At 54.5% G+C, this 226,801-nt stretch carries 227 protein-coding genes and 2 tRNA genes (1 of these 229 only partly in view); 86 read left to right on the plus strand and 143 right to left on the minus strand.

Going from position 1 to position 226,801, the window contains the following annotated elements; translation table 11 throughout:
- Together rihB and AC07WB_RS11265 are read left to right on the plus strand one after the other, a co-directional pair.
- Nucleotides 1-871 carry the 3' portion of a ribosylpyrimidine nucleosidase gene (rihB, locus tag AC07WB_RS11260; RefSeq protein ID WP_494940514.1) on the plus strand. The gene continues 68 nt to the left of window position 1, outside the view, so 871 of the gene's 939 nt are visible here — the last part of the coding sequence; the start codon falls outside the window, past its left edge; its stop codon occupies nt 869-871.
- 134 nt (nt 872-1,005) lie between these two features.
- The gene (locus tag AC07WB_RS11265) at nt 1,006-2,256 is read left to right on the plus strand and encodes a NupC/NupG family nucleoside CNT transporter (protein WP_494941067.1); all 1,251 of its coding nucleotides are present in this window, start codon (nt 1,006-1,008) and stop codon (nt 2,254-2,256) included.
- 99 nt (nt 2,257-2,355) lie between these two features.
- Here AC07WB_RS11265 and AC07WB_RS11270 read toward each other — a convergent pair whose 3' ends face one another.
- From AC07WB_RS11270 to putP, 10 genes are all read right to left on the minus strand, one after another.
- The gene (locus AC07WB_RS11270; protein ID WP_345829333.1) at nt 2,356-2,583 is read right to left on the minus strand and encodes a hypothetical protein; all 228 of its coding nucleotides are present in this window, start codon (nt 2,581-2,583) and stop codon (nt 2,356-2,358) included.
- 36 nt (nt 2,584-2,619) lie between these two features.
- Nucleotides 2,620-3,159 carry a cytochrome b gene (locus AC07WB_RS11275; RefSeq protein WP_400456153.1) on the minus strand — a complete coding sequence of 180 codons (540 nt, stop codon included), beginning with the start codon at nt 3,157-3,159 and terminating at the stop codon, nt 2,620-2,622.
- Nucleotides 3,159-4,211, minus strand: a complete 1,053-nt coding sequence (locus tag AC07WB_RS11280; RefSeq protein WP_400456155.1) for a catalase family peroxidase — start codon at nt 4,209-4,211, stop codon at nt 3,159-3,161. Before AC07WB_RS11280 ends, AC07WB_RS11275 begins: the two co-directional genes overlap by 1 nt.
- Before the next feature lie 38 nt (nt 4,212-4,249).
- Nucleotides 4,250-4,825: a DUF308 domain-containing protein gene (locus tag AC07WB_RS11285; protein WP_494940515.1), complete on the minus strand. Its 576-nt coding sequence runs from the start codon at nt 4,823-4,825 to the stop codon at nt 4,250-4,252.
- Nucleotides 4,826-5,007: 182 nt separating this feature from the next.
- A complete protein-coding gene (gene phoH / locus AC07WB_RS11290) occupies nt 5,008-5,796 on the minus strand; it encodes a phosphate starvation-inducible protein PhoH (protein ID WP_008105319.1) in 789 nt (262 codons plus the stop codon).
- 72 nt (nt 5,797-5,868) lie between these two features.
- Entirely contained in the window at nt 5,869-6,072 is a 204-nt protein-coding gene (locus AC07WB_RS11295; RefSeq protein ID WP_097096970.1) for a hypothetical protein, read from the minus strand.
- A gap of 296 nt (nt 6,073-6,368) precedes the next feature.
- Entirely contained in the window at nt 6,369-7,646 is a 1,278-nt protein-coding gene (gene efeB, locus AC07WB_RS11300; protein ID WP_494940516.1) for an iron uptake transporter deferrochelatase/peroxidase subunit, read from the minus strand.
- A 2-nt stretch (nt 7,647-7,648) separates the two neighbouring features.
- Nucleotides 7,649-8,767, minus strand: a complete 1,119-nt coding sequence (efeO, locus tag AC07WB_RS11305; protein ID WP_097096968.1) for an iron uptake system protein EfeO — start codon at nt 8,765-8,767, stop codon at nt 7,649-7,651.
- Between the two features lie 55 nt (nt 8,768-8,822).
- The gene (gene efeU, locus AC07WB_RS11310) at nt 8,823-9,656 is read right to left on the minus strand and encodes an iron uptake transporter permease EfeU (protein WP_494941068.1); all 834 of its coding nucleotides are present in this window, start codon (nt 9,654-9,656) and stop codon (nt 8,823-8,825) included.
- A gap of 317 nt (nt 9,657-9,973) precedes the next feature.
- On the minus strand, nt 9,974-11,458 hold the full coding sequence (gene putP / locus AC07WB_RS11315; protein WP_494940517.1) for a sodium/proline symporter PutP: 1,485 nt from the start codon (nt 11,456-11,458) through the stop codon (nt 9,974-9,976).
- Between the two features lie 390 nt (nt 11,459-11,848).
- Here putP and putA point away from each other — a divergent pair, with 390 nt between their 5' ends.
- Nucleotides 11,849-15,793, plus strand: a complete 3,945-nt coding sequence (gene putA / locus AC07WB_RS11320) for a trifunctional transcriptional regulator/proline dehydrogenase/L-glutamate gamma-semialdehyde dehydrogenase (protein ID WP_494940518.1) — start codon at nt 11,849-11,851, stop codon at nt 15,791-15,793.
- Nucleotides 15,794-15,860: 67 nt separating this feature from the next.
- Here putA and AC07WB_RS11325 read toward each other — a convergent pair whose 3' ends face one another.
- The 15 genes from AC07WB_RS11325 to AC07WB_RS11395 form a co-directional block, all read right to left on the minus strand.
- Nucleotides 15,861-16,943, minus strand: a complete 1,083-nt coding sequence (locus AC07WB_RS11325) for an acyltransferase family protein (protein WP_097096964.1) — start codon at nt 16,941-16,943, stop codon at nt 15,861-15,863.
- Between the two features lie 450 nt (nt 16,944-17,393).
- Nucleotides 17,394-18,479 (minus strand): acyltransferase family protein, encoded by a 1,086-nt coding sequence (locus AC07WB_RS11330; protein ID WP_400456168.1) that lies wholly within the window; start codon nt 18,477-18,479, stop codon nt 17,394-17,396.
- A 236-nt stretch (nt 18,480-18,715) separates the two neighbouring features.
- On the minus strand, nt 18,716-19,468 hold the full coding sequence (tcyN, locus tag AC07WB_RS11335; protein ID WP_345829325.1) for an L-cystine ABC transporter ATP-binding protein TcyN: 753 nt from the start codon (nt 19,466-19,468) through the stop codon (nt 18,716-18,718).
- Nucleotides 19,465-20,133, minus strand: a complete 669-nt coding sequence (gene tcyL / locus AC07WB_RS11340) for a cystine ABC transporter permease (RefSeq protein ID WP_064739084.1) — start codon at nt 20,131-20,133, stop codon at nt 19,465-19,467. The genes tcyN and tcyL overlap by 4 nt, the downstream gene beginning before the upstream one ends.
- Nucleotides 20,133-20,933 (minus strand): cystine ABC transporter substrate-binding protein, encoded by an 801-nt coding sequence (gene tcyJ, locus AC07WB_RS11345; protein ID WP_494940519.1) that lies wholly within the window; start codon nt 20,931-20,933, stop codon nt 20,133-20,135. The genes tcyL and tcyJ overlap by 1 nt, the downstream gene beginning before the upstream one ends.
- 162 nt (nt 20,934-21,095) lie before the next feature.
- Nucleotides 21,096-22,082 carry a D-cysteine desulfhydrase gene (locus tag AC07WB_RS11350; RefSeq protein ID WP_494940520.1) on the minus strand — a complete coding sequence of 329 codons (987 nt, stop codon included), beginning with the start codon at nt 22,080-22,082 and terminating at the stop codon, nt 21,096-21,098.
- Nucleotides 22,083-22,208: 126 nt separating this feature from the next.
- Nucleotides 22,209-22,712, minus strand: a complete 504-nt coding sequence (gene fliZ / locus AC07WB_RS11355; protein ID WP_007891377.1) for a flagella biosynthesis regulatory protein FliZ — start codon at nt 22,710-22,712, stop codon at nt 22,209-22,211.
- A 51-nt stretch (nt 22,713-22,763) separates the two neighbouring features.
- Entirely contained in the window at nt 22,764-23,486 is a 723-nt protein-coding gene (locus AC07WB_RS11360) for an RNA polymerase sigma factor FliA (protein ID WP_097096959.1), read from the minus strand.
- A 143-nt stretch (nt 23,487-23,629) separates the two neighbouring features.
- The gene (locus tag AC07WB_RS11365) at nt 23,630-24,598 is read right to left on the minus strand and encodes an HNH endonuclease signature motif containing protein (protein ID WP_097096958.1); all 969 of its coding nucleotides are present in this window, start codon (nt 24,596-24,598) and stop codon (nt 23,630-23,632) included.
- A gap of 294 nt (nt 24,599-24,892) precedes the next feature.
- On the minus strand, nt 24,893-26,095 hold the full coding sequence (fliB, locus tag AC07WB_RS11370) for a flagellin lysine-N-methylase (RefSeq protein ID WP_097096957.1): 1,203 nt from the start codon (nt 26,093-26,095) through the stop codon (nt 24,893-24,895).
- A 181-nt stretch (nt 26,096-26,276) separates the two neighbouring features.
- Nucleotides 26,277-27,668 (minus strand): hexose-6-phosphate:phosphate antiporter UhpT, encoded by a 1,392-nt coding sequence (gene uhpT, locus AC07WB_RS11375; RefSeq protein ID WP_097096956.1) that lies wholly within the window; start codon nt 27,666-27,668, stop codon nt 26,277-26,279.
- Between the two features lie 137 nt (nt 27,669-27,805).
- Nucleotides 27,806-29,134 (minus strand): MFS transporter family glucose-6-phosphate receptor UhpC, encoded by a 1,329-nt coding sequence (locus AC07WB_RS11380; protein ID WP_141400272.1) that lies wholly within the window; start codon nt 29,132-29,134, stop codon nt 27,806-27,808.
- 12 nt (nt 29,135-29,146) lie between these two features.
- Nucleotides 29,147-30,643: a signal transduction histidine-protein kinase/phosphatase UhpB gene (uhpB, locus tag AC07WB_RS11385; protein WP_494940521.1), complete on the minus strand. Its 1,497-nt coding sequence runs from the start codon at nt 30,641-30,643 to the stop codon at nt 29,147-29,149.
- On the minus strand, nt 30,643-31,233 hold the full coding sequence (gene uhpA / locus AC07WB_RS11390) for a response regulator transcription factor UhpA (protein ID WP_097096953.1): 591 nt from the start codon (nt 31,231-31,233) through the stop codon (nt 30,643-30,645). Before uhpA ends, uhpB begins: the two co-directional genes overlap by 1 nt.
- Before the next feature lie 276 nt (nt 31,234-31,509).
- Entirely contained in the window at nt 31,510-32,793 is a 1,284-nt protein-coding gene (locus tag AC07WB_RS11395; RefSeq protein ID WP_494940522.1) for a FliC/FljB family flagellin, read from the minus strand.
- A 336-nt stretch (nt 32,794-33,129) separates the two neighbouring features.
- On the opposite strand from AC07WB_RS11395, the gene fliD (AC07WB_RS11400) reads away from it, so the two are divergent.
- From fliD (AC07WB_RS11400) to fliT, 3 genes are read left to right on the plus strand one after another with little or no spacing between them, the layout of a single operon-like run.
- Nucleotides 33,130-34,557, plus strand: coding sequence for a flagellar filament capping protein FliD (fliD, locus tag AC07WB_RS11400; RefSeq protein WP_494940523.1), 1,428 nt, complete (start codon nt 33,130-33,132; stop codon nt 34,555-34,557).
- 12 nt (nt 34,558-34,569) lie between these two features.
- Nucleotides 34,570-34,977 carry a flagellar export chaperone FliS gene (fliS, locus tag AC07WB_RS11405; RefSeq protein WP_097096950.1) on the plus strand — a complete coding sequence of 136 codons (408 nt, stop codon included), beginning with the start codon at nt 34,570-34,572 and terminating at the stop codon, nt 34,975-34,977.
- Complete coding sequence (gene fliT, locus AC07WB_RS11410; protein WP_097096949.1) at nt 34,977-35,330, plus strand: flagella biosynthesis regulatory protein FliT; 354 nt, start codon at nt 34,977-34,979, stop codon at nt 35,328-35,330. The genes fliS (AC07WB_RS11405) and fliT overlap by 1 nt, the downstream gene beginning before the upstream one ends.
- A 96-nt stretch (nt 35,331-35,426) precedes the next feature.
- Here the strand turns inward: fliT and yedD are convergent, their stop codons facing one another.
- Nucleotides 35,427-35,900, minus strand: coding sequence for a lipoprotein YedD (yedD, locus tag AC07WB_RS11415; RefSeq protein WP_097096948.1), 474 nt, complete (start codon nt 35,898-35,900; stop codon nt 35,427-35,429).
- A 219-nt stretch (nt 35,901-36,119) separates the two neighbouring features.
- Here yedD and AC07WB_RS11420 point away from each other — a divergent pair, with 219 nt between their 5' ends.
- The 3 genes from AC07WB_RS11420 (at nt 36,120) to AC07WB_RS11430 (ending at nt 39,481) form a co-directional block, all read left to right on the plus strand.
- Nucleotides 36,120-37,664, plus strand: a complete 1,545-nt coding sequence (locus tag AC07WB_RS11420; protein ID WP_494940524.1) for a methyl-accepting chemotaxis protein — start codon at nt 36,120-36,122, stop codon at nt 37,662-37,664.
- Between the two features lie 11 nt (nt 37,665-37,675).
- Nucleotides 37,676-38,965 carry an ABC transporter substrate-binding protein gene (locus AC07WB_RS11425; RefSeq protein ID WP_494940525.1) on the plus strand — a complete coding sequence of 430 codons (1,290 nt, stop codon included), beginning with the start codon at nt 37,676-37,678 and terminating at the stop codon, nt 38,963-38,965.
- 192 nt (nt 38,966-39,157) lie between these two features.
- On the plus strand, nt 39,158-39,481 hold the full coding sequence (locus AC07WB_RS11430; protein WP_494940526.1) for a DUF6388 family protein: 324 nt from the start codon (nt 39,158-39,160) through the stop codon (nt 39,479-39,481).
- 194 nt (nt 39,482-39,675) lie between these two features.
- Here AC07WB_RS11430 and iraP read toward each other — a convergent pair whose 3' ends face one another.
- Nucleotides 39,676-39,969 (minus strand): anti-adapter protein IraP, encoded by a 294-nt coding sequence (iraP, locus tag AC07WB_RS11435; protein ID WP_097096945.1) that lies wholly within the window; start codon nt 39,967-39,969, stop codon nt 39,676-39,678.
- 168 nt (nt 39,970-40,137) lie between these two features.
- Here iraP and AC07WB_RS11440 point away from each other — a divergent pair, with 168 nt between their 5' ends.
- On the plus strand, nt 40,138-40,377 hold the full coding sequence (locus AC07WB_RS11440; protein WP_007891408.1) for a DinI-like family protein: 240 nt from the start codon (nt 40,138-40,140) through the stop codon (nt 40,375-40,377).
- Between the two features lie 20 nt (nt 40,378-40,397).
- On the opposite strand, the gene AC07WB_RS11445 is transcribed toward AC07WB_RS11440, so the two are convergent.
- The 4 genes from AC07WB_RS11445 to AC07WB_RS11460 form a co-directional block, all read right to left on the minus strand.
- The gene (locus AC07WB_RS11445) at nt 40,398-40,664 is read right to left on the minus strand and encodes a hypothetical protein (RefSeq protein WP_494940527.1); all 267 of its coding nucleotides are present in this window, start codon (nt 40,662-40,664) and stop codon (nt 40,398-40,400) included.
- 155 nt (nt 40,665-40,819) lie between these two features.
- Nucleotides 40,820-41,329, minus strand: a complete 510-nt coding sequence (locus AC07WB_RS11450; protein ID WP_494940528.1) for a hypothetical protein — start codon at nt 41,327-41,329, stop codon at nt 40,820-40,822.
- 10 nt (nt 41,330-41,339) lie between these two features.
- Nucleotides 41,340-41,669, minus strand: coding sequence for a hypothetical protein (locus AC07WB_RS11455; protein WP_494940529.1), 330 nt, complete (start codon nt 41,667-41,669; stop codon nt 41,340-41,342).
- Nucleotides 41,650-42,039 (minus strand): hypothetical protein, encoded by a 390-nt coding sequence (locus tag AC07WB_RS11460; RefSeq protein WP_097096942.1) that lies wholly within the window; start codon nt 42,037-42,039, stop codon nt 41,650-41,652. Before AC07WB_RS11460 ends, AC07WB_RS11455 begins: the two co-directional genes overlap by 20 nt.
- 144 nt (nt 42,040-42,183) lie before the next feature.
- Between AC07WB_RS11460 and AC07WB_RS11465 the strand changes: the two genes are divergently transcribed.
- Nucleotides 42,184-42,831: a S24 family peptidase gene (locus AC07WB_RS11465; protein ID WP_097096941.1), complete on the plus strand. Its 648-nt coding sequence runs from the start codon at nt 42,184-42,186 to the stop codon at nt 42,829-42,831.
- A 120-nt stretch (nt 42,832-42,951) separates the two neighbouring features.
- Nucleotides 42,952-44,163, plus strand: a complete 1,212-nt coding sequence (locus AC07WB_RS11470; protein ID WP_494940530.1) for a diguanylate phosphodiesterase — start codon at nt 42,952-42,954, stop codon at nt 44,161-44,163.
- Nucleotides 44,164-44,249: 86 nt separating this feature from the next.
- On the opposite strand, the gene AC07WB_RS11475 is transcribed toward AC07WB_RS11470, so the two are convergent.
- Both AC07WB_RS11475 and fliE (AC07WB_RS11480) read right to left on the minus strand, forming a co-directional pair.
- Entirely contained in the window at nt 44,250-44,957 is a 708-nt protein-coding gene (locus tag AC07WB_RS11475; protein WP_097096939.1) for a YnfC family lipoprotein, read from the minus strand.
- 120 nt (nt 44,958-45,077) lie between these two features.
- On the minus strand, nt 45,078-45,389 hold the full coding sequence (fliE, locus tag AC07WB_RS11480; protein WP_097096938.1) for a flagellar hook-basal body complex protein FliE: 312 nt from the start codon (nt 45,387-45,389) through the stop codon (nt 45,078-45,080).
- 256 nt (nt 45,390-45,645) lie between these two features.
- Between fliE (AC07WB_RS11480) and fliF (AC07WB_RS11485) the strand changes: the two genes are divergently transcribed.
- From fliF (AC07WB_RS11485) to AC07WB_RS11555, 15 genes are all read left to right on the plus strand, one after another.
- Nucleotides 45,646-47,382 (plus strand): flagellar basal-body MS-ring/collar protein FliF, encoded by a 1,737-nt coding sequence (gene fliF, locus AC07WB_RS11485; protein ID WP_097096937.1) that lies wholly within the window; start codon nt 45,646-45,648, stop codon nt 47,380-47,382.
- Entirely contained in the window at nt 47,379-48,371 is a 993-nt protein-coding gene (fliG, locus tag AC07WB_RS11490) for a flagellar motor switch protein FliG (RefSeq protein WP_494940531.1), read from the plus strand. Before fliF (AC07WB_RS11485) ends, fliG (AC07WB_RS11490) begins: the two co-directional genes overlap by 4 nt.
- Entirely contained in the window at nt 48,364-49,065 is a 702-nt protein-coding gene (gene fliH / locus AC07WB_RS11495) for a flagellar assembly protein FliH (protein ID WP_097096935.1), read from the plus strand. The genes fliG (AC07WB_RS11490) and fliH overlap by 8 nt, the downstream gene beginning before the upstream one ends.
- Nucleotides 49,065-50,426, plus strand: coding sequence for a flagellar protein export ATPase FliI (gene fliI / locus AC07WB_RS11500; RefSeq protein ID WP_097096934.1), 1,362 nt, complete (start codon nt 49,065-49,067; stop codon nt 50,424-50,426). Before fliH ends, fliI (AC07WB_RS11500) begins: the two co-directional genes overlap by 1 nt.
- Nucleotides 50,427-50,448: 22 nt before the next feature.
- Nucleotides 50,449-50,892, plus strand: coding sequence for a flagellar export protein FliJ (gene fliJ, locus AC07WB_RS11505; RefSeq protein WP_097096933.1), 444 nt, complete (start codon nt 50,449-50,451; stop codon nt 50,890-50,892).
- Nucleotides 50,889-52,151, plus strand: a complete 1,263-nt coding sequence (locus AC07WB_RS11510; protein WP_097096932.1) for a flagellar hook-length control protein FliK — start codon at nt 50,889-50,891, stop codon at nt 52,149-52,151. The genes fliJ (AC07WB_RS11505) and AC07WB_RS11510 overlap by 4 nt, the downstream gene beginning before the upstream one ends.
- A 130-nt stretch (nt 52,152-52,281) precedes the next feature.
- The gene (fliL, locus tag AC07WB_RS11515) at nt 52,282-52,767 is read left to right on the plus strand and encodes a flagellar basal body-associated protein FliL (protein ID WP_097096931.1); all 486 of its coding nucleotides are present in this window, start codon (nt 52,282-52,284) and stop codon (nt 52,765-52,767) included.
- A gap of 4 nt (nt 52,768-52,771) precedes the next feature.
- Nucleotides 52,772-53,779 (plus strand): flagellar motor switch protein FliM, encoded by a 1,008-nt coding sequence (gene fliM, locus AC07WB_RS11520; protein WP_097096930.1) that lies wholly within the window; start codon nt 52,772-52,774, stop codon nt 53,777-53,779.
- Nucleotides 53,772-54,182, plus strand: coding sequence for a flagellar motor switch protein FliN (fliN, locus tag AC07WB_RS11525; RefSeq protein ID WP_008105402.1), 411 nt, complete (start codon nt 53,772-53,774; stop codon nt 54,180-54,182). The genes fliM (AC07WB_RS11520) and fliN (AC07WB_RS11525) overlap by 8 nt, the downstream gene beginning before the upstream one ends.
- 2 nt (nt 54,183-54,184) lie before the next feature.
- Nucleotides 54,185-54,577, plus strand: a complete 393-nt coding sequence (fliO, locus tag AC07WB_RS11530; RefSeq protein WP_097096929.1) for a flagellar biosynthetic protein FliO — start codon at nt 54,185-54,187, stop codon at nt 54,575-54,577.
- 2 nt (nt 54,578-54,579) lie between these two features.
- A complete protein-coding gene (gene fliP / locus AC07WB_RS11535; RefSeq protein ID WP_494941069.1) occupies nt 54,580-55,311 on the plus strand; it encodes a flagellar type III secretion system pore protein FliP in 732 nt (243 codons plus the stop codon).
- A gap of 40 nt (nt 55,312-55,351) precedes the next feature.
- On the plus strand, nt 55,352-55,621 hold the full coding sequence (gene fliQ, locus AC07WB_RS11540) for a flagellar biosynthesis protein FliQ (RefSeq protein ID WP_097096928.1): 270 nt from the start codon (nt 55,352-55,354) through the stop codon (nt 55,619-55,621).
- Nucleotides 55,621-56,409 carry a flagellar biosynthetic protein FliR gene (gene fliR / locus AC07WB_RS11545; RefSeq protein WP_097096927.1) on the plus strand — a complete coding sequence of 263 codons (789 nt, stop codon included), beginning with the start codon at nt 55,621-55,623 and terminating at the stop codon, nt 56,407-56,409. Before fliQ (AC07WB_RS11540) ends, fliR (AC07WB_RS11545) begins: the two co-directional genes overlap by 1 nt.
- Before the next feature lie 630 nt (nt 56,410-57,039).
- A complete protein-coding gene (gene rcsA / locus AC07WB_RS11550) occupies nt 57,040-57,675 on the plus strand; it encodes a transcriptional regulator RcsA (RefSeq protein ID WP_097096926.1) in 636 nt (211 codons plus the stop codon).
- Between the two features lie 262 nt (nt 57,676-57,937).
- Nucleotides 57,938-59,641 carry a methyl-accepting chemotaxis protein gene (locus AC07WB_RS11555; protein WP_494940532.1) on the plus strand — a complete coding sequence of 568 codons (1,704 nt, stop codon included), beginning with the start codon at nt 57,938-57,940 and terminating at the stop codon, nt 59,639-59,641.
- 101 nt (nt 59,642-59,742) lie between these two features.
- Here the strand turns inward: AC07WB_RS11555 and dsrB are convergent, their stop codons facing one another.
- Nucleotides 59,743-59,937: a protein DsrB gene (gene dsrB / locus AC07WB_RS11560; RefSeq protein ID WP_097096923.1), complete on the minus strand. Its 195-nt coding sequence runs from the start codon at nt 59,935-59,937 to the stop codon at nt 59,743-59,745.
- Nucleotides 59,938-60,005: 68 nt separating this feature from the next.
- Nucleotides 60,006-60,164: a YqaE/Pmp3 family membrane protein gene (locus AC07WB_RS11565; RefSeq protein ID WP_097096922.1), complete on the minus strand. Its 159-nt coding sequence runs from the start codon at nt 60,162-60,164 to the stop codon at nt 60,006-60,008.
- Nucleotides 60,165-60,475: 311 nt separating this feature from the next.
- Here AC07WB_RS11565 and AC07WB_RS11570 point away from each other — a divergent pair, with 311 nt between their 5' ends.
- The 3 genes from AC07WB_RS11570 to AC07WB_RS11580 all read left to right on the plus strand — a co-directional run bounded on the left by AC07WB_RS11570 (nt 60,476) and on the right by AC07WB_RS11580 (nt 63,110).
- On the plus strand, nt 60,476-60,709 hold the full coding sequence (locus tag AC07WB_RS11570; RefSeq protein ID WP_494940533.1) for a DUF2525 domain-containing protein: 234 nt from the start codon (nt 60,476-60,478) through the stop codon (nt 60,707-60,709).
- 356 nt (nt 60,710-61,065) lie between these two features.
- Nucleotides 61,066-61,863 carry a mannosyl-3-phosphoglycerate phosphatase-related protein gene (locus tag AC07WB_RS11575; protein ID WP_494940534.1) on the plus strand — a complete coding sequence of 266 codons (798 nt, stop codon included), beginning with the start codon at nt 61,066-61,068 and terminating at the stop codon, nt 61,861-61,863.
- 26 nt (nt 61,864-61,889) lie between these two features.
- Nucleotides 61,890-63,110: a glycosyltransferase family protein gene (locus AC07WB_RS11580; RefSeq protein WP_097096919.1), complete on the plus strand. Its 1,221-nt coding sequence runs from the start codon at nt 61,890-61,892 to the stop codon at nt 63,108-63,110.
- A gap of 52 nt (nt 63,111-63,162) precedes the next feature.
- Here AC07WB_RS11580 and AC07WB_RS11585 read toward each other — a convergent pair whose 3' ends face one another.
- The 5 genes from AC07WB_RS11585 to AC07WB_RS11605 all read right to left on the minus strand — a co-directional run bounded on the left by AC07WB_RS11585 (nt 63,163) and on the right by AC07WB_RS11605 (nt 65,442).
- Nucleotides 63,163-63,345 (minus strand): YodC family protein, encoded by a 183-nt coding sequence (locus AC07WB_RS11585; protein WP_097096918.1) that lies wholly within the window; start codon nt 63,343-63,345, stop codon nt 63,163-63,165.
- 180 nt (nt 63,346-63,525) lie between these two features.
- On the minus strand, nt 63,526-63,660 hold the full coding sequence (locus AC07WB_RS11590; protein ID WP_322543821.1) for a hypothetical protein: 135 nt from the start codon (nt 63,658-63,660) through the stop codon (nt 63,526-63,528).
- A gap of 44 nt (nt 63,661-63,704) precedes the next feature.
- The gene (locus AC07WB_RS11595; RefSeq protein ID WP_345829279.1) at nt 63,705-64,607 is read right to left on the minus strand and encodes a DUF808 domain-containing protein; all 903 of its coding nucleotides are present in this window, start codon (nt 64,605-64,607) and stop codon (nt 63,705-63,707) included.
- Between the two features lie 15 nt (nt 64,608-64,622).
- Nucleotides 64,623-64,895 carry a hypothetical protein gene (locus AC07WB_RS11600; protein WP_097096916.1) on the minus strand — a complete coding sequence of 91 codons (273 nt, stop codon included), beginning with the start codon at nt 64,893-64,895 and terminating at the stop codon, nt 64,623-64,625.
- A gap of 70 nt (nt 64,896-64,965) precedes the next feature.
- Complete coding sequence (locus tag AC07WB_RS11605; protein ID WP_097096915.1) at nt 64,966-65,442, minus strand: very short patch repair endonuclease; 477 nt, start codon at nt 65,440-65,442, stop codon at nt 64,966-64,968.
- Between the two features lie 128 nt (nt 65,443-65,570).
- On the opposite strand from AC07WB_RS11605, the gene dcm reads away from it, so the two are divergent.
- Both dcm and AC07WB_RS11615 read left to right on the plus strand, forming a co-directional pair.
- Nucleotides 65,571-66,962 carry a DNA (cytosine-5-)-methyltransferase gene (gene dcm, locus AC07WB_RS11610; protein WP_494940535.1) on the plus strand — a complete coding sequence of 464 codons (1,392 nt, stop codon included), beginning with the start codon at nt 65,571-65,573 and terminating at the stop codon, nt 66,960-66,962.
- Between the two features lie 124 nt (nt 66,963-67,086).
- Nucleotides 67,087-68,688: a methyl-accepting chemotaxis protein gene (locus AC07WB_RS11615; RefSeq protein WP_494940536.1), complete on the plus strand. Its 1,602-nt coding sequence runs from the start codon at nt 67,087-67,089 to the stop codon at nt 68,686-68,688.
- Between the two features lie 41 nt (nt 68,689-68,729).
- Here AC07WB_RS11615 and AC07WB_RS11620 read toward each other — a convergent pair whose 3' ends face one another.
- A complete protein-coding gene (locus tag AC07WB_RS11620; RefSeq protein ID WP_097096912.1) occupies nt 68,730-68,978 on the minus strand; it encodes a hypothetical protein in 249 nt (82 codons plus the stop codon).
- Between the two features lie 76 nt (nt 68,979-69,054).
- On the minus strand, nt 69,055-69,753 hold the full coding sequence (locus AC07WB_RS11625; RefSeq protein WP_494940537.1) for a phosphohydrolase: 699 nt from the start codon (nt 69,751-69,753) through the stop codon (nt 69,055-69,057).
- Nucleotides 69,754-70,342: 589 nt separating this feature from the next.
- On the opposite strand from AC07WB_RS11625, the gene AC07WB_RS11630 reads away from it, so the two are divergent.
- From AC07WB_RS11630 to AC07WB_RS11685, 12 genes are all read left to right on the plus strand, one after another.
- Nucleotides 70,343-71,023 (plus strand): ASCH domain-containing protein, encoded by a 681-nt coding sequence (locus tag AC07WB_RS11630; protein WP_097096910.1) that lies wholly within the window; start codon nt 70,343-70,345, stop codon nt 71,021-71,023.
- A 199-nt stretch (nt 71,024-71,222) separates the two neighbouring features.
- On the plus strand, nt 71,223-71,999 hold the full coding sequence (gene mtfA, locus AC07WB_RS11635; protein WP_097096909.1) for a DgsA anti-repressor MtfA: 777 nt from the start codon (nt 71,223-71,225) through the stop codon (nt 71,997-71,999).
- 103 nt (nt 72,000-72,102) lie between these two features.
- Nucleotides 72,103-72,178 (plus strand) — tRNA-Asn (locus tag AC07WB_RS11640).
- A 529-nt stretch (nt 72,179-72,707) separates the two neighbouring features.
- A complete protein-coding gene (locus AC07WB_RS11645; RefSeq protein ID WP_494940538.1) occupies nt 72,708-73,841 on the plus strand; it encodes an LLM class flavin-dependent oxidoreductase in 1,134 nt (377 codons plus the stop codon).
- A complete protein-coding gene (locus AC07WB_RS11650; RefSeq protein ID WP_494940539.1) occupies nt 73,838-74,692 on the plus strand; it encodes an ABC transporter substrate-binding protein in 855 nt (284 codons plus the stop codon). The genes AC07WB_RS11645 and AC07WB_RS11650 overlap by 4 nt, the downstream gene beginning before the upstream one ends.
- Nucleotides 74,689-75,639 (plus strand): aliphatic sulfonate ABC transporter substrate-binding protein, encoded by a 951-nt coding sequence (locus AC07WB_RS11655; RefSeq protein ID WP_494940540.1) that lies wholly within the window; start codon nt 74,689-74,691, stop codon nt 75,637-75,639. Before AC07WB_RS11650 ends, AC07WB_RS11655 begins: the two co-directional genes overlap by 4 nt.
- 23 nt (nt 75,640-75,662) lie before the next feature.
- Complete coding sequence (locus tag AC07WB_RS11660; protein ID WP_097096905.1) at nt 75,663-76,712, plus strand: LLM class flavin-dependent oxidoreductase; 1,050 nt, start codon at nt 75,663-75,665, stop codon at nt 76,710-76,712.
- Between the two features lie 314 nt (nt 76,713-77,026).
- The gene (locus AC07WB_RS11665; protein ID WP_494940541.1) at nt 77,027-78,688 is read left to right on the plus strand and encodes an ABC transporter substrate-binding protein; all 1,662 of its coding nucleotides are present in this window, start codon (nt 77,027-77,029) and stop codon (nt 78,686-78,688) included.
- Nucleotides 78,689-78,741: 53 nt separating this feature from the next.
- Complete coding sequence (locus tag AC07WB_RS11670; protein ID WP_097096903.1) at nt 78,742-79,701, plus strand: ABC transporter permease; 960 nt, start codon at nt 78,742-78,744, stop codon at nt 79,699-79,701.
- Nucleotides 79,701-80,648, plus strand: a complete 948-nt coding sequence (gene opp4C / locus AC07WB_RS11675; RefSeq protein ID WP_176519219.1) for an oligopeptide ABC transporter permease — start codon at nt 79,701-79,703, stop codon at nt 80,646-80,648. Before AC07WB_RS11670 ends, opp4C begins: the two co-directional genes overlap by 1 nt.
- Nucleotides 80,645-81,625 carry an ABC transporter ATP-binding protein gene (locus tag AC07WB_RS11680; protein WP_097096901.1) on the plus strand — a complete coding sequence of 327 codons (981 nt, stop codon included), beginning with the start codon at nt 80,645-80,647 and terminating at the stop codon, nt 81,623-81,625. Before opp4C ends, AC07WB_RS11680 begins: the two co-directional genes overlap by 4 nt.
- The gene (locus AC07WB_RS11685) at nt 81,622-82,596 is read left to right on the plus strand and encodes an ABC transporter ATP-binding protein (RefSeq protein WP_097096900.1); all 975 of its coding nucleotides are present in this window, start codon (nt 81,622-81,624) and stop codon (nt 82,594-82,596) included. Before AC07WB_RS11680 ends, AC07WB_RS11685 begins: the two co-directional genes overlap by 4 nt.
- 346 nt (nt 82,597-82,942) lie before the next feature.
- Here the strand turns inward: AC07WB_RS11685 and AC07WB_RS11690 are convergent, their stop codons facing one another.
- From AC07WB_RS11690 to AC07WB_RS11705, 4 genes are read right to left on the minus strand one after another with little or no spacing between them, the layout of a single operon-like run.
- A complete protein-coding gene (locus tag AC07WB_RS11690) occupies nt 82,943-83,707 on the minus strand; it encodes an ABC transporter permease (RefSeq protein ID WP_494940542.1) in 765 nt (254 codons plus the stop codon).
- Nucleotides 83,700-84,458, minus strand: a complete 759-nt coding sequence (locus AC07WB_RS11695) for an ABC transporter ATP-binding protein (protein WP_069729721.1) — start codon at nt 84,456-84,458, stop codon at nt 83,700-83,702. The genes AC07WB_RS11690 and AC07WB_RS11695 overlap by 8 nt, the downstream gene beginning before the upstream one ends.
- On the minus strand, nt 84,455-85,753 hold the full coding sequence (locus AC07WB_RS11700; RefSeq protein WP_494940543.1) for an acyl-CoA thioester hydrolase/BAAT C-terminal domain-containing protein: 1,299 nt from the start codon (nt 85,751-85,753) through the stop codon (nt 84,455-84,457). Before AC07WB_RS11700 ends, AC07WB_RS11695 begins: the two co-directional genes overlap by 4 nt.
- Nucleotides 85,750-86,814 carry an ABC transporter substrate-binding protein gene (locus tag AC07WB_RS11705; protein ID WP_097096897.1) on the minus strand — a complete coding sequence of 355 codons (1,065 nt, stop codon included), beginning with the start codon at nt 86,812-86,814 and terminating at the stop codon, nt 85,750-85,752. Before AC07WB_RS11705 ends, AC07WB_RS11700 begins: the two co-directional genes overlap by 4 nt.
- Nucleotides 86,815-87,119: 305 nt before the next feature.
- On the opposite strand from AC07WB_RS11705, the gene AC07WB_RS11710 reads away from it, so the two are divergent.
- Genes AC07WB_RS11710 through ggt form a run of 9 tightly spaced genes read left to right on the plus strand, consistent with a single transcriptional unit; the run spans nt 87,120 to nt 95,665 of the window.
- A complete protein-coding gene (locus tag AC07WB_RS11710; RefSeq protein WP_097096896.1) occupies nt 87,120-87,818 on the plus strand; it encodes a GntR family transcriptional regulator in 699 nt (232 codons plus the stop codon).
- A complete protein-coding gene (locus AC07WB_RS11715; protein ID WP_494940544.1) occupies nt 87,815-88,549 on the plus strand; it encodes an ABC transporter ATP-binding protein in 735 nt (244 codons plus the stop codon). The genes AC07WB_RS11710 and AC07WB_RS11715 overlap by 4 nt, the downstream gene beginning before the upstream one ends.
- A gap of 1 nt (nt 88,550) precedes the next feature.
- Nucleotides 88,551-89,318 carry an ABC transporter permease gene (locus AC07WB_RS11720; RefSeq protein ID WP_400456228.1) on the plus strand — a complete coding sequence of 256 codons (768 nt, stop codon included), beginning with the start codon at nt 88,551-88,553 and terminating at the stop codon, nt 89,316-89,318.
- A 26-nt stretch (nt 89,319-89,344) separates the two neighbouring features.
- Complete coding sequence (locus tag AC07WB_RS11725; protein ID WP_097096893.1) at nt 89,345-90,322, plus strand: ABC transporter substrate-binding protein; 978 nt, start codon at nt 89,345-89,347, stop codon at nt 90,320-90,322.
- A gap of 15 nt (nt 90,323-90,337) precedes the next feature.
- Entirely contained in the window at nt 90,338-91,360 is a 1,023-nt protein-coding gene (locus tag AC07WB_RS11730; RefSeq protein ID WP_097096892.1) for a zinc-binding dehydrogenase, read from the plus strand.
- A complete protein-coding gene (locus tag AC07WB_RS11735) occupies nt 91,357-91,767 on the plus strand; it encodes a PaaI family thioesterase (protein ID WP_097096891.1) in 411 nt (136 codons plus the stop codon). Before AC07WB_RS11730 ends, AC07WB_RS11735 begins: the two co-directional genes overlap by 4 nt.
- A complete protein-coding gene (locus AC07WB_RS11740; protein WP_494940545.1) occupies nt 91,764-92,534 on the plus strand; it encodes a VOC family protein in 771 nt (256 codons plus the stop codon). Before AC07WB_RS11735 ends, AC07WB_RS11740 begins: the two co-directional genes overlap by 4 nt.
- Nucleotides 92,527-94,053 (plus strand): class I adenylate-forming enzyme family protein, encoded by a 1,527-nt coding sequence (locus tag AC07WB_RS11745; protein ID WP_494940546.1) that lies wholly within the window; start codon nt 92,527-92,529, stop codon nt 94,051-94,053. Before AC07WB_RS11740 ends, AC07WB_RS11745 begins: the two co-directional genes overlap by 8 nt.
- Nucleotides 94,043-95,665 (plus strand): gamma-glutamyltransferase, encoded by a 1,623-nt coding sequence (ggt, locus tag AC07WB_RS11750; protein WP_494940547.1) that lies wholly within the window; start codon nt 94,043-94,045, stop codon nt 95,663-95,665. Before AC07WB_RS11745 ends, ggt begins: the two co-directional genes overlap by 11 nt.
- A 50-nt stretch (nt 95,666-95,715) precedes the next feature.
- Here ggt and AC07WB_RS11755 read toward each other — a convergent pair whose 3' ends face one another.
- From AC07WB_RS11755 to AC07WB_RS11805, 11 genes are all read right to left on the minus strand, one after another.
- On the minus strand, nt 95,716-97,014 hold the full coding sequence (locus tag AC07WB_RS11755; protein ID WP_097096887.1) for an NtaA/DmoA family FMN-dependent monooxygenase: 1,299 nt from the start codon (nt 97,012-97,014) through the stop codon (nt 95,716-95,718).
- A gap of 2 nt (nt 97,015-97,016) precedes the next feature.
- The gene (locus AC07WB_RS11760) at nt 97,017-97,808 is read right to left on the minus strand and encodes an amino acid ABC transporter substrate-binding protein (RefSeq protein ID WP_494940548.1); all 792 of its coding nucleotides are present in this window, start codon (nt 97,806-97,808) and stop codon (nt 97,017-97,019) included.
- Nucleotides 97,809-97,821: 13 nt separating this feature from the next.
- A complete protein-coding gene (locus AC07WB_RS11765) occupies nt 97,822-98,490 on the minus strand; it encodes an amino acid ABC transporter permease (RefSeq protein WP_097096885.1) in 669 nt (222 codons plus the stop codon).
- A gap of 16 nt (nt 98,491-98,506) precedes the next feature.
- A complete protein-coding gene (locus AC07WB_RS11770) occupies nt 98,507-99,241 on the minus strand; it encodes an amino acid ABC transporter ATP-binding protein (RefSeq protein ID WP_097097687.1) in 735 nt (244 codons plus the stop codon).
- A gap of 123 nt (nt 99,242-99,364) precedes the next feature.
- Nucleotides 99,365-100,603 carry a Zn-dependent hydrolase gene (locus AC07WB_RS11775; protein WP_097096884.1) on the minus strand — a complete coding sequence of 413 codons (1,239 nt, stop codon included), beginning with the start codon at nt 100,601-100,603 and terminating at the stop codon, nt 99,365-99,367.
- Nucleotides 100,600-101,079 (minus strand): L-2-amino-thiazoline-4-carboxylic acid hydrolase, encoded by a 480-nt coding sequence (locus AC07WB_RS11780; RefSeq protein WP_147198719.1) that lies wholly within the window; start codon nt 101,077-101,079, stop codon nt 100,600-100,602. Before AC07WB_RS11780 ends, AC07WB_RS11775 begins: the two co-directional genes overlap by 4 nt.
- A 12-nt stretch (nt 101,080-101,091) precedes the next feature.
- Nucleotides 101,092-102,243 carry a branched-chain amino acid ABC transporter substrate-binding protein gene (locus AC07WB_RS11785; RefSeq protein ID WP_097096882.1) on the minus strand — a complete coding sequence of 384 codons (1,152 nt, stop codon included), beginning with the start codon at nt 102,241-102,243 and terminating at the stop codon, nt 101,092-101,094.
- A 23-nt stretch (nt 102,244-102,266) separates the two neighbouring features.
- Nucleotides 102,267-102,989: an ABC transporter ATP-binding protein gene (locus AC07WB_RS11790; RefSeq protein WP_097096881.1), complete on the minus strand. Its 723-nt coding sequence runs from the start codon at nt 102,987-102,989 to the stop codon at nt 102,267-102,269.
- Nucleotides 102,955-103,749 (minus strand): ABC transporter ATP-binding protein, encoded by a 795-nt coding sequence (locus AC07WB_RS11795; protein ID WP_494940549.1) that lies wholly within the window; start codon nt 103,747-103,749, stop codon nt 102,955-102,957. The genes AC07WB_RS11790 and AC07WB_RS11795 overlap by 35 nt, the downstream gene beginning before the upstream one ends.
- Nucleotides 103,746-104,777: a branched-chain amino acid ABC transporter permease gene (locus AC07WB_RS11800; protein WP_320204513.1), complete on the minus strand. Its 1,032-nt coding sequence runs from the start codon at nt 104,775-104,777 to the stop codon at nt 103,746-103,748. The genes AC07WB_RS11795 and AC07WB_RS11800 overlap by 4 nt, the downstream gene beginning before the upstream one ends.
- 82 nt (nt 104,778-104,859) lie before the next feature.
- The gene (locus AC07WB_RS11805; protein WP_097096878.1) at nt 104,860-105,810 is read right to left on the minus strand and encodes a branched-chain amino acid ABC transporter permease; all 951 of its coding nucleotides are present in this window, start codon (nt 105,808-105,810) and stop codon (nt 104,860-104,862) included.
- A 169-nt stretch (nt 105,811-105,979) separates the two neighbouring features.
- Here AC07WB_RS11805 and AC07WB_RS11810 point away from each other — a divergent pair, with 169 nt between their 5' ends.
- The 3 genes from AC07WB_RS11810 (at nt 105,980) to AC07WB_RS11820 (ending at nt 109,283) form a co-directional block, all read left to right on the plus strand.
- Complete coding sequence (locus AC07WB_RS11810; protein WP_097096877.1) at nt 105,980-106,939, plus strand: LysR substrate-binding domain-containing protein; 960 nt, start codon at nt 105,980-105,982, stop codon at nt 106,937-106,939.
- Nucleotides 106,940-107,872: 933 nt separating this feature from the next.
- Nucleotides 107,873-108,709, plus strand: a complete 837-nt coding sequence (locus AC07WB_RS11815; protein ID WP_494940550.1) for a macro domain-containing protein — start codon at nt 107,873-107,875, stop codon at nt 108,707-108,709.
- A 61-nt stretch (nt 108,710-108,770) separates the two neighbouring features.
- Nucleotides 108,771-109,283, plus strand: coding sequence for a TIR domain-containing protein (locus tag AC07WB_RS11820; RefSeq protein ID WP_494940551.1), 513 nt, complete (start codon nt 108,771-108,773; stop codon nt 109,281-109,283).
- A gap of 99 nt (nt 109,284-109,382) precedes the next feature.
- On the opposite strand, the gene AC07WB_RS11825 is transcribed toward AC07WB_RS11820, so the two are convergent.
- The 7 genes from AC07WB_RS11825 to AC07WB_RS11855 all read right to left on the minus strand — a co-directional run bounded on the left by AC07WB_RS11825 (nt 109,383) and on the right by AC07WB_RS11855 (nt 116,254).
- Nucleotides 109,383-109,550 carry a hypothetical protein gene (locus tag AC07WB_RS11825; RefSeq protein WP_345829205.1) on the minus strand — a complete coding sequence of 56 codons (168 nt, stop codon included), beginning with the start codon at nt 109,548-109,550 and terminating at the stop codon, nt 109,383-109,385.
- 157 nt (nt 109,551-109,707) lie between these two features.
- Entirely contained in the window at nt 109,708-111,120 is a 1,413-nt protein-coding gene (locus AC07WB_RS11830) for an EmmdR/YeeO family multidrug/toxin efflux MATE transporter (protein WP_494941070.1), read from the minus strand.
- A 120-nt stretch (nt 111,121-111,240) separates the two neighbouring features.
- Nucleotides 111,241-111,990, minus strand: a complete 750-nt coding sequence (locus AC07WB_RS11835) for an ABC transporter ATP-binding protein (protein ID WP_400456248.1) — start codon at nt 111,988-111,990, stop codon at nt 111,241-111,243.
- Nucleotides 111,983-112,858: an ABC transporter ATP-binding protein gene (locus AC07WB_RS11840; protein WP_494940552.1), complete on the minus strand. Its 876-nt coding sequence runs from the start codon at nt 112,856-112,858 to the stop codon at nt 111,983-111,985. The genes AC07WB_RS11835 and AC07WB_RS11840 overlap by 8 nt, the downstream gene beginning before the upstream one ends.
- On the minus strand, nt 112,851-114,131 hold the full coding sequence (gene livM / locus AC07WB_RS11845; protein WP_097096872.1) for a high-affinity branched-chain amino acid ABC transporter permease LivM: 1,281 nt from the start codon (nt 114,129-114,131) through the stop codon (nt 112,851-112,853). Before livM ends, AC07WB_RS11840 begins: the two co-directional genes overlap by 8 nt.
- A 10-nt stretch (nt 114,132-114,141) precedes the next feature.
- Nucleotides 114,142-115,056: an ABC transporter permease subunit gene (locus AC07WB_RS11850; RefSeq protein ID WP_097096871.1), complete on the minus strand. Its 915-nt coding sequence runs from the start codon at nt 115,054-115,056 to the stop codon at nt 114,142-114,144.
- An 82-nt stretch (nt 115,057-115,138) separates the two neighbouring features.
- Nucleotides 115,139-116,254 carry a branched-chain amino acid ABC transporter substrate-binding protein gene (locus AC07WB_RS11855; RefSeq protein WP_345829199.1) on the minus strand — a complete coding sequence of 372 codons (1,116 nt, stop codon included), beginning with the start codon at nt 116,252-116,254 and terminating at the stop codon, nt 115,139-115,141.
- A 429-nt stretch (nt 116,255-116,683) separates the two neighbouring features.
- Between AC07WB_RS11855 and AC07WB_RS11860 the strand changes: the two genes are divergently transcribed.
- Nucleotides 116,684-118,132 carry an AMP nucleosidase gene (locus AC07WB_RS11860; protein WP_494940553.1) on the plus strand — a complete coding sequence of 483 codons (1,449 nt, stop codon included), beginning with the start codon at nt 116,684-116,686 and terminating at the stop codon, nt 118,130-118,132.
- A gap of 50 nt (nt 118,133-118,182) precedes the next feature.
- Here the strand turns inward: AC07WB_RS11860 and AC07WB_RS11865 are convergent, their stop codons facing one another.
- Nucleotides 118,183-118,599, minus strand: coding sequence for a hypothetical protein (locus AC07WB_RS11865; protein ID WP_494940554.1), 417 nt, complete (start codon nt 118,597-118,599; stop codon nt 118,183-118,185).
- Between the two features lie 340 nt (nt 118,600-118,939).
- Nucleotides 118,940-120,238: an NCS2 family permease gene (locus AC07WB_RS11870; protein ID WP_345829194.1), complete on the minus strand. Its 1,299-nt coding sequence runs from the start codon at nt 120,236-120,238 to the stop codon at nt 118,940-118,942.
- A gap of 404 nt (nt 120,239-120,642) precedes the next feature.
- On the opposite strand from AC07WB_RS11870, the gene AC07WB_RS11875 reads away from it, so the two are divergent.
- Nucleotides 120,643-121,389 (plus strand): response regulator, encoded by a 747-nt coding sequence (locus AC07WB_RS11875; protein WP_494940555.1) that lies wholly within the window; start codon nt 120,643-120,645, stop codon nt 121,387-121,389.
- On the opposite strand, the gene AC07WB_RS11880 is transcribed toward AC07WB_RS11875, so the two are convergent.
- The 6 genes from AC07WB_RS11880 to AC07WB_RS11905 form a co-directional block, all read right to left on the minus strand.
- Nucleotides 121,326-122,375 (minus strand): carbohydrate kinase family protein, encoded by a 1,050-nt coding sequence (locus tag AC07WB_RS11880; RefSeq protein WP_494940556.1) that lies wholly within the window; start codon nt 122,373-122,375, stop codon nt 121,326-121,328. The two genes, AC07WB_RS11875 and AC07WB_RS11880, sit on opposite strands and share 64 nt — an antisense overlap.
- A 3-nt stretch (nt 122,376-122,378) precedes the next feature.
- On the minus strand, nt 122,379-123,239 hold the full coding sequence (locus AC07WB_RS11885; protein WP_097096866.1) for a ketose 1,6-bisphosphate aldolase: 861 nt from the start codon (nt 123,237-123,239) through the stop codon (nt 122,379-122,381).
- A gap of 11 nt (nt 123,240-123,250) precedes the next feature.
- Nucleotides 123,251-123,934 (minus strand): D-lyxose/D-mannose isomerase, encoded by a 684-nt coding sequence (locus tag AC07WB_RS11890; protein WP_097096865.1) that lies wholly within the window; start codon nt 123,932-123,934, stop codon nt 123,251-123,253.
- Nucleotides 123,935-123,995: 61 nt separating this feature from the next.
- A complete protein-coding gene (locus tag AC07WB_RS11895) occupies nt 123,996-124,934 on the minus strand; it encodes an ABC transporter substrate-binding protein (protein WP_097096864.1) in 939 nt (312 codons plus the stop codon).
- Nucleotides 124,935-125,102: 168 nt separating this feature from the next.
- Complete coding sequence (locus AC07WB_RS11900) at nt 125,103-126,086, minus strand: ABC transporter permease subunit (protein ID WP_097096863.1); 984 nt, start codon at nt 126,084-126,086, stop codon at nt 125,103-125,105.
- 10 nt (nt 126,087-126,096) lie between these two features.
- Complete coding sequence (locus AC07WB_RS11905) at nt 126,097-127,602, minus strand: sugar ABC transporter ATP-binding protein (protein ID WP_400456266.1); 1,506 nt, start codon at nt 127,600-127,602, stop codon at nt 126,097-126,099.
- 144 nt (nt 127,603-127,746) lie between these two features.
- Between AC07WB_RS11905 and AC07WB_RS11910 the strand changes: the two genes are divergently transcribed.
- On the plus strand, nt 127,747-130,335 hold the full coding sequence (locus AC07WB_RS11910; protein ID WP_494940557.1) for an ATP-binding protein: 2,589 nt from the start codon (nt 127,747-127,749) through the stop codon (nt 130,333-130,335).
- Here the strand turns inward: AC07WB_RS11910 and phnE (AC07WB_RS11915) are convergent.
- The 13 genes from phnE (AC07WB_RS11915) to phnF all read right to left on the minus strand — a co-directional run bounded on the left by phnE (AC07WB_RS11915) (nt 130,289) and on the right by phnF (nt 141,139).
- On the minus strand, nt 130,289-131,173 hold the full coding sequence (phnE, locus tag AC07WB_RS11915) for a phosphonate ABC transporter, permease protein PhnE (RefSeq protein ID WP_494940558.1): 885 nt from the start codon (nt 131,171-131,173) through the stop codon (nt 130,289-130,291). The genes AC07WB_RS11910 and phnE (AC07WB_RS11915) overlap by 47 nt on opposite strands.
- The gene (gene phnE, locus AC07WB_RS11920) at nt 131,170-132,033 is read right to left on the minus strand and encodes a phosphonate ABC transporter, permease protein PhnE (RefSeq protein ID WP_097096859.1); all 864 of its coding nucleotides are present in this window, start codon (nt 132,031-132,033) and stop codon (nt 131,170-131,172) included. The genes phnE (AC07WB_RS11915) and phnE (AC07WB_RS11920) overlap by 4 nt, the downstream gene beginning before the upstream one ends.
- An 82-nt stretch (nt 132,034-132,115) precedes the next feature.
- Nucleotides 132,116-133,042, minus strand: a complete 927-nt coding sequence (gene phnD, locus AC07WB_RS11925; protein ID WP_097096858.1) for a phosphonate ABC transporter substrate-binding protein — start codon at nt 133,040-133,042, stop codon at nt 132,116-132,118.
- Between the two features lie 26 nt (nt 133,043-133,068).
- Nucleotides 133,069-133,899, minus strand: coding sequence for a phosphonate ABC transporter ATP-binding protein (gene phnC / locus AC07WB_RS11930; protein ID WP_345829181.1), 831 nt, complete (start codon nt 133,897-133,899; stop codon nt 133,069-133,071).
- 266 nt (nt 133,900-134,165) lie between these two features.
- Nucleotides 134,166-134,696, minus strand: a complete 531-nt coding sequence (gene phnN, locus AC07WB_RS11935) for a ribose 1,5-bisphosphokinase (protein ID WP_097096856.1) — start codon at nt 134,694-134,696, stop codon at nt 134,166-134,168.
- The gene (phnM, locus tag AC07WB_RS11940; RefSeq protein ID WP_494940559.1) at nt 134,696-135,832 is read right to left on the minus strand and encodes an alpha-D-ribose 1-methylphosphonate 5-triphosphate diphosphatase; all 1,137 of its coding nucleotides are present in this window, start codon (nt 135,830-135,832) and stop codon (nt 134,696-134,698) included. Before phnM ends, phnN begins: the two co-directional genes overlap by 1 nt.
- Entirely contained in the window at nt 135,829-136,533 is a 705-nt protein-coding gene (phnL, locus tag AC07WB_RS11945; protein ID WP_400456275.1) for a phosphonate C-P lyase system protein PhnL, read from the minus strand. The genes phnM and phnL overlap by 4 nt, the downstream gene beginning before the upstream one ends.
- 203 nt (nt 136,534-136,736) lie before the next feature.
- Complete coding sequence (gene phnK / locus AC07WB_RS11950; RefSeq protein ID WP_097096853.1) at nt 136,737-137,498, minus strand: phosphonate C-P lyase system protein PhnK; 762 nt, start codon at nt 137,496-137,498, stop codon at nt 136,737-136,739.
- The gene (locus AC07WB_RS11955; protein WP_097096852.1) at nt 137,488-138,336 is read right to left on the minus strand and encodes an alpha-D-ribose 1-methylphosphonate 5-phosphate C-P-lyase PhnJ; all 849 of its coding nucleotides are present in this window, start codon (nt 138,334-138,336) and stop codon (nt 137,488-137,490) included. The genes phnK and AC07WB_RS11955 overlap by 11 nt, the downstream gene beginning before the upstream one ends.
- Nucleotides 138,329-139,405, minus strand: coding sequence for a carbon-phosphorus lyase complex subunit (locus AC07WB_RS11960; protein WP_400456277.1), 1,077 nt, complete (start codon nt 139,403-139,405; stop codon nt 138,329-138,331). The genes AC07WB_RS11955 and AC07WB_RS11960 overlap by 8 nt, the downstream gene beginning before the upstream one ends.
- Nucleotides 139,405-139,980 (minus strand): phosphonate C-P lyase system protein PhnH, encoded by a 576-nt coding sequence (gene phnH / locus AC07WB_RS11965; protein WP_494940560.1) that lies wholly within the window; start codon nt 139,978-139,980, stop codon nt 139,405-139,407. The genes AC07WB_RS11960 and phnH overlap by 1 nt, the downstream gene beginning before the upstream one ends.
- Complete coding sequence (gene phnG / locus AC07WB_RS11970) at nt 139,980-140,426, minus strand: phosphonate C-P lyase system protein PhnG (protein ID WP_494940561.1); 447 nt, start codon at nt 140,424-140,426, stop codon at nt 139,980-139,982. Before phnG ends, phnH begins: the two co-directional genes overlap by 1 nt.
- Nucleotides 140,423-141,139: a phosphonate metabolism transcriptional regulator PhnF gene (gene phnF, locus AC07WB_RS11975; protein ID WP_345829174.1), complete on the minus strand. Its 717-nt coding sequence runs from the start codon at nt 141,137-141,139 to the stop codon at nt 140,423-140,425. The genes phnG and phnF overlap by 4 nt, the downstream gene beginning before the upstream one ends.
- A 305-nt stretch (nt 141,140-141,444) precedes the next feature.
- Here phnF and AC07WB_RS11980 point away from each other — a divergent pair, with 305 nt between their 5' ends.
- Both AC07WB_RS11980 and AC07WB_RS11985 read left to right on the plus strand, forming a co-directional pair.
- A complete protein-coding gene (locus AC07WB_RS11980; RefSeq protein WP_494940562.1) occupies nt 141,445-143,610 on the plus strand; it encodes a putative bifunctional diguanylate cyclase/phosphodiesterase in 2,166 nt (721 codons plus the stop codon).
- Nucleotides 143,611-143,796: 186 nt separating this feature from the next.
- Nucleotides 143,797-144,249, plus strand: coding sequence for a transposase (locus AC07WB_RS11985; RefSeq protein WP_494940563.1), 453 nt, complete (start codon nt 143,797-143,799; stop codon nt 144,247-144,249).
- 72 nt (nt 144,250-144,321) lie between these two features.
- On the opposite strand, the gene AC07WB_RS11990 is transcribed toward AC07WB_RS11985, so the two are convergent.
- The 21 genes from AC07WB_RS11990 to flgB all read right to left on the minus strand — a co-directional run bounded on the left by AC07WB_RS11990 (nt 144,322) and on the right by flgB (nt 164,581).
- The gene (locus AC07WB_RS11990) at nt 144,322-145,164 is read right to left on the minus strand and encodes an oxidoreductase (protein ID WP_494940564.1); all 843 of its coding nucleotides are present in this window, start codon (nt 145,162-145,164) and stop codon (nt 144,322-144,324) included.
- Nucleotides 145,165-145,329: 165 nt separating this feature from the next.
- On the minus strand, nt 145,330-146,289 hold the full coding sequence (gene cbl / locus AC07WB_RS11995) for an HTH-type transcriptional regulator Cbl (protein ID WP_008109354.1): 960 nt from the start codon (nt 146,287-146,289) through the stop codon (nt 145,330-145,332).
- A 207-nt stretch (nt 146,290-146,496) separates the two neighbouring features.
- Nucleotides 146,497-146,991 carry a chemotaxis protein CheW gene (locus AC07WB_RS12000; RefSeq protein ID WP_097096844.1) on the minus strand — a complete coding sequence of 165 codons (495 nt, stop codon included), beginning with the start codon at nt 146,989-146,991 and terminating at the stop codon, nt 146,497-146,499.
- A 47-nt stretch (nt 146,992-147,038) separates the two neighbouring features.
- On the minus strand, nt 147,039-148,970 hold the full coding sequence (cheA, locus tag AC07WB_RS12005; RefSeq protein WP_400456285.1) for a chemotaxis protein CheA: 1,932 nt from the start codon (nt 148,968-148,970) through the stop codon (nt 147,039-147,041).
- Nucleotides 148,957-149,874 carry a flagellar motor protein MotB gene (gene motB, locus AC07WB_RS12010; protein WP_345829167.1) on the minus strand — a complete coding sequence of 306 codons (918 nt, stop codon included), beginning with the start codon at nt 149,872-149,874 and terminating at the stop codon, nt 148,957-148,959. Before motB ends, cheA begins: the two co-directional genes overlap by 14 nt.
- Nucleotides 149,871-150,770 (minus strand): flagellar motor stator protein MotA, encoded by a 900-nt coding sequence (motA, locus tag AC07WB_RS12015; protein WP_097096841.1) that lies wholly within the window; start codon nt 150,768-150,770, stop codon nt 149,871-149,873. Before motA ends, motB begins: the two co-directional genes overlap by 4 nt.
- An 83-nt stretch (nt 150,771-150,853) precedes the next feature.
- Nucleotides 150,854-151,432 (minus strand): flagellar transcriptional regulator FlhC, encoded by a 579-nt coding sequence (gene flhC, locus AC07WB_RS12020; RefSeq protein ID WP_097096840.1) that lies wholly within the window; start codon nt 151,430-151,432, stop codon nt 150,854-150,856.
- The gene (gene flhD / locus AC07WB_RS12025; RefSeq protein ID WP_494940565.1) at nt 151,425-151,787 is read right to left on the minus strand and encodes a flagellar transcriptional regulator FlhD; all 363 of its coding nucleotides are present in this window, start codon (nt 151,785-151,787) and stop codon (nt 151,425-151,427) included. Before flhD ends, flhC begins: the two co-directional genes overlap by 8 nt.
- 353 nt (nt 151,788-152,140) lie before the next feature.
- Nucleotides 152,141-152,872 carry an RNA polymerase sigma factor FliA gene (locus tag AC07WB_RS12030; RefSeq protein ID WP_097097683.1) on the minus strand — a complete coding sequence of 244 codons (732 nt, stop codon included), beginning with the start codon at nt 152,870-152,872 and terminating at the stop codon, nt 152,141-152,143.
- A 169-nt stretch (nt 152,873-153,041) separates the two neighbouring features.
- Nucleotides 153,042-154,679: a methyl-accepting chemotaxis protein gene (locus tag AC07WB_RS12035; protein ID WP_494940566.1), complete on the minus strand. Its 1,638-nt coding sequence runs from the start codon at nt 154,677-154,679 to the stop codon at nt 153,042-153,044.
- 77 nt (nt 154,680-154,756) lie between these two features.
- A complete protein-coding gene (flgL, locus tag AC07WB_RS12040; protein WP_097096837.1) occupies nt 154,757-155,650 on the minus strand; it encodes a flagellar hook-associated protein FlgL in 894 nt (297 codons plus the stop codon).
- A gap of 10 nt (nt 155,651-155,660) precedes the next feature.
- Complete coding sequence (gene flgK / locus AC07WB_RS12045; RefSeq protein ID WP_494940567.1) at nt 155,661-157,295, minus strand: flagellar hook-associated protein FlgK; 1,635 nt, start codon at nt 157,293-157,295, stop codon at nt 155,661-155,663.
- 105 nt (nt 157,296-157,400) lie between these two features.
- Nucleotides 157,401-158,336 (minus strand): flagellar assembly peptidoglycan hydrolase FlgJ, encoded by a 936-nt coding sequence (gene flgJ, locus AC07WB_RS12050; RefSeq protein ID WP_400456294.1) that lies wholly within the window; start codon nt 158,334-158,336, stop codon nt 157,401-157,403.
- Complete coding sequence (locus tag AC07WB_RS12055) at nt 158,336-159,457, minus strand: flagellar basal body P-ring protein FlgI (RefSeq protein WP_097096834.1); 1,122 nt, start codon at nt 159,455-159,457, stop codon at nt 158,336-158,338. Before AC07WB_RS12055 ends, flgJ begins: the two co-directional genes overlap by 1 nt.
- Before the next feature lie 7 nt (nt 159,458-159,464).
- Nucleotides 159,465-160,166, minus strand: a complete 702-nt coding sequence (flgH, locus tag AC07WB_RS12060) for a flagellar basal body L-ring protein FlgH (RefSeq protein ID WP_097096833.1) — start codon at nt 160,164-160,166, stop codon at nt 159,465-159,467.
- A gap of 59 nt (nt 160,167-160,225) precedes the next feature.
- Nucleotides 160,226-161,008, minus strand: a complete 783-nt coding sequence (flgG, locus tag AC07WB_RS12065; RefSeq protein ID WP_097096832.1) for a flagellar basal-body rod protein FlgG — start codon at nt 161,006-161,008, stop codon at nt 160,226-160,228.
- Between the two features lie 21 nt (nt 161,009-161,029).
- Complete coding sequence (locus AC07WB_RS12070; RefSeq protein ID WP_494940568.1) at nt 161,030-161,767, minus strand: flagellar basal body rod protein FlgF; 738 nt, start codon at nt 161,765-161,767, stop codon at nt 161,030-161,032.
- A gap of 11 nt (nt 161,768-161,778) precedes the next feature.
- Entirely contained in the window at nt 161,779-163,017 is a 1,239-nt protein-coding gene (flgE, locus tag AC07WB_RS12075) for a flagellar hook protein FlgE (RefSeq protein ID WP_494940569.1), read from the minus strand.
- A gap of 29 nt (nt 163,018-163,046) precedes the next feature.
- Nucleotides 163,047-163,745, minus strand: coding sequence for a flagellar hook assembly protein FlgD (locus AC07WB_RS12080; protein WP_097096829.1), 699 nt, complete (start codon nt 163,743-163,745; stop codon nt 163,047-163,049).
- 11 nt (nt 163,746-163,756) lie between these two features.
- Entirely contained in the window at nt 163,757-164,161 is a 405-nt protein-coding gene (gene flgC / locus AC07WB_RS12085; RefSeq protein ID WP_097096828.1) for a flagellar basal body rod protein FlgC, read from the minus strand.
- Nucleotides 164,162-164,167: 6 nt separating this feature from the next.
- Nucleotides 164,168-164,581 carry a flagellar basal body rod protein FlgB gene (gene flgB / locus AC07WB_RS12090; RefSeq protein ID WP_097096827.1) on the minus strand — a complete coding sequence of 138 codons (414 nt, stop codon included), beginning with the start codon at nt 164,579-164,581 and terminating at the stop codon, nt 164,168-164,170.
- A 257-nt stretch (nt 164,582-164,838) separates the two neighbouring features.
- Between flgB and flgA the strand changes: the two genes are divergently transcribed.
- The 3 genes from flgA (at nt 164,839) to AC07WB_RS12105 (ending at nt 166,378) form a co-directional block, all read left to right on the plus strand.
- Nucleotides 164,839-165,543, plus strand: coding sequence for a flagellar basal body P-ring formation chaperone FlgA (gene flgA / locus AC07WB_RS12095; RefSeq protein WP_494940570.1), 705 nt, complete (start codon nt 164,839-164,841; stop codon nt 165,541-165,543).
- 72 nt (nt 165,544-165,615) lie between these two features.
- On the plus strand, nt 165,616-165,909 hold the full coding sequence (gene flgM / locus AC07WB_RS12100) for a flagellar biosynthesis anti-sigma factor FlgM (protein ID WP_097096825.1): 294 nt from the start codon (nt 165,616-165,618) through the stop codon (nt 165,907-165,909).
- A 22-nt stretch (nt 165,910-165,931) separates the two neighbouring features.
- Complete coding sequence (locus AC07WB_RS12105) at nt 165,932-166,378, plus strand: flagella synthesis protein FlgN (protein ID WP_097096824.1); 447 nt, start codon at nt 165,932-165,934, stop codon at nt 166,376-166,378.
- A 316-nt stretch (nt 166,379-166,694) separates the two neighbouring features.
- Here AC07WB_RS12105 and AC07WB_RS12110 read toward each other — a convergent pair whose 3' ends face one another.
- Genes AC07WB_RS12110 through fliD (AC07WB_RS12120) form a run of 3 tightly spaced genes read right to left on the minus strand, consistent with a single transcriptional unit; the run spans nt 166,695 to nt 168,956 of the window.
- A complete protein-coding gene (locus AC07WB_RS12110; RefSeq protein ID WP_494940571.1) occupies nt 166,695-167,006 on the minus strand; it encodes a flagellar protein FliT in 312 nt (103 codons plus the stop codon).
- Entirely contained in the window at nt 166,996-167,406 is a 411-nt protein-coding gene (fliS, locus tag AC07WB_RS12115; RefSeq protein WP_400457109.1) for a flagellar export chaperone FliS, read from the minus strand. The genes AC07WB_RS12110 and fliS (AC07WB_RS12115) overlap by 11 nt, the downstream gene beginning before the upstream one ends.
- Before the next feature lie 44 nt (nt 167,407-167,450).
- Complete coding sequence (fliD, locus tag AC07WB_RS12120; protein WP_494940572.1) at nt 167,451-168,956, minus strand: flagellar filament capping protein FliD; 1,506 nt, start codon at nt 168,954-168,956, stop codon at nt 167,451-167,453.
- A gap of 314 nt (nt 168,957-169,270) precedes the next feature.
- On the opposite strand from fliD (AC07WB_RS12120), the gene AC07WB_RS12125 reads away from it, so the two are divergent.
- The gene (locus AC07WB_RS12125; protein WP_494940573.1) at nt 169,271-170,731 is read left to right on the plus strand and encodes a FliC/FljB family flagellin; all 1,461 of its coding nucleotides are present in this window, start codon (nt 169,271-169,273) and stop codon (nt 170,729-170,731) included.
- 625 nt (nt 170,732-171,356) lie between these two features.
- On the opposite strand, the gene AC07WB_RS12130 is transcribed toward AC07WB_RS12125, so the two are convergent.
- Complete coding sequence (locus tag AC07WB_RS12130; RefSeq protein ID WP_097096819.1) at nt 171,357-172,532, minus strand: chemotaxis protein; 1,176 nt, start codon at nt 172,530-172,532, stop codon at nt 171,357-171,359.
- An 807-nt stretch (nt 172,533-173,339) separates the two neighbouring features.
- Here AC07WB_RS12130 and AC07WB_RS12135 point away from each other — a divergent pair.
- Nucleotides 173,340-174,161, plus strand: a complete 822-nt coding sequence (locus AC07WB_RS12135) for a winged helix-turn-helix domain-containing protein (protein ID WP_494940574.1) — start codon at nt 173,340-173,342, stop codon at nt 174,159-174,161.
- A complete protein-coding gene (locus AC07WB_RS12140) occupies nt 174,127-174,651 on the plus strand; it encodes a hypothetical protein (protein WP_400456313.1) in 525 nt (174 codons plus the stop codon). The genes AC07WB_RS12135 and AC07WB_RS12140 overlap by 35 nt, the downstream gene beginning before the upstream one ends.
- Nucleotides 174,652-174,665: 14 nt before the next feature.
- Here AC07WB_RS12140 and fliR (AC07WB_RS12145) read toward each other — a convergent pair whose 3' ends face one another.
- The 13 genes from fliR (AC07WB_RS12145) to fliF (AC07WB_RS12205) form a co-directional block, all read right to left on the minus strand.
- Nucleotides 174,666-175,445 carry a flagellar biosynthetic protein FliR gene (fliR, locus tag AC07WB_RS12145; RefSeq protein WP_345829151.1) on the minus strand — a complete coding sequence of 260 codons (780 nt, stop codon included), beginning with the start codon at nt 175,443-175,445 and terminating at the stop codon, nt 174,666-174,668.
- On the minus strand, nt 175,445-175,714 hold the full coding sequence (gene fliQ / locus AC07WB_RS12150) for a flagellar biosynthesis protein FliQ (protein WP_097096815.1): 270 nt from the start codon (nt 175,712-175,714) through the stop codon (nt 175,445-175,447). The genes fliR (AC07WB_RS12145) and fliQ (AC07WB_RS12150) overlap by 1 nt, the downstream gene beginning before the upstream one ends.
- Before the next feature lie 10 nt (nt 175,715-175,724).
- The gene (gene fliP, locus AC07WB_RS12155; RefSeq protein ID WP_345829150.1) at nt 175,725-176,471 is read right to left on the minus strand and encodes a flagellar type III secretion system pore protein FliP; all 747 of its coding nucleotides are present in this window, start codon (nt 176,469-176,471) and stop codon (nt 175,725-175,727) included.
- Nucleotides 176,471-176,869 (minus strand): flagellar biosynthetic protein FliO, encoded by a 399-nt coding sequence (gene fliO, locus AC07WB_RS12160; RefSeq protein ID WP_345829149.1) that lies wholly within the window; start codon nt 176,867-176,869, stop codon nt 176,471-176,473. The genes fliP (AC07WB_RS12155) and fliO (AC07WB_RS12160) overlap by 1 nt, the downstream gene beginning before the upstream one ends.
- Nucleotides 176,869-177,249, minus strand: coding sequence for a flagellar motor switch protein FliN (gene fliN / locus AC07WB_RS12165; RefSeq protein ID WP_097096812.1), 381 nt, complete (start codon nt 177,247-177,249; stop codon nt 176,869-176,871). Before fliN (AC07WB_RS12165) ends, fliO (AC07WB_RS12160) begins: the two co-directional genes overlap by 1 nt.
- A 7-nt stretch (nt 177,250-177,256) precedes the next feature.
- The gene (gene fliM, locus AC07WB_RS12170) at nt 177,257-178,249 is read right to left on the minus strand and encodes a flagellar motor switch protein FliM (RefSeq protein ID WP_400456320.1); all 993 of its coding nucleotides are present in this window, start codon (nt 178,247-178,249) and stop codon (nt 177,257-177,259) included.
- A 5-nt stretch (nt 178,250-178,254) separates the two neighbouring features.
- Entirely contained in the window at nt 178,255-178,758 is a 504-nt protein-coding gene (locus AC07WB_RS12175; RefSeq protein WP_400456322.1) for a flagellar basal body-associated FliL family protein, read from the minus strand.
- Between the two features lie 128 nt (nt 178,759-178,886).
- A complete protein-coding gene (locus AC07WB_RS12180; RefSeq protein WP_097096809.1) occupies nt 178,887-179,993 on the minus strand; it encodes a flagellar hook-length control protein FliK in 1,107 nt (368 codons plus the stop codon).
- The gene (gene fliJ, locus AC07WB_RS12185) at nt 179,990-180,439 is read right to left on the minus strand and encodes a flagellar export protein FliJ (protein ID WP_097096808.1); all 450 of its coding nucleotides are present in this window, start codon (nt 180,437-180,439) and stop codon (nt 179,990-179,992) included. The genes AC07WB_RS12180 and fliJ (AC07WB_RS12185) overlap by 4 nt, the downstream gene beginning before the upstream one ends.
- 4 nt (nt 180,440-180,443) lie before the next feature.
- Nucleotides 180,444-181,808, minus strand: coding sequence for a flagellar protein export ATPase FliI (gene fliI, locus AC07WB_RS12190; RefSeq protein WP_494940575.1), 1,365 nt, complete (start codon nt 181,806-181,808; stop codon nt 180,444-180,446).
- A complete protein-coding gene (locus tag AC07WB_RS12195; RefSeq protein ID WP_097096806.1) occupies nt 181,805-182,527 on the minus strand; it encodes a flagellar assembly protein FliH in 723 nt (240 codons plus the stop codon). Before AC07WB_RS12195 ends, fliI (AC07WB_RS12190) begins: the two co-directional genes overlap by 4 nt.
- A complete protein-coding gene (gene fliG / locus AC07WB_RS12200) occupies nt 182,514-183,500 on the minus strand; it encodes a flagellar motor switch protein FliG (RefSeq protein ID WP_097096805.1) in 987 nt (328 codons plus the stop codon). The genes AC07WB_RS12195 and fliG (AC07WB_RS12200) overlap by 14 nt, the downstream gene beginning before the upstream one ends.
- Entirely contained in the window at nt 183,497-185,197 is a 1,701-nt protein-coding gene (gene fliF, locus AC07WB_RS12205; RefSeq protein ID WP_494940576.1) for a flagellar basal-body MS-ring/collar protein FliF, read from the minus strand. The genes fliG (AC07WB_RS12200) and fliF (AC07WB_RS12205) overlap by 4 nt, the downstream gene beginning before the upstream one ends.
- Before the next feature lie 278 nt (nt 185,198-185,475).
- Between fliF (AC07WB_RS12205) and fliE (AC07WB_RS12210) the strand changes: the two genes are divergently transcribed.
- The 8 genes from fliE (AC07WB_RS12210) to AC07WB_RS12245 are packed head-to-tail and all read left to right on the plus strand — an operon-like array spanning nt 185,476 to nt 192,442.
- Entirely contained in the window at nt 185,476-185,799 is a 324-nt protein-coding gene (gene fliE / locus AC07WB_RS12210; protein WP_345829143.1) for a flagellar hook-basal body complex protein FliE, read from the plus strand.
- Between the two features lie 16 nt (nt 185,800-185,815).
- Nucleotides 185,816-186,673, plus strand: coding sequence for a CheR family methyltransferase (locus AC07WB_RS12215; RefSeq protein ID WP_097096802.1), 858 nt, complete (start codon nt 185,816-185,818; stop codon nt 186,671-186,673).
- Nucleotides 186,670-187,758: a protein-glutamate methylesterase/protein-glutamine glutaminase gene (locus AC07WB_RS12220; RefSeq protein WP_097096801.1), complete on the plus strand. Its 1,089-nt coding sequence runs from the start codon at nt 186,670-186,672 to the stop codon at nt 187,756-187,758. Before AC07WB_RS12215 ends, AC07WB_RS12220 begins: the two co-directional genes overlap by 4 nt.
- On the plus strand, nt 187,748-188,134 hold the full coding sequence (gene cheY / locus AC07WB_RS12225) for a chemotaxis response regulator CheY (RefSeq protein WP_400456332.1): 387 nt from the start codon (nt 187,748-187,750) through the stop codon (nt 188,132-188,134). The genes AC07WB_RS12220 and cheY overlap by 11 nt, the downstream gene beginning before the upstream one ends.
- Nucleotides 188,134-188,760: a protein phosphatase CheZ gene (gene cheZ / locus AC07WB_RS12230; protein ID WP_345829140.1), complete on the plus strand. Its 627-nt coding sequence runs from the start codon at nt 188,134-188,136 to the stop codon at nt 188,758-188,760. The genes cheY and cheZ overlap by 1 nt, the downstream gene beginning before the upstream one ends.
- Nucleotides 188,761-188,778: 18 nt before the next feature.
- Nucleotides 188,779-189,924 (plus strand): flagellar biosynthesis protein FlhB, encoded by a 1,146-nt coding sequence (gene flhB / locus AC07WB_RS12235; RefSeq protein WP_345829139.1) that lies wholly within the window; start codon nt 188,779-188,781, stop codon nt 189,922-189,924.
- Nucleotides 189,924-192,026 (plus strand): flagellar biosynthesis protein FlhA, encoded by a 2,103-nt coding sequence (gene flhA / locus AC07WB_RS12240; protein ID WP_097096797.1) that lies wholly within the window; start codon nt 189,924-189,926, stop codon nt 192,024-192,026. The genes flhB and flhA overlap by 1 nt, the downstream gene beginning before the upstream one ends.
- Nucleotides 192,023-192,442, plus strand: a complete 420-nt coding sequence (locus AC07WB_RS12245; protein WP_494940577.1) for a flagellar protein FlhE — start codon at nt 192,023-192,025, stop codon at nt 192,440-192,442. The genes flhA and AC07WB_RS12245 overlap by 4 nt, the downstream gene beginning before the upstream one ends.
- Before the next feature lie 15 nt (nt 192,443-192,457).
- On the opposite strand, the gene nac is transcribed toward AC07WB_RS12245, so the two are convergent.
- The 4 genes from nac to AC07WB_RS12265 all read right to left on the minus strand — a co-directional run bounded on the left by nac (nt 192,458) and on the right by AC07WB_RS12265 (nt 197,453).
- A complete protein-coding gene (gene nac / locus AC07WB_RS12250) occupies nt 192,458-193,375 on the minus strand; it encodes a nitrogen assimilation transcriptional regulator NAC (RefSeq protein WP_097096796.1) in 918 nt (305 codons plus the stop codon).
- A gap of 591 nt (nt 193,376-193,966) precedes the next feature.
- The gene (locus AC07WB_RS12255) at nt 193,967-194,998 is read right to left on the minus strand and encodes an ABC transporter permease (protein ID WP_097096795.1); all 1,032 of its coding nucleotides are present in this window, start codon (nt 194,996-194,998) and stop codon (nt 193,967-193,969) included.
- Between the two features lie 14 nt (nt 194,999-195,012).
- Nucleotides 195,013-196,497 carry a sugar ABC transporter ATP-binding protein gene (locus AC07WB_RS12260; RefSeq protein ID WP_494940578.1) on the minus strand — a complete coding sequence of 495 codons (1,485 nt, stop codon included), beginning with the start codon at nt 196,495-196,497 and terminating at the stop codon, nt 195,013-195,015.
- A 32-nt stretch (nt 196,498-196,529) separates the two neighbouring features.
- Nucleotides 196,530-197,453: a sugar ABC transporter substrate-binding protein gene (locus AC07WB_RS12265; RefSeq protein WP_345829134.1), complete on the minus strand. Its 924-nt coding sequence runs from the start codon at nt 197,451-197,453 to the stop codon at nt 196,530-196,532.
- Between the two features lie 507 nt (nt 197,454-197,960).
- Between AC07WB_RS12265 and AC07WB_RS12270 the strand changes: the two genes are divergently transcribed.
- Nucleotides 197,961-198,036, plus strand: a tRNA-Asn gene (locus AC07WB_RS12270).
- A 141-nt stretch (nt 198,037-198,177) separates the two neighbouring features.
- Here the strand turns inward: AC07WB_RS12270 and proR are convergent.
- Both proR and AC07WB_RS12280 read right to left on the minus strand, forming a co-directional pair.
- Nucleotides 198,178-198,480: a transcriptional regulator ProR gene (proR, locus tag AC07WB_RS12275; protein ID WP_097096792.1), complete on the minus strand. Its 303-nt coding sequence runs from the start codon at nt 198,478-198,480 to the stop codon at nt 198,178-198,180.
- Nucleotides 198,481-198,494: 14 nt separating this feature from the next.
- The gene (locus AC07WB_RS12280; RefSeq protein ID WP_097096791.1) at nt 198,495-198,839 is read right to left on the minus strand and encodes a type II toxin-antitoxin system RelE/ParE family toxin; all 345 of its coding nucleotides are present in this window, start codon (nt 198,837-198,839) and stop codon (nt 198,495-198,497) included.
- Between the two features lie 212 nt (nt 198,840-199,051).
- On the opposite strand from AC07WB_RS12280, the gene AC07WB_RS12285 reads away from it, so the two are divergent.
- Nucleotides 199,052-201,760: an AAA domain-containing protein gene (locus AC07WB_RS12285; RefSeq protein WP_494940579.1), complete on the plus strand. Its 2,709-nt coding sequence runs from the start codon at nt 199,052-199,054 to the stop codon at nt 201,758-201,760.
- On the opposite strand, the gene AC07WB_RS12290 is transcribed toward AC07WB_RS12285, so the two are convergent.
- The 5 genes from AC07WB_RS12290 to AC07WB_RS12310 form a co-directional block, all read right to left on the minus strand.
- Complete coding sequence (locus AC07WB_RS12290) at nt 201,757-203,058, minus strand: NtaA/DmoA family FMN-dependent monooxygenase (RefSeq protein ID WP_494940580.1); 1,302 nt, start codon at nt 203,056-203,058, stop codon at nt 201,757-201,759. The genes AC07WB_RS12285 and AC07WB_RS12290 overlap by 4 nt on opposite strands.
- 11 nt (nt 203,059-203,069) lie before the next feature.
- Complete coding sequence (locus tag AC07WB_RS12295; RefSeq protein WP_494940581.1) at nt 203,070-204,269, minus strand: M20 family metallopeptidase; 1,200 nt, start codon at nt 204,267-204,269, stop codon at nt 203,070-203,072.
- A 95-nt stretch (nt 204,270-204,364) separates the two neighbouring features.
- Nucleotides 204,365-205,024 (minus strand): methionine ABC transporter permease, encoded by a 660-nt coding sequence (locus AC07WB_RS12300; protein ID WP_345829127.1) that lies wholly within the window; start codon nt 205,022-205,024, stop codon nt 204,365-204,367.
- Nucleotides 205,005-206,135, minus strand: coding sequence for a methionine ABC transporter ATP-binding protein (locus AC07WB_RS12305; RefSeq protein ID WP_345829125.1), 1,131 nt, complete (start codon nt 206,133-206,135; stop codon nt 205,005-205,007). Before AC07WB_RS12305 ends, AC07WB_RS12300 begins: the two co-directional genes overlap by 20 nt.
- A 12-nt stretch (nt 206,136-206,147) precedes the next feature.
- A complete protein-coding gene (locus AC07WB_RS12310; RefSeq protein WP_494940582.1) occupies nt 206,148-206,975 on the minus strand; it encodes a MetQ/NlpA family ABC transporter substrate-binding protein in 828 nt (275 codons plus the stop codon).
- 212 nt (nt 206,976-207,187) lie between these two features.
- Between AC07WB_RS12310 and AC07WB_RS12315 the strand changes: the two genes are divergently transcribed.
- The 3 genes from AC07WB_RS12315 (at nt 207,188) to AC07WB_RS12325 (ending at nt 210,132) form a co-directional block, all read left to right on the plus strand.
- Nucleotides 207,188-207,829 carry a TetR/AcrR family transcriptional regulator gene (locus AC07WB_RS12315; RefSeq protein WP_345829123.1) on the plus strand — a complete coding sequence of 214 codons (642 nt, stop codon included), beginning with the start codon at nt 207,188-207,190 and terminating at the stop codon, nt 207,827-207,829.
- A 74-nt stretch (nt 207,830-207,903) separates the two neighbouring features.
- A complete protein-coding gene (locus AC07WB_RS12320) occupies nt 207,904-209,286 on the plus strand; it encodes a D-arabinono-1,4-lactone oxidase (RefSeq protein ID WP_494940583.1) in 1,383 nt (460 codons plus the stop codon).
- Nucleotides 209,287-209,304: 18 nt separating this feature from the next.
- The gene (locus tag AC07WB_RS12325) at nt 209,305-210,132 is read left to right on the plus strand and encodes a glycosyltransferase family 8 protein (protein ID WP_345829119.1); all 828 of its coding nucleotides are present in this window, start codon (nt 209,305-209,307) and stop codon (nt 210,130-210,132) included.
- A gap of 33 nt (nt 210,133-210,165) precedes the next feature.
- On the opposite strand, the gene AC07WB_RS12330 is transcribed toward AC07WB_RS12325, so the two are convergent.
- The 3 genes from AC07WB_RS12330 to AC07WB_RS12340 all read right to left on the minus strand — a co-directional run bounded on the left by AC07WB_RS12330 (nt 210,166) and on the right by AC07WB_RS12340 (nt 212,009).
- Entirely contained in the window at nt 210,166-210,576 is a 411-nt protein-coding gene (locus AC07WB_RS12330; protein ID WP_494940584.1) for a type II toxin-antitoxin system HicB family antitoxin, read from the minus strand.
- A gap of 16 nt (nt 210,577-210,592) precedes the next feature.
- Nucleotides 210,593-210,781, minus strand: coding sequence for a type II toxin-antitoxin system HicA family toxin (locus tag AC07WB_RS12335; RefSeq protein ID WP_097096781.1), 189 nt, complete (start codon nt 210,779-210,781; stop codon nt 210,593-210,595).
- A 205-nt stretch (nt 210,782-210,986) separates the two neighbouring features.
- Complete coding sequence (locus AC07WB_RS12340; RefSeq protein ID WP_097096780.1) at nt 210,987-212,009, minus strand: LLM class flavin-dependent oxidoreductase; 1,023 nt, start codon at nt 212,007-212,009, stop codon at nt 210,987-210,989.
- Between the two features lie 204 nt (nt 212,010-212,213).
- Between AC07WB_RS12340 and AC07WB_RS12345 the strand changes: the two genes are divergently transcribed.
- Together AC07WB_RS12345 and AC07WB_RS12350 are read left to right on the plus strand one after the other, a co-directional pair.
- The gene (locus AC07WB_RS12345; protein WP_097096778.1) at nt 212,214-213,281 is read left to right on the plus strand and encodes a fatty acid desaturase; all 1,068 of its coding nucleotides are present in this window, start codon (nt 212,214-212,216) and stop codon (nt 213,279-213,281) included.
- Nucleotides 213,178-213,963: a phosphate/phosphite/phosphonate ABC transporter substrate-binding protein gene (locus AC07WB_RS12350; RefSeq protein WP_494940585.1), complete on the plus strand. Its 786-nt coding sequence runs from the start codon at nt 213,178-213,180 to the stop codon at nt 213,961-213,963. Before AC07WB_RS12345 ends, AC07WB_RS12350 begins: the two co-directional genes overlap by 104 nt.
- 64 nt (nt 213,964-214,027) lie before the next feature.
- Here the strand turns inward: AC07WB_RS12350 and AC07WB_RS12355 are convergent, their stop codons facing one another.
- The 5 genes from AC07WB_RS12355 to AC07WB_RS12375 all read right to left on the minus strand — a co-directional run bounded on the left by AC07WB_RS12355 (nt 214,028) and on the right by AC07WB_RS12375 (nt 219,452).
- Complete coding sequence (locus AC07WB_RS12355; protein ID WP_494940586.1) at nt 214,028-215,368, minus strand: LLM class flavin-dependent oxidoreductase; 1,341 nt, start codon at nt 215,366-215,368, stop codon at nt 214,028-214,030.
- Nucleotides 215,369-215,378: 10 nt separating this feature from the next.
- On the minus strand, nt 215,379-216,986 hold the full coding sequence (locus AC07WB_RS12360; protein WP_494940587.1) for a dipeptide ABC transporter ATP-binding protein: 1,608 nt from the start codon (nt 216,984-216,986) through the stop codon (nt 215,379-215,381).
- On the minus strand, nt 216,983-217,816 hold the full coding sequence (locus tag AC07WB_RS12365) for an ABC transporter permease (RefSeq protein ID WP_494940588.1): 834 nt from the start codon (nt 217,814-217,816) through the stop codon (nt 216,983-216,985). Before AC07WB_RS12365 ends, AC07WB_RS12360 begins: the two co-directional genes overlap by 4 nt.
- Nucleotides 217,813-218,805, minus strand: coding sequence for an ABC transporter permease (locus AC07WB_RS12370; RefSeq protein WP_400456365.1), 993 nt, complete (start codon nt 218,803-218,805; stop codon nt 217,813-217,815). Before AC07WB_RS12370 ends, AC07WB_RS12365 begins: the two co-directional genes overlap by 4 nt.
- A gap of 122 nt (nt 218,806-218,927) precedes the next feature.
- Nucleotides 218,928-219,452 (minus strand): GNAT family N-acetyltransferase, encoded by a 525-nt coding sequence (locus tag AC07WB_RS12375; RefSeq protein WP_494940589.1) that lies wholly within the window; start codon nt 219,450-219,452, stop codon nt 218,928-218,930.
- A 441-nt stretch (nt 219,453-219,893) separates the two neighbouring features.
- On the opposite strand from AC07WB_RS12375, the gene AC07WB_RS12380 reads away from it, so the two are divergent.
- The 4 genes from AC07WB_RS12380 (at nt 219,894) to AC07WB_RS12395 (ending at nt 224,813) form a co-directional block, all read left to right on the plus strand.
- Entirely contained in the window at nt 219,894-220,409 is a 516-nt protein-coding gene (locus tag AC07WB_RS12380; RefSeq protein WP_176519163.1) for a fimbrial protein, read from the plus strand.
- Between the two features lie 88 nt (nt 220,410-220,497).
- Entirely contained in the window at nt 220,498-221,184 is a 687-nt protein-coding gene (locus tag AC07WB_RS12385; RefSeq protein ID WP_494940590.1) for a fimbrial biogenesis chaperone, read from the plus strand.
- Nucleotides 221,185-221,414: 230 nt separating this feature from the next.
- Nucleotides 221,415-223,856 carry a fimbria/pilus outer membrane usher protein gene (locus AC07WB_RS12390; protein ID WP_494940591.1) on the plus strand — a complete coding sequence of 814 codons (2,442 nt, stop codon included), beginning with the start codon at nt 221,415-221,417 and terminating at the stop codon, nt 223,854-223,856.
- A gap of 9 nt (nt 223,857-223,865) precedes the next feature.
- Nucleotides 223,866-224,813 (plus strand): fimbrial protein, encoded by a 948-nt coding sequence (locus tag AC07WB_RS12395; protein ID WP_494940592.1) that lies wholly within the window; start codon nt 223,866-223,868, stop codon nt 224,811-224,813.
- Nucleotides 224,814-224,890: 77 nt separating this feature from the next.
- On the opposite strand, the gene AC07WB_RS12400 is transcribed toward AC07WB_RS12395, so the two are convergent.
- Nucleotides 224,891-226,504: an ABC transporter substrate-binding protein gene (locus AC07WB_RS12400; RefSeq protein ID WP_494940593.1), complete on the minus strand. Its 1,614-nt coding sequence runs from the start codon at nt 226,502-226,504 to the stop codon at nt 224,891-224,893.
- Nucleotides 226,505-226,801: the final 297 nt, after the last annotated feature.

Below are 226,801 nucleotides of genomic sequence, written 5' to 3' on the forward strand. Positions count from 1 at the left end.
AGCAAAACATCCGGCGATTAATTTACTCGGTATTACTATCGTTGCGGGTAATCAGACCCTCGAGAAAACGCTGATCAATGGATTGAATGTTTGCCAACATTTAAACATTGATGTTCCGGTTTATGCTGGAATGCCGCAGCCGATTATGCGCCAGCAGATCGTGGCAGATAATATTCACGGCGAAACGGGGCTGGATGGTCCGGTGTTTGGCCCCTTAACGCGTCAGGCAGAAAGCAAGCATGCGGTTCAGTATCTGATTGACACGCTGATGGCCAGCGACGGAGATATCACGCTCGTTCCGGTAGCGCCTTTGACCAATATTGCAGTCGCCATGCGCATGCAGCCAGCTATTATTCCAAAAATCAAAGAGATCGTACTAATGGGGGGCGCCTACGGTACGGGAAACTTTACTCCCTCTGCCGAATTCAATATTTACGCCGATCCGGAGGCGGCACGCGTCGTATTCACTTCAGGTGCACCGCTGGTAATGATGGGGCTCGATTTAACCAACCAAACCGTCTGCACAAAAGAGGTCATCGCCCGTATGGAGAAAGTTGGCGGTCCAGCTGGGCAACTGTTCAGTGACATCATGAATTTCACCCTAAAAACGCAGTTTGAGAATTATGGCTTAGCGGGCGGACCGGTTCATGACGCAACCTGTATTGGCTATTTGATTAACCCGGAAGGCTTTAAAACTCAGGACATGTATGTCGAAGTCGATGTGAATAGCGGCCCATGCTATGGCCGTACGGTATGCGATGAGCTGGGTGTAATGGGAATACCCGCCAATGCCAAAGTTGGGATCACTATTGATACCCAATGGTTTTGGGATTTGGTGGAAGAGTGTGTACAGATGTACCCCCGATCGTAACGACCCACTCCATTTGCGTTATGGCATGCAAAAGAGGGGAAATTTATTGCATGCCAATTAATCCCGATGGGCAGTTTGCCGTCGCCCATAGAGATATCAGACATACCGAAATCGACTATGACGAGATAATCATTATGAATATAATGAGAAGTTTTTTGGGTATGGTGGTATTACTGGCCATTGCATACTTGCTGTCAGTAAATAAAAGAAAAATCAGTATAAGAACGGTAGGTGCTGCAATCCTTTTACAAATAGCCATTGGCGGAGCGATTCTTTATTTACCTCCGGGCAAATGGCTGGCTGAGAAAGTCGCCACAGGCGTACATAAAATAATGAATTACAGTGATGCTGGCAGCACATTCATATTTGGGGCATTAGCGGGACCAGATATGGACAGAGTATTTAATGGTGCCGGTTTTGTGTTCGCCTTTCATGTATTACCCGCCATTATCTTTATGACTGCATTAGTGAGCTTGCTGTATTACATAGGCGTGATGAAGTTATCGATCCGGGTACTGGGAGCTATTTTCCAAAAAGCGCTCAATATCAGTAAAATTGAGTCTTTTGTCGCCGTTACCACCATTTTCCTTGGTCAAAATGAGATTCCGGCGATCGTTAAACCCTTCATTAATCGTCTGAACCGCAATGAACTGTTTACCGCTATTTGTAGCGGCATGGCCTCAATTGCAGGATCAACCATGATTGGCTATGCCGGGCTCGGTGTACCAATTGATTATTTACTTGCGGCATCGTTGATGGCCATCCCCGGCGGCATTCTTTTTGCCCGCATTCTGAGTCCAGCAACGGAAGAGACTCAGGTTGTTTTTGATAATCTCTCCTTCAGCGAAACACCGACTAAAAGCGTGATTGAAGCAGCGGCGACCGGGGCAATAACCGGACTAAAGATTGCAGCAGGCGTTGCTACGGTTGTGATGGCTTTTGTTGCGATTATCGCCCTTATCAATGGCATTATTGGTGGCATTGCTGGGCTGTTTGGCCAGGGGCACGCAAGTCTGGAAGGGATATTTGGCTATTTACTGGCCCCGCTTGCCTGGGTTATGGGAGTTGACTGGCATGACGCATCGCTTGCTGGCAGTCTGATTGGCCAAAAGCTTGCGATTAATGAGTTTGTGGCTTATCTCAGCTTTTCGCCCTATCTGCACGCGCCTGGCGCATTAGACAGTAAAACGATTGCAATTGTCTCTTTCGCACTGTGTGGCTTTGCCAACTTTGGTTCTATTGGCGTTGTGGTTGGCGCATTCTCGGCCATCGCGCCACAGCGGACGGCAGAAATTGCTCAGCTTGGCATGCGAGCATTGGCCGCAGCCACACTCTCTAACTTAATGAGCGCCACCATTGCTGGCTTCTTCATTGGTATTGCATAAGTAAAGGAATGCGCCAGGCTGATGTTCAATGAGATCTTATAGAGCAGAACAACGCCTGGCGTTTCTACCGATTTTATAACGAATACACTGCATTACATTTTAAAAGCGGCGGGACTCGTTTATCAGCATCACCACAATTTTATCGATAACAAAGGGAGCAATGGCGTTGAGCTCGTTATCTTCAAGCAGTTTCTTCGAAAATGCCAACGCAAATTCACGTGTTATTCTCATTCTCTCTTCAGGCTGAATTTCAATATTTGGTCGCATTTCACCACTGCAGTCTGAGGGAATAACTTTTCTATCCCTCGCGAATGGATAAATATTCATATAGCCTCCTTATCTCAACTTCATGGGCAAAATGCCTCAACGCTTCCGGCTACCTGTCATGCTGCTGAAGACACCGTCTCGTAATATCAGCGCATGGAATAACGCCGCGGCCAGGTGCAGCATCACGGTAATGAATAAGAGCAAGGCGACGATCGAATGAAGAGGACGCAGCAGCGCATACCCATCATTATTCATCGGCAGGATGGGCGGTAAAACGATTCCAGCACCGAGAGTCACAGGATATCCCGCAGCGGACAACATGGCCCAGCCAATCAGCGGTTGAGCCAGCATCAATACATAGAGCACCCCATGTGAAATATGGGCCATAAGACGCTGCCAGCCTGGCAAGGTATCCGGTAAGTTTGGTTTGGCGGTAGCGTATCGCAACCACAGGCGCACCACGACTAATAACAATATCATCACGCCAAGGGGTTTATGGATTGATACCAGAAAGCCGTGCAGCGAGGAAACGGTGGAGACCATTGCAACACCAATAAAAAGCATGGCAAGAATCGCCGCAGCCATTAACCAGTGCAGCGCACGTAAAGCGGGATGGAAATAATCAACTTGTTTCATCATTGAGCTCCTGCCTGGTGTGACTGTTCACGCGTACGCAAATTATAAGATTTGGCATACGCGGATGAGCGTGCATTCAGTATTGGGTCATCCGATGCGGCTATTCCGTCCGGTAAAATAAGCGGATCATAATTAATATCGTTACAGGGTCCCTGCGCCTGTGGAATGGCTTGCGTCAATATCAGCGTCCCTGCATTAATCACTTTTCGATCGGATGGCCATACTTTACTTGAGTCATTACCCTTATCTTCAGGGTTTGCCAGGGTAATCATTAAATTCCACTTTATCGTGCCTTGTTTCAGTCGCTGAACAATATCGTTTTGCAGAAAATCCTTATCTTTTTTATTCTCATCGCTCATCGGTTGAAAAGCGGTTTCTGGCACCATGCTCCAGCGAACCAGATGCTTATTGCCCGCTTTATCAATCAGGAAGAAGGCATTCAGACTATTAAAACTATCGCTTGCCCAACTGGACGAAGGCACATATTTCTTCAACCAACCGAAAAATGCCGTTATTTCCGGGTGCTTGCCAACGAATGCCTTTAATTTTTCCGGATCGGGTTTACCGGTGGCCGGAACAGGCAGCGTTGCCGTTTGCAATTCATAGAATGCTTCAGTGGTCCCCACCGGAAAGAAAGGCATGGCGTTCATTCCCGTGCGCCACTCCTCGCCATTCTTCTGTCGAAACTGTAAAGCCATACTCCGCACCGGAACAGCATAATCCGGCACAGTAGGAACGCCCCCTGCGATAGCAAATCGCCCGATAACTGGCGTGCTACCAGCGGTAAATACCAGGGCACGCGAAAATGCACTAGCGTTACCATTAGATGTAAATTGACCAATAACACAAATCCCTTTGGCATGATTACGGCGATATCCAGGATGTTCTCCGCCAGATTTCTGTAACACGTCAATAATTTTATCTGCGCTCAGTCGATTGGGTGCCAGCCATCCGCCCGCCCATAAAAATAGCAGTACCAGTACAAGTGGAATAAGACCAACAATAGCCAGACGAAACATTTTCTGGTTAGTAGAAAGTGGAGCTGTTTTCATGTTTTTCTCACGCTGCTCAATAAATAATAAAGTATCGCTTAGACTTTTTTTCGCCGAATATCACTCACCGTTAACCACACTGCAGAAATCAGAAAATAAGCGGCCCCCACTGCGGAATAACCGGCAATATTCACTATCGATGGCGGTACGATCATTTGTGCCTGCACAATAAAAAAACCGCCTGCCAGGGCTGATTGAGCGCCGCTAAGGATCATCGTCCACTGTGCGCCATAATTTTTCCAGCGGCCTACTGCGACACCCAGCTGCAGCAATCCTGACAAAATAGCCCAGATGCCAAATACGCCAATAACCCAGTTCATGCTGTGGGACAACGCAAGGTAAACCGCAATGGTTGTCAGCCCGCTGACAATAATATTTGTCATGTGGATCGGGTTATGACGTATTCCGCCGCTGCGCTGCGCATCAACGACGTTAGCAATGGCGTCCCAAAGGGGATAGATAACCAATAATACTGCCCCCACCTTTGCTGAGTGCTGACCCAGCGAAAATGCAGCCGCAACCCAAATAATTGAAAACAGTGCGCGGATAAAGTAATAGCGTTTTAGCCATTGCTCATTGCCAACAGCGGAATTAACAGCCTGTTCTTTAAGCATTGTGACTCCAGACGATTATGGATTGTTAAAAAAGGAGCGAAAGGCTGCCTTAATGACAATCAACCTACTAGTTGGTAGAATTATTGTCAATGGCTGAAGAAACGGATAAAGCGCAGAAGGTTAAACAAAAAAACCCGGCTTTCGCCGGGTTTTACTTTGCTACTACATTCTCAATCAAACGGTTAACTGTAAGCGTGCAGCGTGCGTTGACACAGCGCTGAACGGACGCAATCCTCTTTGCCGAAACGTACCACGCCAATCATCTCATCCTCTTCGAAGCGCGCTAGCGCATCGGCGAGGCCAGATTTGGCATGGGACGGCAGGTCGCACTGGGTAATATCGCCGTTGACGATAACCGTCACGTTCTCACCTAGGCGCGTCAGGAACATCTTCATCTGTGCGGCGGTGACGTTTTGTGCCTCATCAAGGATCACCACAGCATTTTCAAAGGTACGTCCGCGCATATATGCGAAGGGCGCGATCTCTACCTTGGCGATTTCGGGTCGCAGGCAGTATTGCATAAAGGAAGCGCCGAGACGTTTAACCAGAACGTCATATACCGGTCGGAAATAAGGCGCGAATTTCTCGGAAATATCTCCTGGGAGGAAACCGAGATCTTCATCTGCCTGCAGAACCGGGCGCGTCACAATAATCCTTTCGATATCCTTATTGATCAGGGCCTCAGCCGCTTTGGCTGCGCTAATCCAGGTTTTTCCGCAGCCGGCTTCACCGGTGGCGAAAATAAGCTGTTTCGTTTCTATGGCATGGAGATAGTGTGCCTGAGCTTCATTTCTGGCTTCAATCGGCCCGCGGTCACGTGCATCACGTGCCATGCCAATCGAATCCAACCCACCCATCTGCACCAGCGAAGTGACCGATTCTTCTTCACGCTGACGGTGACTGCGAGAGTCGCTACGAATAACGCGTCTGGCTTCACGACGTGCTTTGATCACTGCTTTCTGTCTTCCCATAGTGGCACCTTACAGTTGGTTTCATTTATCACGGCGGATCACCCGCGGCGATGACTTGAACGCTTTAGAGGTTTATTTGGCTTCCTTGTAAGCCGTTTTGAGCCAGTGAGAATGGTGTGCAACAGCGCCGAAACGCAGGCGCGCACCGGTAAAAAAACTGAGATTGAACGAGAACGAAGTGTTAATTGAAGAGAGGTTGCTTTTGAGGGAAGAAATCCCCCGCAGTGTACTGCGTGTATTGAAACTATTTAACTGTCCCAGAGAGAGACGAATCATGCGCGAACTCCAGTGGCTTAGCCACACAACTGACAACGCTTATGAATAAAGTGCATCATATTTGCGGTAGTTTGCAACAGTAATTTTACTTCCCAGCAAAGAAAAAATGATAAGCGAAGCCTGAGCGCGTTTATCTTAAATTAAATTTCTCAAAATTATCAAAGGGATGGTTAATTGGGGATAAGTCTAACTTTTTAGGAACATTCGGAAGCAGCTACGACCAGAGGAAAGTTTAAGGAATGCGTAACAAAAAGCCTGCAGCGCATTCTGACGTGCAGGCATTGTGCATTTATTAATCAGGCTTGCAGTAAAGATTGTGCCAGATAATGATTTTCATCCGCTACGCCTGGCAGCGCGAAAAAGTAGCCGCCGCCAATTGGGCGAATATATTCTTCCAGCGCTTCGCCATTAAGCCGCTGCTGTACGGTAATGAACCCTTTTGCTAAATCATGCTGATAGCAAACAAACAATAGGCCCATATCCAGCTGACCTGAACCGGTAATGCCGCTGGAATAACTGTAACCGCGCCGCAGCATTAAACTGCTGTCGGTTTGCGGCGTACGCGGATTGGCGAGACGGATATGCGCATCCAGCGCAATCAAATCACCATCGGGATCTTTACTGTAATCCGGTACGTCATGCTCGTTTTTCATGCCGAGCGGCGCGCCGGATAACTTCTCCCGACCAAAAATAGTTTGCTGCTCGCCAAGCGGCGTACGATCCCACATCTCGACGTGGAAACGAATGATGCGCACCGCCTGATAGCTGCCGCCGTGCGTCCATGCCGGTTCCTGCTGCTCGTCAGTCACCCACAACAGCTGATTCATCAACGTCGGATTATGGGTATCGGGATTAGCGGTGCCGTCTTTGAATCCCAACAGGTTGATCGGCGTCTCCTTGCCGTTGCTGCGTGCCGCGTGATCGGCGATGAACCCATCACGCCGCCAGCGCACCGCCAGCAAATCGGGCGTGCGCTTAATGATGTCACGCAGCGCATGGATCACCGTGTCCTGGGTGTTAGCGCAGATTTGCAGCAACAGATCGCCGTGGCACTGCTCTGCATCCAGTGAATCATTAGGGAAGCGCGTCATCGTTTGCAGCTGTGCGGGCTTATGCGCGCTCAAGCCGAAGCGCTCGTCAAACAGCGACGCGCCAACCGACAAGGTCATGGTGAGATTGTCAGGCGCGATATCAGCACCGAGAATTCCTGAATCCATCGGCGGCAGCTGCGGGTTGGTCACCACCGGTGCCGGTCCGCCCTGCGTCAGGAACGCAAAGCGCTCGGTGAGTAAGCGAAACAGCCGCTCAAGATCGGCCTTATCACTGGCCAGCACATCAAACGCCACCAGCATCATTGACGCCTGCTGCGGCGTCACAATTCCCGCCTGATGCGCGCCGTAAAAAGGTTGCGCCTGCTGACGCGCGTTGGGTGCAACCGTGCCGGGAGAAAAGCTGTCGGCGGCTGCCGTATGAAACGGACAGCCGCCGCCGAGGGCGGCCGCGCCGCCCAACATGCCTAATCCCTGCAATAAGCGACGACGCGACGGCTGCGCCGCGTCATTTTTATGCGTCATGATTAGTCGAGACCTAAGGTTCCGCGCAGCAGGGAGAGATCTTCTGCCAGAGTGGTAATCGGGCCTTTCAGCGCATTACGATCGGCGGTGGTCAGTTTCTCGTACGATTCAAAACCGTCTTTACTGCGGTATTTGCTGAGAATGCCGTCCACTTTCTTGAAGTTGGCATCCACTTTTGCCAGCAGCTGCGGGTTGTTTTTCTGCAGCAGCGGACGCAGCAGATCAACAATTTTCTGCGCGCCATCAATGTTGGCCTGGAAGTCAGAGAGATCGGTGCGGCTATAACGGTCTTCTTCGCCTGAGATCTTGCTGGAGGCCACTTCTTCAATCAGGCCTGCCGCCCCGCCCACCACTTTCGCTGGTGGGAACGCCAGTTCGCTGATGCGCGTTTGCAGATCCAGCACGTCCTGGTTCAGCTTGGTGGCAAAGGGTTCAGCCCCTTTGGTGGTGTTATCCGCGAAGAGGATTTTTTCCAGGCGATGGAAGCCGGTGAATTTTGGATCTTCGTTTTTCTTCTCGAAGTCGTCTTCACGTGCATCGATGCTGCTATCTAGGTCGGAGAACAGCTCAGCGATGGGTTCAATACGCTCATAATGCACGCGCGTTGGCGCAAACAGCGCTTTGGCTTTTTCGATATCGCCGGCTTTCACCGCGTCGGTAAACGCTTTGGTGCCCGCCACCAGCTCTTTCACTTCATTCATTACATAAACTTTGTAGTCGGCGATAGGCCCCACCAGCTCCAGTACGTCTGGCTTGCCGGTCGCTGCTTTCTTCGCATCACCGCTGACCACCAGCTTGCCTTTCGGGTTGCTGAGTAGGCCGCAGGTCATATCATATTCGCCCGCTTCCAGATTGGCGGTGAGTTTCTGGCTGAAGCCTGGCGCGATATTTTCACGCTCTTCCACCACCATCACCCCTTTCAGGATCTCCCACTCCAGCGCTTTCTGGCTGTTGTTTTTGATGATGAACTGGGTTTTTCCCGCCTGCACATTGAGCGACATCGGCTCACATTGCTTGTCGGTCACGGTAACCGTGACTTGCGGGACGGCAGCAGCAGAAGCGGCGCCGGAAAGCGCCAGCATAGCAACCAACAGCGCCTTGCGGCGGAAGCGAATCGTCATAGTGATATCCCTGTTACATGGAAGAACAGGCGCGCAATCGCGCCTGATTTTAAATTCAGCGCGTAGTACGAGCCGTGGTGATTGATGGGCGAGCCGGAAAGGCAAACAGCAGCAGCGCCGGAATCAGATAGATAAGCCACACCGCCACTTCGCTGACGCTTGGCGTTTCCTGATAGCCCAAAATACCTTCCAATAACGTGCCGAATACCGAGTGCGTCGAAAGCGTATTGCTCAGATCAAACGCCACATCCTGGAAGTGATTCCATAAACCGGCTTCGTGGAAAGCGCGGATAGCGCCCGCAGCAAGCCCTGCGGCAACAAACAGAATGAACAGGCTGGTCCAGCGGAAAAAGTGCGCCAGATTGAGGCGAATGCCGCCGTAGTAAAGCAGCATGCCCAGCACCACCGCGGTAGCGAGGCCGAGTACCGCGCCAATCGGTGGCGCATAGCCTACGTCCTGCGTGAACGCGGCCAGCAGGAAGAACACGGATTCCAGCCCTTCACGCGCCACCGCCAGAAACACCATCAGCACCAGCGGAAAGCCACTGCCGCCCTGTTTTTGCAGCGCGTTATCAACCGATTTTTCCAGCGTGGCTTTGATATTGCGCGACACTTTGCGCATCCAGAACACCATCGATGTCAGGATCACCACCGCAACCACCGCAACAATGCCTTCGAACAGCTCCTGCTGCTTCTGCGGAAACTCGCCGGTGGTTTCATTGATAAAGATGCCGAGTGCCAGACACAGCGCGGCAGCAATAAATACGCCAGCCCACATCGCCGGGAACCATTGTGTGCGCTGGGTGCGTTTGAGATAGCTGGCAATCAGGCTGACGATGAGCGCTGCTTCCAGACCTTCGCGCAGCATGATGAGAAATGGGACGAACATCATCAACCTCTTGAATGTTAAGGAGGGTAAACCTTAGGTAAAAATACGTAAAGTGCGAACGATATCGATTATCATTATCGAAGGGAAAAATACAAGTCACCGCGTGAAATTAATTTTGCTTTTGCGGTTTGCAGAGGGGGAATATTTGGGCTGGTCGCCATGAATGGCGACCCTACCACGAAACGATGCGGAATTCGTAGGGTGCGCATTGATGCGCACCGGGTCGCCATGAATGGCGACCCTACAACGAAACGATGCGGTGTTCGTAGGGTGCGCATTGATGCGCACCTGGTCGACATCAATGGCGACCTAACAAATCATTTGCTTTGATACTGCGCTTCTGCGGCGGCGAAGCGCTGCTGAGCGGCCTCAGATGGAGCTCGCCCCAGCAGGCTGAACACCACAATCGCAATACTGGCGAAGGCAAAGCCCGGGATGATTTCATACAGCTCGGTGTAGCCATAATCTTTCCATAGCAGCACGGTCAGCGCACCCACCACCATCCCAGCCAGCGCACCGTTGCGCGTCATGCGCTTCCAGCACACGCCAAACAGCACCACTGGCCCAAACGCCGCCCCAAAGCCAGCCCAGGCGTAGCTCACCAGGCCAAGCACGCGGTTTTCTGGATTCGCCGCCAGCGCGATAGCGATCAACGCAATCACCAGCACCATCAAACGCCCTACCCACACCAGCTCTTTCTGGCTGGCATTTTTGCGCAGGAAGCCTTTATACAAATCTTCGGTCAAGGCGCTGGAGCACACCAGCAGCTGGCAGCTCAGCGTGGACATAACGGCTGCCAGAATCGCCGACAGCAGAATGCCCGCGATCCACGGGTTAAACAGAATGCGCGCCAGCTCGATAAATACGCGCTCGCCGTTTTGGCTTACGCCCGCCGCATGCTCGGGATGGTTCTGGAAATAGGCAATGCCGAAGAAGCCAACGGCAACGGCTCCGGCAAGGCACAGAATCATCCAAATCATGCCAATGCGACGTGCCGTCCGAATCGTATGGTGTGAATCCGCCGCCATAAAGCGCGCCAGAATATGCGGCTGGCCAAAGTAGCCGAGGCCCCAACCGAGCAGGGAAATCACCGCCACAACGTTCAGGCCTTTCAGCATATCGAGGTTTTCAAGGCTTTTTGCTCTGATCACCGCCAGCGAATCATCCAGGCCGCCCACCGCCACAATCACAATCACCGGCGTCAAAATCAGGGCGAAAATCATCAGGCTCGCCTGCACGGTATCGGTCCAGCTCACCGCGAGGAAACCGCCCACCAGCGTATACAGAATGGTAGCCGCCGCACCGGCCCACAGCGCGGTTTGGTAATCCATCCCAAAGGTACTTTCGAACAGACGCGCACCGGCCACCACGCCGGAAGCACAATAAATCGTGAAGAAGATCAGAATAACCAGCGCCGAGATAACGCGCAGTAGCTTGCTGTTATCCTCGAAACGGCTGGAGAAGAAATCCGGCAAGGTTAAGGCGTTATCGTGATGCTCGGTCTGCACGCGCAGGCGGCCGGCAACGATGCGCCAGTTCAGCCAGGCGCCAATGATCAAGCCGATGGCGATCCAGCTTTCCGAGATGCCGGAAAGGAAAATGGCGCCAGGCAGCCCCATCAATAACCAGCCGCTCATATCGGAAGCGCCCGCCGAAAGTGCGGTTACCACGCTGCCTAAACTGCGGCCACCGAGAATATAATCATCGAAGCTTTTGGTTGATCGCCAGGCGATGAAACCGATTAACACCATCCCAAGGATATATACTACAAAGGTCACCAACATCGGTGTACTTACACTCATCTGTCTCTCCACTTATTATTTGATCCATCAAGAGAAATCTTGTTAATCAGCGCTGTCGGAACGGGACAGCAGCATGATTTCACCGCATCCAGAGAAAGCGATTCCTCTTAAGGCGCGGTATCCTGCCGCAAAGGGCCAGTAGGCACAATGCATTTAACACAGCCGTCACAATGATGACACTAATGCTGCGTTTTTTCTGACGGGAGGTTGCACCGGATCACACTCTGGTTGCACCCTAGTCGCCATGAATGGCGACCCTACGAAGCCAGACATTGTATGTAGGGTCGTCATTCATGACGACCTGCTAGCAACATAGGTTGCACAAAGTTGCAACATGAGTGATATTGCTGCCACGCAAGCGTTGAATCACTATTCGAGGACGAGGAAAGCATGGCAACCACCACCATGGGCGTGAAGCTGGATGAAGCCACCCGCGACCGCATTAAACTGGCAGCACAGAAGCTTGACCGCACATCACACTGGCTGATCAAGCAGGCGATTTTTAACTATCTGGAGCAGCTGGAAGCTGGTGAATCGGTGCCAGAAATCCCCCAGCTGCTGATCGATGCCGCCGCTGATGAAGGCGTGCCAGAAGAGGCGCTGCAGCCTTTCCTCGATTTCGCTGAACATATTTTACCGCAGTCGGTGAGCCGCTCCGCGATCACCGCCGCATGGCGCCGTCCGGAAACCGATGCGGTGCCGATGCTGTTGGAACAGGCGCGCCTCCCTGCTCCGCTGGCGGAGAAAACGCATCAGCTGGCTTACAGCCTCGCCGACAAGCTGCGCCATCAGAAAGGGGCAACCGGTCGCGCGGGCATGGTACAAAGCCTGCTGCAGGAATTTTCCCTCTCCTCACAGGAAGGCGTGGCGCTGATGTGCCTGGCAGAAGCGCTGTTGCGCATCCCTGACAAGCCGACGCGCGATGCGTTAATCCGCGACAAAATCAGCAACGGAAACTGGCAATCACACCTTGGCCGCAGCCCGTCGATGTTTGTCAACGCGGCAACCTGGGGTCTGCTGTTTACCGGGCGTCTGGTGTCCACCCATAACGAAGCCAACTTGTCGCGCTCACTTAATCGCATCATCGGCAAGAGCGGCGAGCCGCTGATCCGCAAAGGTGTGGATATGGCGATGCGCCTGATGGGCGAGCAGTTTGTGACCGGCGAAACCATCGCTGAAGCGCTGGCCAATGCGCGCAAGCTGGAAGAGAAAGGCTTCCGCTACTCCTACGACATGCTGGGTGAAGCGGCGCTGACTGCCAGCGATGCCAAAGCCTATCTGGTGTCGTACCAGCAGGCGATTCACGCCATCGGCAAAGCCTCCAACGGGCGCGGTATTTATGAGGGCCCGGGCATCTCAATTAAGCTATCGGCACTGCATCCGCGCTACAGCCGCGCACAGTATGAGCGCGTGATGGACGAACTCTATCCGATCCTCAAATCGTTAACCTTGCTGGCGCGCTCCTATGACATCGGTATCAACATCGATGCCGAAGAGGCGGATCGTCTGGAGCTATCGCTCGATCTGCTGGAGAAACTCTGTTTTGAGCCGGAACTGGAAGGCTGGAACGGTATCGGCTTCGTGATTCAGGCGTATCAAAAACGCTGCCCGTTTGTGATTGATGCGCTGATCGACCTGGCACAGCGCAGTCGCCGCCGCTTGATGATCCGCCTGGTGAAGGGCGCGTACTGGGATAGCGAAATTAAACGCGCGCAGGTTGATGGGCTGGAAGGCTATCCGGTCTACACCCGCAAGGTTTACACCGATATTTCCTATCTGGCGTGCGCACGTAAACTGCTGGCGGTGCCAAACCTGATCTATCCGCAGTTTGCTACTCACAACGCGCATACGCTGGCGGCGATTTATCAGCTGGCAGGTAATAACTACTATCCAGGCCAATACGAATTCCAGTGCCTGCACGGCATGGGTGAACCGCTGTATGAGCAGGTGGTGGGGAAAGTGGCGGACGGCAAACTGAATCGTCCGTGCCGCATTTACGCGCCGGTGGGTACGCATGAAACGCTGCTGGCCTATCTGGTGCGTCGTCTGCTGGAAAACGGGGCCAATACCTCATTCGTTAACCGCATCGCCGATAACACCTTGCCGCTGGATGAGCTGGTGGCCGATCCGGTTGCCGCCGTAGAGAAGATGGGCGTTGCCGAAGGCGCGATCGGTCTGCCGCATCCGAAAATTCCGCTGCCGCGCGATCTGTATGGCGCGAAGCGTGTTAACTCAGCGGGTCTCGATCTGGCTAACGAACATCGCCTGGCATCGCTGTCCAGCGCCCTGCTCAACAGCGCCAGCCAGCCGTGGATCGCGCAGCCGCTGCTGGCAGGTGAATTAGGTGCAGGCGTTAGCCGTCCGGTGCTTAATCCTGCCGCACCGGCGGACGTGGTCGGCAGCGTGCGAGAAGCCAGCGAAGCCGAAGTGTCGGATGCGCTGGATGCGGCGGTGAATGCCGGTCCCATCTGGTTCGCCACGCCACCGCAGGAGCGCGCCGCCATTCTCGAGCGTGCCGCCGAAGCGATGGAGGGCCAGATGCAACAGCTGATTGGTTTGCTGGTGCGCGAAGCCGGTAAAACCTACAACAACGCTATCGCCGAAGTGCGTGAAGCGGTCGATTTCCTCTACTACTACGCCGGTATGGTGCGCGATGATTTCGATAATGAAACCCATCGACCGCTCGGACCGGTAGTGTGCATCAGCCCGTGGAACTTCCCGCTGGCCATCTTCACCGGACAAATTGCCGCCGCGCTCGCTGCCGGTAACAGCGTGCTGGCAAAACCGGCCGAACAAACACCGTTGATTGCCGCACAGGCGGTGCAAATCCTGCTGGATGCCGGCGTGCCTGCTGGCGTGCTGCAACTGCTGCCGGGCCAGGGCGAAACCGTTGGCGCGCAACTCACCGGCGACGAGCGCGTGCGCGGCGTGATGTTTACCGGCTCAACCGCCGTCGCCACGCTGCTGCAGCGCAATCTGGCAGGCCGTCTCGATCCGCAAGGCCGTCCAACCCCGCTGATTGCTGAAACCGGCGGCATGAACGCCATGATCGTCGATTCGTCGGCGCTGACCGAACAGGTAGTGGTAGATATCGTTGCCTCGGCATTTGATAGCGCCGGTCAACGTTGCTCGGCGCTGCGCCTGTTGTGCATCCAGGATGATGTGGCCGACCACACGCTGAAAATGCTGCGTGGCGCGATGGCCGAGTGCCGCATGGGTAACCCGGAGCGCTTATCAACCGACATTGGTCCGGTCATTGATGCCGAAGCGAAAGCCAATATCGAACGCCATATTCAGGCGCTGCGCAGTAAAGGCTTCAAGGTTTATCAGGCGGCGCAGGAAAATCCGCAGGACACTAAAGAGTGGAACAGCGGCACCTTTATTAAGCCCACGCTGATTGAGCTGGATCAGGTAGGCGACCTGGATAAAGAAGTGTTTGGTCCTGTGCTGCACGTGGTGCGTTTCACGCGAAACGCCTTGCCGCAGCTGGTCGAACAGATTAACGCCTCGGGTTACGGCCTGACGCTCGGCGTGCACACCCGTATCGATGAAACCATCGCCCAGGTCACGGCCAACGCGAAGGTCGGCAACCTCTACGTGAACCGCAATATGGTGGGCGCGGTCGTGGGCGTGCAGCCGTTCGGCGGCGAAGGATTATCCGGCACCGGTCCGAAAGCTGGCGGCCCGCTCTATCTCTATCGTCTACTGGCCAACCGTCCAGACGGCGCGCTACGCATCACCTTTGATCGTCAGGATGCTGAACGTCCGGTCGACAGTTCGGTGCGCGCGGAACTGATGCGCGCGCATCAGGCGCTGCAACAGTGGGCAAAAGACAAACCTGAACTGCTGGCGCTGTGCCAGCGTTACGACGAACTGGCGCAAGCGGGTACCGTGCGTCTGCTGCCGGGTCCAACCGGTGAACGCAATACCTTCACCCTGCTGCCGCGCGAACATGTGCTGTGCATCGCCGATAACGAGCAAGATGCGCTGACGCAGTTAGCGGCGGTCACCAGCGTTGGCAGTCACGCGCTGTGGCAGGATGATGAACTGCATCGTGCGTGGCGTAAATCATTGCCCGTCGAGGTACAAGCGCACATCAAGCTGGTGAAGGAGGTGCTGGCGGCCGAGTTTGATGCCGTGATTTATCACGGTGATGCCGATCAACTGCGCAGCCTGTGTGAGCAGGTGGCGGCACGCGAGGGCGCGATTGTTTCGGTGCAGGGCTTTGCTCGTGGTGAAACCAATCTGCTGCTGGAGCGTTTGTTGATTGAGCGTTCATTGAGCGTCAATACCGCCGCCGCGGGCGGTAATGCGAGTTTGATGACCATCGGTTGATGATAACAGCCAGGTGCGCATCAATGCGCACCCTACACGTAGGGTCGCCATTCATGGCGACCCATTTTTACGCCGCCGACTTATTCCGCTTCAATCCTATCAGCGTTGGGAATACAAACAGCGACTGCCCCAACCCACGATTGGTGACCTGCCATACCGCGACTGAACACAGCGAACAAATCCCTACGATCGCCAGCGGATAGAAACAGGCCCACAGGATGGAGAACCATGCCTGCTCGAACAGGTGATGACGCTGGGCAAACAGAATCGCTGACATGCCGAAAAACTCAATAAAGATGCGGTGTATTACGTAGATTTGCAGCGTATTGCGCCCAACCCAGTTTAAGTAGCTCATCTTGAAGTGCGCATTCAACCAGCGGCACGCCGCTACGCTACCCAGTACCGCGAGAATACACATGAACAGGCTCTTATCCAGGCCAAAGATCATGTGAATACCGGACAATGCCGCCAGCAGAGCCCACGGCACGATGTTTTCACGACGCCATTCGCTCATACGCAGCATCATTGGACTCCAGAAAGCGCCCAACAGGAAGAACAGGAAGTACTGCGCCACGCTTTGGGGTCCCCAGAAGGGGATAATCTTCTCCACCGCCAGGTAGTTAAGAGCAATCGCCACCACCAGCAGCGCCACTTTCTGCTGCTTAAATATTTTTGCGCACAGAAAATAGAGCGCCAGGCCGTACAGATACCACGAGGTGCTCATCGCCATGAACGTCAGCTTGAGGAACTCCAGCAGCGAACCGGCATACGCCGCGTTAAGGTTCTGCGAAATACGTTGCCCGGTGATTTCCGTCGAAATTCCCACAATCGACCACCACTGAATAAACCCCCATAAAATATAGAGATAAAACAGATTGGTGATGCGGCTGGTAAACACTTGTTTCCACTGCCGATTTAAAATACCGTTGGTTGCCAGTAAGCCTGAGACAAAAAAGAAGGCGGGCATACGCAGCGGCGATAACACCGTATTAAACTGCACCCATATTTCTGCCGGGATCCAGCCGGCCGACAATAATTTAACGGTACCTTCAAAGCCAGGTAATACGGTGTGATACAACACCACCAGCAATATGCATGCTCCTTTAAGCGTATTTATCCATGCAATATCTTCTTTTTGGGTGTTATTCATATCATTGACTCCCGCTGCTGTTGCTGTGTAGGTCTTAAGGGGAAATAGGTTCTAATAAGTGATGAAGCATTTATGATTATTAGATGATTATTCAACAGGCCGAGCGGGCATGATGTAGCGAAAGTCTTAAATATTTTTTTGTGGTCCTGATATAACAATACTTTACAGATCCAGACAAAAATAGAACCCTGAGCACACTAAGGAAATCTGCCTTAATTAGAGTCACTAAAAGAATATTAACCAGAAGATGTATAGAAAATATTATGAGAAGAAATTAAGAACAATCCGCCCTATCGCATACCAAATTATTATCAAATTCCGGAAAAAAGAATATTTAATGTGGCAAATGGATAAGCAGGAATATTAGCAGTGTGCTTGTAGGGTCGCCATTCATGGCGACCTGGGATAAAACATATTGAGGACCAGCGAACTGGCCCGGCAGGATTATTTTTACTGCGGTTCACTTTTCGTTGCTAATACCGGTTTGCGCAGCAGGCGGGGATAAAGGAACAGCATGCGGCCCGGACCACGGTTGAGCAGCGTCCACACCAGCAGCGAAATGCTGGTACAAAGTGCAACGCCGGTAATCGGCATCAGCAGTGCCCAAGCCCAGCTAAAGACGGCATTACCAAACCAGCCGTAATGCAGCGCCAGCGCAATCGCACTCAGCCCTAATAGCTCAATAAAGATGCGATGCAGCACGTAGATTTGCAGCGTGTTGCGGCCAATCCAGTTGAGCCACGCCATATTGAAACGTTCGTTCAGGAAGCGGCACAGCACGATGCCAAACACGATGGTCAGCACGCTGTAGAACGGGTTTTTGTAGATGCCGCCGACATGATGCAGCATGCCAATCAGCGCAATGCCACCCAGCAGCAGCCAGTGCTGGCGCTTCAGTTCGCTTATCTCAATTAATGCCTGGCTAAAGAACACCCCGATCAGGAAATAGAGGTAGTTCTGCGCCACGCTGGCTGGGCCCCAGCCGGGAATCAGGCTGAACTGCGCCGCATAAGTGGCAACCACCCCTAACGCCAGCAGCGCGATCTTCTGCTTGTGGAACAGCTTGGTGAACAGGAAGAAACCGGCCAGCGCGTAGAGATACCACAGGCTGGTCATCGAGGTCATCAGCAGCTTAATGAACTCAAACGGCGTATCGGCGTAGGCGGCGTTTTTGGTGCTGGAAAGCCGCTCCCCCAAATGGGTGGAGATATAATGAATGCTGAGCCACTGAATCACGCCCCACAGCAGATAGAGATAAACGATGTTGCTGAACTTCTTGGTGAAGACCTCTTTCCAGCTTTTTTTAGTAATGGAGCTGGCCGCAAGCAAACCGGAAACGAAGAAGAAAGCGGGCATGCGCAGCGGTGAGAGATAGGTATTGAACGCCACCCACCAATGCGCAGGCAGCAGTCCGGCTGTCAGGTGGTGAAGTGAGGGAGCGAAGGTGGTGATGATGGAGTGATGCAGCACCACCATCAAAATACAGCCTCCTTTCAGCGTGTTGATCCAAAGGACCTCTTTCCTGGCAGTACTCATTAATTTGTCCTAATTGCGCCATGAATTTGTAAAGAATTATTTATAATTACAAAGATGTCTCAATCGGGACTTTCCTAATCAGGAAACAGAGGCACACTTAAAACCCTTAAATAACCATATCGTCATAAAAATCATGACATTATAAAATTAGCATGCAGATATTTTAGGAAAAAACTGAGAGGCATTATGGCGAGCGAATTGCAGATAAGCGCCGCCATTGCTGACGACGCTTAAAATTATTGGTTAAGAAATTTGTCGAGAAATTGCCGGGTACGCGCCTGCTGTGGATTGCTGAACAGCGCTTTAGCTGCGCCCTGCTCTACAATTCGTCCCTGATCCATAAAGATGGCGCGATCCGCCACGTCACGCGCGAAGCTCATCTCATGGGTAACGATCACCATGGTGCGTTTCTCCTGCGCCAGCGCGCGGATGGTGCTGAGCACTTCCCCCACCAGTTCCGGATCAAGCGCCGAAGTAGGTTCATCAAACAGAATCACCTCCGGACGCATCGCCAGCGCGCGGGCAATTGCCACACGCTGCTGCTGTCCGCCGGAAAGACGACGCGGGAAGCTCTGTTCCTTACCGTGCAATCCCACTTTCTCCAGCAAACCACGCGCACGTGCAACGGCTTCGGCTTTCGGCTCACCTTTGACGATCACCGGCCCCTCAATGATGTTCTCCAGCACCGAGCGATGCGGGAACAGATTGAAGTTCTGGAACACAAATCCTACCTGCTGCCGCAACTGGCGCACCAGCTGCTTCTGCTTGTTGAGACCGAGCGCCGCATCAATGGCGATATCACCCACTTTAATATGCCCGCTTTCCGGCACTTCCAGCAGATTGATACAGCGCAGCAGCGTAGTTTTACCCGAACCGCTCGGGCCAATAATCGCCACCACTTCACCAGGTGCCACATCGAGATCGATACCGTGCAGCACCGTCTGGCCGTGAAACTGTTTCACCAGCTGACGAACTTCAATTGCACTCATTTACCCTCCCGATCCTGACGATTCACATGCGCTTCCAGGCGATTTTGCAATGCCGACAGCACGGTTGCCATCACCCAGTAAATCAGCGAGGCCGCCAGATACATGGTGAACACTTCCAGCGTACGAGAGGTGATCAGCTGCGCCTGACGGAACAGCTCCGGCACCTGAATGGTGGCGGCCAGCGAGGTATCTTTCACCAGGCTGATGAAGCTGTTGCCCAGCGGCGGCAGCGCGGTGCGCGCGGCCTGCGGCAGAATCACGCGGCGCAGCGTTTGCCACGGCGTCATACCAATACTGGCGGCGGCTTCCCACTGCCCGCGTTCAATCGCAGCAATTGCGCCACGCAATGATTCAGAAGCATAGGCGGCGGTATTCAGCGACAAACCAATCATCGCCGAGGGGATTGGGTCCAGCTCGATACCAAATTGCGGCAGACCGTAATAGATCATAAACAGCTGGGCGATGAGCGGCGTGCCACGGAATATCGACACGTAAATACGCGCCAGCCAGTTAATCGGCCAGAAGTGCGACAGACGCATCAGCGCCAGCACAAAGCCGAGTATCAGGCCGAAGAACATCCCGCCGATACTCAGCTGCAGCGTAAACAGCGCGCCTTTTAAGAGAAATGGTGCTGAATCCAGCACCAGTTGTAAGCTTTCCTGCATTATTTAGTGACGTCCGCGCCGAACCATTTTTCAGACAGTTTGCTCAGTGAGCCATCTTTCTGCATATCGGCGATGGCCGCGTCGATTGCCTTCAGCAGATCGTCGTTGCCTTTGCGCAGCGCCACGCCGGATTCCAGACGGGAGAAGGCTGGCCCCGCTACCGCCATGGTATCGCCGGTTTTCTTCACCAAATCCAGCGCCGCTAAGCGATCCACCAGAATGGCATCAATACGTTTTGAACGCAGGTCCTGATATTTGGTTGGGTCATCATCATAGGTGCGGATATCCACGCCTTTCACGTTGTCACGCAGCCACTGTTCGTAGTTAGAGCCCAGACCGACACCGACTTTCTTGCCTGACAGATCGTCCGGCTTGGTGATGCCTGCCGCGTATTGCTTCAGCGTCAGCGCCTGCACGCCAGAAATGGTGTACGGCGTAGAGAAGTCATACTTCTTCTTGCGCTCTGGAGAAATGGTTACCTGATTGATCACCACGTCGATGCGCTTAGAGTCCAGCGACGCCAGCATGCCGTCCCATTTGGTCGGACGCAGATCGGCTTTCACGCCGAGGTGCTGTGCCAGCGCCTGCGCGAACTCAACTTCAAAGCCGGTCAGCTGGCCTTTTTCATCTTGGAAGCTGAACGGCGGATAGGTGCCTTCCAGACCGACGCGCAGCTCGCCTTTACTCTTTACTTTTGCCAGCAGATCTTCTGCGGCGAAGGATTTGACGTTAACGCCCGCCACCAGCGCGACCGCCATCATGCCCATCACCATCTGGCGACGAATTGGAGAGAAAGTCATGTTTACCCCATATATTGTGATGTGTTGTTGTGTGTTTTGTTGGTGAATCGGTCGCCATGAATGGCGACCCTACGAAAACCGAGCCAATCCGTTGTAGGGTCGCCATTCATGGCGACCGTTTCTTAATAACCGCCGGATTATAAACCGTTTTTAAAATCTTTCTCAGACCGAAGGGTGATAAGCAAATAACGCTGGCGATCCGCCAGTATGCACAAACAGCAACGGGCCTTCGCGGCGGAAGCGGTTTTGTGCAATGCCATCAATTAATCCTGCCATCGCTTTGCCGGTGTAAACCGGATCGAGCATTATGCCTTCGAGGCGCGCCAGCAGCTTAACCGCCGCCATACCCTCTTCGTTCGGCTCGCCGTAACGCGGCGCGAAGTAGTCATCCCACAGGGTAATCGGCGCTTTCGCCTGCACGGCTAACTGCTCGGCCAGTGCGCTACGTATGCGCTCAACCACCGGCAGCTGCGCCTCAGCGCTGCGCGATACGGTCACGCCCACCAGTTCGGTATCGGGTAACAGCTGCTCCAAACCAATGGCCAGCCCGGCATGCGTTCCGGCGCTGCCGGATGCGACTATTACCGCGGCGAAATCCACCACGCCTTCGCTCTGATGGGCGATCTCTTGCGCGCATTCCACATAGCCAAGCGCGCCGAGCGCATTGGAGCCGCCAACCGGCACAATATAAGGACGGAATCCCTGCGCCTCGAGGCGTTCGGCCTGTTCTGCCAGCTGTTGATGAGGATTGTGCAGCGCGTCGACCAAAACAATTTCCACATCCATCAAATCGAGCAGCAGGCGGTTGCCGTTACTGAGATAGTTTTCGGCAGTGGTACCAATTGGATTCTCCAGCAGCGCCACGCACTTGAGGCCGAGCTTAGCGGCGACGGCCGCCGTTTGCCGCACATGATTGGATTGAATGGCCCCCGCCGTCAGCAGCACATCGGCGCCTTCGCGCAGCGCATCGGCCGCCAGGAATTCGAGCTTACGCAGCTTGTTGCCGCCCAGCGCCACCGGCGTAAAGTCATCGCGCTTGATGAAGATATCGCGACCCAGATAATCAGAAAGCCGGGGCAAATGCTCAAGCGGCGTAGGCGCACCGAGTAATTCAAGACGGGGGAACTGGTGCAGAAGATGTAAGGACAATGCAGCCTCCAGGCAATGTGCAATTATCCATACAGTGTTGCAGAAGATGAGAAAAGTCGCACCCGGAAATCATCGTGCGTGCCCTTGTTGCTGTCATGCTCGACAACAACAAGGGGCGGATCGCCATCAGCCCTGCTGCCAGCCTAAAAACTGGTCATATTTACGCAGTGCAATGCGGTAATTGTTGTTACCCGCATCGGGCAGATCGTTCTCCAGACATTCATGCCAGCTATTACCGCGCAAACGATCTGCCGGGAAGTTTTTCGCCTTCAGCATGTCATCAAGCCGACGCAAACGGACCACATACTCACGTATGGTACTGTGGCTCATCTCGGTCTGCTCGAACAGGTATTGCTTAAACGCCATAATGTCGAAGTAATTCGGATGGGTGTTACAAAAAATATCGCTACAGAAACGACACAAGGCGGTCAATTCTGGCTGGAGTTTCATCCACACCTGATCGTCAATCATTTGGTCCATGCGTGCGATGGCCTCTTTATTGATGATCTGGCCGCGAAAGACTAACGCCATACGGTCTAAAACTTTGCCACAGTGTGAACAATTGCTTTGGCTGTGCTTATAGTCTTTAAGATAGCGACTTAAAGGTCTGGCTTTAACTTTGGCTCCCATTGCTGAGTCCCCGGTTTTATTGTTTTTTTCGAACGCCAGGAACTGAGTCTGTTAGCGCGCCCCCGATAATCGGGCACGCAGGCGTTTGATCGCCTGACTGTGCAGTTGACTGACGCGGGATTCTCCCACTTCCAGCACCGCGCCAATCTCCTTCAGGTTCAGTTCTTCCTGGTAGTACAGTGTGAGCACGAGTTTTTCACGTTCAGGCAACGCCTCAATCGCTTCAATTACGCGGTCACGTAGGTTTCCTTCCATTAACTGATGAAGCGGGTTGGCTTCCTCGTGCCCCTCCGTCACCAGCTCCGCACTGTCGCCGTGTTCTTCCCGATACTCGTCGTAGGAGAAGAGTTGGCTGTTGTTGGTATCGAGCAGAATCTGCCGATACTCCTCCAGCGAAACATTCAGTCGCTCAGCCACTTCCTGCTCGGTAGCCGAGCGCCCCAACGCTTGTTCTACCTGATGCATGGCACCGGCTACTTCGCGCGCATTTCTGCGCACGCTGCGTGGCGCCCAGTCGCGACTGCGCAGCTCATCCAGCATTGCACCCCGGATACGCTGCACGGCGTAGGTGGTAAAGGCGGTGCCCTGTAGCGCGTCGTAGCGCTCCACGGCATTCAATAAGCCAATGCCACCGGCCTGCAGCAGATCGTCAAGCTCAACGCTGGCTGGCAAACGTACCTGCAAGCGCAACGCTTCATGCCGCACCAGAGGAACGTAGCGCTGCCAGAGCGAATGCTTATCCATCACGCCATCGGCGGTATAGAGATCGTTCACGTTGACTACCCTGCGTTAATAAAGTTATCGGCATGATTATCCAATTCTGTAGGGGTTTTGATTGGCAGAATAGGCGGGCAAAAGCGAGGTTATTTCAAATTTGTTATGGATGGCGGTGAATCGCTCCGCCATCCGCGCAAGCCTTAGCGCATGTTACGCAGCCGCTGCCGCGTGCCCGGCGGCACCGCGTCCCATAATGCGCAAACCTTGCCCTCAAGTGCCTGATAAAAAGGGGTAATGAACGCTTCAGTTTCCAGCGCTGGATTAAACAACACCTGCCCGGTTTCCGCGTTGATGCTTATCATTTTGTTGATAAATAGCCGCTGCAGGTCACTGCGCAGGAACAATCCGTTGTCGGCGCTGTTGTCCGCGAGAAAACCCTCTTCGTTCTCTTGCGTATCAATATGGCAGGCTTCTACCCACGGCCAGCTGTGCCGCTCAGTCAGGCGCGTACCGGTAATGATGCAGGCGCCGTAACGCGCTTTGACCGCCGAGGTGAACTCCGCCTGGCTGGCGCGCTGGAACACTTTAGCCTTCACGCGTCGCCCCACTTCGGTGCCGGGCATCACGCCGCTCGGCACTTTCTGCTGTGGCGTACTCAGCACCACCACGAACTGAATTTTGCGCGACAGCGGAAAACACGGGTGTGCTTGCGCATCAAACAGCTGCCAATACTCCTCTTCTTCGGTTTGGCGCATCAGCACCAGCTTATAGCCGCGGCTATTGAGCAGGTTTTGCGCCGCTGCGGAGTTGGGATCGAGCATGGCAAACACCTGGGTTTCGCCCACCACCTTCCAGCGCCCCTCCTTACGGCTTTCTTCGTTACGCCGGAAGTAGAGAAACGCCTGCTGACTTTTCAAATAGTGTTCGAAGCGACGCAGATAATTTTTGCGCTCGTTATCGTCTGAGACGAACAGCAGATCCTCCATCGGACTGTTAATCTCTTCCTGCGCGAACACCGCGCGAATCACCAAATTGCGAAAACTGGTCGACGGGCTCAGCAAGCCGCGCGCGGTAAGTTCTTTCTCGTCTGGATGCTGCTGCGTGTAGCGCAGGGCAATCTCTTCGAAGGTCAGTAGCTCACCCGGTAACAAGTCATAATTGAAGCGCATAGACACCCCAGAAACGGAAAAAATGTGGCGAAAAAATGGAAATGATTCTGAGGGGGATTATCGGCAGAAGTGAGGCGGACTGTAACACAATGGTTACTTTTCTAAGGTTGCAAGCGTTAAAGCACCAGCGGCTCCATCGTGCCGCTCGCCATAAATGGCGTAATGCTCGTCAGTTAAGCGTGAATCGGTCACCATGAATGGTGACCCTAAGTGGATATCGCCGGGTTTTCGTCGGGTGCGCATTCATGCGCACCTGGAATAAAAGCGCGATGTTTAACGCCCCTGGTTCAAGCATTACTTCAATAAATAAACCAGCGAAAGATCATCATTCACTTTGGTATGTTCGATCTCTTGCAGGAATGCGGCGGTTGAGATTTGATCGTGCTTGGTTACCGCATGGAAGCTGTAGAGGATATTGATCATGTCGTTTTCATCAATCTTGCCGGTCAAATCTGCACTGGCTGCCATCAGCGACTTAATCAGGAACCATTCCGCCACCAGCAGGTAAAGATTCGCCAGCGGCGTGATGGTGCGATCGGCGGGAAAACCATCGGTGTAGATGCGGTACTTTAAATAATTACTCATGATATGCGGATGCGCGGAGAGCCATGGCATTACCTTCTCATGCCACGCGCAACGTAATCTCTGCATCGGCTGCAGCATATCGTTTTGTTTCAAGCCTTCACTCTGAATATAAGCCAGCCGATGAGCATAATGATTCAGCGCGCCCCAACCGCGAGAAGTGGGTCGCGCGCCCAGATAGCCCTGTAAGCGCACCAGTAATGACCACTGTAGCTGATGGTCAGGCTCAATTTCATTGATGCTATTTTTAATATCACCACGCTGAAGAGAGGCAATGATATCGTAATAATACGCTTCTAATTTTTCATATTTCTCTGCGTCATCATCGAGTTTTTCCAGATAAAGGAACAGTAGCGCAATGCCATATAATCCCTCTTCAACCTCTGTTCCACTGCTATTGATGATGGTGGAGCACATCAAATTAATCAGCTGCGCGCCCTGATCCAGGCTATCCGTATTATAGCCATGAGGCTTCACGATTTTGCTTTCATTAAAGAGCATGGCTTCTGGTCCCGAAAGCAGCTGACGTACGGCTTCCGGACAGGATAAGGTCAGGCTCTTCTGAATATGGTATTTGAAGATGTTCTCGGCGCGCGGATAGATGGCGCAGGTAGGGCTTAATGCTGCAGCCCCCATGCTACTGTGGATGCTACACAGGCGATTTTCATCCATAAACGCGCAGCTCTTATTATCACTGACGTTAATCAAGCCCCACTTTTTATAACTTTTTTTGGTGGTGATAATATTTTCTGCCGCAATAGCACGAATCGTGGCATCCCGGGTTTTCAAATAGCGATTAACGGTAGGTTTATCCAGATCGATATTCCATCCTTTGCAGCAGTGGTCGCGGCACGCTCCACCCGAGCATTTAAACTGCGTAAAAAAAACGGGTTCGACGATGGAAATCTCTTTCATAACCAATCCTGCTGAAATTCAGACAATCTGAAAATTAAAATGGCGGCTAGCATAGCAATATTCAGGCGTATTCAATTTTGTCAAAAGCTGACAAGGCTATTGGCTATCCTGACAATAAAAAACCCCGCCAAAGCGGGGTTTCACACAGAACAGCGGTTTGCACTGTTTTTCACGTCGTTCGTTATGCCGCCTTTAACTGTTGCAGGCGCTTTTCACGGCGAATTTTACGCTCTTCGAATACGGCTACCAGCGCCATCAGGGCGATACAGCCGATTGCGGCCGCATCAAGCGCGGCAAAGGTTCCGGCCCAACCGGTCAAACCAAAAATTGGCGTGCCATCGGCGATCATCCCTAAGCCTAGCTTTGCGAAGCTATCACCAATCAGGTAAGCAAAGGTGCCTTTGATGCCATCGGCAGCGCCAATGGCTTTTTTCGGCACGAAGCCGACGGCGGCAACGCCAATAAGCAGCTGCGGACCAAACACCAGGAAACCAAGGGCAAACAGCGAAGCCAGATAGACGTACTGATTGCTGGCATGTTGATAAATACCGAGTGTGGCAATAATCAACGCCAACGCCACGCACGCCACCAGCGCACGACGGCCATTCGCCAGATCCGATAACCAGCCCCACAGCAGCGTGCCGACCAACGCCCCCACTTCAAACAGCGTGAAGCCCTGAATCGCCACCTCTTTCGACAGTTTTAACTCCTGATAGGCATATACCGTCGACCACTGATCGATACCAATACGCACCACATACAGGAAGATGTTGGCGAAACACAGCAGCCAAATCACTTTGTTCTTCAGCACGTACTCGACAAAAATCTGCCATTTGGTCATGGCCTGATCTTCGGTTTCTTTATCCTCTTCGCTGATCTCTTCACCAAACAGCTCTTCGGCTTTACCGAGCCCATAAGATTCTGGTGAATCACTGCCATAGCGCAGACCGATAAAGCCCACCACCAAAGCGATGATGGAGGGGAAAACGAACATGCCGACAACGTGGCCATCAAACAGGTAGTTAGCACCAAACAGCGCCACGCCCGCAGCCCCTGCACCGCCCAGATTATGCGAAATATTCCACATTCCCAGATAACTGCCGCGCTTACGGCGTGGCGTCCATTTGGTAATGGTGGAGTAGCTACACGAGCCGCCGGTACTTTGGAAAAAGCCGCTAAGGGCATAAAACGCAATCATCAGGAAAAGGCTGACCGAACCCGCGCCCATGCTGGCGCTGAAACCCAGCATGCAGATTGCCGAAAGGATCAGCATAAATGGCAGAAACTGCTTGGTATTTTTCCCATCGGCGTAATAGGAAACCAGCGTTTTACCCACGCCGTAGGTGATGGAGAAACCCAGCCCAATCATCCCCAGCTGGGTCATACTCAGACCGTAGGTGGTGATCATGTCGTTTTGCGCAATATTGAAGTTTTTGCGGATCAGATACATGGTCAGGTAGCCGATAAAGACCACCAGATAGGACTGCATAAAGGGTTTGAACCACATCTTGCGCCGCTCTTCGAGCGACAGATTCAGGGTCGGCTTGCGCACCTGATTTAAGAAAGCCAGCATGGAGTGCTCCTGATTAATGACCTGCGTAATGGCAGGCATTGTAAAAATCAGCAGCGGTTTCGGCCTGCGACAACCGCCCGGCAGAACCGGGAAAATTTCTTAGTTTTGGCGATGTGAACGTAAAAAGCGGGGATACATCACACTTCTTCGCGATGGCGTGGGGTTTGAGCATGCAAAAAAGGCAGCAGCAGCAAGGCCGAAATGCCCGCCGCACAGGCGATAACCGCGAAGAAACCGCTCCAGTGCCACACATCAATCACGCGCGCCAGCGGCCACCCGGAGAGCGACGCGCCCAGATAGGCAAAGAGGCCCACAAAGCCGGTCGCCGCACCCGCAGCGTCTTTGTGCGAGCACTCCGCCGCCGCCATGCCAATTAACATCTGTGGACCAAACACAAAAAAGCCGATGGTAAAGAAGCACGCCGCCTGCATCACATAGCTGGCAAACGGCATCAGCCAGAGCGATCCCACTGACAATAAAATCCCGGCGGCAAAGATCAGGTTCATTGGCCCACGATTGCCGTTAAATAATTTGTCCGATCCCCATCCCGCCACTAACGCACCGCCGAAGCCACCCAGCTCAAACATGGTAACCGCCGAGTTGGCCGTCACTAAATTAACGCCCAGCGTCTCAGACATGTAGAGATTGCCCCAGTCGTTGATAGCGGCACGCACCACGTAAACCAGCACGTAGCACAGCGATAGCAGCCAGATATAGGGATTCAGCAATACATATTTGGTGAGGATCGCTTTGTGGCTCAGCCCTGCGCCCTCCTGTTGCTGCGCGATCTCCAGCGCATCATGGCGCCAGTCGCCTACCGCAGGCAAACCCACCGTTTGCGGACGGTCACGCAGACGCCAGCAGAGAAAAATCCCGGCCACGATCGCCAATCCGCCGGCAATCATCATGCCCGCACGCCAGCCATAGTGCAGTGCGGCGGCACCGACAATCATCGGGATTAGCGCCCCACCGACGTTTTGCGCCGTATTCCACAGCGCCCACCAGCCGCCGCGCTCGGTGCGAGAAAACCAGCTGGTGAGCAGGCGCGCACAAACCGGCGATCCCCACCCCTGAAAAAAGGCATTCAGCACCCATAGCAGCGCGAACGCCCACAGCGAAGTGGAGAAGCCAAACAAGATGTTCACCACGCCGGTGGCGATCAGCCCCATTCCCATGAAGTAGCGCGCATTGGAGCGGTCGCTGACGATGCCGGAGAAAAACTTCGAGAGACCATAGGTGATGTAAAACAGCGTCGCTAACAGGCCGATATCGGTGCGCGTCATCACACCCGCTGCCAGAATTTCAGGCGATGCCGCGTTAAAACTCTTACGGGTGAAATAGAACAGCGCGTAGCCGAGCCAGATAGTGATCATAATATGGCGACGCCAGTAGCGATAACGTGCATCAATCGCCGCCTTATCCTGCAGCGGTGCAGCGCTGGCCGGCGCGTTGAGAAATCTGAATATCATCTTCTGTTGTTATCCATTGCGCAGCGGTAACGTGACGCTGACTCGCGTACCGTGGGTGCAGGAAATCCTCAGCGTGCCGCCCAAGGCCGAAACCCGTTCGCGCATCCCGGCGAGGCCAAAGCCTTGCTGCGGCGATCCCTGAGGCAATCCGCAGCCATCGTCTTCGATCACCAGCATGAGCCCTTCGTCCAGCAACGCGCCCTGCAGCGTCACCGCACGGGCGTTGGCATGTTTAACCACGTTATTGAGCCCTTCCTGGCAGACCCGAAACAGCGTGACGCGTTGCGCTTCGCTCAGTCGCCGTTCGTCAATGTGCCAGTCCAGATGACTAATAATGCCGTGCCCGTCCAGCTCCATTTCCCGCATCAGCGAGCGGATAGCCTGCTCCAGCGTGAGATCGTCCAACTGGCGTGGACGCAAGCGTCCTAGCAGGCGACGCACCGAATCATAAATGCCCAGCGACAGCTGTTCGATCAGCATGCCGCTCTGCTTTACGCCACTTTCCGGGCTGATACGCTGCATGATCCCGGCCTGAGTGCGAATGGCGGTGATGGTTTGACCGATATCATCGTGCAGCTCGCGCGCCACTTCGCGACGTACGCTCTCTTCGGTCTCGAGTAAGCGTTCCGTCAGGCGGCGATTGCGTGCCAACTCGGTTTGCAGCGACTGATTGAGTTCACGCAGCCGCTGGATCCCCGCGCCCAGCAGCAGCCCGGTGAGGCTTTGCGCCAGCAGTGAGAGCAGCAGATCAACCGCGTGATCGTGCCAGGTCTGGCTGGCGATCAGCGCAATCGCATTCATCAACGTGGCGATCAGTGCGCCCTGCCAGCCGTAATGCCACGCCAGCGCGATAATCGGCAGCGCCAGGCAGAACGGCGTGAAGCGTGATAATTCATCGGGAAGCCCCAACTGCAACCACAAGCTGACGATAAACAGCAGCACATAACCAAACAGATGACGCACGCGCCAGTTAACCGGCTGTCCGACCAGCGAAGGGCCGAGCGGCTGCCAGCGCGTGCTGGTGAGATAGTGCCAGATAACCAAACAGGTCGGCGCAATAGTCAGCGCGCCAGTCAGCGTGAGCAGCACGACGTTCAGCGCCGCTGGCTGCGCGATCCACGGCAATGCCTGCAGCAGCGCTGCGCACACCATCGCACCGCCCTGCCACAGCAGCGTGTGCCAGTCGCGCTGATGGCGATAGCGGGAGATCAACGCCACCGGCAGTAGCGTCAATAGGCTACCGAGCATCAGCATTGGAAGATGCGCCAGCGCCACTTCGCGGGAGAGCCAATACAGCTGCAACCACTCCGCAGCCAGCAGCACCGGCCAGTAGGCGCGTGGGCACTGCAACATCAACCCCAGACGCAAACCAAACGGAAACAACAATACCGCCAGTTCGGGACGATCGGCCAGGTGCAGGCTGATACTCCACAGGCAAAACCAAGCGGCGGAGAAGATACAAAAACTGGCGATGACGGCAATCAGCCGCGAAAAAAGTGGCTGCATTACCAGCCATCAAACATGCGGCGCGCCAGCTCAACATCATTACTGACGTCAAGTTTTTCCAGCAAATTGGCGCGGTGAACGTGAACGGTTTTTGGCGACAGGCCCAGTTCGGCGGCGATCTCTTTCACCGCCAATCCTTGCGCCAGTTTCTCGGCCACCTGACGCTCACGCTTAGTGAGCGGATCCTGACGGGCGGAGGCAAGTTTCAGGGCGATATCAGGCGTTAAATAGCAGCCCCCTTTAGCCACGGTATGCACCGCGGCGATCAGCTCATCGGGGCTGCAGCGCTTAGAGAGAAAGCCGCGCGCGCCGGCATTGAGCGCCTGCTCCACCAGCGCCGGACTGTCATGCACCGACAGCATGATGGTCGCCATGCCTTTTGGCAGCTGGCTTAACAGCTCCAGCCCGGAGATATCCGGCATCGAGATATCGCAGATGCACACCTGCACGCCGCGCCCCGGCAGCTGATTGAGGGCTTCGCGCCCGGAACCGCATTCGGCGACAACCTGAAAATCTGGCTCCAGCCCGAGCAACTGAGCAAAACCAGAACGGACAATCATGTGATCGTCGATGAGCGCAATGGTGGTCATGGGGTTTCCTGGCGGCGAAAAAACGCGCTTACCTTAGCGATAAGCCGGGGAAGCTTCAAGCGGATTGCGTGGCGGGGTTAAGTTTGTGCAATGACGTATCGGTCGCCATAAATGGCGCCCCTACGCGGTTCTGTAGGGGCGCCATTTATGGTGACCGACTTGTATCACTTGCATTATTTACCGGCGAATTATGAGCAATTACCTGCATGTTCATAATATGCAGGTATAAAAAAACCCCGCCGAAGCGGGGTTTGATAAGCAAGGAACTTAGAGCGATTAGCCCTGCAGCAGAGACAGAACCTGCTGTGGAACCTGGTTAGCTTTCGCCAACACTGAGTTACCCGCCTGCTGGATGATCTGTGCTTTAGACATGTTTGAAACTTCAGTTGCGTAGTCAGCATCCTGAATACGAGACTGTGCTTCAGACAGGTTAGTGGTGGTGTTGTTCAGGTTGGTGATAGCAGAATCCAGACGGTTCTGCACCGCACCCAGGCTTGAACGGAATTTGTCTACAGACGCGATAGCTTTGTCCAGCAGAGCCAATGGGTCTGAAGTCGCTGAACCCGTGTGAGCATTGGCGTTTGCAGCATCCGCGATATCACCAATGTTGCTAGCAACACCAGTGGTACCACCAGCACTACCGTCAACAATTGCACCTGCAGCAGTATTGTAGTCTTTACCTTGAACAGTGACATAACCCTGCGCAGCGCCAGTTGAGTCTGCACCCACTTTCACGAACTGGCCAGACATAGTACCAGCGGTCACACCGTTAGCTGAGTCAGTATATGAAACATCAGTAGTGTTAAGTGACACCGCACCGGTGGCGTCGTCAACAGATACTGCATAATTGTCGCTACCAGATGAAACAACGTAGGTGGCTGTTGCTGCACCCGCTGAAGTCTGGACGTTTTTCAGTGACAGTGAGCTTGCATCTACTTTCAGTGCAGTAGCTACTGATGACAAATCAACATCTTTTAGTGAACCGCTAGCGCCAACCTGCGTGATTGCATCGCTGGTTTTCAGTGCGTTTGGAGACACGCTGAAACCGCTCAGACCCAGAGTAGAAGAGTCAATCTTCTGCAGGTTAATATCGATAGTCTGGCCATCGTTAGCGCCAACCTGGATAGACATTTTGCCGTCTTTAGCCAGTACGTTCACGCCGTTGAACTGAGTCTGACCAGAAACACGGTCAATTTCGGACAGACGTGATTTGATTTCGTCCTGGATTGAAGACAGGTCAGAATCAGAGTTGGTGCCGTTCTGTGCCTGTACGGTCAGTTCACGTACACGCTGCAAGTTGTTGTTGATTTCTGACAGTGCGCCTTCAGTAGTCTGCGCAGCAGAGATACCGTCGTTAGCGTTACGCGCTGCCTGAGTCAGGCCGTTGATGTTAGAGGTGAAGCGGTTAGCAATCGCCTGGCCCGCTGCGTCATCTTTAGCGCTGTTAATACGAAGACCAGAAGACAGACGCTCGATAGAGGTAGACAGAGCAGACTGGTTCTTGTTGATGTTGTTCTGAGTGATCAGCGAGAGGCTGTTGGTATTAATGACTTGGGCCATGATAATTTTCCTGTTAATCAAGTCTTTCGGTTAAGGTGTGGGCTTCAACCCGCCGGCTTCAGCGCCGTCAAAGTTGTTATCGTCTGCCCTTAAACAACCTTTAGATTTTTTTTAGTACCAGGTGAAAATTTTTCCCTTCAACCTGTCACGCTTATCTTTATCGCCCTCGCCGCTCACTTCTTTAGAGATTTGATGATTTTTTCTAGCGCCAGAAATACCCTTCTCTATATACGCTATTCACTTCATCACCGATTGAGAATTAATTTTAAACTTTGAATATTCAAAGCCGATAACCCGGGTATTCAAACTCCGTGTCGACCACTTAAAGGAAACAACATGGCAAGTATCTCTACGCTGGGTATCGGTTCTGGCCTCGATTTAAGTAGCATTCTTGATAGCCTGACCACTGCTGAGAAAGCGTCATTAACGCCTATCTCTAATCAGCAGACGGCCTATACCGCCAAACTGAGCGCGTACGCCACGCTGAAAAGCTCGCTGTCGACTTTCCAGACCGCGAACACCGCGCTAAACAGTGCCGATCTGTTCAGCGCAACCTCAGCAAGTAGCAGCTCTAGCGCGTTTAGCGCCACCACCTCAGGTTCTGTGGTCGCGGGTAAATACACCATTAGCGTTTCCCAGCTGGCGCAGGCGCAAACCCTGACTTCAGCGGTGCAGACCAGCAACACCACGGCGCTGGGCGACTCATCTGCCAGCAGCCGTACCTTGTCGATTACCCTGAAAGATGGCACCAGCAAAGACATCGCCCTGACCAGTGACCAAACTTCACTGACCGGTATGCGTGATGCGATCAATAGTGCTGATGCCGGTGTTAGCGCCACTATTATTAAGGTGGGCGATGGCAGCTACCGTTTATCGCTGACCTCCAGCGAAACCGGCAGCGATAATGCCGTCAGCAAGATTGCCGTAACCGGTGATGTCACGCTGCAAGGTATTGTTGGCTACGACGCATCCGGCAGCAGCAATGCAATGACCGAAAGCGTGACCGCGCAGAACGCTAAGCTGACGGTAAATAATGTCGAGATTGAAAACAGCAGCAACACCATTAGTGATGCGCTGGAAGGGATCACCCTCAATCTTAACGACACCACCAGCGGCAATCAGACGCTGACCATCACCAAAGACACCTCAAAAGCGGAAAGCGCGATTAAGACGTGGGTCGATGCTTATAATACCCTGCTCGATCAGTTCAGCACCCTGACCAAATACACTGCTGTTGATGTCGGCGCAGACGCGCAAGACACCAGCAACGGCGCGCTGTTAGGTGATAGCACCCTGCGCACTATTCAGACCCAGCTGAAAAGTATGCTGACCAATGCGCAGAGTTCTTCCACCTATAAAACCCTGGCGCAGATCGGTATCACCACCGACCCAACCACCGGTTCTTTGGAACTGGATTCGGACAAGCTGGAAACTGCACTGAGTAGCGATGCGGCTGGCGTGAAAGAGATGATTGTCGGTGATGGTAAAACTACGGGTATCACCACCACTATTGCCACCAATCTAACCGGTTGGCTATCCAGCACCGGAATTGTACAGGCCGCCACTGATGGCGTCAGTAAGACGCTCAACAACCTGACCGATCAGTACAACACCATGAGCGCACGTATCGATAACATGGTGGCTCGATATAAAACCCAATTTACACAGCTTGATGTATTGATGAGCTCGTTAAACCAGACCAGTAGCTATCTGACACAGCAGTTTGAGTCATCAAGCAGCTCAAGTTCTAGCAGCTCATCCTAGTAAGGAGTGACCATGTACAGCGCTACAGGCACACAAGCCTACGCAAAAATTGGTGTCGAAAGCTCAGTGATGAGCGCCAACCAGCAGCAACTGATTACGCTGCTGTTCGACGGTGCGATCAGCGCCTTAGTGCGCGCGCGCCTGTTTATGCAGGACAACAATATCCAGGGAAAAGGTAACTCGATTTCCAAGGCCATTAACATCATCGAAGGCGGACTGAAACAGGGCCTCGATGAGCAATCAGGCGATGACCTGACCGATAACCTGTTAGGCCTTTACGCCTATATGGTTCGCCGTCTGGTCCAGGCCAATCTGCGTAACGATGTGGAAGCCCTCGAAGAAGTTGAAGGCCTTTTGCGGAATATCGCTGATGCCTGGAAAGAAGTCGTACAACCTCAAAACCTTCAGGACGCCGTTTAATGAATATTGCACCGCCACTGATCACCGTTTACCAACAGTTACTCGATCTCAGCCATGGAATGCTGCGTTTGGCAGCAGAAGGCGAATGGGATGATTTGATTAGCAAGGAAGTGGATTATGTCAGTGCGGTGCAAAGACTGGCGCAAACAACCGAAGCCGCCGCACCGTCGCGTCAGCTGCAAGAGCAGCTGCGTCCGGTGTTACGCCACATCCTTGATAATGAGAGCGAAGTTAAACGTCTGCTGCAACTGCGCATGGACGAGTTGACACAGCTAGTGGGGCAATCGTCGATGCAGAAATCGGTGATGAGCGCGTATGGTAAGCAAGGCAGCGTGTATTTGCCGCAGGGTTGATTGGTTGCGATGTACTGCATGAAAAAAGGGTGAGAAGGTTATCTTCTCACCCTTTTTTTTCTGATTTCCAGGTCAACCTAAATGGTGACCTGAGGATTATTGTGCCGGCTTAGAAGACACCGAAACCGGGCGCATAATCTCTGGCTCGATATCCTGAATCACCGCTTCTTGCGGCCGCTTTGCCACTTCTTCCAGCGCCTGCTGGCACTCAACGGTTGGGCGATCCACCTTACGCAGACGCAAACCATCGTAACGCAGCTCACCGTTCTCCAGCACCAGCGGCATCACGCGCACCTGACGCGTCACGTTGACCCACTCATCGTCCAGACGCGTCAATTTACCCGGCTTGGCAATCACGCGCTGCCACTGTCGGCAATCCAGCGTATCGCCCTGCGCACCAATAATCAGGCTACCCATCGCCTGCTTGCTAATCAGCTTGCTCTGCGGGCCTGCGGTTTGCCAGTTGCCCTGCAGTTCCTGCGGTGCCGGGGTTTTCACGGCCTCTTCATAGTTGCTGATTTGCGCACAGCCACTCAGCGCCAGCGCAGCCAGTATCGTCCACTTTTTCATTCTCAGTCCCCAGACTCGCTTCAATGGCGGCTACGTTATAATTTTTCCAGTGAGTTACGCAAGATATCTACCGCCCCGCACGCGTTTTTCTCCACTCAGGCCGACACAAAAAACTCAAGCCGCTTATTAATGCGCCGATAACTCCTCCTGGAGTTAATGGATCTGCAAAAAATAATAATTACCTACTACATACTTATCTTCATTACGGAGAATACCGTTATGCGACTGACCCTTCGTGCGCGCTTAACCGCCATTGTCGGCCTGCTGTGCATTTTACTGATTGTGGCCGCCATCTGGGGAATCATTGGCCTGCGCGCCGCCGACCAACGGGCGCAAAACGCCTACCAGAACGAATTATTACCGCTGCAATACTCCTCGCGCCTGTACCGCATGGTGCAGGAGCAATCCTCTACGCTATTTGATGCGCTGCGCTACTGGACCGACAGCAGCGAAGTGGAAAAACGCCTGGCGCGCATCGCGCAATACGGCGAGCAGATCGGCAAAGATCGCCACACCTGGCAACAGCTGGCGTTTGATGCGCAAACCAGGCCGCTGAGTCAGCAGTTCATCACCCACCTCGACGGCTGGCAATCGGCGCTGAAAGACGCCGGCGAACTGCTGAAAAGCGGTAACCCTTCGGCGGCCTTAGTGGTGATTGAAACCCGCCTGCGCAGTGGTAGCCAGCTGCTCCAGCAGGATATTGATCGGCTGGATGCGCTGATGCGCCAGCATGCGGAACTCACCTACCAGCAAAGCAACAGCGATTACCAGCTGGCGCGTAACAGCCTGATAGTTATCCTGCTCGGTGGACTTAGCGTGGCGTTGGTCGCGGGCTGGCTGCTGATTCGCTCCATCAACCGTTCGATTGGCCAGGCGCGTGAGCTGGCCGAATCGATAGCCGCTGGGGAACTGAACCATGATATCGGCACCGTTTCGCGCGATGAGATGGGCGAACTGATGCAATCGTTACTGCGCATGGATGTGCGGCTGGCAGAGATTGTGCGTGAAGTGGGTGAAAGCGCCACGGCGCTCAGCGATGCGGCGCGCCAGATGGCCGACGGCAATGACGATCTCTCCGAACGTACCCATTCCCAGGCCAGTTCGCTGGAGCAGACCGCCGCTAGCATGGAGCAGATGACCGCCACGGTGAAGCATAACGCCGATAACGCGGCGCAGGCCAACGAGCTGGCGGCCGACGTACGCCATCAGGCGGAACGCGGCAGCAGCGTGCTGCAAGATGCGGTGAGCGCAATGGCGGAGATTGAATCCTCCAGCAAGCGTATCGCAGATATTAACCGCGTGATCGATGAGATCGCCTTCCAGACCAACCTACTGGCGCTGAATGCCGCCGTGGAAGCCGCGCGCGCGGGCGAACAGGGCCGTGGATTTGCCGTGGTGGCCGCCGAAGTGCGTCAGCTGGCGCAACGATCGGCGGGAGCAGCGCATGAGATCAAAGCCCTGATCGATGCCAGCGTGGGGAAAGTTGAGGCGGGGAGCGCGCTGGTACAGCGCTCTGGCGCGATGTTGAATGATATCAATCTCGGCGTGGCGCGGGTGGTGGATATCGTCGGTGAAATCGCTGTCGCCAGCCGCCAGCAATCCAGCGGTATCGAACAGGTGAATACCGCCGTGATCCAGATGGATGGCGCCACCCAGCAAAACGCCTCGCTGGTGCAGGAAGCCAGTGCCGCCAGCCAAACCGTCAGCGAACATGCTGGATTACTGGTGGAGAAGATGTCGTTCTTCCGCCTGCAACAGCGCTAAGGAGCCGCACTATGCGTAAACTTCTCGCCACGCTGCTGGCGTTGCCGCTGCTGAGCCACGCGGCCACCACGCTGAACATCGCCACCATCGCTAACGGCGATATGACGATAATGCAGCAGCTATCATCACGTTACGAACAGGAACATCCTGATATCAAACTGCAGTGGCACGTCATGGACGATGGCGCGCTGCGTCAGGCGGTGCTGTCGGCGATGAACAGCGGCCAGGCGCAGTTTGATGTCATCACCGTTGGCACCTATGAAGCGCCGCTCTGGGGTGAAAAAGGCTGGCTGGCGCCGCTGAATAGGTTGCCGGCAGACTATGACAGCGATGACCTGATTGCCCCGGTACGTAAAGCCCTGTCATGGCAGCAGACGCTGTATGCCCTGCCGTTTTACGGTGAAAGCAGCATGACCTACTACCGCAAAGACCTGTTTGCGGAGAAAGGCTTAACCATGCCTGACAATCCCGACTGGACCGATATTAAACGCTTCGCCGCCAAACTCACCGATGCACAGAAAGGCATTTATGGCCTGTGTCTGCGTGGTCAGCCGGGATGGGGAGATAACGTGGCGCTGCTCACCACCATGGCCAACGCCTACGGCGCGCAGTGGTTCGATGAGAACTGGCAACCCACGCTGAATTCCCCGGAGTGGCGTGAAGTGCTGGGTGATTATCTGCAAATGGTGAAGCAGGATGGGCCGCCAGACACGGTAAAGAACAGTTTCGGCCAGATACTGCGTCTGACGGCGCAGGGTAAGTGCGCGATGTGGATCGACAGTACGGTGGCCGCAGGTTTGCTGGTCAATCCGCAGATCTCACTGGTGGCGGATAAGCTGGCCTTTGCGCCGGCGCCTGGCGGTATTACGCGTAACGGCTCGAACTGGTTGTGGTCGTGGGCGCTGGCGGTACCGGCCAATACCCCGAATCGTGACGCGGCCATCGCCTTTATTAGTTGGGCAACCTCAAAACAGTACATCCAGCAGGTGGCTGATACCGTTGGCTGGGGCGCGGTGCCGCCGGGCAGTCGCAATTCAACCTATCAGCAAGCCCGCTATCAGCGTTTGGCGCCCTACGCCGCGCAGGTGCGTGCAGCCATTGATTCGGCTACCGTGGAGCAACCCACGCTCAATCCGGTGCCGTATCAGGGCGTGCAGTACGTGAGCATTCCAGGATTCGACCAGATGGGCAATGCGGTTGGGCAGAACATGGCGGATATGCTGAGCGGCAAGTTGACGCTGGATGAGACGCTCCAGAAGAATCAGCAGGACGTTACGCGCCTTTATCAGCAGCGGCATTGAGCGGGTTGTGGTCGCCATAAATGGCGACCCTACGGCCGACCCAGTGAGTTTTTTGTGCGATCGCCATAAATGGCGACCCTACGGCCAACCGGTGGGGATGTTGTAGGGTGCGCATTCATGCGCACCGACCAGCCTGACAACATCGCCCATGCACGTTACACTAGCGCGCAAGTTGATATGCAGGAACCGCGAATGAAAACCCCAGAAGAGTATTACGCTAAGGCACGCACCATGTTTTTCGCCGCCCATCCCGATTTCCAGGCCGCCCTGGATGAACTTACCGAGAGTGATGCGCAGCAGGCGAGCCTGTCATTAGCCGATTTACGCGCGTGGCATGCTGAACGCATTTACGCGGCGTTTTTACGTCAGAAGAAGCTGGACGGCATGCTTTTTTCTATTCAGCTGGCTGAGCCAGACAAAGCAGTGGCGGCGGATGCCATTGAAAAGTATCTAAAATCTCACGCGGAAGCGTTAGGCATGACGTGGGAAGCGTTCTGCATTAAAAACGAGCTTTAACCCCAACGTGATGAAAATGCATTAGGTAGATATCTCCAACCACACAAATCGATCAGGAAATAATTGTACAAGTCACTAAAACTTGTATAAGTTACTGCCTACGACATCAGTCGTAGATTGTCCTTGAACGAATGGTGCGGTTGCACCGCCTCTGGAAGTGTTGCTGGATTTCCACTTCCAGAGGTTATATTTTTTTACCCTTCTCGCTCTATCCCTTTGACTTCAATATAACTCGCCACTGCCAAAAGACGATTGACGTGCGTGAGCAGCAGATCAACATCCGACTGTAAAAACTCCTGCGACGCGCGTGATGCCGTAACAATTGCATCCTGCACCGTCTCGGAAATGGTGAGCGAATTATCCTCTTTTGCCTGAATCAGCAGTGCGGCAATCAGCAGTGACTGCGCCTCAACCTGCGCCACCAGCTCTTTTGCTTCCACATCCATTTTTGCCATTTTCAGCAAGATATCGATAACCAGTTGGCGCATCTTAACCCCCGTTAAAAATCTCAATCGACGAACAACCTGATGTGCTGGTACAAATTCGCCACCGTCTGCATGACGCAACAAAAAATGTCATGGTCGTGGCGTCACCGCTTGCCCCTGTTTTTATTTACAGTATTATGACGCACCCGATCCGCTGAATGGAACGCCCTGATGTTTGTGGAGCTGATTTACGATAAGCGCAATGTGGCCGGTTTACCGGGTGCACGCGAGATGATTTTGCAGGAGTTGGAAAAGCGTGTACAGCGCGTCTTTCCGGATATTGAGGTACGCGTCAAACCAATGGAGCGTAATGCGATTGATACCGATATGAGTAAGAACGACAAAGCAACGATTGCGCGGATTGTTGAAGAGATGTTCGATGAAGCGGAGATGTGGCTGGTGGCCGATTAGGCCACCAGAGCGATGCGAACTTAGCTTTCCTGCTCGGCATGGTTAACGGCGATTTCCAGGTCCTGAATCGCCTCATCAATATCATCCAGCAGCTTGCCTTGCTTGTTCAGCAACTTATCGAAACGTCCCGCATATTCGCTGTCTTTATACTCACCTGCATCAAAGGCCAGCCAGTGGGCAGAAAGCGTCTCCGTGTTGGTCTGCGCGTAGTGGCGCATCTCTTTAAGCTGGGAGGTGACATCACGTAAGTAGTCAGTTTTGGTTTTTACAGTTTCTGTATCACTCATGCTATCTTCCTTCTCGCTTAATAAGCCGGTTTAAATAACGCTTGAATGATTAAAGGTAGTGCAAAATATCGAAGTCGCCTTAGGAATAATCGGAACTCTCTAAACCTGTTAATAAACAGGGGACATCCCTGTCCCCCCGGGCGAGTAATTGTGCATTACAGATACTTCCTCGCCAGATCTATCAACTCATCTTTCGCGGCATCCCCCAATTTGATCACCCCCTGCTCTACAAAGCTGAAGGCCTGGGCAAAATCCTTCACGCCCTCCGTGACGTCCTGCCGCGCCTGACTGACCTCCTGCGCGGCGGCGGCCGGTACGGCTTCGGCTGCAGCGGGAGGAGAGACCTCCGTGGGGGTGGCGGGAACGGCCTCCGGTGCAGCGGCAGGAGCCGCCTCGGCAGCTACCGGGGTAACAGGAGCCGATGCGGCGGCGGGTGCCGCCTCAGTGGCCGCTGGCGCCGCAGCAACTGACGCCGGTGCCGCCGTGGCAATTTCATTGGCGAAGTCCTCGGCGGGCGACGACGTTTGCGCGCTTGCCGCCGAGGGGCTGGCTACAGTGGTGCTGGTTGGATCGATTACAGTTTGATCGCTCATCGTTTTCTCCTTCTGACTTAATAAAGACCACAGTCGGCCAAGACTGGCTGCGATCCGCTGGGTAATGCGCATAATGCCCTCCTTAACGCTTGGGTTGAGGCGGCGACGTGTCTCCTTCAGCCGGTTTACCCTTATTAGCGCGCGTGCTAACAGGATGGTTAGATAAATCGTCGAGCTTGTTTTGCAGCGTCACCAGCTGGTTGGTGAGTTCTGCCACGCGGGCTTCACGGCGTTCTGATATCGTCCGATATTGTTGGCGAATCTCCTCCACCCGCTGATTGGCACTGTTGCTAACGAACAAAAACAGCACCGTCATCGCGACGCACATCAGCGATAACATCAGCAGAAAGCCGCCGAGGAACAGTTGGCGCCGATGGTTTTTCACTACGTATTCACTGTTTATCTGCATCATCGCGACTCTCCTCCAGAGTGGTGATAAGTTGGTTGACCTGATGGCGGAACTTCTCACTGTGTTCGGCTTCTGTGGTGGCCAGCAAAATACTCAGCGCGTTTTTTATCAGCCGCAGATCGGTTTCCAGCGAAGAGATACGCCGCAGATTTTTGTCATGCCGAATGCGCAGCTCGTCATTTTCCTGCCGCATCAGTGCATGGCCCTCTTTGAGCAGCATCACCTGCTCTTTGTAGCTGGTGATGATCTCGCCGCCAGCGCGATTGCTGGTCACAATGGCGGCGATACCCGCCATTAATGGTTTCCAGAACACAGCTGCAGCGCCGCCGCCGAGAAGCAACGCACCTACGCTGGTGACCAAACTACTTTCCATGCTTCACCTCTCAACCCTGGCAAGGGTTGCGCCCCAAAAGCACGCTGACCACCCTTGCCAGCTTTGCGGTCAACGCCTGAATTTAAGTTTACTTTAATTTGTGAATTTAAGTATACTTAAGTTAATTCTTCAGGAGATGTCAAGATGATGAAAAAAGAATCTTCCGGTGAACGCATCCGGGCACGACGTAAAGCACTGCAACTGACCCAGCAAACCCTGGCGAAAGGGATCGGGGTGTCGCATGTCGCGGTATCGCAGTGGGAAAAGGAGGAAACCGTGCCGCGCGGTGAAAATTTGCTGCGCCTGGCGGAGTGGCTGCAATGCACGGCAGCGTGGATCATTGATGGCGATGGCGAGGTGTTTACCGCTGCGCCCAGGCGCGCGCCGGTGACCGCGGTGCCATTGATAAGTCTTGCGCAAGCGTCGGAGTGGTTGAGTGAAGCGCGCCTGCTGTTACAGCAGCAGGCTACACATTTTCTCTATCGGGAAGCAACGCTGAGCGATGCGGCGCTGGCGGTGACGGTGGAAGATCAGTCGATGCTGCCCGACTACCGGCCCGGGGACGCCTTAATCTTTGATCCACAGGTTGCGCCACAGCCTGGAGATGCGGTGCTGGCGTTAGTGGATGGCGTAGCAATGGTGCGTTTTTATCGCCTGCAAACCCAGCAGCATGACGAGAAAACGTTCGCGCTGCGCCCGGCTAATGACGATTTCCCGCACCTACACACAGCAACATCCAGGCTGGAAATTATTGGCACGCTAATGGAATTGCGGCGATACCGCAGCCGTTAACCGCTTCGGTTAACCTATTATTTTAAAAAAAGTTTACGCCAGGCGCGACAAGCTCTGGACAGACCCGGGCGGTTGCCTGTTAATGTAGCCACAAAATTAGAAATTAGCCGGACAATCGCCATGCTTACCACGATAATTTATCGCAGCCATTTGCACGATCACGTGCCGATCAAAACGCTCGAAGATATGGTTGCTAAAGCCAACAGTAAAAACAAAAACTTCGATGTCACCGGCATTTTGTTATTTGATGGCCTGCATTTTTTCCAGCTGCTGGAGGGACCACGCGACGCCGTACAGGGCATTTATCAGCGTATTTGCCAGGATGCGCGCCATCACAATCTTGTCGAGTTGATGCATGACTTCGCCCCAGAACGCCGTTTTGGCAAGGTGGGCATGGAGTTGTTTGATCTGCGCGAACATGACAAAGATACCGTGCTGCAAGCGGTGCTGGATAAAGGCACGTCCCGTTATCAGCTGACCTACAAAGATCGCGCGCTGCAGTTTTTGCGGACCTTCGTGGTTGCGCGCGATAAAGAGAACTATTTTGAAATTCCCCCGGCCAATACATGGGAATTTATTGCTGACGAAGCCGATGCTACCGAGCTCATCGATTTTGCTGATACCTTGCAGGATTGTCGTTTTGCGTTTCAACCAATTATCGATCCCTTTGCCCGGCGCGTAACCTCTTACGAAGCACTGATCCGCACCCCGACCGGCGGCTCCCCACAGGAGTATTTTTCCGCCTTCGGGGGCGAGGCCATTTACCATGCGGATATTCAGTCCAAAAGCCTGGCGTTTAAGCTGGCCTATCACTTGGGTATCGGCGATCACCGTTTGTCGGTAAATCTCTTGCCGATGTCGCTGGTGGCGGTGCCCAATGCAGTGGATTTCCTGCTGGAAGAGATTGAAGCGAGTGGATTAATTCCCCAGCAGATTATTGTGGAAGTGACCGAAAACGAGATCATTTCACGCTCCGATGAATTCGCTGCTGAAGTCAGAAAGCTTAAGGCGGCGGGTATCAGTCTGGCGCTGGATGATTTTGGTGCGGGCTTTGCCGGCTTGTCGCTGTTATCAAAATTCCAGCCGGACAAGATTAAAATCGATCGGGAAATTATTCGTGATGTCCATAAAAGCGGCCCCAAACAGGCCATTATGCACGCGATCATTAAGTGCTGCGCGTCACTGGAGATTGCGGTGATTGCCGAAGGCGTTGAGCAAGCAGAAGAGTGGATGTGGCTGGAAGCTGCGGGCATTAGCCAGTTCCAGGGTTTCCTGTTTGCCTATCCGCTGTTGAATGGATTCCCGTCCGTGGCGTGGCCGGAAATTAAATAACCTTGCGGTCGCCGTGAATGGCGACCTAAGCAAAACCGCCGCATTCCTGTATAAGGTGCGCATTGATGCGCACCAAAATAACCGCATTAATAATAAGCCACTTCGATATTGCCGTACTGCTTGTCCATCACCTTACCTGCCGCGTCCGCAGTAATGATGTCGCAGTAATAAGGGACATGATTTTTATATTTGCACAGGTTGCTGACGGTTTTTATTTGATCGTTACGCTTTACCGTGGTGACCACATCCGAGATTTTTTTCTTATCCGCGTCCCGGACTGCGGTGGCACGCGACATTTCTTTTCCAGCTTGGGTAATACTTAACACCGCCATTTCACCGGCATTATTATAAGCCAGATGAAAAGCCACGTCGGAGGCTGGCGATGAGAGTTGCTCAACCAAACCCTGTTTGTTATAGGCAATATCCACGCTAAGCGCTGGCGTAACCTTCTTCACCATGGCGCAGTTTTTATCCAGCGTCACCACAACGTCCTGACCATTCTCGCTGCCGATTAACCGATCGCCTTCGCGCGACACTTCAATCACCTCGCCCTCTTTGCCGACGGATTTAACATGCGCAAGGCAGCCGTCGCGATCGAAATCGACATTCACGTCAAAGATTTGCTGGCCATCGGCAGTGAACAACGTTTGATGGGTATTTTTTACCTTGCCCGGCAGGGCTTCGAATTGATAGAGATAGGCGTAGTTTTTCATTTGCGGGTAATACGTCGCTTCATCCTTGTCGCATCCCGACAGCAGGACAACAGCGATTAACAACAGCAGGCCATTCTTCACGTGAGAATCCTCTTCTCTAAATAATGCCGCGCGTAAGGCCGGGACCCCGGTTGCACACTGTAACAGCCCGCCCTTCCCGCCTGACACGACAACAATCACCGCGCGGAACTATACCTGAAACTACACCTGCATGTTCATGATATCGGTATACGCCGACACCAGTTTGTTACGCACCTGCACGCCCATCTGCATAGATATTGAGGATTTTTGCAGATCGACCATCACATCATTGAGCTGAATGCCCGGTTTGCCCATTTCGAAATCCTGCGCCTGAGTGCGGGCTGCCGTTTGGGTGTCGCTAATTTTGTCCAGTGCCGCTTTCATGGTGGCGCTGAAATCTACCTGATTGGTTGACTCAGCCTGCTTGCCGCTGGCCTGTAAAGACGTCATTTGCAGCTGCTGCAACACGCCATCAATCGCCTGAATTGACATTGCCTGTTCCTCATTGAAGAAGGGATTAAATTTTCACGATGAGAAAGTTAACACAGTGTCAATAGGACAAAGGCGCTAAATGAACGCAAAAAACCCGGCTTATCCAACCATCGAAGTGACACGATTCATCAAATAATGCCCGCATTGAAGTGGAATTTATTCTTTGCCCCTGCCGATTTTAGGGGGGAAATATTAGGGAGTACGTTTTGTCACCACAACACCACACCCGGTCAATTATGTCAGGCAGGAAACGGTCATGAATGCGAGTGCAGCCGCTACACAGGATACAGCAAAGAAAGGCTTCAGTGACCTTCTCGCCCGCCTGCGCGCCAATCCGCGTATTCCCTTAATTGTTGCTGCCGCTGCGGTTATCGCGGTGGTTTTTGCGTTGGTGCTGTGGGCTAAAGCGCCTGATTATCGCGTCCTTTATAACAACCTCTCTGATGAGGATGGCGGCGCGATTGTCACCCAGCTAACGCAGATGAATATCCCTTACCAATTCGCCGAGAACGGTGGCGCGCTGATGGTGCCCGCCGATAAGGTGCATGAACTGCGCCTGCGCCTCGCGCAACAGGGTCTGCCGAAGGGCGGCAATGTTGGCTTCGAGCTGATGGATAAAGAGAAGTTCGGCATCAGCCAGTTCAGTGAGCAGATCAACTACCAGCGCGCGCTGGAAGGTGAACTTTCACGCACTATCGAGACGCTTGGCCCGGTAAAAAGCGTACGCGTACACTTGGCGATGCCAAAACCGACGCTGTTCGTGCGTGAACAGAAAGCGCCATCCGCTTCGGTAACGCTGAACCTGCAGCCGGGACGTGCATTAGATGAAGGCCAGATTCAGGCCATTCAGCATATGGTCTCCAGCAGCGTGGCAGGTTTACCGCCGGGTAACGTGACGGTGGTCGATCAGTCAGGTCGCCTGCTGACGCGTTCTGACAGCGAAGGTCGCGATCTGAACGATGCCCAGCTCAAATATGCTTCGGAAGTTGAAGCGCGCTTCCAGCAGCGCATTGAAGCGATCCTGAATCCAATTGTTGGCCAGGGCAACGTACATGCGCAGGTGACGGCGCAGATCAACTTTGACCGCAGCGAACAGACCGACGAAAAATACCAGCCGAACGCCAATCCGAACAGCACGGCGGTGCGTTCGCGCCAGACCAGCAATTCCGAACAGAATGGCAGCCCCTATCCGGGCGGCGTGCCTGGCGCCCTGTCCAATCAGCCTGCGCCTGCAAACACCGCGCCGGTGACCAATCCGCAGAACAACAATAACAATAATGCCAACGGTCAGAATGCGAATGGGCAAAACGCCAACGCCAATGCGCAGAACAACGGCAGCACCACCAGCACCGCACAAGCGAGTGGCCCAAGCAGCTCCACCCGTAACGACACGGTTAACTATGAGCTGGATCGCACCATTCGTCATACCAAGCTGAACGTCGGTGACGTGCAGCGCCTCTCCGTTGCCGTGGTGGTGAACTACCGCGATGACGGTAAAGGCAAAGCGGTGGCGCTGAACGATCAGCAGATCAAACAAATTGAAGATTTAACCCGCGAAGCCATGGGCTATTCGCAAACGCGTGGCGACAGCGTCAATGTGGTGAACTCGCAGTTCAACATGACCGAGCCAAGCGGCGGCGACCTGCCATTCTGGCAGCAACAAGCGTTCTTCGATCAGCTGATGACCGCAGGTCGCTGGCTGCTGGTCGCGCTGGTGGGCTTCATCCTCTATCGCAAGCTGGTACGTCCTCAGCTGATGCGTAAGAAAGAAGAAGAGAAAGCGGCGGCCGAAGCCGCAGCAGCCCGCGCCGCGGCGATGGAAGAAGAGGAAGCCTATAGCGTGCAGCTCAGCAAAGACGAGCTGGATCAGGAGCGCAAATCCACCAATCGCATGAGCGCCGAGGTGATGAGCCAGCGCATCCGCGACATGTCTGAAAACGATCCGCGCGTTGTGGCGCTGGTTATCCGTGAATGGATGAGTAAAGAACTATGAGTCTGACCGGTACAGAGAAAAGCGCCATTCTGATGATGACCATCGGCGAAGAGCGCGCAGCGGAAGTGTTCAAACACCTCAATCAGCGTGAAGTGCAGCACCTCAGTTCGGCGATGGCCAGCATGCGGCAGGTGTCGCATAAGCAGCTAACCGAAGTGCTGCGCGAATTTGAAGTGGATGCGGAACAGTTTGCCGCGCTGAGCCTCAACTCGAATGAATACCTGCGTTCGGTGCTGATCAAGGCGCTGGGCGAGGAGCGCGCCTCAAGCCTGCTGGAAGATATTCTCGAGAAGAACGAGACCACCAGCGGGATGGAAACGCTCAACTTCATGGAACCTCAGGCAGCGGCCGACCTTATCCGCGACGAGCATCCGCAGATTATCGCCACCATTCTTGTCCACCTCAAACGTGGTCAGGCGGCCGATATTCTGGCGCTGTTCGACGAGCGTCTGCGCCACGATGTGATGCTGCGTATCGCCACCTTCGGTGGTGTCCAGCCAGCCGCGCTGGCCGAACTGACCGAAGTGCTCAACGGCCTGCTGGATGGTACCAACCTCAAGCGCGCGAAGATGGGCGGTGTAAGGACCGCAGCAGAAATTATCAACCTGATGAAAACTCAGCAGGAAGAAGCGGTTATCGAAGCGGTACGCGATTTCGATAGCGAGCTGGCACAGAAGATCATCGACGAGATGTTCCTGTTCGAAAACCTGGTGGAAGTGGACGATCGCAGCATCCAGCGCCTGCTGCAGGAAGTGGAATCCGAGCAGTTGCTGATCGCCCTGAAAGGCGCCGAACAGCCGCTGCGCGAGAAGTTCCTCAAGAACATGTCGGCGCGTGCCGCCGATATTCTGCGCGACGATCTGGCCAACCGTGGTCCGGTACGAATGTCTGCGGTGGAGAACGAACAGAAAGCCATCCTGCTGGTGGTGCGTCGTTTAGCGGAATCTGGCGAAATGGTGATTGGCGGAGGCGAGGAAACTTATGTCTGATGCCTTTTCCGCCCGCGCCTGGCAGCGCTGGCAGCCTGATGATTTAGGCAGCCCCTTCAGCGCCGAACCGGAGCCGCAGCCCGCGGAGCCGGAAGAGGATGTTGAGCTGAGCGCTGAAGCTGAACAGCAACAGCAGCTGGAGCGCATGCAGCAGCAGATGCGGAAAGATGCGCAGACGCAGGGCTACAGCGAAGGCTACCAAAAAGGCTTTGCCGAAGCGCAGCAGAACGGCTACGACGCCGGTTTTCAGCAGGGCTTAGCCGATGCGCAGCAACAACAGGCGCCGTTACAGGCGCGCATGCAGCAGCTGGTCACCGAGTTCCATCACACGCTTGAAGCGCTGGACAGCGTCATCGCCTCACGCCTGATGCAGCTGGCGCTGGAAGCAGCGCGCACCGTGATTGGCCAGGCCACGCAGGTGGATGGCAGCGCCCTGCTGCGTCAGATTCAACAGCTGATTCAGCAGGAACCTATGTTCAGCGGCAAACCGCAGCTGCGCGTCCATCCGGATGATTTGCAGCGCATCGAGCAGACGCTCGGTCCAACGCTGGATCTGCACGGCTGGCGCTTGCTGGCCGATAGCACGCTGCATCCCGGCGGCTGCAAACTCAGCGCCGAGGATGGCGACCTTGACGCTAGCGTGGCCACGCGCTGGCAGGAGCTGTGCCGCCTGGCCGCTCCGGGGACACTGTAATGACCTCGCGTCTCTCGCGCTGGCTCGGCGCACTCGATGCCTTCGAAGACCGCATTTCACAGGTGCAAACGGTGCGCCGTTACGGCCGCCTGACGCGCGCGACCGGCCTGGTGCTGGAAGCAACGGGTTTACAACTGCCGCTCGGTGCCACCTGCATCATTGAACGTAGCGATGGCAGCAAGATCACCGAGGTTGAGAGTGAAGTGGTCGGCTTTAATGGGCAGAAACTGCTGATGATGCCGTTAGAAGAGGTGGACGGCATTTTACCCGGCGCCCGCGTGTATGCGCGCGTGAGCGGCGATAACGGTCAAAGCGGCAAGCAGATGTTGCTGGGTCCGGAGCTGCTGGGCCGCGTGCTGGACGGCAGCGGCAAACCGCTGGATGGTCTGCCCGCGCCGGAAACCGGCTATCGTGCGCCGCTGATCACTGCGCCATTCAACCCGCTGCAGCGTACGCCCATTGAAGATGTGCTGGATACCGGCGTGCGCGCCATCAATGCGCTGCTTACCGTAGGTCGCGGCCAGCGTATGGGCCTGTTTGCCGGTTCTGGCGTAGGTAAAAGCGTGCTGCTGGGCATGATGGCGCGTTATACCAAAGCCGATGTCATCGTGGTGGGCTTGATTGGTGAACGTGGCCGTGAAGTCAAAGAGTTCATTGAGAACATCCTGGGCGCAGAAGGCCGCGCGCGTTCGGTGGTGATCGCCGCGCCAGCGGATGTTTCACCGCTGCTGCGTATGCAGGGTGCCGCGTACGCCACGCGTATCGCTGAAGATTTTCGCGATCGCGGCCAGCACGTGCTGCTGATTATGGATTCCCTCACCCGCTACGCCATGGCGCAACGTGAAATTGCGCTGGCCATCGGTGAGCCACCGGCAACCAAAGGTTATCCACCTTCGGTGTTTGCCAAACTGCCAGCGCTGGTAGAGCGTGCCGGTAACGGCACCCACGGCGGCGGGTCGATTACCGCTTTTTATACCGTGTTGACCGAAGGTGACGATCAGCAAGACCCGATTGCCGACTCGGCACGCGCGATTCTCGACGGCCACATTGTGCTGTCACGTCGTCTGGCGGAAGCCGGTCACTATCCGGCGATTGATATTGAAGCGTCAATCAGCCGTGCCATGACCTCATTAATTGATGAGTCGCACTATGCACGCGTGCGTCAGTTCAAACAGTTGCTCTCCAGCTTCCAGCGTAACCGCGATCTGGTGAGTGTGGGTGCGTATGCCGCAGGTAGCGATCCGATGCTGGACCGAGCCATCAAGCTCTATCCGGAAATGGAAGCCTTCCTGCATCAGGGCATATTCGAACGCAGCGACTACGACGATGCCTGTTTGCATCTGCAGGCGATGTTCGGTTAGCGCTTAGAAGCGAGGTTAAGCCATGAAAACGGCCAGTGCTATCAATAAGCTGCGCGATCTGGCAGAGCAAGAGCTGGAGAGCGCCGTGATTCATCTCGGCGATATGCGTCGCGGCGTACAGCAAGCCGATGAGCAGCTCACCATGCTGCTGGATTATCAGGATGAGTACCGCAATAAGCTCAATCAGGATATGTCCGGCGGCATCGCCAGCACCCGCTGGACCAATTATCACCAGTTTATTCAGACGCTGGAAAAAGCCATCGATCAGCATCGCCAACAGCTTTCGCAGTGGAATCAGCGTCTGGAAACCGCGCTGAGCAACTGGCGCGAAAAGCACAAGCGACTCAATGCCTATCAAACGCTGATTACGCGCGCTGAGGAAAATGCATTACGACAGGAAAACCGTCTCGATCAGAAACGGATGGATGAATTTGCCCAACGGGCCGCATTGAGGAAAGGCGAATGATTACGCTGCCAACAGTTGCAACGCAAACCTCGGGTTTAGGAGACGCAGACAGTTCAGTTTCCAGCGATCTTGTGCAAAGCGTGGATACGCTGCCGCAGGGATTTATTACTGAGCTGGGTAACCGCTTGCTAACCCTGGCGAAGCAACAAGGTGTTAACACGCAATCGTCTGATCTGACAGCAAAAGCTGATGAAAAAGACGTCACAAAAGCGTCATTAAGCGCGTTATTGCAGGCGCTGGAGAAACCCGAGGCGTTAAACACACTTTTACAGCCGGTTAACCCTAAAGCCACGCTGAATTCAGCCGATGATAAAGACAAGAGTGAGGCAAGTTCGTTAAGTGCCAGCGACTTACAGAATGTGCAGGCATTATTTGCCATGTTGCCGGTGGCACTCGAGAACCGCACCAGTCAGTCAACGGTAAGTAACAGCGTGAACGACGGCCATGCCGATACGCGCGCTTCGCTTAATTCGGCATTGTTAAGCAGTTCGCTGCAGGGTGCAGTAAAAGAAGAACAGGCGCAGCCGCAGAGTGGCCAGAAGAAGTCCAGCGATGCTGTAAACCTCTTAACGCAAACGGCTGCCAACACGCAGACCAGCAGCGCGAGCACCACGGCAAGCAACACCGGCGGGCTAACGCTGGATGAAAGTTTCAAACAGGTGCTGAATACGCTAAGCAAACCGGAAGAGCGCAGCGCGGCACAAAGCAGCAATGATCCGGTAACGCCGTTAACCAGCGCACCGCTAAGCAGCACCAGTTCGCTCATGACCAGCACCGCCTCGACCAGCACCACCCCGTCGACGCCGATGCTGAATGCGCAGCTCGGCAGTAACGAGTGGCAGCAGGCGCTGAGTCAGCAGATTGTGATGTTCAGTCGCAATGGGCAGCAGAACGCCGAATTGCGCTTACATCCGCAGGATCTGGGCGCTATCCAGATCAACCTGAGTCTCGATAAGGATCAGGCACAGTTAACAATGGTTTCCAGTCACAGCCAAGTGAGGGCCGCGCTGGAAGCGGCTCTTCCTCAGCTGCGTACAGCGCTGGCGGAGAGCGGTATTAACCTGGGACAGAGTAACGTCAGCAGCGACGCCTTCGCACAGGGCCAGAGTTATCAAGGCCAGCAGGAAGGACGTCGTGACGGACAGCACGGCAGCTTTACCCTCTCCCAGGACAATGACAACGAGATAACGCCTATTGCCGTCCCGGCAGCCCTTCAAGCGCGCGTGGCCGGTAACGGCGCTGTCGATATCTTTGCCTGACAGCCGCTAAACGCTGAAGGTAAGCGTAAAACCCGCGTCTTTTCTTCCCATTGTTTGACTTAAGACGCGGGATAATCTGTCCAGGTAAGCCGAGAGGCTTGCCCATAATTCACAGGAAGTAACTGCAAACATGTCTGATAACGCGAAAGCAAAAGGCCGCAAACGTTCACTACTAATTCCGGTGTTACTGATTGTAACGCTGGCCGCTTGCAGCGTGGCAGGCTATGCAGTCTGGCGAATGATGAATAAACACGAGGGCAGTCAAACGGAAGCGACGAAAGTCGAGCCACCGCCTGCTCCAGTATTTTTTGCAATGGATACGTTTACAGTAAACCTGGTCAATCCTGACAACGATCCCGACCGTGTGCTGTACGTGGGTTTCACCCTGCGTCTGCCCGATGAGGACACCCGTCGTCGGTTGAATGATTACCTGCCTGAAGTGCGCAGCCGTTTGCTGTTGCTGCTTTCGCGTCAAAGCGCAACCGTGCTGGCGACCGAGCAAGGCAAGCAGGCCCTGGTTGAGCAGATCAAACAGGTGCTGGCGCCGCCGCTGGTAAAAAATCAACCGACTCAGGTAGTCAGTGACGTGCTGTTTACCGCCTTCATTTTGAGGTGATTTAATGGGCGATAGCATTCTCTCCCAGGCTGAGATTGACGCGCTGCTTAATGGCGACAGTGACAGTGCGGAAGTAGAGAACAGTTCCAAAGGGGCAGATGGCGATATCCGTCCCTATGATCCCAATACCCAGCGTCGCGTGGTGCGTGAGCGTCTGCAGGCGCTGGAGATCATCAACGAGCGATTTGCCCGTCATTTCCGTATGGCGCTGTTTAACCTGCTGCGCCGTAGCCCAGATATTAGTGTGGGTGCGATCAAGATTCAGCCGTATCACGAGTTTGCCCGCAACCTGCCGGTGCCAACCAACCTGAACCTGATCCACCTGAAGCCGCTGCGCGGTACGGCGCTGGTGGTGTTTTCACCGAGCCTGGTGTTTATTGCTGTCGACAACCTGTTTGGCGGCGACGGTCGTTTTCCGACCAAAGTGGAAGGCCGTGAGTTCACCCATACCGAGCAGCGCGTGATTCGCCGCATGCTGAAGCTGGCGTTGGATGGCTACAGCGATGCCTGGAAGGCGATTTACCCGCTGGACGTGGAGTACGTGCGTTCAGAGATGCAGGTGAAATTCACCAACATCACCACCTCACCAAACGACATCGTGGTTAACACGCCGTTCCAGGTGGAGATTGGTAACCTGGTGGGTGAATTCAACATCTGTATTCCGTTTTCGATGATTGAGCCGCTGCGCGAGCTGCTGGTCAATCCACCGCTGGAAAACTCGCGTCGGGAAGATAATCACTGGCGCGACAATCTGGTGAAACAGGTGCAGCACTCGGAGCTGGAGCTGATTGCCCACTTCGCGGAAACATCGCTGCGCCTGTCGCGCATTTTGCAGCTGAAACCCGGTGACGTCCTGCCCATTGAGAAGCCGGACCGCATCATTGCCCACGTCGATGGCGTACCGGTGCTCACCAGCCAATACGGCACCATCAATGGTCAGTATGCCCTGCGTGTAGAACATTTGATTAACCCGATTTTGAATTCGCTGAACGAGGAACAGCCCGATGAGTGACAGCAAGAAACCGTCCGACGACGACATCTCCGCGGACGATCTGTGGGCTGCAGCTATGAATGAACAAACCACCACCAGCGCGCCCGATCCCACCGAGAATGTCTTCAAATCCCTCGAGAATCCTGGCATTAGCGGTTCGCTGCAGGATATCGATCTGATTATGGATATCCCGGTCAAACTGACCGTGGAACTGGGCCGCACCAAGATGACTATCAAAGAGCTGCTGCGTCTGACGCAGGGTTCCGTGGTAGCGCTGGATGGGCTGGCCGGCGAGCCGCTGGATATTCTCATCAACGGCTATTTGATTGCGCAAGGTGAAGTGGTGGTGGTGAACGATAAGTACGGCGTGCGCATCACCGACATCATTACGCCGTCTGAACGTATGCGTCGCCTGAGCCGTTAAGCATGTTAAAAAACACGCAAACCGCACAGCCGGTTCACAGCCAGCCGGTGGTCTCTACCGGCTCGGTGATTGGACAAGTCAGCAGCGTACTGGCGGTAATTGTGCTGCTGATTCTGGCCTGCGGCTGGCTGGCAAAGCGCCTGGGTTTTGCCCCGAAAACGGTGACGGGCCAGGCGTTGAAAGTCAGCGCCACCGTGCAGGTGGGTCAGCGTGAGCGTGTGGTGATTGTGGATACCGCCGATGCGCGTTTAGTGTTGGGCGTGACAGCTCAGCAAATCACGCATCTGCACTCTTTACCGCCGCTGCCCCCGGAAGAACAGACCGGGAACAGTGCGGCACCGCAGGATTTTCGTCAGCTATTCCAGAATCTGGTTAAACGTCCCGGAAAACCTTAATGATGCGTCGATTACTTCCTCTTCTGCCGCTGCTGTTGCTGGCACCGGTTGCCCATGCGCAGCTGCCGGGTTTAATCAGCCAGCCGCTGGCAAACGGTGGCCAGAGCTGGTCACTGCCGGTGCAAACCCTGGTGTTCGTCACCTCGCTGACCTTTATACCGGCGGTGTTGCTGATGATGACCAGCTTCACCCGCATCATCATTGTATTTGGTCTGCTGCGTAACGCCCTCGGTACGCCTTCCGCGCCGCCGAACCAGGTGCTGCTGGGCCTGGCGCTGTTTCTGACCTTCTTTATCATGGCGCCCACCTTCGACAAGATTTACTCCGACGCCTATGTGCCGTTCAGCCAGGACAAAATCAGCATGGCGGACGCCATTGATAAAGGGGCGCAGCCGCTGCGTGAATTTATGCTGCGTCAAACGCGGGAAGCGGATTTAGCACTGTTTGCGCGCCTGGCCAATACCGCGCCGATTCAGGGACCGGAAGCGGTGCCGATGCGAATTCTGCTGCCCGCCTACGTTACCAGCGAACTGAAAACCGCTTTCCAGATTGGCTTCACCGTGTTTATCCCTTTCCTGATTATCGATCTGGTGGTGGCCAGCGTACTGATGGCCTTGGGGATGATGATGGTACCGCCCGCCACGATTTCCCTGCCGTTCAAGCTGATGCTGTTCGTGCTGGTTGATGGCTGGCAGCTGCTGGTGGGATCACTGGCGCAAAGTTTCTACTCTTGAGTGGCGTTCGCCCTCACCTTTCTTTCTCGAGGAGTGCAGCATGACACCTGAATCAGTAATGGTTATGGGCCAGGAAGCAATGCGCGTCGCCCTGTTGATGGCGGCACCGATGTTGCTGGTGGCCATGGTAAGCGGTTTGATTATCAGCGTGCTGCAGGCCGCCACGCAGATTAACGAACAGACGCTCTCCTTTATTCCCAAAATCATGGCCGTGGCGGCAACGGCGGTGATTGCCGGTCCGTGGATGCTCAACCTGATGCTCGACTATATCCGCACGCTGTTTAGCAACCTGCCTTACATCATTGGCTGATGATCAACCTCGATAGCAGCCAGCTGATCCATTGGGTCGCACAATTTTTCTGGCCGATGGTGCGTTTACTGGCGCTGTTTGCCAGCGCGCCAATGCTGAGCGAAAAATCGATCCCGAAGCGCGTAAAGATTGGCCTGGCGGTGCTCACTACCTGGATCATCATTCCGGTATTGCCGCCGGTGGAGGTCACTTTATTTACCCCAGCTGGATTCTGGTTGCTGCTGCAACAGTTGCTGATTGGCATCAGCATTGGGCTGACCATGCAGTTCGCGTTTGCCGCGGTGCGTATGGCGGGTGAAGTGATTGGCTTGCAGATGGGGTTGTCCTTCGCCACCTTTTTTGACCCCGGTAGTCGATTAAACATGCCGGTGTTAGCGCGTTTTCTCGACATGCTGGCCATGCTGCTGTTTCTGACCTTCAACGGACACCTTTGGCTGATTTCACTGCTGGTGGACAGTTTTCATACGTTGCCGATTAACGATCAGCCACTCAACGCCAATGCCTTTATGGCATTAGTGAAGTCCGCCGGATTAATTTTCCTTAATGGCATGATGTTAGCGCTGCCCTTAATAGTTCTGCTCCTCACGCTAAACATGGCACTAGGTTTGTTAAACCGTGTTTCACCACAACTCTCCATTTTTGCCATTGGCTTCCCGATTACCTTAACGGTGGGCATACTCAGCGTAGGGATGATGATGCCGCTGCTTGCTCCCTTCTGCGAACATCTGTTTAGCGAAGTCTTTGATTTACTCGCCCAGTTTATGTCAGAACTTTCCCGCGCAAGTTGATTAACTATTCTGTAGACGCCCTTAAGTAATAGTTAAGCAATCAAAATCAGTCTGTGCATTTTTCAAACCATATTTCTCAGAAATCAACTGAGGATATTCTGATAAATGCGCATTTTAGGTGAAAATTATTCTTATTAAACCGCGCTTCGCGTATTTTAGTCAGACGATTCTTAAGGTGACAAACCTTGGGGATTGGGTGTTGAAATGCTCAAAGGGCTGTTTTTAAACAAAAAAAAATTCACAGCGATTTTTCTTGTCTAAATCCCTTTTTTCCGGCATTGTCAACGCTCGCTAAAGCGTCACACTTTCGCGATTCAAATGTTTTTAAGAATTGTCCTATCAGATTTGTCTGTGATCTGCGCGATAGTGACAGGGCTCTCAAAACAGAGCGAATTAAACACTTAATACAAATTCTCAGCTATTCCCGCTATGGCTGGGTGAAGAGTGACGTGGATGTACTAAAAAAAATAACTTCGCAGCACGGTTCAGGGAAGAGTCATGATGGCGCATGGATAACTATCGCCAATCTGCCGAGCAGAATAAAAAAGTGTCTTTGGAAATTTCTCTCGTACCGCAAACGCGTATTCATCGTTGATTTAAACGGATAACAAATTGGTGAGGGTCGCTATAATGCCAACGATTATTATGGATTCATGTAATTACACACGCCTCGGATTGTCTGACTATATGTCTGCCAAGGGAGTTAAAAAGAAAAATATTACTCCTGTGTCTGACATTGAACAATTGCAGCAAAGATGTGAACAAATAAAGCCGGGCGTCGTGTTTATCAACGAAGAGTGCTTTATTCACGAATCCGATTCTAGCGATCGTATTCGTGCCATTATTATGCAGCATCCTGATACCTTATTCTTTATTTTCATGGCGATCTCGAATATCCATTTTGAGGAATACCTCTACGTTCGTAAGAACCTGATTATTACATCAAAATCGATAAAAACCTCGACGTTGGATTCCTTACTAGGAACCTACCTGCAAAAGAAACTCAACGCTTCGCCGCGTATTTCTGCTGGGCTCGACGTGCATCCGCTGACATTAAGTCAGACTGAATCTAATATGTTGAAAATGTGGATGTCAGGCCATGACACCATTCAAATTTCGGACAAGATGCAAATTAAAGCTAAAACCGTTTCGTCACACAAAGGTAATATTAAACGCAAAATTAAAACCCATAATAAGCAGGTTATTTATCATGTTGTCCGCTTGACTGATAATGTCACCTCAGGGATTTATGTTAACGTGCGATAATTACCTGAAGTTAATTTCCCAAAATAATTCAAGCGGCAGGAAGGCGGTAGCGGGATGAATTCCAGGGACTTACTCAAGTAAGTGGCTGGGGTAAACACCTGCAGCCATCGCGCCTGCAGCTTGAAGTATGCAGAGTAAAAGGGCTAATCGCGTGATTGGCCCTTTTACGTTTTGCGAGTTTGATCCCACTTTCCTGTCTAATCCTTTCTCCGGCCCTGCCGATGCTTACTCTCATAACACCTACCTACATGAGAGCAAGGATATGAAAACAGCATCGATTGATGAGCAATATAAGCTCAGCGTCTGGCAGAACCTGCGCCTGATGCCTCTGTTCAGTATGATCTTTGGTGGCATTCTGCTGCTTTTTGCCCTGTGCATTGGACTCGCCAGCTACTTTTTAATTCAAAGTAACAACTCCCTGAACGATGCCACGGAAGAGATTCAAATCCGTATGGGCATCTCTAATAGTTCAAACCACCTGCGCACCGCGCGTCTCAATGTACTGCAATCGGGTGCGGCCGCGCGTATTGGTGAAATGGACGGTTATCGTGCCGATTTAGCCCGCACCGAAATGCGGATTAAGCAGGCGCGTGAAGGCTTCAAGATTTATATGGATCGCAAGGCGAAAACCCCGGCTGACATTGCGCTTGATGAACCGCTGACCACCAGCTTTAACGCCTACATCGATAAAGGCCTTAAGCCGATGATTGAATCGGCTAAGCAAGGCAGCTTTGAAGGCATCGTAGCGCAGGAAACGGACGTCACGCGCAAGCTGGATGATGCGTATAACGATGTGCTGTTGAAAGCGATTAAAATCCGCACCGACCGGGCGGAAACGATTAACGCTGAAGCCGCCCATCAATCGCGCGTCGGTTTTATTGCCATGGCGGCCGCTTTTGCCGCGGCTTTAGTGCTGGTACTGCTTACCTTTGTCTTCCTGCGTCGCGTGGTGATCTCGCCGCTGCGTCAATCCGTCGACCGTATCGAACGCATCGCTCAGGGCGATTTGACTGCCCCTGAGCAAGCCTATGGCCGCAGCGAGATTGGCAGCCTGCTGCATAATCTGCAATTGATGCAGGCATCGCTGGTGCGCACGGTAGGTACGGTGCGTGAAGGCGCGGTGGCGATCTATCAGGGCTCCAGCGAGATCTCTGCCGGCAACACCGATTTATCGTCGCGGACTGAAGAGCAGGCGTCGGCGCTTGAGCAAACCGCAGCCAGCATGGAGCAGCTAACTGCCACGGTGAAACAGAACGCCGAAAATGCCCATCATGCCAGCCAGCTGGCCGCAGATGCCTCAGGCAAAGCACGCAGCGGCGGCGATCTGGTCAATGGTGTGGTGCAAACCATGAACAATATCTCCGGCAGTTCGAAGAAAATTGCTGAGATCACCAACGTCATTAATAGCATTGCTTTCCAGACCAATATTCTGGCGCTGAATGCCGCGGTTGAAGCGGCGCGAGCCGGTGAACAAGGCCGTGGCTTTGCAGTGGTAGCCAGCGAAGTGCGTAATCTGGCACAGCGTAGTGCGCAGGCGGCGAAAGAGATTGAAACGCTGATCGCTGAATCGGTGGGTTTAATTACCAATGGTTCACGTCAGGTAGGTGAAGCCGGTAACACCATGGGTGAAATTGTTGAAGCAGTACGCCGCGTCACCGATATTATGGCCGAAATCGCCGCCGCATCGGACGAGCAGAGCCGTGGCATTCAGCAGGTGAGCCTGGCGGTTACCGAAATGGATAACGTGACGCAGCAGAACGCCTCGCTGGTGGAGGAAGCCTCATCCGCGGCGGCTTCACTGGAAGATCAGGCAGGACGCTTGACGCAGGCAGTAGCGGTCTTCCGTTTGCATGACAGCCCGGTGGCCCAGGTTGTTAAAGCCGCGCAGCCCACGTTGCGCACGCCGAACTTAGCGCCGCGCGCCGCTTTGGCGACGTCGGGAAATGATAGTTGGGAGACGTTTTAATTTGGATGGGGGCGCAGTTTGAGATCTAGGTGCGGGTTGCCCCTCACCCTGCCCCTCTCCCACAGGTGGGAGAGGGAATAAGTAGGTAAGGGCAAAAGCCATCAAGCCCCTTCATACGGCTCAACAAACACCCCTTCCGCATGCTCACTTTCATTAAAGAACCAGATGCCCAGCGGATAATCTTCTAGCGCCACCAGGTACATGATGCCTTCGTTAAATGCCTCAACGGCCAGCACCGTACCTACACGACGCGGGCCACCGTCGGTTTTTACCGTAACGCGGTCATTCACCTTCATTGATTACTCTCCACAAATTGTCCTGCGACACAGTGTAACGGAAGATAATCAACAGCGCCTGATCGCGATCAGCGTCGTGCAATAACCCACACCGCATGCACGATGCCCGGAATGTAACCGCACAGCGTCAGCAGAATATTAAGCCAGAAGGCGCCACCAAAACCGACCTGCAGAAATACGCCCAGCGGCGGCAGTAAAATCGCAATCACAATACGAAGAAAATCCATACTAACTCCCTGATATCACTTATCAATAAGCGCTAAGCATAGACGCTGCTGCGCACAATGCACTTCAAACGAGGTAAAACTCTGTCAAGATGCGGCTTTTCGTTTTCTTTACGTTTCGCAGAGAGACTTTTGACGCGGGCTGCTCGTACACTTATTCGCACTGCACCAACCCCAAAGGCGCAGTCAACCTAAAAGTAACAAGGATTTTTGCCCGCGCAGCGCGGGCTTTTTTTTGCCTAAATTCCCCCCGCCGCCCTCTTTGCATCAGCGTCTATACTGAAATGACAGCGGATCGCCTCTGGGAGGCCACCATGACAACGGCTAAAGAGTACAGCGAGAATGTGCAGCGCGAAGTGAATATTGATGTTGATGCTTTACTCGACGCGATACAGAAGAGAACCTCGGGCGAGGTAAAAGAGTTTATGGACGCTGAGCAAGCCCATCGCGTCAGGGTAAACGGTGAGGCCTATGATTCTTACACTGAGCTAGCCGAAGCCTTTGAACTGGATATTCGTGATTTCGCCATCAGCGAAGTGAATCGTTGAAATCGATTTCAAAAAAATACCCGGCGGGAAGGCCGGGTAAAATAATTCAGTAAATTCGTTACACCAGGGAATTCTTAACACCCTGTCAGATTACGCTTTAGCTTACTTAAGACAAGTCTTAACCCTGCACGTAAATCGAACATTTTTGCATAACCTTTCAGCGGTAAAACCCTGCACGCCGCGTCACTGCTCACTATTTTCCATGCACGAAGTGCGCATAGATGATGCGGCTTCCTCTGTCATTTAAGAATTATCCTGGTTATCGCGGCCAATAGCCCGGGAAAAAGTGTGATCGCGATTCCGCTATTATACTGATTACTCTTCGCTTTACGGATGCCACTGGCGTAAGGAGTGTGATGGTGCTGAGTCTTGACTCCCTAATGATCGTTACCGACCTTGATGGTTCGTTGTTGGACCATCATGACTACAACTGGGATGCCGCCAGTGAATGGCTGACACGCCTGAAACAACATCAGGTTCCGCTGGTAATTTGTTCCAGTAAAACTGCGGCCGAAATCATACCGCTGCAGAAGCGACTGGGCATTACCGGCGCGCCCTTTATTGCCGAAAACGGCGCGCGCGTGGTGCCAAGCGGCACGCACACCGCGCCCACCGAACCCAGCGCCGCCTATCGCGCGCTGTGCCAAACGCTCAAGGCTCTGCAATCCCACTTCCGCTTCAACGGTTTTCATGAATTTAGCGATGCTGAGGTCGCGCGTTTCACCGGGTTAACGTTGGCCGAGGCCAGCCAAAGCCGGCTGCGTGAAGCCTCCGAAGTGGTGTTGTGGCGTGATGACGAACACCGCTTAGCGGCATTTCGCAGCGCGCTGGCCGAACATAATCTCGCGCTAACCCAGGGCGGGCGTTTCTGGCATGTGATGCCAGCAGGCTCGGGTAAAGGGATGGCATTGGAGCAGATTCAGCAGCATGTCGCCCAGCAGGAAGGCAAAACACGTATCACCTTAGGCTTAGGTGATGGCCCGAATGATATACCGATGCTGGAGCGCGCAGATTATGCCGTGGTGATAAAAGGCTTCAGTAAAACGCCGGTGAATTTGCAACGTAGCGATACGCAAAATGTTTACCACACCGCGCACGTCGGTCCACACGGCTGGCGTGAAGGATTGGATTATTTTCTGGCGCCGACTGAGTAACGACCTAACCCATACAGGATGAGACGATGAGTGATTTTTACCAGAATGGTGTCATTACTAATTTTCATAATCTCACCCACCGCAGCGTTGAATCGCTGGAAAAAGAGATGGTGCGCTTTGCGCGCAAACGCAAAATGGGGCTCATTTTACCTTCGCTGTTCTCCGAGCTGGAAGGCCCTGCGCTGGACAACATCGTCAACGAACTGGCGAAAGTCCCCTATCTCGACGAGATTGTGATTGGTCTGGATCGCGCCGATCGCGACCAGTTTCTATTCGCACGTGAATTTTTCTCGCGCCTGCCGCAGCGGCATCGCATTTTGTGGAATGATGGACCGCGGCTGAAAGCGCTGGATGCCGAGTTGGATAAAGAGGGATTATCGCCGAGCCAGCCCGGCAAAGGTCGCAACGTGTGGTTCTGTACCGGCTACACGTTGGCCTCCGATCGCACCCAGTGCGTGGCACTGCACGACTGCGATATCGTCACCTATGAGCGCGGTATGCTGGCGCGTCTGCTCTATCCGCTCGCCAATCCGGCTTTTCAGTATGAGTTCTGCAAAGGTTTTTATGCACGCGTGGCCGACGGCAAGCTAAATGGCCGCGTGGGACGTTTGCTGGTGGGACCGCTGTTGCGCTCGCTGCAAAAGGTTTATGGCCATTCCGAGTATCTCGACTACCTCACCAGCTTCCGCTATCCGCTGTCTGGTGAATTTGCCATGCGTACTCACGTGCTTAACGGCATTAAGATTCCCGGCGACTGGGGATTGGAAATTGGCGTGCTTTCAGAGATCTATCGTAATTACACCACCCGCCAAACCTGCCAGGTTGAAATCGCTGATAATTACGACCACAAACATCAGCCGCTGGCTGAAGATGATGGCACCGGCGGATTAAAGCGCATGAGCAATGATATTGTGCAGTCGTTATTACGTAAATTGGCGACCATGGGCGTACCGCTCACCAGCGATTCGTTCCGCGTGCTGAAGGCAACGTACTATCGTAATGCGCTGGATATGATGGAGATCTATAACCACGAAGCCACCATGAACGGCCTCAAGTTTGATCAACACATTGAAGAAGCGGCGGTAGAAATGTTTACTCAGGCGATTCTCGATGCCGGACAGGCCTTTATTGAACGTCCTAACGAGAAGCCTTTTATTCCGAGCTGGAGCCGCGTGCAGTCGGCGTTTCCCGACATCCTGCAACGCATCTATCAGGCAGTAGAAGAGGATAATGACGGCAAGGTGTAGCCTGTGAGGGAGAACTACATTCGGGACGGCGCTGTTACCGTCCGGAATGTATTTAACTGGCCAGCTGCTGCGCGCCAGAAGAAGAGTGGCTGAGTTCGTCACTGTGAAATGCTTCACGGCGCACGCTATAGCCGTCATACCAACGACACTCGACCATTCCGCTGGCATAGCCGGTCACCACCATCGTGGGTCCGCCCTGTTTGTGCTGAACTTCGTCACTGATTGCAAAGATCATACCGCACCCTCCTTTAACCGTTGAATGAACGATTTTAGGTATAGCAGCTGTGCACGTTTTTTTCCTATACGATAAATCTATTACTTCTACTAAATCAGAATAAGCAGTTAAAAATGCTGATAATAAAAAAAGCCGACAATTTTTATTGTCGGCTTTTAGCGCACGTCCTGGACAGGAAAATTAGATTTTGCAGCCTTCGCAATCCGCTTCATCGCTGAGGTCTGCAGGGACTTCGTTGGCTTTTTCTGCTGCTTTGGCCTCAGCCTGTTCCAGCTGTGCATCGATATCAAATTCAAACATATCGTCGTTCATCATCGTTCTCCTGACCGTGATTAGAAATTTACAGCGCTTTATAACCGCTAGCTGCGCAGCTTAGCAATCAGATTTACGCCCAGCAGCACGATCGACCCAATGATAAAGCCGATCACCAAATTAGCACCGTTGCTGAGCAGAGCGGAGATAAAACCGTTGAACCCGGCGCTGTATTCGCTGATGGCATGATGTAACGGCGTGATGCCGTGTACCACAATGCCGCCACCGACCAGGAACATCGCAAGGGTGCCCACCAGCGTCAGGATTTTCATCAGCCAGGGTGCCAGCGCCAGTAACACGCCACCTATTGCCTGCGCGACCGTGGAGGATTTCTCCTTAAGCCAGAAACCGAGATCGTCAATTTTCACAATCATCGCCACGATACCGTAAACGCCGATAGTGACTAAAATCGCCACGCCGGCCAGGATCAGCACCTGATTGAGCAGCGGCGCTTCGGAGACAATCCCCAGGGTTATCGCCACAATTTCCGCCGAGAGGATAAAGTCAGTGCGCACCGCGCCCTTCACTTTATCCTTTTCAAAGGCCCGCGCGTCCTGCTGCGCCAGCTTGTCCAGCCGCTGCTGCCGCGCCTCCGGGCTTTGTTCCGCCTTATCGTGGTTGAGGCTGTGCAGCACCTTCTCCACCCCTTCATAACAGAGATAGGCACCGCCAATCATTAACAGCGGGGTAATAAGCCACGGCGCAAACGCTGAAATAAGCAGCGCCAGCGGCACGAGGATCAATTTGTTAAGAAAAGAGCCCTTCGCCACACCCCATACAACGGGCAGTTCCCGATTGGCTTTTACGCCGCTAACTTGTTGCGCATTGAGTGATAAATCGTCGCCCAATACGCCGGCGGTCTTCTTTGCCGCTACTTTGCCCATTACTGAGATATCGTCGAGCAAGGTCGCAATATCGTCCAGAAGCGTGAGTAAACTGGATCCTGCCAAAGTGGTATTCCTTATTTATTCCGGTTCGTGATCCTGACAACAGGGGCAACGCTCAACTGCCGTGACCGACATATCGGCAATGCCCACACAGTCCCATTCCACGCGTAACGGCCCGGTCAGATCGTCGGCATGCAGATACTTGCTTACCGGACTTTCCGTCATGCCGCTGATCTCTTCGGTGGCTACCAGCCGGTCGCCAAGATAAATGCGCGCCGTGGCGTGGGTATTCACCATCCGCTCATCGCGGAGTTGATACAGGCGCTTAACGGTAAGTTTGATGCTGCTCATGGCTCGATTCCGCGCTCCAGAGAAAAGGGAGATCTAAACTGTTATAACCGCTAAAAGCAACAATCACGCGTTAATCAACGCGATAGTGATGCAAACCCTGATGATCGATTTCGCTGCTGTCGTCAACCGCCAACAGCCACTCTTCAAGGCGTTCTATCAGCGCGCCGTCCTCCAGCTGCAGTTTGCCACGCAGCGCGCACTCCCAAACAATCAGTACTTTCCAGCCTCCTTCTCGCAGTTGTTGAATGTAACGTCTATCGCGTTCGACGTTACTATTGATTTTGCCACTCCAGAATTCAGAGCGCGTGGCCGGCATTTTGAAGAGATAGCAGTGATGGCGATGCCAGAAACAGCCATGCACAAAGATAATTGCTCTCTCCGCGGGCAAGACAAAATCAGGCCTGCCGGGCAGCGCCTTATCCTGCACGCGATAGGTAAAGCCGCGATCTTTCAAAATCAACGCAATGCGCTGTTCTATCGCCGTATCCTTATTGCGAATGGCGCGCATGTTTTTGCTGCGTATAGCTTGCGAGTGGACGTCTGCCATGGCGTCTCCTTGTTTTGGCGCTCCTTCAACTTTAGCGGTTTAGCTCAAAAGCGAAAGCAAGCACCGCGCCAATTTCCTCGTTGCGTGATGAGTGTTAGCATAGCCGCCTCACTGTTAAGGAAATACGCATGCTAGCTCTCGACCCCGCCGCGCCCGTCCCTTCCACCTCTTCTCAGGATGACGCGACGTCGCTGTTACTGCAGGTGCTCGATATCTATGCCGCGCGTGATGTGGTGACAACGCTTAGCGAAGCCGGTGGCCTCGACTGGAGCGTGCCGCGTTTGAATCGCATCCGTACGGGAAAAAGTGTGGCACCGGCGCTCTCAAGCCGTGAAGTGGCAAGCCTGCAAGCCTTGCTCCCGGCACGTCCGGCCCACTATGATCACGCTACATTCCAGTTTATCGATCTGTTTGCCGGTATTGGCGGTATTCGCCGTGGCTTTGAGCAGATTGGCGGGCAATGCGTGTTCACCAGCGAGTGGAATAAAGAAGCCGTGCGCACTTACAAAGCCAATTTGTATAGCGATCCGCTTCAGCATCAGTTCAACAGTGATATTCGTCTGGTGACACAACCGGCTGGCATCGATGATGAGCAGGCGATTTATCACTCTATCGATCGCGCCATTCCCGATCATCAAGTATTGCTGGCGGGCTTTCCTTGTCAGCCCTTCTCGCTGGCGGGCGTCAGCAAAAAGAATGCGCTCGGTCGCGCGCACGGGTTTGAGTGTGAAGCGCAGGGTACGCTTTTTTTCGATGTCGCGCGCATTCTTGCGGCCAAGAAGCCGCCGTTCTTTGTGCTGGAAAACGTCAAAAACCTTAAAAGCCACGATAAAGGACGCACCTTCGCCATCATCATGTCAACCCTGGATGAACTGGGCTATGACGTGGCGGACGCCAACGACAGCGGCTTGCCGGATGCGAAAATTGTCGATGCGCGTCACTTCCTGCCGCAGCATCGTGAACGTATTGTGCTGGTAGGGATTCGCCGTGATAGCGGGCTCAGCAAGGGGTTTTCCCTGCGCGCCCTGCCCGCGCTCTACCCGCAACAGGTTCCTTCATTACAGAGCCTGCTCGAGCCGCAGCCGGAGGCAAAATACACCTTGTCGCCAACCCTGTGGAATTATCTGTACCAGTATGCGAAAAAGCATAAAGCCAAAGGCAATGGATTCGGCTTTGGCCTCAACGATCCGCGTAAAGCCAATATCTGCGTGCGAACCCTATCGGCGCGTTATTACAAAGATGGCTCGGAAATCCTCATCGATCGTGGCTGGGATCAGGCACAAGGCGAAGCGGACTTCCAGCACCCCGCAAACATGGCGCGTCGCCCACGCCGCTTGACGCCGCGCGAATGTGCCCGTCTGATGGGATTTGAAGCGCCAGGCGAAACGCATTTTCGTATTCCCGTCTCAGACACTCAAGCCTACAAGCAGTTTGGCAACTCGGTGGTGGTGCCGGTATTTGCTGCGGTCGCACAGCTGCTATTGCCGCTGATTGAACAACACGCGCGCCAAAACAGTTAGCGCTTCAGGACCACAATTTCATTTAGGGCCGCGCTTTATGCTGTTTTCAGCAGAATCGCGCCCGCTGTCACCAAACTGTCACGCACGCTGCCAATACTCCTTTTTTATTTTTTGGAGGCGTTCGATGTCACTCCTTTCCGTTATCGCGCTGCCGCTGCGGCTGCGCTCGCGCGTCTCTCTGCGCATCCCGCTATGGCTCACCAGTTTGCGGAGTCAGTTCCTGTTGTTCATTGTGCTGTTCTGTTTGCTGCAGTTTGCCGGCGTCCTGCTACTCAACGGGCATGTAAACCAGACGCAGACATCGCTGCAGCAGGCTAATCAGCTGCGCGAACGCCTGGCGCTGTTGGATAAAGCCCGCATCGAACTGCTCACCGCCAGCGACAATAGCCACCGCGCCGGGATTTATTTAATGCAGGATCAGCAAAGTGGCTCGGTGGATAGCTGGAAAAGTCTGGCAGCCGCCGCCAGTGATTCGCTTAACCAGGCCGAGCGGCAATTTACCGCTTATCATGCCAGGGCTGACAGCCCGCTGGCACAAGGGTTTGCCATGCTGGCGGCAGGTTTACAGGAGCAGCTGAAAGGTCTGGCTGCCAACGACATCAATGCCTTCTTTATGGTGCCGATGCAGGCGTTCCAGCAACAGTTCAATGATGCCTGGTTTAATGAGATCGAACAGGCCAATCAGCAACTCGGCAGCGTGAATCACAATACGCTAAGCACGCTGAAGCAGAGCCGTAATCTGTCGCTCATTGTTAGCGCGGTACTGATGCTCTTGTTAGTGCTGGCCTCCGGCTTGCTGATGCGCGGCGTCCTGTTGCCGCTGCGGCGTGCCAACGGACAGCTGGCACAGATTGCCACTGGCGATCTGATCGCCTGTCATGACACGCCGCGTCGTCAATCGCTCGAGACGCGCCAACTGTTCCAGTCGATTGATACCATGCGCAGCGGCCTGCAACAGATTGTTAGCGACATCAACACCGTGGCGGTGAGCGTCGCCGCCGGTGCCGAAGAGATGCAGCAACACAATGAGAAGGTGATGCAGCAACATCAGAAGCAAAACGCCAGCTTCCATCATCTGTCGCAGCGTTTAGATCGCGTCTCTGAAGAGGTGGAGATTGGGACCCAGTTTTCGTTGCAGGCTACCCAGGAAGCACAATCGGCGGATGATCTGATGCGCAACTGCGCCGTAGAAGTCGATAAAATGGAAAATCAGATGCAGCAGATTGTCGCCGCGTCAGGGGATATCGCCGGTATTGTCGGCATGCTGGATAGCCTTTCGATGCAAACGCGCCTGTTATCACTGAATGCCGCGATTGAGTCCGCGCATGCAGGTGCTTATGGGCGCAGTTTCTCGGTGGTCGCCAAAGAGATGGGCTTACTGTCTCAGCAGAGCGGCGCATCAACGCGACAGATCGATGGACTGATTCAGCACACACAGCAGCACGTCAATGATGGTTTCGATAAGGTTAAGGCGCTGGAAGTGCTTTTTGCGCAGATCGGCGGCGCGGTTTCCGGCATTGTGACGCAGCTGAACGAGCTGCAGCAAAACAGTTCGGCACAGAGCCATCGGGTGAAAAAAATAGCCCGAGAAGTGGTCGAGATGAGCGACCAGCTGCAGCAAAACGAAGCCCTGAATGCGCAACAGGTGCAATCTGCCGTGCAGTTGCGTGCGCTATCTGACCGTCTGGCGCAGCGCGCGCAGCAGTTCCGTATTCACGAGATTTAACGCCGCGTAATAAAAAACCCGTCAAAAGACGGGTTTTCTGCTTATTTCTTCTTCTTGCTTTTCTTCAGCAGCGCCCGAACCTGTTTCAGTTCGGCGGCTGAAAGCTGTTCGGTACAGGCTTCTTGCGTATCCAGGCTGTCAATGGCCGGGTGCTCAACCGCATCTAAACTGGCCTGCAGGCGGTTAACGATCTCCTGACTCATGGAGATTTGGTTATCTGCGGCTAACTGCTTGATGTGATCTTTCAGCGCCGGGTCAATTTTAATGGTTAAGTTAACGGTCTCGGTCATTTTCATACTCCCTTTTGATTTACAACAACGTAGCGGAAGCAGGTGAAAGTTAACAGACTGTCATAAAAATTTAATATTAAGAGTGTATGGGGCTAAAATCTCTTAATACTGACTCGTCAATTGAGGTCAGGTTGCCTTGTAGTTCTGCGCAAAGTTTCCCCATGTAGTGCACCAGAAAATCCGCGTTATGCTCCGCCAAAAGACGCCCTGCTTCCGTCTGCATGGTTTGCGGTAAACCGAGCAGCTTTTTCTGAAAATGGTCCAGCGTCCACTTTACATCGTCCAGTTCACGCTCTTTTCCCAGCGGGTCTTCGCTATCAAACAGCGGCCGTCCAAGCGCTCCTGCCGTGTAGAAAACGCGCGCCAGGCCGATAGCACCTAAAGACTCCAGACGATCGGCGTCCTGGACGATTTTCGCTTCCAGCGTTTGTGGCGCAATGCGGGCGCTGAAGCTGTGCGCCTGAACCGCATGGGCCACGGCATCCAGACGCTCAAACGGGAAATCGGGGAAATCCTGCTGCAGAATTCGGCGTGTCTCTTGCGCGGCATAGGTTGAGGCCAAATGGCGCTCAGGGTGGTTTTTAGGCAGGTTAACCACATCGTGGAAATAGCAGGAGGTGAGGACCACCATCGGATCGGCATCGCTGTGCTGCATGATGCGTTTCGCGCTCATCCACACGCGGCGCAGATGCGCGATATCGTGGGCTTTGTCATCGTGCAACCAGTTCAGCTGCAGCCAGTTCTCATAGCGTTGTTGCCAGCGGGTGAGTGACATCGTGCTTCTCCTTTTATTGCTGTTATTTAGCACTGCCTGTACAGGGTGCTGCTCCTGCGGACATCATAGCGGCTGGGTAATGACACTTTTTTTACATCATTCCTGGATGTGCTAAGCAAAAAAATGCGATCCCGATCATGTTATAGCGCTGTTAACGCCGCTTGCCCAGCACCCATTACGCTTTCGGCATTTCCTTAGCGTCGTTTTAGTTAACTAACTCTGTTTAATGGCGGTAATCTATTTAGGTCATCAACAAATTTCGCGACAGGGATTTATTCCAGTTAAATATGCTGTCTTTTTGCCGTTAAAACGGGTTATTCAACGCGACATAATCTGAAAAGGTTCCCATTCTGGCCTTTATAACGTACTGTATCTGGAAAAATTCTGGCTTCCGATTCTGTCGAAGTCTTTTTCAGCACACATTTTGCTTATGAACCATTTTTAAAACCTAAAATTGCAAGAATTGCCTGATACTGAGGCGACAAATTATTAAGCAAACTGATTCAAACCCATTATGCTACTCCTCTCATCTACGGATGCGGAGGATGCTTCGCACTTTCCGGGTTGGTGAAACAATATGAGGTATGCAATGAAAGAACGGCCGATTCTTTTTTCCGAACAGCGGGTGCGCGCCCTGCTGGTTGGCCAGCAGACACAGACCCGACGCATTATGAAAACGCAGGCCTTTGGTCCAGGCCAGGATCACCATGAAGGCGTACATGCGTTTGACGTCAGCGCTAACCATCTGCACGGCTATAAATTAATGTCGATGACCGATGTCAGCTCACACTGCCCGTATGGCCAGGCGGGTGACGGATTGTGGGTACGTGAAACCTGGCGTGGCCCCATCGTTCCTGAAGAGCAGCTGGCTGAATACGAGCGCGATCCGCTGCCGTTCCGCCATCCCGCCTTTTGCCAGTATCGCGCCGACAGCAACGAGCTGGGGCAACTGGATGAGCATTTGCACAATGCCGAGCAGTTTGGCTGGCAAACAGCAATACATATGCCGCGCTGGGCCAGTCGTATCGATTTGCGAATTACCTCAGTGCGGGCCGAGAAAATTCAGGATATCAGTGAAGACGACATTATGGCGGAGGGCGTCCAGACCGATACGCACTTCCTGAATAACTTCTTCACCATGAACATGAATGCGGAATCGCCGAAAGAAGCCTATCGCAAAGCGTGGCAGAAACAGTATGGCGCCACCAGCTGGGAAGTTAATCCTTGGGTATGGGTCATTGCCTTTGAACGTATTGAACGCGCAGGGTAAAGCGTTTGCCATCAACTGCGTCATTTAAGGTCGTCATGCGTGGCGACCTCTCCCCTTCCGATCTTACTTCCCGGTTTGCCACCTTTATCACAGACACATCGCTAACTAACTGGTTGAATAGTCGGCTTTGATTCCGCGCTGGCAATTTTCTCTTCGCCGCGTCAGGATACTGTTTTCGCCCTGAAGAGTGAGTGATGCGATGTTCAAATGGCCGTGGCATGCGCAAAGAGAGACTTCAGTCGTAGCGCTTCCCTGGCAGCAGGCGCTGGCGCAACCGATCTTCTCCCTGCTCGATCACCAGGAACAGCACGCTCTTGTTGCCCTCGCGCAGCGCTTTCTGCAGCAGAAAAAAATCTCTCCACTGCAAGGCCTGCAGCTCAATGAACTGCTGCTCACCCGACTGGCGTTGTTATTTTGCCTGCCGGTACTGAAACTGGGCGTCGAGTGGCTCGATGGCTTTCATGAAGTGCTGATCTATCCCGAACCGTTTAACGTTGACGATCGCTGGGAAGATGACAATGGCCTGGTGCATCACGCGCCCGCAGTGCATGCCGGACAAAGCTGGACGCAAGGCCCGGTGGTGCTGAATGCGCTCGATATTCAGGATTCCTTTGATCTCTCCGGATTTAATCTGGTGATTCACGAAGTGGCACATAAGCTCGATGCGCGCGGCAGCGGCTACACCAGCGGCATTCCGGTGATGGCACTGCGCGATGTCGCTAGCTGGGAAAAAGATCTGCAACACGCCATGGCTGAGATTGAAGCCGAAGTGGAGCTGGTGGGTGAACAGGCCGCCACCATCGATCCGTACGCCGCCAGCGATGCCGCAGAATGCTTTGCGGTGCTGTCGGAATACTTCTTCAGCGCGCCTGATTTATTGGCCAACCGTTTTCCAGTGATGTATCAGCATCTCCAGCAATTCTATCGTCAGGACCCGCTGGCACGCCTGGCGCAATTGACATCAGAACCTGCTTAAATCGCGATCGCTTTGTACTATTGCTAGCCAATTGAATATAAATACGTTTTAAGCTGTTGACACCTGACTGAGGCGCCATTAATATTCGCCTCGTTCACACGATTCCTCTGTAGTTCAGTCGGTAGAACGGCGGACTGTTAATCCGTATGTCACTGGTTCGAGTCCAGTCAGAGGAGCCAAATTCGAGAAGCCTGCTCAGGAAACTGAGCGGGCTTTTTTCTTTTCTGACATCTGTTCAAATGTTCCACAACAAATGTTCAATGACAGTCAACACCACAGAGAATAACTCACAGGGAAAGCAATCCGCGATGCGTCATCATTCTTTTATCAGACAAAGCACATTTCCTCTTTAATAAACTCTGATTGTGATGATGCCAGCCTGAAATGGGCAAGCGGGTAACTGATACCCACCCCGGACAACATTGCCTGACAAAAAAGCGCAATCAGTATCTCCTGCCAATGATATCGACCTGCTGATGCCTTATTTAACGCCGTAAAGCGTCAAAATATGACGTTAAAGCGAATCACTGTTAATAACGCATAAACAACGCCCTTTAGGGTCGCGTTTATTTTAACAACATTCACAACCCGGGTTGATAAATAACCTTAAGCCTGGATATGGATAAACTTTGCCATAATTAGTATTTCCCCTCGCAATAACCCTTTGTTATTCCTTTGGTTCCTGTTTGTATTGCTTTGAGAACCACCGTGGAAATTTATTGGTATCTGACCGCGCCAGACGGTCATCAACCCTGGGCCGCCTCCGGCAGCCGGCAGGTCAACTACGCCTATTTCCAGCAGGTCGCCCGCGCGGTAGATCATCTGGGTTTTACCGGCGCGCTGCTGGCGACCGGTGCACATGATCCCTGGATTCTGGGGGCGTCACTCATTCCCTATACCGAAAGCATGAAATTCCTGATTGCTATCCAGCCGGGTCTGATCTCACCCACCCTGCTAGCCAAAATGGCCGTGACGTTTAACCAGTTTTCGAAAGGCCGGGTGCTTCTCAACGTGGTCAGCGGTGATAAAAATACGCTGGGCGCTTACGGCATGCACCTGGATCACGATGCCCGATATGATCTCAGTGACGAATTTTTGCAGGTATTACGTCCCTTGCTCAATCAGGAAAATGTCAGCTTCAAAGGGGAACACCTGGATATTGAGAACGCCAGGCTGGCATTGAGCAATGGCGGATATCCTCCGCCACCGCTGTGGTTTGGTGGCTCTTCTGAAGCGGCACAGGAAGTCGCGGCAAAGCACATCGACACCTATCTCTCCTGGGGCGAAACACCGCCGCAGGCCGCAGAGAAAATCGCCCAGGTGAGAGCCAGAGCCGATAAACACCTTCGCCAGTTACGCTACGGCATTCGTCTTTATGTGATCGTGCGCGAAACTGATGAACTTGCGTGGCAGGCAGTAGACGCACTTTATGCCTCAATGGACGACAGCGCCATTGCCGCCCGGCAGCATCTGGCCCGCGGGTCAGACTCCGTAGGTCAGTCCCGTATGAGTGCCCTGCACAATGACCAGAAACCCGCCGATCCGCGCGAGCTGGAGATCTACCCCGGACTGTGGGCGGGCATTGGCCTGGTGCGTCCCGGACCTGGCACCGCTATCGTCGGCAGTCCGGAAACGGTCGAACGCACCCTGCGAGCCTATCAGCAGGCGGGGGTTGAGGTGTTTATCCTATCCGGTTTCCCCTTGCTGGAGGAAGCCTATCGCTTTAGCGAACTGGTGATGCCACGACTGTCACTCACCCCGCCGGATGACGCGGCAAAGAATACCTTTACCTGGGGAAATCTGTGGGATCGTCCGGTCAGAAGTGGAGATCCAGCACAATGAAAATCCGTCTGGGAAGCCATCCCAGTAATCTCTCGCTGTTTATTTTGCGCCATCGTGGTGTCATCGAACCTGCCGCCAGAGACAGAGGCTGGCAGCTGGAATGGTTCGACTATACCCAGGGCGCACGCAGCGGCGAGTGGCTGGCTGATGAACAGGTCGATGTGGTTGGCACCGGATCAACCCCGCCGATAAGTGCGCAGGCCACCGGGCTGGACGTCGCTTATCTCGCCAGCTCGCCGCCACGTAATAACAATTGCGCGTTGCTGACATTGCAAAGCAACGCTATCTCCTCGCTGCGTGCTAAGCGACTGACGGGCATGCCCGGTTCTTTCACCGATCATTTTCTGGCGCGTCTGCTGCAAAAACAGAACCTGCGCCGCACCGATGTCACACTGCTGGACCTGCAGGGGCAGGATGCCATGACTGCGTTACTCAATGGCGACATTGACGGCTGGCTGGCAATCGATCCCTGGCTGACTCGTGCGTTACAGATAAAGGATGTCGTTGCGCGCTCCGCCGTCGGCGATGAAATCATTAACCGTTCACTGTTCTGGACGCGTGCCGCCTGGCAGCAACGCTACCCCGAAGTAGCCGCCTGGATCGTGAAACAGTTGCGCGTAAATGATGCCTGGATTGAGCAGCATCCGGTAGGCGCCGCGCATATTCTTGCCGACAAACTCAACCCGGCCATCCTGCCTGATGAGTGGCTGAAAACAATACGCGGGCGTCCCTGGGGTCTCACCCCTGCCAGTGACGCTCTGTTAGCCGAACAGCAGCAGCAGGCTGACGATCTTTTTGCCGTGGGTTTCATCCCGATGGCTTTATCCCTGAACGCCAGGAGACAGATATGACCCGCTGGATACCCCGTACCGCTGTTGCTGCACTGATACTGTGTGCCGGGATGGCGATGGCGACTGAACCGCTCACGCTGCGCATTGGTTTTCTGCGTGGCCCCACGGACTTAGCGCTGGCTAAAGAAAAAGGAACGCTGGAAAAAGCGCTGGCCGCGCATCAGGTGAACGTCGTCTGGTCGGGCCCGTTTGCGGCTGCCGCCCCTGCTTATGAAGCGTTAAATGCCGGTTCAATTGACATGACCACCGGCAGCTCCACAGCGTTTGTTACCGCCATCGCTGCGGGTTTGCCGTTGCGTTTTTTTGCTTATCAGGCCATGCCCGCCGAAGGTGAAGGGATTGTGGTACGCAATAGCAGTGATATCCATTCATTGCAGGATCTGCGCGGCAAAAAGGTGGCGGTGAATAAAGGCGGGACCGGCGAGTATCTGCTCTCACGCGCGCTGGATCGTGCCGGGATTCCGGAGCAGGAGGTGACCAAAGTTTATCTCAGCCCTTCCGACACCGGTACGGCATTTGTGGGGAGACATGTCGATGCCTGGGCGACATGGGACCCCTTCCTCTCTCTGGCCAGACAGAGTTATGACGCCCGCCAGCTGAGTACGGGTCAGCAGATTGGTTCGGAAAATGCAGCAGGTTATTTCGTCAGCGAGGCGTTTTATCAGGCGAACCCCCAAGTGCTTAACTGGGTTTATGACGTATTGCAGCAAGAGAACCACTGGGCCAAAGCCCATCCGCTTGAGGCAGGTAAGATCTGGGCTTCACAAATGGGGCAGCAGGGAAGCACACTGGCGGCTCTGCTGGGCAGGGTCAACACCGTTCCCATCACGCCGGTCGATGACGCCGCGATAACCCATATCGGGCATATAGCCAACTGGTATCAGCAACAGGGTCTGATCGCCAGCCATCCGGATATTCGCCAGCATGTTGTCACGCTGACGCCTTAAAGCCCCGCTATGAGTAAAACAGAATGACGCAACCGGCTATCTCGCATATCTCGTTTCTGACACCGGGGAATTATCCTGATGACGCTCCACTTCAGGGTCTTGAACAGACGTTACAGCTGTTCGAACGCGGTGAACAGCTGGGTTTTAATGGTGCCTGGGTACGCCAGCGACATCTGGAACATGGCGTATCGTCAGCCAGCACCTTTCTCGCCGCCGCCACACAACGTACCCGCCAGATAGAACTGGGCAGCGCCGTGATTCAGATGGGTTATGAGAGTCCATTTCGTCTGGCCGAAGACCTGGCGACAGTGGATATTCTCGCCAGGGGACGGTTGAATGTCGGCCTGAGCGCAGGCGCGCCTAATCATCTTGAGTTAATCGGTCATTCTGTCTGGGGTGATGCCTGGCAGCAGCAGGATTTTTCTTACCAGCGCGTCCTGACTCTGCGCGATAACCTGAGTGGCCGCTTCTTCGGCGATGATAATACGGTCATTCTCTCACCCGGTAATACGCAACGCCCGCGTGTTCAGCCCTTTGCTGCCGGTCTGGTTGACAGATTGTGGTATGGCGGAGGATCACTTCGTTCGGCGCGCTGGGCTGGCAGCCACGGGTTTAATCTGCTCGCGGGTAATCTCACCTCCGGTGAAGAAACGGATGATTTTTACCAGGCACAGCGGGCGCAAATCCAGCTGTATCGTGAAAATCTTGCGGCTTCCGGTCGGCGTGCGGCGCGCATCGCCCTGGGACGCGTCATCATTCCCACCGACAGTGCGGATGCCACCACCCGCAGACATTATCAGCAGTTTGCCGCCAGCCGCTACCCACGCACTCTGGCACCCCAGAGCTCCCGACGCACCCTGTTCTCTCAGGATATCGTGGGCAGTGCGGAGCAGATTCTCGAACGGCTGTTTAACGATCCCGTCTTACGTCTGGTGAATGAGCTGAGAATCGAACTGCCTTATGAATTGCATTATGCGGAGTACAGCCAGATTATCAGCGATTTTGCGACGCTGATTGCGCCGGAGCTGGGCTGGACAGCACTGCCGCAAGTTTCGCACGTTGGGCGCGAATGAAATCCCGAAGAAAGTCAGCGGCAAATGTCCTTATCGCGGCATTCCGGCTTAACACGTAAAAAATAGCGCGGACGTCCAGATTCGTAACCGATCTTTTTATTGTGCCGTAACGTTGATCTGAGTCGCATTCTTGTAATAAAGAAAAGTATTCCCAAGCTTATCCATAAATAACATAAGGACATTTCGTTATTTGTTATAGCGTTTGATTGTTAGACACCGGATCAGGGGAAGATTAATTTTCAGTTTTTGTAAATGAACATTGCCATAATATTTTTGAGGGATCTCTTTTGGTCAGTTTAATAAACAAACAAAGCATGCAGTACAGACTTAAAATAGCACTCTTCAGCAGTCTTGCAGCTTTCAGCGCCATGACGTTTGCCGACGATGCCCTAAAAGAGGGTATCACCCCAGCCACCGATTCCAGCCAGATTCCGGCAGCGGCGAAATTGCGCAAAGACACGGTGGTGGCGGGCATTTCTGAACCTCAGGGGATTTTTAACCCTTACTTTTTTGTCAACGGCTGGGATGAAAATGTCACCAACGTCATTTTTTCACGCCTGATTGACTGGGACAGCCACGGCAATCTGGTGCCGGGTCTGGCGCAAAGCTGGACGGTAAGCCCGGATAACAAAGTCTATACTATTAAGCTTCGCCCCGATCTGACGTTCAGCGATGGCTCCCCACTCACCGCCAAAGACGTTGCCTTTACCCTTACCGTCCTCTACGACCCGAAATATGATGGTGACACCGACATCACCCTCGCGAATATTGCCGGGGGCGCGGAATATAAAGCAGGTAAAGCCGACAGCGTCAGTGGCCTGAAAGTCATCGATCCCCTCACACTCCAGATCACCACCACACAACCTGGCGCAACCACACTGGCAAAAATTGGCGGGCCGGTGCTGTCGGAAGCTTATTACGGCAAAGGCTATCAGCGTGGCAATCTTGACTATCTGCGCACACTGCATGGCAAACCGCTGGGCAATGGCCCCTATGTCTATGACAAATACATCCCCGGGCAGGAAATTCGTTTTCATGCCAATAGCCACTTTTATCGTGGCACACCGCCAACGCCTCGTTTTATTTATCGCGTCACTAACCCCTCAACCAATTTCCAGTTGTTCCAGACCGGTGAAACGGATTACGACGCCTTTACTTCACGACCGGATGATATTGAACAGCTGAAACTGCTCGGCTTTGCCAATATCAATCTCTACGGGTCCAGTGATTACAGTAAAGTCGAGTTCAACGTTCGCCGCCCGGCGTTGCAGGACGCGAAGGTGCGTCAGGCGCTGATATATGGGCTGGATCGTCAGAAGCTAATCGATGTGGTGTACCAGGGGTATGGCAAGGTTGCCATCGAACCTATCGCGCCCATCTCCTGGGCATATAACCCGGATGGCGTGAATCCCTACAAATACGATCCGGCACAGGCGAAAAAATTGCTTGATGAGGCGGGCTGGAAACCCGGTTCCGATGGTATTCGCGTAAAGGACGGCAAACGTCTTGAACTGACCTTACTGGCAAGTAAAAAAGTGCTGAACGACGCGCTCATCCCGATCGCCAAAGAGGACTGGCAACAAATTGGCGTGCTACTGAAACCCCAGGTGGTGGACTTCAATGCGCTGATGGCCCAGCGCAAAGCGGGCAATTACGACCTGGCGTCCTTTAGTACCAGCACGTTAAACGATCCGCATGACGGGGTATGGGATTACCACAGCACCGAGGCTAAGGAGTCCGGTTATAAAAATCCTCAGGTGGATAAGCTGATCAATGAAGGCAATGCGGTGCTGGATGTGGCACAGCGCAAACCGATTTACCACCAGCTGTACAAAGTGCTGGCAGATGACCCGCCGGTGATCCTGCTCGGTTATCGCCAGATCCTCTCCGCCAGCAGCGCCCGCGTGACCGGCTTTAAACCGGATATCTATAACGGCCTGACCGGCAGTCTGCCGGACGTCAGAATCGTTAAGTAACCTTGCCCACTGTTCAGCCGTCAGGACTTCCTGACGGCTGATATGAGAATACCATGAGAAATTTTATCCTGAGGCGGCTGCTGAACACCCTGCCCATGCTGCTGTTTGCCTCTTTTATCATCTTTATGTTGTTTGCAAAGACACCCGGTGACTTTATTGATGGCAACGTGACGCTGACCGCCGCGCGCGCGGCTGAGCTGAAGGCGATTTACGGCCTTGATCAGCCGCTGCTCACCCGCTATCTGCACTGGCTCGGCCAGCTGTTACGGGGTGATTTGGGTTTCTCACTGCAATACCAGATTCCTGTCACTCAGTTGCTCAATCAATACGTCTGGAATTCCTTCCTGCTCGCCAGTGTCGCACTGGTGTTTTACTGGGGAATTGGCCTTGCCGCCGGTATCGCGTCGGCAATCAAACCCAACTCGTGGTTCGATCATCTGGTCAGCGTGCTGGTGTTTGCCGCAATGTCTTTTCCGACCTTTTTTCTCTGCCTGCTGTTAATCAAATGGTTCGCGGTAGACCTGCACTGGTTGCCGGTCGGCGGCATGACCAACACCGGCAGTGATGACAGCGGCTGGGCCTATATTGTGCAGGTGGGGGCCCACCTGATGCTGCCGGTGCTGGCACTGGTGATGTTGCAGGCGGGCAGCCTGACGCGCTATTTTCGCGCCAGCATGCTCGACGTCATCAAAATGGATTTCATCCGCACTGCTCGGGCAAAAGGTTTACGCGAACGCACGGTGATCATGAAACATGCGTTACGCAATGCGCTGCTGCCGATCATTACCCTGCTCGGCTTTGAGCTGCCGGGATTGTTCTCGGGTGCCCTCATCACCGAAAAAGTCTTCAACTGGCCGGGTGCAGGACACATCCACATCGATTCGCTCGCTGCCCGTGACTATCCGGTGCTGATGGGTTTCACGCTGTTTCTGGCGGTATTAACTATCCTCGGCAATCTTCTGGCCGACGTGCTTTACGCGTGGGCTGACCCGCGTATTCGGGTGAGTTCATGATGATCAGTTCACTTTTTTCCACGCAACGCCGCCTGCGCAAAGCGGTAATCCCGGCACTGGCCCAGGCCACGTCCTCACCGTGGCGTCAGGCATGGCAGGCATTACGGCGTAATCCTCTGGCGATGGTGTGCCTGGTTTTACTGGTTGTCATGGCGATCTGGTGCGTGCTGGGGCCAATCTGGTCGCCGTGGCAGGATGACGCCACGGATGCCCTGATGATCAACAAACCGCCAGGGGCACAGCACTGGCTGGGAACCGATTTCCTGGGGCGGGATGTCTACACCCGTTTGCTCCTTGCCGGGCGCATTTCGCTGACCATTGGCCTGCTGACGATGTTGCTATCGGTGGCGCTGGGGTATCTGCTCGGTGCCGTATCGGGCTACGCGGGTGGCCTGACCGACAAGCTGATTATGCGTCTGGCCGATCTGGTCATGACCATTCCCAGTCTGCCGCTGCTGATTGTCGCCGGCGCCATGCTGTCGGAGCTCGATTTTTCAGCGGATGCGCGCATCTATATGGTGGTCATCATGCTGAGCCTGCTAGAGTGGCCTAAACTGGCGCGGCTGGTGCGCGGGCAAATCCTTTCGCTGCGCGAGCGTGATTTTATGCTGGCAACGCAGGTACTGGGCCTGTCATCACGTCGCCGCCTGTTTGGTCATCTGCTGCCCAATACCATCCCGATTCTGGTGGTCATGGCGACGATGGCTGTGGCGAACGCCATTCTGAGCGAGTCGGCGCTGAGCTATCTCGGTCTTGGCGTCGTCCCGCCGACCCCCTCCTGGGGCAATATGATGGATGCCGCCAATAGCCTGATCGACTTCCAGCGTCGCCCGTGGCTGTGGATGCCACCGGGCATCGCCATCTTTATCACCGTGGTTGCTATCAACGTACTGGGCGACGGCTTGCGTGATGCGCTCGATCCCCGCATGAAACGGAGCCAGAAATGAGCCAGCCACTGATCACCTTCGAACAGTTATCCGTCTCCTTTGCCGCCGAACAGGGGCGTGTGCAGGCCGTGCAGGAGGTCTCCTTTACTATTCATGCCGGACAGACCTTGGGTATTGTCGGCGAATCCGGCTGTGGCAAAAGCGTTACCGCCATGTCGCTGATGGGACTGTTGCCGCCGCAGGCCGCACGTATTGACGGCGGAGCCATCCGCTTCCAGGGGCAGGATCTGCTTACACTCAATCCAGCCAGGATGGCCGACCTGCGAGGCAACCAGCTGGCGATGATTTTTCAGGAACCAATGAGCGCCCTCAATCCGGTGCTGACCATTGGCGAGCAGCTGTGTGAGCCATTGATTCGCCATCGTGGGGAGTCGCCTAAAGCCGCCTGGCAGCAGGCGATCGCGCTGATTAGCCGCGTCGGGCTGGCGCGCGCGGAGAGTCTGATGACCAGCTACCCGCACCAGCTTTCCGGCGGCATGCTGCAACGCATCATGATTGCGATGGCACTCAGCTGCCAGCCGAAACTGCTGATTGCTGACGAGCCAACCACCGCGCTGGACGTCACCGTTCAGGCCCAGATTCTGTGTCTGCTGCGCGATCAGGCCCGTGCCAGCCAGATGGCGCTGATGCTGATCACCCATGATCTGGGCGTTATTGCCCGGATGGCGGAGCAGGTAGTCGTGATGTATGCCGGGCGGGTTGTTGAATACGGCCCCACCGCAGAGGTACTGCGTAATCCGCTGCATCCCTATACCCAGGGGCTGATCGCCTCCCGACCGGTTCCCGGCGAGCGGCGACGTCGGCTCTACTCCATCCCCGGCCAGGTGCCGGACCTTACCGCGCTGCCCGCATTCTGCGCTTTTTTTGACCGCTGCGATCGCGCCAGTGAAATCTGCCGGGCAGGCATACCACCGCTGGTGGGTACAACACGGCAGGCCGCCTGTTTTCACCGGGAAAAAGTGGAATCTTTCGCATGAGTTCTGAATACATAATTGAAGTGGACGCGCTGAAGAAGCACTTCCCGATACGCGATGGCCTGTTTGGTCAGGAAACCGGGCAGCTTCGTGCCGTTGACGGTGTCAGCTTTCGCATCCGCCCGGGTACCATCTTCGGTCTTGTCGGCGAATCCGGCAGCGGCAAAACTACCGTAGGCCGCACAGTGCTGGGGTTACATGATAAAACCGCTGGCACGATTAAGTACCGGGGGCAGGACCTGTCGACGCTGACGGCGCGGGAAATGCAGTCACTGCGGCCCAGAATCCAGCTGGTGTTTCAGGATCCCTACAGCTCCCTCAATCCGCGTATGCGTATCGGCGATGCCATTGGTGAGGCGCTACTGGCGCATAAACTCTGCACCCGAGCGGAGTTGTACGACAGGGTGATCGCGGTGATGAAGATATGTGGGCTGGCTCCACAGCATTACCCGCGTTTCCCGCACGAATTCTCGGGGGGACAACGCCAGCGCATTGGCATTGCACGGGCACTGATTCTCAACCCGGACTTTATTATCGCCGATGAGCCAATTTCAGCGCTGGATGTCTCCATTCAGGCGCAGATCATCAACCTGTTTTCCGATCTGCGCGATGACCATGGCGTCACCTTCCTGTTTATTTCGCACGATCTCGGCGTGGTGGAACATCTTTGCGATGACGTGGCTGTGATGTATCTCGGGCAACTGGTGGAGACCGCCAGCCGCGACGCCCTGTTTAGTCAGCCGCTGCATCCCTACACACAGGCGCTACTGGCCGCCGTACCGACGCTCGACCCACAACATGAACCCATCGCGGTGATTAACGGGGAGATTCCGGATCCGTCACGGCCTCCCTCCGGCTGCCGCTTCTCGTCACGCTGCCCGCAGGCAGAAGCGCAGTGCCATGCGACGGTGCCGGAATTACGTGAAGTGTCGCCAGGGCACCGGGTGGCGTGTCATTTTATTCAGTTTAACTAAGATTAAGCCTCACCAGACATCGCAAAGAGATGGCAATGGCGGTCACTTAATCTCAGTGATATCCGATCCCCAGCTTTGATCACGCTGTCACCCGGCAGGCGTCGCGTCAGCAGTTCTTTGATGCCGGGGATCTGATGATATGACAAGATTTCGTGGCCGGTTTTATACACCAACGCCGCATCAAAAGTCAGGTAGTACAGCTTTTCATTGGTCAGAATGAGATGTTCAGGTCAAAACCTATTTCAGAAAATCGACAACCCAAATTAAATTTTAAATGAATTTTCATAATCTTCACCATGTAATTAAACACATTTGAATGCATCTTTTAAACACCCCCAAATTTAGATTAACGATTTGATGATACCTCCCAAAAAACAACCTTACGCTGCAGTATTTTTACAAAATGAGCACCACATATGCCTATTACCGCCAATAGCAACACACCAGAAAACATCGTTGAAAGGCTCATATTGACGGAGCTGGAGGCAATTAAATATCCCAAACCCTGTTGAGCTGACAAAAACTCGGCAACAACGGCTCCAATTAACGCCAGTGAAACACCAATCTGTAATCCAGAAAATATTTCACTGGCAGCCGATGGAAGTTTCACATGAATCAATAAGTAAACTTTCGAAGCTGAAAATGCCCGACAGGTATCTAACAATTCATTATCCGTGCGACGAATGCCATTTACGGTATTAACGAACAACGGGAAAAAACACACGAGAGTGACCAAGACTACTTTGGAGGCGATGCCAAAACCGCACCACACCAGAATAATGGGACCTAATGCGACTTTGGGCATCGCCTGCAAGGCGACCAGCAGCGGATAAACAAATCGTTCAAAGGTAGTGGATTCAGCCAGAACGATGCCGAGAGCGATAGCCAACAGACTTCCAAAGGTATAACCCAAGGCAATTTCACTTAATGTTGCAGCAATATGCGGCCAGATACTGGCATCCGCGAACCCCTGATAAAGGGCTAAGAACACCGCAGCTGGGCCGGGCAGAAGATAATCAGGAATAGCAAAAAGCCGTACCGAAAAGTCCCACAGCAGTAGCAGCACCGCCAAACTGATGGTCGGGCAAAGAAATGGCATAATCTTACGCATGAGTAAAATAGCTCCTCAAATGCTGGCATAACTGCATAAAGTCCCGGTCGGCAAGCGTTTCAAGCGTTCGCGGACGCGGCAACGGAATGATTAAATCTTCAACCAGCGTGCCAGGCCGTGGCGACATCACCAGCACGCGGTCGGCAAGAAACACCGCTTCTTGAATACTGTGGGTGATGAACAGCACGGATTTGCGCTGCTGTTCCCAGATACGCTGTAACTCCAGCATTAACGTTTCTCTTGAGAGCGCATCCAGTGCCGCAAAGGGTTCATCCATCAGCAATAGCTGCGGGTCATGTAACAGCATTCGTGCAATACCCACTCGCTGTTGCATTCCACCGGAGAGCTCAAAAGGATAGTTCGCTGCAAATTCCGCCAAGCCCACCAATTCCAGCATGTGGTAGGCTCTCAAGCGCGCTGGCGCGATAGCCAGACCCAGTGTACGCGCCGGTAGCAGTACATTTTCTAGCACCGTTTTCCATGGCAACAGATTAGGCTTCTGGAAGACCACGCCGGTCTGTTTGCCTGGACCTGACAGGGGATGGCCGCCAAGGGTTATCTCCCCACCACTGGCGGGTAATAATCCCGCCGCAAGTTTGAGTAAGGTCGATTTGCCGCAGCCAGAAGGACCTAGAATGGCCACAAACTCCCCTTCCCGCACGGATAAATTCACGTTCGACAATGCTTGGATCGTGCCGCGACGTGTCGGATATGTAAGTTCAATATCCCGAAGTTGCAGTGCCTCAATCATGACTGAGCCGATGTTGCAGCAGCTAAAAATACCAGTACCCGCTCCCAACTACGTTGGTTGGCTCGTGCATTTTCCAGCGCGGTGCCACCGCCATCAATGACAACGCCGGCCACCGGATGCACACGCGCGATGTCAGTCGTCGGAACACCAGGAAAGCCAATGGCGTGGCCCGCACCGTTATTCTCCACATGTTCCACAGGCCAGCGATGCCGATGAGCCCGCAGCGTTTCTTCAATGCGACGGCAATAATCACGAGAAGGCCAAAACCCGTCATCGCTGCCAGAGATGAGCAGCACCGGTCCGGCAATACGCTCAACAGGTATGCGTGCAGCTGTCAGGCTGGCAGCGTGTTGCTCAACGGCCACGAATGCAGGCGCCTGGCGGATAGGTGCAGCGGGCTCCGGTGGATGATCAAAAGCATGCCAATCCGCTGCGGGGTTTTCCTGCCAGATGTTGCGTAAAGGTTGCCCCTGATAGGTCCAGGCGACGGCATCTCTTGGCTCGTCTGGGCGTCCAGCACGTAATGTGCCGTGCACTACAGCACTCGGCACATAACCCATCACCGCTGAAACCAGATCGGGATAAGTTGCACCTAACAGCAGCGCCAGCTCACCGCCTCGTGAGTGCCCTGCCACCGCGATAAAGTCAGCTCGCGGCTGTAATGCTTGCCGTGCCCAAATTAGCGCCTGCTCAAAATACTCAAGCGGCGTTTCGGATATGTAATCAGGTCTGCCTGGCGCTTTGAAATATCCCAGTGCCAGTGATTGATAACCCTGCGCCGCAAACAGCGCCGCACGGGATTCAGGCATACCGCCGCCAGAACCATTAAGCACAATGACCAAGGGGAAAGGCCCGGTGCCTGGGGGTGTGAACAGCGTGCCAGACAATCCTTGCTCGCGGACTTCGCGTCGGACAACGCCGTCCGCGAGAATACGCTGCGTCAGTGTTGCCGTAGCGACCTCACCTTTCGCATCATGCAGCTGCAATTTCAATTCGCGCGGCGCCAGACTTTCACTTGAACTGGGATCGGTAGGTCCAGATTGCTTTCGCAACGCCCAAATGAATGCTCCCGGTTCCGCTAGCGACCAGTCCCCCTCAATCGGTGCTGCCGTGTCGAGATTTAACACCTCCGATCCATCGATATCAAAGCGAGCAACACTTTGCCAGATGCTGCCATCAGCATGCACAAAGTCAGTGGTCAGCGTGGCGACGCCTTCAGCCAGACCCACTGCATGAATCTGGCGTGGTCGATCAATCAAATCGTCGGGGTGGTCGATGAATAATTGAGCGCTCATTTGGCCTCCTCGGCGCGTTTTTTCAGGGCTTGCTTATCAAAGTCATTAAAAGCGGCGACAAACTGGTTCGAGAAGATGCGATCGACGGGTACGTCAGCGCTGGGGAACTCACCGGCCTGGGCCATGGCGGTGATAGAAGAACGGATCACTTTCAGATCGTATTCACCTGGTGTCCGGCGCGAGCCGTCTTCCCTATAAAGCGTGCGATGCAGGCGGCGTGAAAGAAGCGTGGTTGCATCAGCAAGTGCTTTGGCATCGGCATTTGCCGGCTTGCTTTCCGGGTTCTGCCGCCAAAACGCCTGCACGCAATAGGTTGGATTGATTTCACACACATAGTGCGCTTCGGTATAGGCACGGCCGAAGCGGCGGATGAGATCCGGATTATCTTTAAAGGTATCCTCATGGGCGATAAAGCCATTGCCGGCACTTTCCTGAAACACGTCAGGGTAAGCGATACGTCGAATCGGTGTTCCCGACAATTCCAGAATATCGTCCCAGCTACTGTTAAAATTCAGTGCATCGACCCGCTTATTCCGTAAGGCAACAAATCCTGATCCCAGCGCTCCTACGGCGACGAACTTGACATTTTTACCGGGTTGAAATCCTGCCACCTTAAGCGCGGCTCTGCTGTTAGGAATCGTGCCCCACGTCAGTGCGCCTACACCAATATTTTTATCTTTGAGGTCAGATAGCGTTTTAATGGGTGAGTCGGCTAAAACCGCATATTCCATGGTTTGTGATGGCGTGCCGTTATAAAAAAAACGTAACGGAAGAGGATTTTTGCCGCTGAAATAGCTGGATATCACCGGCTCTGAAACAGGAAAACCAAAAGTCACGCGCTTGCTGGCAACTTGAGGTAATAAAGCGCCAGCACCCTGGAACACCACCAGATTTACCGCCAGATTCTGTTGCTTAAACAGTCCCAATTCCTGTGCTGCCGCGTAAGGTGCGCCATCATGTACGGCTAAGGGTATAGCCAGCGCAACCGTTACATTATCAACCGCTTTAGCCGGAACAACACCTGCACATAAAAGCGAAAATAAAACCCACTGCAGTCGCATCTTTTATTTCCTGGGTAATGAGTATTGGTCACCAGGGTAAAGGAGTGATTTTGAATCAAGAACAAATAACTTTATCTATTTATGTGCATTTCCTGGATGAAGTGGGATGCCCAGAATAATTAAAGCGAATTTATTCAGTAAAATGCTAAGTGTCTATGTGTGAGCAGCCCACACTATGCATTTTTATAGATTAGATTACTGATTTAATTATTAGGAAATGACGATATGTTTAATTAAGAATGCGCTAATTCATCTCTTCAACCTCGCCCTGTGAGCAGCTCACAAGGGCATACTGAGAGGCCAGCGTGACTGATTTTTTATCTCTAAGTGATAAGGCATACCATACGATTCGCCGCGATATATTGACCTGCCGCTTGCTGCCGGGATCGCTGGTGACTGAATCTGAATTGATGGAGCGCTATCACACCGGTAAAAGCACGATACGTCTGGCGTTGGCCCGGCTAAGCCATGAAAAACTCGTCATTTCCCGGCCGCGCAAGGGCTATCGCATTGCACCGGTTTCTGTGCAAGACGTAGAAGAGGTCTTCACGGTGCGCGCCGCGCTCGAACCCCTTGCAGCACGCCTTGCTGTGGGGAAAGTGGATATTGAATTGCTCAAATCGCTGGAGGCGCAGTGCCGCGTTGAAGTGGCTGCTCCGCTCTCTACGCGCATCGATGTTTTTATGAATGCTAATAAACGCTTTCACCTCACCATCGTGGAAGCAACGGGCAATCAACACCTGATTAATACCTTGTCAGGGCTGATGGATGAAATGTCGCGCCTGGTGGCGCTGGGATTTAATGTTCAGCGAATTAAACCCGAAATTAAACATGACCATAACGCCATGATTGAGGCGTTTATAGAAGGTGATGCAAAACGCGTTGAAACTATTGCACGCCGACATATTGAAACTTTCCAGGCGATGACGCTGGAAAAAATATATGCCACCCTGAGCAAGAAAGGCACCTTATTACCTGTGTTGCCGCGGGAGATATTTGAATGAGCGCGGCCATAGAGTTAAAGGATGTCAGTAAATCCTTCGCCCATCAGCCTGTACTGGAAAAAATCTCATTAAGCATTCAAAACGGAGAGATTGTCGCTCTGCTTGGTGCCTCTGGAGGTGGAAAAAGCACGTTGCTCAATCTCATTTCCGGTCTGCTTGATGCCGATGATGGCGACATTCTTATTCAGGGAACAGCAGCGAAGCATTTTCAGCAATGGCAACAGGTAGCCTACTTGTTTCAGGAGGACAGACTGCTACCCTGGCGCTCAGTCCAACAGAACGTGCATTTTGGCCTGGAAAATAGCGCACTGAGCAAATCTGAGAAGCAGCAACGCGTCAGTGATGCTTTAAAGCTGGTGGGACTCGCAGATTATGCCCAGCACTGGCCTCATCAATTGTCTGGCGGCATGCGCAGCCGTGTTGCGCTGGCGCGCAGCCTGGTGGTGCAGCCGCAAATCATGCTGATGGATGAGCCTTTTTCACGTCTTGATCCTCAAACGCGCAGTACATTACACAACGAACTCTTACGCATCCAGGCGCTAACGGCGATGACCATTATTATCGTGACGCATGATGTTGAAGAAGCCGTTGTATTAGCCGATCGGGTCGTTGTGCTGAAGCCGCACCCAGGTCGTATTCACTCGCAAACGGCATTGTCCTTACCGCGACCGCGCATTGCCACTCTCCCTGACGTCAATGAACAGATTCGTTTGCTCAGGCTGGAGGTGTGAAATGACCTTACTTTCACGCACGCTCAGTCTGCTCATCCAACGTCTGGTCCTGATGGGTATTTTTCTGCTGGCATGGTGGCAAGGTTCGCAGCACCTGCCGACGTTTATTTTACCCAGCCCTGGTGCGACCTGGCAGGCTCTGCTTGGGTTGTGGCATACCGGCACCTTATTTCATGACATTGGCGTAACGCTGGGGCGTGTGGTGTCAGGTTTTGCGCTGGCCGCATTTATCGGCACGCTTTGCGGCTTGGTGCTCGGTGCCAATCCGCGTGTCGCACGATTCTGTGAACCGCTGCTGGCAGTCCTCAATACGGTCTCTTCAGCCATCTGGGCCATTTTTGCCATCATCTGGTTTGGCATATCAGACGCCACCACGGTGTTCGTGGTGTTTATGACAGCGATGCCGCTGATTTTAACCAACGTCTGGCAGGGCGCGCTGAATGTGGAAACCCAGTTTGTGGAGCTGGCACGCAGTTTCCGCATGAGCCGCAGACAACTGCTGTCAAAAATTTATTTTCCTTCAATTTTGCCCTACTTCTTCTCCGGTGCGCGTCTGGCGTTTGGTTTCGGCTGGCGCGTGTCTCTGGTGGCTGAAACGCTCGGTTCATCGGATGGGATCGGTTACCGCCTGCGCCAGGCCGGCGACCTGGTGCAAACCAGCCAGGTTTTCGCCTGGACACTACTACTCGTCGCACTGATGTTGTTGCTGGAAGGTGGTCTGTTGAAGCCACTGGAGCGACACCTTTTCCGCTGGAAAAAACGCATATAACTCATTCTTTTCATCAGGGGTATGTCATGAAAAAGCTGCTTGTCTTGTTCACGCTGCTGGCCACGCTGTTACCGCAGCTTAGCTTTGCCAACACAAAAATTCGTATCGGATACTGGACCTCGGGCGTCAGCCTCGGTTACGGCGCAGTGCTTGAAAACCAGGCTTTTCTTAAGAAGCGCGGGATCGATGCAGAGTTCGTGCATTTCCCGGATGTAAACGCACCGTTAAAGGCATTAGCTTCGGGATCGATTGATTTAGCATTCGGCGCACCGGTTGCTGGCGTATTTAGCATGGCATCAGAAGGTGTGCCGGTCAAAATCATTGCCGCTACCCAGCCCGCCGACGTGGCCTTTGTTGTGCCGCAAGGTTCGCCCATTACCTCGCTAGCTCAGTTGAAAGGTAAAAAAATAGGCATGTCTCCGGCAGGCTCATCGGTGGCGGTAATTGGCACCACTCTGTTACAGGAAAATGCCGGCATCACGGCCAATGACTTTGCCTTGATTGGTGGCAACGAGTCCCGCCTCGCGCAGTTCTTGTCGCAAAAACAAATTGATGCCGCAGCCCTGCGTACGCTGACCGTTCAGCAACTTCCAGAGCTGAAATTGCGCGTCATCGCGACCTATGCCGACGAATGGAAAAAGCTTACCCATAGCGATGCGCTGCCGTATATCGGCGTCGGCACCGCACGCAGCGAGCTGATCGCACAGCACCCTGAAGCCGTTGCCCAGGTTATTGCCGCCTTGCGTGACACGCTGGCGTGGGGCCGCACCCATCCCGACCAGGTCGTGAAAATTCTTCAGACTCAAGCAAATCTGCCGGAAGACCAGGCCCGTGCCTATGTCGGCCTGTGGGATCGCATGAACCAGATGTCATTTGAAACAGCCGACATTGACACGCTGAAGCGTGAGCATGCGGTACTGCTCAGTAGCGGCGCAGTCAAAGGTGCATTGAACAATCAGCTGTTTGATAACCGCCCTTACCTTCAATCCAAAACCCTGAACTAAACCGGAGTACAACTCATGAAAGCGCTGGTATTAAACCAACACGGCGACCTTGACCAATTGCAGATTGATCCTGACAAGCCCCAGCCACTTGTCCAGGCGGGCCACGTGGTGGTGCAGGTTCACTCTTCCTCTTTCAACTATCACGATGTGTTCACCGTTCAGGGCATGCCGGGCATCAAGATTCCGTTGCCGGTTGTGCCAGGGCTGGATTTAGCCGGCACCATCGCCAGCGTGGGTGATGATGTCGCTGACTGGGCCATCGGCGATCGCGTGTTGGTGAATCCACTGAAACCCGGCGTCGGTTTGATGGGCGAGATGATTGATGGCGGCATGGCCGAGTATGCGCTGGTTGAGGCCAGCCAGCTGATAGCCATCCCTGAAAAGGTGAGCTTCGAACATGCGGCGGCCCTGCCCGTGGCCTATGGCACGGCGCACCGTATGCTAATAACCCACAATACCGTGAAAACGGGTGACAAGGTGCTGATCTTAGGCGCCAGCGGCGGTGTTGGCACGGCCTGTGTAGTGCTGGCGAAACACCTTGGTGCGGAAGTGATTGCCTGTGCGGGCAGTGATGAAAAAGCCACAGCGCTGAAAGCTTTAGGTGCCGACCATGTGGTGAATTATCGCGAGCAGGACTTCTCGCGCTGGGCGATCGAAAAATATGGAAAACCGCAGCGCCGCACGCATGAAGGGGGCGTTGATGTGGTGGTTAACTTTACCGGTGGAGAAACCTGGCGCCCCTCGCTGAAGTGCCTGAAACGCGGCGGTACGCTACTGGTATGTGGTGCAACTGCGGGTTACGACCCAAAAGAAGATTTACGTTATGTCTGGAGTTTTGAGCTGAATATCAAAGGCTCAAACAGTTTCTATAAGGAAGATTTAACCGCGCTGCTGCACATGGTTGCCAACGGCCAGATTACACCATTAATCGATCGCGTTTTACCTCTTGAACAAGCCGCTGAAGGGTTACGTCTGATTCGCGATCGTGAAGTGCTCGGCAAAGTCATTGTTAATCCCTCATCAGGAGCTCAGTCATGAATGCACATGAAGTCGAACAAAAACTGCTGCAAGGCCCCTATCATCAATGGCTTGGATTGAAAGTATTCAACGTAGCGGAAGGGGAAATTACGCTACAGGTTCCGTTTCGCGCTGAGTTTGTGGTCAATCCTGCGGGTGGCTACATTCATGGTGGAATTCTGGCGACGCTGATTGACCTTGCAGCTGACTGGGCGTTGGTTGCCTGGACACAAAAAGGCGTGCCAACGCTGAATCTGCACGTGGATTACCATCGCCCTGCACGCGGTGATCTTACGGTAAGCGCCAAAGTCATCAAACACGGCAAACTCGCCTCCAGTGCGGAAGCCTGGATCCATGATGCGGAAGGTCGACTGGTCGCAAGCGGACGGGGTCTTTACGCCACGCCGGTCACACAGGGGGTAGCATGATCCTGCCATTGGATCATTTGGTGATTAATAGCCATTTTGCGCTGGATGACAGCGCAAAGCTGTTTGCAGACCTGGGCTTCCACTTAACCCCGCGCGGATATCACAGCCTGGGGTCGATTAATCATCTGATCATGTTTGAGCATCATTATCTGGAGCTGATTGGTCTGCCAGATCAGCGCGAACCCTTGCGACGCGAACTCCTGGAGAGCCCGGTCGGTATTGATGGATTAGTGTTTGCCACGACAGATGCCGCCCAAACTGAAAATACGCTACGTCAGTCAGGATTCGCCGTACAACCGGTACAACACTTCTCACGAGAGGTCGTCAGCGCTCAGGCCAGTGGCGAAGCACGCTTCAGCACGATGCGCCTGCAAGCCGGTAGCTTTAGCGCAGGTCGTGTTTACTTTTGTCAGCACCATACCCCTGAGTGGGTCTGGCGTGACGAATGGCTTCAGCCAGGCAGAATAAAGTCGCTGATTGTGGTCGCAAAAGAGGTTGTCGCTACCGCACAGCAATACGCGCGTCTTGGGCAAACCGATCTTTTACACGTCATCAGTCCAGCAGAATGGCACCAAGAATACGGTGTGCTGCTGCCGTCGGCGACTGAACGTGAAAGCTGGTTTGCTGCCATACAGATTTCGGGGCGAGACCTGACACTGGTATCACAAGTGGCAGCAGCGATTGGCCTTCCGCATGAGCAGCGTACAGGACAACTTCGTGTTGCGATTCCGGCTCTGCAAATGGTGCTGGAGTTTACCGATGACTAACAAGACATTTTTAGACTGGCCAGAAAACCTCGGCGTGTTTCACGCTAGCCTGTGTGAAAGCGATCGGATCGCGTTTCTGATGCCGCAGGATGAGCGACAAAATACCATCACATTCCGCACGTTAAATACCCGTGCAGATGCCATCGGACTTGGCTTGCAACAGTACGGGTGGCCAGCAGGGAGCCGCGTTGCGCTTCTGGCACGGAACTCGATTGAGTATATTGCTTGCCTGCTGGGCATCATGCGCGCGGGTCTGGTGGCGGTACCGATTAATTTTCGTTTTCCGGTTAGCACGATTGAACGCATTCTCACTGACAGCGGCAGCGAACTGCTGCTGGGTGACAGCGATCAACTTGCACGCGTCAGTACGGATTTGCCACAGGTAGCTTTTGGCAGCGCGCTGACTACGCTGGGACGTAACGGTGAATTCACCGCTTGGCTTCCCAAAGCCGATGATCTGGCTTTAATGCTCTATACTTCGGGTTCTACCGGCATGCCGAAAGGCGTTCGTTTAACCCACGCCAGTCACCGTTGGGTAGTACAAACCCGGTTGACCGCGCAGGAACTGACGGGCGAGAAAGTGCTGATTGCGGCGCCCTTCTATCATATGAATGCCCTTGCGCTGGCGTTATTAACGCTCGCCAGCCATGTCACCACCGTCCTGCTGCCGCAATTTGAAGCCCGAGCCTATTTACAAGCGGTTGATCGCTACCGATGCAGTTGGCTGACGGCCGTCCCCCCCATGCTGGCGATGATGTTGCAGGAAAAAGCATTGTTAGCCTCAGTCGATCTCTCCTGCGTAAGGGTGATTCGCATGGGTTCAGCACCCGTCAGCGATAGCCTCTACAAGGCACTGCGTCAGTGGTTACCACAAGCGCGCATTATCAATGCCTATGGCACCACCGAGGCTGGACCGGTGGTCTTCAGTTCGCATCCTGATGGTTTGCCAACGCCGCCGGGGTCTCCGGGTTATCCTCATCCCGCCGTTAGCGTGAGACTGCAGAGCAGAAAGGATAAACCCGCACAAGAAGGCGTATTAGAGATGAAAAGCCCAGCGCTGATGCTGGGATATCATCAACGGCCTGATGTCTCCCCTCCTTTAACATCTGACGGTTGGTACATCACAGGGGATGTTTTCCGCCGTGATGAGCAGGGGTTTTACTGGTTTGTCGGTCGCCATGATGACATGTTTGTCAGTGGTGGCGAAAACATCTGGCCTGGTGAGGTGGAAAAGTTGCTCGAAAGCCATCCGCAGGTACAACAAGCCTGTGTCGTACCGGTGACAGATGATATCAAAGGGCAAAAACCGGTTGCGTGGGTCATTCCACGCGCGGGTGAGCAACTGGATCCCCAAGCGCTTAAAGCATGGGCTTTAGCGCATGGACCCGCCTATCAGCATCCGCGTCATATCTGGCTGACCGACGATTTCCCCCTTGCCGGAACCAATAAAGTGGACCGACGGGCATTGCAACTCACCGCTGAAGAGCGTGTGCATCAGAGGAAAGAGCATGGCTTTTAACTGGGAAAACCCCTATCTGACCGCACGCACGCCTGTTTTTGCGCGCAACGTGGTTTCGACTTCGCATCCGCTGGCTGCCCAGGCAGGCAACCGAGTCCTGCTGGAGGGCGGTAATGCGGTAGATGCTGCTATCGCGACAGCAGCTACCTTAACCATCGTCGAGCCTGTATCTAATGGATTGGGCAGCGATGCCTTTGCGCTTGTCTGGGCAGACGGGCAATTGCACGGTCTCAACGCGTCCGGCCCTGCCCCTGCCGCGTGGGATCTCAACTATTTCCGTCAACGTTATGGTGACAATGCCAGCGGACACGCTAATAGACCCGAACGCGGTTGGGACTCCGTTACTATACCGGGGGCCATCGCCGGCTGGGATGCACTGCATCGCCGATTTGGCAAATTGCCCTTCTCCCGTTTAATGCAAAGCGCATTAGAGATCGCCGAGCGTGGCGTCACGGTCGCACCCATGGTGGCCAAGAAATGGCGGGCAGCCGTCCCGATTCTGGCGGAGCAGCCAGGTTTTGCAGACGCTTTTATGCCAAATGGCCGTGCGCCCCAAGTAGGGGAAGCGTTTCGTTTTTCTGCGGCGGCGAAAACGTTGGGCATTCTTGCTGACCAAGGCGCACGAGCCTTCTATGAGGGAGAATTAGCCGAAAAAATTGTGAAGTGGGCACAAAAAACCGGCGGCAACCTGACATTAGAAGATTTACGTCGCTATCAGCCAGAATGGGTAACGCCGGTCAGCCAGTCTTATCGTGGCTATGAGATGCATGAAATCCCACCCAATGGACAGGGTATTGCCGCACTGATTGCGCTGGGCATTTTGGAAAACTTTGACCTTGCCAGCCTGCGGCTGGACAGCGTTGATAGCCAGCACTTACAAATCGAGGCCATGAAGCTGGCCTTTGCAGATGTCTACCGTTATGTGGCTGACCCAACATCAATGGAAGTCACGCCGGAGCAGATGCTGGATCCCACCTATCTTAAACAGAGGGCTGCCCAGATTGATATTTCTCGCGCCAGCTTACCCGTGGCGGGGATCCCGCGCAGCGGTGGTACCGTTTATCTGACCACCGCAGATGAGAGCGGCATGATGGTGTCCTTTATTCAGTCTAACTATATGGGCTTTGGTTCAGGCGTGGTGGTGCCGGAATATGGCATCAGCTTACAAAACCGGGGGGCAGGTTTTTCTAGCGATCCTAAATCAGCCAATGTGCTAGCGCCGGGTAAACGCCCTTTCCATACCATCATTCCGGCGTTCCTCACGCAAAATGGTCAGCCACAGATGAGTTTCGGCGTAATGGGCGGGGATATGCAGCCACAGGGGCATGTGCAAACGGTGGTTCGCATGCTTGATTATCAGCAACAACCGCAAGCTGCCTGCGATGCTCCACGCTGGAAAGTGAATCGCGATTTCACACTGGACCTGGAAAACCGTTTTGACACTGATGTGACACAGCAACTAAAGGATCGCGGACATCAGTTGAAATCCATTTACGATCCCTACATGGATTTCGGTGCCGGGCAGTTTATCTGGCGACTTTCAGAGAGTCCTGACCACGGCTATGTCGCGGCCAGCGACAGCCGACGTGATGGGCAAGCGCTAGGATTTTAAGGTCAGCGCGGCACACATTTTGGCCTGCAGTACCCAGCTTTCAGAACGGTTCACTGCAGACCCAAATGGCCGCGTAAAGTGTCGTGTTCATAGGCTTCCCTGAAAATTCCTCTTTCCTGTAAAAGTGGAATAACGTGATTAAAAAAGGCATCTGCCGCCCCGGGCCAGGGTGGCATGATCACAAATCCATCCACTGCACGCTGCTGGTACCAAAGCGCCATGCGCTCTGCGAGGCTTTCAGCCGTGCCTGCCACAATAAAGCCACTTCTCGCTATCCATTTCGTGAACTGACGCAGCGTCATGCCCTGCTCTCTTGCGTGATCCAGCATCGGAGCAAAACGTTCACGTCGACTTAGATGGGGGAGAATATCCGGCATGGCTTCATCCAGCGAGTGTTGTGACCAGTCATAATCCATGGTGTTTGAAAGGTGCGTCAGCGTCGCCAGGGGATGATGCAACTGGCTGAGTTCAGCCAGTAACTCGTCTGCTTCCTTTTGTGTCGCCCCGATAATCGGCTGCAACCCCGGCAATACTTTTAGGCTTTTGGCGGAGCGTCCATACTGCACAACTTTGGCTTTGATTGCTGCGTAGTAGGCCTGCGCGGCAGCAAGACTGGGCTTTTCCGAAGCAAAAATGGCGTCCGCGCGCTGGGCCGCCAGCTCGGTAAAGGCCCCTGACCCACCAGCCTGAATCGTTACCGGGCGGCCCTGTGGAGCGCGCGAGAGGTTTAACGGTCCCTGCACGTTGAACCATTTGTTGCTGATGTCAGCGTAATGAATTTTACGGGCATCGGCATAAATTCCCTTTTCTCGATCGCCCACTATGGCACCATCTTCCCAGCTGTCCCATAAGCGGAACACCGCTTCAATAAAGGAACCGGCCTTATGGTAGCGTTGATGATGGCTCAGCAACGGCACCCCAAAGTTCCTGGCTTCACCGCCGCTGGTTGAAGTCACCACATTCCACCCTGCTCGGCCTTGAGAGAGATGGTCAAGCGTCGCCAGCGTGCGTGCCGCCGCAAACGGGCTAGCGAAGGAACTTGAGATCGTTCCCGCGAGGCCGATCTTTTCCGTGACAGCACTCAATGCAGAGAGCACCGAAAAAGGATCGGGCCGTTCGGTGACACGATGGGTGACGGCTTCCGCAAAATCATTGCCATAGATATCATCGACCGACAATTTATCGGCCATAAACACCAGATCAAACTTTGCCTGCTCGGCTTGCATCGCCAACGCTTTGAGCTGTTTGAAATCAGCGGGATGCGGTACAGGTTGAGATGAGGGCATACGCCAACCCGCATAATGGCAACCGGTGGTTTCGAGAAACAAGGCGAGGTGTAAAGAGGACATGATTAATTCTGCCCTCCTGCTGGCGCGTGACTGAGGTCCTGATCAAACCATTTTTCCGAAATGGATTTTAGCGTACCGTCATTACGCAATTGGACGAGCGCAGCATCCACTTTTTTCCGTAACTTGTCTCCTTGCACATCTTTGCGGAACGGCAATGCCACCTGACGCACGCCAAAAGGCTCGCCTACGACTTTAAGTGGCAGTCCTTTTTGTTTGATTTGTCCCAGCAGGATGACCTGGCCTGAAATAAATGCATCGGCTTTACCTTGCGCGACCGCATTCACCACCACGTCCCTGCCTTCATAGGTCACCAGATTGATTTTATGCTCAGGATCTGACTCCTTTAATACGTTGGCGTAGTTAGAACCCAGTTCCGCTGCCACGGTTTTACCGTTCAAATCGCTCAGGCCATGCACCCAGTTATTGTTTTTACTGACTGCAAGCTGTGCCGCTGAATAGTAATAAGGTGTGGAAAAATTATAGGCTTTACGACGTTCTGGTGTGTCGGCGAAGTTACCCACGGTATCCACTTTTCCGGTCTGGAGAGACCCCAGCACACCGACCCAATCTGAAGTAACCCACTCAACTTTGAGTCCCGCTTTCTTCGCGACCGCGTTCAGCACATCGACGCTGAAGCCCTTAAGCTCACCGCCTTCCTTAAAGTAGTGTGGGTAACCATCTGGTGTCGCACCCACACGCAATACATCCTGAGCATCGCTCGTCTGCTTACTTTGATCGCATGCGCTCAACAACACTGCTGCACACAGGCACATCACCAATCCGCCTAACTTCATACCGACTCCTGAACTATTGTTGATAGGGTTTGCCCAGATGGGTTTCCAGTTGCCGCTGCAGTAATGAGAGCAGGAAGGTCACTCCCCAATAGACCAATGCAACAGCGGTATAAGCTTCGAAGAATTTAAGCGAGGCAGTGGCTTCAAGTTTTCCTGCCGACAGCAACTCGGTGACACCGAGTGTAAAAGCCAGTGAGGAGTTTTTAATCAGCCCGATATACATGTTGCCTGTTGCCGGGATCGCATTGCGACAAATTTGCGGAAACAAAATGCGCCAGCAAGCAACGGGTAGGCTTAAGCCGCTAGCCAGTGCAGCTTCAATTTGCCCGCGGTCCACTGAATCAATCCCCGCGCGGAATATCTCAGCCAAATATGCAGCAGTGTTAAAACTCAATCCGGCGATAACCGCGTAAACGGGCCCAACGGAATTCAATACTGGAAATAGTTGTGGCAAACCAAAATAGATAATCAATAATTGAACCAGTACTGGAGTGCCTCTGAAAAAGGAAATATACAGCCGAGCGACACCACGCAGTAGCTTTCCGCCACGCAGCATGAGCGCGAGTAGCAAACCCAGTAAGGTGGCTACAATGATGGAAGCTCCCGAGATCAGCAAAGTGATTGGCAGATAGCCCAGAATGGCGGGAATCAATTTGAACATATAGATCAGGTCAAAATTCATGGTCTAGTTTCCTGACTTATATTTCGTAGTCGTTTACAAAGGCGTCTATTCGGCTTCCCACATCACCTTGAATGATCTCATCGGGTGCACCCTGAGCGATGATTCTGCCTTGCTCCATAAAAAAGAGCCGATCTGAAATTTCTCGGGCAAAATTCATCTCATGAGTCACGATAGCCAGGGTGATATTCTGCGTCGCAATTTCGGCAATCAGTTTTAATATGCCGCGGCGCATTTCAGGATCAAGTGAGGAAGTGGGCTCATCCATCAGAATGACTTCAGGTTCCAGACTGAGCGCACGTGCAATTCCCACCCGCTGCTGTTGCCCTCCCGATAACATCGCCGGATATGATGACGCTTTATCATGCAGCCCGACACGATGGAGATATTCCAGGGCTTTTTCATCCGCTTCCTTACGACCTAGTTTTTTAGCGAAACGCAGGACCTCAGTAATATTTTCCTGTGCGGTTTTATTTCGAAAAAGATTGTAATGCTGGAAGACCATTGAGCTTTTACTGCGCAGCGTATTGATCTGTTTTCGCTGGACATGCTGTGCATCTATAGATGCGTTACCGATTGAAATCTTCCCCGAATCGGGCAGGACCAGAAGATTCAACGTACGTAAAAGCGTGGACTTTCCCGAACCTGACGGGCCAATGATGGAAACCACCTCTCGTGGCTGCACATCGAAACTGATATTGTCGAGTGCCTGGAAGCCGCGAAACGATTTACTTATCCCTGAGACATTTATCATTGATTTATCGGCATACATTAAGAGTCAGCAGCCGATTATCAACAGGTCATTAAATCAGACAAAATGCTTAATAGCGCGAAGCATATGTTTTAATTTGCTAACGAATATTAAGTTAACGAGAATTTACTCGCTTTCATTCGCCGCAATGATAATCGTTCGAAAGAGTGTATTAGCCCCTTTCTCTGACCATTCTGGCAAAATAGCTTCTGCCTCGTTGTGGCTAATCCCTTTTACACAAGGAATAAAAATAATAGCCGTGGGTGCTACACGTTGAATATAACAAGCATCATGGCCGGCCCCGGAGACCATATTGCTTTGACTGAACTCCAAATGTTCCACCGCCTTTTCAATGCGAGACACACAACACTGATCAAACTTAATCGGTGCATAATCAAAAATTTTCTCAACGTGAACTGTCAGATGACGATGGGATAATGTGTTCAGTGCATCATGCAAACCTGATTCCATGACTTCCAGACTCTTTGATTCAGGATGACGAAACTCAACGGTGAAGAAAACTTCACCCGGTACAACGTTACGGGAATTAGGCACCACCCGAGACATGCCAATTGTACCCCGACCATCCTTGCCGCTTTGTTGTGCAATCTTCTCGACAGCCAGCACAATTTCCGCAAAACCGCACATCGCATCCTGACGTAAATCCATTGGTGTCGTGCCCGCATGCGCGGCAAAACCCTGAAGGGTGACTTCAAACCATCGCTGCCCCATGGCGGCATGAACAATACCAATATCCGTGCGAGTTTCTTCGAGGATCGGGCCTTGTTCAATATGCAATTCATAGCAGGCATGAAGGTCAATTGGTTGTACTTTGTGACGACCTTGATAGCCGATCGTTTCCAACGCCTCAGCAACGGAGATACCCGCACTATCCAGGCGGCTCAGTGCAAAGGCCTTAGAGAAGACACCGGCCCAAACTCCCGAGGCCAACATGGCTGGCGCAAATCGCGCGCCCTCTTCATTGGTCCAGTTAACCAGCAGAATATCGCGCTCGGTTTGGATTTCGTGATCATTAAGGGTGCGCAACACCTCCAACCCGGCCAGTACGCCATAGACACCATCATAATTGCCTCCCTGCGGTTGTGAATCAGCATGAGAGCAGATCATGACGGGCGCCAGCCCGGCATTTTTACCGGGTCGTCTGATGAACATACTACCCAACTCATCAATCTCGCAGGAAAAACCCGCTTCAGCGGCCCAGCGCTTCAGGGTATCTCGCCCCTGACGGTCTTCTTCACTTAGCGTAAGACGCGTCACACCGCCAGCAGGGGTCGCACCAAAAGTGGCAAAGGTTTCGAGGGATTGCCACAGTCGTTGCGCGTTGATACGGGCTGTGATACTCATGATTTTACCCGATAGCGAAAGTCACAACGCGGCGCACCAGACATCACTGTGGTGGTGCGCGTTAGCTCAACTTCAGGTGCATAACCGACAATAAACTTGTCATCCCGCGCACAAGAAAGGAGATGCCCAATCTCGCCTAAGCCCATCTCGTGATACATCTCGGCATAGCGACAGCGGGTGACGTCATAGTTATAGCGTTGCCCGTCGTCATCGAGCACTTTAACGTCTAATGCATTGTCTTTTTCCCAGAGATATTGCAGATTGACGAAACTTCGCAGATCTGCCTTTTTGGGCTCTTTTTTGGCAAACTCTTGCCCCGCCTGGATAGCCGCGCTTTCAATGGCTTCTCCAATCAGCGCTTGCGCCTGAGCCTTCCCGAGTTCTCGCACCAGGACGTCATAAATCGGTTTGATAATTTCGGCTTCAATCTTACGCCGGGCAAGAATGCCCAGCTCTTCGTTTTGATGACAACTCATTATGTTCTCCCGTTACTTCGCAGCACCACCCACGACGGTCTGTGGCTGCCATTTACCGTTCACGACTTTGTAAACAGTGAAGGATGGATTTTTGAGGTTGCCTTGCGCATCAAAGGCGATTTGTCCGGTCACGCCGGAAAAATTGATGTTACGCAGTACCGGCAGGTATTGGCTTGCATCCACAGAATTGGCCTTTTCAATCGCAGCAATCAACACGCGTGTAGCGTCGTAGGCAAATGGCGCATGCAGTTCAATGTGAGTGTGATAGCGAGACTGGTAAGCTTGCTCAAAGCCTTTACCACCCGGCATTTGATCTACCGGTAAGCCCGGCTCCAGCGCAACAACACCGTCCCCTTCTTTTTGCGCCAGTGTCAGGAAGGTCTGACTAACAAACCCACCCGCACCCATTAATGTTGCGTTCATGCCAAGCTGTTTAATGCGGCGCGCCAGCGGTGCGGCTTGGCTGTCAACGCCTCCGAAAAACACCAAGTCAGCATTTTTGCTACGAATAGCCGTAAGTACTGCACTGAAGTCTACAGTTTTATCGTCCACATACTGGCGGTCAACGATTTTGACGCCCTGCGATTCCAGCGATTTGATGAACTCATCCGCCAGCCCTTGGCCAAAAGCAGTGCGATCGTCGATGACTGCAATACGCTTCGCTTTTAGCGTTTTAATTGCATACTGACCTGCATAGTTACCGCCATCATCATCATGACCCATGACGCGGAAGCTGGTATCAAAGCCTTGCTGCGTGTAGGCGTGCCCTGTGGCGACCGGGGCTACCTGCGCGATGCCAGCATCATGATAAATCCGCGCGGCAGGGATACTGGTTCCTGTATTCCAGTGTCCCACCACCCCGGCCACACCGCTGTCAACTAAGCGCTGTGCAACGGCAACCGCAACACGTGGATCAGACTGATCATCTTCCGACTGCAATTTGAAGGTCACAGCTTTACCACCCACGGTCGGGTGCGCTTTATTGGCATCATCGATCGCCAGTTGAGCACCGTTCTCCAAATCCTTGCCGATACGCGCTGAAGGTCCCGTGAGTGGGCCCGCCAGACCGATCAGGATGGTTTCGTCAGCATGTACAGGCACCGAAGCAGTCATACCCGCCAGAAGCAGTGCAGTGCTGATGGTACTCATTTTGATTGTTTTCATAGTGTTCCCTGATGTTGGTGAAGTTAAATGGGCAATTCGCCCAAGTAAATTTGTTGAATACGATCGTCGTTCAGCAACGCATCCGAGCGCCCCTGATAGGGTATGGTTCCACTGTCCATCACCCAAGCGTGGTCGGTGGCTTGCAAGGCCAACCGCGCGTTTTGCTCGATCAGCAGTAATGTGATGCCAGTGGTACGCAGAGAGTGGATAACCTCGAAGATGCGCTCCACCATGATGGGCGCCAGCCCCATGGAGGGTTCGTCCAGGATGAGTAATTTCGGATTGCTGAGCAGTGCTCGGGCAATCGCTAAAAGCTGCTGTTCCCCACCGGAAAGCAGCCCAGCCAACTGCTGTTTTCGTTCAGCAAGGCGAGGAAACTGTTCCATTAGCTGCGCAATGTGGTGGCGAACATGGGTGCGGTCACGGCGGTGCCAGGCTCCCATTTGCAGATTCTCCAGCACTGTCATGCGCGTAAAAATTCCGCGTCCTTCCGGTACCAGCACAATGCCTTTTTGGACCAACTCATTGGGATGCAAACCTTTGATGGATTGCCCCTGCCAGAAAATTTCGCCGGAGTAAGGCTGCAAACCGCAGATAGCGCGTACAGTGGAGCTTTTACCTGCGCCGTTCGCGCCGATAAGCGTGCCCTGCTCTCCCGGCTGCAAACTTATATTGATGCTTCGTACGGCCTGTATGCCGCCGTAATGCACGCTAAGATCCTTGATCTGTAACGCAGACTCTGACATGTGCATGGCCTCCCAGATAAGCTTTGATCACCGCAGGATGGCGACGCACCGTCTCTGGATGGCCAGATGCAATCACTTTGCCGTAGTCCAGTACCGAGATGTGATCGCACAATCCCATCATCAATTTCACATCGTGCTCAATAATCAGCAGCGTTTTACCATCGTCCCGAATGCGGCGCAGCAAACCACCTAGCGCGACTTTTTCTGCCGCATTCATGCCCGCTGCGGGTTCATCCAGCGCCAGCAGTTTGGGATCCGATGCCAACGCCCTGGCGATTTCCAACCGGCGCTGATGGCCGTAAGCCAGGTCGCAAGCGCGATAGTGGGCAAACTGAGCAATACCGGTGTATTCAAGCCACTGCCATGCCAGTGTTTCGGTCTCACGCTCTTCAGCACGCGCGCGGCGATGGCGGGAGAGAGCGGCCCACAAACCGTTACGTGTCCGGACATGCCTGCCGATCATCACGTTTTCCAGCACGCTCATCTCGTTGAATAAACGCAGATTCTGAAAAGTACGCGCGATACCCGCTTGCGTGACTTTTTCTATTCTTTGCGGGGTATAGGGTTTTCCCGCAAGGTCAAATTCGCCACTGTCAGCTCGGTATAACCCGGTGATGAGATTAAAACAGGTGGTTTTGCCAGCACCATTCGGCCCAATTAGCCCATAAATGTCGCCCGCCTTAACGTTCAGGCTGACATCATCAACCGCTTTAATACCGCCAAAGTGTTTATGCAAATGACGCACGCTCAGCAGATTCATGATGCCACCCCCGGATGACGCACCGGCCAAAGGCCATGCGGCCTGAACAGCATCACCAGTACCAGCGCCAGTCCATAAAACAGCTGACGTAAAATTTCCGGTTCAATGATCACGCTACCAAACAGTGCCTGCTGCAATGGAATCGCCTGGCTTCTCAGTACTTCGGGCAATGCAGAGAGCAACACTGCACCAAGAATGACGCCCGGCACATGCCCAATTCCGCCCAAGACCACCATGGCGAGAACCACGATTGACTCGTTCAACGTAAACGACTCCGGTGAGACAAACCCCTGGAAAGACGCGAACATCACCCCGGCTACGCCACCGAATGACGCCCCAAGCGCAAATGCCAGCAGCTTGAAGTTACGGACGTTGATACCCATGGCACGCGCCACATCCTCATCTTCACGAATTGCGTGCCAGGCGCGGCCAATGCGCGAATGTTGCAACCGTAAACAGATAAAGATGATGACCGCGATGAGCAGCGCGAAAAGGTAATACCATAAATAGAGTGCCGGAATTTTTTGGCCCAGCAGGTGGTAAGTGCCACTGAATTTCAGGCCAAACAGATTCAGGGAATCAATACCTGAAATGCCTTTTGCACCATTCGTGATATTGACCGGACGATCGAGGTTACGCATCAAAATACGGATGATTTCACCAAACCCCAGTGTGACGATCGCCAGATAGTCACCACGTAATCCCAGCGTGGGTGCGCCCAGCAGAATGCCGCAGATACCCGCAACAAAAGCGCCTAACGGCACCAGCCACAAATAGGAGGTATGCATGCCATGGGAGAACATGGACTGCAAGGCGGGAAAGGCATCCATAAGATGCGGTGACGCCAGAAGCGCCGCGAGATAGGCACCCACGGCATAAAAGGCAATAAACCCCATATCCAGCAGGCCCGTAAAGCCCACCACAATATTCAACCCTAATGCCAACATGATGTAGAGCAGAGTAAAATCAATCACCCTGACCCAGTAATTACCACCCGTGGCAGATGCAAGCCAAGGCGCAATGAGCATGCCCGCGATCAGTAATAACAGGCCTGAATTGAGGCGGCGTTTGGGTACATTTTCAAATGAAATAGCGCTCATAGTCTTATCCTCAGGCACGCTGTGCCACGCGTTCGCCTAACAACCCTGCTGGTCGGAACACCAACACCAGAATTAAGATAATGAAAGCAAAAACATCCTGATAATTACTGCCAAAGACGCCATGCGTTAGCTCTCCCAGATAGCCCGCGCCCAGCGATTCAATAATACCCAGCAGCACTCCGCCCACCATGGCACCACGAATATTGCCAATCCCACCCAGAACCGCAGCAGTAAAGGCTTTAATTCCCGGTAAGAATCCCATCGAGAATCCGGCATTGCCGTAGTTACTTGCCATCATGACTCCTGCTAAAGCGGCGAAAACACCCCCGATGGCAAAGGTCAACGTGATGATGCGGTTTGGGTTGACGCCCATTAGGCTGGCTACGCGAGGGTTTTCAGCAACGGCACGCATACCGCGCCCCAGCCGAGTAAACCCCACCAGCAACCACAACCCTGCCATGGCGCTTAAGGCCAGCAGGAAGGTGACAATACCGGTAACAGTAATAATGGCAGGGGGATGCTGTGCATCACCGGCGGTGATCGCTATCGGATCCATCGATAAAACTTGCGGGAACATCAGCGGATTGCGGCTCCAGATGATCATCGCGCAGGTCTGGAGCAGGACAGAAAGGCCAATACCACTGATCAACGGTGCCAGGCGCGGAGCATTGCGCAAGCGGCGGTAAGCAAAGCGCTCAATGCCCATTGCTAGTAGCGCGCAAACACCCATTGCCAGCAGAGTGGCAATCGTTAGTACGACCAGTGCATTTAAGTGTGGGAAATGTTGAGTAAGCAACTGCATCCCAGACAGGGTAGTCAGTGCCCCAGTCATCAAAATGTCGCCGTGTGCAAAATTAATGATGCGCAAAATTCCGTACACCATGGTGTATCCAAGCGCTATCAGGCCATAAATGCTGCCAAGCATCAGGCCATTAATCAGTTGTTGTATAAATGTATCCACAGTAGTTATCCGGAATTAGCTGTTGCGCGCTTAACATCCGATAACTGAGCAAAATTGTAAAATACGTATATATTCTTACTTATGGCAAAATTAATTACCTATAACCATATGATTTAAGTTAACTTATTTTCAACTAGAGAGTTTCCACCGCTGAGAAATAGTGGTTTATATGAGAAAAACAGAACAATCAATCGATGATGATTTCGCATCACATACAGCGTTTTCGGATGATCCACCTTTACGCGCTGTACGTGTGTTCGAAGCCATCGCGCGTTTAGGTAGCTTGAGTGCAGCGGCGCAAGAGCTAAATATCTCGCCTTCCGCGGTGAGCCATCAGCTTCGCGTGTTGGAAAACTTTTTGCAGCTGCCGCTAACCGATCGCCAAGGCCGCCGGCTGGTTCTTAGTTCGTCGGGCAGGGAATATTATCGCTCCATTCGTTCTGCATTTTCGGTACTCCGACAAGCGACAGGGCATATCATGGAGCAAAATCCCTCACGCAAAGTGACTATCAGCCTGATTCCCCTTTTTGGCATGAGTTGGTTTATTCCCAGACTGCCTAAATTCTCGAATATCCATTCGCAAATTGAAATTAACGTGGTGTATGCCAATCACCGTAATTATCACAGCGATGCCTCTGACCTTTCTATTCGCTTCGGTACCGGACAATGGGCGGGATACAATGCAGAAAAGCTGATCTCCGGGAAAATGGTGCCAGTTGCCAGCAAGGATTTTTTACGCACACATGGCTATATCGATACTCCTGAAATCCTGGCACAAACAAAAAAAGTGCATGATGAGGAGAGGAATGCATGGCAGCAGTGGTTCAACAGTCTCGATATCACGCATTTCAGGAAAGAGGGTCCCATCTTTGAAGATGGGTTACTGACGTTGGCTGCGGTGCGCGCAGGTCTGGGATGTGGCCTGTTGAGGGAGCCGATGATCGCCCCTTTTCTTGCATCAGGCGAACTGGTGAAGCTTTTCGACCACGAAATCGATGATGGCAGGGACTATTATTTATGTACTCGACAGAATATGGATCTGTCTGAAGACAGTCGATTACTGCAGAGATGGTTGTACGGTGAAGCAAAGGGTTCAGAGATGAATCAAATGATAATAAACGCTAAATAACTCACAGGTTGTCAGCGCAGCTGACAAGATTATACCTACATACACGATGCATTATATGATGATCAACCTATGTGTGACATGAATTCTATAAGCCTCGAAACGTTTGTGAAATCAAGTCAACCGCGCCATCGGTAATGGCAGCCTCTCTTGACCTGCTTCCCATTGATTAACACACCGCAAGGTTAGCAATATCTTCATCCGTCACATGAGTACATCCTCATGAAGAATCCTTTTCCGACGATAATGTCATCAATATTGTCCGCGAGGCCGAACCCGGGGTTACGGCCCTGAAACTTTGCCGTAAGCAAGACCCCATCTGCCCCTGATATTGACTGATTAGACAACAAGCGGGTATACCGCATTTGTAACCTTAACGGCTGGGGTGTAAAACGCAGGCGACGCCGCAAGGGTCTGCCGACTGATTGCAGCTGACATGAAGCCGGTTATGCCTGGATCATATTCGGGGGCAGGGTCAACAACCCGATATTACAAACTGACGTTGTTATCTATTACTTGGGACGTCAGTGACAATAGTAGCGATCACCAAATGCACGAGGCCGCACACATCAGTTTGTAGAAACTGCTTCGATTGGTGGTCATTCTGGTGGTCTTGACAGGGAGAGCTTTCAGCATTAGCTTACTTATTAGCCAGTTACTGGCAAAGGCGATCCCAGTCAGAGGAGCCATATTTAGAGAAGCCCGCTTAGGAAACTAAGCGGGCTTTTTGCATTGTGGTTTCCGACAGCGTGAAGATACAAAACTGTTATCAACAACTTAAAAAAATCCCAGGTTTTCAAAATTACCTGTCGCTGGATCATACTTTTAATTAAACACGTATATTTTATGTGGATTTTTGGCTGTCTCACGTTTACTTTCAATTGCGAATGAGCCTTAGGGATTAAGGATACCACTCATAACAAAGGAAAGTCGGATATGTTAAAAGTCAGATTTTTTGATGCAAAAGTGAGAAGCGATTTTTGTAACTATGCTTCAGCTATTACTGGTTGCATCGCTGCGGTAGTTTTATTTAAGGATATCCCGCTAGAATATAAAGATATCGCAGGCGTGACATGCATTATCCTATTAATCCTGGTTTATCTTTTCATCTGGCTCAGGGCGAATAAGCTTAGAACAATTAATTTGACCGTTGAAGGCAGCACGGTAACGATTAAAACGGGTGATATTTTTGCGGAGCAAGGTCTCAAGGCGATTGCTTTTAACGAGTACTTTGATACGAAGGTAGATGATATCGTCATCGCACGTCAAAGTCTCAACGGTAAGTTTATTACTGAGCATCTCTCCTGTTCGCGAGAAAAACTGGATGAACACATTGATAATTATGCCTATGCAAGGGAGGATGTTGCCGCGCTTAATACCACTAGATTATCAGGTAAAAATCAAAGTTATAAGCTTGGAACCATCTGCGTCTGGGACGATTATCTGTTAACGGCTTTTGCCCGGTTTAATAAATTTAATGAAGCCCATTTATCAATGCCTGAATACCTGGCGTTTCTGATTAATTTTTGGGATAGCGTTAATCGTGTGTATGCCCAGAAAAGCGTCACGGTGCCTATTTTTGGGTCAGGCATCACAAGAATAAAGGGACACAAGCGGATCAATGATGAAGAACTATTGAAAATTATGCTCTGGACTTTCCGAGTGAGTGAAATGCGCTTTAAACACCCCGCAAAATTAACCATCATGATTCATAAAGACAAGATCAGCCAAATCAACTTATTTGACCTCCAGTCAGCAAGAAATGGATTGTAGCGTAAAGCTTAACGCTCTGGTTAAGCGAGATGTATTCAAAATAACAAAGGAGTGATTATTTATGGTATACCGTACCAGAACCTATATTGCGGGCGAATGGGATGGCGATAAAGACGCCATCGAACAGTTACATCTCTGGAATAAGAGTAAACATTGGGGTCTTTCTTTTACCGATGCACATGACTTAACACAAGCCCGCGACAGCAGTTTAAACTGCAGTATCAAATCCTCACTGGCAACAAGATTTAATTCATCAAAAAAATTTGTGCTTATTGTTGGAAAAAATACTAAAACGGCCCGAAGTGGCCGTTGTCAGTATTGCGCGAGTTACCGTAGTTGGACAAGCTCTTGTTCAAAAGGGCGGTCGGTAGATCACCGTAGCTACATCGAGTATGAGTGTGAGAAAGCAATAAAGGATAATCTTGAAATCATCGTGCTTTACAACGCGGCCTCTGTTAATAAAGATAAATGCCCTGATGCCATACGGAATACAGGTACTCACGTTGCTATGTGCTTCCTGAGGGATGGTACCTACTATTGGGATTATCAGGCTGTAAAAAACGCGTTCAGTTAATGCCGCACATAAAAAAACCCGCTGGCCTAACAGCGGGTTTTCTATTCCTCAGCGCACAGTTCATTCCAGTAGCTGTAGCGCATTACATGATGTAAGCGCTCATCTCTCATAGTAGCGATACACCGAGGGATGGAATTCAACACCATACAGTTGGCTAAGCGGAATCAGTAGATCGATGTGGTTACTGAGATCGAACTCGCGCTCTTCTGCGGGTTTGGTCGCGCCGTTGAGTAGCTGGTTAAACCATTGCTGCAAGAAATTTTTCATGGTCAGCGTCTCCGTAATTGATTGACGCTGACAGTAAACCTCATCCCGCCATATAACCAAAACGATTAGTTGTGCGCTTCTTTGCCAGCTGATGCATATAAAAAAAGTGCGCATCAATGCGCACTCTACAAATCCATCGCCAGCGGAGGAAATCCCCCTATTCCCTGCTTTTGGCCATCATCTTATGGTAATTGTTCAGCCATTTGCCGCTGTTTAAACGCCACCAGAAGCACAGGCCGCGCACCGTCCAATCGAGGAACATGCCGAGCCACACGCCCACCACGCCCATGCCCAGCACAATGCCGAGGAAATACCCGGCCACCACGCGTGCGCCCCACATACTGAACATCGACACATACATGGTGTAGCGCGCATCGCGTGCGCCCTTCAGGCTGGCGGGCAGCACCCACGAAGCAGTCCAAATCGGCATAAAGGCGGCATTCAGCCAAATCAGATGTTTCGTCACCGAGATGACTTCCGGATCGCGGCTATAAAACTGCGCCAGGGTTCCGGCGAGCGGCACGGTGATTAACGCCAGCGAACACAGTCCGATCATCGCCAGCCAGAACACATGTTTGATTTGCCGTTCCGCCTGCATCACCTGATTAAGCCCCAGCCTTCGTCCCGTAATGATGGTTGAGGCCGATCCGAGGGCATTGCCCGGCAGGTTGATCAGCGAAGCAATCGAGAAGGCGATAAAGTTACCGGCGATTTCATTGGTGCCCATACCAGCGACAAAAATCTGCGTCAGCAATTTACCGCCGTTAAACAGCACCGATTCGATACTGGCGGGAACGCCAATGCCCAACACTTCCATCAGAATATTGCGATCCCAGCGACGAAAATAGCTGGCGATGGAAATTTTCAATGCTGGAGCAATGCCGCGATACAGCACGTAAATCGCCGCCGCCGCACCAATATAGCGTGAAATGGTTAGCCCTAATCCGGCGCCGACAAAGCCCAATCCTTCCCAACCCATACAGCCGTATATCAGTACGCTACTGATCACGATGTTGAGAATGTTCATGCCGCCGTTAATCAGCATCGGGATTTTAGTGTTGCCCGCACCACGCAGTGCACCGCTGCCAATCAGCGCAATCGCCGCCGCTGGATAGCTCCACGCCGAAGTTTGCAGATAGCTCAGCGCCAGCTCTTTCACTTTGGGATCCGCGCTGCCGGCAATCACATCAATGATCAGGTGTCCCCAGAATTCAATGGCGATGACCAGCACAAAAGCCAGCGCGGTCATCAGTCCCAGCGACTGACGCGTCGCCGCGCGCGCACGCTTACCGTTGCGCTTGGCCAGGCTAAACGCCACCACCACCGTGGTACCGAGATCGATTGCCGCGAAGAAGGAGATCACCACCATATTGAAGCTGTCGGCCAGACCCACGCCCGCCATGGCTTCTTTGCCTAACCAACTCACCAAAAAGGTACTGAGGACACCCATGAGCATCACACAGAGGTTTTCGATAAAGATCGGCACGGCTAAGGGGGTAATTTCACGCCAGAACAACGTGCGATAAGAGCGACGTTTGGGATACCACGCCGTATTTCTAACCGCCCGCATCATTACTACGCCAGGATTTTGCAAGGGATTTCCAAATCACTTTGGAGAGGAAGAAGAGTAATAATGATGATAGGCCACTGACAAATATGCAAAGTGTTTCCCATCACCATTTAATCATTATTACAAACTTTTTGTCGCCACCACCGCAGGATCGGCTGCACCTCCCAGATAGGCGCTGCGCACGTCGTCGTTATTGAGCAACTCGGCCCCGCTTCCGCTGAGACGAATCTCGCCATTGACCATCACATAACCGCGATCCGCCAGCTGCAGCGCATGCCTGGCATTCTGCTCCACCAGAAACAGCGTCATTCCCTGCTGTGTTAGCTCGCGCAGGATGGCAAAAATCTGCTTTACCACAATCGGCGCGAGCCCAAGACTGGGTTCATCCAGCAACAATAATTTGGGGCGACTCATCAACGCGCGGGCAATCGCCAGCATCTGCTGCTCGCCACCGGAGAGCGTCATGGCGCGCTGCTTACGCCGCTCCAGCAGGCGCGGAAACAGCTGATACATGCGATCTTTATCCTCCTTAACAAAGCGTTCGCCAATGGCGATGGTGCCCATCAGCAGATTCTCTTCTACCGTCATATCGGGAAAAATGCGGCGCCCCTCCGGCGCCTGCGCAATACCGCTGGCGGCGATAAAATGGGTTGAGCGCTGGCTGATCGCTTCGCCGCGTAGGCGGATCTCGCCGCTGGCGATGCGCGGCTGGCCAAAGATCGACATCAGCAGGGTCGATTTACCCGCCCCGTTGGCGCCAATCAGCGCCACGGTTTCGCCCTGATTAACCGTTAATGAAACCTGTTTCAATGCCTGCAGCGGACCGTAAAACACATCTACCTGCTCAAACGCCAGCATCGGTTCAGCCATGGTCGCTCTCCTCTTCTGCCCCCAGATAAGCGGCAATCACTTTGGCATCGTGACGAATTTGCTGCGGCGTGCCCTGCGCAATCACGTCACCGTGATCCAGCACCACGATGTGGTCAGAAATGCGCATCACCATCGGCATGTCGTGCTCAATCAGCAGTACGCTGATGCGATGGTCGGCGCGCAGGCGATGCAAAATCTGGCTCAGCGCCTCAGTCTCCACTGGATTTAACCCCGCCGCCGGTTCGTCCAGGCAAATCAATTCTGGTCGTGTACACATGGCACGCGCAATCTCCAGCCTGCGCTGCTGACCATAAGAGAGTGTGCCCGCCAGCCGATTAGCACTGGAGACCAAATCAACATTTTCCAGCCAGTAGAAAGCGCGATCGAGTGCACGATTTTCCGCTTGGCGATAGCCGCGCGTGTTCAGTACTCCCGCCAGCAGTTGGCGATTGACCTGCATATGCTGCGCCACCAGCAGATTCTCAATCACCGACATCTCACGAAATAGCCGAATATTTTGGAAGGTGCGCGCCAACCCGGCGCGGTTCACCAGATGCGCGCCGCCAAACATCTTGTACCAGAGACGCGAGCCGAGCCGTGCCGGATGGATAAAGTCTGTTGCATGAATTTTTTGTCCCAACACCTGAATCACATCGGTGCTGCGCTGGTTGGCATTGAGCACAATGCGCCCGCTCGTCGCGCGATAAAAACCGGTCAGGCAGTTGAAGACCGTGGTTTTGCCTGCGCCGTTCGGGCCAATCAGTGAGGTCACCGATCCGCGCTCCACCGCCAGGCTAACATCATTCAACGCCTTAATGCCGCCGAAGCGCATCATCAGGTTGGTCACTTGCAGGATGGCATCACTCATGGCGCACTCCTTTGCGTAACGGCACACCGACGCGTGCGGTGCGCACCAGGCCGCGCGGCCGCCAGATCATCATTAGCACCATTAGCATGCCGAACAGCAGCACGCGATACTCGGCAAAGCTGCGCAACAGTTCGGGCGCCACCGTCAGGACAAACGCCGCCAACACCACGCCGAGCGTCGAGCCCATACCGCCGAGTACCACAATGGCGAGGATCAGCGCCGATTCAAAAAAGGTGAATGACGTAGGATTAACGAAGCCCTGATAGCTGGCAAAAAATACTCCGGCAATGCCCGCGGTGGAAGCACCCAGCATGAAGGCGGAAAGCTTAACTAATACGTGATTGAGCCCCATGGCGCGGCAGGCAATTTCATCTTCGCGCAGCGCTTCCCAGGCACGGCCAATCGGCATGCGCGTCAGGCGATGTTTGATCCACAGCACCAGCAGCACCACCAGAACCAACACCACGTAAATGAAAATAAACTTCATATTTGGGTTGTAGGTGACATGAAAGAACTCGTGATACGGCACGCCACCCTCGCGCGCGCGCCGACCAAACTCAAGGCCAAAGAAGGTTGGCGACGGTACAGAAACGCCGTTCGGCCCTCCGGTAAAAGAGAGCCAGTTAGTCAGCACTAAGCGGATAATTTCACCGAAGCCGAGCGTAACAATCGCCAGATAATCACCGTGCATGCGCAGCACCGGAAATCCCAGCAGCGCACCGGCAAAAGCGGCCAGCAGCGCGGCGAGTGGCAGCATGCTCCAGAAGCCCAATCCAAGGTATTGATAGCCGAGCGCCAGGCCGTACGCGCCGATGGCGTAGAAGGCGACATAGCCTAAATCGAGCAACCCGGCGAGCCCCACCACAATGTTTAAACCCAGCCCGAGCAGCACGTAGATCAGGCCAAGAATCGCCACCGTCAGCAGGTATTTACTGGAAAGAAACGGAAAGGCCAGCGCCACGATCAGCAGCAGAGGCAGAATCCAGCGCAGGCGCGAGCGGTAGCCGGGATCGCGCACGTAAACGCCATCATCCCCGCCGGCAAACTTACGCATAACGCGCTGGCCAAAGGGGGCGAGGATAAACACGCTAAACAGCAAGCGTCCCGCCATCACCACGGCCACCAGCAGCCCCACGCGCTGCGGTGAGAGTGTGAAACTGTAACCATCAAGCACTACGCCAACGATCGGTCCAAAGACCACCAGCGCCACCAGTCCTGCCAGCAGCGTGTCGAGCAGCGCCTGGCGCAGCGGATTTTGCGTCATTGCCTTCATCAAAACGTCCTCACACTTTCGCAACCAGCGGCCGTCCCAGCAATCCTTGCGGGCGGAAGATCAAAATCACCACCAGCAGCGAAAACGAGAACACATCTTTGTAATCCGAGTTCACCATGCCAGCGAACTGCGCTTCCGCCACGCCGAGCAGCAATCCGCCCAGCATTGCGCCCGGCAGCGAACCGATGCCGCCGAGCACCGCCGCCGTGAAGGCTTTAATGCCAATGATGAATCCGGCGTAGAAATCAAAAGTGCCGTAATTCATAGTGACCAGCACGCCAGCTAATCCGGCCATCGCCGCGCCAATGACAAAAACCAGCGAGATCACCCGATCGGTATTAATCCCGAGAATCGATGCCATGCGCCGGTCCTGCTGCACCGCGCGGCAAATTCGCCCCAGCTTGGTGTATTGGATAACCCACGTTAGCAGCGCCATGCCGCACAAGGCCGCGATCAGAATGAAAATTTTAGTCCAGGTGATTTGCACCACGCCGCCATCAATCTCCATGCGCAGCACGCCCGTCAGCAGCGTTGGAATCCCCTGCTGATTCGGTCCCTGGCTAAGCTGTACATAGTTTTGCAAAATCAGCGACATGCCAATCGCCGAGATCAGCGGTGCAAGCCGCGTTGAGTTACGCAGCGGCCGATAGGCAATACGTTCAATCGCCCAGCCGTAGGCCGACGTAACAATGATGGTGAAGATCAGGGTGCCGAAAATCAGCAGCGGAAAGGAGTGAATGCCAAAGAAACTGAGGAGCGATAAGCCAATTGCGCACAGATAGGCGGAGATCATATACACCTCGCCGTGGGCGAAGTTGATCATGCCGATGATACCGTAAACCATGGTGTAGCCGATGGCGATCAAGCCATAAACCGCACCCAGCGTTAAACCGTTAATCAGTTGCTGTAAGAAGAAGGCGTCCATAATCTCGTCTCGTACTCAATGGGAGCGCACACCTCACGCTCAATCGCGAATAGCCCCGCAACGTGCGGGGCCGCGTGGCAGATTACAGCTGGTGGTATTTGCCTTTGTCATCCCACTGATAAACGACGTAATCCGAGACTTTGAGGTCGCCTTTTGTATCCCACGCTTTTTTGCCCATCACGGTATCCACGCTGTTAGCTTTCAGCCAGTCGCTGGCTTTAGCGTTATCTTTACCGGCCGCTTTGTACGCGGCTGCCAGCGTCTGCACGGAAGCATAGGCATATAAGGTGTAACCTTCGGGCTCAAAACCGCCGGCGCGGAATTTCTCGATCACCGCTTTGCCATCGGCAATGGTGCGCGGATCGTTGCCAAAGGTCATGTACACCCCTTTGGTGTACTGCGGGCCGCCTGCCGCCGTCACCATCTCCTCGGTGACGATGCAGTCGCCGGAGAAGAAGGCAGCATTCACGCCTTGCTCACGCATCTGGCGTACCAACGGACCGGCTTCCGGATGACATCCGCCGAAATAGACCACGTCAGGTTTCAGCGCGCCAATTTTCGTGACCAGCGCATTGAAATCTTTCTCACCCCGCGAAAGCCCTTCATACAGCACCTCTTTTACGCCGCGCTTCTCCAGCGAGGCTTTCGTGGCATCCGCTAAGCCCTGACCGTAGGTGTCCTTGTCATGAATAATCGCGACTTTTTTGGCTTTGAGCTTATCAATGATGTAGTCGGCGGCAATTGCGCCCTGCTGGTCGTCACGACCACACATGCGGAACATGGTTTTCATACCACGCTCGGTGATTTGCGGGTTGGTAGATCCAGGCGTAATCGCCAGCACGCCAGCCTCATCATAGACTTCCGACGCCGGCATGGTGGATGAGGAACAGAAGTGGCCCACTACCGCCATCACTTTGTCTTGATCGACTAAGCGGTTAGCGACAGAGACCGCCTGTTTTGGCTCGCAGGCGTCGTCCCCCTGCACCAGCACGATTTTCTCACCGTTAATGCCGCCGGCGGCATTGATGTCCTCCGCTGCCTGGCTGGCGCCTTTCCAGTATTGCGCGCCGTAGGTCGCATTGGGCCCAGAGAAAGGACCGGCCACGCCAATTTTAATATCTGCCTGAGCGTAAAAAGCCACGCTTAAACAACCTGCAATCGCCACCTTCATTGGGTGTTTTATGAATTTCAAAGACATGCTTTCAATCCTCAACGGGTCAGGAACGGAGCCATACCACGGCCTGGGAGAAATCAATTTCTGAAACTTCGGCGGAACAGCGTGCGGCCAATAAAATCCCCTGAGATCGCCACTCATGGCGATCTGCTTTCAGTCACGCATCAATGTGCGCCCTGAGCTCAACAGCATAGGTTCATTAAGGCTACGGTTGAAAATCAAGCAATAATCTCGCCAACTTATTATAACGCGGGCGGTTTTTGCATTGGCATCGCGCCAGGACTGGAGACACGCGATGTTACATCCCTGCTGATCATAAACATAGCCAAGGTTACGCCACACACCAGCACCGCGATGGTGCAGAATGCGGTTGATCACAGATTCTTCATCGTCGTGAGGGGTTTATCCGCTATGCTCTGGTGAAAACGGTCCACGTTTCCTGAAGGAGAATCTATGAACACGCAACGGAACGGATTAAGCAGCCAGCAAGCGCTGGACGAATTAGAGCATCTTTATGATGCGGCGGTTGACGCCCTGCGCAACGCCATTCGCGATTTCACGGCGACCGGACAAGTGCCGGATGAAGCCGCACGCCAACAAGGCCTGTTTGTTTATCCGCAGCTGCGTATCACCTGGCTGGGCGAAGGCCCGCAGAAAAATCGCACCCGCGCCTGGGGACGCTTCACCCATACGGGCAGCTACAGCACCACCATCACGCGCCCGGCGCTGCTGCGTCACTACCTTAGCGAGCAGTTGCACATGCTGGAGAAGGAGTATGACGTGCAGATTGAAGTGGGGCCATCACAGCAGGAGATTCCTTATCCGTATGTGATCGACGGTTTGTCGCTCGATCGCTCCATGAGCGCCAGCATCGCGCGCCATTTCCCCACCACCGAACTGTCGCAGATTGGCGATGAAACGGCAGACGGCCTGTTCCACGCCAATGCCATTTTCCCGCTGTCGCACTTCGATGCGCTGCGCACCGATTTCTCGCTGGCACGTCTGCGTCACTACACCGGCACCAGCGTTGAGCATTTCCAGCCGTTCGTGCTGTTTACCAACTACACACGCTACGTAGATGAATTCGTACGCTGGGCCATTGAGCAAGTGCAGGATCCCAGCACGCCGTATGACAGCCTGGCCTGTGCCGGTGAGGTGGTGATCACCGCCGAGACACCAGACCCAACGGCGATGATGTCCGATCTGGCGTGGAAGAAACACCAAATGCCCGCCTGGCATCTGACGTCACCGAATCGTCGCGGCATTACGCTGGTGAACATCGGCGTGGGTCCATCCAATGCTAAAACCATCTGCGATCATCTTGCAGTGATTCGCCCTCACGCCTGGCTGATGATTGGCCACTGCGGCGGCCTGCGTGAAAGCCAGACCATTGGCGATTATGTCCTCGCACACGCCTACCTGCGTGACGATCACGTACTCGACAGTGTATTGCCGCCGGATATCCCGATCCCAAGCATCGCCGAAGTGCAGCGCGCGCTGTATGACGCCACCAAAGCGGTGAGCGGCATGCCGGGCGAAGAGGTTAAGCAGCGCCTGCGTACGGGTACGGTCGTCACCACCGATGACCGCAACTGGGAGCTGCGCTACTCCGCTTCTGCGCTGCGCTTCAACCTGAGCCGCGCCGTGGCGGTCGATATGGAGAGCGCTACCATCGCCGCGCAGGGTTACCGCTTCCGCGTACCTTATGGCACCTTGCTGTGCGTATCAGATAAACCACTGCACGGCGAGATCAAACTGCCTGGCCAGGCAAACCGCTTCTATGAAGGGGCGATTTCTGAGCACCTGCAGATCGGCATCTGCGCGGTGGAACTGCTGCGTGCCGAGGGCGATAAGCTGCACTCAAGGAAGCTCAGAACCTTCAACGAGCCACCGTTTAGATAATCATGATGAGTTCCGGCCCTTGTGGGGCCGGAACAGTGCAGTAAAGCGCGTCATGACATCTTCAAAACAATATTCTGAACAAACCACGCCAACACCAGAAGGCAAGTCGGTAACATGATTTTCCAGGTAAGACTGTTGTTAAAGGCAGATATTTTTTCTTCCAGCTGATTGAATCTTTGATCAACTCTTTCGAACTTCTCATCAATCCTTGCGAACCGCGCATCTATTTTGTCGAACTTCAGTTCGGATTTCTCTTCCATCCGCTCAAACTTTTTATCGATACGTTGTTCAAGCGCCCCTAGCTCGCCCATAATCTCGACACGCATTGCCCCCTGCTCGGCTCGAACCTTTTCGATATCCGCCTTGGTAGAAAAATGTTCTGAACGCGCGGTTAGCACAGCCACATCCATCTGAATCTGCTGGGTAGTTTTTTCCAGCTGTTCAACCCGTTTGGTTAATTGTTCCATTTGGTGATCTCCTTTGTTACCAAGGTCAAAAATTAGCGGTCGGAACACACGAGTTGTATTGCTAATGGGGTAATCCATCACCGAATCCTTCTCCATCGCTTTCTTTCAATCCGTCCACCACCCAGCCAGTGAAACAGATTTGCGCAGCGTTAACATTCCACGATCCCGCCATTCACAGCACTATTTTACAGGGCAGGATTAAACAACACGCACAGCCTAGGCCGACCCGAGAGGGAAGAGAAGTGAACATCAAAAGGGATTGCGAGGTGTCACGCAGAAAATAAGCAGAGGATTGCAACCACAGACACGGAAGCCCGAACGGGCTTCCGTTAAATAACCATTATGCGCTCAGCCAACCCAGTTTGATGACAAACAGAATTGACAGAATAATCAGCGCCGGATTCACCTCTTTGGTGCGTCCACTCAGCAGTTTCACCACGGTCCAGGTGATGAAGCCAAAGGCAATACCGTTGGCGATGGAATAAGTCAGCGGCATGGTTAGCGCCGTCACGGTCACTGGCGCCGCAGTAGTGATGTCTTTCCAGTCAATATCCGCTAAACCCGAGGCCATCAATACCGCCACAAACAGCAGCGCAGGTGCCGTTGCATACACCGGTACGCTGCCCGCCAGCGGCGAGAAGAACAGGCTGAGCAGGAAGAGGATAGCTACCACAATCGCCGTCAAACCGGTGCGACCACCGGCACTAACGCCTGCAGCAGATTCCACATAGCTGGTGGTGGTTGAGGTGCCGAGCAGCGAACCGAACAGTGCAGCGGCGCTATCGGCAATCAGCGCACGGCCCATTTTCGGCACGTTGCCCTGCTCATCCGCTAATCCTGCACGTTTGGTCACGCCCAGCAAAGTGCCGGTGTTATCGAACACATCCACAAACAGGAAAGCGAAAATCACGCTCACCAGGCCCACATTAAACGCACCAGCAATATCCAGCTGCATCAAGGTCGGCGCAATGGAGGGTGGCGCGGAGAACACACCGCCAAACGGCGTCAGGCCAATACCCATAGAAATGAAGGTGACCACCAGAATGCCGATCAGTACCGCGCCGGTTACGCGACGCGCTTCCAGCACCACAATGATAAAGAAGCCAAGCAGCGCTAACAGCGGGCCAGGTTTGGTCAAATCGCCCAGGCCAACCAGCGTTGCCGGATTGTCCACCACGATACCCGCGCCTTCCAGGGCAATAATCGCCAGGAACAGGCCGATGCCAGCACCAATACCCGCACGCAGCGGCAGCGGAATGCTGTTAATAATCCACTCACGAATTTTGAAAAGCGACATGGCAAAGAAAATCACCGCTGACAAGAACACCGCGCCCAGTGCGACTTGCCACGTGTATCCCATGTGCAGAACCACGGTATAAGTGAAGAAGGCGTTAAGGCCCATGCCCGGTGCAAGGGCAATCGGGTAGTTAGCGATCAGGCCCATCAGCACACAGCCAATCGCCGCCGCCAGACAGGTTGCAACGAAGACCGCGCCTTTATCCATGCCGGTTGCGCCGAGGATGCTCGGGTTAACAAACAGAATGTAGGCCATCGCCAGAAAGGTCGTGATACCCGCAATGATTTCCGTGCGGACCGTTGTGTTATGCGCTTTTAATTTGAAGAGTTTTTCTAACATCATCATCTCTCATGAGCGGAGTCGGCACCAATGCGCGTTCTCACTTGCCAATGTGGTTTACATGTTTATTTTTGTAGTGAAGGCCAAGCGGCGTTGAGTGAAATCTTCCGCTTACCCTTGTCTCTAATAGCAATAGCTATGCCAGCCTCGTACGCAATCGATTACGTTTCTGATTACCTGTGGGGCTAAGATAATTCTGAACCATAACGAGGCGCGATTATGGTGCATTGCACCGCTGCCGCGCAATCGTTTTCCTTCCCCGCGATGATGACGGCAAAATGGTGCTGCACAGCACGCTTTCGTACTGTCACAGGCGATGGCGCTCACGTTTCTGGTGCTGGTTTCAGCAAGCAAAAAACGTCGGGTTACACTGCTTTTAACCCTTTCGTAACAAAAGAGGCGCCCCCATGAAGCCCGCGATTTTGGTGGTCGATGACGATCGTGCGATATGCGAACTGCTGCATGACGTCTTAAATGAACATGTTTTTACTGTTTACAGCTGCCATCAGGGCAAAGATGCGCTCACGCTGCTGGCACTGCATCCGGAAATCTCGCTGGTGATGCTGGATATGATGCTGCCCGATACCAATGGTTTGCTGGTGCTGCAACAGATGCAGCGGCAGCGTCCCGATGTGCTGGTGATCATGTTAACCGGCATGGGCTCGGAAGCAGATATGGTGGTAGGCCTGGAGATGGGGGCGGACGATTACATCGCCAAGCCGTTTAATCCGCGCGTGGTCGTGGCGCGTGCGCGGGCCGCATTGCGTCGCTGCGGGCGGCTGGCGCAGCCGGAAATTCGGCAGGATGAGGGCTGGCAATTTAACGGCTGGCGCCTGGATGATGCGCGCTGCCAGCTCTTTAATCCGCAACGTGAAAGTGTGCCGCTTACCCAGGGCGAGTACACGCTATTGCGCGCGCTGGTGGCACATGCGCGTAAAGTGTTAACCCGCGATCAACTGCTGGAGCTGACGCACAGCGAAAGCCTCGACGTTTTCGATCGCACCATTGATGTGCTGATCATGCGGCTGCGGCGTAAAATCGAAGCCAATCCGCATCAGCCCAGCCTTATCCGCACCATCCGCGGACTCGGCTACGTTTTTTCCGCCGACGTCATGCGACCAGCCTCTTCGGCGCGCGAAACGCAGATCGCCTGATCCATCCAGCGCTGCATCTCGGCCAGTGGCCGGGTGCCGTCCAGCGCATTTGCGGCATGCAGATTAAAACTGGCACAGGTATGCGCCAGCTTCAGCGTTTCCGTTAGCGACCAGCCTTCATGGCTGGCATACAACACGCCAGCGCAGAACGCATCGCCCGCCCCCACGCTGCCCACAATCTCTTCTGGCGTTAAGCACCACGCTGGCTGCCAGCGCCCTTCCCCATTGGTTTGCTGTCCCCACGCGCCCTCCGGTGCATGGATCACCACACGCTGACGCACGCCCTGCTGCATCAGCCATGCCGCAGCGACAGCGAAAGCTTCCGGCGCAGCAAGACCATGCGCTGTCCGTAATTGCACACCGGTCAGCGATTGCGCTTCCAGCTCATTGATCACCAGATAATCGAGCCAACGCAGCGCGGGCAGCACCAGCGGACGATATTCCCCCGCGCGCGAGACCAGATCGAGTGAGGTGAGGTAGCCGCGCTGCTGCATTTGCGCCAATAAACGTGCGCTGCGCGTGCCATAGTCGTCGTCGGGCACATCGAGACTATCCAGCAACAGCAAATATCCCAGATGGAAGATGCGGTGAGGCGTCACAACGGCGGCAAAATGTGCCAGGTCGAGCTGTGCATTCGCGCCGCGCGCGTGAAAGAAAGTGCGCTGGCCATCCGGCGCGGTCATCACCTGGGTCATCGCGGTACTGCTAAGGCGCGTTTGCTGCACAAACTGACGATCGATGTGATGTTCGTCCAGCCGTTGCACAATATACTCGCCATCGCTGTCTTCACCGACCATACCCACGGCCGCCAGCGGCAAATTCACCTGCATGCGCGCCAGCGTAAACAGCACATTGAGCGCCGCCCCACCGCTGCATTTTTCGCTGTGATGAATTTCCGTCAGCCAGCCCTGCTCCGGCCAGTGGCTGATACGCTGTACGTGGTCCACCAGCATGCTGCCCGCCCCGATGATGCCATTACGCGCCATCTTTCAGGCCCTCCCGGCGCTGCCGAACACCTGCATCTGCTGCGCCACCACGTTGGCGATATCACGTTCCACCGCCATCAACAGCTCGGCAAAGGCGTCATAGCGTGCATCGCGCTGGCTAATCTGCGTTTCAATCGCGCCCAGCGCTGCCTGCGACATGCCGGTGTAGAAGTTAATTTTGTTGATGCCAAGGCTGATGGCACGACGGAAGTCAGCATCGCTGATCCCTGAACCGCCGTGCAGCACCAGCGGAATGCCCGCCGTGGTACGAATCGCCGCCAGCCGGTCGAAATCGAGCTTCGGTTCGCCTTTGTATTTGCCGTGTGCGTTGCCAATCGCCACCGCCAGGCAATCAATACCGGTTGAGCGGACAAAGTCAGCGGCCTGCGCCGGATCGGTGAATTTATCGCTGTCAGCTTCGCCAAACAGCGCACCGCCTTCATCGCCGCCCACCGCACCGAGCTCCGCTTCCACCGACACGCCGAGCGCGTGGCACATCTTCACCACTTCGCGCGTCTGGCGCACGTTTTCGTCGTAGCTGAGCGTCGATCCATCAAACATCACCGAGGTAAAACCGAGACGAATCGCCTGCATCACCGCCTCAAAATGCAGGCCGTGATCGAGATGCAGCACCACCGGAATGTCGTGCAGCGCCGCTTCGGTGCGCACCGCCGCCACCAGATGTTCAAGGCTGACATATTTAAAATGCACCTCGGCGATGCTGATGATAAACGGTGAGCGCTGCTGCTCTGCCGCCTGAAAGAGCGCCCGCAGGAAATGCGTGTCGAGGACGTTGAACGCGCCGAGCGCGTAACTGTTTTGCTGCGCATGAGTTAACCCCTGCGCCAGGGAAATCAGTGCCATGATGGGCTCCTTTATGCCAGCCAGCGGTGATAGTCGTTACACAACAGCCAGCGCGGTTCTTCATCTTCATCAAGCGGATTAAAGCGCGCCAGCGGCGTGAGAAAAACATTGTCATGCTCGTCGTCGTTGGGCATTGAGACTTCACCCACCAGCACGTCGCCGTAGCCCTCTTCCCCCCAGAAGCTGTGCCAGATGCCCGGCAGCAAGGTGACGCTTTCGCCGGGCGATAAGCGTAACTGCGAACCGGCGGCATGGGTTTGGCGGATGCCATCCAGCGTGACATTCACCGCCGTATCGGCCAGCTGATTGCCCGCCCGGTTATGCAGCGTGACGATCAGATTGCCGCCGCCGCGATTGATGATGTCTTCCATCTTTTGCGGGTGGTAATGCATGGGCGTGATCTGCCCTTCGCGCACATGCATGATCTTCTCGGCATAGGGCTTGCCCCACGGCCGGCCGCCGCGCGAGCCGTTGCGCAGGGTGAACAGGGTTAAACCGGTTTGCGTAAAATCGTCGGCACCGAAGCTGGTGACATCCCAGCCGAGGTGCAGCGCCAGCAGTTCATCGGCGGCCTGTTTATCCAGCGCGCGCCACTGCGCGAGGCCGAAATCGGCCCACGGCGGCAGATGCACATCCTGACGTATAAAAAATTCGCGGGTACGTTGTAAAATTGCATTCACTTCAGAGCGTTGCATGAAAGCTCCTCGCGTTTCGGGGTTCAGGTCGCCATGAATGGCGACCCTACATCTCTCGGGATTATTTCACCGTCCAGCCCTTGTAGCTGCTTACGCTATTACGATCGATCATCGTCACAGGGATCAACACCGGCTTATCCGGCGCTGGTTTACCCTGCAGAATGTCGTAACCGATCTCGACCGCTTTCGCTGCCATCACCTGCGGGTCTTGCGCCGGCGTCGCGACGAACAGTGAGCCTTTGCGTTTCAGCGCTTCTTCACCGTCTGGCGATCCATCGACGCCAACAATAAAGAACTCGTTACGCTGCGCCTGTTTCGCGGCTAAATCAGCCCCAATCGCCGTGGGATCGTTAATGGCGAATACCGCATCAATCTTCGGATTAGCAGATAGCAGGCCGGTCATCACTTCCAGGCCACCTTCACGGCTGCCTTTAGCGTTCTGGTTATAAGAGAGCAGTTTGATATCAGGATGAGTCTTCAGCTCGTTCATGCAGCCTTCGACACGGTTCTGCACCGCAGAGACCGGCGGCCCGTTGATGATCACCACGTTGCCTTTGGCTTTCAGGCGATCGGAGATGTATTTACACGCCATCGCCCCGGCGGCGGTGTTATCGGAGGTAATGGTTGCGTTGGCGCCGTCAGCCGCCACGTCGACCGCCACCACCACAATGCCGGCGTCACGCGCACGTTTCACCGCCGGCGCAATGCCTTTGGAATCGGCGGCGTTAAGGATGATCATGTCCACTTTGGCGGCGATAAAGTTATCAATCTGGCCCACCTGCTGGCCAAGATCGTAGCCGCTGGACACCAGCGTCACATTGACCTTGTCGCCCGCCAGCTCCCGCGCCTTGAGCTCTGCGCCTTTGGTGATCTGCACGAAGAACGGGTTGGCAAGATCGCCCACCGTCACGCCGATAGATTTCAGTTCTTTTGCCTGAGCCACGCCAGCACTGAACAGCGTCGCCGCCAGCAGCCCGGTTACAATCGGATTAAAACGCATAGTCGATGTTCTCCTGCTTTTTTTGGTTTTTTACCCTCACCCTAGCCCTCTCCCGCCAGCGGGAGAGGGAATGATTAGGTGGAGCGGACTTTGAAATTTCAGCTTGCTCGGGCGGCCCCCTCTCCCGCCTGCGGGAGAGGGCTGGGGTGAGGGCCAGCACGCACAATCTCAACCCACGTGATGCCGGGTGCGATACTTATCGATCAGCACCGCGATAATGATCACCGCGCCCTTAATCACTAACTGCCAGAAATAGGAGACGCCCATCAGCGTCATACCGTTATTCAACGTGGCAATGATGAGCGCACCAATCAGCGTACCGGTGATGGTGCCGATGCCGCCGACAAAACTGGTGCCGCCAAGGATCACCGCTGCAATCGCATCCAGCTCATAACCGACGCCGAGGTTGCCGTTGGCGCTATACAAGCGCGAGGCGCTCATCAGCCCACCGAGTCCGGACAGCAAGCCGCTCATGGCGTAGACAAACAGCAGCACCACGCTAACTTTGATACCGGTGAGGCGCGCCGCCTGCACGTTGCCACCTACCGCGTAGATGTGTACGCCCAGCGTGGTGCGACGCAGAATGAACCAGCACAGCGCAATCACCGCAAAGGCGATAACGATCAGCCACGGTACCGGCCCGAGATAGCCGTTGCCTATCCACTCAAAATTGATGTCGGAGTTAATCACCGTGGTGCCGTTGGCCAGCAGATAGGCCGCGCCGCGCATCGCGGTATAGGTACCCAGCGTAACAATAAAGGGCGGTAGCCCTGCCCACGCCACCAGAACGCCGTTGAACAACCCCATAATCAGCCCGGCTCCCAGTGCCGCCGGGATAGTGAGCGACGCGAAGGCCGGATCGAGCGATACCACCATCGCCACCACCGCCGTGGTGCCGAGCATCGATCCCACTGACAAATCGATGCCGCCGGTGAGGATCACAAAAGTCATGCCCGCCGCCAGCACGATATTGATCGAAGCCTGACGTGTGATGTTGAGCAGATTGCCCTCGGTGAAGAAGTTCGGCGTGACAAAGCCAAACACCGCCACGATCAGGATGAGAATCGGCAGGATGCCGACGGTTTGCAGCAGGTCGCTCATTAACGCGCGCTTGAGCGTCGGGCTTTTTACGCGTGCGGTTTCACTGGTCATTGCGGTCTCCTCAGGCCTGAACCGGCTGTGCGCCGGTGGCCAGTGTCATAATGTTTTCCTGGCTAATCTCTGCCCCACTCAGCTCACCGGCGATAGAACCTTCGCGCATCACATACACCCGATCGCTCATGCCCACCACTTCCGGCAGCTCGCTGGAGATCATTAAAATCGCCACGCCCTGCTGCGCCATCTGCTGCATCATGCGGTAGATTTCGCTCTTAGCGCCGACATCCACGCCGCGCGTCGGCTCGTCAAGAATCAGGATGCGGGGCGCAATCGCCACCCAGCGTGAAATCAGCAGCTTCTGTTGATTGCCGCCGGATAAACCACCGGCCCGCACCTGAGCGTGCGGCACGCGAATGTTGAGCGAATCGATCGCTTCGCTGGCGATCTTCTGCCCTTTGCGCCGGTTCAGCAGGCCGTAGCTGGCATCACGCTCCAGCGTCGCCATCACAATGTTGTCTTGCGCCGCCAGCTCGAGAAACAGGCCCTGCTCTTTACGGTTCTCGGTGAGAAAACCGATGCCGCGCGCAATCGCATCGCGCGGGGAGTGAATCTGCACCTTTTCGCCATCGATCCAGATCTCGCCGCTGCTGGGTTTACGCACACCAAAAATCAGCTGCGCCAGCTCGCTGCGCCCGGCACCGACCAATCCCGCCAGGCCGACGATCTCGCCGGCGCGCACCACCAGGCTGCTGGGATGCACTTTATGTTTGTCGCCCAGGTGATTGACGGCCAGGCGAATGTCGCCAGGCGGAATAGTGCGGTCTTTGTTGAACAGGTCGCTGAGCGGACGGCCCACCATCATGCGCACCAGCTCGCTGGCGTTGAGCTGTTCGCGCGTCAGGCTGCCCACATATTCGCCGTCGCGCAGGACGCTCACCCGGTCTGAAAGCTCATACACTTCCGCCATGCGGTGGCTGATATAGATGATGGCCATGCCTTCGCTGCGCAGACGTTTAATCAGCGCAAACAGCTGTTCGGTTTCGCGATTGGAGAGCGCCGCGGTAGGTTCATCCATCACCAGGATGCGGCTGTTACGGTGCAGCGCGCGGGCGATTTCCACCTGCTGCTGCTCGGCAATGCTGAGACGGCTCACCAGATCGGTGGCATTGAACTGTGCGCCCAACCGATCGATCACCCGCTGCGCCTCCTCCGCCATCTGGCGACGCTTCACAAGCCCGCCGCGCGTGATTTCACTGCCGAGAAAGATGTTCTCCGCCACCGTGAGATTGGGTGCCAGGTTGATCTCCTGATAAATCAGCGTAATGCCCGCCGCCAGCGCCTCTTTAGGGCCTTTAATCGCATAAGGCTGGCCGTCGATAAGAATTTCCCCACTGCTGGCGGTATAAGCACCGGCCAGAATTTTCATCAAAGTACTTTTGCCTGCGCCATTTTCACCCATCAGCGCATGCACTTCACCGGGCCAGACCGTGAGGTCGACGCCCTTTAGCGCATAGAAACTGCCAAAGCGCCGGGTGATACCACGCATCGAGAGTATCGGTGTGCCGTCCATTGAGAGGCTCCTGCTGGCAAAGGTTGCAGCGAGTAAAGCCTGCCCAGATAAATGGAAAATGTCAGCGACCGTTCATATTTGTCATATTTCACCTCGCTCGCGCTTCTATACTCGCCGGGAGTTGAGCGGTAAGAGGTGGCGAAAATGAGTCACGGTCTGCACTGGCACGCTGGCGCGCGTAGTCGCCTGCTGCTGTTTAACCTGCTGGTGATGTCGGTCACGCTGGCAGTCGGCCTGGTGGCGATTTTTGGATTTCGCCACGCCGGTCACATTCAGGAACAGGCACAGGCACAAACTCTGGCCGATATGAATGGCAGCCTGGCGCTGGCGCGCGATACCGCCAATGTGGCGATTGCCTCAGTGCGCCTGTCGCAGGTGGTCGGCGCGCTGGAGTATCAGAGCGAGTCGGCTCGATTGCAGCAAACCCAACGGGCGTTGCAGCAGTCGCTGACGCTGCTAGCCCACGCACCGCTGGCCGCTCAGCAACCGCAGCTGCTCACGCGGATTCGTGAACGCAGCCAGATGCTGGAACTGAGCATTAATCAACTGCTGCGTGAAGGTCATCAACGCCACTTGCAGCGCAACGTGATGCTAAGCGGCCTGTGGCAAGCGCAGCTGCTGCTTAATCGTATTGATCTCCTGACTCACGCCAATTCCCCTTCTGACGCGCTGCGTCAGCAAACCCACAGCCTGTTAAGCGTGGCGATTCAATCCACGGCGCCACAAGCGGCGGTGCAGCAGCTGCAAACGGTGCTGCGCCAGTGGCACGCGTTAGCACTGAGCGGCGTGTTAAATACCCAGGCACAACGGCTGATCGCGACCAGCAGCAGTTTGCTACCCGTGGCGCAGCAGCTTGAGCAGAGTGATATCGCTATCGCCTACGCCACCTACCGCATTAAAGCGCTGGTGGCGATGCTCAATGAAGACATCACCCATTACGTGCAGCTGGTGGCGCAGCAGAGCGATGCGCGCAGCGCAGTGACTCACGAGGAGCTGGATTCCATCATCGGCTTTATTGGCCTGTTTATGCTGCTGGCGCTGCTGATCACCGGTTACGCGGGTTACTACATTTACCGCAATCTCGGCTCCAGCCTGACGGCGATCGCCCACGCCATGACGCGGCTGGCACAGGGTGAAAAGAGCGTCAACGTACCCGGTCTGGCGCGGCGCGATGAGCTTGGCGATCTGGCGCGCGCCTTTAACGTGTTTGCGCGTAATACCGCCTCGCTGGCGCACACCTCGCGCCTGCTGAAAGAGAAAAGCAACCAGCTGGAATCCACCTTTCTGGCGATGCGCGACGGCTTTGCGCTGTTTGACAACAGCGGCCAGCTGGTGGTGTGGAATGCGCAATATGCAGAGCTGCTCGGCATCGCACCGCGCGAACTGCATCGCGGCCTGCACTACCAACAGCTGTTAACCCGCGTCAATATCCAGCTCAACGGCCTAGCGGATGCCCAGGAAGTGCGGCTGGATGATGGCCGCACGCTGGAGCTGCGTTTCAGCCCGGTGCCGCGTCGTGGCATGGTGAACACCGTGCTGGAGCGCACCACGCGCAAAGCGCTGGAAGAAGCACTGCTGCACAGCCAGAAGATGAAAGCGGTTGGACAGCTAACCGGCGGACTGGCGCATGATTTCAATAATCTGCTGGCGGTGATCATTGGCAGCCTGGCGCTCACCGTCGATCAGCTGCCGCCCGGCACACTCGCCAACCGCATCGATCGTGCCCGTCAGGCGGCCGACCGCGCCGCACAATTAACGCAGCGCCTGCTGGCCTTCTCGCGCAAACAGGCGCTCTACCCGCGTGCGGTATCGGTGGTGGAGCTGGTAGACAATCTGCACTCGCTGTTGCAGCACGCGCTGTTACCGGGACAGCAGCTGGTGGTGGATGCACAGCGTCCCGGCTGGCCGGCGTGGATCGATGCCGGCCAGCTGGAAAATGCGTTAATGAATCTGGTGGTGAATGCGCGCGATGCCATGGAGCAACAAAGCGGAGAAATCCGTCTGCGCATCTGGAACCAGCGCAAGCAGGAAGCGGACGGCAAACGCGATCGCGTCACGATTGAGGTTATCGATCACGGTTGTGGCATGTTGACGGAGGTGCGTGAACAGGTGTTTGAGCCATTCTTTACCACCAAAGCGATCGGCAGCGGCAGCGGTTTGGGGTTATCGATGGTGTATGGCTTTGTGCGTCAGTCCGGCGGGCAGATAGAACTGGAAACCGCGCCGGGGCAAGGCACCACCGTGCGCCTGCTGCTGCCACGCGCGCCGGATACCGCGCAGCCGGTGGCGCTGCCGTCGGCCTTTACCCCGGAGATCAGCAGCGATCGGCTGGTATTGGTGCTGGATGATGAACCCACGGTGCGGCAAACGCTGTGTGAACATCTGCATCAGCTCGGTTACCTGACGCTGGAGTGCGGTGACGGCGAAAGCGCGCTGGCACTGCTGCGCCAGACGCCAGATGTTGAGCTGCTGATCAGTGATTTGATGCTGCCGGGCGGGCTTAACGGTGCGGACGTGATTCGCCAGGCGCAGGCGCAGTGGCCGCATCTGGCGACAATCTTAATCAGCGGTCAGGATCTGCGTCAGACGCAGGTCACGCTGCCGCTGTGTGAGCGGCTGGCGAAACCCTGGCAGCAGGCGCAGCTGGTGCAGGTGCTGGAGCGCGCCTGGCAACGCAGTGCACGGCTTAATCGCGCGCGGCAGGCTGCCACAGCGGCACCCCTTTCCCGGTGATATAGCGTTTGCGCAGCTTGCTGGACACCACGTCCATGATCATCACCACCGCCACCAGGATAATGGTCAGGAACATCACGACATCCCAGTTCCATAGACGCATGTTCTCGGCATAAACCAGCCCCACACCGCCGGCGCCGACGAAACCGAGCACCGCCGCCGACCGCGTGTTGGACTCAATCTGATACAGGCTGAGCGCGAGAAAGGTCGGGAACGACTGGGTGAAGATGCCGTAGCGATGTTTTTGCAGGCTGTTAGCGCCCACCGCGCTAAGGCCGCGGCTCGGTGAACGCTCCACCGCTTCGTGCCCTTCGGCATACAGTTTGCCGAGCAGGCCAACGTCCTGAACCACAATCGCCAACACGCCCGCCAGCGGCCCCATGCCCACGGCGCGCACGAAGATCAGCCCCCAGATCGCCATGTCGATGCCGCGCAATACATCAAGCACGCGACGCACCACCAGTGAAATCGGCCGCGTCACGGGATCGTGCATCACGTTACGCGCCGCGAGGAACGAAACCGGCAGCGCAATCAGTGAGGCGGTTAGCGTACCGGAAAACACAATCGCCAGCGTAATCCCCACCTGGGTGAAGTAGTAGCCAAACGGCCAGTTGAGGAAATCCTGCCAGACAAACATGCGCAGGAAGTAGCGGCTGAGCTGCTGGCAGCCGATGAGAAAGCGGCTCCATTCAATGCCAAAAAATGCAAAAAAGAACAGGTAGTAAAGCACGATAGCCAGCGCCACCAGCGCCACGCGACGCAAATAGCGCTGCTGAGCGGCAAACAGGGCGGCATGCTGCTGTTTGAGTTTGGCGACATCCGGTGCCAGCGTAATCATTGCATCTCTCCTTCCACCACGCGGCGACGCAGCCAGCCAGACAAGGTATCCAGCAGCGAAACCACCACAATAATCAGCAGCAGCGTGATGCTGACCTGATCGTAACGATCGAGTTTTATATTGGTCATCAGCTCCTGGCCGATGCCGCCCGCGCCAACCAGGCCAAGAATGGTCGAGGAGCGGAAGTTAACTTCCAGACGCATAAAGCTGTAGGAGAGGAACGTCGGTTTAACCTGCGGCCAGAAGGCGAAGCGCATGCGCTGCAGTTTGCTGGCCCCGCAGGCAGCGAGGCCGCGCACCGGTTTATCCGAGGCGCTCTCAATCGCTTCGTAGAACAGTTTGGTCAAACTGCCGACGGTGTGCAGCGCCAGCGCGAGGAAGCCGGGAATGGCGCCAATGCCGAATGCCATGACAAACATCACCGCCCACGCCAGCTCCGGCATGGTGCGCAGAAAGGCGACAAAGGCGCGGATCGCGATGCGCAGGCTGCGCGGCGTTTGCGTATTATCAGCGGCGAAAAACGCCAGCACGGCGGCAATGCCTACCGCCACGATGGTGGACGACAGCGCCAGCTGTAAGGTTTCCCAGATCAGCGGCAGCTGGAAGTGCAGACGGTAGCCCCAATAGGCCAGCGAACCTTCGGTTTTGCCATCGGCAAACAGCAACGGCAGGTGCAGCACCGGCAGGGTTGCGCCGATGTAATCAAAGAAGTGTGGCAGCGATTGCCAGACGGTGAGCAGATTGAATTCCGCCATCTTGCCCGCGGCCAGATAGAGCGCCAGCAACAGCAGCGACCACAGCAGCGAGTCGCGCTTTTGCTGGCGGCGGATGCGTTGGTAGTAGTGTTCGAAATCGGTCAAGAGGGGATTCCTGTGTAACCCGGTCGCCATGAATGGCGACCTTACAATGTAGGGTGCGCATTAATGCGCACCGTTTTATCGCTTACCCGCGCGAACCCTTCATCAAATCACGCTTCATATCGATAATGTTCTGGTAATCCGCCACGGTTGCCGGGCCGATGTGCTGGGTTCCGCCCACCGCTTTAACAAAGCAGCCGTGATCGTCTTTATCCAGTTTCTTGATGGTGGCCACCACCTTCGCTTTGAAATCAGCGGGCAGGTTGTTGCTCACCAGAATGGGGCCGTTCGGGATCAGCGGTGACTGCCAGATAATGCGGATCTGCTTCATCAGGTCCGGATGATCCATACGAATCAGGCGACCAAACGCGCCGGAGGTATAGCCGCTTTCACGGTCGCCAATCAGCGATGTCCAGGTTACCGCGCCATCAAACTGGCCGTTGAGCACGCCGAGAATGTCCTGCTCGTGGCCGCCGGAGAAGGTGACGCTGGAGAAGGTGTTGTTGTACTTATCATCAACCGTGCCGCCAAACTCTTTCTTGAATGCCTGATTCGGCATCAGGAAGCCTGAGGTGGAATCCGGATCGGCCATGCCGAACGATTTGCCCTTCAGGTCTTCCAGTTTTTTGTACGGGCTGTCGGCTTTGACGATCACCACCGAGTGATAACCCTGTGAACCGTCTTTGTCATCCACCACAATGCCGACTATATCTACCGCTTTCGGGTTCTGCAGGTAAACCGAGGCGTAAGAAGCAGGCGACATGCTCAGCACCAGATCAATCTTGTTGCCCAGCAGGCCCTGAATCACGCCGGAGTAATCTGAGGAGTTGCGCAGTTTGGTATCCACCTGCAGCTCCTTGTCGAAGAAATCTTTCACACACTGGTTATCGCCAATCTGCTGTGTGGCGTTCTGGCCGCCGAGAATACCGAGGTTCAGTTCTTTTGGTGCATCCGCTGCGTTAACGCCAAAAGCCATCGCCATAGTCAGTAAAGCTAAAGAGGTCAGTTTCATTGGTGGTTGTTCTCTTGCCGTGGAAGTTAGTGGAGCTGGTTAATTTCGTCGCCGTACAGCTCATGCATCAGGCCGTCGGTCAACTGGGAAGGATGTCCATCAAACAGCACTTTGCCGCGCTGAATGCCGATAACACGCGTGCAGTAGCTTTGCACCAGTTCGATTGAGTGCAGGTTGACCATCACGCTGATGCCCTGCTCGCTCACCTGGCGCAGCACGTCCATGATGCGCTTGGTATTTTTCGGATCGAGTGACGCCACCGGCTCATCCGCCAGCAGGATGCGCGGGTTCTGCATCAGCGCCCGACAAATCGCCACGCGTTGCATCTGGCCGCCGGAGAGGTTTTCTGCACGCTGTAGCGCCTGCGGCAGCATGTTCATCCACTGCAGCAGTTCAATGGCGCGAGCGCGGTCGGTTTCGGAAAAGACTTTGAAGAACGATTTCAGCGTTGAGGTCTGGCTTAAACGGCCGAGCAGCACATTGGTGATCACATCAAGGCGCGGCACCAGACAGAAATCCTGGAAAATCATGCCGCATTCGCTGCGCCATTCACGCATCTGGCGGCTGTTCAGCGTCACCACATCGCGATCCACTTCGCCCTGACGATTGCTGAGAATCGCGCCCTGTGAGGCGCTGATGGTGCCGTTCAGCATATGCAGCAGCGTCGATTTGCCTGCGCCTGAGCGACCAATCACGGCCACCAGCTCGCCCGCATGCAGATCGAAGCTGACGTTATCCAGCACCTTGTTAGCGCCGTACGCTTTACACAATCCTTGCACCGACAGCACCTTGTTGCCCTGCCCGGTGATGGGCGGGAACGGATTGTCGACGACGGTTTTCAGTAATGCCTGTGCCATGATGCACTCCATCTCTTCTGAGTGGTTGATTGCCCGCTATTACGGGCAAATCGCATGAAAGCTTGATGACAGTAAAGTGATTAAACGGTGACAGCGTGGTACGGACGCGAAAAATGCACATTGGCCCGTCGTAGGGTCGCCATTTATGGCGACCTGCCGCGTCGGTGTGTATTGAGGTCGCCATAAATGGCGCCCCTACAAAATCGCATGCCCGGTGGCGTAAGGTCGCCATTTATGGCGACCGGGTGCGGCGGTGTGTATTACGGTCAATCAGCCAACAATTGCCGCAAATGCTCGAGCGTATCGCGCAATGCACCATCGTTATTCAGCGCATAGCAGTGTGCCGGCAGCGGTTCGGCCGCACGCGCCAGACGTTTTGCGATCTCAACGTCTGACTCCCGCCCGCGCTGCCGCAGCCGCTTCGCCAGCACTTCCGGCGACACCTGCAACACCAGCGGCAGCAGCTGCGTACCATAGTGCTGCTGCACTATCGGCAGATGCAGGCGCGAACCGTTGACCAGCACGTTAAGACCGCGCGCCAGCCACAGATCGATCTCCTCGCCCAGCCCATAATGCAGACCGTGCGCCTGCCAGCTCACGGCAAACAGCCCCAGCGCTTCACGTCGCCGGAACTCCGCCTCGCTCAGCGCCACATGATTCTCGCCGCCGGCATCGGCTGCGCGCGTGATGTAGCGATGGGCGATCAACAGATTATCCGGCGGTGCCTCACGCAGCGCGTTCAGCAGGCTATCTTTGCCCGCGCCCGAAGGTCCGGTCAGCCAGATGAGGCGCGCCATCAGAACACCAACTTGCCTTGCGACCAGACGTGGCGAATGTGTGAATGGCCATGATCGGTATGCGCCAGTACTAAATCGGCGCGCAGCCCTTCGGCGATGCGCCCGCGATCGTGCAGGCCAATCGCCTGCGCCGGATTACACGTCACCAGCGCCGCCGCCTGCGGCAGCGTCAGCGTATTGCGTTCATCGGCGACCAAACGGAACACCGCGTCGAGCAAACTGGCGGGATAGTAGTCGGAGGAGAGAATATCCAGCAGGCCGTGGCTGGCGAGTTCCGCCGCCGCTACATTGCCGGAGTGCGATCCGCCGCGCACGATATTCGGTGCGCCCATCAACACCTGCATGCCACATTCACGCGAGGCGCGCGCTGCTTCCCGCGTGGTGGGAAATTCGGCGATGGCGCTGCCAACATCATGCGATTCGGCGACGTGGGCCGCCGTGGCATCATCGTGGCTGGCCAGCGGAATGCCGCGCGAACGGCACAAACTGGAGATGGCGTTGCGGTTCGGCGTCGAGAACTCAGCGGCCAGCGCCAGCTGTTCGCGTTCAAACTGATCCATCTGCGCGTCGCTGAGCTGATATTTGCCCTGATAATAGGTGCGATACATCTCCAGCGAGGCGTACTGACGCTGGCCCGGCGAGTGATCCATCAGCGACACCAGCGACAGCTCCGGCGTGTTCATCAGCGCCTCAAACAGCGGCAGCGTGGTGTTGTGCGGCAGCTCGCAGCGCAGATGCAAATGGTGATCGGCGCGGTTAATCCCTTTGCGATTGCTGTCCTGAATCGCGTCGATCATCTTTGTCAGATTATCCAGACGATGGCCGCCATCGCGCACGTCACCCACGCCAATCGCATCCAGCACCGTGGTAATGCCGCTGGCGACCATCAGCGCATCGTGGCTGCTCATTGCCGAGTGCGCGGGCCAATCGACTTTCGGTCGCGGCGTGAAGAATTTATCGAGATTGTCCGTGTGCAACTCTACCAGGCCCGGCAGCAGAAAGGCGTTTTCGCCATCCAGCGCGCCCGCCAGCTGGCTACGACTGTCGCTGAAACTGGCAATGCGCCCGTCGCGGATCTCCAGCGATCCGGCCACCACTTCCTGCTCCAGCACCAGCCGGACGTTGTTAATAATCATGCTTCTGCTCCTGTGTTCACTGGCTGCATGACGTGCAGGCGATCGGCGACGCGTGCACGCACCGCTTCGTCATGGAAAATACCGACAATGGCGGCACCGCGGGCGCGCGCCTGTTCAATCAGTTCCACCACCGCGGCGCTGTTGGCGCTATCCAGCGAGGCGGTGGGTTCATCCAGCAGCAGCACCGGATAGTCGGCGATAAAACCGCGCGCGATGTTGACGCGCTGCTGTTCGCCACCGGAAAAAGTGGACGGCGCCAGTGACCACAAACGCTCCGGCACGTTGAGGCGCGTCAGCAGCTCTTTGGCGCGCTTTTCGCAGAAGGCACGCTCGGTGCCGCGCTCCAGCAGCGGCTGCATGACGATCTCCAGCGTCGGCACGCGTGGAATGACACGCAGAAACTGGCTGACCCAGCCGATGGTATGGCAGCGAATCGCCAGAATCTGGCGCGCGGGGGCATTAGCCATGTCGATCCATTCGCCCTGATGTTGCAGCCAGATATGCCCGCTGTTGGCCTGATAGTTGCCGTATAGCGCGCGCAGCAGCGTGGATTTTCCGCTGCCCGAACGGCCATGTAACACCACGCATTCGCCGCCGCTGACGTCAAGATTGGCATCCTGCAACACCGGCAGCGCGGCGCTGCTCTGGTTGTGCAGCACAAAAGTTTTGCTGAGTTGCTCTACGCGCAATAAAGGTTGCATGTTGATGTCCTGATGTTGGTTGGTCGCCATAAATGGCGACCCTACAAGGCGTTACGGTTACATTTGGATATCGTGAGTTCGCCATAAATGGCGCCCTTACCTCTGGCACGTCGCTGTCTGATGGTCGCCATAAATGGCGACCCTACATATGGCACGTCGTAGGGTCGCCATTTATGGCGACCTTATTGATGACCGCGTCGTGGTTAACTCAACACCGACGAAACCAATAGTTGGGTATACGGATGATGCGGATCGTCCAGCACGCGATCCGTCAGCCCGCTCTCCACCACGCGGCCCTGCTTCATCACCAGCAGACGATGCGCCAGCAAACGCGCCACGCCGAGATCGTGGGTGACAATCACCACCGCCAGATTCAGCTCGCGCACCAGCGTGCGCAGCAGATCCAGCAGGCGCGCCTGCACCGACACATCCAAACCACCGGTCGGCTCATCCATAAACACCAGCGTCGGCTGCGTCACCAGGTTGCGCGCAATCTGCAAGCGCTGCTGCATACCGCCGGAGAAAGTGGTGGGCAGATCGTCGATGCGGTTGGCGGGGATTTCGACATCCTGCAGCCAGCGCATCGCCTCTTTACGGATATCGCCATAGTGGCGATTGCCCACCGCCATCAGGCGTTCACCGATGTTGCCGCCCGCCGTCACCTGCGGACGCAAACCATCCAGCGGATGCTGATGTACCACGCCCCATTCGGTGCGCAGCAGGCGGCGGCGATCGCTCTCGCTCAGCTGATAAAGATCCTGCGCACGGTAAAGAATGTTGCCCTGCTGCGGGGCTAACCGCGCCGACAGGCTGCGCAGCAGCGTGGTTTTGCCCGAACCGGATTCCCCGACAATGCCTAACACTTCGCCAGGATAGAGCTCAAAACTCACCTCTTCAAACCCTTTGCCTGGCGCATAAAGGTGCGTCAGATTGTTGACCGCAAGCAGCGGCTGTTCACTGTGCATGCTGTTGTTCCTGCTGCTGGTGGCAAAAATCGGTATCGGAGCAGACAAACATGCGCGTACCGGCGTCATCCATCACCACCTCGTCGAGGTAGCTGTGGCGCGAACCGCACAGCGCGCAGGGTTCATCCCACTGCTGCACGCTGAACGGGTGATCGTCGAAGTCGAGGCTTTCCACTTTGGTAAACGGCGGCAGCGCATAGATGCGTTTTTCACGTCCGGCACCAAACAGCTGCAGCGCCGGCATCATGTGCATCTTCGGGTTGTCGAATTTGGGGATCGGTGACGGATCCATCACGTAGCGATCGTTGACCTTCACCGGGTAGGCATAGGTGGTGGCGATGTGGCCGTAGCGGGCAATATCTTCATACAGTTTCACCTGCATGATGCCGTACTCCTCCAGCGCGTGCATGGTGCGGGTTTCGGTCTCGCGCGGCTCAATAAAACGCAGCGGTTCCGGGATTGGCACCTGGAAAATCAGGATCTGATCCTCTTCCAGCGGCGTTTCGGGAATGCGGTGCCGCGTCTGAATCAGCGTGGCATCAACCGTACGTTCGGTGGTCGCCGCGCCGCTGACGCGCTGAAAGAAGCGACGAATCGATACCGCGTTGGTGGTGTCATCGGCGCCCTGATCGATCACCTTCAGCACATCGGCATCGCCAATGATGCTGGCGGTGATCTGAATGCCGCCGGTGCCCCAGCCATACGGCATCGGCATTTCACGTCCGGCAAACGGCACCTGATAACCGGGAATCGCTACTGCTTTTAATATTGCGCGGCGGATGGTGCGTTTGGTTTGTTCATCCAGATAACCGTTGTTGTAGCCGGTTAACTCACTCATGATTCTGCTCCTGATGCTGTTGGCGCAGCCGTTTCAGCAGCTCAAGCTCCGCCTGGAAATCGACGTAGTGCGGCAGTTTTAAGTGCGAGACAAAGCCCGCCGCTTCCACGTTGTCGGCATGCGACAGCACAAATTCTTCGTCCTGCGCTGGACCGGCAATCCGTTCGTTATACTCCGGTGCCTGCAGCGCACGATCCACCAGCGCCATCGCCATCGCTTTGCGCTCCGAGCGACCAAACACCAGGCCGTAACCGCGCGTGAAGTGCGGCGCGCTGGCGGTTTCGGTGGTGAAGCCGTTCACCATCTCGCATTCGGTTAGCAGGATTTCGCCAATCTCGATGTCAAAGCCCAGCTCTTCCGGGCAGATAGAGACGCTGAGATAGCCGGTGCGAATTTCGCCGGCGAACGGATGGTTGCGACCATAGCCGCGCTGCGTCGAGTAGCCGAGCGCCAGCAAGAAGCCTTCGTCGCCGCGCACCAGCTGTTGCAGGCGTGCCGCACGCGTCGCGGGATAACCGGGCGGTTCACGCGTGATGTCGCACGGCTCGCTGCCGTCATCCTCTTCGCGCGCCGCCAATCCTTCGTGGGTCATCATGCTGAACACGTGCGGGCAACGTTCGGGTAGCGCCTGATCGTCACGCTGCGCCGCCGGCGTTTCACCATTGGCCAGCAGGGTGAAATCGAGCAGGCGATGGCTGTAATCGTAGGTGGGACCCAGCACCTGGCCGCCCGGCAGATCTTTGTAGACGGCGGAGATGCGGCGCTCAAGGCGCATCTCATCAGTTTCCAGCGCCAGGCTATCGGCGAGGCGCGGCAGCGTGGTGCGATAGGCGCGCAGCAGGAAAATCGCTTCCACTAAATCGCCGCTCGCCTGTTTGATCGCTAAGGCCGCCAGCTGCGGATCATAGATGCCGCCTTCGGTCATCACGCGATCGACCGCTAAACCGAGCTGTTGCGCCAGCTGGTCGCACTGCAACTCCGGCAGCGCGCGGTCGCCCCGCCGCAAATCGGCCTGTAGCTCATGGGCGCTGGCAATCGCCTTCTCGCCCCCTTTAACCGCAACGTACATCAGCACACCTCCACGTCGGTGGTGCGTGGCAGCGCCATCATCGCTTCGCCGCAGGTGAAAATCAGATCCACGCCCTGCGGGAAAGGATGCGGACGCTCGCGCAGGTAGTGCAGAATCGCCTCCGGCAGCTGCGGTGCAATGGCGCGCGGTTCACGTAAACCTGGGCCCGAGAGGCGCAGCGTCAAACCGCCGCTCAATGATGGCACCTCGACAACCAGCGTGGTGCTCTTCTCCGGTGACATATTGTCGCCAGACGCAAACAGTGCCGGATCGGGATTGGCCGCCGCATGCGTCAAGGCGAACGGTGCATCGCGCTCAGCGACAATCGGCACGCCGGTATGAAAGCGCAGGTTGCTGCGCACCACCTCGTTATCAATACGATCATCGAGCCACAGTGCGCTCTCCTGATCGACCAGCGTCAACAGCACCGCCGTGGCCGCCGGCGACAGATCGCCCCAGCCCTGTTGCAGCGGCAGCGACACCAGCACGCCCGGCTCGCTCATCGCTTTGAGGATGCGGCGGAAGGCGCGCTGTGCATCGGCAACCGGATGGTTAAAACTTGCCAGTAATGTCATCAGTTATCTCCGCGAACCAGCGTAAAGAAATCCACTTTGGAGCTGGCGATTTCCCGCGCGCGCAGCTGACGCTGCTCTTCACGCAGCGCCGCCAGCGGGGCAATCACTTTTTCCTGTAACAGCGCCTGGGTTTCCGGCTGTTGCAGCAGTGCATCGATTAACGCGCAGCGCTCGGCGTGGGATTTATCGCGCCCCAGCACGTAGCTAAAACCGAGCGTGCCGTCGTGCAGTTTCACCACCGCGCGCGTTACCGTGGCATCGCCCATCACGAAGCGCTTGCCGCTGCCGCCCATACGCGCCTGCAGGCGGGTTAATCCGGTTTCCGCCGGACGCACGCGCTCAAAATCCGGGCTTAAGTGCAGCGGCTGCCAGTGCGCATTCAGGCTGCTGGCTTCGCTGTGGGCCAGCACCGAAAGCCAGTGCTGGCGGGCTGTTTGCTGTTTCATTCGTGCTCCAGAGTCAGTTCAATCATGTCGCCGCGCGTCAGGCTAACGGAGTATTCCGCCACCTTGCCGTCGCGGTGCTTATTCAGGGTGCGCACACACAGCAGCGGCGACTGCAGGGCAATCTCCAGCTGTTTGCACTCTTTCGCCTGCGCGCGGCGAGTACTAATGCGGGTTTGGCTGCGCGTCAGGCTTAAGCCCAGCTGCTGCTGCATAAAGTCATGCAGCGAACCGCTGTGAAACTGCTGCAGCGCGGGCCACCAGCTGAGATCGGCGAGGAAGTGATTAATCACGCAAACCGCAACACCATTAACGCGGCGCAGCGTGCGCAGATGGATAACGTTGTCACCCTCACTGATGCCCAGCGCGCTCGCCACATCGCCGCTGGCCGGACGTATTACCGCCAGCAAACGCTCGCTGGTGGGATGACTGCCCTGCTCCATCAGGTTTTGGCTAAAGCGCGCCTGTGCGTGCAGCGGATAATCGTAAGGACGCATCAGCACCAAAATGCCCACGCCGTGACGCCGTTGCAGCAGGCCTTTATTGACCAGCTCATCGACTGCGCGGCGCAAGGTGTGGCGATTGACTTCGTAGTGGTCCGCCAACTGCTGCTCGGAAGGCAAATAATCGCCGCAGCGATAGCGCTCCTGCAGCGCCTGCTCCAGCTGGGCGGCAACGGCCTGGTACACAGTGGTCGGATGTCTGGATATCTCCATCACGCTCAATACCTCATGTGGTTGAGGAGTGCAGCGACGCTCGCTGCGGGATGGCGATTACATTGCGGGCAGTAGATGACAGCGCCGTGACGGCTCAATGACGCAAAGATGAATTTGCTTTACGGCAGGAGGAACGTGGGGCAAAGCGGGTTAATTCAATAAACTATCTTTAACTGTTTCCTTTGTGACCATGTTCAAAAAATTTGCGTCCATTTTCACTGACTTATCGCTTCCCTTACTCCGTGCAGCCTGGGTAAGTTCTGCTAAGTTAAAAGATGAACCCTTCTTGTCAGGCGAATCTCAAAATGATTAACGCATTAAAACTATCGGATGGTTTTCGCCGTAACTTTGTCCGTGAAGTTATTTTGCCGCTGATGGCTATTTTACTCCTGACCTTTGCCGGCGCGGGGATGGGTCTGTTCTGGGGGACCTCGCTCACCAACAATGAAGCACGCGATCAGCAGCAGCGTATGATTGAGGCTTCCTTCGCGCAAAGTCTCAGTGAGCATCTGCGCCAGCTGCGCAGCCTGACGCGCTGGTCACCGCTGGCCGATCAGCTGGCGTTAGCGCATCCCGACCAAAGCTGGCTGACGCAAAATGTCGGCGGCTGGCTGTATGACATGTTTGACCACCAGCTGGTGATCTTACTGGATCGCGATAATCAGCTGGTTAATGTCTGGCGCAACGGCCAACCGGTGCCCGATAAGCGCGTGGGTCCCTATTTGCAAGAGATGCTGCAGAGTCCGCTGGTGCTCAGCAGCGATGTGGCGGCGGGTCCTGCCGATCGCGCTGATTTTGTGCGCATTGGTCAACGCGCCGCCGCGCTGGCGGTGGGTGACATCAGCAGCACGAAACAGGCGGGACGCTATCGCCTGGTGAGCATTAAATTTCTTGATGATGGCTATTTGCGTAATCTCTCCGATCGCAGCCAGCTGCGGCAGCTGCACTTTAGCGACACTGAACCGGCGGGAAAAACCAAAGCGCGCTACCTGCTCAATTCTCAGCAGGGCAATCCCGTCGGCTATCTTAGCTGGCAACCGGACAAGCCTGGCGCTCAGATGCTGCGCACCATCGGTCCTTCAACGCTGCTGTCGGTGATGTTAATCACGCTGCTGTGCCTGTTTATGGTACGGCGTATCTGGACCTCGTCGCTGAAACTGTCGCAGTCGTTATTGCAACTGGGCGCCAGTGAAGCGCAGGCACAGCATCTGGCGTTTCATGATGTGCTGACCGGTTTACCGAATCGTTCGCTGGTGGAAGATCGTTTAACCCAGGCGCTGGCGCTGGCCGGACGCCACGACCAGCGCGTGGCGCTGCTGCTGCTGGATCTGGATCGTTTTAAAAACATCAATGATACCTACGGTCATCACGCGGGCGACGAAATGATCATGGAGGTGGCGCGCCGTCTCAACGACATCGTGCGCGCCAGCGATACGGTCGGTCGTATTGGCGGCGACGAGTTCATTATTGTCATGCCGGATGTTGAGAATATTGGCCAGGTGCAATCGCTGGCGAACCGCATCATTGCTCGCCTCAGCGAGCCATATCAATGGGTGGGCAGTGAATTATGGGTCGGCGTAAGCGTCGGTCTGGCGCTGGCACCGAAGGATGGCATCGATCGGCTTGAGCTGATGCGTAAAGCGGATATCGCGCTGTATGAAGCGAAAAATCACGGACGCGGCCAGTATCGTCAGTTTGAAAAAGTGATGGATGAATCGCTGCGCACGCGCCAGCAAATGGCGGCGGATTTGCGTCAGGCGTTGGTGAAATATGACGGTCTGGCGGTGTGGTATCAGCCGCTGATGGATATCAGCGGTCAGCGCGTGGTAGGCCTTGAGGCGCTGCTGCGCTGGCATCACGCCGAACGAGGCGATGTCTCGCCGGGTGATTTCATTGCCATCGCTGAAGAGACCGGCATGATTATTCCGCTTGGCGAGTGGGTGCTACGTGAAGCCTGTAAAACCGCGCTCAGGCTGCCCGATATCGTAGTGGCGGTGAATGTTTCGCCGGTACAGTTTCGCGCCAGCAATTTTGTTGAGCGCATTGTTGAAATTGTGCGGGAAGAAGGTGCCGATCCCACACAAATGGAGCTGGAGATCACTGAAGGTGTGCTGATTGAGGATGAACATGAAGCGCGCAATAGCATTATCGCGCTGCGCGAAGCCGGTTTCCGCATTGCGCTGGATGATTTTGGTACCGGTTATTCCAGCCTCAATTACCTCAGCACCTTCCCGGTGGATAAGATCAAAATCGACCGTTCATTTACGCAGTCGCTCGGCGTGGCGCAGAACTCCACCGCAATTGTTGAATCGGTGGTGCGGTTGGGCCACGCCATGGGCTTAACGGTCACCGCCGAAGGGGTTGAAACCGAAGGGCAAAAGAATGCGCTGGCTGATGCCGGCTGCAACCAGCTGCAGGGGTATTTGTTCAGCCACGCCGTGCCGTTCGAAGAGATAGAGAAGATGGTGTGATCGCCAGAATACCAGGTCGCCATAAATGGCGCCCCTACGGTCTCGGTGTAGGGTCGTCATTTATGGCGACCTGAATAACCGCGCCACGCGCAATAAATTAACTCTGAATACGTCCCTCAAAATTAAACAACCTTCATCGCCTTCTCGCCGCAAATAAAATAATATTATGTCGGCAAGGAGGCCATGATGAAGAACCGTAAATATCCACGCTTGAAAAATCATGATTACCGCACCAACGGCGCCTATTTCATCACCCTGGTTTGCCATCGCCGCGCACCTTTATTTGGCCTATTCATCGCAACAGAATTCTGCCTCACGCCGGTTGGGGATTATGCCATTAAAGCCTGGCAGGCCTTATCACAACGCGATACCGCGATAACCCTTGATGCCTTTGTCCTGATGCCGAATCACCTGCATGGCATTATTTGGCTAAATGAAAGCACACATCGGTCCCTGCTGAATATTGTTAATTGGTTTAAAGCGGAGATAACGCGTGAAACTGGAATAAGGGTATGGCAGCGCAGCTTTTATGATCGCGTGATTCGGGATGAACACGAATTACTGAACATCCGCAGATATATTGAAGAGAATCCCATGAAATGGGAACTGGACAGGTTGTATGTATCTGGAAAACCGTAAGGTCGCCATTCATGGCGACCACATTACCAGGTGCGCATAAATGCGCACCCTACAAGCAACGCAGAGATCTGTTTACGATGGAAAATCCGTCTCAATCGAGGTTTGTTTCCACGCTTCGATCTGCGTCAGGCGCTCTTTCAGTTTATTGGTCACCGCATCGTAACCCCATGCGCCCATCACCAGATGGCGCGGTGGATTGGCGTGTTCGGTGATGGCGATCATCGCACTGGCTGCACGAGCCGGATCGCCCGCCTGGGTGCCGCTGTATTCCGAGGTAGATTTCATGCGCGCTGCTGCGGTTTCAGCATATTCCGGCAGCTTGCTGGGGGTTTGATGCAGCGAGCGACCGGCCCAATCGGTGCGGAACGGGCCAGGTTCGACGCAGGTAACGTGAATGCCCAGCGGTGCGGTTTCTAGCGCCAGCGAGTCAGACCACCCTTCCACCGCATGTTTGCTCGCCGAATAGTAGCCCGAGCTGGCGAAGCCAATAAAACCAGCGACCGAGGTGATATTGATGATATGGCCGCTGCGCGCTTTGCGCATGGCAGGCAGCACCGCGCGGGTTAGCGCGAACAGGCCAAACACGTTGGCATCAAACTGGGCGCGAATCTCTTTCTCTTCACCCTCTTCCACCGAACTTTGATACCCGTAACCGGCGTTATTAACCAGCACATCAACGCTACCGAATTTCGCCAGCGCCGCGCTCACGGCCTGTTCGATGCTGGCCTGATCGGTGACATCCAGCGCCAGAGCCAGCGCGTTATCGCGTCCGCTCACCAGGTCCTGCACTTTTGATACATCACGTGCGGTGACAACCGTGTTGAAGCCGCGCGCAATGGTCTGCTGCGCCAGCTCGCGACCAAAACCGGTTGAACAGCCTGAAATGAACCAAACTGGCGTAGTTGCTGAAGCCATAGTAACGTCCCCTTCAATGTGAATAGGCCCAATGAAACCTCACCGGGCAAAGAGAGTAACTATGGCAAACCCGGTCAAGGGTGATTAGCGATGCGTGCGCCATGAACAGGCCGCAGGGCTTGGTTCCCTCTCCAGCCAGCCGGAGAGGGTGAGGGAAAAGTACAATCAGATCTGGAAATCGATGGCCGGTTCGTTCTCGGTTTCGTAGGAGAGCGCCTGACGTTTGATCTCCTCCAGCGACAGATTAGCGTTACACAGCTCGAGGAACTGCCACACGTAGTTGCGCTGTAGTTGTCCGCGCTTCAGTCCCAGCCATACGGTATTGGCATCAAAAAGATGGTGCGTATCGATTTTTACCAGATCTTCGCCTTCGTAAATATCACACGCCTGATCGGCGAGAATACCCACGCCAAGGCCCAGCTCAACGTAGGTTTTCACCACGTCGGAATCCTGCGCGCTGAGCACGATATCCGGCCTGAGTCCTGCCGCCTGGAAGGCACGATCGACGCGCGAACGGCCGGTAATGCCCTGACGATAGGTGATCAGCGGATAGCGGCTAAGGCTGGCAAGCGTCACCGGCTGATGCTGCAGCAGCTCGTGATCGTGCGGCACCAGCAGCGAGTGATGCCAGCTGAACCAGGGAAACGCCGCGAGGCTGCTGTTGTTCACCAACTGCTCGGAGGCAATACCGATATCGGCTTCACCGGCCAGCAGCATGGCGACAATCTCCTGCGGCGACCCCTGATTCAGCTCGAGACGCACGTTCGGATAGAGCTGTCGAAACGCTTTAATCACGCGCGGCAAACTGTAACGCGCCTGGGTATGGGTGGTAGCGATAGTCAGCACGCCGCTGGTTTCATTGGTAAACACATCCGCTAAGCGGCGTACTTTGCCCGCTTCATCAAGGATGCGTTCAGCAATGGTCAACAACGCTTTGCCCGGCTCGGTCATGCCGAGGAGTCGCTTGCCACGACGAATAAAAATTTCCACGCCCAGCTCATCTTCCAGATCGCGAATATGGCGGCTTACCCCGGATTGGGAAGTAAACAGCGTATTCGCCACTTCAGTCAGGTTGAACTCGCAACGGGCCGCTTCACGTATAATTTTAAGTTGCTGGAAATTCACACCCTTTTCTCCTGATTCCTGCCCCTGTTTCGCCCATGTTATGAAGTTGATGTGATTGCAACAAATAATAAAAAACGGTGTGTTATGCGGAATAGTAATAAGGGAAGGCGATGGGAGCTGAATAGCTGACAGGCATTACGCAGGGTAGCGGCGCACGGCATTGCGCCATAAATTGCGCCGCTACAGCGTAAGTAATGAACGTGTGACTTAGCGTGGCTGGCCGTCGACGAGGGAATCCATCAATTCCATCTCTTCGCGACTCAGCAGTTTACCAATGTTAACCAGGATGATCATGCGGGTGTCGATCACGCCAAGGCCCAGCAGATAATCACTGGAAAGCACCGAGGTGAAGTCGGGTGTAGGTCTGATCTGATCGGCTTCCAGTGATAGCACGTCCACCACGCCATCCACCACGATGCCCACAATGCGATCGCCAAAATTCAGGACAATCACCACCGTGTCTTTATCATCTTCCGTAACGGGCAAATGAAAACGCAAACGTAAATCGATGATTGGCACGATGACGCCGCGCAGATTGGTCACGCCGGTAATAAAATCTGGCGAGTTGGGGATACGCGTGGCGCGATCGCAACCGCGTATCTCCTGTACCTTGAGAATATCAATGCCATACTCTTCGTCGCCGAGACGGAAAACTAAATACTCTTGCGCCACGGCGTCTTTGTTGGCCAGGGAAACTGACATGCTAAAACTCCTTCCACACCCGCGCGTTGGCGCGCGAGCGTTTGCTGCTAATCGTTAAGGGTCGAAAGCTCAACCACATCCAGAATCAGTGCCACGCTGCCGTCACCAAGAATCGTCGCGGCCGATACGCCTTTCACTTTGCGGTAGTTCTGCTCAAGGTTTTTCACCACCACCTGTTGCTGGCCGAGTAGTTGATCGACCCACAGCGCATAGCGGACGCCCGCGCTCTGCACAATCACCACAATGCCATCGTCGCTGTGCGCGTCGCCATTGACCGCGAAGCGCTGGCGCAACAGCACCAGCGGCAGATACTCACCGCGCACCTGCAATAGGCGCTCTTCACCGACAAAGCGGCAGATCATCTCTTCTTTCGGCTGCAGGGATTCCATGACGGCGCCCAGCGGCAGCACATAGATTTCATCGGCCACTTTCACCAGCATGCCGTCGAGAATGGCCAGCGTCAGCGGCAGGAAAATGCTGATCGTGCTGCCTTCCCCGGTGCGGGAGTGAATATCCACATGGCCGCCCATCGACAGAATATTTCGCCGCACCACGTCCATGCCCACCCCGCGTCCTGAGACATCGGTGACGCTTTCGGCCGTAGAGAAACCGGCAGCAAAAATCAGCATCCACACGTCGTCATCACTGATCGTTTCGCTGACGTTCATCCCTTGCGAGCGCGCCTTAGCAAGGATTTTTTCACGGTTCAGGCCAGCACCGTCGTCCGTCACTTTTATCACGATGTTGCCACCGTGATGTTCCGCCGAAAGCGTTAAATTGCCGCACGCCGGTTTGCCTTTCGCCAGACGTTCTTCGGGAGATTCGATACCGTGATCGAGACTGTTACGCACCAGATGCGTCAGCGGATCGATAATGCGTTCAATCAGGCTCTTATCCAGTTCGGCCGATCCGCCTTTTAGCGTCAACTCCACCTGCTTATTGAGGCGCGACCCCAAATCGTGCACCAGGCGCGGGAAGCGGCTGAACACGTAATCCATCGGCATCATGCGGATCGACATCACCGATTCCTGCAGCTCACGCGTATTCCGCTCCATCTGCGCCACGCAGTTTTGCAACCTGTCGTAGCTGCCGGGCTCGAGCGAATTGGTGAGCTGTGACAACATCGCCTGGGTGATGATCAGCTCGCCAACCTGATTGATGATCTGGTCAACTTTACTGACCGCCACGCGAATGCTGCTTGATTCCTGATTCGCCGCACGCGGCGCAGCGGCAGCAACTGCTGGCGCAGGTTTTTCTGCCACCACCGGAGGCGGTGCGATAACGGGCGCTGGCGCGCTCACTTCCGCTGCCGCTGTCGATTCAATCAGGATCTGCGTGTCGTCCAGCACAAAGCAGAGCACCGCCGAGATCTCCTCGGCGGTGACGCTGGTGAGCAGATCCACGGTCATGCTGTTGCCGAGGCTTTCCACCTGCATGATTGTGCCAAGATGCTGCAGCTCTTCACGTAGCAGTGTCTGTTCACGCGGCTCAACCGCGCTAAGGGTAACGCGTAAAAGCGATTCATCACCGCTCTGCGCCGGAACGGGGCTGGCAGCGACCGCCGCCGCCGCGGGTGGCGTTACCGGCTCGCCCTGCTCCAGCAAGGCAATCTCACGCAGCGCCTGACAAATATAGTGAAAACTCGCCTCATCGGGCTCCTGCGAAGACTGATACGCTTCCAGCTGCGCTTGCATAATGTCTTTACTTTCCAGAAACAGGTTAATGTGGTTACGGTTGAGCATCAGTTTGCCGCTGCGCGCCTCGTCCAGCAGGTTTTCCAGCAGATGAGTGGTTTGCTGCAGCGCACTGAAGCCAAACGTGCCCGCGCCGCCTTTCAGCGAGTGGGCCGCGCGGAAAATCGCGTTAAGCTGCTCTTTGTCCGGCGAAGCCAGATCCAGTTGGAGCAGATGCTGCTCCATATCCGCCAGCAGCTCTTCCGCCTCACTGAAGAAAATCTGCGAAAAATCATTCACGTCCATCGGTGTAACCCTGAACCTCTTTCAGCTGAGCGCCGTTAATTTCTGCCATTTCCGGCACCTCGGATACCGGCTGCACGCTGCGGGTTTCGCTACGGATCGCCTGCTCTTTACTGCGGCTCAACACCAGAATACTGATGCGGCGATTGCGCGGATCGTCTGGTGCCACATCCTCTAACGGCAAGTGGCTGGCATTGCCGATGACGCGCAGGAAGCGTTCATCACTCAATCCGGCGCTCACCAGCACACGACGAACCGCATTGGCACGGCCGGTGGAGAGCTCCCAATTGCTATAGCCGCCGACGCCGCCCGAATACGGCAGTGAATCGGTGTGACCGGTCAGACTGATCTTGTTAGGCAGCTCATTCAGCAACGGCACCAGCGCTTGCAGGATGCCGTTCATATAGGATTCCGGTATTTCGCTACCGATCTTGAACATCGGTCGATTTTGCGAATCGGTAATCTGGATCAGTAGCCCATCGTTGGTAAGGGTGAGCAAAATATTGGATTTGAAGTTGTTCAGCCGCGGATCGGTTTGAATCATCTGCTGCAGCTTTTTCTTCGCCTGTCGCAGACTTTCCAGCGCCTGCTGGCGGCTCACCGCATCCATTTGCTTTTTAAAGACTTCGCCATCTTTTTTAACCAGATCGTCACCGCCGCCGGGGATCACGCTGTCGCTCAGGCTGGTTTTATTGCCTTGCGCCAGGGCGGGTTTTAACGGCACGCGAAAGTAATCGGCTATCTGCTCACGCTGCGTGGGATCGGATTGCGACAGCAGCCACATCACTAAAAAGAACGCCATCATGGCGGTCATAAAGTCGGCGTAAGCGATCTTCCAGGTGCCGCCATGGTGCGCGTGTTTATGCTTCTTGCGCTTGCGGACAATAATCGGCGTATCTTTTTTCATGCGGCAGCTGCATCCGAGGGTTTGGATTTCAGGCTGGCGTTCGATTTCACTTCGCGCACGTGCTCTTCCAGCTCTTCAAAAGAGGGACGTTCGCTGGTGTAAATGGTCTTACGGCCAAATTCCACTGCAATCTGCGGCGCGTAACCGTTCAGGCTGGAGAGCAGCGTGACTTTGATGCACTGCAAAATCTTCACCTGATCGCTACTTTTCTGGCGCAGCAGCGTGGCCAGCGGCAGAACAAAGCCGTAAGCAATCAGAATACCGAGGAAGGTCCCCACCAGCGCGTGGGCAATCAGCATGCCCAGCTCAGCAGCAGGACGATCGGCTGCGGCCAGCGCGTTCACCACGCCCATTACCGCCGCGACAATACCAAAAGCCGGAAACGCATCGCCGACGTTATTCAGGCTCTGCGCCGGGACTTCCAGCTCCTCTTCACAGGTTTCGATCTCTTCGTCCATCAACGCTTCGATCTCATGCGAATTCATGCTGCCGCCAATCATCAGGCGGAAGTAGTCCATGACGAAGTTGCTGAGCATCGGATCGCTCATCAAACGTGGATAGGCGCTGAGAATCTCGCTGTTCTGCGGATCTTCAATATCCTTCTCCAGCGTCATCAGGCCATGCACGCGGCTTTTGGTCAGCAGCAAAAACAGCATCGCCATCAGATCCATGTAGACCGCTTTGTTATAACGTCGACCTACGAAGAGCCTGGCAACCGCGCGACCGGTAGATTTGAGGGATTTAACGTTGTTACCAACAATGAAGGCGCCAACGCCAGCACCACCAATAATCAGCAGTTCTAGCGGCTGGAACAGGGCGGCAAGTTCACCGCCGGAGAGCACAAAACCACCAAAGACAGTGAAGATAACCACAAGATAGCCAATGATAACTAACACAACTTCTCCTTTCTGATTTTATCTCCGGCGCGGTAAAACCACGCCGGCTACTTGCCATCTTGTTAGCCGCACCTGTCAGGGGATCAGGCGTTTACCAACATAAAGTTGCTGGCAGCCAGCGGGCTCGACTCGCTAGCAAAATTCACCTGAGACTTCTTAAATGCACGCGATGGCGGACTACACAAACTGCACGTGAACGGATTTTTGATAAATTCCGTGGTCACAATAAAACCGCCCTGACATACGCTGCAGGCTTTACGCGAAATAATGCCGCAATCAATAAAGCGTAATAATGTCCAGGCACGCGTCAGCCCCAGTACCGGTTTATCACCCTCTCGTGATGGGCACTGTTCCAGATATAAACGATACGTTTTCATCAGCGTCTGGATGGACGGTGCCTTTTCGGTACTTTTTAAATAGAGGTAGATGTTATAAAACATCGACGAATGTATATTTTGTTCCCAGGACATAAACCAGTCTTCTGAGAACGGCAGCATCCCTTTCGGTGGCGGGCAGCCGCGTAACTCTTTATATAAGCGCAACAGGCGACGACGGCTTAATGAGGTTTCCGTTTCCAGAATCTGCATACGCGCGCCGAGGGTAATCAGCTCCATCGCAATATTTACTTCGTGTACTTCTTGCAGCAGGCTTTTCTCACACATTCCAGACACCTCGCTCTGCAACTTCTGGCGGTGCTTCACTGAGTGAATTAAGCAAATTGGTTGAAAGAATGATGCCAGTATGAATTTGCTGCAGTGCTTCTATACGTGAATCCTTGGTTAGGTTTTCGATGACCACTTCATCATCAACACGAAGTCGGCATATAAATTGATTGGTTGCCGCCAACTTCATTAACTGCGGCAGTGACAACTCTTTTAAGTTATCCATAGTTCCCTCGGATAATCCCAGGCGGAAACCAGCAGCAAACTTATCCTGACGGATTATCTGCTGAGCAAGCAGTAGATATGACAAATTGATATCATGGATGTGTTGAAGATATTCATCGAAATTAGACACTGAGTAACACCTCAAAGTTTATTAATCATAAACAGGTAAAATCAAAAAGGTGATCATTGTTATCAGCTGGAAATTCGCATCTCTGCAACACCGCTCGTTCACATTTATTTCACACCAATGTGTAGAGTGGATAACCCATATTCCAGACTAATGAAAACCACCTCATCGGAAAGTGGAAAAAGCATAACTTCTAGGATTATTCCTGGCAATCAGTCGAAAACAGGCCTAATCCGATGTTATTCACTAACCTTATGATTAAACTATGATTATTGAGCTGTTAAACGTTCTTAAACCTTATGCGTTAATATTAAGCCTCTATTTTAACCGCTGTTAACATTATTAACACCCTGGCTTCATACCTCGAACGAGGTATCATCCATCCTGCTGCGTAAGCGTTTAATTGCCAGACTATGCAACTGACTAACGCGCGTTTCCGTCACGCCAAGAATCAAGGCAATCTCTTTCATGTTAAGATCTTGTTGATAATAGAACTGCAGGATACGCTGCTCGCGCTCCGGGAAAAAACGAATATGCTCAGCAATACTCTCCACCAGCTTATTCTGAATGGTTTCATATAGCGGATTGAGCGATTCATGTTCGTCGGTTGATGTTTCCCAGGCATCCGGAGACATTTCCTGCAACTCTTCTATCGAATACATTTGGCTGGTATTGGTATCGGCCAGCATTTGATGAAATTCGTTGAGAGAAATGCCCATGCGCTCAGCAATATCCAGCTCGCTGGCTTCACGCCCCTGCTCTTGTTCTATTTCACGAATAATGGCAACCATTTCACGTGAATGGGTTCTGACGCGACGCGGTACCCAATCACGTTCACGTAATTCATCCATTAATGACCAGCGCACGCGTTGTATTATCCAGGCGCTGAGCGTGACGCCTTTCTTTGGGTCGAACGTTTCAACAGCACCTAAAAAACCGATGGCGCCAGCCTGAATAAGATCGTCCAGCTCGACACTGGCCGGCAATCGCTTTTGTAAGCGTAAAGCTTCCTGCCGTACCAGATAGTGGTATTTCGACCACAGCGCTGTTTTATCTTCCAGCCCTTCGGCTGTATAAATACCGTTCACGTTACTTTTCCACCCCATATTCTCAGTGAGAATTATCCGGTGAAAACGCCTTTTCAAATAGTGCAATAAGGCTTTATAACATGGCGCTTTCCGGTACTTAATTAGCCTGCTTGCGTAATTACGTTGAGAAAGCGCCAATCGGTGCGGCTATTTATCGCCTTTGAATAAATTAAAAGGTTTCCCACTGGGCGTGGTTATTATCTGGCTTCGCGTGTAAACGTGGCGCGTGCATTTTCATCGGCAGCAAATCGTGCTGATGGGTAACGTGTTCACCAAGCGCAAATTGCGCCACCAGTTTTTCCAGCTCGTCGGAATGCGCTTCCAGCTCACCCGCCGCCATCGCCGCTTCTTCCACCATCGCGGCGTTCTGCTGCGTCACCAGATCCATTTCGTTGACGGCCTGGGAAATCTGATTGATTCCGGCGCTCTGCTCATCGGATGCGGAGGTAATTTCACCCATAATCTGGCGCACCTGCGCCACGGACGTGACGATATCCTGCATCACTACGCTCGCCTGATTCACCTGACGTGAGCCGCTATCCATATTGCTTACGCAGGTATTGATCAGCGTATTGATCTCTTTGGCCGCTTCGGCACTGCGTTTCGCCAGATTACGCACTTCTTCGGCTACGACGGCAAATCCACGCCCCTGCTCACCCGCGCGTGCCGCTTCAACCGCAGCGTTCAGCGCCAGAATATTAGTTTGGTTGGCAATGCTGTCGATGACGCCGTTGATGTCGGCGATCTGACGCGAGCTATCGGTAATTTGCACCATGATCTGCTCAAGGTTTTGCATCGCTTCACCACCCTGCTGCGCATTGCTGCTGGCGCTTTCCGCCAGCTGGCGTGCGGCATAAGCGTTGTCGGCATTTTGCCGTACCGTGGTTTTGATCTGTTCCATGCTGGCGGCGGTTTGCTGCAGCGCAGCGGCCTGCTCCTCGGTGCGAGAAGAGAGATCGTTATTGCCCTGAGCAATTTCTTGTGAATTGGTGTGCATGCGCACTACGCCTTCACGAATGCTGAAAATCGTACTGCTGAGAGAGGCGCGCATCGCTTCCAGTTCGGCCAGCATGGCGCCAATTTCATCGCGATTGCCGTGCTCAATGACGTTACTGAGATCGCCAGAACCCACGCGTTTCAGCACATCAATGGTCATATCCATGCGCTTCACCAGCGCGCGGCGCAGCCAGAAGCGCACCATGAACAACATCACCAGCGCAATCACCACCACCGTGCAGCCCAACACCATCATGGCGTTGTAGTCCGCTTCTGCCGTCGCCACCGCTTCATCACTGTGTTGGTCAGCGATCAGGCTAAACTGATTGATTTTTTCACGCAGCGCGCTGCGCAGTGACTGAAGATTTGCTGGCGTATGACGGTATTCACGCGAGCTATGCACCGCATCCAGATTCGCCTGCACCGCCGTATAAAGATCGTTAAATGCGCTGTTCACTTCAGCGGCAGCCCGCTGTTCCTGGTCATTATTGAACGGGGAAGCCATATAGTCGTCCACGGCATCGAGAGACATTTTCAGCACATTTTTGGTGAGCATTTCGGTTTCCGGCGAAACGGTTTCACCGCGCATCACCATCATCATCATGTCGCCAATATTCGCCTGCGCGGCGCTAATGTTATAGGCGGCATCGCGCATCTGGTCGCTATTAGTTGCAGCCACTAAAATACGTTTAAAGTTAAGGTTATTGATATAGGTGTTATAGGTCGTGAACGCCGTCACGCCCATTAGCGTCACGGCGAAAACGCCAATCACCAGGCTCAACCTGGTATATATTTTCAAATTATTAAACATAGTTTGTGTTCTCTACCGCCAGCAGAGAAACGGCTGGCGGTAAGACGTCCTGGAAAGTGAATAAAGGAGTGAAGCGATTATTTATTGAATAAATTCATCTTCTGCATTGACTGGAATACCATCATCGAAGCCGTGAGGGAAAATTCCGACATTTTGGAATCCATCAACAGGCTGGTCATGGTTTCGTAATCAGAACCAATCGCCGTCTGCACCTGCACGGTTAGATCGTTGATCATCGTATCGCCGTTCATATCTAATGCGTCGATCTGCTGCAAATTAGTCCCCAGCTCAGCCTGCGCCTTACCCAGGCGATCAATGCCTGAATCGACTGCCTTGCTCGCAACACTAAGCGCCGCCTGCATGGCATCCGGGTCGAGGGGATCGCGCAACAGTTCGGTGATTGCTCCATCCAGGTCTTTGAACAGATCGCCAAACACGTCGTTGCCTAGATGACCCACCGTCATTTCGGTGCCGTCCGCAATCGTCAGCTTGCGCGCTTCCCCGCCACCGATATAGGTGCCGCTGCTATCAAAAGCCGGACTGTCGGTTTTAAAACCGGAGAAGATGTAGCGGCCGCTGCCGTCGCGGTTATTCGCCAGATCCAGCAGATTGGCACGAATACCCTGCAGCTCTTTCCCCAGCGCAGCGCGATCTTCTGCTGAGTAAGTATCGCTTTTCGCCGCAACGATTTTTTCTGTCAGGCTGGTGGTCATTAAATTGCCCACGCCGCTTAAAATATTATCTTCATGCTGCAATGCATTACGCGTCGATGAACGGACATTTTTGTACAGCTCCTGCTTCGCCAGCGCATCCTGCGATTTTACCGCGCTGGTGGCAGCACTCGGATCGTCTGAGGCGCGCAATAATGATTTCATATTAGAAAGGCGTAACAGCACATCATTATTATCACTTACGCGCTTCGACATACCTTCAGCGCTTTGTTTAAACATATAAAGCGTACTTAATCGCATTATATTTTCCTTATTTAATGGCTAACAGGGTGTCGAGTAACGACGTTGCGGTTTGCAACATCTGCGCGCTCGCCTGGTAATATTGTAAGAACATCGTCATATTGACGTTTTCTTCATTCAGATCGACACCCGAGAAGGCCTGCTTGGTTTCAAGTTTGGTGTCGGCATCAATTTGGGCTGACGTCATATTCGACTGCACGGCGCGGGCGTTGGAACCGATGGTGCCCACCAGGCTGGAATAGGCTTCGCTCAGCGTGCTTTTACCAATCAGTTTCTCGTCCTGGATTTTCAGCATTTTTTCCAGGTTGTTGTTATTGCTTGGGCCGCCATCTACTTTGTCGGACGCGGCAAAGTCTTGCGCGCTGGCCAGCGCACGGCTAATGCCGGTTGCGGCACCGGCGACCGGGTTGAGCGTAAAACTGTCGCCCGAAGCGGCACCCGCCGGCACATCAATCTCTACGCCGTCAAAGGCCAGGGTATCGCCGGAGAGCGTGGCTGGCACGGTGCGTCCGTCCGCCCCCTTCACTGTCCACTGGCTACCGTCAAAGCTGATGCTGTAATCCTCAGCATTCACTTTGGTGTAATCCGTGACTTTGCCATTGGTGAGATTGCCCGTGCCGGTGTTTTTCGTATTGGCAAAGACCTGCATATCGGGCAGCTTGAACAGGTCGCCACCGGCGTCGCCCGCTGGCGTATAACCCTGACGATGCTGTTCGTTAAAGCGGCTGGCCATCTGGAACGCAATTTGATCCAGTTCGTTGCGCGCCAGCTCCAGATCTTCATTACGGAACTTGAACAAGCCCGACAGGCGGCCTTTGGTAAAGCTGGCTTCGTTAATCGCCTCGCTTTTACCCTCTTTGTTCACGTAAGAGACAATGGTTTTATTGGGATCGCTCGGCGAAGGGGACGTGGCGAGTTTGTACTGCTCTTCACCAAACACCAGCGGGCGACCATCTGACAGCGTGACGTCAACGCGGCCGGTGATTTTATTCTCGGTGACATCAATGCCAACCTGCAAAGCCAACGATTCCAGCAGGGCATCACGCTGATCCAGTAGATCGGCCGGAGCGGAGCCATTCTGTGCCTGCACGCGCTCCAGCTGCTTGTTAATCTCCGCCAGCTGTTGGGTGTAGGCATTAATATCTTTGACGCTCAGATCGATCTGGCTGTTGGTGCTTTTTTCCAGATTATCCAGACGTTTGCCGCTTTCGTTAAAGCGCTGTGTTAACACGCCGAGTGAGCTATACACCGCCGCGCGTGCCGGGCCATCGGAGGCATCGCCGCTCAGCGTTGCCATCGATTTAAACAGGTTGTTCAGTGACACCGAAACGTTGTCCGACACATCGCCCAGCATGTTATCGATATCGGCCAACTGCTGATAACGTCCGTCCAGCGCCCCAAGTTTAGAGCCTGAATCCCGCAGCTGAGTATTGGTAAACGCATCGTAGACACGGCTAATATTGTTCACTCTGGCGCCGTAGCCGTAGAAACCCTGCGCCGTGGCGAGGCCACCCGATTCCCCAATAATCATTTCACGACGACTATAGTTCTGCGACGTAGCATTAATCATGTTGCTACCCACAACATTTAAAGCGGACTGACCTACATTCAGGCCACTTTTCGCTAAATTAAACAGGTTATTCATAAGTTCTCTGTAGATATCAAGATGACCTGCTAATTGCCGCCAGGCCAAAATATTCAGTCGGTATATAACTCATCGGTGATAGTAAAAATCTCTAAAACACCTTCTTCAAAATAATTGCGCCAGGTCAGTTTTATAGGCTGAAACGCCCTGCTGAATATCCCCTTTGACCTTTTGAATAATATTGATGAGTTTGGTTGCGTAGGCCGGATCGGTGGCATAACCGCCCGCCTGCAGCGCTTTCGCGCCCTGCTCCGCCGTGGTGGAATTCACCACACGGCTGTAGCGTGGATTGTTGGTCAATAACTTCGCGTAATCTGCCAGCGCATGTTCGTAGGAGTCGTATACGCGGAAGGCGGCTTTCACTTTCTGCTTCACGCCGTTGATATATTCGGTGGTGGTGATCTCAGCCGTTTTACCTTTCCAGTCGCCGGTCGCCTTAATGCCGAACAGATTGTGGCTTGGGCTGCCATCGGCGGCCGGGATTTCACGCTGGCCCCAGCCCGATTCCAGCGCGGCCTGCGCCAGAATCAGATGCGGATGCACGCCACTCTGCTGCGCGGCCGCCTGCGCCGGACGCATCAGCTTGGCAATAAAGTTGTTGCCGCTGATGTTCTGGTTACCAAACGATACCGGTGCCGGTAAACGTACCGGTCCGGTGGCGGCACGCGCGAAGGCGGTGGGCTTGCCTGCCGCCAGTGACACCGGATCGCTGCCGGGTGCGCTGAGGTTATGTTGTTCACTCTCACCGCCGAGCTGGCGGACGATAAGATCGGCAAAGCCGAGCTGTCCTCCCTCGGCGATGTTTTGTGCAACTTGTTGATCGTGCATGGCGGTAAACATCTCCGACGACTGGCTATGCAGCAGATCGTCTTTGATGGTGGCATCGCGCATGCTTTTCATCATCATCTGCACGAAAATGCCCTCCATCTGCTGCGCCGCGGCTTTTAAGGCGCCGGGCGACTGCCGCCCGGCCTCCCGTTTCAGCTTATCCAGCGAGCGCACATCAAAGGCTGGCCGATCAAACTTATCCATCGCATCCATTAATTGATCTCCAGTTTCGCCCGCAGGCAACCGGCGTTTTTCATCGCCTCAAGAATCGACATCAGCTCATTCGGCGTGGCACCCAGCGTGTTCAGCGCGCGCACCACGGTATTGAGATCGGTGCTGCTGCGTACGCTTTGTAATGAACCGCCGTTATCACGCACCGAGATATCGGTTTGCGGCGTGACCACCGTTTGCCCACCGCCAAACGGCGTGTCCGGCTGGCTGACCACATTGTTTTGCGTCACTTCCACTGTCAGCGCACCGTGCGCCACGGCGCAGGCATCCAGCGAAACATGCCGGTTCATCACCACCGAACCGGTGCGCGAATTTACGATCACTTTGGCATCCTGCACGCTAACGCGTACCGGAATGTCCTGAACCGCCGCAAGGAAGCGTACGCGCTCTGGGCCGGTGGCCGGGGCAAACAGGCGAATGGTACGCGCATCTTCAGGAATGGCCGCCCCGCCGTTATAGCGACGGTTGATCTCATCGCTGATCAGTTGCGCCAGCGAGAAATCGGATTCATTCAGCTGCAAACGCACCACGTTCTGGCTGGCAAAATCATTGGGTATTTCGCGCTCAACCGTGGCGCCCGAGCTGATGCGCCCGCCGTTGAGCTGGTTAACCTGCACGCGGCTGCCGCCTGCAGAAGCACCCGCGCCGGAGATCAGCACGTTGCCCTGTGCGATGGCATAGATTTGGTTATCCGCGCCTTTCAGCGGCGTCATCAGCAGCGTGCCACCGCGCAGACTTTTCGCATTACCCAGCGAAGAGACCACGATATCCAGCTTATCGCCGGAACGGGCAAACGGTGGCAGCTCTGCCGTGACCATTACCGCCGCGATGTTTTTCAGCTGCATATTGGTACCCGGCGGCACGGTAATGCCGAGCTGCGACAGCATGTTATTCAGGCTTTGGCCGGTAAAGGGCGCCTGCATGGTCTGGTCGCCCGTGCCATCCAGACCCACAATCAGGCCGTAGCCCATCAGGGCGTTAGAACGCACGCCCTGCACCGTAGCCAGATCGCGCACGCGTTCTGCCTTCGCCGCACCCGGCAGCATCACCGTACAGGCGATGAGCAGGATGCTAAAAAATACAAACAGGGATTCTTTTTTCATTGCCGTATCAGAATGGAGAAAGGTTCAGGAAGAAGCGCTGCAGCCAGCCCATATTCTGCGCTTCGTTGATATAGCCGTTTCCGACATATTCGATACGCGCATCGGCCACCTGGGTCGATGGCACGGTGTTATTGCCGCTGATGGTGCGCGGGTTAATCACGCCAGAGAAACGAATGAACTCGGTGCCCTGATTAATGGCGATCTGCTTTTCGCCCACCACTTGCAAATTGCCGTTCGGCAACAGCTGGTTGACCGTAACGGTAATGGTGCCGGTGAAGGTATTACGCGCTGCCGCGCCGCCTTTACCGGAGAAATCGTTGCTGCCGCTGGCGTCAAAATCTGCTTTGCCATTACCCAGCCAGCCTTTGAGCTTACCCGGCAAGGCGGTGAGGCCCGCACCGGCAGAGCCGTCACGATTGGCGCTGGCAGAAGAGCTTTTGCTGGCGCTGACGTTTTCCTGCAGCAGCACCGTCAGCGTGTCGCCGACGTTACGCGGGCGGCGATCCTCAAACATCGGCTGATAGCCATAATTCATCGACTGGCCCGCCTGGAACAGCGAACCGCTGGTGACCGTCGTCGCCATCGGCGTCGGCGCGGCCGAGGTGGGGCCGGTGACCAGCGGTTTCTGCATGATGTGGGCGCAACCGCTCAGCAGCAGTGCACAGGCGATGACCGCAACCGGCGGCAAGGTATAGAAAGAAGTTTTCATTTCAATGTCGTAATAGTCCGGGCGTGGCGGATGTTGCAGGCCGCGCCCGGAGAGGGAAATTACAGCTGAGAAAGACGCTGCAGCATCTGATCCGAGGCGGATACCGCTTTACTGTTGATCTCGTAAGCGCGCTGAACCTGAATCATGTTCACCAGCTCTTCGGCCACGTTGACGTTGGAGGTTTCGATGTAGCTCTGCTTCAACGTACCGGCATCTTCCAGGCCCGGGTTCAGCTCATTTGGCGCACCGGACGACTGGGTTTCGCGGTACAGGTTGCCGCCAATGCTCTCCAGACCGGCGTCATTGACGAAGGTCGCCAGCGTCAGCTGACCAATTTGCTGTGGCTGCGCCTGGCCAGGCACGGTGGCGCTGACAATACCGTCGGCGCTGATTTCCAGTTTCTTAGCATCCGCCGGTACAGTGATGCCCGGCTGCACCGGGTGGCCTTCGGCATTCACCAGCTGGCCGTTCTCATTTTTATCGAAATGGCCATCGCGGGTGTAAGCGGTGCTGCCATCCGGCAACTGCACCTGGAAGAAACCTTTACCCTCGATCGCCACATCGGTCTCATTGCCGGTCTGGTTCAGTCCGCCCTGCGTGTGAACACGCTGGGTCGAGACGGGACGCACGCCGGTACCAAGCTGCAGGCCGCTTGGCAGCGAACTCCCTTCAGATGCCTGCGCGCCAGGCTGACGCATGGTTTGGTATAACAGATCCTGAAATACCGCACGCTGACGCTTAAAGCCGTTGGTATTCACGTTCGCCAGGTTGTTGGAGATAACGTCCATGTTGGTCTGCTGTGCTTCCAGACCGGTTTTTGCGATCCATAAAGAACGAATCATGTTGATGCTCCTTGGCGCGGCTTAGCCGACGCTCAGTAACTGGTTAGCCTTTTGGGCATTTTCGTCGGCGGTACGAATCACTTTCATGTTCATATCGAAGCCACGCGAGTTAGCGATCATCTCTGCCATCGCCTTAACCGGGCTGACGTTGCTGCCTTCCAGTGCTTCGGGGCTGAGGCGCAGCTGCTCATCCTGCGCCAGCGCGCCCGCCGCTGCGGAACGGAACAGGCCATCATCGCCGTGCAGCAGGCTGCTCATTTCCGCATTGACCATTTTCAGGCGGCCGACCTGCACCAGCGCGGTGGCATCGTCACCGCCGCCCAGCGCGGAGATGGTGCCGTCCGCGCCAATGGTCACTTCCGACTGCGGCGGCACGGTTAACGCCGCGCCATCGCCCATCAGTGGATGACCACCGACGCTCAGCGCGCCCTGGTTATCCACCTCAATGGTGCCGTTGCGGGTATAGGCTTCGCTGCCGTCCGGCATTTCCACCGCCAGCCAACCGTTCTGTGGCAGCGCCACGTCCAGGTTGCGTCCGGTGTGGGTGATGGGACCCATGCTCTCGTCGTGGAACGGCGTTGATTCCGCCACCAGCGCACGGGTGTTGAGGCTTTCGCCTGCCACCGGAACGGCGCGGAACGCCGCCAGCTGCGCGCGGAAACCGGCCGTTGAGCTGTTCGCCAGATTGTTGGAGGTAACCGCCTGGCGATTGAGCGAGGCGTTGGCGGCGCTCATGGCGGTGTATATTGCGCGATCCATTCAGGCCGTCCTTAACGCAGGTTAACCAACGTCTGCAACAGCTCAGACTGGGTTTTAATGGTTTGCGAGTTCGACTGGTAGTTACGCTGATAAACGATCATGTTGACCATCTCCGCACCCATATCGACATTCGACTGCTCCAGCATGCTGCCGTTGACGTCACCAAAACTGCCGGTGCCGGACGCGCCGAGGAACGGCTGACCTGAGCTCGATGATTCTGACCAGACGTTGTTACCTTCAGACTGCAAACCGCTGGTATTGGGGAAATCGGCCAGCACGATCTGCGCCACGGTTTGACGCTTACCGTTGCTGTAGGTGGCAACCACTTCGCCGTTATCGCCAATCTTAAAGTTCTGGTATTTACCCGGTGCCTGACCATCGATTTCGCCGAGTTTCACCAGGCTGTCACTGGCATTTTTCGTCAGCGCTTTTAAATCAAGCTGCAGATTAAGTGGGTTGGCGCCGTTGAGCGCAGCACCCGTAATGTTCATGACGCCGCCAGCGGGGACGGTAGTGCCAGGGATCAGGTTGCCGCTGGCATCAAACTTCAGCTGCATCTCTGAATAGATAGGCTTCGGCGGTGAACCCGTGTCCATCCGGGGTGACGTTTCATCACCCGCATAGGCTTTCCACTCGCCCGGCGAGGTCTGGACGAAATAGACTTTGACGGTGTGCTTGCTGCCCAGGCTGTCGGTGGCTTCGATCTGGCTGACGAAGTTATAGGTGCTTGGGTCTTCCGCATTAAAGGCGCTGGCGATCACCTTGTCGTCATCGGCTTTCAGATTGCCCGTGAGCGTGCCGGCGGTTGAGGCTTCTGGCTGCATATCATCGGTAGGAATGCGGATCGGTCCAATCGGCGCGCCTGGCTCAATTTTCGGCGGTGTGCCCGTGGCCTGGTAGCCGGTCAGGTACATGCCGCCACTGTTGATGACGTTGCCCTTTTCATCGGTATTGAACTGGCCGTTACGGCCGTAGAACACGCTGCCGCCTTCGTTCACAAAACGGAAAAAGCCTTTGCCATCGATCGCGATATCCAGATCGCGTCCGGTTGATGCGAGGCTACCGCTGTTGAAGTCCTGGTTGATGCCCGCAACCTGCACACCCAAACCGGTGGTACCGGCGAAGATGTCAGCAAATGAAACCGAACCGGCTTTGAAACCAACGGTCTGGGAGTTGGCGATGTTGTTGCCTACCACGTCCAACGCTTTAGATGCTGCATTAAGGCCGCTCAGGCCCTGAGAAAAACTCATAATGAAATTCCAGAAAGTAAGAGGGATTATTATTGGATGACAAAAATATCGGCCAGCGTAACCATGTCGTCGCGACCCACCAGATGCAGGTACGGGCCTGCGTCGGTTAAGGTCACACCCGCGACCGTTTCTGCCGTCAGGCCAGTGACATCAACGGTGTCCTCACCTTTTTTGGCGCTGAAAGTGACGGTGTACTCGGTATCAGGCGCGGGTTCAGCCGGTTTGAATTCTTTCAGATCGTCGAGGCTGAATTTCTTGGTGCCCGCCTTAACGTTTTTCAGATCTGCGGTGTAGGCATTGCCTTCCGCATCGGTCAGCGTCACGGTGACGGTGTCAGCATCGTTCTTCAGGTAGAAGTTGAAGTCTTGAGACTCTGGCGTCGCGTTCGTATCGGCGATCGGCAGAATTTCGTTATTGCGGCCCACGGTCACCTTAGGATCCCCTTCCATCAGCACGCTACGCCCAACCCATGACGCCGCATTCATGCTTCCCAGCGAAATCATCGTCTGCTGCATATTTTGCGCTGCGGTATTCAGCTTCTCGATGCCCGCTGCGGTATTGAACTGTGCCAGCTGTGAAGTGAGCTGGTTGTTGTCCATGGGATTGGTGGGATCCTGATTTTGCATCTGTGCCACCAACAGCTGCATAAAGCTGTCGGATAAATCGGCGGCGGCGCTGCCGTTGCCCGATGATGCTGAGTTAACGCTGTTATTTACTGCAGAAACCATGTGCTCAGTCCTTACTGGCCAAGGGTTAAGGTTTTCAGCATCAGGCTCTTAGCAGAGTTCATCACTTCTACGTTGGCTTGATAGCTGCGTGAGGCGGAGATGGTGTTCACCATCTCATCCACCACGTTGACGTTGGGCATGCGCACATAGCCCTGTTGGTCGGCCAGCGGATTACCCGGCTCATACACCATGCGATCCGGCGCGCTGCTCTCCACAACGTCACTCACCCGCACGCCGCCGACATCCTGACCGGCCTGTGCCTCCACCGAGAACACCACCTGACGTGCGCGATACGGCTGGCCGTCTGGACCGACGACGCTGTCGGCGTTCGCCATGTTGCTGGCGCTAACGTTGAGGCGCTGTGACTGCGCCGCCATCGCTGAGCCGGAAATATCAAATATGCTGAAAAGTGACACTGATCATTACCCCTGGTTTAATACCGTCATCATTTTCTTAATATCCGCGCCAAGGAAGGTCAGCCCGGATTGATATTTCACGCCGTTATCCGCGAAATTAACGCGCTCGCGGTCCATATCCACGGTATTACCATCGGCACTCGGCTGATCCGGAATGCGATACATTAATTGATCGTCGTCAATTAATTTTCCTTTGGCTGCAATATGCCGGTCTGACGTTAATGCCAGTGAGACCGGTGATTTCGCCATTTGTTGATTATCCATGGCGTTTTTTAACTGCTTTGTAAAATCAATGTCACGCGCCTGATAACCCGGCGTGTCGGCATTGGCAATATTTGATGCCAGGATATCCTGCCGGCGCGAGAGTAAACCCAGCGCTTGCTGCTGAAAACGAAACGCGTCGTCCAGTTTATTGACCATTAAAGATGGCTCCTGCTACAGATTATTTTACCGGCGATAGTGTAGACAGCAGCGGTGAATTATCACACTGCGAAGAGTCGACAGAAATAAACGCATTTAGACTCATAAAATAAAGCAATGCGGGTTGAGAGGAATGAAGCGAGTAAATGGCGACAAAGGTGTTGCCATTTACCGCATTAAAAGCAACGCATCAGCGGTTATAATTTAATCACGCTGAATACAGCACACGTTTTCTTTTTATATTTAAGGCACCCCGGATGAAAATCCCTCTTGTAAATATCTTCGCTACCGCGTTGGCCTGCTGTTCGCTGCCGTTAATCGCCAGCGTGCCGGATACGCCCTCCGCCATTGAGCGGCTGCAAACGCGCCTGGATGCGCTGCTTTCACCTCAGGTGGAAGTGAACACTGACATCGTGCGCACCGTGGAGCTGCTGGCCACGCCACAGCAGCTGGCGGCGTTATGTGAAAACCCGGAGCTGCGACTGGCGGGACACGATACGCGCCTGACCGGCAAGCGCACGGTGATCGCCAACTGCGGCAAGCGCAATCACTACTTACCGGTGCGCATCAGCGCCCAGGGCAGCTGGTGGGTGGCCGCCCACGATCTGGCCGGTGGTGACATCATCCAGCCAGGCGATATTAAGCGCGTAACGGGAAATCTTGAGGGGCAACCGCTGGGACTCGTGTTTGAAGCCAATGAGATTGTGGGTCAGCGTTTGACCCGGGGGTTAGCGCTGGGAAAGCCGTTAGTACAGAGTCAGTTGCGCCAGCAGTGGCGCTTGCGCTCAGGACAAACCGTTGACCTGGTCACCACCTCGGCGGGCCTGCGTATTCGCAGCCAGGGCAAGGCGATGAACAACGCGGCGGTCAACGATACGTTAAAAGTTCGGCTCAATAATGGTCGTACAATCAATGGCAAAGTGAACGAAGACGGCCAGGTGACGATTTTTTTACAACAATAATTTTAGTTTTTTCGCCAATCACCGATGACTAGTTTATACGCAGTGGCACACCTAAAACTGGCGAGGATGAATATGAGTATTGAAAGCACCAAAGCAACCGCAGCGATTAACACGATCGCCGCCACGCAGGATATGCGCACCCGCTCACAGACGCAGAATAATGAACCGTCATCTGCTGGCCGCGCAAAAGCGGATAAAACCGAAGTCACCCTGAGTGCGCTGACCAAACAGATTCAAACCAACGACAGCCGCGACGTAAATTATGCGCGCGTTGCTGAAATCCGTGCCGCATTAGCCGCAGGCGAAATGCCGATTGAGCCCGAGAAAATAGCGCAATCGCTGGTGCAGGAACTCTTTCAGTTTTAATAATTGCAGGCCTTTTTAAGTTATGGAAAAGCTTTTTCCTATTTTGACACAGATGAAAACGTCTCTGGACGAACTAGAGGCGATTATGATTGAGGAAGTCAATCAGCTAAATCGCACGCAGATAAACCCGGTTTCACTGCAAATCCTGACCGATAATAAAAGTCAGCTGCTGTCGACCATTCAATATTATGATGAACTGCGTCGCCAGCAGGAGCAGCAGTCTGCGCTTGAAGCGCCCTACCATCAACACAGCAAATTATTTGCCTGCTGGCAATTGGTAAGCGAACGCGTGCGCATTACCAAATCACTTAATCTACAAGTGGAACATCTGCTGCAAGGCCATATGAAGAAGAATCAGCAAATGCAAAAAGTGGTAGAGAAAGTCGGCCACAATACCAGCACACTTTATGGCCCCGCAGGAGAATCCAATAATCTGCCGAGCGGACGCAAATACAATATTAGTATCTGATTTCCTGACCTCTGGATGTTTATTTACTCGCCTTCACGGCGAGTTTTTTTTGCCCGGCGTAAAAGAATAATCACTATCCCGGTAGGCAACGCGCGCAATAAATTGCGTATATGCAGGTGCGCATGAATGCGCACCCTACGAAACTTTAGGGTCGCCATTGATAATAAGCCATGAAATTACCGAGAGCACCTTCCGTAGTGGCGCAATTCATTGCGCGATAAATCGCGCCGCTACGGAAGGTGTGGTGATTTGATACGGCGCTAACCGATCGGCATTACGCCATCAACGGCGACCGCACGCCGGTAACTGACAAGAATTAAACGGCGTTATACGCCTGGGAAGAGCTGCGCGATTTGCGCATTGCGGACATATCCTGGCTGAGAATAGAGAGGCGGGATTTGATAAGGGTGCGCAGGTGGGCATCTTCTGCCAGCAGCGCCGCAAGCTGCTGCGCAGTGAGCGTTTCCGGCTCCTGCGTAAAATCGCGCTGGCATAACGCCTGCATCTGCGCTAAATAGGCACCGATCTGCTCGCTGAAGGCCGCCCACTCTTCTTTACTGGCCAACGCTTGCAGCTGCTGGTTTACCTCCTGCAGCTGCATAATCTGCACCATTATCTTATTTTGCATGGCTCACCTGACGTGCTTGCGGTTCGATGGCTTTCCACGTCTCAGACAAATCAACCATCAGCGTAATCAGGTGCGGCAACTGTTCGCCTGATTTATTGACGCTGGCTTCCAGCAGGCTGCGTGAAACGTATTCATATAAACGCTCAAGGTCGGCGGAAATCTGGCCACCGATGTCGTGGTCGAGCCCGGAACGCAGGCCGTTATCGATAATGTTGATTGCGCGTGAAATCATCTCTCCGCGGCGCGCCACGTTGCCGGTTTGGAAATAGATTTCGGCGCGGCGCATCGCATTTATCGCACCGTCAAACAGCATGGTGATGAGCTGGTGCGGCGTGGCGCCAGAAACCTGGCTATCGAGGGAAACATCAGAGTAGGCATTCTTGCCGGTTTTGCTGTACATCATTTTGTCCTGCCGGGCAGACGCGCTGCCCGGGAATTAGGGGATTAACTGTTCATCATACCGAGCAGCGCAGACTGCAGCTGGGTACTCATGTTATTCATTTCTGTCATCGCTTTATCAAGACGGATGAACTCTTTCTGGCTGCGCGCCAGGCTTTGCTTGATCAGATCTTCAATACGGCTGATCTGCTTTTCATTACGCTTATCCTGGGCCTCAATGCCTTTTTTCGCCGTGGCGATAGCGCCCTCAACTTTAGGGTAACCTTCGTTATCGCCCAGATAGGTTTTGAACAGTCCATCCATCTTGCCTTTCAGGCCTTCGGCGCCATCTTTGCCGAGGAACAGCGCTTCCACCTCTTTCGGGTTGTTTTTCAGCGCTTCTTCGAGCTTTTTGCTGTCGATGGTGAGCGTGCCCATCGTCCCGGTGCTCTCCTGGCCCGCTTTAAATTCATCAAATTTAACGCTAATGCCCAGGCTACCCAGCGAGGGGAAAACTTTGCTGATATCGCTATAGCTCCCCACTGCCGTTGATTTCAGCTGGCTGCTTAAGCGGCGCAGCGTGCCATCACCAAACAGCGCGCCGTTGTTGGGGTTTTGCTGTGCCAGCTCGCCGTCATTCTTGGTAGGCTCTTTATAAACGCTCACGCTGGAAGCAGTGCTGAGGAAGGCGTTGTACTGCTTGACGAACTCCTCAATCATGCTTTTGACTTTGGAGGTGTCGGCGGTTACCGCGAGGGTTTCAGGCTTATATTCGTTCTTTTCAATATCGCCTTCATCTTTGATAATTTCGGAGACTTCACGCAGTTCAAACGTAATGCCTTCAATGGCATCGGTAATGGTATTTGAGCTGCGTACTACAAGTTCTCCGTCAATGTACATCTTGGCGTTAAGCGCTTTGGTCATTTCTTCCATGCCGGAGGTTTTGCCTGGACCATAATCCAGCACGCCAGCCAGCGTATCATCCCCGCTAACCTCCATCTTAATCTCGCCTTCACTACCGGTTTTCTTGGAGGTGACAACCAGTTTGAACTTGCCGCCTTCCGCCGCCATCACCGTGGCGTTGACGTCTCCGTTCTGGGCATTGATCTTTTTCGCGATCTGCACCAGCGATGTCTCATCATTTTTGAGCGTCATTTCCATCGGCTGACCTTCACCGACGGTGATTTTTAAGGTGCGCGTGTCGCTGCCGTCGCCCAATTGCGCATCGTTGGTGTCCTGCGCGGCTGAACCAATTTTGTGCGACTTGGCCAACTGCGCCACCGCCACGGAGTAGCTGTTAGGAATGGCGCCTTTACCTGCGGTGGCTTTAAAGGCTTTGTTATCGCCAATGCTGACGCCATTAAAACCTTCATCCTGCAGTTTACCCAGGTTGGTTTTTAATGCGTCCAGCGAGCTGGAAATCTTGCTCCAGGCAGAGAGCTGGCCGCTATAACTGTTTTGTTTCTGTAAATAGGGGTTAAGCTTTTTACTTTCTGCGGCTTCAAGCTGGCCCAGCAGTTGTTGAATATCGAGTCCGGATCCACCCAAGCCAGAAATTGGTGCAATCGCCATAATAAGGTTCCTGTAAGCAATATAAGAAGTGTTCTTCTTTTCCCATCGGAATTTCAGGGAATAAGTTTAATTTTTTACATTCGCCGCAACAACGCTATCGTCGATAAAATACACACTTTGCCGCTTATTAAGGAATTAGCTGGCGCTAGTCGTATAATTGGCGGCATTTCTGTTGCTATTTATTGGCATTAATAAAAAATTCAAAAAAATATTTATGTGATTTTCCTGCCCACCGATGAATGGAGTATGCGCAACAACAGACGCATATTTCTCAGCAGCAGTTCTTAAAATTAACTTTATAAAGGAATTCGATCATGGCCCAGGTCATTAATACCAACTCACTGAGCTTGATGGCTCAAAACAACCTGAACAAATCACAGACTTCTCTGGGTACTGCTATCGAGCGTCTCTCTTCAGGTATGCGTATCAATAGCGCGAAAGATGATGCCGCTGGCCTTGCCATCTCTAACCGCTTCACCTCTTCTATCCGTGGCCTGACTCAGGCTGGTCGTAACGCCAACGACGGTATCTCACTGGCGCAGACCACTGAAGGCGCGCTGAACGAAGTGACCGAAAACTTGCAGCGTATCCGTGAACTGACCGTACAGGCGAAAAATGGCACCAACTCTTCTGATGACCGCGCGTCTATCCAGAAAGAGATCACCGCCCGTCTGGACGAAATCAAGCGTATCTCTGAAACCACTAACTTCAACGGCGTTAACGTGCTGGACGGTTCTAAAGATGCACTGACCATTCAGATCGGCGACAAAGATGGCCAGACCATCAACATCGACCTGACCAAAATGGACCTGGAAACCCTGAACCTGGACGACTTCGACGCTGAGTTCGCTAAGCTGCAGTCTTCTGCGGTGAAAGGTTCACAGTTCAAGGCAGCGGGTAGCCCTCTTGCTAAAGACGCTAGCATTGCAGTAGGTAAAGCTGAAGACTTCGTATTAGCTAACAGCGAAATCACCCAGATTGGTGCTAAAATTGGTCAGACAGATAATACTAAAGTCGAAGTTACAACCGTGACTGAAGGCACCAATACGCGTTTCTTCGCCACTGACACCGCGACAAACAAAACGTATGAGCTCGAGATCAGCTTCAAGGATAACCCAACCCCAGGCGATCCTTCTCTGATTAATACCGTTGCGAAAGGTGCTGAGCTGAGCGAATTGGATGCGGATGTATTGAAAAGTGGTCCAAGCGCTCTGACCAGTCTGAGCAACGTCAAAAAAGGCGGCGAGCTGACTGAAGCAGGCGGCGCGAAGTTCAAACTGGACGCGGCGAAGCTGGACGAAATTTCTAAAGCAGCATTTGGTGGCAAGGACGCGAAAACCAGCGGCATCAAAATCATCGCTGATGATAAAAACCCGAACTCTTACTACGCCGTTAGCGGAGATGAAGTCAAGAAGTTCACCATGGACACAAACGGTGCTCCGCAGATCGATGCTGCTCCAGTACGCGCAGCTGATGCTCAGGCAGTGAAAATTGCAGCGAACGATTCTCTGCTGGAAACCCTGGACGGTGCGCTGACTCAGGTCACCAACTTCCAGGCGGATCTGGGTGCGATTCAGAACCGTTTCAGCTCTATCATCGCTAACCTGAACACCACCGTGATCAACACCACTGAAGCACGTTCACGTATTCAGGATGCAGACTTCTCTGTTGAAGTTTCAGCAATGAGCCGTTCTAACATCCTGCAGCAGGCCGGTGTTTCCGTACTGTCCCAGGCTAACCAGGTTCCACAGAACGTACTGAGCCTGCTGCGTTAATAATAAAATAACGCTGTACACCTCACATTAAGTTGCACTTACATGCATCTTTTGCCCTCCCGTCGCGGAGGGCTTTTTTTTGCGTGCTGATTATGGGATTTTCCTGGTGCGCATGAATGCGCACCCTACGAAACAACCTTGGTTGATATTACCGTGCGCTGCCTAGTGCGCATTACTTCGCACCCTACGAAACGACCGTGGCTGATATTACTGGGCGCTGTCTGGTGCGCATTAATGCGCACCCTACGAAACGACCGTGCCTGATATTACCGCGCACTGCCTGGTGCGCATTAATGCGCACCCTACGAAATACCCATGCCTGATACGGCGATGCAACCTGCGAAAACGTTAATGACTGCAGGAGCACGACCTGATGGCGCAATGCATTGCGCGATAAATCGCGCCGCTACAGAAGGTGCGGTGGTGTAATACGGCGCCTAACTGCACGGCTTTACGCCATTGATGGCGACCAAGACATAAGCGCACCCATCCCCCGCACCTCAAGATGCCTTTCATTGATTAAAGGAAAACGGTTATTGAACGAATTGCGCCCATAAAAAAACCCTCCGCTGGAGGGTTTTTAATGCAACACGCGCGCAAACCTATTTAGCGCTGGCCATGGTCTTTAGCCGTTGGTGCGCTGCAGCAGCGTATTCGCCGAAGAATAAACCTCCTCAATCAGCACACTGTTATTTTGCAGCGGCGTATCGCCTTGCGCCTGCATAATGGCATCGGTAATCAGTGCGCGCAGCTCTTTCGAAGAGCGGGCGCAGCGCTGCGCCAGATTGCGTGCTTCCACGGCAAAAATGCTCTCTTCCTGATGCAGTGAGTAACTGTAAGCCCGGCTGGCAAGTTGCACCAGCGCGCCGGAACTGTCTGCAATCACCGAGGCGGCTTCCTGCAACCCCTGCAGCGTCTGCACAATGCCGGCAACGCTGTCGGCCAGCATCGCCACTCGATTGGCGTTGGCCTCCGGTGTTTGTAGCAGGCTTTCATTCTGCTGGCCAACGCGGATCGCCGCGCGCGCCATAACGGCCATCTGCTCGCCAATCTCCTGCATCAGCGGTGGCAGCTGGGCGCTTTGATCGCGCACCGCCGGCACCTCATGGCGCAGCAGGGTCGGCAACTCATCATTCATACGCGCCAGATGCAAATTGAGGCTGCGCAGCAGCGTTAAGGTCGAGACTAATACCATCACCGCCAGCGGCCACGGCTTGTGCAGCGGGATGTCGGGCCGCTCGCCAAGGCGACGCGTCGGTACATCGATGGCTAGCATCCACGGCGTTTCAACGATCGGCTGCACAATCAGCGTGTGCTCACCGCTGGCACTGCGAAAAGTGGTGTGGCGCAGCGCTTCACCGCTTTGCGCCAGCAGCGAACGTAAGGGAATCGCCATCGGCAAATCACCTTCACTGAGTGAGTGCTGACCTGCGGCACCCGCCGCATCGCCCACAATGCGGCCGGTATCTTCAACAATCCAGATACGACCGCCGAGACGATCGCTCAACTCACGCACCAGCGCATTAAAGAAGTGGCGTTCGCTACCGGAAACATCATCCAGCAAGCCATTGCCCGCCAGCGGCTTATCCAGCGTGTAACTTCTCAATGTCACCACGCTCTCGGTCACAGAGCGCTGCTGGGCCTCAACGCGATCGAGCTGGCCGCGCAGTTGCTCGGCTAACTCATCGACCTGGGAGCGCAGCCGCTCACCTTCAGACTTAATAAAGCGCGGAATAATCCCCGCCTGAACTAACACCAGCAACGTAATAAGGATAACAACCAGGATAAGTGCAAAGATCATGGAATCAATACCTGTAATACCACGGCAGCAGGACGCCGCCAGCCTGAGCCTATTTTATTACGGCTGGTGGCGGAAGCCTCGGCTAAATAGCGGATTCAAAGGGTTGATAAGCGCGCAATATTGATGTGTCAGAAGGGATAATGTGATGAAACAAGCATTTCAGAGTATTAATCCGCTAAAGCGTCCATAAATAATAACGTAAATCATAATCGGACCCGTTAAAACTCCATTAGAATTCCGCACCATTTTTGCCAACTCATTAGCGGTGAAAGAGTTTTTAGCATTGATAATGTCCAGGCAAATAGCGGACCTCAGCGGAAAGGGAGTTATGAGAAACCATTAATTAATATTAATGACATTTCTGGTAAAAAATGCGTAAGTACTGATATAATCGCGGCCGCAAATCAACTCGGACTTTTCCGATTTGTTAGTCAGTAGTGGATGGGAAGTTTGCGCATATTCATGCCACAGTGCGCGAAGCCAGTATCTATAGTTAGTAGCAGGTAGGTGCAGCCGGGTGAGTTTTATCGCAGCCAATTCTGAGTGGTCTTTGGCTGCTATCAGCGCCCGCGTTAATGTTATTAAATGCCCCTGACGCTTAATGAAAGGGGCGGCATGTTTGATTAGCAGGTGATTAATAATATTAATTGTGCCAATTCATACCCCCCATGCTGGTTGAAAAAAACAGGCTTTGGGCTTAAAAAACTGGCACCTTTTCATACGCCCCTGAAACTGGCGAAGTTGTGAACGTTAATAAAAACAATTATTAGATTGTTCCCTCTAAAAACACAGAAGAATCAATTATCTATGTTGAATCACATTGCGATCGGATCGTCAATGACGCTGGATGTACAGACGCGAACGCTGACACGGCTGTCCGACGGGGAAAGTGTTAATCTACCGGCCAGCGCCAGCCTCTGTTTACAGGCGCTGGTTGAGGCGGAAGGTGAAGTGTTATCTCAGGAGCAGCTGATGGATATCGGCTGGCGCAGTTCGGGAGTAGAAGTCACCGATAACAGTGTGCGGGTGATGATCAACAAGCTACGGCGTGCCCTACACACCCTGGCGTCACAGCAGGAGATTTCTCTGTTAGCCGTCACCCGCAGCGGTTACCGTCTGCTGATCCATGAACCCCAGGCAACACCCGCGCCTCCTTACGCTACCGATGCTCCTCCGCAACCCACTCGTGCACCGCAGGTCACGCTTTCAGAAGCGTTGCCACTTGCCGCAGTCCAGCCGAAACCCCGCAGCCAGCGGTGGCTCAGATGGAGTGCGGCAGGCTGCTGCGGCGTGATACTCGGTTTGATCGTCGCCTATACGCTGTACGGTCAGTTTATGGCCCGGCTGGATCACATCCAGTTCGTGCCCTGGAGCGGTCCCGGCGTGCCTGCCGATACGCAGGTATTCGTGCCCCAGGATCGTCAGGATCAGCAGGCGCTGATTGAGGCAACCCTGAGCACTTATGAGAATCATGTCATTAGCAAACGCCCGTTAGAAAAACCGGCGAAAGTGCTGTATATCACGCTGGGGGCCAGCCCATCGACGCATCATCAGGGCCTGATTGCCTGCCAGCAACCCTTCCAGGACGCAGAGAATGACTGTGAATCGTTCTATTTTAAAATTTATTAACCTGCCGATGCTGCTGCTGTTTATTGGCGGCTTCGCGGCGGCGATTGGTGGTTTTGTCATCCACACGATGTACACCTCACCGCTGAAATCGCAGTGCGTAATGCCGGTGTCGTTTTATGACATCAAGCAAGGCAAAGACGTGGCGCTGCTGCGCGGCAGCTACCGCAGCTACCGCGACAGCATTAGCCGTGGGCATGTCACCTTTGTCGGTAGCCTGTCGCGTTTCAGCGACGGACAGCGCGTAGGACAGCCGGTGACGGTGAATCGTGAATTGCGTTTTGAGGGCAGCATCACCCACAACCTGCTGCAGATGACCATTACCGGCCATAACCGCCGTATTGGCGACCAGAGCAGCGATGACGATGTCTCAACCTACGTCTTCCCGGCGCTGCATAATGGTGAAAGTGGTACCACTTCGCTCTATTTATTGGATGGCAAGGTGATGGCGACGGGCGTCGAAACGGTGGCGCGTATTGCCTGCATGAATTGAGGCTGGCGCGGCGATTAAAACAGCGCGAGCACTAACTCTGCTAACGTATCGAATCCCCGCTCCATCAGACGTTCAAAGAAAGGTGCCAGCGTTTGCGCCAGCAGGAACAGCGCCACCATACCGATGCTGAGCGTGAGCGGGAAGCCGATAACAAAAATGGAGAGCTGTGGCGTCAGGCGATTCAGCAGCGCCAGAATAAAGTTAATGCACAGCAGCAGCGCGATGATCGGCAGACCGAGCATTAATCCCTGGCTGAAAACCATCCCGGCGCTTTTCACCACGTAAAGCAGGCCGCCGCTGTGCAGCGGCGTTGCATCTATCGGCAGCGCATGAAAGGTTTCCGCCACGAAGGCCAGCAGCCATAAATGGCCGTTAAAGGTGAGAAACAGTAGCGTAACCAGAACGTTGAGGAAGCGCGAAATAACCGGGCTGTTGCCGCTGCTGGGGTCAAAAAAGGTCGCGAAAGAGAGGCCCATCTGCATGCCGATGATCTCCCCTGCCAAACGTACCGCGGCAAACAGCAGCTGCATGGTCAGCCCGAGCGCCGCGCCAATCAGCAATTGCTTTGCCATCACGCCAACGCCGCTCCACGAGTAAATGCCAATGCCGGCATCCGGAATGCTGGAACCCAGCAGCAGCGCAATCAATAAGGCTAAACAGAGCCGCAATCGCGCGCTCACGCTGCGCTCGCCAAACACCGGCGCCACCTGCAGCACCGCGCCAATGCGCACCATAATCAGGAAATAGTGGCTCATCCAGGCGTAGAGTTGCTCGAGCGGGATTCCAAACGCCATTAGCCAATCACAAAGGGAATGCTGGTAAATACCGTACGGGCATATTCAATAAAGATCTTCATCATCCACGGTCCTAATACCACCGCGATACCAACAATCATCAGGATTTTGGGGATGAAGGTCATGGTCATTTCATTAATCTGCGTGGCGGCTTGCAGGATACTGATGATCAAACCGGTTACCAGGGCGGCCAGCAGCAGCGGCGCGGAGATCATTAATCCCACTTTGATCGCCTGCATGCCCATCGCCATTACGCTTTCGGGAGTCATTTCCGTGTCCTTAGCTAAAGAAGCTTTGCGCCAGTGAACCGATGATCAGCTGCCAGCCGTCAACCAGCACAAACAGCATCAACTTAAACGGCAGCGCGATTGTCGTGGGCGGCACCATCATCATACCGAGCGCCATCAGGATACTGGCCACCACTAAATCGATGATCAGGAACGGAATAAAGATGGTGAAGCCAATCTGGAAGGCAGTTTTCAGTTCGCTAGTGACAAAAGCGGGCACCAGAATACTGAGCGGCACCTCTTCAGGCGTGGCGATGTTCTCTTTTTTGGCGATAGTGGCAAACATCGCCAGGTCACGTTCACGCGTCTGATCCAGCATAAATCCGCGCAGCGGTTTCACCCCTTCAGTCAGCGCCTCCTCCATGGAAATCGCATTGCTCTGCAGCGGCAGCCAGGCTTTGTCATAGATTTGGTTGAACACCGGCGACATCACAAAGAAAGTGAGAAACAGCGCCAGACCGACAATCACCTGATTCGGCGGCGCCGTGGGCGTGCCGAGCGCATTACGCAGCAGGCCGAACACGATAACGATGCGGGTGAAACCGGTCATCATCAGCAACACGCCGGGGATAAAGGTAAAGCCACTCAACAGCACCAGCGTTTGCACCGGCAGTGACCAGCCCTCTTCGCCCGTTGGACGTGCGAGAGTGATATCGCTGTTGGCCGCCAGCGCGCTGACGACGGGCAATAGTAGCCCGGCGGCCAGCAACAGCAGCTGACCGGATTGACGACGTTTCATTAGCGGTTTTCCTTGCGGTATTTCTGCAGGAAAGATTCCAGCATGTGCGGGAAGGAGTTGCTGGCCGGTGGCGTAGCAGCAGGTTCGGTTTCCGGACGCGGTTGCGTGTTCAGGCAGGCGATCTGCGTGGCGGTGACGCCCAGCACCAGACGCTGATCGCCGACATCCACCAGCACCAGGCGTTCACGGTTGCCGAGCGACTTGGTCGCCACCAGCGTCATTACATTTTGGCTGTCGTGTAAGCGACGGGAAAGACCGCTGCGCCGCACAATCCAGGCCAGGATCACCATGGCGAGAATAATCAGCGCCAGCGCACCGGTCACCGTCATCAGTACAGAGTCGGTCGCCAATACGTCGCTGGCAGGTGCAGCCTGGACAAGCGGGGCAGCGGTATTCATTAGCGGCTCAAACGATGCATGCGTTCAGAAGGCGTAATAATATCGGTGATACGGATACCGAATTTATCGGAGACCACCACCACTTCGCCCTGCGCAATTAAATAACCATTAATCAGAATATCCAGCGGCTCACCGGCCAGACCATCCAGCGAGACCACCGAACCCTGGCTTAAACGCAGCAGTTCTTTAATGGTCATCTTGGTACGGCCCAATTCCACGGTCATTTTTACCGGAATATCGAGGATCAGATTCATGTCATCTGAAAACGGAGAGCTCGCCATGTGTTCGCTTATTCCCGCCGAGTGTTGCTCGCTCAGTGCGTCACCCCAAAGGTTGTCGATACTCTCTTCACCGCCTGACGAGTTGTTCATATCACTCATAGGGAAATTAGTCCTTAGTTAATGATGATAATGCTGGCTGAACCATCTGTTCGACCTTTAGAGCATATTGATTATTTACGGAGCCATATTTCGCTTTCAGCACCGGCACGTTGCCGACGCTGGCTTCAATAAGCTCTTGTTTGTCGAAGGCAATGACATCACCTTTCTTCATTTGCATCACATTCGAAAGCCGCGTTTCCACACCCGCAAAGCTGGCAACCAGCTCCAGCTGGGTTTCACGCATCTGACTGGCAAGTAATCCGCGCCAGTTAGCATCTTCATAACGTGAGTTATCCATCGGCGGATTACTCAGCAATTCACGTAAAGGCTCAATCGAACTGAAAGGAATACAGATATTAAATTCGCCACGATGTGAACCAATTTCCACCGAGAACGGTGTGGTCACCACCACATCATTGGGCGACGAGGTGATATTGGTAAACTTCACCTGAATTTCAGAGCGAATGTATTCCGTTTTAATTTTATAGATGGTGCTCCAGGCGAATTCATAAGCTTCACGCGCCATTGACAGCATGCGATGAATAACGCGCTGTTCGGTCGGGGTAAATTCCCGCCCGTCGGCCTTGGTGGGGAAACGGCCATCGCCACCAAACAGATTGTCCACCGCCATAAACACCAGCCCTGGCGAAAACGCCATCAGCGAGGTGCCGCGCAGCGGATTCAGATGCAGCAGATTCAGGTTGGTCGGCACCGGCAGGTTACGGGCAAACTCATGGTATGGCTGAATCTGAATATTGCCCGCAGTGATATCCGGGCTACGGCGCAGTAAATTAAACAGTCCCATACGGAACTGTCGGGCAAAGCGTTCATTAATTATTTCTAGCGAATGAAGTCGTTCACGAATTACCCGGCGTTGCGTATGCGGATCGTAGGGTTTTATGCCCCCGTCCACTTCGCCACCGGCATTTTCGTTGCTGCTACCGCTATCGGCATTAAGCAGCTGATCAATTTCATCCTGTGATAAGAAGCTATCCACCATAATATTTACCGCAGAATAAATTCATTAATTAAAATATCGGTAGGTTTCACCGCCAGGTTTTTACCGATGGGCTTTGCCATCTCTTCTTTCAAACTTGCAATCAGCTGCGTCTTGCCTTCATCGGTGGATAACGCTTCATAGGTCTGCTGGGTTAATAACATAAACAGACGACTGCGATATTCCGGCAAATATTTTTCCAGCAGCAGCAGCGATGGCTGATCGGCCACGCGCACCGATATGCCAATAAATAACACGCGATCGGCTTCATTGCTGGTTGGCTTAAGGCTGACGGTAAAGGTATTCAGCGATAAATAAAGCGGATTAATTTCTACCGCCGGCTGGACGACTTCTGCCTGCTCAGCCTCTTCCGTCACCGGTTTAGCTGACTTCATTTGCCAGAATAAATATCCCGCCGCGCTACAGGCGGCGACGGTAATTAGCAACAACAGGGGAACCAGCAGCGAGCGTGATTTTCCACCCTGCGTGGCATTTTGCTTTTTCTTACTCATTGATTGTTAGCTCTAAAATAAAGAAAGACGGTTCACAGCCCTGTCATTCGCATGGCCGGTATTGTAGTCCAGGTTATCCGCTGAATAATCAGGCGATAAAATTTCATACATGAAGCTATTTCAGCACTTCAGGCAAAGGTATTGATTCCGTGGATATTTCCCGCGGTTTGGTTGATCACAACAGGCGAAGTTTCTTCTTCTACGCTGTTTTCATCCCCCTGCTGCGGTGCCGGATGCTGATTTTCTGACGATTCGCCCTGCGCACCTGCGCCGGCATAGGGGTTATCAGCGCTGACGCTCGCCTGCGAAAGCTGCAATCCTGATTCCGCCATGGCGGCACGCAGCTGCGGCATCGCCTGCTCCAGAGCATGACGTACCTGCGCATGTTCACTGACGATATGAATCTGCGCCTGCTCCTGATGCAAACGCAGGCTGATCTGTAACGAGCCCAGCTCTTCAGGATGAAGACGAATTTCGGCGTTGTGCACGCCGTTACGGCTGAACATCACAATCTGCTGGCTAACTGCCTGCTTCCATTCGGGTGTTTGCGGCGCATAAGGCACGGTAGCGACGGCGCTGATGCTAACGTTGTTACGGACAGGCGCGGATACGGGAGCCGCCACTGCGGCTACCACGCTGGCTTCATTGCCAGGCAGCGTCTCGCTGTGCTGTGGCGCGGCACTGCTGCTGGCGATCATAGAAGCCAGAGAAGGCTCTTTGCCCGGTCCGGGTGTCTTCGTCTCGGTAGCGGCGGCTTTTGCCAATGCGCCAAACGCTTCGGTTAACGGCGCGGGGTCTTTTGCGGCCTTCACGGTGATGCCATTATCCGCTGCCGAGGCAACGTTGTGGCTCACCAGCTGCTGCAGCTGCCATTGTGGATTACCCGGCACCAGCGTTTCGAGCAGCGCCAGCGGGTCTGCTTCCCGCTCAGCCTGCTCCACCAGCGTCTCGCCCTGTTGCGGTACGAGGCTGTCCAGCGCGGCGGCGAGATCGCTGGGCAACGCGTCACTCAGTTCTACTGGCAACACGGCTGCCTCGAGCTCGGGCATCAGATCGGCAAGGGCCACATCGCCAGGCAATAGCATCGCTGGCCCCGTCGGCAATGCGGTGTGCACCAGGCCCAGGTTCTGCAGCTTATCGTCCAGGGCGACAGCAAAGTCCGCGCCGGTAAATTTCCCTTTCGCTGGCAGCAGATCTGCACCGCCGCTGAGCAGTGCAGTAACGTCAATATTCATAGTCTCTCTCGTTTCTGTCCGGCCCGTTGGGCGAACTCATCCATCAACTTCTGTTCCTGCCGTGTTTCCACCTGAGCACGCGCGGTTTCACGTCGCACAATCAAGGTTTCAAACGCGTTCAAGCGCTGTTTGTCATGCACCCAGCTGGCCTTTGCTTGATCCACCGCCTTTTCACAGCGGTTAACGTGGGTAGCGTGCTGCTTCACCACCTGGTTAAGGGATAAAACAAAGGATTGGTGATTCACCAGATCGGCCATCGACATGCCGCGCTCCATCATTCCCTGGCGCAGCGAGTGCTGATACTCCCGCTCATAGTGCTGTAACTGCTCATGCTGCTGAACCGCATCCTGCAAGCGCTGCTGCACGCCACCCAACGCGCGAGTGGTATCCGTCAGCTTCTCTTCTGCCATATCCCGCAGCAGGGTCATCGGGTTTTTTACCTTCATCAGCTTATTCCGTTAGGGTGGGAAACAGGTGGTTCAGCGCGCCGATCGCTTCGTCATAGCCGCTGCGTTCATGGATGGCCTGATGGAGAAAGGCCTCCAGGTCCGGATATTGGCTAATCGCCTGGTCGAGCAAGGGATCGCTGCCTTTTACATAGGCACCTACACTGACCAAATCGCGGTTACGTTGATAGGCAGAGAGCAGCTGTTTAAAACGCTGCACTTTGCGGTACTGCGCGTGCGGGATCAGTTCGGTCATGGCACGACTGATCGACGCTTCAATATCAATCGCAGGATAATGCCCCTGCTCTGCCAGCCGGCGCGACAGGACGATATGGCCATCCAGAATGGCGCGCGCCGAATCGGCAATCGGATCTTGCTGGTCGTCGCCTTCGGTCAGAACGGTGTAGAACGCGGTGATGGAACCGCCGCCAGGCATACCGTTACCGGTGCGCTCAACCAGCGCGGGCAAACGGGCAAAGACCGACGGTGGATACCCTTTGGTCGCCGGTGGCTCACCAATGGCCAGCGCCACTTCACGCTGCGCCATGGCGTAACGCGTCAGGGAATCCATAATCAGCAGCACGTTCATGCCCCGATCGCGGAAATCTTCGGCGATGCGCGTCGCGTAAACGGCACCCTGCATGCGCAGGATCGGCGAGACATCGGCAGGCGCGGCAATCACCACCGCGCGCTCACGTCCCTCTTCACCGAGAATGTTCTCGATAAAATCTTTCACTTCACGGCCACGTTCACCAATCAGCCCCACCACGATCACATCGGCGGTGGTGAAGCGTGCCATCATGCCTAGCAGCACACTCTTACCCACGCCCGATCCGGCGAACAGGCCCATACGCTGGCCACGACCGACCGTCAGCAGGCCGTTGATGGCGCGTACGCCCACGTCCAGCACGGTTTTAATAGGATCGCGATGGAGCGGGTTGAGTACCGGCGTGAACAGGCTGGCGGCTGGTTTACCGGCCGGTGGACGACCATCCAGCGGCCGCCCTTGCGCATCCAGCACGCGGCCTAACAGGTGCGGCCCAACCGGCAGCTGTTTGCCCTGGCTGGTATCGGCTTCGGGCGCGTACACGCGTGCGCCGGGCAGAATGCCATCTACCTGCTCAAGCGGCATCAGGTAGAGCGTGGAGCCGTTAAAGCCCACCACTTCGCTCTCTACCGCGCTAATGCCCTGACTGGTGCGACGCTCAACAACGCACAGCGCGCCAATCGGCAGTTTGAGCCCAACGGCTTCCATCACCAGACCGGTGGCGCGCGTGAGTTTGCCGTACTGGCGGAAACAGGGCATGTCGCCCAGCTTCTCTTCCACGCGATCCAGCGCATGCAGCCAGTTTTTCAACTGCTGACTCATTGTGACAGCTCCTCGCGCGCCAGCTGGCACAGCGCCTGCCAGCGTGTTTCCAGGCTGGCATCAAACTCCACTTCCGGCGAGATGATGCGGCAGCCGCCGGGGGCCAGCTGCGCATCGCTGTGCAGCTCCCATCCCAGCTGCGCCAGGGTGTCACCCATGGCGGCGGCGACATTCTGCCGATCGTCTGGATGCACGTAGAGTTGCATGGTGCCGTGCAGCAGCGCGTCCTGTTTCATCAGGTTGCGGATCTGCTTCAGCAGCGCCGTGTTGTCCGCCACGCTGGCCGATCCGTACAGCTGCTGCACCGCCATTAATGAAAGCTGCACCAGACGCCCCGGCACCAGGCTCTCCAGGCTGTCCATCGCCAGTTTAAAATTGCTGACCCAGCCCTCGGCCTGACGCAGCAGCTGTTGCTGCTGGGCGACGGCATCGGCTTTGCCCTGCGCCAGTCCGGCTTCGCGGCCTTCGCGTACGCCCGCGTCAAAACCCTGCTTGCGGCCCTCCTCCTGACCACTGCTTAGCCCCTGCTGATATCCCTGCTGTTCGGCCTGCTTGCGCAAGCGGGCCAGTTCGGCCTGAATGTCCTGTTCGCTTTGAAGGCTATCCAGCGTTGGCAGCGGTGCGGCCACGGCGCTGGTATCACTCAGCAGGTTATCAGGCTGCCAGCTGCGCCATTCCGTGCCGCTGGCCTGCTCAAACTTTTTATCAAACGTAGGCATCGTCGCTGCCTCCGATGATGATTTCGCCAGTTTCGGCCAGGCGGCGCACCACGTTGAGGATGGTTTTCTGCTCCGCTTCCACCTGCGACAGGCGTACCGGTCCGCGCGACAGTAAATCTTCTTTCATCAGATCCGCCTGACGACGCGACATATTGAAGAAGAATTTCTCGCGCAGCGGTTCGTCGGCCCCTTTCAGCGCAATCAGCAGGGTTTCGTTCTCGATCTCCTGCAACAGGCGCTGGATGCTGCGATCTTCCACTTCGACCAGGTTTTCGAACAGGAACATCTCGTCGATGATCTTCTGCGCCAGTTCGCCATCGAACTCACGCACGGCCTCAATGGCCAGCTCTTCCTGCTGCGATTTCATCAGGTTGAGAATCTCTGCGGCAGGTCGTACCCCGCCCATTTTGCTGCGTTTGAGATTCTGACCGTGCAACAGGTTATTCAGCACTTCGGTCAGCTCCTGCAGCGCAGCTGGCTGAACGCCGCCGAAGGTGGCAATACGCAACATAATGTCGTTACGTTCGCGATCTTCGAATTTGCCCAGTACATCAGCGGCCTGGTTGCGCTTAAGGTGCACGAGGATGGTGGCGATGATCTGCGGATGCTCTTCGCGGATCAGGTCAAACACCGACTGCGGCTCCATAAAGTTCAGCGTTTCGATACCGTTGGTGCCCTGATGGGTATCCAGCAGATCTTCCAGCAGCGAGGTCGCGCGCTCTTCGCCCAGCGCCTTAACCAGCACGCTGCGCAGATAATCGTTGGTGTTGAGGCTGAGCGCAGCGTACTCGGTTGAGTCTTTCTTGAACTCACGCAGTACCGCAGCCATCTGGTCATGGGTGAATCCCGCCATGTTGACCATAGAGCTACTGATCTGCTTTACCTCATGGGCATTGAGATGCTTAAACACCTCAGCCGCCAGTTCATCGCCCAGCGTCAGCATGACAATGGCGCTTTTATCTGAGGCCTTCATTTAGTGTGTTCCTTATTCATCCACTGACGGATAACCAGAGCAATGACGCGTGGCTCCTGCTCCGCCAGTTCACGCAGCTGTTGGCTGTTGATTTCGGTATCGACGCGCTGCTGCGCCCGATCGCTGGCTTCCTTCTCGGCGGCACGTTTTTTCGCCGCAATCTCTTCCTGACGCGTCTCTTTTTCAATCTCAAGACGGCGCAAGGTGATCTCGTGGTGGCGCAGCCACGCTGGCTGAACCAGCTTGCGCCACATCACCCAGGCAATAAGCGCAATCATCAAATAGCGGGCCAGCGTCATCATCAGTGACTGGAATCGCTCTTGCTTCCAGATCGGCGGCAGCGGCTCTTCCACAATGCCGTTGAACGGCGAGTTCATGATATTGACGCTGTCGCCACGGCTTTCGCTGTAGCCGATCGCCTCTTTCACCAGCGCGCTAATGCGCGTCAGCTCCGCCTCACTCAGCGGCTGCACTTTGCCCTCTTCGCCCTGCGGTAGATGGTTAATCACCACCGCGACCGAAAGACGTTGAATGCTGCCCATGTTGGACTTGATGTGCGTCAGCGTGCGATCCAGCTCGAAGTTGGTGGTTTCGTCACTGCGGTTGTTAAAAGGCTGTCCGCTGCTGGCAGGCGTGGACGTTGACGTCGTGGTGCTATTCGCATTGGTGCCTTTCTTCGCCTCCGCTGCCGCCGTGTTCAGCGGTTGGGTAATCGGTGCCGACGCCGGCGTTGGTGGCGAGTTGCTCAGCGCACCAGGCACGCCGCCGGTGGTGCGACCATTGCCCTGCTCAGCAAGGCTGGCCTGACGGCTACGAATCGCCATTTTTTGTGGATCGGCGTTCGGCTGATACTGTTCCTGCGTTTGCTCTTGCTGGGTGAAATCAAGCTGCGCGGTGACCTGTGCACGCACATTACTGTCGCCTACCAGCGGCGCCAGGATGCGCTGGATGCGCTGCTGATAATCATTTTCCAGTTCACTGGTATATTTCAGCTGTGAAGTTTGTAAGCCACCCACGCCACGTTGCGTCAGCAGATTGCCACGCTGATCGACAATGGTGACGTTCTCTGCGGTCAAACCCGTGACCGCACTGGAGATCAGATGGGTGATCGCCACCACCTGCCCTTCATCCAGCGTCCGGCCTTTAATCAGGTTGACGGTCACCGATGCCGTTGGCAGCTTTTGGTCGCGCACAAACATCGAGGGTTTCGGTACCGCTAGATGTACACGCGCCAGCTGGATAGGACCGAGGTTTTCGATGGTGCGAGCCAGTTCGCCTTCCAGCGCGCGCTGGTAATTCACCTGCTCGCTGAACTGGCTGGTGCCGAATTTCTCCTGGTCCATCAGCTCAAAGCCTACCTCGCCACCTTTCGGCAGCCCCTGCTGCGCCAGCTTCATGCGCACTTCATGCACCTGGGCTTCCGGCACCATAATCACCCCGCCCGGTGTATCAATGCGATACGGGACGTTGAGCTGAGACAGCTGCGCGACAATGGCACCGCCATCCTCATCGCTGATGTTGCTAAACAACACTTTATAGTCCGGCTCTTTCGCCCAGAACATCAGCGCGATAATCACTGACAATGCCGCGGCGGCGCAAATCACCAATAGCAATTTCGGGCTGCTGCGCAGCCATGATATTGCCGATTTAAATTGCTCAGCCGGGTTGTTGGTTAAATCATTCAATGTGGCACTCATGCCTGATCCTGTAAGAAATATCATGTATCGATAATGCGTGCCGGCTGACGCCTGAGCGTATACCGATAACGACAAATTCAAATTCGTGGGAGAATTTTCAGGCAGGCATTATCGACGCATTAGGGGAAAATTTAATCCCGGATAAGCTCAAAGTTCTGTTCGCTTATCGGATTTTCTTCAGGTTTTATATACATGTTAAGCTGCTGACGTTTAAAAGATGTGCAATTAACTCAGTATTAACAAATAGCGTTTTATTTTACTCACTCAGGACGTAAAAAATGTCAGCAACACTCATGCGTGGCGTGCTTGATCAGATCCAGACTCAGGCGCAGCAGCTTTCAGGCGCACCGAAAGCCAGACTGGACGCGCCCGAGAAAGGCTTCTCTTTTTCAGATGCGCTATTTAACAGTATCAATGAAATAAACAAAACTCAGCTCGATGCGAAGAATACCACGCAGCAATGGATGTCTGGCGCCAGTGATATTGGCCTGAATGACGTTATGCTCTCTATGCAGAAGTCATCAATTTCATTTAGCTTCGGCATGCAGGCGAGAAATAAGATGATTAGCGCCTATCAGGAAATAATGAACACGCCGGTTTAAGGCTTGTTAATATTCTATGAGCCTAATTACTAGCAACTCTGCGCGCTTATTACGTCATCAGCTGATTTTATCGGATGGCGAATTAGCGCGCTTTGGCAAATTAATTTACCGCCGCGCCGGCATTGTGGTTAATGCCCATAAACGCGAGATGATTTTTAATCGTCTTTCGCGTCGTGTGCATGAACTGGCGCTGAATAACTTCAGCGAGTACGCGCAGATTCTTGAATCCCATCCGGAACATCCGGAGTGGCAAACATTCATTAATGCGCTGACCACTAACCTGACCTCCTTCTTCCGTGAGGCCCACCATTTTCCGGTGCTGGCGCAGCACGCGCATCAACGCCGGAACGGCTACCGCGTGTGGTGCACCGCCGCCTCTACCGGTGAAGAGCCCTGCTCAATCGCCATGACGCTAAATGAAACGCTCGGCGCCTCCCTTTCCGGACCGCGTATCTGGGCCTCGGATATTGATACCGACGTGTTAGCCCGGGCCGAAGCGGGCGTCTACCGTCTGAGCGATTTAGACACGCTGTCGCTGATGCAGAAGCGCCACTATTTTTTACGCGGCTCGGGTGAGAACAGTGAAATGGTGAAGGTGAAGCGTGAACTGCTGGCGAGCATCAACTATCTGCAGCTCAACCTGCTGGATGCCAACTGGGCGAGCGTGCCTGAGTCTGTCGACGCGATTTTTTGCCGTAACGTGATGATCTACTTTGATGCACCTACCCAGGAGCGTCTGCTGCAACGCTTTGCCCGCATGCTGAAACCCGGTGGGTTGCTGTTTGTCGGCCATTCCGAACATTTCAACTATCCGAATATCCCGCTGCGTCTGCGCGGACAGTCGGTATATGAAGTGCTGGAGAGCCGCGCGTGAAGCGGATTCGCGTCATGGCCGTGGATGATTCCGCACTGATGCGCAACATGCTCAGCGCCATCATCAATCAGCAGCCGGATATGGAAATGGTGGCCACCGCACCGGATCCGCTGGTGGCGCGCGAGCTGATCAAGAAACTCAATCCGGATGTGCTGACGCTGGATATCGATATGCCGCGCATGGATGGGCTGGAGTTTCTTTCCCGCCTGATGCGGCTGCGCCCAATGCCGGTCGTGATGATCTCATCCATGACCACGCAGGGTTCACACACCACTCTGCGTGCGCTGGAACAGGGCGCGGTGGATTTTATCGCCAAACCCGATGCGCACACCAACAGCGACTGGCAAGAGTGGGGCGAACGCGTGGTGGAGAAGATTCGCAGCTCGGCAAAAGCCCGGGTGGGCCAGGGTCACACCAGCCCGCAGCAGCGTCAGCCCATTTTTGACGCGCGCGTGGGTCACGAAAGTCTCATTGCCATCGGCTCCTCCACCGGCGGCACCGAAGCACTGCGCCGGGTGCTGGTGCAGATGCCGGTCAATTGCCCGGGGATTGTGATTGCCCAGCATATGCCCGCGGGCTTTACCCGCTCCTTTGCACAGCGCCTCGATTCGCTATGCGCGATCAACGTGCGTGAAGCGCAGGATGGTGAGCGCGTGCAGATGGGCACCGCGTTGATTGCGCCAGGCGATTTGCACATGGAGATCGTGCGTCAGGGCAAAGGTTATGCCGTTCGCCTGAGCAACGCGCTGGAAGTGAATCGCCATCGTCCTTCGGTGGATGTGCTGTTTCACTCGGTGGCGTTGCATGCCGGTCGACACGCCAGCGCCGCCATTCTCACCGGCATGGGCCACGACGGCGCGCGCGGCATGCTGGCGTTATACAACGCTTGCGCTTACACCCTGGCGCAAAGCGAAGCCACCTGCGTGGTATTTGGCATGCCGCGCGAAGCCATTGCGCGGGGCGGCGTGAAAGCGGTGGTCGATCTCGATGATATCAGCCAGCACCTGCTGGACAGTTTTAGCCATAACAAACAACGAAACAGAACGTCTGCCGGACGTTCAGGAGACAACTCACATGACGGATAAAAGCCTGCGTTTTCTGGTGGTCGATGACTTCGCCACCATGCGACGCATCGTACGTAACCTGCTGCAGGACCTGGGTTACAAGAACATTGAAGAAGCCGAAGACGGACAGGATGCGCTGAATAAGCTGCGTGCTAGCGAATTCGATTTCGTGGTCAGCGACTGGAACATGCCGAATATCGACGGTCTGGAACTGCTGAAAACCATTCGCCTCGATCCCGCTATGGCGAAAATGCCGGTGCTAATGGTTACCGCTGAAGCCAAACGCGAAAATATCATTGCCGCCGCCCAGGCCGGTGCCAATGGATACATCGTTAAGCCGTTTACCGCTGCCACGCTGGAAGAGAAGCTCGGCAAAATTTTTGAAAAACTTGGGTAATGAGCATGGCTTCGGATAACACGAAAGATCTCTTTTTACGCATCGGCCAGCTGACTCGCCTGCTGCGTAATAGCATGGCCAATCTCGGGCTAGAGCAGGCGATTATGGAAGTGGCCGATGCCTTTCCCAATACCCGCGATCGCCTTAACTATGTGGTGGGTAAAACCTCACAGGCCGCCGATCGTGCGTTAACCAGCGTTGAAGTGGCCCGTCCGCTGCAGGATACGCTGAGCGAAAATGCCACGCAGCTGAGCGCACGCTGGGATGCCTGGTTCGCCAATCCACAGCCGCTGGACGATGCGCGCGAGCTGGTTAAAGCGACGCGCGGCTATCTGCAACAGGTACCGGAATTAACCCAGCTGACCAATCGCCAGCTGACCGAAATCATGATGGCGCAGGATTTCCAGGATCTCACCGGCCAGGTGCTACAAAGCCTGATGCATGTGATTGAGACCGTGGAGAAAGAGCTGATTAATGTGCTGGTTGAAAACATGGGTGAACGTGAAGCCGTCGCGCCGCCTGAGATGGAAAATCTGAAAAACGGTCCGCAAATCGATGCCATGGCAGAAGGCATCGCCACGTCTCAGGATCAGGTAGATGACCTGCTGGAGTCGCTCGGCTTCTAACCCGGCCTGGCGAAACCTATGTCCGAAGAGAGTGAAAACGACAAAACGGAAGACCCCACACCCCACCGAAAACAGAAGGCCAGGGAAGAGGGACAGATTCCGCGCTCGCGTGAGTTAACCACGCTCGCGATGCTGCTGGTTGGCTGGGGATTGATGGTTTCCGGCGGCGATCATCTGGCGCGCAAACTGATGCATATGCTGCATAACGGTTTGGTGTTTGACCGGCTATTGGTGAGCGACCCTCAACATATGCTGCATCACGCCGGTGCGCTACTCGGCAGCGCCTTTCTGGCGATGCTGCCGTTTGTCGGCGGCCTGTTTATTACTGCCCTGGTGGCGCCTTCCATTATTGGCGGCCTCAATCTGAGCGGGAAAGCGATCAAGTTCAGCGCGAAGAAACTGAACCCGATCAGCGGTATCAAGCGCCTGTTCTCCTCGCAGATGCTGTCTGAAATGACTAAAGCGATTCTGAAAGTATCGCTGGCGGGGATCGGTGGCGGGCTGTTTCTCTGGCTCAACAAGATGAAGTTTATTGGGCTGGTGTTTGAACCGCTCGGCATGGCATTAGGTGACATTAGCCGCCTGCTGCTCGGCTGCATGCTGGTGATCATCCTGTCACTGATCCCGATGGTGGCCTTCGATGTGATTTACCAGCTGTGGAGCCACTTTAAAAAGCTGCGTATGAGTCGTCAGGAGATCAAAGACGAGTTCAAAAATCAGGAAGGTGATCCGCAGCTGAAAGGTCGCGTCAGGCAGCTTCAACGCCAGATGGCGCAATCACGCATGATGAGCGATGTGCCCGCAGCAGACGTGGTGGTGAACAACCCCACCCACTATTCGGTCGCGCTGAAATATCAAGAAGGCAGTATGGGGGCACCGATTGTGGTGGCCAGCGGTAGCGGTCTGATTGCGCTACGCATCCGTGAATTGGCGGACGAAAACCGCGTACCCATGCTGGAAGCGCCGCCGCTGGCGCGTGCCCTTTATCGCCATTGTGAACCGGGACAACCGGTTCCCACTGAATTGTATAACGCCGTAGCTGAAGTGCTGGCCTGGGTTTATAGCCTGCGTCGCTGGCGAAAAGGCTTAGGTCAACGCCCGCAGCTGCCGAAAGACCTCCCGGTTCCGGCCGCGCTGGATTTCGCACAAGAGAGTAAAGAGTGATGGCTAATCTCGCCACAAAATTACGTTTGCCCAACATGAAGGAAACCCAATGGCAGGTGCTGGCGGGGCCAGTGCTGATCATGACCATCCTCGCGATGATGATCCTGCCGCTGCCAACCTTCGTGCTGGACCTGCTGTTCACCTTCAACATCGTGCTGTCGATCATGATTCTGCTGGTGGCGATGTTCACCCAGAATACGCTGGAGTTCTCGGCCTTCCCGACGGTGCTGCTGTTCTCTACCCTGCTCCGCCTGGCGCTGAACGTGGCCTCAACGCGTGTGATCCTGATGCACGGCCATACGGGTGCCGGCGCGGCTGGCCAAGTGGTGGAGGCCTTTGGCCACTTCCTGGTGGGCGGCAACTTTGCCATCGGTATTATCGTCTTCGTGATTCTGATCATCATCAACTTTATGGTCATCACCAAAGGTGCCGGCCGTATCGCTGAAGTGGGTGCGCGCTTTACCCTTGATGGGATGCCGGGCAAACAGATGGCGATTGATGCGGATCTGAATGCCGGCCTGATTGGCGAAGATGAAGCCAAGCGTCGCCGTAAAGAGGTAACGCAGGAAGCCGACTTCTACGGGTCGATGGACGGTGCCAGTAAGTTTGTGCGCGGCGACGCCATCGCCGGTTTGATGATCATGGCCATCAACATTATCGGTGGACTGATTATTGGCGTGATGCAGCACGATATGTCTGCGGGCATGGCGGGCGAAACCTACACCCTGCTGACCATCGGTGATGGTCTGGTGGCACAGATTCCGGGTCTGGTGATCTCTACCGCTGCGGGTGTGGTGGTGACGCGCGTGGTTAACGACCAGGATGTTGGCGAGCAGATGGTGAGCCAGCTGTTTACCTCACCGCGCGTACTGCTGCTGGCCGCCGCGGTAATTGGCCTGCTCGGTCTGATTCCGGGCATGCCAAACTTTGTCTTCCTGCTGTTTACTGCCGTGCTGCTGCTCACCGCATGGTGGCTGCGTGGCCGTCAGGCTGAGCAGAAGAAATCTGGTGCATCAGGTTCTGTCTCACACGATCCGATGATGGCGGAAGCCGAAGCGGCGCAGGTGAATGAAGCCACCTGGTCGGACGTACAGATGGAAGATGAGCTAGGGCTGGAAGTAGGCTACCGCCTGATCCCCATGGTGGATCAGGAGCAGAACGGACAGCTGCTGACGCGCGTGCGCGGCATTCGTAAAAAGTTTGCTCAGCAAATGGGCTTCCTGCCGCCGGCGGTGCATATTCGTGACAACCTCGACCTGCCGCCGACGCGTTATCGCATCCTGCTGAAAGGCGTGGAGATTGGTCACGGGGAAGTTCAGCCCGATCGCTGGATGGCGATCGATCCCGGCTGCGCGGAGGGTGAAGTCCCCGGCACCGCCTGTACCGAGCCAACCTTTGGACTGCCTGCTCGCTGGATTGATGAAGTACATCGCGAACTGGCGCAGACGCTGGGATATACGGTGGTGGATCCGAGCTCCGTGGTGGCCACGCATCTTAATCACTTAATCTCTACCCATACGGAAGAGCTGTTTGGCCGTCAGGAAGCGCAGCAGCTGCTCGATCAGCTGACGAAACATGCGCCAAAACTGGTGGAAGATCTGATTCCAGCGGTCATTAGCCTGACCATGTTGCATAAGGTCTTGCAAAACCTGCTGTCTGAGCGCGTACCGATTCGTGATATGCGTACCATTATTGATACGCTGGCCGAGTTTGCCGGCCCGAACAGCGATACCGACGATCTGACCGCCCGCGTGCGCGCCCGACTGGCTCGCGCCATCACGCAGCAGTGGTTCCCAGGCGAAGAGGATATTCAGGTGATTGGGCTGGATATGTCTCTGGAGCAACTGCTGGTGCAGGCGACCCAGAGCGGCAGCGCCATCGAGCCGGGTATTGCGGAAAACCTGATGAAACAGACGGAGAAAGCGTTGATGCATCAGGAAGGACTTGGCGCACCGCCGGTGCTGCTGGTTAACCCATCGCTGCGTCTGATGCTGTCACGCTATCTGCGCCGCATGTTCCCACAGATGGCGGTGCTCTCCAGCCAGGAGATCAACACGCAGCGTAATGTGCGCATGACGTGGATGATTGGTAGTAAAGCATGAAGTGTTTGATGCTGGGAATGGGGATGCTGCTACTGGCGGCATCGCCGCTGGCCGGTGCGGCGAGCGGGTCGTGGAGCAGCGCAAGCTACGGCGGCACGCTGACGCACGGCAAGCAGTGGCTGAAAAGCCGTCCCGTTCAGAGCGCCGGGACGCTGCCCCAACATGCCAGCGCGCAGACGTTGCAATGGCAGATCAAAATGGATGGCCCGGCGCCGCAAGGGCTGCGCCTGCAATTTTGCAGCGCCAGCCGTTGCGTACCTTTGCCCGCACAACAGGGTGAGATTACCTTGCCCGCCGGTTTTCCAGCGGCTGGGCCCTTCCACTTCGAATACTTCTCGATACGTCGTGGGCCCTTACAGCCGCCGCTCACGGTGCTCAGTAACCAGGTCTCGATAGGTTACCAGGTTAAGCGTTAACGGCTGGCTGCGATTTTAGCCCACCAACATCAATTCACGATCTTCCACCATCGGCTTATTCAGCAGTGATAGCAGAATGTTTTTCACTGCCTGCGCCGATGGCGACAGCGGCAAACGCGCCGAGATATTCAGTGACAGCGGCAAATTCAGTGACGGGCTGTTAATCCGCGCCATCCAGGCATGTGTTGAACTGACCAGCGCCCGCGCGGCGGATTCAGGCAATACTGTAACGCCCATGCCGCTCGCTACGGCGGCGGTCAACGTCGAGATCGACTCAATCTCACCAATAATGCGAGCGCTGAGGCGGCGCAGCGAGAAGGCTTCGTCCACACGTTTACGCACCGCACTGTAATCACGCGGCAGGAACAGGCTCATCTGCGCGACGTCTGCCAGATCGACCGTGGTGCCCGGACACGCCGTGGCGCCCACCAGGTAAAGCTCCTCTTTCATCAGTGGAATGCTATTAATGCCCGCCGTCGGCGCGCGATCGTACAGCACGGCCATATCCAGCTGGCCGTTCATCACTTTTTCATTCAGCGAGGTGCCGCTGTTTTCATGCAGATACACCAGCACATCGGGGAATTGCTCGCGCACCGTGTGCAGCAGCGGCATGGTAAGTGACGATGCGGCGGTACCCGGCGCTAAGCCAATCGATACCTGACCATTTAATGCCTGCCCGGCATTGATCACCGCCGTCTGCGCTTGTTCGCACTGACGCAAAATAGTACGGGCGTGGGCATAGAGAATTTTACCGGCCTCGGTTGGCGTCACGCCGCGCTTGGTGCGGATCAGCAATTGCTGATCGAGTTCATTTTCCAGCGTAGCGACCTGCTGGCTAAGCGCAGGCTGCGCGATGTGCAGCACTTCTGCTGCCTGAGTCAGGCTGCCGATATCGACGATTTTTACAAAGTACTTGAGTCGTCTTAAATTCATGTTGCCTCCGTCAATCCCCGAATACCCAGGTTGGGCGTCTCAGCCTGCTGGCTTGTATAGATGAAGTTGCAATATGCAGGCCAGGTTTATTCAAGCGGTAAAAAAGCCTGGCCGGATTTTTCCTAAAGGCACGGAAAATAAGCGTTTGTGATTACCTCGAACGGGTTAATAAGCGCGGGCGATGACGCAAAAGGATTAAGAATGCATCAGGTTGCACTGCGATGGTGCGGAAAATGCGAGGCAGGCGTGCAAAAAAGTGATGACGCGATGAGCGGGTATGGTGCAGAAATAGCCGATAAAGGGCAGAAATAGCGTTAATAAAACCAAACGAGCGGGAAAGAAGGGGATTAACCAGCAGGAAAACTTATGTGGTGGGGAGGGTGCGCGCTGTCCCTCACCCTGGCCCTCTCCCGCTCGCGGGAGAGGGAACCGACCGAGAGAATTTTTGTGTTAAATGCACGGTGTCGATACGCAAAATACTTCGCGCTGTAGCAAGGCGGCAAGCCCGTTTAGCCCTGGGAGCATAGACAACTATGTGACCAGGGTAAACGGGCGCAGCCAACGCCGCTACAGCGCGAAGTATGAAGCGTATCAGCGTTTTTTGCGGTTGCGGTGCATATCTATTGAAACTGCGGCAACGATGATGATGCCTTTAATAATGTCCTGCACGTACGCATCGACACCGATAAAGGTAAAGCCGCTCTTAATCAGTCCGAGGATCACCGCGCCAATCAGCGTACCGGTGATGCGTCCAACGCCGCCCATCAGGCTGCTACCGCCGATAACCGCTGCGGCGATGGCGTCCAGTTCGTAGGCCATGCCCATACTTGACTGGCCGCTACTCACGCGCGCCGCCAGCACCACACCCGCCAGCCCTGAGAGCGCACCGGCGATGGTATAGACGATGATCAGGTACTTGTTAACGTTGATGCCGGACACTTTGGCGGAGGTCATGTTGCCGCCAATCGCGTAGACATATTTGCCGTAGCGGGTGTGCTTCAGCGCAATGTGGAACAGGAACGCCACCACCAGGAAAATAATCACCGGCATTGCGCCCTGGCCGATGGAGGTAAAGCCATCTGACAGGAAGCTGATCGGATTACCCTGCGTGTAGTACTGCGCCAGACCGCGCGCGGAAACCATCATGCCGAGGGTCGCGATAAACGGAGGAATCCCGGTTTTGGTAATCAGTACACCGTTCATCACGCCGCACAACAGCCCTACTCCGATGCCGGCGACAATCGGAATCACGGCGGGCAGGTTGACCAATGAGGGATACATTGGCGTGAGGCTATCGGAGGTCTGCGCCAGGCTCGCCGCGACGACGGCAGTTAAGGCGATAACCGACCCGGACGATAGATCGATACCGGTGGTGATAATAACTTGCGTCACGCCCACGGCGATAATCCCGATAATCGCCACCTGCAACACAATCAGCACCAGGCGGTTGGTGTTCATCAGGAAGGATTGGTCACGCACGTACCAGCCTGCGATTTCAAAGATCAGGGCAATGCCCACCATCACAACAAAAATACCCGTATCTTTAGGCAGCTTATGACGCAGGTTGCTGAAGAAAGAGGGTTGTTCTGCGGCCTGCGGGGCCGAAATTTTTACATTACTCATAGGTGTCTCACGCCTCACTCGGATGCCAACGACAAAATGGTTTCCTGATTGGCCTCTTCTTTATCGAGGATGCCGGTTATACGTCCGCCGTGCATTACCATCACGCGGTCGCTCATGCCGAGAATTTCTGGCAGTTCGGACGACACCATGATGATGGCGACGCCACGGTTTGCCAGTTCACTGATCAAACGATAAATTTCTGCTTTGGCCCCAACATCAATACCGCGCGTCGGTTCATCGAGGATCAGGATCTTCGGTTGCGCCAGCAGCCAGCGCGCAATCAGCACCTTCTGCTGGTTACCGCCGCTGAGGTTATTGATGATCTGATCCATGGTGGGGGTTTTGATGTTGAGTTTGCGAATCTGATCCATGCAGTCCTGCGCCATTTTGATATGGCTGACAAAACCGCTTTTGTGGGTGTAATCCGGCATGTTGACGATGCTCATGTTCTCCATCACCGACAGCACCAGGAACAACCCGGACTTTTTGCGATCTTCGGTGAGAAACGCCATGCCCTTCTCAATCGCCGTGGAGGGAGAATCAATCTTCACCGGGACGCCATCAATCAGGATTTCACCGCTGTCGAAGCTCTCCATGCCGAACAGGCTTTCCATCACTTCGCTGCGCCCTGCACCTACCAAGCCGGCAACGCCAAGAATTTCACCCTTGCGCACCGTAAAGTTGATATCGGTAAAACGGTCTTTGCAGGTTAAATTGCGCACCGTCAGCACATCTTCGCCGATTTCCCCATTAAATTTCGGGAACAGCTGTGTCAGTTCGCGGCCCACCATCTGGGTAATCAACGATTGGCGGGTATAGTGGCTGGTGTCATTACTGCCCACCCAGGAACCGTCGCGGAAGATACTGATCTCATCGGTAATGGCAAAGATTTCATCCATTTTGTGGCTGATATAGATGATGGCTTTGCCCTGCTCGCGCAGGTCACGGATGATGGTGAACAGATGCGCCACTTCGGTTTCTGTCAGTGCCGAGGTCGGTTCATCCATGATCACGATGTCCGAATTCCACGATACCGCTTTAGCAATTTCAACCATCTGCTGCGAGGCGATACTAAGCTCACCGACCATACGATCCGCTTTCAGACGGATATTCAACCGGTTCAGCAACTCCTGCGTTTGCTTATTGAGTTTGCCGTGGTCGACAAAGCCGTACTTCATCGGTTCGCGACCGAGCCAGATGTTTTCGGCCACGGTCATGTAAGGCACCAGATTGAGCTCCTGGTGAATCATGGAGATGCCAGAACGCAAGGCATCCATGGTGTCCTGAAACTGCACCGGCTCCCCTTTAATGCGAATGGTGCCCTTATCGGGACGATACATCCCGATAAGGCATTTCATTAAAGTGGATTTGCCCGCGCCATTTTCACCCATCAGGGCATGTACCGACCCCGGTTTAATACGCAGTGAGACATTGTCGAGTGCCTTCACTCCGGGGAAGAACTTGCTGATGCCTTCGGCTTCAAGCGCAAAAGCGGTCATACATCACCTCCGTACGGCTAAGTCGGGAACGGTTATTTTTGATTCTGGCTGGCGAACTTTTCGTAATTGTCTTTGGTGATCAGCTGGAACGGGATATCGACGACTTTTTGCACTTTCTCGCCATTAATCAGTTTGACCGCCGTTTGTACCGCGCCTTCACCCTGGCCTTTAGCATCCTGGAACACGGTGGCGACCATTTTGTCGTTCTTGATCATTTGCAGCGCATCGGGGGTGCCATCAACACCGGCAACCAGGATGTGGTTCGGGTTTTTACCCAGCGCCTGCAGAGCACCAATGGCCATTTCATCGTTGTTAGACGCAATGGCCTGGATGTCATCACCGGCGGTTAACCAGTTGCTCACCACGTCTACCGCATCGTTACGCATGAATTTTGCGGTCTGCTTCTGTACCACTTTGATGCCAGGATATTTCGCGACGACCGCTTCAACACCTTTGGTGCGCTCGCGCGTCGATTCGTTGGCGAGGTCACCCAGCAGAATCGCCACGTTGCCTTTGCCGTTCATTTTTTTCGCTAACGCTTCCATTTGCAGACGACCGGCCAGTTCAGAGTCGGAACCGACAAAGGCCATTTTGTCTTTCAGTTCACCCGCCGGTTTGCGGTTAACAAACACCAGCGGCACGCCCGCTTTCGCCGCCGCGTCCACCAGTGGTTTTACCGCGTTGGTGTCTACCGGGTTAACGATGATGGCGTCAACGCCCTGACCAATGAAGTTCTGAACCTGCTGCAGCTGCTGTGAAACGTCGCCTTTCGCGTCTTCGACCTGACCTTTGATGTTGTCTTTCTGCATCTCTTTCTGCATTGCGGTGCGCAGAATGGTGAGGAAGTTGTCATCAAACAGCGCCATAGAGACGCCCACCTGAAGGTCTTTTGCCATCACTGCGGCAGGCAACATGCAAGCTAACAGGGAAGTCACTAACGCTTTTTTGAATTTCATAGGTAACCCTTCTTTTTCGTTAACATGCTCAGGTTGGCTGAGACGACGAATGAAAAATATCTTTTACATTCACTCAACATCGCTGGCGTTTTTTTTGTGGTTGTAGAGGTAAGGCTTCTGGTCTAACGCTATTGGCTTACTGCATCTGTTTATTACAACCTGATAATTATCAATGTGTTATTTTCTCAATTCTGTTTTAGCTGCCTGCGCGCGTTTCGCAGGTGGTGATGAGCAGTTCATTTATTTCATCCACTCCACATTTGAAACTTTCATCATAAAAGCACTGAAACGATTGTTTTAAAATCGGCAAATAACAAAACTTTGACACGCCTCTAACATCTCAAAGGAATTGCGTTTAAAGTGAGATCCTGTTGGCAGTTTAGAATCTGATCGTTCAAGGCAAAAAAGCGTCATTCCGCTGCTTTTACGCGCACTTAAACCAGAAGTGTGCAGTCGGGCTTTGACAATGGGGATCGGCATCGCTAATATGCGCCTCGTTCACACGATTCCTCTGTAGTTCAGTCGGTAGAACGGCGGACTGTTAATCCGTATGTCACTGGTTCGAGTCCAGTCAGAGGAGCCATATTTAAAAAGCCCGCTCAGGGAAACCTGAGCGGGCTTTTGTGTTTTATGCACTTAGTAAGGTCGTAACTTTATGGCGACCACCTTCATGGTGCGCATAAATGCGCACCTTAAGGGATTTCAGAACATAACTTGCTGATGGTTACACCACAAATTCGTAATGCGAACCGTCTGGTAATTCGATATCCACCCGCAATTTTCCACCCGCCGCTTCGATATAGCGCTTCAGCGTAGAAAGCTTAAGGTCGCGGCCCGGCTTTTCCATGCCCGCAACGGTAGGTTGTTTGATGTTGAGCGCCTGCGCCATTTCCACTTGGGTTTTCTGCACTTTCTCACGCAGCTCCGCTAAATGAATGTTGAGCAAGGTCTCTTCCGCCAGAGCCTTGGCACAGGCAACCACTTCAGGCTTTTCATCAGCGAGGATCTGTTCTAGCGTTCTGCCCATCGCCTCTCTCCTTTTCATCTCTTGTTATCTAAATGCCTGGCAAATTCTCGCTCGGCCAGCGGGACCATCTCAGCATAAAAGCGCTTTTCATTGCCTACTTTGCATCCAGCACAAAGTACAATACCTATTCGCCATGGATCGAAGGCGAAAAATGCTCGAATGGGATCGCCTTTACTTTGTACTCGCAGTTCTTTCAGGTTGCTATAACGTGAACCTTTAATCGTATCGGCATAAGGCCTGCTTAGAGCCGGACCTTTTTCTCGCAAAACGATAAGCCCTGCCAGTACACAAGCCCGGTCAACATCATCAAGCGACATTAGCCAGCGATAAAATCTGTCGGTTGTCTCTATCTTCCACACAATGCCTCCTTGTCAATATAGGTCAAATGCTATATAGGTGTAAAGCGATAAGTGGAGTGTGCACAGATGTGGAAAATGGTGCATTAAGCTTGAAGCAAAGTGTGGAGACGGGTTCCAGAAGAGTCATAAGAAAGAATGGCTGAGAAAACTTCACCCACATCACGTCTGCGGTTATAGTCCTTCAATCATTAACGCTACTCATGGATGGGGAAATGACGACGATCATCGTAAACGGTGAAGACCGTACCGCTCAACTTAAAGACTGGAAGTTGCAATACAATAATAATAAGCAATTGGAACTTAAAGGGATTTTTCACTCCGGTAAATCGTATTCGTGGCCATTCACTGAATGCCAAATTGAGCCAATTTGCCCTATTAGCGGTACGCTATTGCGTAAGAAAGGCACCACTACATTTCAGAAAATTGAAAATGCCGTGATGGTCGGTAATAAATATGTACTTTACACCTACCCCGGTAATAGCTATCGCTACCTCATGATGGCTGATAAGGCGGAAATTTATCACCCTGCGGACTATAAAGATAAAGCGTTATTTTCCTATCTGGTCGAAATGGCACAGGCTCGCGTCAAAAGTGCTTCCACCGATCAAACGGTGATTGCTGAAAACCTGGCCCATCAGCTATCAAAAATAATTCCGATAAATGATACTGCTTTACATGCTTACCTCGCGGGCAATAATGCCAGGCGCAATTTTTCACCTCAGCTAATCTACCCGTTTGGCATGAATCACAGCCAAATACAGGCCGTAGAGCAGGCATTTAGTTCGCAACTTTCCGTCATTGAAGGTCCTCCAGGCACCGGAAAAACCCAAACCATTCTTAATATTATTGCTAATATTCTTATGGAGAATAAAAGCGTTGCCGTTGTGTCCAATAACAATGCTGCTGTAGAGAATGTCTATCAGAAACTCGAAGAGTATGGATTAGGGCATGTGGTGGCGAAACTCGGTAGCAACGATAACAAGGCGAATTTTTTTGCCCAACTCCCTACTTTGCCAAATTGCTGGAAAAATATTGCACCGCGAAAAGAAGAGATCGCTAAAGCGGTTACTGAGATTAAATCCCATCTGCATGCGCAGTGTGATAAAGCACGCTACCTGGCCGAGATTGAGGAATTAAAAATTGAGGAAAAATACCTCTCGCAATGGATGAGCAACCACTCTATTTCCTCAGGATGGCCAGTTGAGAAATATCGCCTGACACCGCAAAAAAGCACGGATTTGATGGCATTATTGCAATCTATGAAGCGTGAGAAAATAGGCTTAGCGCAGCGTTTTACACTGTTCTTCCGCTTCGGCATTATTGATACCCGGCCACTTAAGACACCGGAAAAACGTCTGGCCTGTTTCTATGCTCTACAGCGCCACTACTATCGCCAGCGCCTCACGCTGGCAAAAGAGAAGCTTGCCCATGCTGAAAAGCAATTAGTTCATCGCGATGTTTCGCAGGTGATTAAAGCCATTTCGCAGAATTCGCATGACTGTTTACAGGCTCATCTGAGCCAACATCTCACCCCGGTGGAAGAGATCAACGAAGGCAATTACCGTAGAAACTTCAGCGCGTTTTTACAGCGTTTTCCTGTTATTGGTAGCACAACTTACTCAATTATCAGTTCCGTTGGCTCTGATAACCCGCTGGATTACGTGATTATTGACGAAGCATCGCAGCAGGATATTTTACCCGGCGTCTTTGCATTGGCATGTGCGCATAATGTTGTGATTGTCGGTGACCGCAAGCAACTTCCACACGTACCGGCGAAATTACCGTTTGATATTACAGCGCCCGAGGCAGCTTACGACTGCCAACGTCATAGCCTGCTGGATTCAGTTTTGAGCGTATACGGCAAGAACCTCCCTGTCACGTTATTGAAAGAGCATTACCGATGTCATCCTAAAATCATTCAATTTTGTAATAAACAGTTCTACGATAATCAATTAATTGCCATGACACGCGATCGGGGTGAAAAAGCCTTATCTTTAGTGATTACCGCTAAGGGTAATCATAATCGGGATAATAGTAATCTACGTGAAATCGAGTCAATGAATGCTCTGGACTGGCAGGAACAATCTCAGCGCGGCTTTATTGCCCCTTATAATGCGCAGGTTGATCTCTCTGAAGGCTATTTAGGTCAGGATTTTGTCAGCGCAACCGTGCATAAGTTTCAAGGGCGGGAGTGTGATGAAATAGTATTTTCGACGGTACTCGATAAAAAAGCCAGCTCAAAATCCCTGGCATTCGTTGATGACCCGCAACTGATTAATGTGGCAGTATCGCGCGCTAAACGTCATTTTACTTTGGTGACGGGTGATAATGTGTTTACCCAAAAAAACCAACACATCGCCGCACTGATTCGCTATATGCAATATTATGCAGATAACGATAACGTTTATCAAAGCCCGGTCGTTTCTGCTTTCGACCTTCTTTATGAAGAGTATGACCAGTCTCTTGATACGTTAAAAGCACGACTTAATCCTGAGGATTCAAATTATAAATCTGAGCAGATTGCCGCACGTTTAATTAAAGATGCGCTAAAACTCGCGCAATTTTCTTCGCTCCAGCTGCATAACCAGATTCCACTCAAACAGTTAATTATTGCGCCGAGTAGCCTCTTCACGTCGCGTGAAGAGCAGTTTATGAATCAAGGCGCGAGCTGCGATTTTGTACTTTATTATCGCGTGGGTAAACAGCCGCTTGGCGTTATTGAAGTTGACGGTGGTCAGCACGCCGAAACGCTACAAGCGGAACGTGATCAATTGAAGCAGTCAGTGCTCGATAAATGTGATATCCCGCTTCTCCGTTTGCGCACCATAGATAGCCACATTGAAGAGAAAATTGCGGACTTCCTGAACAAAGCGCTGCACCGGGAACAAACTGGCCTTCTCGTAAGTCCGCAATCGGCTTAATTAATCACAGGTAACGCCGCCAGCTCAAGGCTGCTACGGAAATCACTGCCCACATAATCCGTATCAATCAGCTGGCGGCGGCGCAGTTCCGGCAGCAGGCCGTTGAGCAGCAAATCCTGTTGGTCCGGCTGCCCGAGGCCATGCAGTGAAATCACATCCAGTACGCCAGCCTGGTAACGTTGTTCGATGGCATCCGCCAGCGTTGCTGGCGTGCCGGCGACAAACCAGTGGCCGGTCTCTTCGGCTTTGATGATCAGCTCGCGCAGCGTTAATCCTTCCAGCGCATAGCCACGGAAGATGGCGGCACGGCCCTGACGACGATGCACCTGCGTCACTTCAGGAATCAACGCCGCCGGTAGCGGCTGGTCAAGCGGCACATCGTGCAGATCCACTTCGCCTCCTAACATATCCGCCACGCGTAAACGTCCTTGCTCATAGTTGATGCGTTCATGTTTTTCGCGCAGGCGACGCGCGACATCAGCGTCGCTCTCACCAATGATGGCGTGGAAGGAATTCATGATCAGTGGAGGATTATGTTCACGACCAAAACGTCGTGCGCGTTGCTGCACCTCAGCCACAAACGTCTGCGCGGCCTCAAAGGTCGGCTGCGAGGTGTAAATCACTTCGGCATAGCGCGCGCCCAGCGTCACGCCCGCCTCGGACTGTCCCGCCTGGAATTGTACCGGACGGCGCTGCGGCGGCGGCGGCACGTTAAGCGGTCCGGCAACCTGAAAATAGTCACCGCGGTAGTTGATCGGATGCAGTTTAGTATGATCGAGACGAATGCCGCCGCTGGCGGTGCGCTGCACCGCCGCGCGCTCGTTGGCGTCATACAGCGCGTTCATCACTTCGATAAATTCGGTGGCGCGCGCATAGCGCTCCTGCGGTGGCGGCAGCGGGCTTTCGCCAAAGTTTTCCTCGCCAACGGAGGAGGTCACCGCATTCCAGCCCGCACGCCCGCCGCTAATGTGATCGAGCGTGGCGACCTGACGCGCCAGATTGTACGGATGCAGCCAGCTGGTGCTGACGGTGGCGATCAAACCGATGTGTGACGTCACCTGGCTCAACGCGGCGAGCGCAATCAGCGGATCCTGCGTGCCGGTGGTGCCCGCTAAGCCCGCCGGATCGGCCTGCAGCAAATCAGCGGTGAACAGCCCGGTAATTTTTTCGCGTTCGGCAATCTTCGCCAGTTCGATAGCACGCGCGATCCCCACTCCCGCCTGGCTGTCGTTAGCGGCGGAGATCACGCTGCTGGCACCGACCAGCGTTTTCAATTTTCTGCGATAGGTTTGCGACACAACACTCTCCTTTATGGTTGTCGCGCGAAATCCGCTTTGACATGGTTTAATGCGTCCGCGTCGGTCAGCAGGCGCAATCCGGTGCGCGCTAACACGCGAGCACCTATCAACAGCGCCTGATAACCGCGCGCTGAGTTAGCGGCTTCGCGGAACGGCACGGTGTGGAAAATCAGATCGTCAGGGCCGATTTTCAGCCACGGATGCGCCGTTGGCACCGCATGGCTGATGTCGCCGGCATCGGTAGAGACTTTATTCTGCTGCGGTGACAAATCGACCTGTTCGCCTGCGGCGATGAACTCATCCAGCAGCAGCGCATCGAGTGCCGGATTGAGTTTGAAATCGCGCGGGCCAATTTGATGATCAATTTCAACGCGCGCGCCGGTCGCCAGCGCCACGCCTTCGGCTATGGCGCGCAGACGTGGTTCGAGCGATTCGACCACTTCACGGCTGTCGGCACGGATGTAGTAGTGCGCCGAAGCGTATTCCGGGATAACGTTCGGCGCCTGGCCACCGTTGGTGATGATACCGTGCACGCGCACGCCGTCCGGCAGCTGCTGACGCAGCACGCTGATGCCGTTGTAGAGCAACACCAGCGCATCCAGCGCATTGATACCTTCATGTGGCGCGCTGGCGGCATGTGACGGCTTGCCGTAAAAGTGGAAGTAGAGGTGATTATTCGCCAGTGTCGATTCAGTCAAGCGCGTTTTACCGGCGGGATGCACCATCAGCGCCACATCGACATCTTTCAGTAATCCGGCTTCGACAAAACGTTTCTTCACGTTGCCCTTGGGGCCGCCCGGCCCGGCTAAGCCGCCCTCTTCGGCTGGCGTACCCAGCACCACCACGCGGCCGCCGGTTTCCTCCAGCGCCTGGGAAAGCGTGATGGCCGCAGCCACGCTGGTGGTGCCAATCAGATTGTGGCCGCAAGCGTGTCCGATGCCGATCAGCGCGTCATACTCCGCCAGAAAAGCGATAGTTGGACCGGGTTTGCTGCTGGTCTTTACCGCATAAAAAGCCGTTTCGTGTCCGGCGACGTTACGCGTGACGTCAAAGCCCTGCGCCGTCAGCAGCTGCGTCAGCTGTTCGCTGGCGAAATACTCGTTGTTGCCGGTTTCCGGGTTTTGGAATATCGCCTGCGAGACCTTGAGATAGGCGGCGCTGTGCTGTTCGAGGCTGTTTTCCAGGGTGAGCTGAAGGGCATTCAGCGTCATAGATACTCTCCTTTTGCTATGCGGCGGTCGCCATAAATGGCGCCCCTACAAAAATTTGCACCGGCCTTCGTAGGGTGGCCATTCATGGCCACCGATTAGGCATGACGCTTATCAATACGCTGCACCAATCGGTCACCAACCCACTGAATGCCGCAGACCAGCACAATCAGCACCGCGATCACCGCAATCATCACCGAGGTTTCAAAACGCTGATAACCGTAACGAATAGCCAAATCCCCCAATCCGCCTGCGCCAATCGCACCGGCCATCGCCGAAGCGCCAATCAGTGCTACCAGCGTCACCACAAAACCCGAAAGAATGCCGGGCAGCGCTTCTGGGATCAGCACGTCCCAGACAATGCGCAGCTTGCTGGCGCCCATGGCGCGCACCGCATCGATCAGCCCGCGATCGACATCGCGCAAGGAAACTTCGGCGACGCGCGCGAAGTAAGGTGTCGCGGTAATCGAAAGCGGCACAATCGCCGCCCAGGTGCCGAGCGACGTGCCGACCAGGAAGCGCGTGAAGGGAATCAGTGCCACCAGCAAAATAATGAACGGCAGCGAGCGGAAGCCGTTGATGATGAGCCCCAGCACGCGATTAACGCCGCGATGTTCGGCAATCCCGCCCGGGCTGGTCATCACCAGAATCAAGCCGAGCGGCAAACCCGCCACCAGTGAAAACAGGCCAGAGATCACGGTCATTAATACCGTCTCACCCAGCGCATTCAGCAAAAGATCAATCATAACTGGCGACATAACCCACCAACTCCACGTGTGCCTGCTGCGCATGCAGCCAGCTGAGAATCTGCTGCTCATCGGCCGCGTTTGCCGCCGGGAGCGCAATAAAGAAACGCACTACCGCGTAATGCTGGATGTGATCAACACCGCCCTGCAGCAGGCGGAATTTACCTGGCAGCGCGGCCGCAAAGCGGGTTAACAGATCGCCCTGCGCATCGTCACCGGCAAAATGCACGCTGTAGATGGCGTCGCCCTGCTTCTGATCGCTGATGCGTGCGGCCAGGTTTTCTGGCAGCTGTGGCAGCAATCCCCGCAGCAGCGTGCGGGTCAGATCCGATTGCGGATGGGCAAACACCTGCCACACCGGACCTTGTTCGATGATTTCTCCGGCATTGATGACTGCCACGCGATGCGCCACGGATTTGATCACCTCCATTTCATGGGTGATCAGCAAAATGGTGATGCCGAGTTTTTGATTAAGCGATTTGAGCAGCGCCAGAATCGAGCGCGTGGTTTCCGGATCGAGCGCGGAAGTGGCTTCATCACACAGCAGCAGCGCCGGACTCGCCGCCAGCGCGCGCGCAATGCCGACGCGCTGTTTCTGACCACCGGATAACGCCGCCGGATAGCTTTGCGCTTTGTCCGCTAATCCCACCAGATCCAGCAGTTCCGTCACGCGCTGCTGGCGCTGCGCTTTATCCATGCCGGCGATTTTCAGCGGCAGCGCCACGTTCTGCGCCACGGTTTTGGCCGAAAGCAAATTGAAGTGCTGAAACACCATGCCAACGCGGCTGCGCACCGTTTGCAGCTGCTTTTCTGACAGGCCGGTGATGTTCCGGCCTTCAATTTCAATAACGCCTTCATCAGGTTGTTCCAGCCCGTTAAGACAGCGAATCAGCGTCGATTTACCGGCACCGCTGCGCCCAATCAGGCCAAGAATTTCGCCTTTCTGCACCGTCAGCGAGATAGCGTGCAGCGCCCGGGTTTGCCCGAAGCGACGTGATACTCCCTGCAAGCGCACTACGCTGCCGCTGTCGCGAAACGTTACCTGCGCTTCGTCATGCGCGCTGTCGACCACGCCGCGTTGCAACGTGCTGAAGGGGGTTTCGGCTCCTGAGAATAACGTCATCTTTTTCGTTCCTTACCAGGCCGTTTCGCCCGTGCCCTTGTAGACTTTGTCAAACACGGTCTTCACGGCGTCGTTCTGATAAGAAGCCACCAGCGTTTTCACCCACGGCGCGCTCACGTTCTCTTTCTTCACCGCGATGAAGTTGTTGTACGGGTTATCTTTTACCGGCTCCTGGGCAATACGTTCGGCGGTTGTCAGGCCACTCTTTAACGCCCAATCGGTGTTCACTACCGCAGCGTCGAGGTCAGGAACGGAACGGCCAATGATGCCGGAATCCAGCTCTTTGATTTGCAGATGATGCGGGTTCGCGGTGATATCGGCGGTGGTGGCCGCAATACCCACGCCTGGCTTCAGCTTGATTAGCCCCTGCTGCTCCAGCAGCACCAGACCGCGCGCTTCGTTAGAGGGATCGTTTGGCACGCCAATCACCGCGCCCTCTTTCAACTCTGCCGCCTTTTTTACTTTCTTCGAGTAGAGACCAATCGGCCACACCGCGGTATCACCCACGCGCACAATGTCGTAATGATTCACCTTGATCTGGTTATTGAGGAATGGCTGATGCTGGAAGGCGTTGGCATCCACTTCGCCATTTTGCAGCGCTTCGTTCGGCTGGTTGTAATCGTTGAAAATCACGGTTTTCACCGTCAGACCTTTGGCTGCCGCCTGTTTGATCACTTCGCGCCAAACATCTTCATCTTCGCCGCTGATAATGCCGACTTTAATCGAGGTTTTGTCGGCAGCGTGGGCCAGAGACAATGGCGATAGCGCCGCGCTGGCCAGTAGCAGCGCGCCAGCGGATAACAAGAATTTATTTTTAACGGATGCCAGACGTGTGTGCATAAAATATTTCCCAATCGTTATAATTGCGCGAGTCAAAATAAGCTGTCGTAATGACAGATGACCGCAGTATACGCAGTTGCTTATTCCTGCATTATGATTTATTCGGGAATGCTATTCCTGAAAAGCATAAAGCTGCACGCCGCTCACCTCGTCACAAGCGAGAAAATGGCTGTGTTACCATCCCCCTTTTGAAAAACCTGTTATTGAGCGCTATGTCGGACACTACAACGAAACGGAAAAATGACCCTGAAGGGCTTAAGAAACGCATCCTTGCCGGTGCCCTGAAAATGTTCGCGGAGTTCGGCATGCAGGGCGCGCGTCTGGAGCAGATTGCAGATCATGCGCAAACCACCAAACGCATGGTGGTCTATCACTTCGGCAACAAAGAGCAGCTCTATATTGAAGTACTTGAACAGGTATACCAGGCAATACGTCAGCATGAAACCGGGCTGAATCTTGCCGAAATGGAGCCTGAGCTGGCAATGACCAAACTGGTGGAGGCTAGCTTTGATTATCACGTCTCACATCCTGACTTTATGCGGCTGGTATGTACTGAAAACCTGCTGCGCGGGCGCTACATCATTCAGTCTGAACGCATCAAAGCGTTGAATAAAAGCGCGCTTGATCTGCTTGATGACATCCTGACGCGCGGCCAACAGCAAGGGCTGTTTATCGATCAGCTCGACACCGTTGATGTGCATCGTCTGCTGAGCAGTATTTGTGTGCACCACGTCTCCAATCGCTACACCTTTCATACGCTGTTCACCCCGAACGATAGTGAGGAGGACAGCATCCGCCGTAATCGGCAGTTAGCGGTCACCGCCACGCTACGATATGTGCGCAAAGCCCCGTAGTCTGCGGCTTCGCTGTGATGGTCTACGCTTAAACTCTTGGGACCGTCACAGACCTCAGACTAAGGAACGCCGTAGTGAACAAAGACCCCCACCTTTATCCCTTACGCCATACGCACAATACCGACCAGGACAGCGCACTGTGGAACTGGGCGCAGAACACGGTGGTTGGTCAGCGCAATCAGTTACAGCAGCCGCAAAATGAGGCGGAGCTCCAACAGCTGCTGCGCGCCGCCAACGGCAAAGTACGCGTGCTCGGCAGCCGCCTGTCACCGGGCCGCATGCTGGGGGTGCATGAGCAGGATCTGCTACTGGATCTCAGCGCCTTTAACGGCGTAATTGCGCATGACGCTGATAGCGTGACCTTTGCCGCCGGCACGCCGCTGGAGCAGGTTTACAGCCAGCTTACCGAGATGGATCGCATGCTGGCTTCCTCGCCGGGCGTGATTGCGGTTCAAACGCTGGCCGGGGCTATGGCAACCGGCACGCACGGCCAGGGCCTGGCACAAAGCTCGCTGGCCGATGAAGCGTTGCGCATTCGCATGGTGCTGGCCGACGGCAGCGTGCGTGAATTGGTACGCGGCGAGCCCGATTTCGCTGCGGCGCAGGTGTCGCTCGGCACGCTGGGTATTGTGACCGCGGTGACGCTGCGCACGCGTCCTTTCCGCCTGTTTACCTGCCACAAGTTTGCCGTCTCCGCCGATACGCTGGAGCAGGATTTGGTGGCGTGGAATCAGCAGTATGAGATGAGCAAAGCCTGGTGGTTTGTCGATGACAACCTGATGCACGTGTGGAACGCGCATGAAGCCAATGAAGCGGAGTCACAAGCCTGGTACGCCAATCAGCGTGAAGTGATTGAGCACGGCGATGATACCGACAGCAGCCTGAATGAGACCATCGATCAGACGCTGGCACAGATGCATCGCGATACGCAGATTCACGGCAAAGGCGGCAAGCAGTTCCGCACCGTGACGCGCTTCCGCGATTTCACCGACATCAGCGGCGATATCTATCAGCTATTTTGCCGCGGCATTGCGGTGCCGCAAATCAACGTTGAGATCGGCGTGCCGCTGGAGAAAACGCCGCAGATTATCAGCAAGATCAAAGCGTGGTATGCCGAGAACCATCCGCATATGCACTATCCAATTATCCTGCGTTGTACGGGCGCGTCTGAAGCCTGGCTCAGCCCGGCGTATCAGCACGCGACCTGCTTCTTCGGCTTTGTGGTGTATTACGCCGACGATGGCTCACTGTCGGAAGATGGCCTGCACTTTCTTACTGAAGTGGAGAAGCTGCTGGCGGCCGAAGGTGGACGTCCGCACTGGGGCAAATATTACGATCCGCAGCGCTACCAGTGGCGCGATATCTATCCGCAATGGGACGCCTTCCGCGAAGTGCGTAACCAGCTCGATCCGCAACGCCGTTTTAGCAATGACTATGTCACTGCTTTGTTTGATTAAGTTTGAAGGGGAGAAGCCATGTTTGCATGGGTAACGCTGTTAACGCAGCCTGACTATTTTATTGGTGTGAAAGCGCTACACCGTTCGCTGAAACGCAGCGAAACGCGCTGGCCGCTGATTGTGATGGTGACAGACGCTATCGATCTGGAAACGCGAGAAGCGTTGCAGGCGCTGGGCTGCGTGATCCATCCGGTGGAGCCGCTGATGCCGAATGCCGAGCTAGAGCAGCATTACGCTTCCGCGCAGTTTGGTGAAGTATGGAGCAAGCTGCGCGCGTGGGAGCTGGTCGACTGCGAACGCGTGGTGTTTCTGGATGCCGATATGCTGGTGCTGCGCAATATGGACGAGCTGTTTACGCTCGATCTCGGCAAACATGCGTTGGCGGCATGTCACGCCTGTCGCTGCAATCCAAATAACATCGCCAGCTATCCGGCCAGCTGGCAGCCGGAGAATTGTCATTACACCTGGCAGGATCGCGGCGAGGCGGCTCCCGCCACGTTGGATCGCTATTTGAACGGCGGTTTCCTGGTGCTAAAACCTGATTTGTCGGTGTTTAAGTGGTTACAAGAGAAAGTGGCGGCGATTAGCGATCTGCGCCGTTATCCGTTCTCCGAGCAGGATTTACTCAATGAAGTGTTCGAGAATCGCTGGCTGCCGCTGCCGTATATTTACAACGCGCTGAAAACCCTGCCGTTCCAGCACAGTGCGATGTGGCGCGAAGAGGATGTGAAGAACCTGCATTTCATTCTGGCCAAACCGTGGAAGCGCGATTTGAACCAGCCCGCAGCTGAGCGCGACCGTTATTACGCGCTGGATAAGCTGTGGTGGGAGCTGAGTGCGGATTGACAAATAAGGTGCGCATTACTGCGCACCGGTTAATCAGCGGGTTTTCGCAATACGTTCCAGCGCCACCTGCGCCAGAAAACCTGAACGGGTTTTGAATTCGGGGTGTGTCGCTACGCAACGGTCAATACGATCAATCAGCAACTTCGGTAAGGTAACGTTGATTTTCTCAGACCCACCAAGAATCCGCGTGACATCCACATCAATTAGCACCCAAACATAACCGGCATATTCCGCATCTTTCATCAGCGTTTTAAGATCGGAAACCGCCGGAATATCCTGCTCGAGTTCTACCATCAACTCTAAATGACCGATAATCGCCTCTTTGGCGTTTTTCACTGCTTCTTCTAAGGTATCACCTGCCGAGAAACAGCCCGGCAAATCCGGTACGGTAACGCCAAATGCTGTCGATTGATCGCCAACTTCAATCGCAATGGGATAAAACATATTTACCTCTTTCAATTTAATGGACAATCAGTCCGGCTTGTTTCCTGATACTTTTCACCGTTTTTATCGGCAAATCCTTTTTTGGGTGCGGTATCGTCACCAATCCTTTTTTTACGGGATGGACGAAATGGTGATGGCTACCGTTAATGCGTATCAGTTCCCAACCATCGGCCTTAATCTCAGCCATCAATGATCTGCTATCCATGCACTTGCCTTACTGCATCCTGAAAACATAAAAATAACCCCAATAACTCCGCATTGCAAGGTTTGGAGTTATTGGGGTTATTTTATGGATCGCTATGAATGGCGTAATGCTCGTCAGTGAAGCGTGAATCGGTCGCCATGAATGGCGGCCCTACAAAAGACCGCGCAGTTTCAGGTCAGGTGCGCACTGCTGCGCACCTGGAGACTTAACGCCAGCCCAACTCGGGTGCGACGTGGGTGAGGATGCTTTCAATCACGTGCGCACAGTAATCCACGCCCAGCTGGTTCGGGATGGTGAGCAGCAGCGTATCGGCTTCGGCAATCCCTTCATCTTGCGCCAGCTGTTGGATCAGCTTATCCGGCTCGGCGGCGTAGCTGCGCCCGAAGATCGCACGGGTTTTCTCATCGAGGAAACCAACCGAATCCTGATCCTGTCCGCTGCGGCCAAAGTAGGCGCGGTCGGTGTCGTTGGTCAGTGCGAAAATACTGCGGCTTACCGAAACGCGCGGCGTGCGTTGATGTCCGGCGGCTTCCCAGGCTGCGCGATAGGCACGAATCTGTTTCGCCTGCTGCACGTGGAACGGTTCGCCGGTTTCATCATCTTTTAGGGTGGAGCTTTGCAGGTTCATGCCCTGCTGTGCCGCCCAAATCGACGTGGCATTGGACCCGGATCCCCACCAGATGCGCTCACGTAAACCGGCTGAGAAGGGCTCAAGACGCAGCAGGCCCGGCGGGTTCGGGAACATCGGCTGTGGATTGGGCTTGGCAAAACCTTCACCGCGCAGCACTTCCAGCAGCGCTTCAGTGTGACGACGCCCCATATCAGCATCGCTCTCACCGTTCTGCGGATTAAATCCAAAGTAGCGATACCCTTCAATCACCTGCTCCGGTGAACCACGGCTCAGCCCCAGCTGCAGACGACCGTTGGAGATCAGATCCGCCGCACCGGCATCTTCCGCCATATAGAGCGGATTTTCGTAGCGCATATCGATCACGCCGGTACCAATCTCGATTTTTTTAGTCCGCGCCCCCACCGCCGCCAGCAGCGGAAACGGTGAGCTAAGCTGACGCGCAAAATGATGCACGCGGAAATAAGCGCCATCCGCGCCTAACTCTTCAGCAGCAACTGCGAGATCAATCGATTGCAGCAGCACATCCTGCGCGGAGCGGGTGGCCGATTGTGGTGATGGGGTCCAGTGACCGAAAGATAAAAAGCCAATTTTTTTCATGTTGAAATTCTCCCCGTGGGCCGCATTGGCCCGAGCGTTTTCGATACAGCAAGGTTACGCCACAGACGAGGTGACTGATAGCCAATAGATTTCGCGCGCATCATCAACTTTTTTGCATAACTAAGAAAAAGAGATTCTTTGTGATCGTCACGCAGATCAATCATCTTCGCTGTCATATTCCCGTTTGGCAGGTGCAATTTCTTCATGAGTAAAGGGACAGCGGCTTATCTCAATGCGCAACAGCGCGAGGTGGTACATCAACTGGCGCGCAGCTGGCTGTGGCGCAGCGAGCTGCCGACGTGGCTATTAATGGTGGTCGTTTATGGCGGCTGGTTTGCCTGCGTCATCTACTGGCAAACGCTGGGGTTAGCCCTCAGCACGCTGCTGCTGATCCTCTTTACCACCTGGTATCTTTCGCTGCAGCACGAGCTGATTCACGGTCATCCGACGCGTTTGCCGCGCCTCAACCAGCTCTTCGGTACGCTGCCGCTGGCGGTGTGGTATCCCTATGGTTTGTATCGTGATTCGCATTTGGCGCATCACCGCAATCACACGCTGACCGATCCCGACGAAGATCCTGAAACCTATTATCTTTCACCGCAACGCTGGGCACAGCTCAAGCCGTGGCAGCAGCAGATCGTTCATCTGCGCAACACCTTTCCGGGACGCTTACTGCTGGGTCCGCTGTTTGATATGGCGACGACCATCAACACCCTCATTACGTCTTTTATCCAGCGCGATAAACCGGCCATGGCGATGTGGATCAGCCATCTCACGCTGCTGAGCGGACTGTTTTACTGGATGACGCAGCAAGGCTTTTCGCCGCTGTGGTTCGTGCTGGCGGTAAGCTACCCGGCGCTGATGCTAACGAAGGTGCGCTCTTTCTACGAGCATCGTGCTGAAGAAGAGCCGCTGGCGCGCTCGGTAAATAATGAAGCTGCCCTGCCCTGGCGTCTGTTGTTCCTCAATCTCAACTATCATTCTGTACATCACGATCTGCCCGGTTTGCCGTGGTATGGCCTGCGCAAAGTCTATTTGCTGTATCGCGATGGCTACCACCAGCGTAATCACGGTTTTCGCGTCGCCGGTTATGGCGAATGGTTAGCGCGCTTCTGGCGCAAATCAGTTGATGTTACTGCCCATCCGGGCACGCATAAGGATGCACAGAATGCCCATCATTTCGTTACCGATGTACCACATCAATCATCAGGCGACGATCGGCCTGACCTCAGCGCTAACGACGCTGCTGCTGCAACGCGGCGTGCAGGCTGAGGTTACGTGGCCGCAGAATTTACTGCCGCACTGGCGCGATGACGCACTGCTGCTGAGCCAAACCTGCGGCTATCCGCTGGTAGAACTGCTGCCGGATGTGCAGCTGGTTGGCACCTTTCAGTCAAGTGCACAGGGCTGCGACGGCCCGCGCTATCGCAGTTGGCTGGTGGCGCGCAGCGAAGATGAGCACCTGACACTCAGCGATTTTCGTGGTCGACGTGCAGTGTGCAACAGCAACGATTCGCACTCCGGCTTTAACGCGCTGCGCTACGTGATTGCGCCGCTGGCGCAGGATGGAAAATTCTTTAGCGAGACGCATTTTAGCGGCAGTCATCGCCAATCGCTGGCGGCGCTGCGTGCCGGCCACGCGGATATCGCGGCGATCGACTGCATCACCTGGGCGCTGCTGCGCCGCAACTTCCCTGAGGAGCTGGCGGGGCTGGAGATCATCGGCGAAACGCCGCTGTGTGCCGCACTGCCGCTGATCACCTCAGCCAAAACCGATGCGGCAACGCTGGTGAAACTGCGCAGTGCGCTGCAAGAACTGACCAGCGATCCGCGTTATCAGGATCTGCTGCATGAGAATTTGATTGGCGGCTTCAGCGTCACCGAAAGGGCGTTTTATGACGAAGTTAAAGCGTGGAAGGATTACGCCGAGGTGCACGGCGTAACGACGTTGTAATGTCCAGGTGCGCATGAATGCGCACCCTACAGTAGGGTCGCCATTTATGGCGACCTGGCGAACATCACGCCACCTGCTGACTCTGGCGCTGTGCAACGAACTGGTTCTCTGGCTCGGCCAGCCCGAGATTTTCCCGCAGCGTCTCGCCTTCGTACTCATGGCGATAGATACCGCGCGCCTGCAACAGCGGAATCACCTGCGCCACAAAATCATCAAACGCCGTTGGCGTGCCGCCGCGCACGATAAAGCCGTCGGTGGCGCCGGCCAGGAACCAGTTTGCCAGCCCGTCCGCCACCTGCTGTGCCGTGCCAAGGAAACTCGGGCGCGGCGTAGCCTCCTCCAGCGCGGCCTGACGCAGCGTCAAACCGCGTTCACGCGCGTTCTGTTTAATCTTATCGGTGGTGCTGCGGAAGCTGTTGCTGCCCAGCTCGCCAATCTCCGGAAAGGGTTCATCCAGCGCATAGTGGCTGAAATCGTGATGTTCAAAGTAGCGGCCAAGGTAGTCGAGCGCTTTATCGATGGTCACCAGTTCGGCGGTTTGCTGATAGCGCCGTTCGGCGTCCTGTTCCGTTTCCCCGATAATTACGCTGATGCCCTGAAACACGCGAATCTCGTCGGCATCACGGCCGCGCGCCACTAGCCGACGTCGCACGTCTTCGCGGAACTCGCGCGCCTGCTCCAGCGTCTCCTGTCGCGTGTAGATGGCATCGGCAGCTTCTGCAGCAAAGGCTTTCCCCGCTTCGGAGGCGCCCGCCTGGAACACAATCGGCCGTCCCTGCGGTGAGCGCCCCACGTTTAGCGGCCCCTGTACCGAGAAGTATTGGCCTTTATGATTCAGCGTGTGCAGCTTGTCGGCAGCAAAAAATTCTCCGCTCTGCTTGTCACGCACAAAGGCATCGCCTTCCCACGAATCCCACAGTCCTTTCACCACCTGCAGATATTCGCTGGCCACGCGATAGCGCTCATCGTGTTCCGGATGGCTGCTGCGTGAGAAGTTTTTCGCCGAACCTTCCAGCGGCGAGGTCACCACGTTCCAGCCGACGCGGCCGCTGCTAAGATGATCGAGGCTGGCGAACTGGCGCGCCACGGTAAAGGGTTCGCTGTAGGACGTTGAGAGCGTGGCGACCAGGCCGATGTGTTTCGTCACCAGCGACAGCGCCGACAGCAAGGTAATGGGTTCGAAGCGATTGAGGAAGTGCGGAATCGACTGCGGCGTAATGTACAAGCCGTCGGCCACGAACAAGAAATCGATCTTCGCCTGCTCCGCTTTGCGCGCCAGATCCAGCACGTAATCCACATTAATACTGGCATCCGCGACCGCATCGGGATGGCGCCAGGCCGACATGTTGCCGGATACGCCCTGAATAATCGCGCCCAGCCGCAGCTGGCGTTGTGTCTGACTCATTCTGCTCTCCTTAGTATGCATTTGCCGGCTGCCAGTCGGGGATCGCCGGCAGCGCCTGTAACAGTTTTTGCGTCCACGGATGCTGCGGTGCGGCGAACACCTGCTGCAGCGCCCCGCTCTCCACCACTTGTCCGTTCTGCATCACCAGCACGCGATCCGCCAGATGCTGGATCACGCCGAGATCGTGCGAAATAAACAGCAGCGCGGTGCCGTGCTCGGCCTGCATATCGGCCAGCAGATCCAGCACCTGCGCCTGCACGGATACATCCAGCGCGCTCACCGGCTCATCGGCCACCAGCAGCGCTGGATTGGGGGCAAAGGCGCGCGCAATCGCCACGCGCTGACGCTGGCCGCCGGACAGCTGCTGTGGATAGCGCTGCAGAAAGCGAACGCCGAGCTGCACTTCGTCCAGCAGCTGGCGCACGCGCTGACGGCGCGCGTCGCCGTAAATACCGGCGCTGTCGAGGCTTTCGCCGATGATTTTTTCCACCGTGTAACGCGGATCGAAGGAGCTGAACGGGTCTTGCGCGATCAGCTGTAGGCGCGCACGCCGGGCGCGGCGCGCTTTCTCCGGCAGACGATCCCAGCGCTCACCTTCCAGCAGCAGCGTGCCGCTGTCCGGCTCGGTTAAACCCATCACCACTTTCACCAGCGAGGTTTTTCCCGAGCCGGATTCACCGACCACGCCAAGCGTTTCACCCGCGTGCAGCGTGAAGTTGATGTCATTCAGCACCAGACGATCGCCGTAGGCTTTGTGCAGACCGATGCCTTCCAGCAGCGGCGCGTGGCTACGCTGTGGGCGCGGCGGCAGCGGCGTTGGCTCGGCGGCGCTGAGCCGCAAACCGCGCGTGGCGGGCGTCGGCACCGCGCGCAGCAGGCGCTGCGTCCAGGCGTGTTGTGGACGTTGCAGCAGCGGGCCGCTGTGGCCCTGCTCCACCACTTCGCCATCGCGCATCACCAGCACGCGATCGGCCAGCTCCGCCACCACCGCCAAATCGTGGCTGATCAGCAGCAGGCCGTGGCCGTCGCGCCGCCGCTGCGCCAACAGCTGCAGAATCTGGCGCTGCACCGTCATGTCCAGCGCGGTGGTCGGTTCATCGGCAATTAATAACGTCGGCGACCCCGCCAGCGCGGTGGCAATCAGCGCACGCTGACGCTGGCCGCCCGAAAGCTGATGCGGATAACGTTCCAGTCGGCTTTCCGCATCGTGAATGCCCGCGGCTTGTAACAACTCGATGCTTTTATCGTGCAAATTGCCGCGATGGCCGGCGGCGCTTAACGCATCGCCCAACTGCTGACCAATGCGGCGCAGCGGATCGAGCGACACCAGCGCGTCTTGCAATACGTAGCCAATGCGGCGACCGCGCAGTGCACGCCAGTCGCTGCGGCTGGCATGGCGCATATCGCGTCCGTCGATGGTAAAACGATCGGCAGTGACGATGGCCCCTTCCGGCAGCAGGCCGAGCAGGCTGCGCGCGGTGAGGGTTTTGCCGGAACCAGATTCCCCGACCAGCGCCACTGATTCTCCCGCCGCCACCTGCAGGCTGAGATTCTTCACGACCTGCTGTGGACCGAAGCGAATCGAGAGATTATGGATATCAATAAATGGCTGACTCATGCTGAGCGTCCTTCAAAACGTGCCTGCCAGTAACGTCCCAGCGTGTTAACCGCAATCACCGTCAGCGTGATAAACACGCCCGGCCACACCGCAATCCACCAGGCATTACGCAGATAGTTGCGCCCTTCCGCCAGCATCAGGCCCCATTCCGCGGTTGGCGGCTGCGGCCCCATGCCGAGGAAACTTAATCCGGCGGTGCCGATAATCGCGGTGCCAAGTCCGAGCGTGGCCAGTGCCGGGACCTGCGCAATGGCGTGCGGCAGAATGTGGCGCGTAATCAGCGTGAAGCGCGACAGGCCAAAAGTGCGCGCCTGCTCAACGTAGCCAGAGGTCATCACGCTGTAGGTTTGTGCGCGCACCACGCGGGCAAAACGTGGCACCGAAGCCACACCGAGCGCGATAATCAGGTTATTGGTGCCGGGCCCGGTGAAGGCGATGAGCATCAGCGCCAGCAGCAGATCGGGAAAGGCGGAAATCACATCCACCGCACGGCTGAGCAGCTCATCTACCACGCCACGCGCCAGCGCAGCCACCAGCCCAAGCAAGGTGCCAAACACCACCGCCAGCGCCATCGCCGCCACGCTAATCAGCAGCGAATAGCGGCTGCCGTAAATCACCCGCGTTAACAGATCGCGTCCCAGCTGATCGGTGCCGAGCCAGTGCTGCGCCGAAGGCGGCAATTGAGCATTGAGCGGATCGGCCAGCAGCGGATCGCTGTGCGCCAGCCACTGCGGCGCAATCACCGCGATAGCTAAGACAATAAGAAACAGAATGGCAGCCCACACGGCGGCGGGCAGTGAAACAGGGTGACGTTGCAGCGCGGCAATCATGATTTCGTTTCCCCACGCAGGCGCGGATCGATCCACAGCGACAGGATGTCGACTACGGTGCTCATCACCACGTAAATCAGCGCCGACAGAATCGCCACCGCCAACACCACCGGCAGATCCTGCGCCAGCACCGCATCCACCGTTAATTTACCGAGGCCGGGACGGCCAAACACCTGCTCGGTGATCACCGCGCCGCTGAGCAAGCCGCCCACCAGCCAGCCGGTTAAGGTCACCGCTGGCAGCGCCGCATGCCGCAGCGCGTGGCGCAGCCGAATGGTGGTTTCACCCACGCCCCACGCACGCAGCGTCAGGGTGAACGGCGCATCCAGCGCGCGCTCCAGTTCGCGGCGCAGCAACTGGGCAATCACGGCGCCCTGCGCCAGGCCTAGCGCCAGCGCCGGCAGCACCAGAGACGACAGCGAGCGATCGCCCGCCACCGGGAACCAGCGCAGCGTAAAGCTGAAAATAAACAGCAGCACAATGCCCATCCAGAACGATGGCGTGGAGGCCAACAGCAGTTCAAAACCGTTGGCGATGCGGCGTCCGATGCGGCGATGTGCGGTGCCGACAGCAATCGCCACCGCAAACAGGATGCTGACCAGCAGCGCTGCCAGCGTCAGTTTGATGGTGGGCCACAGCTGCGTCGCCAGCAGATGGCTGACTTCAGTATTGAGCATGTAGGAGCGGCCAAAATCGCCGTGCAGCACGCGCCACATATAGTGCAGATATTGCCACCACAGCGGCTCGTTCAAGCCCCATTCAGCGCGGATCGCTGCTTCAATCGCCGGCGTGCGCAGCTGTTCGCCAATCAGTAGGCTAACGATATCACCTGGTGCCAGATGCACGCCGAGAAACGCCAGCGAAACCGCTGCCCACAGCACCAGTACGCCGCCCAGCAGACGGCTGACGATACGGCGCGTTAGGTCGCTGCGCCACATCGATGGCCGAGGTGCGCGTGGCGTGCGCGTGACAATGCTTTCCAGACTCATCTTCGCCTCCTGATGAGTGAGGAATAACGACGCGCTTCCGGCAGGCAGGCCACACCCAGCGCGAGAGTGAATGAATTCGCTTGCATAAGATCCCTAAACGTTGCAGGTGCTTCTTCGGTTATTCAGGCGATTTTGGCGACGGGTTGCTCAACTGGCGGGATAAATTCCTTTTTCAGAAACACCAGCGCCTCGCCTAAAGGATTAATGCGGTGATGGAAAGGTTGATAGCCACGACGCAGATAGAGCTCGCTCAGCCACGGATGTTTGGTGGCAGTGGCCAGATAGACGCCCGGTGCTTTTAGCGTCTGCTTCAGCAGTGTCTCTTCGGCATAGGTGATGATGTCGCGGCCGTAACCCTGCCCTTTGTAATCGGGATCGACGGCGAACCAGTGGATGAACGGCCACGATGAGGGCGCATGTTCATCCTGCTGCCACGGAAAACGCACCGTGACGGTGGCGACCGCGCGTTTCCACTTGCGCAGCACCAGCACGGTTTCCTGTTCGATAACGCGGCGAACCTGCTCGACTTTGCCCTGCGATATGGTGAAATGCACATCCAGCGCCACCAGCGCCGCATAGGCGCGCTGCAGCAGAGCAAAAATTTCTTCGGCATCGTCGGCGGTAGCGACTTCAATCAGCTGGCTCATAGTGACCCTTTCCTTAATCATGGTTGAGGAAAGTATTAAAATCCGACGGATTAAAGTAAAACGAGAATAGTGGCAATCGATGTGTAGAATATGGGAATAATAAATCCGTTCATCCTTACTACGCAGATGGCTACCGGTCAGGCTTCACACCGCGCCTCAGCATAAAATAATATCCATTTATTTTTAAAATAAATTTAATTATTCATCATATTGTGTCGCCTTGCCGGACAAATATTGATTAAAGTCATTATTTAACGGGATCGGAATTTTCCTACAAACCACTAAGAATTCACTCCATTGCCGCCCTCTTATAAATAAATTTTAATGGGACCACATCATTTACGGAACAATTTCTACGCTCTGCAAATGATGTACTTACATTAAAAAAATTATTAACTAATTGCTCAGATGATTAAATGGTTGAGCATGGAGAGCAACACCATGATGAAAAAAAGTCTTATTTTAGCGGTTCTGGCGGGATCCGCCCTGGTCTCTACGGCGCATGCAGCCAGTGGCACCCTTAATTTTACCGGTACTGTCTCGGCGGATGCCTGCACCGTGAGTCCGACAACAAAATCTCAGAATATTGACCTCGGACGAGTCGCAACCAGCGATTTCAGCGCAATCGGCGCCACCAGCGGTAGTCGCCAAATTTCAATCGATCTGACCGCCTGCCCGGCCGCAATCACTGCGGCTGCCGTTAACTTCACCGGTCCGACTCACGCAGATAACCGTAAACTGCTGGCGTTAAGCGGAGCGAGCACGGCGAAAAACCTCGGTATTGCCCTGTTTGAAGATGATGGCGTAACGTTAATCCCAATTGGGAGCACATCAAAATCCCAAAATCTTACCACCACCGCTACCCTGACTTACTTTGCAAAATATCAGTCCACCGCGGCAACCGTGACTGACGGGACAGCAGAAGCCGCAGCCGACTTCACCATTGTTTATAACTAACCTTCTCTCTTCAATTTAAATAATCCGCCTGGTCGGCGGGTTATTTTTAATGAGGAGATATTTAAAAATCACAAGCAGAGGAAATAAAATGACTCGTTTATTAGCTGCATTTTGTTGTGTCACGCTTTCAGGGGTAATTTCACTGCATTCAGCGCAAGCCAGCGTTGTGGTTGGCGGTACGCGTATTATTTACGATGCCGGGAAGCAAGAAACCTCAATTCCGGTTAAGAACACCGATAAAAAAGCCCCATTCCTTGTTCAGTCGTGGGTTGAATCTTATCCGCAGACTAATGAAGAGAAACCGCCTTTTATTATTACACCACCGCTTTTCCGCCTGGATGGAGGTAAAGAAAACATTCTGCGTATCGTTCGCACCGGCGGCAATCTCCCCGACGATCGTGAATCGGTATTTTGGGCCAACATCAAAGCGATACCGGGTTCGGAAAGTACAGACACTAACCGCCTGCTCATCTCAGTCAAAACCAAGATCAAGTTATTTTACCGCCCAGCCGCCTTAAAAGAGGGTGCCGCGCTGGCGTATAAACAGCTGACCTTTAGCAAGCAGGGCGACCATCTTGCCATCAACAACCCAACGCCCTATTTCCTCTCTTTTAACAGCCTCACGGTGGGGGGTTTTGCCCTCAAAGATCCTGGCATGATTGCCCCGAAATCGTCCATGACGCTGCCGCTGGATAACCCTAAGAGCAGCTCAGTCACCTGGCAAATGATCAATGATTTTGGCGGGATTACCGCCGCAGAAACCCGTTCATTCTAACCCTTTGCAGCAATTTTAATGTCTCCTGCTGGTGACGAAGAGGAGGCGTTGTTGAGCACCCTTTTCGGTGCATGTCATCTTCACACGCGGAACTATGAGTCATGAAGTCTACAATCACCCTAAAACAGCCTCGACATGCACTCATTCGACGCGCCGGCGCGCCACGTAATATTCATGATTTTACTTATTCCAAAGCGGCTTATTGCGTTGCTCTGACCCTTGCAGTCGGTGTGTCTCTGCCGTGTCGCGAAGCCGCAGCGGAAGTCTATTTTAATCCTGCAGCCCTTGAAATTTCAGACAGCGGCCAGGCTGCCAGTGATCTTTCACAGTTTTTGTCTGGTGACAATCAGCTACCCGGCAAGTACCGGGTAGATATCTCTGTGAATGGTCAACATTTAGCAACCCGGGATGTCAATTTCATCACCAGTAAAGATCAACTGTTACCGGAATTTACGCCGGCTCAGCTCAGCGCGATGGGTGTGAAGACAGAGGCCTTTCCCGGTCTTGCCTCTCTTCCTCAGGATCAACCCGTCAGTGATTTGGCCAGCGTGATTCCAGATGCCGCGAGCCACTTCGATTTTAACCAGCAGCGCCTTGATGTCAGTATCCCGCAGGCCGCGTTAAACGTTGCTGCCCGCAGTACAACCGATTCGGCACTTTGGGATCAGGGAATGACATCGGCACAGTTGAACTACCGCTACAGCGGTGCAAAGACCCAATACGGTAACGCCCGTCTCAACAGCAATTTCCTCAATCTGCGCGGTGGCCTAAACCTTGGTGCCTGGCGGCTGCGTAATTACTCAACGTTCTCAAGCAGCACGCAGCAGCCAGCCAGCTGGCAGAGCATTAGCACCTATCTCCAGCGCGATATCCAGTTTCTCAAAGGCCAACTCACCCTGGGAGACAGCGCCACGCCAGGCGATGTGTTCGAGAGCGTGCAATTTCGTGGTGCGCAAATCACCTCAGATGAAAATATGCTGCCTGATAGCCTGCGCGGTTTTGCCCCGGTGATCCGCGGTATTGCCCAGTCGAATGCGCAGGTTACGGTGCGTCAAAATGGCTACGTTATTTACCAAACCTATGTTGCGCCAGGCGCCTTTGTTATCCGGGATTTATACCCTACCGCTTCCAGCGGTGATTTGGAGGTCGTCGTGCGCGAGGCAGATGGCTCAGAGCGGGTCTCCGTTCAGCCTTTCTCTGCTGTTCCCATCATGCAGCGCGAAGGCCAGTTGAAATACTCAGCCACGACAGGCCGTTATCGTTCCACTTACGCAAGCGGCAGTCCCCCGGGTTTTGCTCAGGCAACGGCACTTTATGGCCTGCCGGGATCTAATACGCTGTACGGTGGTGTACAAGGTGCCAACCACTATCACTCGGCAGCGTTGGGGGTAGGCCATAGTTTTGGTGATTGGGGATCGGTTTCGGTGGATGTCACCCAGGCCCAAACCCAGCTGCGTGATGGATCGGCGCACCGTGGTCAGTCTTATCGTTTTCAGTATGCCAAAGAGATTGCGGCAACCGGCACCAGCTTCACGCTGGCAGGCTACCGTTATTCCACGTCGGGTTTCTATAGTTTGCAGGAAGCCAATGAGGTGAATGCCAGCCAGAATGATGTCTGGCGTTTACGCTACAACAAACGCAGCCAGGCAATGCTGAACATTAACCAATCCTTTTTTGGCATCGGCAGTTTCTATGTTGCGGCTTCCCAGCAGGATTACTGGCAGCAAAGTGGTAAAGAGCGCAATATTTCAGTGGGTTATAGCGCAACCCATCGAGGGATCAACTACGGTTTAAACTACACCCATAGCCAGACGCCGGGAGTAGCGAAAGACGATCGCCAAATCGCTTTTAATTTGCAGATCCCGCTGGATAAACTCCTTTCCGGCAGCTGGGCACGTTATGGCATGAGCCACAGCCAAAATAGCGGCACCTCCCACAGCGTGGGCCTGGCCGGGACGACGTTGCAAGATAACAACCTGAATTATCTGGTACAGCAGAATTACGATCGTCGCGGCCAGGGATATGGCGGTGATGTAAATGCGACTTACAAAGCGAGCGTTGGCGAAATAGATGCAGGCTACAACTACAGCCGTAACTCACGTCAGGTGAACTACGGTGCGCAGGGCTCAATCGTCGCGCATCCATACGGAGTAACGTTAGGGCAAGCCATTGGCGACAGCGCTATCGTGGTACGCGCACCGGGAGCCAGTGGCGTGAGTGTACAAAACAATACCGGCGTAAAAACGGACTGGCGCGGCTACGCCGTTATCCCCTACGCCACTCCGTATCGCTATAACCGCGTAGCGCTTGATACCAATACCTATGGCGAAGAACTCGATATTGATAGCGCCACGGCAACCGTGGTTCCGACGAAAGGCGCGCTGGTATTGGCAGAGTTTAAAACCCGCGTCGGCAGCCGAGCGTTAATCACTCTGACACGCCATGACGGCCTGGTGCCATTTGGTGCCTCGGCGCATATTCTTGGTGACAACGACAACAGCAGTATTGTTGGCGAGGGTGGTCAGGTGTATCTGAGCGGCGTAGCACAACGTGGCGTGCTGGAGGTGAAATGGGGGAATGGAGCCACGCAACAATGCCAGGCAGATTTTACTTTGCCCTTAGATAAACAGCAAAACAGCGCAATTAAGCATGCTGTTGCGCGCTGTAAATAAGGAATAACCATGCTCCCTAACAATAAAAATACAGTCTTATTAGGGTTAATCATCTGCTCACTCTTCTGGGTATCCCATACGGTATCCGCAGCTTGCGCATGGGGAGTGGCAGGAAAAGAGATCATTAGTAATATCAGTTTTGGCAATGTCATTGTACAACGCGATTATCCAGCAGGCGCTTTTATCACCTCAGCGTTTACGGGGCAAATTAGCGGCGGATCCACGCTGTTTCGTTGCACTCAAGCCTGGAATTATAGAGGCGTACCGGTGCTATTTACTCGCGCCAGCAGCTTTGGAAATTCGATTTATGAAACCAATATTCCCGGAATAGGCATAGAAATTCACCAGTCACTTAACAATGTTCCGTTTAGCAAACCTATGGCCGCAAATGCCTCTCTTTCAATGCCCGATCCGTTAAGCGCTACATTAATAAAATTATCCACCGGGAGTGTCGGTGCGGGCAATTTAACCACCGGTACGCTCGCCTATTTTTATGCTGAACCCGAACCAAAATATCGCACTACGTTGACGCTGACAGGTACGAATAAGATTATCCCCGTAGCCTGCACGCTAACGACTAAAACCGTTAACGTGAAACTCGATAATGCGGTCATCTCAGATTTTAAAGGTAAAGGGACAACCGCTAAGCCGAAAGACTTTACGATTGATCTTAATTGCGATGCAAAAACCAAGATCAAAATGTCGCTGGAAGGTACGTCTGCAGGCCCAGCGGGTGTTCTTGCTCTCACTGCCGGGAAAAACCAGGCATCTGGCATCGGTATTCAAATACTCAAAGGTACCCAAGTGGTGGCATTAGGGAAGCAGCTTAACTTTGGTACCGCTAATGCGGCCGGTTTAAAACAACTTGCTCTCACCGCTCGCTATTATCAAACCGCAGCAAACATTGAGAGCGGAACGGCAAATACCACGGCGACGTTCACGATGACATACAACTGAAATAAATAGCCTCTGGCAATTAAAATCGAGCGGACAGCGTGATGGCTGCCCGCTGCAATCTTTGCCTTTTCGCACGATTAATGTTGACTCAACCACACATCGTAAACGCTTTCCGGCATCTGCTTATAGCTGCGGAAGCCGTAGCCGTGCACATAACTGGCAGTGGCTAACTGATCTTCCGGTTCATACAGCGGCACGGCCAGCGCCAGCTGCGACAATGCCACCTGCTGCAGCTGGCTGTAGTCATCGCGGCGCTGCAGCAAATCCAGCGTGCTGGCAGCTTTATCTAGCAGCCCATTGATCTTCGCATCGTTGACGCGGCTGTAGTTAATCGCCCCACCTTGCGCTATCGGACGATAGTGGTTTTCAATATCCACGCCATCGGTGGGCGTGTTGGAGTTAGCAATGGTGCCGAATTTACCGCTCTTACGTACATCGGCATAGGTTCCCGAATCAACATAGTTCAGCTTGAGATCGATGCCAAGACGTTGACGCGCCTGCGCCTGAATCGCCTGCAACAGCACGTCTCGCTGATCGCGCACCGTGGCCTGCGCCTGAATCAGCTCGATACGCAGACGCTGGCCCGCTTTGGTACGGAAGCCTTCGCTATCACGGGTTTGCCAGCCCGCCTCATCCAGCAGCTTGTTGGCGGCAGCCGGATTGTTACCGTACTTGCCTTCCAGCTCGTTGTTATAAAGCGGATCGATCGGCGAGGTGATGCCCCACGCGCGGGTGCGTTCGCCGCGATAGACCGACTTCAGCAGCGGATCGATATCCAATCCCTGCAGCAGGGCCTGGCGCACCTTCACATCCTGCGTCGGGCCATATTCCACGTTGAGGAACAGTGAATACGGCGTACCGGTGTTCAGCGCGTGCTGGTAGGTAAAATCGCTATTGTCTTTAAATTCGCCGGCATCGTTGCCCGAAATGCCCTCGATCGCATCCACCTGCCCGGAGAGCAGCGCGCCGGTGCGTACCGATGATTCCGGCAGGAAACGATACGTCACGCGATCGAGATACGCCGGCCCCTGATGTTTAGCGGTGGCTGGCGCCCAGTTGTATTTCGGGTTTTTAACGTAAGTCACCTGCTGGCCTTTCTCATAGCTCTCGAGAATAAACGGCCCGGTGCCAGCCAAATCTTTGCCGCCCGATTTCAACTGCGGTGATTTCCAGCTGGCGGGGGCCAGAATTTGCAGCCCTGCGGCGAAGGAGAGAAACGGTGAATAGACCGCTTTCAGGGTGATCACAACGGTGTGATCGTCTGGGGTTTCAATCTTATCGATGTGCGAACCCATCAGGCACAGGCTGGTGCCCGCGCAGTATTGCGCCACCTGGGTTTGGCGGAAGTTCTCGGCCACCGCGTTGGCATCGAACTTCTCGCCGTTGGAGAAGGTGACGTCGCGCCGCAGATTGAAGCGGATGACTTTGCCCTCCTGGCTGGCTTGATAACTCTCAGCCAGCCACGGCACAAAGCTGCCGTCCGGACGGCGTGCCAACAGCGATTCCCAGAAGTTACGCAGCGTGATTTCCGCTTTGTCCTGGCCGTTGAGCTGCGGGTTAAAGGTGGTCGGTTCGGTTTCCACGCCGACAGTGAGCGTGCCGCCGCTGACGGGCTGATCGGCAGCCAGCGCGCTAACGGTGTTTCCCAGCAGGCTAAAGCCTAAGGCCAACGCTATTGACGTTAATTTCATAATGTCCTTGGTGAATGCAGGTAAATATTATTGATGGCCGTCATCTGGCCCGTATTTAATTCCCGCTGAATTATTAAAATCCGGACAAATAAAAGTAAAACGACAATAGTGACAATGGATTTGTTAAATACGAGAAAGGTCGCCGTTATTGGCGTAATGCCGCTCACTTAAGCAATAAAATGCCTGTTTATGCAGGTGCGCATGAATGCGCACCCTACGAAAACCCGGCGATATCCACGTAGGGTCACCATTCATGGTGACCGATTCATGCTTAACTGACGAGCATTACGCCGTTAT

It is taken from the genome of Pantoea sp. GW821-FHT03E06, from assembly GCF_059420725.1.

Excerpts from the sequence above, each read along its gene's own strand:
- phnD (WP_097096858.1), bottom strand. The coding sequence starts at position 133,042 with ATGAAACTGACCTCTTTAGCTTTACTGACTATGGCGATGGCTTTTGGC.
- putP (WP_494940517.1), bottom strand. The coding sequence starts at position 11,458 with ATGAGTGTAAGTACACCGATGTTGGTGACCTTTGTAGTATATATCCTT.
- AC07WB_RS11425 (WP_494940525.1), top strand. The coding sequence starts at position 37,676 with ATGCGTAAACTTCTCGCCACGCTGCTGGCGTTGCCGCTGCTGAGCCAC.
- fliQ (WP_097096815.1), bottom strand. The coding sequence starts at position 175,714 with ATGACTCCCGAAAGCGTAATGGCGATGGGCATGCAGGCGATCAAAGTG.
- fliQ (WP_097096928.1), top strand. The coding sequence starts at position 55,352 with ATGACACCTGAATCAGTAATGGTTATGGGCCAGGAAGCAATGCGCGTC.
- AC07WB_RS11700 (WP_494940543.1), bottom strand. The coding sequence starts at position 85,753 with ATGAGCGCTCAATTATTCATCGACCACCCCGACGATTTGATTGATCGA.
- efeB (WP_494940516.1), bottom strand. The coding sequence starts at position 7,646 with ATGACGCATAAAAATGACGCGGCGCAGCCGTCGCGTCGTCGCTTATTG.
- AC07WB_RS11715 (WP_494940544.1), top strand. The coding sequence starts at position 87,815 with ATGAGCGCGGCCATAGAGTTAAAGGATGTCAGTAAATCCTTCGCCCAT.
- AC07WB_RS12175 (WP_400456322.1), bottom strand. The coding sequence starts at position 178,758 with ATGAGTAAGAAAAAGCAAAATGCCACGCAGGGTGGAAAATCACGCTCG.
- AC07WB_RS12395 (WP_494940592.1), top strand. The coding sequence starts at position 223,866 with ATGCTCCCTAACAATAAAAATACAGTCTTATTAGGGTTAATCATCTGC.
- fliD (WP_494940523.1), top strand. The coding sequence starts at position 33,130 with ATGGCAAGTATCTCTACGCTGGGTATCGGTTCTGGCCTCGATTTAAGT.
- mtfA (WP_097096909.1), top strand. The coding sequence starts at position 71,223 with ATGTTCAAATGGCCGTGGCATGCGCAAAGAGAGACTTCAGTCGTAGCG.
- AC07WB_RS12245 (WP_494940577.1), top strand. The coding sequence starts at position 192,023 with ATGAAGTGTTTGATGCTGGGAATGGGGATGCTGCTACTGGCGGCATCG.
- AC07WB_RS12255 (WP_097096795.1), bottom strand. The coding sequence starts at position 194,998 with ATGAGTAATGTAAAAATTTCGGCCCCGCAGGCCGCAGAACAACCCTCT.
- AC07WB_RS11660 (WP_097096905.1), top strand. The coding sequence starts at position 75,663 with ATGACGCAACCGGCTATCTCGCATATCTCGTTTCTGACACCGGGGAAT.
- AC07WB_RS12000 (WP_097096844.1), bottom strand. The coding sequence starts at position 146,991 with ATGTCAGTTTCCCTGGCCAACAAAGACGCCGTGGCGCAAGAGTATTTA.
- AC07WB_RS11650 (WP_494940539.1), top strand. The coding sequence starts at position 73,838 with ATGAAAATCCGTCTGGGAAGCCATCCCAGTAATCTCTCGCTGTTTATT.
- putA (WP_494940518.1), top strand. The coding sequence starts at position 11,849 with ATGGCAACCACCACCATGGGCGTGAAGCTGGATGAAGCCACCCGCGAC.
- fliR (WP_097096927.1), top strand. The coding sequence starts at position 55,621 with ATGATCAACCTCGATAGCAGCCAGCTGATCCATTGGGTCGCACAATTT.
- AC07WB_RS11830 (WP_494941070.1), bottom strand. The coding sequence starts at position 111,120 with ATGCGGGCGGTTAGAAATACGGCGTGGTATCCCAAACGTCGCTCTTAT.
- AC07WB_RS11875 (WP_494940555.1), top strand. The coding sequence starts at position 120,643 with ATGAAGCCCGCGATTTTGGTGGTCGATGACGATCGTGCGATATGCGAA.
- AC07WB_RS11620 (WP_097096912.1), bottom strand. The coding sequence starts at position 68,978 with ATGACCGAGACCGTTAACTTAACCATTAAAATTGACCCGGCGCTGAAA.
- AC07WB_RS12260 (WP_494940578.1), bottom strand. The coding sequence starts at position 196,497 with ATGACCGCTTTTGCGCTTGAAGCCGAAGGCATCAGCAAGTTCTTCCCC.
- AC07WB_RS12370 (WP_400456365.1), bottom strand. The coding sequence starts at position 218,805 with ATGAGTCTGGAAAGCATTGTCACGCGCACGCCACGCGCACCTCGGCCA.
- fliZ (WP_007891377.1), bottom strand. The coding sequence starts at position 22,712 with ATGGGAGCCAAAGTTAAAGCCAGACCTTTAAGTCGCTATCTTAAAGAC.
- fliO (WP_097096929.1), top strand. The coding sequence starts at position 54,185 with ATGTTAAAAAACACGCAAACCGCACAGCCGGTTCACAGCCAGCCGGTG.
- AC07WB_RS12315 (WP_345829123.1), top strand. The coding sequence starts at position 207,188 with ATGTCGGACACTACAACGAAACGGAAAAATGACCCTGAAGGGCTTAAG.
- AC07WB_RS12110 (WP_494940571.1), bottom strand. The coding sequence starts at position 167,006 with ATGCAAAATAAGATAATGGTGCAGATTATGCAGCTGCAGGAGGTAAAC.
- AC07WB_RS11685 (WP_097096900.1), top strand. The coding sequence starts at position 81,622 with ATGAGTTCTGAATACATAATTGAAGTGGACGCGCTGAAGAAGCACTTC.
- AC07WB_RS12355 (WP_494940586.1), bottom strand. The coding sequence starts at position 215,368 with ATGAGTCAGACACAACGCCAGCTGCGGCTGGGCGCGATTATTCAGGGC.
- AC07WB_RS12340 (WP_097096780.1), bottom strand. The coding sequence starts at position 212,009 with ATGAAAAAAATTGGCTTTTTATCTTTCGGTCACTGGACCCCATCACCA.
- AC07WB_RS11705 (WP_097096897.1), bottom strand. The coding sequence starts at position 86,814 with ATGCGACTGCAGTGGGTTTTATTTTCGCTTTTATGTGCAGGTGTTGTT.
- AC07WB_RS11770 (WP_097097687.1), bottom strand. The coding sequence starts at position 99,241 with ATGATAAATGTCTCAGGGATAAGTAAATCGTTTCGCGGCTTCCAGGCA.
- phnC (WP_345829181.1), bottom strand. The coding sequence starts at position 133,899 with ATGGCACAGGCATTACTGAAAACCGTCGTCGACAATCCGTTCCCGCCC.
- AC07WB_RS12285 (WP_494940579.1), top strand. The coding sequence starts at position 199,052 with ATGACGACGATCATCGTAAACGGTGAAGACCGTACCGCTCAACTTAAA.
- AC07WB_RS11840 (WP_494940552.1), bottom strand. The coding sequence starts at position 112,858 with ATGAGTGATGCCATCCTGCAAGTGACCAACCTGATGATGCGCTTCGGC.
- AC07WB_RS11655 (WP_494940540.1), top strand. The coding sequence starts at position 74,689 with ATGACCCGCTGGATACCCCGTACCGCTGTTGCTGCACTGATACTGTGT.
- AC07WB_RS11850 (WP_097096871.1), bottom strand. The coding sequence starts at position 115,056 with ATGGACGCCTTCTTCTTACAGCAACTGATTAACGGTTTAACGCTGGGT.
- flgM (WP_097096825.1), top strand. The coding sequence starts at position 165,616 with ATGAGTATTGAAAGCACCAAAGCAACCGCAGCGATTAACACGATCGCC.
- flhC (WP_097096840.1), bottom strand. The coding sequence starts at position 151,432 with ATGTGTGAGAAAAGCCTGCTGCAAGAAGTACACGAAGTAAATATTGCG.
- iraP (WP_097096945.1), bottom strand. The coding sequence starts at position 39,969 with ATGCGCCAACTGGTTATCGATATCTTGCTGAAAATGGCAAAAATGGAT.
- AC07WB_RS11730 (WP_097096892.1), top strand. The coding sequence starts at position 90,338 with ATGAAAGCGCTGGTATTAAACCAACACGGCGACCTTGACCAATTGCAG.
- AC07WB_RS11735 (WP_097096891.1), top strand. The coding sequence starts at position 91,357 with ATGAATGCACATGAAGTCGAACAAAAACTGCTGCAAGGCCCCTATCAT.
- AC07WB_RS11275 (WP_400456153.1), bottom strand. The coding sequence starts at position 3,159 with ATGAAACAAGTTGATTATTTCCATCCCGCTTTACGTGCGCTGCACTGG.
- AC07WB_RS11985 (WP_494940563.1), top strand. The coding sequence starts at position 143,797 with ATGAAGAACCGTAAATATCCACGCTTGAAAAATCATGATTACCGCACC.
- AC07WB_RS12345 (WP_097096778.1), top strand. The coding sequence starts at position 212,214 with ATGAGTAAAGGGACAGCGGCTTATCTCAATGCGCAACAGCGCGAGGTG.
- cheA (WP_400456285.1), bottom strand. The coding sequence starts at position 148,970 with ATGGACGTGAATGATTTTTCGCAGATTTTCTTCAGTGAGGCGGAAGAG.
- AC07WB_RS11470 (WP_494940530.1), top strand. The coding sequence starts at position 42,952 with ATGCTTACCACGATAATTTATCGCAGCCATTTGCACGATCACGTGCCG.
- AC07WB_RS11465 (WP_097096941.1), top strand. The coding sequence starts at position 42,184 with ATGATGAAAAAAGAATCTTCCGGTGAACGCATCCGGGCACGACGTAAA.
- livM (WP_097096872.1), bottom strand. The coding sequence starts at position 114,131 with ATGAAGGCAATGACGCAAAATCCGCTGCGCCAGGCGCTGCTCGACACG.
- phnN (WP_097096856.1), bottom strand. The coding sequence starts at position 134,696 with ATGGCGCGCCTCATCTGGCTGACCGGACCTTCGGGCGCGGGCAAAGAT.
- opp4C (WP_176519219.1), top strand. The coding sequence starts at position 79,701 with ATGATCAGTTCACTTTTTTCCACGCAACGCCGCCTGCGCAAAGCGGTA.
- AC07WB_RS11740 (WP_494940545.1), top strand. The coding sequence starts at position 91,764 with ATGATCCTGCCATTGGATCATTTGGTGATTAATAGCCATTTTGCGCTG.
- AC07WB_RS11445 (WP_494940527.1), bottom strand. The coding sequence starts at position 40,664 with ATGAGTGATACAGAAACTGTAAAAACCAAAACTGACTACTTACGTGAT.
- AC07WB_RS11605 (WP_097096915.1), bottom strand. The coding sequence starts at position 65,442 with ATGGCAGACGTCCACTCGCAAGCTATACGCAGCAAAAACATGCGCGCC.
- AC07WB_RS11755 (WP_097096887.1), bottom strand. The coding sequence starts at position 97,014 with ATGTCCTCTTTACACCTCGCCTTGTTTCTCGAAACCACCGGTTGCCAT.
- flhB (WP_345829139.1), top strand. The coding sequence starts at position 188,779 with ATGTCCGAAGAGAGTGAAAACGACAAAACGGAAGACCCCACACCCCAC.
- AC07WB_RS11860 (WP_494940553.1), top strand. The coding sequence starts at position 116,684 with ATGAACACGCAACGGAACGGATTAAGCAGCCAGCAAGCGCTGGACGAA.
- AC07WB_RS12400 (WP_494940593.1), bottom strand. The coding sequence starts at position 226,504 with ATGAAATTAACGTCAATAGCGTTGGCCTTAGGCTTTAGCCTGCTGGGA.
- AC07WB_RS12375 (WP_494940589.1), bottom strand. The coding sequence starts at position 219,452 with ATGAGCCAGCTGATTGAAGTCGCTACCGCCGACGATGCCGAAGAAATT.
- fliE (WP_097096938.1), bottom strand. The coding sequence starts at position 45,389 with ATGTCAATTCAGGCGATTGATGGCGTGTTGCAGCAGCTGCAAATGACG.
- AC07WB_RS11630 (WP_097096910.1), top strand. The coding sequence starts at position 70,343 with ATGAAAGAACGGCCGATTCTTTTTTCCGAACAGCGGGTGCGCGCCCTG.
- ggt (WP_494940547.1), top strand. The coding sequence starts at position 94,043 with ATGGCTTTTAACTGGGAAAACCCCTATCTGACCGCACGCACGCCTGTT.
- AC07WB_RS12130 (WP_097096819.1), bottom strand. The coding sequence starts at position 172,532 with ATGATCTTTGCACTTATCCTGGTTGTTATCCTTATTACGTTGCTGGTG.
- AC07WB_RS12310 (WP_494940582.1), bottom strand. The coding sequence starts at position 206,975 with ATGCACACACGTCTGGCATCCGTTAAAAATAAATTCTTGTTATCCGCT.
- fliR (WP_345829151.1), bottom strand. The coding sequence starts at position 175,445 with ATGGCGTTTGGAATCCCGCTCGAGCAACTCTACGCCTGGATGAGCCAC.
- AC07WB_RS11885 (WP_097096866.1), bottom strand. The coding sequence starts at position 123,239 with ATGGCACTGATTTCCCTGGCGCAGGGGTTAACTCATGCGCAGCAAAAC.
- AC07WB_RS11430 (WP_494940526.1), top strand. The coding sequence starts at position 39,158 with ATGAAAACCCCAGAAGAGTATTACGCTAAGGCACGCACCATGTTTTTC.
- AC07WB_RS11960 (WP_400456277.1), bottom strand. The coding sequence starts at position 139,405 with ATGTACGTTGCGGTTAAAGGGGGCGAGAAGGCGATTGCCAGCGCCCAT.
- AC07WB_RS11910 (WP_494940557.1), top strand. The coding sequence starts at position 127,747 with ATGAGTCACGGTCTGCACTGGCACGCTGGCGCGCGTAGTCGCCTGCTG.
- AC07WB_RS11580 (WP_097096919.1), top strand. The coding sequence starts at position 61,890 with ATGAGTGATTTTTACCAGAATGGTGTCATTACTAATTTTCATAATCTC.
- AC07WB_RS11455 (WP_494940529.1), bottom strand. The coding sequence starts at position 41,669 with ATGATGCAGATAAACAGTGAATACGTAGTGAAAAACCATCGGCGCCAA.
- phnF (WP_345829174.1), bottom strand. The coding sequence starts at position 141,139 with ATGGAGATATCCAGACATCCGACCACTGTGTACCAGGCCGTTGCCGCC.
- AC07WB_RS12330 (WP_494940584.1), bottom strand. The coding sequence starts at position 210,576 with ATGTTTTATCCCATTGCGATTGAAGTTGGCGATCAATCGACAGCATTT.
- AC07WB_RS11680 (WP_097096901.1), top strand. The coding sequence starts at position 80,645 with ATGAGCCAGCCACTGATCACCTTCGAACAGTTATCCGTCTCCTTTGCC.
- AC07WB_RS11665 (WP_494940541.1), top strand. The coding sequence starts at position 77,027 with ATGCAGTACAGACTTAAAATAGCACTCTTCAGCAGTCTTGCAGCTTTC.
- AC07WB_RS11815 (WP_494940550.1), top strand. The coding sequence starts at position 107,873 with ATGTTAAAAGTCAGATTTTTTGATGCAAAAGTGAGAAGCGATTTTTGT.
- AC07WB_RS11575 (WP_494940534.1), top strand. The coding sequence starts at position 61,066 with ATGGTGCTGAGTCTTGACTCCCTAATGATCGTTACCGACCTTGATGGT.
- AC07WB_RS11270 (WP_345829333.1), bottom strand. The coding sequence starts at position 2,583 with ATGAATATTTATCCATTCGCGAGGGATAGAAAAGTTATTCCCTCAGAC.
- AC07WB_RS11825 (WP_345829205.1), bottom strand. The coding sequence starts at position 109,550 with ATGAAAAATTTCTTGCAGCAATGGTTTAACCAGCTACTCAACGGCGCG.
- AC07WB_RS12080 (WP_097096829.1), bottom strand. The coding sequence starts at position 163,745 with ATGGTTTCTGCAGTAAATAACAGCGTTAACTCAGCATCATCGGGCAAC.
- AC07WB_RS11810 (WP_097096877.1), top strand. The coding sequence starts at position 105,980 with ATGAGAAAAACAGAACAATCAATCGATGATGATTTCGCATCACATACA.
- fliF (WP_494940576.1), bottom strand. The coding sequence starts at position 185,197 with ATGAGTGCCACATTGAATGATTTAACCAACAACCCGGCTGAGCAATTT.
- AC07WB_RS11835 (WP_400456248.1), bottom strand. The coding sequence starts at position 111,990 with ATGGCTGAACCGATGCTGGCGTTTGAGCAGGTAGATGTGTTTTACGGT.
- AC07WB_RS11785 (WP_097096882.1), bottom strand. The coding sequence starts at position 102,243 with ATGAAAACAATCAAAATGAGTACCATCAGCACTGCACTGCTTCTGGCG.
- dsrB (WP_097096923.1), bottom strand. The coding sequence starts at position 59,937 with ATGAAGGTGAATGACCGCGTTACGGTAAAAACCGACGGTGGCCCGCGT.
- AC07WB_RS12180 (WP_097096809.1), bottom strand. The coding sequence starts at position 179,993 with ATGAATATTGACGTTACTGCACTGCTCAGCGGCGGTGCAGATCTGCTG.
- AC07WB_RS11670 (WP_097096903.1), top strand. The coding sequence starts at position 78,742 with ATGAGAAATTTTATCCTGAGGCGGCTGCTGAACACCCTGCCCATGCTG.
- phnG (WP_494940561.1), bottom strand. The coding sequence starts at position 140,426 with ATGAAACAGCAAACAGCCCGCCAGCACTGGCTTTCGGTGCTGGCCCAC.
- AC07WB_RS11615 (WP_494940536.1), top strand. The coding sequence starts at position 67,087 with ATGTCACTCCTTTCCGTTATCGCGCTGCCGCTGCGGCTGCGCTCGCGC.
- AC07WB_RS11890 (WP_097096865.1), bottom strand. The coding sequence starts at position 123,934 with ATGCAACGCTCTGAAGTGAATGCAATTTTACAACGTACCCGCGAATTT.
- proR (WP_097096792.1), bottom strand. The coding sequence starts at position 198,480 with ATGGGCAGAACGCTAGAACAGATCCTCGCTGATGAAAAGCCTGAAGTG.
- AC07WB_RS11900 (WP_097096863.1), bottom strand. The coding sequence starts at position 126,086 with ATGACCAGTGAAACCGCACGCGTAAAAAGCCCGACGCTCAAGCGCGCG.
- AC07WB_RS11265 (WP_494941067.1), top strand. The coding sequence starts at position 1,006 with ATGAATATAATGAGAAGTTTTTTGGGTATGGTGGTATTACTGGCCATT.
- AC07WB_RS12325 (WP_345829119.1), top strand. The coding sequence starts at position 209,305 with ATGTTTGCATGGGTAACGCTGTTAACGCAGCCTGACTATTTTATTGGT.
- AC07WB_RS11820 (WP_494940551.1), top strand. The coding sequence starts at position 108,771 with ATGGTATACCGTACCAGAACCTATATTGCGGGCGAATGGGATGGCGAT.
- AC07WB_RS11955 (WP_097096852.1), bottom strand. The coding sequence starts at position 138,336 with ATGAGTGAGTTAACCGGCTACAACAACGGTTATCTGGATGAACAAACC.
- AC07WB_RS11450 (WP_494940528.1), bottom strand. The coding sequence starts at position 41,329 with ATGCGCATTACCCAGCGGATCGCAGCCAGTCTTGGCCGACTGTGGTCT.
- AC07WB_RS12335 (WP_097096781.1), bottom strand. The coding sequence starts at position 210,781 with ATGGATAGCAGATCATTGATGGCTGAGATTAAGGCCGATGGTTGGGAA.
- AC07WB_RS12380 (WP_176519163.1), top strand. The coding sequence starts at position 219,894 with ATGATGAAAAAAAGTCTTATTTTAGCGGTTCTGGCGGGATCCGCCCTG.
- phnM (WP_494940559.1), bottom strand. The coding sequence starts at position 135,832 with ATGATTATTAACAACGTCCGGCTGGTGCTGGAGCAGGAAGTGGTGGCC.
- fliG (WP_097096805.1), bottom strand. The coding sequence starts at position 183,500 with ATGAAGGCCTCAGATAAAAGCGCCATTGTCATGCTGACGCTGGGCGAT.
- phnE (WP_494940558.1), bottom strand. The coding sequence starts at position 131,173 with ATGATTACGCTGGCACCGGATGTCGCCAAACTCAAACAGCAGCATGCC.
- AC07WB_RS12055 (WP_097096834.1), bottom strand. The coding sequence starts at position 159,457 with ATGAAAAAAGAATCCCTGTTTGTATTTTTTAGCATCCTGCTCATCGCC.
- fliN (WP_097096812.1), bottom strand. The coding sequence starts at position 177,249 with ATGAGTGATATGAACAACTCGTCAGGCGGTGAAGAGAGTATCGACAAC.
- AC07WB_RS11760 (WP_494940548.1), bottom strand. The coding sequence starts at position 97,808 with ATGAAGTTAGGCGGATTGGTGATGTGCCTGTGTGCAGCAGTGTTGTTG.
- fliI (WP_494940575.1), bottom strand. The coding sequence starts at position 181,808 with ATGAGTCAGCAGTTGAAAAACTGGCTGCATGCGCTGGATCGCGTGGAA.
- AC07WB_RS11330 (WP_400456168.1), bottom strand. The coding sequence starts at position 18,479 with ATGAGTACTGCCAGGAAAGAGGTCCTTTGGATCAACACGCTGAAAGGA.
- AC07WB_RS11695 (WP_069729721.1), bottom strand. The coding sequence starts at position 84,458 with ATGATTGAGGCACTGCAACTTCGGGATATTGAACTTACATATCCGACA.
- AC07WB_RS11880 (WP_494940556.1), bottom strand. The coding sequence starts at position 122,375 with ATGGCGCGTAATGGCATCATCGGGGCGGGCAGCATGCTGGTGGACCAC.
- fliP (WP_345829150.1), bottom strand. The coding sequence starts at position 176,471 with ATGAAACGTCGTCAATCCGGTCAGCTGCTGTTGCTGGCCGCCGGGCTA.
- fliN (WP_008105402.1), top strand. The coding sequence starts at position 53,772 with ATGAGTGACAGCAAGAAACCGTCCGACGACGACATCTCCGCGGACGAT.
- AC07WB_RS11420 (WP_494940524.1), top strand. The coding sequence starts at position 36,120 with ATGCGACTGACCCTTCGTGCGCGCTTAACCGCCATTGTCGGCCTGCTG.
- cheZ (WP_345829140.1), top strand. The coding sequence starts at position 188,134 with ATGAGCATGGCTTCGGATAACACGAAAGATCTCTTTTTACGCATCGGC.
- fliI (WP_097096934.1), top strand. The coding sequence starts at position 49,065 with ATGACCTCGCGTCTCTCGCGCTGGCTCGGCGCACTCGATGCCTTCGAA.
- AC07WB_RS11775 (WP_097096884.1), bottom strand. The coding sequence starts at position 100,603 with ATGAGTATCACAGCCCGTATCAACGCGCAACGACTGTGGCAATCCCTC.
- AC07WB_RS11865 (WP_494940554.1), bottom strand. The coding sequence starts at position 118,599 with ATGGAACAATTAACCAAACGGGTTGAACAGCTGGAAAAAACTACCCAG.
- AC07WB_RS11285 (WP_494940515.1), bottom strand. The coding sequence starts at position 4,825 with ATGCTTAAAGAACAGGCTGTTAATTCCGCTGTTGGCAATGAGCAATGG.
- AC07WB_RS11855 (WP_345829199.1), bottom strand. The coding sequence starts at position 116,254 with ATGTCTTTGAAATTCATAAAACACCCAATGAAGGTGGCGATTGCAGGT.
- AC07WB_RS12035 (WP_494940566.1), bottom strand. The coding sequence starts at position 154,679 with ATGTTTAATAATTTGAAAATATATACCAGGTTGAGCCTGGTGATTGGC.
- AC07WB_RS11585 (WP_097096918.1), bottom strand. The coding sequence starts at position 63,345 with ATGATCTTTGCAATCAGTGACGAAGTTCAGCACAAACAGGGCGGACCC.
- fliS (WP_097096950.1), top strand. The coding sequence starts at position 34,570 with ATGTACAGCGCTACAGGCACACAAGCCTACGCAAAAATTGGTGTCGAA.
- AC07WB_RS11565 (WP_097096922.1), bottom strand. The coding sequence starts at position 60,164 with ATGGATTTTCTTCGTATTGTGATTGCGATTTTACTGCCGCCGCTGGGC.
- phoH (WP_008105319.1), bottom strand. The coding sequence starts at position 5,796 with ATGGGAAGACAGAAAGCAGTGATCAAAGCACGTCGTGAAGCCAGACGC.
- AC07WB_RS12195 (WP_097096806.1), bottom strand. The coding sequence starts at position 182,527 with ATGCCTACGTTTGATAAAAAGTTTGAGCAGGCCAGCGGCACGGAATGG.
- phnK (WP_097096853.1), bottom strand. The coding sequence starts at position 137,498 with ATGCACAGTGAACAGCCGCTGCTTGCGGTCAACAATCTGACGCACCTT.
- fliH (WP_097096935.1), top strand. The coding sequence starts at position 48,364 with ATGTCTGATGCCTTTTCCGCCCGCGCCTGGCAGCGCTGGCAGCCTGAT.
- fliP (WP_494941069.1), top strand. The coding sequence starts at position 54,580 with ATGCGTCGATTACTTCCTCTTCTGCCGCTGCTGTTGCTGGCACCGGTT.
- fliL (WP_097096931.1), top strand. The coding sequence starts at position 52,282 with ATGTCTGATAACGCGAAAGCAAAAGGCCGCAAACGTTCACTACTAATT.
- dcm (WP_494940535.1), top strand. The coding sequence starts at position 65,571 with ATGCTAGCTCTCGACCCCGCCGCGCCCGTCCCTTCCACCTCTTCTCAG.
- tcyL (WP_064739084.1), bottom strand. The coding sequence starts at position 20,133 with ATGCAGGAAAGCTTACAACTGGTGCTGGATTCAGCACCATTTCTCTTA.
- rcsA (WP_097096926.1), top strand. The coding sequence starts at position 57,040 with ATGCCAACGATTATTATGGATTCATGTAATTACACACGCCTCGGATTG.
- AC07WB_RS11745 (WP_494940546.1), top strand. The coding sequence starts at position 92,527 with ATGACTAACAAGACATTTTTAGACTGGCCAGAAAACCTCGGCGTGTTT.
- fliJ (WP_097096808.1), bottom strand. The coding sequence starts at position 180,439 with ATGAAGGTAAAAAACCCGATGACCCTGCTGCGGGATATGGCAGAAGAG.
- AC07WB_RS11790 (WP_097096881.1), bottom strand. The coding sequence starts at position 102,989 with ATGTCAGAGTCTGCGTTACAGATCAAGGATCTTAGCGTGCATTACGGC.
- phnH (WP_494940560.1), bottom strand. The coding sequence starts at position 139,980 with ATGACATTACTGGCAAGTTTTAACCATCCGGTTGCCGATGCACAGCGC.
- AC07WB_RS12135 (WP_494940574.1), top strand. The coding sequence starts at position 173,340 with ATGTTGAATCACATTGCGATCGGATCGTCAATGACGCTGGATGTACAG.
- AC07WB_RS11765 (WP_097096885.1), bottom strand. The coding sequence starts at position 98,490 with ATGAATTTTGACCTGATCTATATGTTCAAATTGATTCCCGCCATTCTG.
- AC07WB_RS12105 (WP_097096824.1), top strand. The coding sequence starts at position 165,932 with ATGGAAAAGCTTTTTCCTATTTTGACACAGATGAAAACGTCTCTGGAC.
- AC07WB_RS11295 (WP_097096970.1), bottom strand. The coding sequence starts at position 6,072 with ATGATTCGTCTCTCTCTGGGACAGTTAAATAGTTTCAATACACGCAGT.
- AC07WB_RS11690 (WP_494940542.1), bottom strand. The coding sequence starts at position 83,707 with ATGCGTAAGATTATGCCATTTCTTTGCCCGACCATCAGTTTGGCGGTG.
- AC07WB_RS11720 (WP_400456228.1), top strand. The coding sequence starts at position 88,551 with ATGACCTTACTTTCACGCACGCTCAGTCTGCTCATCCAACGTCTGGTC.
- AC07WB_RS11625 (WP_494940537.1), bottom strand. The coding sequence starts at position 69,753 with ATGTCACTCACCCGCTGGCAACAACGCTATGAGAACTGGCTGCAGCTG.
- uhpT (WP_097096956.1), bottom strand. The coding sequence starts at position 27,668 with ATGCTGGCTTTCTTAAATCAGGTGCGCAAGCCGACCCTGAATCTGTCG.
- AC07WB_RS11600 (WP_097096916.1), bottom strand. The coding sequence starts at position 64,895 with ATGAGCAGCATCAAACTTACCGTTAAGCGCCTGTATCAACTCCGCGAT.
- fliS (WP_400457109.1), bottom strand. The coding sequence starts at position 167,406 with ATGTACAGCAAAACCGGCAAGAATGCCTACTCTGATGTTTCCCTCGAT.
- AC07WB_RS11795 (WP_494940549.1), bottom strand. The coding sequence starts at position 103,749 with ATGAATCTGCTGAGCGTGCGTCATTTGCATAAACACTTTGGCGGTATT.
- fliG (WP_494940531.1), top strand. The coding sequence starts at position 47,379 with ATGAGTCTGACCGGTACAGAGAAAAGCGCCATTCTGATGATGACCATC.
- yedD (WP_097096948.1), bottom strand. The coding sequence starts at position 35,900 with ATGAAAAAGTGGACGATACTGGCTGCGCTGGCGCTGAGTGGCTGTGCG.
- fliM (WP_097096930.1), top strand. The coding sequence starts at position 52,772 with ATGGGCGATAGCATTCTCTCCCAGGCTGAGATTGACGCGCTGCTTAAT.
- AC07WB_RS11365 (WP_097096958.1), bottom strand. The coding sequence starts at position 24,598 with ATGCGCTTCAATTATGACTTGTTACCGGGTGAGCTACTGACCTTCGAA.
- AC07WB_RS11280 (WP_400456155.1), bottom strand. The coding sequence starts at position 4,211 with ATGAAAACAGCTCCACTTTCTACTAACCAGAAAATGTTTCGTCTGGCT.
- AC07WB_RS11905 (WP_400456266.1), bottom strand. The coding sequence starts at position 127,602 with ATGGACGGCACACCGATACTCTCGATGCGTGGTATCACCCGGCGCTTT.
- AC07WB_RS12350 (WP_494940585.1), top strand. The coding sequence starts at position 213,178 with ATGCCCATCATTTCGTTACCGATGTACCACATCAATCATCAGGCGACG.
- AC07WB_RS12215 (WP_097096802.1), top strand. The coding sequence starts at position 185,816 with ATGAGCCTAATTACTAGCAACTCTGCGCGCTTATTACGTCATCAGCTG.
- AC07WB_RS11570 (WP_494940533.1), top strand. The coding sequence starts at position 60,476 with ATGACAACGGCTAAAGAGTACAGCGAGAATGTGCAGCGCGAAGTGAAT.
- flhA (WP_097096797.1), top strand. The coding sequence starts at position 189,924 with ATGGCTAATCTCGCCACAAAATTACGTTTGCCCAACATGAAGGAAACC.
- fliJ (WP_097096933.1), top strand. The coding sequence starts at position 50,449 with ATGAAAACGGCCAGTGCTATCAATAAGCTGCGCGATCTGGCAGAGCAA.
- flgJ (WP_400456294.1), bottom strand. The coding sequence starts at position 158,336 with ATGGATGCGATGGATAAGTTTGATCGGCCAGCCTTTGATGTGCGCTCG.
- efeO (WP_097096968.1), bottom strand. The coding sequence starts at position 8,767 with ATGACGATTCGCTTCCGCCGCAAGGCGCTGTTGGTTGCTATGCTGGCG.
- motB (WP_345829167.1), bottom strand. The coding sequence starts at position 149,874 with ATGAAAAAAGATACGCCGATTATTGTCCGCAAGCGCAAGAAGCATAAA.
- flgB (WP_097096827.1), bottom strand. The coding sequence starts at position 164,581 with ATGGTCAATAAACTGGACGACGCGTTTCGTTTTCAGCAGCAAGCGCTG.
- flgE (WP_494940569.1), bottom strand. The coding sequence starts at position 163,017 with ATGAGTTTTTCTCAGGGCCTGAGCGGCCTTAATGCAGCATCTAAAGCG.
- uhpB (WP_494940521.1), bottom strand. The coding sequence starts at position 30,643 with ATGCAGCCACTTTTTTCGCGGCTGATTGCCGTCATCGCCAGTTTTTGT.
- flgH (WP_097096833.1), bottom strand. The coding sequence starts at position 160,166 with ATGAAAACTTCTTTCTATACCTTGCCGCCGGTTGCGGTCATCGCCTGT.
- fliT (WP_097096949.1), top strand. The coding sequence starts at position 34,977 with ATGAATATTGCACCGCCACTGATCACCGTTTACCAACAGTTACTCGAT.
- tcyN (WP_345829325.1), bottom strand. The coding sequence starts at position 19,468 with ATGAGTGCAATTGAAGTTCGTCAGCTGGTGAAACAGTTTCACGGCCAG.
- tcyJ (WP_494940519.1), bottom strand. The coding sequence starts at position 20,933 with ATGACTTTCTCTCCAATTCGTCGCCAGATGGTGATGGGCATGATGGCG.
- AC07WB_RS12385 (WP_494940590.1), top strand. The coding sequence starts at position 220,498 with ATGACTCGTTTATTAGCTGCATTTTGTTGTGTCACGCTTTCAGGGGTA.
- AC07WB_RS12070 (WP_494940568.1), bottom strand. The coding sequence starts at position 161,767 with ATGGATCGCGCAATATACACCGCCATGAGCGCCGCCAACGCCTCGCTC.
- AC07WB_RS11395 (WP_494940522.1), bottom strand. The coding sequence starts at position 32,793 with ATGGCCCAAGTCATTAATACCAACAGCCTCTCGCTGATCACTCAGAAC.
- AC07WB_RS11555 (WP_494940532.1), top strand. The coding sequence starts at position 57,938 with ATGAAAACAGCATCGATTGATGAGCAATATAAGCTCAGCGTCTGGCAG.
- flgL (WP_097096837.1), bottom strand. The coding sequence starts at position 155,650 with ATGCGATTAAGTACGCTTTATATGTTTAAACAAAGCGCTGAAGGTATG.
- AC07WB_RS12360 (WP_494940587.1), bottom strand. The coding sequence starts at position 216,986 with ATGAGTCAGCCATTTATTGATATCCATAATCTCTCGATTCGCTTCGGT.
- AC07WB_RS11870 (WP_345829194.1), bottom strand. The coding sequence starts at position 120,238 with ATGATGTTAGAAAAACTCTTCAAATTAAAAGCGCATAACACAACGGTC.
- AC07WB_RS12265 (WP_345829134.1), bottom strand. The coding sequence starts at position 197,453 with ATGAAATTCAAAAAAGCGTTAGTGACTTCCCTGTTAGCTTGCATGTTG.
- AC07WB_RS11725 (WP_097096893.1), top strand. The coding sequence starts at position 89,345 with ATGAAAAAGCTGCTTGTCTTGTTCACGCTGCTGGCCACGCTGTTACCG.
- flgG (WP_097096832.1), bottom strand. The coding sequence starts at position 161,008 with ATGATTCGTTCTTTATGGATCGCAAAAACCGGTCTGGAAGCACAGCAG.
- AC07WB_RS11780 (WP_147198719.1), bottom strand. The coding sequence starts at position 101,079 with ATGAGTTGTCATCAAAACGAAGAGCTGGGCATTCTTGCCCGGCGTAAG.
- AC07WB_RS12305 (WP_345829125.1), bottom strand. The coding sequence starts at position 206,135 with ATGACGTTATTCTCAGGAGCCGAAACCCCCTTCAGCACGTTGCAACGC.
- fliD (WP_494940572.1), bottom strand. The coding sequence starts at position 168,956 with ATGGCGATTGCACCAATTTCTGGCTTGGGTGGATCCGGACTCGATATT.
- AC07WB_RS11800 (WP_320204513.1), bottom strand. The coding sequence starts at position 104,777 with ATGCTCATTGCGCCTTGGCTTGCATCTGCCACGGGTGGTAATTACTGG.
- fliF (WP_097096937.1), top strand. The coding sequence starts at position 45,646 with ATGAATGCGAGTGCAGCCGCTACACAGGATACAGCAAAGAAAGGCTTC.
- AC07WB_RS11990 (WP_494940564.1), bottom strand. The coding sequence starts at position 145,164 with ATGGCTTCAGCAACTACGCCAGTTTGGTTCATTTCAGGCTGTTCAACC.
- fliE (WP_345829143.1), top strand. The coding sequence starts at position 185,476 with ATGTCAGCAACACTCATGCGTGGCGTGCTTGATCAGATCCAGACTCAG.
- nac (WP_097096796.1), bottom strand. The coding sequence starts at position 193,375 with ATGAATTTAAGACGACTCAAGTACTTTGTAAAAATCGTCGATATCGGC.
- AC07WB_RS12125 (WP_494940573.1), top strand. The coding sequence starts at position 169,271 with ATGGCCCAGGTCATTAATACCAACTCACTGAGCTTGATGGCTCAAAAC.
- AC07WB_RS12295 (WP_494940581.1), bottom strand. The coding sequence starts at position 204,269 with ATGACGCTGAATGCCCTTCAGCTCACCCTGGAAAACAGCCTCGAACAG.
- AC07WB_RS11895 (WP_097096864.1), bottom strand. The coding sequence starts at position 124,934 with ATGCGTTTTAATCCGATTGTAACCGGGCTGCTGGCGGCGACGCTGTTC.
- AC07WB_RS11460 (WP_097096942.1), bottom strand. The coding sequence starts at position 42,039 with ATGGAAAGTAGTTTGGTCACCAGCGTAGGTGCGTTGCTTCTCGGCGGC.
- uhpA (WP_097096953.1), bottom strand. The coding sequence starts at position 31,233 with ATGACCACCATTGCGCTCATCGACGATCACATGATTGTCCGTTCTGGT.
- cheY (WP_400456332.1), top strand. The coding sequence starts at position 187,748 with ATGACGGATAAAAGCCTGCGTTTTCTGGTGGTCGATGACTTCGCCACC.
- fliB (WP_097096957.1), bottom strand. The coding sequence starts at position 26,095 with ATGAAAGAGATTTCCATCGTCGAACCCGTTTTTTTTACGCAGTTTAAA.
- flgA (WP_494940570.1), top strand. The coding sequence starts at position 164,839 with ATGAAAATCCCTCTTGTAAATATCTTCGCTACCGCGTTGGCCTGCTGT.
- fliM (WP_400456320.1), bottom strand. The coding sequence starts at position 178,249 with ATGGTGGATAGCTTCTTATCACAGGATGAAATTGATCAGCTGCTTAAT.
- AC07WB_RS12140 (WP_400456313.1), top strand. The coding sequence starts at position 174,127 with ATGACTGTGAATCGTTCTATTTTAAAATTTATTAACCTGCCGATGCTG.
- AC07WB_RS12300 (WP_345829127.1), bottom strand. The coding sequence starts at position 205,024 with ATGTCGCCAGTTATGATTGATCTTTTGCTGAATGCGCTGGGTGAGACG.
- flgK (WP_494940567.1), bottom strand. The coding sequence starts at position 157,295 with ATGAATAACCTGTTTAATTTAGCGAAAAGTGGCCTGAATGTAGGTCAG.
- AC07WB_RS11440 (WP_007891408.1), top strand. The coding sequence starts at position 40,138 with ATGTTTGTGGAGCTGATTTACGATAAGCGCAATGTGGCCGGTTTACCG.
- AC07WB_RS11590 (WP_322543821.1), bottom strand. The coding sequence starts at position 63,660 with ATGATGAACGACGATATGTTTGAATTTGATATCGATGCACAGCTGGAA.
- efeU (WP_494941068.1), bottom strand. The coding sequence starts at position 9,656 with ATGTTCGTCCCATTTCTCATCATGCTGCGCGAAGGTCTGGAAGCAGCG.
- AC07WB_RS12365 (WP_494940588.1), bottom strand. The coding sequence starts at position 217,816 with ATGATTGCCGCGCTGCAACGTCACCCTGTTTCACTGCCCGCCGCCGTG.
- phnL (WP_400456275.1), bottom strand. The coding sequence starts at position 136,533 with ATGCAACCTTTATTGCGCGTAGAGCAACTCAGCAAAACTTTTGTGCTG.
- AC07WB_RS11325 (WP_097096964.1), bottom strand. The coding sequence starts at position 16,943 with ATGAATAACACCCAAAAAGAAGATATTGCATGGATAAATACGCTTAAA.
- fliO (WP_345829149.1), bottom strand. The coding sequence starts at position 176,869 with ATGAATACCGCTGCCCCGCTTGTCCAGGCTGCACCTGCCAGCGACGTA.
- AC07WB_RS11510 (WP_097096932.1), top strand. The coding sequence starts at position 50,889 with ATGATTACGCTGCCAACAGTTGCAACGCAAACCTCGGGTTTAGGAGAC.
- AC07WB_RS11980 (WP_494940562.1), top strand. The coding sequence starts at position 141,445 with ATGATTAACGCATTAAAACTATCGGATGGTTTTCGCCGTAACTTTGTC.